The following is a 230,686-nucleotide window of genomic DNA, read 5'->3' on the forward strand; positions in this document are numbered from 1 at the left end:
TGGCGGCGGTACTCCGCCTCCAGCAGCTGTATTTTACGTTTCTCCATCGTCAACCTCCGATCCGGAATTGTTCGGGGATCTCTTCCTTCGTTTTCCGCCGGTAGGACATACCGGAGATTTTACTGGTGGCCAGGGAGAACGCCAGCTTGCATCCACCCACAGACCCGTGCCGGTTTTTGGCCAGGTCCACGTCCAGGACGGACGGGACGTTGGGGTCCACCGACTCTCTGGCCGCATAGTAGTCCTCCCGGTAGAGGAAGATGACGCCGTCGGCGTCCTGCTCCAGGGCGCCGGTGTCCCGGAGGTCGGAGAGCTGTGGGCGCTTTTCCTCACGTTTTTCCAGATCCCGGTTCAGTTGGCACAGGACCAGGATGGGAATGTGCAGCGCCCGGGCCAGGTTTTTCAAGTCCCCGGAGATCTCCGTGGTGTATTCCACTCGCCCATACCGTCTCGCCGCCGGCGGCGGCAAGATCTTGCCAAAATAGTCCACCACGATGAGCCGAAGCCCGCCGATGCTTCGAGCCAAGGCACCGATGTCGTCCACCGTCGCCGTGGGGGCGGCGTTGGACCAGAAGGCCAGCCCGGCCAGTTTCCGGGAAACGTCAGCCACCCGGTCCTCCTCCTCCTGGGTGAGGGCCTGCATGAGCAGCTTCTGGGAGGGAATGCCGGTCTCCCGGGAGATGCGCTTGGCGGAGAGCTGCTCCGTGTCCATCTCCAAAGAGACGAAGAGCACCGGGTCCGCCTGGGCCACCCGGTCGGCGATGTTGAGGGCCAGGGTGGTCTTTCCCATACCTGGCCGGGCGGCCAGCAGGTAGAGTCCCGAGTTGAGCATCCCGCCCCCCAGCAGCTCGTCCAGTGCCATGTAGCCGGTACAGACATAGCCCTTAGCGTCACCCGCCTCGATGGTCTCCCGCTGCCGGTAGTAGGCCAGGATGCCGTCGCTGGGACTCACCAGCTTTCCGGCGCTGCCCTGGGCAGCCAAGTCATTCAGCCGCTGCTGGGCGGATGCCAGGATAACGTCTGGGTCCTCCAGGTCGTCCACGCCGGCTCGGACGCGGTCGGCGTGCTCCCCCAGGGCCTCCCGCAGCCGGTCCTTTTTTACGATCCTGACATACTCCCCCACGTTGGCGGCGGTGGGGGTGATCTCCATGAGCTGCATCAGGTATTGGGAGGAGACCTTTGCCCCCATTCTCTGGGCCTGGTCCAGGATGGTAACCGGGTCCAGCTTGCCGCCCGACCGCTCCAGGGCCAGGATGGCCTCGTAGAGCATCCGGTTGACCTCCAGCCGGAAATCCTCCGGCCGCAGTTCCCGCTGTATCTCCGGGAGGCACCGGTCCGTGATGAGGATGGCGCCGAGGATGCTCTGCTCAGCCATACTGCTGGGGACTTGATACTCACTCATCCTCCACCAGCACCTCCTCCCCATCGATGACCTCTGTGTGCCAGCCGGTGAGCTGTCTGGCCTGGGGCCGGGCCGGGGCAGCCTTGCTGTCCTTGGGCAGCTCATCCAGCCACCGCTGGTTGCGGAGGTACCGGCAGGCGTATGGCACCGCCCAGTCCTTGTTCTGCACCTGCCGCTTGAGGGCCCGGGCAATGGTGTCGATGAGAGCGTCGTCCGGCTTGAGCCTGTCCCATTCCCGGACGGCGCTCACCCGGTCCTCATGCCGGGGATAGAACTTCCAAAAAGCCTCGAAGCGCTCCGGCTTCCAGGGTTGAGCATGATCCGGTTATCCTTCCGGGGACGACCCCGCTTTCCCGTTTCTTCCGGTGGCAGCAGCGGCTTGATTCGTTCCCATTGTTCTTTTGTTAATTCATATCGTTTCATGCTCATAACTTCGCATAACTTGGTTTCTTGTGTAACTTTTATTTTTCAAACAAGGCCTAACCGTTTCTTTAGTAAGTTCACTTGTTGTTGTGATCTTCCAGATCTCGGCGGTTACGTTCTCTTCAAGTTGATTGCCGCTTTGGAGCTGATACTCTCCCTTTTTATGCTCCTGACCCTTCAGTACGCTTTGGATCATTCCGTCTAGGACGTTCTGCTGCTGGGTTTGGTCCACACCGTCCAGCAGCTTTTCCGCATCCTCCGTGGACATGATCACCACATACATGGTATCTGTGGCACTCTCATACACATCTCTCATACCGTTGCCGTTGCGCGCCCGGTGGGCCAGAGCCCAGTTCAGCTCAACGCCGGGCACCGTCAGCACATCCTGATAGAGGGCACCAGCAGCCTCAGCGTTCAACTCCGCGAAGGAATCGTTGGTCCCCGCTTTACCAGAAGGGCGATCGTTCGTGGTGCCATAAATCTCTATATCTCTTCGGTATCCACCGATCTCAATACTGTTGTTACTTGCGGTAGTTCTCCAGGGCGTCTCCCCGGACTCAAAGTCTCCGTTCTGAAGAGCCATGTAGTAGGGGACCTGTTTGGGATCTGACTCTCCCAACAGGTTTCCATTCGCATCCGACACCTGCACTTTATACCACAGGAGGACGCTGTTAGAGATTTCCGCCGCGTTATAGTCCAGGGCAGGGTTCAGGCGGTTCCCATCCACATTGTTGCCGACCCCAGTAATATTGAAGCTTTCAACTTTCTCCCAATCGTTGGTACTATCATAGCTCCGATACCAGGTATAGACAGCATCCGCAGGCGCGCCATCCGCAGTTGCGACAAACCAGCCATTCTTATTGATTTCGTCCTCAATGGAGACAGAAAGATTCCTGTACTGCCTTCCCATCACCGCATAGATGGAGAAGCTGTCGGCCTCCACCTCCACGGTCTGGTCAGCGGAGGTGTCCTCCACCATGGCGACCTCGCCCACAGGCTCGGCGGACACGGGAGCCTTGTTCTCGTCGGTCTCCACGTGGTAGACCTGGAGGGCGCCGGTCTCCTCGGTGATGAGGTTGGAGGCAGCCTCCACCTCGAACCGCACGGAGACGGTATGGCCGCCGGCGGGCTGGAGCTCGTTGCCGTCGGCGTCGGTGAAGGTGATGTCGAAGGCCACCATGCTCAGGGGATCGATCTCTTCCACATCCTCCATGGCGTCAGCCACGGCCTGGGCCACATCCTCGGCGGTGGCCTCAGCGGCCTCGGTGCCGGTGATGGTATCCAGCAGGCTCAGGGGAGCGGCCTCCTGGACCACGGGGCGAATGTTCAGCACAGTACCCTCAGGGAAGGCGCCGGCAGGAGCATCCACGTACACGGTGACACCCTGGTAGGTCTCATGGCCAGAAATGGCCACGTCCTCAGTGACCACCACGGTCCAGGACTCCACATGCTCCTCGTAGGTGACGGTCACGTCAGGAGTCTCCTCCTGGGCGGCGTCACTATCGCTCTCAGCCTCATCGGGGAACACGGGCAGCACGGACACGCCGTCCACGCCAGCAACCACGCCGACCGGAGCAAGATCGGCAGCGGGAGCGGGGTCGGGCTCACTCTCCTGAGCAGCATCGCCGGTGTCGGTGTCATCGGCGGTGTCCTCCGCAGGAGTATTATCCTCGGCGGGGGTAGTCTCCTCTACAGGAGTGTTATCCTCGGCGGGAGTGGTCTCCTCGGCGGGAGTGGTCTCCTCCACGGGGGTGGTCTCCTCCACAGGAGTAGTCTCCTCTACGGGAGCAGTCTCCTCCACAGGAGTGGTCTCCTCTACGGGAGTGGTCTCCTCCACAGGAGTGGTCTCCTCCACAGGAGTAGTCTCCTCTACGGGAGTGGTCTCCGCAGGAGTGGTCTCCGCAGGAGTCGTCTCCGCAGGAGTCGTCTCCGCGGGGACGGTCTCGCTGGGAGGCACAGTGTCGGTAGGCGCCACGGTGTCAGTAGGCGCAACCGTATCGGTGGGGACAGGGGTCTCCACCGGGACTGTCTGGGTAGGTACAGGCATCGTGGGAGTCTCCACGGCCTCATAATAACGGTGATAGACAGTGGTCTCGCCGGCGGAAATACCGGTCACCACACCGTCTGCCACCTCGGCGACAGCAGTGTCATCCGACCACCACTCGTCACCCTGGGCACTCTCCATGCCGTACAGGTCGACGCTCTCGCCAACCTTCAGCTCTACGGTGCCGTTGTTGCCTTCCTCTGCTGCAAACGCGCTGACAGGCAGCATGCCTATCACCATGGCGAAGGTCAGCAGCAGAGCCATTGCTCTTTTCCTCGTGTTTGCCAACATCAAGATCTTTCTCCCTTCATTCAGAAAGTTTTTGATGCGGCAGCCGGACGAGCCTGGCGGCTTGCGCCGCTTTAGCCTCCTGGCTTTGCGTCCCGCCCTTTCGGACGGTTTGCCTTTCTCTCGGTTCTTCGCTCTCTTTCTTTGACGTGGACTGTTTGCTTCCGGGGGGGCGTTTACTCCCCGCTCGTGTCTCCGGAACCCGCCGGTTCCACCCCTTTCTCATCCTGGCCGATGACACCGTCCATCAGCCGAATCAACTCCAACGCACTGCGGAAGGGGCGGGTCTGCTTTCCGTCCAACCAAGTGACGGTCCCCTGCCATGTGGCGTTCTGCTGGTTGAGGATGTGGATTACAAAGGTCCTGCGTGCTCCTGTTTCTTGCTCCATACCGGGCCAATGACCTCCTTCCTCATATACTGAAACTATCATACACGACGTCGGTTACATTTCGGTCACATTTTAAAAATTGCTCTTTCTAATTTTGATACTTATTATATCTCCGTCCAAAACCGCCCTCGCAAAATTTTATATGTTTTTTTCACAAAACCTATTGACATTCCAGAGGCTATATTGTACTATATAGCCAGAAAGGATGAGGTGAGTCCGATGAACTAGTCGGTATCCGACGAAGTCCTTATCCCGGGTGTCAAACCTAGGTGGCACCCACCGCGTTGAAGATCCCACCAGCAAGAAAAAGTTTCCTACGCAGCAAGTTCCCCAACAAAGCTCACTGAAGTGAGAATGCACACGGCAAACCTCAAGCGAAATATCGCGGACGACGGAACCGAATGTGTCACAGCTTGTTCGAGTGGTAACTGCACAGCAAAGGTCTTTTTCCCAAGCGATGGATTTTGGGCGCGTTAAAAATCCGTAGAAAGTCAGAGGTACACAATTTGGTAGAAATTCAGAATCAGATGTAGCCCCCCGGTCACGTTGGATGGCCGGGGGGTTGTGCTGTTCTCTGAGAAAATGTACCTCCACATAGACAAAAGGCGCCCGGACCGATTGGATCGATCCGGGCGTCTTCTTTTTTCCGCAGACTGGGCGTCACCGCCCTAGGGCCTCACGCAGCCGCTGCCGCTCCATAGTCAGAAGCTCATACATCTCCCCGGTGATGACGCTCCCCACTTCGCCCGCCATGGTGCGGGCAGACCGGTCCAGCGCATCCTCATAGCCCTGATAGTAATGGAGATAGTGCTGGAGTCGCAGGGCGGTATGTACCAGCATAGCGCTCAGGGGCGCGTCGCCCTCCATATCCTGGGGCCAGCCGGAGCCGTCGGCGTTCCTGTGGTGCCAGAGGGCGATCTCTGCTCCGTACCGGAGCGGCGGCACGTCCTCCTCCGACGTGAGGAGCTCATACCCCAGGACGGTGTGGCGGGGGTCTCCCTCCTCCTGAGGGCTCTCCGGGTCGGGCAAGCCCAGCATGCCGATGTCACAAAAGGCCGCCGCCATACCGACGAGGGCAGCGTCCTCCGCGGTCAGGGGACCCTCCGGATGCCCCTCTACGTAGGCCTCGGCCAGGCAGGCGGAAAGCGCCCCGAGCTGGCGGCAGCGTGCAGGGTCCAGAACAGGGCGGAACCGGCAGAGCTGTTCCAGCTTCCCGAACCAACGCCGGGCCAGCACCTCCGACTCCTCCAAGGTCAGTTCGGAGACCAAGAGGGCCCGTCCGGGGACACCAGCCGGTCGGTTTTCCTCCTCCTTGGGATGATCCAGAATGGTGGACTTGGGCGGCCAGGACTTCCGCACCACATCGCACACCCGCTCCTGGACCGTGTGGGGGTCCACCGGCTTTACCAGGAAGTCCGCCGCCCCCCGCTCGACGCTGGAACGCACATCCTTTTCATTGGCGTCTGTGGTGATGAGGATCACCGGCAGCTCCGCCGTGTCCCGGTCCAGCTGAAGCTGGTGGAGAACTGTAAAGCCAGCTCCCCTCCGGCCCAGACAGATATCCAGCAGCACAGCACAGATGCGGTCCCGGTGGTGTTTGAGGTATGTAAGCCCCCGGTGGGCATCCAGCACACACTCCACCTGGAAATGGTGCTTGAAGATCTCATTCAAAATGGCCAGATCCAACTCGGAATCGTCGATCACCAGCAGTGTGTCCCGCATCACGCCCGGGCCCCCTCTCCAAAGTATCCTTCGATCAGCGCCGCGACGTGCTCACTCTCCCGCTTGGCCTCCCAAGTGAGCGCGGTCAGCTTGTTCCTGTGCTGAAACCGGGACGCACGGAACTCCACCAGGATGGCCTGGGCACAGTCGTGGATGGGTACGAGGCCCAGGTTGCCCGCCAAACCCTTCAGGTTGTGGACTCCCATATAGAACGCATCCTCGTCCTCCTCCCCCAGCGCCCGGAGGATCTCCTCAAAATGCAGCTGACCCGGCAGCTTCGCCAGAAAGGAGAGGTACAGGTCCTCATTGCCCATAAAACGGTCCAGCGCCTGCTGGACCTGGATGCCGGATGCCTCCAGCAGCCCCAGAAATGTTTGCTTATCCATTGTGCTCTCCTCATTTCCCCATGGGACGGTGAGACAGCGGTATGTAGCGCAGGCCGCCCTCGTCCCGACAGGACTCCATCAGGATCAGTTCCTCTACCCGCCAGGTGCACGTGGGGCAGGCGGCGGCCCAGGCCGTGAGATCGGCACCGGGCAGCGGCCTCAGATCACGCCCCAGAGTGAGATGCGGCCGGAAGGACTTGGCATCGTCCAGCCACACCTCCTCCTCCACCAGCGCCCGGACCAGCCGGCGGCGCAGGGCAAGGAGGGGCGGCCGCTCCTCCACCCCCATCCACCAGAGGTCTCCCTTTTTGCCGGAAAACCGTCCCGGGCGGGTGGTGGGGAGAGAAAATGGCGCACCGGTGGCGCGCTCCATGGCTCGCTCTGCCCCGGCACGGCGGTCGGTCTCTCCAAGAAAGGCCAGCGTGAGGTGGATGTTCTCCCAGGGAACCATCCTGCCCCTCTGACAGAGGGCACGCAGCCCCCGGCCCTGCCGTTCCAGATTCCGCCGGAGCTCCTCCGGCGGGACCAGCGCCACAAACAGTCGCACGTTCTCTCCCTCCCACGCGCTGCGCCGTTCAGCTCTCCATGTGCCGGCCCAGAAAAGCCGCCACCATCTGCACCAGCTTGTATTCCGGCTCTCCGGCGGCGCTGCCATCCTGGGAGACAAAGAGCACACTGCCCAGCACGTCTCCCTCGGACAGGATGGGCGCCGCGGCGTCCAGGCGGTACTTGTCGTTCTCCTCACAGACCGGCAGCGGATTCTCCCCGCTCTGGTGCTGATAGATCTGACGGCCCTCCATGATGCTTTCCAGCTCGGCGGAGATCCGCTTGTCGGTGAGCTCCCGCCGGGCGGCGCCCGCTACCGCGATACAGGTGTCCCGGTCCGTCATGACCGCCACCCGGCCCGTGGTCTTGTTCAGGCTCTCGCACAGCTGAAGCGCGAAATCGCTCAGCCCTCCCATCAGGGAATACTTTTTGAAAATGACGCCGCCGTCCTTGTCCGTGTAGATCTCCAGCGGGTCCCCTTCCCGAATTCTCATCGTGCGGCGGATCTCTTTGGGAATCACGACCCTGCCAAGATCATCGATGCGGCGTACGATGCCAGTTGCTTTCATCTATCTTTCTCCTCCCGCGGTGATATTTGGTCACAGACCTTAGTATCCGCAGGATTCTTTTGCCTATACAGGGAAGAGAACTGGAATGACTTGGAATGGGACTACGCCAAATCCGCCAGAGTGAGACTCACCGGGCAGTGGTCACTGCCCAGTATATCACTGTGGATCTCGGCGGCTTCAATGCGCTCCCGCAGCCGGTCGGAGACCAGGAAGTAGTCGATGCGCCAGCCGGCGTTCTTCTCCCTGGCCTTGAAACGGTAGCTCCACCAGGAGTAGGCGCCGGTGAGGTCGGGGTTAAGGTAGCGGAAGGTGTCGGTAAAGCCGGCGGCGAGCAGCTCCGTCATCTTGGCGCGCTCCTCGTCGGAGAAGCCTGCGTTCCCCCGGTTGGTTTTTGGGTTTTTCAGATCGATCTCCTCATGGGCCACATTCAGGTCCCCACAGACCACCACCGGTTTCTTTTCGTCCAGACCCTTCAGATAGGCCCGGAAGGCGTCCTCCCACTCCATGCGGTAGGGCAGCCGGGCCAGGCCGTCCTTGGAATTGGGCGTGTACACCGTCACCAGGTAGAGTTCGGGGAACTCCAGGGTGATGGCCCGGCCCTCGCCCACGTGGGCGGGGTCGCCGATGTCGTAGGTCACTTCCAGAGGCTCCTTCCGGGTAAAGACGGCGGTACCAGAATAGCCCTTCTTCTCTGCCGAGTTCCAGAACTGGAGATAGCCCGGCGTCTCGATCTCCGCCTGACCGGGCTGCATCTTGGTCTCCTGAAGGCAGAAAACGTCGGCATCAGATGCCTGAAAATAGTCGTAAAATCCCTTCTGCACACAGGCCCGCAGGCCGTTGACGTTCCATGAGATGAATTTCATGCTGTTGTTCCTCCTGTGATCCCGGTGCGTAACCGCGCCGGACTACACCCACCATTGTACAGGATGTCCCTCCAGAATACCAGAGCCAGACCGCGATTTTACAAATTCCCGGTGGCAGCCCCGCCCGGACATGGTACAATAGGAGCACAAGGGAGGGATACCGATGCTGCGGCTCTTTTTTACACAGGATGTGGACGCCCACGACCTGCTCCGGCGCTCCGCCGGGCTGGTGTGGGGCATGGAGGGGCTGCCCGACCTGGACCGGGCTCCAAGAGGCAAACCCTTTTTCCACAGTATGCCCCAATACCAGTTCAATCTGAGCCACAGCGGCCCCTACGCCCTGTGCGCCCTCAGCGACGGAGAGGTGGGCGCCGACATCGAGGTGGTCCGGCCCCGCCGCCCCTTTCTCCCCAAAAAGGTCCTATCTGAGACGGAGTTTGCCTGGTTCCAGGACCGTGGAAACCATTGGGAAGATTTCTACACCCTGTGGACATTGAAGGAGGCCCGGGTGAAGTACACCGGTACCGGCCTCACCGTCCCGGCCCGGGACATCGCCGTCCCCCTTCTGGACCCCGGACAACACGCCCGGCTGGACGGCCTCACCTTCACCGCCTACGCCGGAGAGGGCTGGCGGGCCGCCCTCTGCGCCGCGGAAACAGGCCCTCTTATAGAATGTATCGGCGATTCTTAAGCTAGTTTTAAGAACTGGAACAGGTTTTTCTAAAAGTTCTCTCTGTATACTGTTCTCATCAAGAGAAGGAGGAACAGCCATGAAGATCCTGATCCTTACCGGAAAATTCGGTATGGGGCACTACTCCGCCTCCCAGTCGCTGCGCCTCCAGCTGCTGGGCGCCTTCCCCGGCTCCCAGGTGGAGGTAGTGGACCTGCCCGCCTACGCCATTCCCGACGCCTCTGAGGCCATCTACAAGGCCTTCTCCCTGCTGGTGACCAGAGGGAGCGGTCTCTACAATATCTACTACAAGGCCACTGAAAACGCCACCCTGAAGGCCCGCCCCCTGCTGGCCGACCTTTTTCAGGACAAGCTGGGCGAGCTGCTGTGGGAGGAGCGGCCCGACGCCGTCATCGCCACCCACCCCTTCTGCGCTCGGCTGGTGGCCGACTACAAGGAGGAGGTCTCCTCCGACCTCCCCCTGGTGACCTGCATCACCGACCTCTCCTCCCACTCCGAGTGGCTCAATGACGCCACCGACTGTTACCTGGTGGGCTCCCCGGACATCCGGGACCGTCTGGTGGCCAAGGGAGTGGAACCGGAGCGCATCCTGGTCACCGGCATCCCGGTGAAGCCGGAGTTCAAGCGTCCCGCAAAACGAGGCTGCCGGGGTCTGGGGGAGCGTCACCTCCTCATCATGGGAGGCGGCCTGGGCCTGCTGCCCAAAAAGGACAAGTTCTATAAGGAATTGAATGCCATCCCCGGCGTGCGTACCACCATCATCACCGGCGGCAATCAGAAGCTCTATGACCGTCTGCACGGCCGCTACGAGAACATTGAAGTCGTGGGCTTCACCGACCGTGTGTACGACTACATGGCCCAGGCCGACCTGATGCTCTCCAAGCCCGGCGGCATTACCCTCTTCGAGACCATCTTCTCCGAGCTGCCCACCCTGGCCTGGGAGCCCTTCCTTCAGCAGGAGCGGGAGAACGCCCGCTTTCTTATCCGCCACCAGATCGGCCGCATCGCCCCCAAGGAACCCGAGGCCTGCCTGGACGCCATCGTCCGTCTCCTCACCGACGACATCGCCCTGGCACGGATGGGGCAGAACATGCGCCGTCTGAAGGGCCAGCTGGAGGCCCAGAGCCTGGAGCGGCTCATGGCCGCCCTCACCGTGGGTGCCGGAAAGGAGGCCCTCTGATGGACCGCAAGCGCATCCTCAGCTTCTCTTTTCTGGCCGCTCTCATTGGCGGCACCCTCTTCTTCCTCCTGCGGCAGCAGCCCCTCTCCACCCTGCTCCAGGTCCTCCGCTCGGTGCGGCCGGGGTACATCGTCCTGGGCCTAGGACTCATGTTCTGCTTCGTGGGCTGTGAGGCCCTGTGCTCCAGGCTCATCCTGGGCCGCCTGGGCCACAATATGCCCTACCGGAAGTGCCTGGGCTACTCCTTCGCCGGCTTCTACGTCAGCTCCATCACCCCGTCTTCCACCGGCGGACAGCCCGCCCAGATCTTCTACATGTCCAAGGACGGCATCCCCGCCGCCCACGGCTCCCTCAACATGATGGTGGTGGCTGTGTGCTACCAGACCGTTACCTTCCTCTACGCCGCCCTCTCCTTCTTTCTTCTCCCCCAGGTCCGCACCGCCCTGGGCGGTGGTCTGGGGCTGCTGCTCCTCTACGGCGGCGCGGTTATGGTGGTCCTCACCGCCGGCATGCTCTCCATGATGTTCCTCCCCAACGCCGCCCGCCGCCTCACTGGCGGCCTGGTGACACTGGGCGTCCGGGTTGGCCTGGTGAAGCATGAGGATAAGGTCCGCGCCGGTCTGGAGCGCCAGATGAAGGCCTACCGGGAGGGGGCCGACTGCCTCCGGGCCAACCTGAACCTGGTGCCCCTTCTCCTCGGCCTCACCTTCCTCCAGCTCACCGCCCTCTACGCCGTGCCCTACGCCGTATACCTGGGCTTCGGTCTCAGCGGCGCCTCCCTCTTCCAGATGGTGGGCACCCAGGCCCTGGTCTCCCTGGCCGTGGGCTCCCTCCCCCTGCCCGGCGCCGTGGGCGCTGCCGAAGGAGTGGCCCTCCACGCCTTCACCCTCTTCTTCGGCGCCGGTCTGGTGACCCCCGCCGTCATGGTGGCCCGGGGCATCAGCTTTTACAGCTTTCTCCTCATCAGCGGTCTCATTACCCTGTGCGTCCACCTGAGTGTCCGCCGCCTGGCCCTGGCCCGGGACCCTAAGACGCCCGCCGTCGTCCCGCCGGTCCGGCTGGCCAAGGCCGGGCGGAAGACTGCACTGGGCTGAGCAAAACAAAAAGATCCCGTTTTCCGGCTGGAAAACGGGATCTTTTTTAGTTCTTTCCGGTAGTGAGCTCCTCCACCAGCTCCACAGCGGTGAGGACCATGCGGTCACAGTGGGCCTTCCGGTCCTCCCCCGTCTCCTTGGCATTCTGGAGGAGCTGGGCGCAGTCCAGAGCCCCCGCACGCTCCTTGAAGAGGCGCTGGAATTCAGCGGCAGTGTGGGTATCCGCCCCCCGGAGTCCCAGGGCCATGAGGCCACCGGTCACCGCCCCGCACACGGAACCCCGGCGCATCCCGCTGCCGAACTGAGCCGCCACCTGGTACATAGTATGGTGGTCCATACCCTGCTCCTCGGCGAAGGGAATGAACGTGGCTTGGGCACAGTTGTAGTGGGGCTCCGGAATATGGTGGAGCTCCTCCGCCCGTTTCTTCAGATCCATTGTGATTCTCTCCATTCTGTCTTCTTAATTGAATCGGTCCGGGTCCTCTTCAAACAGCCGCCGCACCTTCTCCAGCAGGGGACGGTGTTCCAGCTCCGTGAGCTCCGGATCGGCCGCCAGCAGCTCAGCGGCGGCTTCCTGGGCCTCCTTGAGGACCCGGGTGTCGGTCTCCAGGTCGGCCACCCGCAGGGCGGGCAGGCCGTGCTGCCGCTCCCCAAAGAAATCGCCGGGACCCCGGAGCTTCAGGTCCTCCTCGGCAATCTTGAAGCCGTCGTTGGTCTGGGTGAGGACCTTCAGCCGGGCCCGGGTGTCCGGGCTGCGGTTGTCGCTAACCAGCACGCACCAGGACTGGTGCTTTCCCCGGCCCACCCGGCCCCGGAGCTGATGGAGCTGGGAGAGGCCGTACCGGTCGGCATTCTCGATGATGATGAGGCTGGCGTTGGGCACGTCCACCCCCACCTCGATGACGGTGGTGGACACCAGGATGTGGGTCTCCCCGGCGGTAAAGGCGGCCATGGCGGCCTCCTTCTCTTTTGCCTTCATGCGGCCGTGGACTAAGCCCACATGCAAGTCTGGAAAGACCTGCTCCCCCAGCACCCGGGCATACTCGGTCACCGCCTTCAGGTCCCAGGCCCCATCCGGGTTCTCCTCCACAGCGGGGCAGACGATGTAGACCTGCCGTCCCTCCTTCACCTGGTCCCGGACAAAGCCGTACATCCGCTGCCGCTTGCTCTCCCCCACCAGCACCGTTTTCACCGGCATCCGGCCCGGGGGCAGCTCGTCGATGACAGACACATCCAGGTCCCCGTAGATGATGAGGGCCAGGGTCCGGGGGATGGGGGTGGCAGACATGACCAGCACGTTGGGCGAAAAATCCTCCTCGCCCCCCGCCTTGGCGGCCAGGGCCGCTCTTTGCTCCACTCCGAAGCGGTGCTGTTCGTCGGTGATGACCAGCCCCAGCCGGTGAAAGGCCACTCCCTGGGAGAGAAGGGCGTGAGTGCCCACCACAAAGGGAAGCGCCCCCGACTCCAATGCGGCCAGGACCTTCCGCTTCTCGGACACCTTCATGGAACCGGTGAGGAGCCCCACTTCGATGCCGGCGGGGGCGAGCATGGCGGAGAGGGTCTTGGCGTGCTGCTCGGCCAAAATCTCGGTGGGGGCCATCATGGCGCACTGCCAGCCGGAGCGGACGGCCAGCCAGGCGCAGCCGGCGGCCACCGCCGTCTTGCCCGAGCCCACGTCGCCCTGTACCAGCCGGTTCATGGGCCGGGGGAGGGCCAGGTCGGCGGCGGCCGTCTCCAGGGCCCGTCTCTGCGCCCCCGTCAGGGTGAAGGGCAGCAGCTGATAAAAGCCCTCCAGGTCCGTCTCCCCGAAGCCGGGGCCTCGCCCCCGGCTCCGCCGCTCCCGCAGCAGGGCCAGGCCCAGGGAGAGGTAGAAGAGCTCCTCGAAGGCAAAGCGCCGCCGGGCGGCGTCCAGGGCGGCCTCATCGGCGGGAAAGTGGATGCTCCGCCAGCACTCCGCCGCCGGGGCCAGACGGTGCCGGGCCAGCAAGCTGTCAGGCAGGGTCTCCGCCGGGGGCGGCAGCTCCCGGAGGGCCCGCTCCACCAGCCCGGCCAGGAGGTGGTTGGTGATCCCCGCCGTCAGGGGGTAGACCGGCATGATGCGCCCGCAGGCCCAGGGCCGCTCCGCCCCCTCGAACTGGGGGTTTGTCATCTGCCGGTGGATGCCCATGAGCTCCACCCGGCCGTAGAGGATGTACTCCTCCCCCCGGTGGAGGGCCTGGCGGACATAGCCTTGATTGAAGAAGGTCACCAGCATGGCGGAGGTTCCGTCCACCACCTTGAGCCTCGTCACGTCCAGGCCCCTTCGGATGCGCATGCGCCGGGGCTCCTCCGCCGCCATGACCCGGACACAGCACAGCTCCCCCACCGGAGCCTCGGCGATGGCATAGACCTGCCGCCGGTCCTCGTAGCTCCTGGGGAAGTAGCCCACCAGGTCCCCGGCCACCCGGAGACCCAGCTTTTCCAGGCCCTTGGCCCGGGCCTCCCCCACCCCGGGGAGCTCCCGCAGAGGGGTGTTCACATCCATGACTCCGCCTCCTCCAGAAAGGACTCCCGGTCGTAGAGGGCATTGAGCACCGGCAACAGAGCGTTGGCGCTCATGTGCTCAGGAAGGTCCAGATGCCTGAGCAGGGCGCTCCGGCGCTGGGCGGAGTCGGGGGTACCAGAGAGTCCCAGCAGGTAGAGGTCGGCCTTGGTGATGGCCTCTTTGGGCACACTTCCGCTGGCCGGCTCCTCCAGAAAGGTGGCCCCCGCCCGGCGGAGAACCTCCTCCAGCACCGCCGGGGACATGCCCTCCACCCCCAGCTTGCCCTCCTTGCCGGGAGTCCGCTTACGCCGCTCCTTGCCGTAGACGTCGGGGATGTAGGCGTGCTTCACCCGGTCCTTGGGCAGGGCGCTTTTGAGGCGGCTGCGGATGAGGAAGCCCGCCCCGTCGGAGTCGGTGAGCACGATGAGCCCCCGCTCCTCCGCCAGCCGCCGCAGCAGGGCCACCAGCTCCTGATTTTTGAACACCCCGAAGCCGGCGGTCTCCAGGATCACCGTGTCCACCACCTGAGAGAGGGTGTTTTTGTCATAGCGGCCCTCTACCACGATGGCCTCCTGTATGTGCAGCATCCCCCGGACTCCTTCCTTTTCTTGTTACGCGATGCCCGTCTTGGGCGGGCGGTTGGCCAGCTTCAGAATGAGGTCGATGAGGAGCTCCTCCCCGTCGGCCCCCGCCTGGGACTTCATGGCAAGGTCTGTCTCCGCCGCCTGGACCACCGCCCACCGGCACCAATTCCGGTCGAACCGCCGGGCGGCGTCCATGAGCTTCTGGGCAGGGTAGGCCGAGCGCATGCCCCACAGCTCCACCAGGTAGCCCGCCCCCTTCCGCTCCTCCATGGCCAGCCGGGCGGAGTATAGCTGCCGCAGCTGCCGCCCCAGCACCGAGAGGAGCTTGATGGGCGGCTCCCCCATGTGGAGGAGGTCGGAGAGCACCGACGAGGCCTTGTCAAAGTCCCCGGCGGCGATGGCGTCGGTAAGCTGAAATACCACCGCGTCCAGCTGGGGGATGGCCACGGCGTCGATGTCGGCACGGGTCACCGCCCGGTGCTGGGCGTAGGCGCCGATCTTGCCGATCTCCGAGATGAGGCCCGTCATCAGGTCTCCGCACAGGAAGATGAGGTACCGGGCCAGCTCGGAGTCGATGTCGTGGTCCAGGGCCTTGAACCGGCGGCGGATCCAGTCCACCAGATCCCCCTGCTCCTGACGGGTGAACTTCACCGCCATGCCGTGGGCCTTGATTGCGGCGGCCAGCTTGGTGCGGGCGTCTGGCTTGTACTCGATGAGGTCGTAGACAAAGACCAGGCAGACGTAGTCCGGCAGGTCGGAAAAGAGGGCGGCCATGGCCTCCCGCTGCTCGGCGGGCGCCTTGAAGAGGTCGTAGTCGTAGACCACCACCATGGTGCGCTCACTCATCATGGGCAGGCAGTCGATGACCTGCCCCAGGGCCTTGGGGTCGCACTCCTTGGCCTGGAAGGTGTGGAGGTTGAAGGCCTCCATGCCGCCGGGGAGCAGCTTTTTCTTCATCTGCCCCAGGTAGAAGTCCCGGAGATAGGCCTCCTCCCCGTGGAAGATGTAGAGCTGTCCCAGCGTCCCGGCGGACAGGTCGCTTTTGAGCTGTTTGACCGCCGCGGCGTCGGCGTTGTTGGTCTTGGCCATAAAGGACCTCCTTATCTCACCGTGATGGTGACGTTTCCCTGTAAGTCGGTGCGGTAGATGTCACAGCCCGCCTCGCTCAGCCGGAGCAGGGTCTCCGGGGCGGGATGGCCGTAGGTATTGTAGCCGCAGGAGACCACTGCCGTCTCCGGCGTCACCGTCTCCAGCAGCAGGTCGGAGGCGGCGTACTTGGAACCGTGGTGGCCCACCAGCAGCACATCGATGTCCGGCAGGTTTCCGTACTTCACCAGCCGTCCCTCCACCACCTGGTCCATGTCCCCGGTGATGAGGGCGGAGAAGTCCGCCGTCTCACACAGCAGGCTCAGGCCCTCCTCGTTGGTGTCGCCGCTGCCCAGCGGACCGTACAGGGTGAGCACGGCGTCCCCGAACGCCAACGTCACATCGTCCCACACCATCAGCGCCGGGATGTTCCGCTCCTCCGCCACGTTCAGGAGAGCGGTCTGAAGCTCCGGTGGGTCGATGACCTGGGGGACAGCCAGATTGGACACCTCCAGCCGGTCCATGAGGGTGGCCACCCCGTTGGCGTGGTCGTTGTGGCAGTGGGTGAGCACCAGCAGGTCCACCCGTTTGATGCCCATGGTGCTCAGGTAGCCGGCGGCGATATCCCCGGCGTCCTCGCCGGTGCTGCCGCAGTCCACCACCGCCACCCGGTCTCCGCAGCGGAGCACCACACACTGGCTCTGACCCACGTCCAGCACCGTCATGGTGAGGCTCCCCGCCCAATAGGCGGCGTGGTTGAGCACCAGGGCGGTGACGAGCACGATGGCTGAGCAGCACAGGGGCACCAGAGGCCGGTGCGGGCCCTTCAATCCCAGGTAGCAGAGCCACAGCAGATAGACCGTGGCCAGGCCGCCCATCAGGTAGGGTCCCACCGTCGTCACAGAGGCGAAGGGGGCGGCGGCCAAGTTCCGGACCAGCCACAGTACCAGCCGGGGCAGCAGCCCCACCACCTGACCCAGGGCCGTCCCCACGGCGGGGAGCAGGAGCTGGACCAGGGCGGTGAGCAGCCCGCCCTGGAAGGTGAGCTGCAAAAGGGGCAGGCACAGCAGGTTGGACACCGGGGAGATCACCGAGAGACTGCCAAAGTACCACACCAGCAGGGGCACGGTGAAGGCCAGGGCGCCCACGGTGACCCCCAGAGAGCCAGCCGCCCACCAGCCCAGCCGGCGGAGCGGGCCGTGCTTCTGGTTTTCTTTCTTTTCCGGCGTCGGAAAGAACCCGGTCACATAGTCCCGCACCCGCCCGGAGAAGGCCAGGATGCCCGCCACCGAGGCAAAGGAGAGCTGAAGGCTCACACTCTGCGAGGCCCAGGGGTCCTGGAGCAGGAGGAGCAGCAGGGCCAGAGAGAGGCTGGTAGGGGAATCGTTCTCCCGGCCCAGCAGAGGTCCCAACAGCAGCAGGCCGTTCATAACAGCGGCCCGGACCACCGAGGGGGTACACCCCACGGCCAGGGCGTAGCACACCATCAGCGGCAGCACCACCAGAGCGGTGCGGCGGCGGTAGCGGCTGCCGGTAAAGGCCACCGCCAGCTGGACCAGAAAGCTCATATGGAGCCCCGACACCGCCACGGCGTGGGCCAGCCCCGCCCGCCGGAGGGCGTTATAGTCCCCCTGGGCCAGGCCAGAGGTATCGCCGGTGAGGAGGGCGGTGACCAGCCCGGCGCTCTCCGCCGGGAAGGCGGCAGCCACGGCCTCCTTGACGGCCTGTGACCAGTGGGCGGGCAGGGCCCACAGAGGGACCGTCTCCGGCCGCCGGACCTCCAGCGCCTTCACGCTCCCCGTCAGGTGGATGCCCTGAGAGAGGCGCCAGGTCCAACTCTCCGTGGCAGTCTGGGGCGGACCGGACCACTCCGCCGTCACCGTGAGGGCGTCGCCGGGGCGCAGGTCCATGAGTTTCTCACTGTCGCCGTAGATTGTCGCCCGGAGGACCATGCCGTCCTCCAGCGTCACCTTTGCCTCCACCCCTGCGCCATAGCTGGTCTCATAGGGCCAGTCGGTAACGGCAGCGGTGAAGGTGCTCGGGACGCCGTCCAGCTCCCGGGCAGAACCCAGAAAATGGGCGTTATAGCCCGCCGTCCAGGTAAGTCCCGCCGCCACGCCCAGGCACACCAGGGCGCAGCGGCGCCACCGGTCCTCCCGTTTCAGGAGGGCCGGCAGAGGCAGGAGCAGGGCGAGTACCCACAGCCCCCGGCAGCTCAGAAAAACCGCCGCGGCAAAGCCGGCGGCCACCGCCGCCAGCTTACGCACGGGGCGCCGAGGGGTCGTCGGTGCGGCCCAGCAGGTAGTCGGTGGAGGTCTGGTAGTAGTCTGCCAGCTTGATGAGGGCCCATACCGGGATCTCCCGCAGGCCCTTTTCATACCGGCGGTAGACCTCCGGACTCATCTCCAGGATCGCCGCTACTTCCTTCTGTTTCAGATCCTTGTCAACGCGCGTATCTGCCAGTCGTCTAAAATACATTCCTATCACCCGTTCAACACTACCATACGGTAGGTTTTCACAGGTGGTTCAGAACCATACGGTTCTATTTTACCATTTATAGGGTTTCAATCAAGGGTAAAATCTCTCCTCCAGCCACCAGATGGGACATCCGACCCTACGCACCGAGCACCGGCGGCGTTACGAAGTAAGCCGACGGTGCAAGCAGCGTAGCAATAGAAGACTTGGGGGGTACATCCAATAGGGGGGAGCCGCAGCTCCCCCCTGTGTTGGCCGTTTCAAGGGGGAGAGCCCAGAGAGGGGGGAAATCGGAATCCCCCCTCTCTGGGGTGTCTTTGGTTCCTTTCTGCACAGGCAGAAAGGAACGCCCCCTGCAGGGTGGACAACACCGCAAACAGAAATCACTTTTGTTCAGAAGAAAATCATTTTGCGACCATCTCCGATGGGGAACGGCCTCCGGCGGGCCCCTTTCTGAATGACCAGAAAGGGGCGAAAGAGTCAGTCAAGGAGGGGGATTTCGATTTCCCCCTCCTTGACAATCCTCCCCTTAAAACGACCAAGCACAGGGGGGCCGCGGCCCCCCTATTGGATGTACCCCCCGGGGCTCTTCTATCGTTACGTTATTCGCACCGTCGGCTTACTCCGTAACGCCGCCGGTGCCCGGGGGGCTGGGGAACCATCGACAGGAAAAACCATCCCCCGGCGGCATAGCCGCCGGGGGATGGCGATGGGTGTATGCGATCAGCCGGGAGGCCAGGTCATGTCCCGTCCGCCCAGCACGTGGAAGTGCAGATGGTAGACGCTTTGACCAGCCTGCTCGCCGATGTTGGAGACCACCCGGTAGCTCTCCAGGCCCAGGTCCTTGGTCACCTTGGAGATGACGGCGAAGATGTGGGCCACCACGGTGGCGTTCTCCGGGGTCACCTCGGCCACGGAGCCGATGTGGGTCTTGGGGATCACCAGGAAGTGGGTGGGCGCCTGGGGGTCGATGTCGTAGAAGGCGTAGACGGTCTCGTCCTCATACACCTTGTTGGAGGGGATCTCCCCTGCCGCGATCTTGCAGAACAGACAATCGCTCATGTGCAGAAACCTCCTTTCACACGCTGCTCTCTATCGAAACTGATTGAGCTCTGGATAATAGGTGAAGCCGGTGGCCGCCAGGGCGGCGCAGAGGGCTTCCGGTGTGGTGTCGTGGTCATCGCAGAAGGACTCCAAATCGGAATAGGTGTCCCGGAGCCTGGCGTTGACCACGCTGTACAGGATCATGGGGTCCTGGGGCAGCATGCTCACAGCCCCAGCTTTCCGGACACAAAGTCGTCCACGGTGGCCAGGGCGTCGTCCAGCTTGAGGACATCGGTGCCGCCGCCCATGGCGGAGTCGGGCTTGCCGCCGCCCTTACCGCCGCAGATGGCGGTGACGTGCTTGATGAGGTCGCCAGCCTTCACGCCCTTCTGAACGGCATCCTTGCCGCAGACGGCCAGGAAGGTGATCTTCCCGTCCTTCACGGCGGAGAGCACGGCCACCACAGACTGACTCTTGTCACGGAGGAAGTCGCCCATCTTGCGCAGGCGGTCGGAATCGGCGTCGGCCAGGGTGGCGGTGACCACCTTCAGGCCGCCCACCTCCTTGGCGCCCATGAGGAACTGACCGGCCTCGCTGACGGCCTCCTTGGCCTTGAAGACCTCCACCACATGGCGCAGCTCCTTGAGCTCCTCCATGTTCTGGACGGCCTTCTCACGCAGCTCGCCGGGCTTGGCCTTCAGGGCGGCGGCGGCCTGGAAGAGCATCTCCTGGTTCCGGTTCATGACCTCCAGGGAGGCAAGGCCGGTGGTGGCCTCGATGCGGCGGACACCGCTGGCCACGGAGAATTCGCTGGAGATGTGGAACACCCCCACCTTGGCGGTGTTGTCCAGGTGGGTACCGCCGCAGAACTCCACGGAGTAGCCCTCGCCCATGTCCACCACACGGACGGTGTCGCCGTACTTCTCGCCGAAGAGGGCGATGGCGCCCCGCTTCTTGGCCTCCTCGATGGGGAGCACATCGGTGTGGATGTCGTAGCCCTCCAGCACGGCCTCGTTGACCATGGCGGAGACCTTACCCAGCTCCTCGGCGGTCATGGCGGAGAAGTGGGTGAAGTCGAAGCGGAGGCGGTCCTCCTCCACCAGGGAGCCGGCCTGCTGCACATGGTCGCCCAGCACGGTGCGCAGGGCCTTATCCAGCAGGTGGGTGGCGGAGTGGGCACGCATGACGGCCTTCCGGCGCTTCACGTCGATGGCAGCGGAGACGGTGTCGCCCAGCTTCAGGACGCCGCCGGTCAGCTTGCCATAGTGCATATACTTGCCGCCCTTGTTCTTCTGCACGTCGGTGACGGTAAAGACGGCGTCGCCGGCGGTGATGGTGCCGTGATCGGCCACCTGGCCGCCCATCTCAGCGTAGAATGGGGTCTTATCCAGGACCACGATGGCTTCCACGCCGGGCATGAGCTCCTCGGCCTGCTCGTTCTCCACCACCAGGGCCACCACCTTGGCGTCGCCCACAGCGGTGTTGGCATAGCCCACAAACTCGGTCTCGGGCACGTCCTTGCCGAACTCCACGCCGGCCCAGCCCAGGTCGCCCAGGGCCTCACGGGCCTTCCGGGCACGCTCCTTCTGCTCCTGCATGAGGGCCTTGAAGCCGTCCTGGTCCACGGTCATGCCCTGCTCCTCCACCATCTCGATGGTGAGGTCGATGGGGAAGCCGTAGGTGTCGTAGAGCTTGAAGGCGTCGGCGCCGGAGAAGACGGTCTCTCCCTTGGCCTTGTGCTCAGAAAGAAGGTCGTTGAAGATCTTCATGCCGCCGTCGATGGTGCGGGCGAAGTTCTCCTCCTCGGTGCGGATGACCTTGGTGATATAGTCCTGGCGCTCCCGCAGCTCGGGGTAGTGGCCCTCGTTCTCGTGGATGACGGTGTCGCACACCTCATAGAGGAAGGGCTCGTTGACGCCCAGCAGCTTGCCGTGGCGGGCGGCCCGGCGGAGCAGGCGGCGGAGCACGTAGCCCCGGCCCTCGTTGCTGGGCAGCACGCCGTCGCAGATCATGAAGGTGGCGGAGCGGATGTGGTCGGTGATCACGCGCAGAGAGACGTCCTTGGCGGCGGTCTCACCGTAGTGGGCGTTGGTGATCTCAGACACCTTGTTGGTGATGTTCATGACGGTATCCACGTCGAACAGGGAGGCCACGTCCTGGCACACGCAGGCCAGACGCTCCAGGCCCATACCGGTGTCGATATTCTTCTGCTTGAGCTCGGTGTAGTGGCCCTCACCGTCGTTGTCGAACTGGGAGAACACCACGTTCCAGACCTCGATATAGCGGTCGCAGTCGCAGCCCACGGTGCAGCCGGGCTTGCCGCAGCCCCACTGCTCGCCGCGGTCGTAGTAGATCTCGGAGCAGGGGCCGCAGGGACCGGAGCCGTGCTCCCAGAAGTTGTCCTCCTTGCCGAACTTGAAGATGCGCTCGGCGGGGATGCCGATCTCCTCGTTCCAGATGCGGAAGGCCGCGTCGTCGGCGGGAGTGGTCTCGTTGCCGGCAAAGACGGAGGGATAGAGGCGGTTGGGGTCCAGGCCCACCCACTCGGGGCTGGTCAGGAACTCCCAGGCCCAATGAATGGCCTCGGTCTTGAAGTAGTCGCCGAAGGAGAAGTTGCCCAGCATCTCAAAGTAGGTGCCGTGACGGGCGGTGTGACCGATGTTCTCGATGTCGCCGGTGCGGATGCACTTCTGGCAGGTGGTCACACGGTGGCGGGGGGGCTCCTGCTCCCCGGTGAAGAAGGGCTTCATGGGCGCCATACCGGAGTTGATGAGCAGCAGGCTGGCGTCGTTCTGGGGGATGAGGGAGAAGCTGGGCAGACGCAGGTGTCCCTTGGTCTCAAAGAACTTCAGGAACATCTCGCGCAGCTCGTTCAGGCCGTAAGGCTTGGTGGGCATGGGTATTACCTCCGTTTATCTTCATTTTATATTGCGACTCACTGGTCCCGGCGGCGGGAAAAGAAAAACCGCCCCCGGCATCGGCCAGGGGCGGAAAAGCATTTCCACGGTACCACCCTGATTACGCTTTGTTGAAAAAGCGCATCTCATTCCATCCTGTAACGGGGATGATCCGTCCCGGTCCTCCCGGGCGGCTGGTGAAGTGGCGTGCGGGTCCGTGTCGCGGAGGGCTCTCACCGTCCCCTCTCGCTCGTCGCGGCGTGGCCCGCTTGGCTTCGTCCTTGCCCTTTTAAGCTGTTTTATTTTATCACTTTTCGGGGCATTGTCAACTGGTTTTTTCGCTTTTCCGCCTCTCATAGATTAGCACAGCCGCCAAATCCAGACCCAGGCCAGTAAGCACCGCCGCCGTCAGAATGGGTTCCACATTGGGCAGCACATCCATGAGGGCCGACCAATCCTCCCAACGGACCCAGTTTACTGCCGCGCGGTATTCCTCCAGAAGGGACAGCACACCGCAGGCCAGGCTCCCATAGAGGAGCAAGGCCCAGCCTCTCTCCTTCCCGGCGATGGCCCGTCCCAGGCAGAGCAGTGCCAGCAGAAAGGCCGCGGCTCCAAAAAATAGCCAGCTCAGCGTCCAGTTCATACGTCCTCACCTCCCTCCGAGTTCATGTCGGGAGACGGCCGCCGATCAGGCGCCAGTATCGTCCCCAGAAAAAAGAGCACCGGGGGCAGCAGGGCAGCAACAGCAATGGCGGGAAACCACAAAAGGGCCCAGCCGAGGCTGTTGACCTCCAGTAGCTGGATCACCACCAGGAACATGAGGCAGAACGACGGGCTGGCCAGGAACGCCGTGGACATCAGCAGACAGAAGCCAAACAGAGATGTGGGCTCCGTCAAGCACAGGGCAAAACCGCCGAAGCCCCACAGGCAGGCGATCCCGCCCACCAGGGCCACCGCCCGGAACCACTCCCGGACCGCAGGCCGCTCCCAATTCAGCAGGAAGGCGGCAAAGGCTCCGGCGGGCACATAGAGCAGCATCAGCAGGGCGCACAGCGGCCCCAGCAGTCCCGCGCCCCCCTCCGCGGCCCCGAACATGGCAAAGGCCACCGTCGTCCCCAGGGCGGAGAGCACAAAATGTCCCCCCGCGAAGCCCAGGAACCGGGCGCGGAGGGAGGTATGCTTCGCCATACGATCACCCCTTTCAAGGGTATCGTATCACCGTCGTTATTGAAAGTCAATCTATTTTTATTGTTTTTCAATAAATTCCTCGTCCAAGTCCTCCTCCCGATCCAGGGCGGCGATGGGGAGGTAGCTGCCCATCAGGTAGAGCAGAGGAGGCAGGAGACCGGTAACCAGCCCCCCTACGTAAACTGCCCACAAGGAGCCACCGCTCCCCCAGCCCAGGAACTGGGCCAGCAGGCTGAAAAGTCCGTAGGCGGGACAGTTGAGAAGCATGGCGGCCACCAGCAGTCCAGTACCGTGGGGGATGAGGTAGGCCAGAGCCAGCAGCAGCCAGAAGGCAGCGGCAGGCACCAGCAGCAGCAGGAGGGCCTCCTCCACGTCAGGGCGGGGCAGAAGGTTCCGCTTGCGGGTGAAGCGCCCGGCGGGAAGGTAGGCCACCAGCCCCAGGATCATGGGGATCAGGGCGGGCAGTGTGCCGCTCAGCTCTGATGCTGCTCCCTGGAGCGGGAAGGGCAGAATATCCCGCACAGCGTTCCCCAGGCCCAGCAGACCGCTCGCCGTCAGGGCGAGGACAGTGAGGAGAGAGACGACCGCCGTCAGGATCAGATGGCTCCGGCAGAATTCCAGCAAAATAGGCCGCAGCAGCCGCTTCATGGCAGATCGTCCCTCCTTCTTAGGTGTGACCGGCCTAAAATGCCGGTCCCCCGATTCAGCAGACAATATTATAGCACAAAATATTGGGATTTCCAGCCCTAGTTTTTGTGCAGAACTATTGTGGGCTCAAATCCACCTGGCGGCGAAGGATGGACAGGGGTTTTACTTGACGGGGCAGGCGCATTTTGAAACGCATCTCCGGCTTCTTTGGCTCCAGGAGGGGAAGACCGTCCATGTCGGTCATCTCCGGCACCGCAAAGGTCATGGGGTCCAAACCAGGGGCCAGGAGCTCCACCTGGGTCCCGTCGGAAAACTTGTTCCGCAGGGAGAGAACGGCGGTGCCATCGGGGGAGCAGGTCTCCACCACAGCACACACCTGGTAGTCCCGGATGTAACGGGCGTCACCGGTGTACTGGCCCGGCTGTCCGTAGTAGAAGCCGGTGGAGTAGGGCCGGTGGGAGACCTTGTCCAGCTCGGCGCGCCACACCGGGTCCAGGGGCCTCCCAGCCAGGGCGGCGTCCAGCCCATGGCGGTAGGCCCCGGTGACCACGGCGGCGTAGTAGGCCGACTTGGCCCGCCCCTCGATCTTCAAGGAGCTGAGACCGGCCTCCACCAGGTCGGACAGGTGGTCGATCATGCACATGTCCCGGCTGTTCATGATGAAGGTCTCATTGTTCTCCTCATAGACAGGGAAATACTCCCCGGGCCGCTTCTCCTCCACCAGGGCGTACTTATAGCGGCAGGGCTGGGCGCACATGCCCCGCTGGGCATCCCGGCCGGTCATGTAGTTGGACAGCAGGCACCGCCCCGAGTAGCTCACACACATGGCCCCGTGGACGAAGGCCTCGATCTCCAGCTCCTTAGGGGTCTTGGCCCGGATGGTGCGGATCTCCTCCAGGGAGAGTTCCCGGGCCAGGATGACCCGGCTGGCCCCCAGGTCGTACCAGGCCTGGGCCACGGCGTGGTTGGTGACGCCGGCCTGGGTGGAAATGTGGAGCTGGAGGTGGGGCGCGTACTTCTGGGCCATGCGGAAGACCCCCAGGTCGGCGATGATGGCCGCGTCCACACCCACGCTGTCCAGATACTCCAGCCACTCCGGCAGCCGGTCTGCCTCGTCGCACCGGGGCATAGTGTTGCAGGTCACATGGACCCGCACCCCCCGGCTGTGGCACAGCTCCACCGCCTCCCGGAGCCCTTTTCGGTCAAAGTTGCCCGCAAAGGCCCGCATGCCGAAGTCGCTGCCCGCCAGGTACACCGCGTCGGCGCCGTAGGCCACCGCCATGCGCAGGCGTTCCATGTCCCCCGCCGGGGCCAATAGCTCGATGCTCATTCCCTTGTTCCTCCTGTCAAAAGGGCGGTCGCCCAAAGGCGGCCGCCCCAGTGTTTAATTGCCCCGCTGCTGGGCGATGAAGTTCTGCTGCGCCTCCAGGCTCTGGAAGAAGGAGTGGGTGCCGTCGCTGCCCAGGGCGTAGTAGTAATAGTTGGTGCTCTCCGGCTCTATGGCGGCCTTGATGGAGGCCAGGCCGGGGTTGGAGATGGGTCCGGGGGGCAGCCCCTTGTTGGTATACGTGTTATAGGGCGTGTCGGCGGTATAGTCCGCCGAGGTGATGGTGCGGCCCAGGGCGTAGACCAGGGTGGCGTCCACCTGCAGATAGCCCTGCGTCCCGGCATTCGGGTTGTTGAGCCGGTTGTAGATGACCGAGGCGATGGTGGCCCGGTCATTGCCGTCGGTCTCGCGCTCGATCATGGAGGCGATGATGACGATCTCCCGGACGGTGTACCCCTTTTCCTGGACCTCCGCCCGCATCTCGTCGGTGAAACGGCGGTCGAAGTTCACCAGCATCTTGTTGATGACCGTCTTGGGGTCTTCGCCCATATAGAACTCATAGGTGTCGGGGAACAGGTAGCCCTCCAGCCGGTGGTAATCCCCCAGTGGGATCTCCTGAAGGAAGGAGAAGGCGTAGTCGTGGGTGGCCGCCATGTCCCGGAGCTTCTCCACCGTGGAGACACCGTTCTCCTCCAGGCGCTGGAAGATCTGGTCCACCGTGTAGCCCTCGGGGATGGTGACGGTGACCATCTGGCGGCTGGCCGAGTTGGAGCCCAGGTTGGTGACGATGGCCCGGTAGTCCATATCGGTGTCCAGCTGGTAGGTGCCGGGGGCCATCTTCTCCTCAGCGTTGGAGAAGAGGGAGAAGAGCCGGAAAACCAGCTTGAACTCGATGATGCCGTTCTCCTTGAGCTGGTCGGCCACATAGTCCAGGTCCACCACCTCAATGGTCTTGGTCTCGCTACCCTCGTCGGTCTTCACCGTCACTTCCTTTTCGGTAAAGATGTCCTCGGGGAGGGTGATGATGGCGGAGTGCTCGGCCTTGTTGAGGGCCAGCACGTCGTTGGCCGCCACCCAGCCCACCGCCGCCAGCAGGGTGGAGATGCCGATGACAAAGGCCACGTACAGCAGGGTGCCCAGCAGGCTGAAGCCCTTCTTCTTCCGCCGTCTCCGGGTGGCGGGGCGCTCGCTCCGCTCCCGGGGCTGCTCGCGCCTTCCGCCGGAGCTTCTTCTTTCCTCTTGTGACATAGGCAGTTTTTCTCCTTCCGGTTTGCTCCATCGGGGAACCAATGGCGGTCCCGCCTCATAGAATAGGCCAGTTGGAGGGCAAAAGCCCCGGTCTTCCGCCGGCGGCGCCTCCAAACTCTGAAAACGAGGTGTGTCGTTCATGTTCGGTAACAATGGTAGCTGCTGCTGGATCATCCTGATCCTCATCCTGGTGTGCTGCTGCTGCGGCGGCGGGAACAGCTGCGGCTGCGGCTGCAACAATAACAACAACGGCTGTGGCTGCGGCTGCGGCAACAACAACAGCTGCGGCTGCGATCCCTGCTGCTGAGTCCGCCCCACTGCCTCCCCGGCCTACTTAGAAACCCACAGTGTCCCTCCGGGGCGGAGCCTTTGGGCTCCGCCCTTTAAAAATGCCGTTCCTTTTCCGTCACCTTCAGGCAGGGCATTCGATCCCACGCGAGGCGGGCTGCCGCCCCCTCTCACTCCCCCGCTGCGGCAAGGGCTGTGGTCTTTCCTCAGCGTCTGTTCGTCAGAATATGGGACGGGCCCTCCAGCCCGCGCTTCTCCGTCAGCACCAGGTCTACGGCCCGGTCATGCTCCTCCACAGGCAGCTCCTTTTGAAGGAGGCCCTCCCGGCACAGACCCACCGTCCGGCCGCCGTAATCGGCCAGGTAGCGGTCATAGTACCCGCCCCCCTGTCCCAGCCGTCGGCAGGACAAATCGTAGCAGAGGGCAGGGACCAAAATGAGATCGATCTCCCTCTTGTCCACCGTGGGACAGGCATCCAGTGGCTCCGGGATACCGAACACCCCGGGCCGCAGGTCGTCGCCGCTCCGGACCAGACGGGCCTCCATAGCCCGGCCGGGCAGGCATTTGGGCAGGCACACCCGCTTTCCCAGCCGCCATAGTTCGGGGAGCAGGCGGCCGGTGTCCGGCTCGGTACCCACGCCGTAAAAGAGCAGCAGCGTCTCCGCCTCCGCCGTCCAGGGCAGGGCCAGGAACCGCCGGAACAGGGGCTCGTCGCTCTCCCGGCGCTGGTTGGCGGTCATGGCCGCCGCCTGGGCCCGGACGGTCCTCCGCAGGGCGGCCTTAGCTCCGGTACAGGATACCATTCTGGACCTTGTCCACCGCCTCGGCGCCCTTGAGCACCTCCACCAGCTTCAGTCCGAAGGGGAAGGCGGCACCGGCGGCCTGGCCGGTGACGAACTTTCCGTCCACCACCACCTGGGCCTCCCGGTCCACAGCGGCGGAGCCCATCTCCTCCCACACGCAGGGGTGGCAGGTGACGGGGCGACGGTCCAGCATGCCCATGTGGGCCAGGATGGAGGGGGCGGCGCAGATGGCCGCCAGCCAGCAGCCCCTGTCCCGGGCCTTCTGGATGAGGGCGGTGGCGAAGAGGTCCATCTGGATGGAGGCCACGCCGCCCAGCCCGCCGGGCAGCACCAGCATCTCCATGTCCTCCTCCTTCACCTGCTCCAGGGTCATATCGGCGGTGACGGTGATGCCGTGGCTCCCCTTCACCGCAAGGCCCTCCAGGCCCACATAGGCCACGTCCACACCGGCCCGCCGCAGCAGGTCGCCGGGGACGATGGCCTCGGCCTCTTCAAATCCCTCTCCCAGCAGAATATATACCATGGATCATTCTCCTCCAAATATTCGAATCTATCAAAATGATACGTGATGGGGCCTGTCACAGCAGGGCGCTGACCCGGTCCCAGATCTGTTGATGGATGTCCTCCGGCGGGCGCACCGCCCCCTGCTCATCCACACAGGAGATCCGCTCCCAGCCGCACAGTCCGGCGGCGGCCAGAGCCGCCGCCCGGCAGCGGCGGAGGTAATCGGTATCCACCTCGTGGATGTCGCCGGTGGTGTGGGTCTCCCCCTCCCGGCGGCGGAGCATCTCCACCGCCCGATCAGTGGGCATGTCCAGATAGAGGACCAGGTCGGGGGCGGGCAGCCCCAGCTTGTCATACTCAAAGTCGAACAGCCAGCGCAGGAAGGGCGCCCATGCCTCCTCCGGCAGCTTGCTGGTCTGGTGGACGGCGTTGGAGGTGGTATAGCGGTCGGCCAGGATGAGTCCGCCCCCCTCGTAGTCTGCCCCCCACACCTTTTTATAAGAGGCGTACCGGTCCACCGCGTAGAAGGTGGAGGCGGCGTAGGCGTTCACGTCATCGGGATGGGACCCGAACTCGCCCCCCAGGTACATCCGCACCAGGGCCGACGAGGGCTCCCGATACTGGGGAAAGACGATGCGGTGGAAGGGCTTCTTCGCCTCCTCCATCCGGCGGCACATGAGGGAGAACTGGGTGGACTTGCCCGACCCGTCGGTGCCCTCCAGCACGATGAGCCTGCCCTTCATGCCCGCTTCCCCGCCTTTCCCCGCTCGCCCAGGGCGGCCACCAGGAAGAGGGGCAGCCGGGCCATGCGGCCGATGCGCTTTGGCTCCTTTTTGAGGCGGTAGAGCCACTCCAGGCCCAGCTTCTGCCAGGACTCCGGCGCCCGCTCCACCACGCCGGCAAAGACGTCCAGGCTTCCGCCCAGGCCGGCCATGAGCCGGGCGCCGGTGGCGGGGCCGTTTTTCACCATCCAGTATTCCTGCTTGGGCGCGCCCAGACAGACAAAGACCACGTCGGCCTCCGCCGCCCGGATGGCCTCCACCACAGGGGCGTCCTCCTTGAAATAGCCATCGTGGGTGCCGCAGATGGTGAGGCCGGGGTATCTGGCCTCCAGCCGTGCGGCGGCGGCCTCGGCCACGCCGGGCTTGGCACCCAGCAGGTAGAGCCGCAGGCCGGTTTTCGCCATGTGCTCCATGAGCTTCCCGGCGAAGTCGATGCCGGGGCAGCGGCCCTTCAGGCTCCGGCCCAGGATCTTGGCGGCGTACACCACGCCGATGCCGTCGGGGAGCACCAGGTCCGCCCCGTTGAGGGCCTGCCGGAAAGGCTCCTCCCGCCGTGCCCGGTCCACCAGCTCCGGGTTGGGGGTCACCACATAGTGGAACCCCCCCGCGTCTATCATCCCGGCGGCCGCGCTGGCCGCCTCGTCCAGGGTCAGGTCGTCAAAGCCGACCCCCATGATCTCTGTCCGCAAGGCACATGCCTCCATTTTCATCATTCTCAGCCATCATACCACAGGGAAGGCCAAAAGTCTATCGGAACCTGGCTTTCCCACCCATCTTTATGAAAAATTAAGCATTGACATTTCTGGAAAAGAGACTATAATACAGACAATACTTTAGCGCAAAAAAGCAGTGAAGTACTGCATTTGCACGAATCGGAAGGATGAGAAGCATGAACGTTTTGTCTAAAGTGACCTCTCTGGCTGCGGCCAGTGCCATGGTCCTGTCTCTGGCCGCCTGCGGCGGTACCTCCGGCACCAGCTCCACCCCCGCCCCGGACAGCAGCACCCCCGCCGTGGGCACCGCCTCCTACACGGTGGGCATCTGCCAGCAGATGACCCATGAGGCGCTGGACGCCGCCACCCAGGGCTTCAAGGACGCTCTCAATGAGCTGCTGCCCGGCCAGGTGACCTTCGAAGAGCAGGACGCCGGCGGCGAGTACGCCAACTGCGGCACCATCATGGACGGCTTCGTCTCCGAGGGCGTGGACCTCATTCTGGCCAACGCCACCTATCCTCTCCAGGCCGCCGCCTCCGCCACCGCCGACATCCCCATCCTGGGCACCTCCGTCACCGACTACGCCACCGCCCTCTCCATTGACAACTGGACCGGCACCGTGGGCGGCAACATCTCCGGCACCTCCGACCTGGCTCCCCTGGACCAGCAGGCCGCCATGCTCCAGGAGCTCTTCCCCGATGCCACCAACGTGGGTCTCCTCTACTGCTCCGGCGAGCCCAACTCCGTCTACCAGGTGGAGACCATCCAGGGCTATCTGGAGGATATGGGCTACACCTGCGCGCAGTACGCCTTCACCGACGTGAACGACCTGTCCTCCGTGGCCCAGACCGCCTGTGACAACTCCGACGTCATCTACATCCCCACCGACAACACCGCTGCCGCCAACACCGAGACCATCGCCAACGTGGTCATCCCCGCCGGCGTGCCCGTCATCGCCGGTGAGTCCGGCATCTGCTCCGGCTGCGGCGTGGCCACCCTGTCCATCAGCTACTACGATATCGGCTACAAGACCGGCGAGATGGCCGCCCAGATCCTCACCGGCGAGGCCGACATCTCCACCATGCCTGTGGAGTACGCCCCCAACGTCACCAAGATGTACAACGCGGCCAACTGCGAGGCCCTGGGCCTCACCATGCCCGCGGATTACGAGCCCATCGCCTGATCCTCTCTTCCCCCTTCTAAAATCGCAAAAACAGCGGGGCGCTCTGTGCCTCCGCTGTTTTTGCGCGTTTCCCGCCCGCGGCGAAAATCCACCTTTTGGAGGTATCGACTTATGGACTTCCTGCTCTCTTTCCTCAACTCCATGCCCGGCGCCTTCGGACAGGGTCTGGCCTGGGGCATCATGGCCATCGGGGTGTACATCACCTTCCGAATCCTGGACATCGCCGACCTGACCGTGGACGGCTCCCTGGCCACCGGCGGCGCGGTGGCCGCCCTGGGCATCACCATGGGGCTCAACCCCTGGCTGGCCCTCCTCATGGCCTTCATCGCCGGTATGCTGGCCGGTCTGGTCACCGGGCTGCTCCACACCGCCTGCGGCATCCCCGCCATCCTCTCCGGCATCCTGACCCAGCTGGCCCTCTACTCCATCAACCTGCGCATCATGGCCATCGGCAGCGGCGCCAGCACCAAGGCCACCCTGGCCCTCAGCGTGGACAAGCAGTCCCTGCTGGTCTCCTCCCGCTACATCCGTGAGATGAGTCTGCGCAACCCCCTGCTGCTGCTGGCCGTCCTCACCGTGGTGGTCATCGCCGTCCTCTACTGGTTCTTCGGCACCGAGCTGGGCTGCTCCCTCCGGGCCACCGGCGCCAACCCCAACATGGCCCGGGCCCAGGGCATCAACACCAACACCGCCAAGGTGCTGGGTCTGGTGGTCTCCAACGGCCTGGTGGCCCTCTCCGGCGGTCTGCTGGCCCAGTACCAGGGCAGCTCCACCGTGGATATGGGCCGCGGCGCCATCGTCATCGGCCTGGCCGCCGTCATCATCGGCGAGGTGCTCCTGGGCAAGGTGTTCATCAACTTCGCCCTCAAGCTGCTCTCCGCCGTCATCGGCTCCATCATCTACTACATCGTGCTCCAGTTTGTGCTCCGGCTGGGCCTGGAGTCCACCGACCTGAAGCTGCTCTCCGCCGTGGTGGTGGCCCTCTTCCTCACCATCCCCTACTGGAAGGGCAAGTACTTCACCAAGACGGCTCGAAAGGAGGCGGCGCGCAATGCTTGAGCTCAAAGAGATCTACAAGACCTTCAACGCCGGCACCATCAATGAAAAGCGGGCCCTCAACGGGGTCTCCCTCACCCTGGCCGACGGGGACTTCGTCACCGTCATCGGCGGCAACGGCGCCGGCAAGTCCACCCTGCTCAATGCTGTGGCCGGAGTGTGGCCGGTGGATTCCGGCACCATCGCCATCGACGGCATCGACGTCACCCGCCTGCCCGAGCACAAGCGGGCCCAGTACATCGGCCGGGTCTTCCAGGACCCCATGATGGGCACCGCCGCCACCATGCAGATCGAGGAGAACCTGGCCCTGGCCGCCCGCCGGGGCAAGCCCCGGGGCCTGAAGGCGGGCATCACCGCCAGCGAGCGGAAGGAGTACCGGGAGCTCCTCAAAATCCTGGACCTGGGCCTGGAGGACCGGCTCACCGCCAAGGTGGGGCTCCTCTCCGGCGGCCAGCGCCAGGCCCTCACCCTCCTCATGGCCAGCCTGGTCAAGCCCAAGCTCCTCCTCCTGGACGAGCACACCGCCGCCCTGGACCCCAAGACGGCGGCCAAGGTGCTGGACGCCACGGAGAAGATCGTCCAGCGGGACAGGCTCACCACCCTGATGATCACCCACAACATGCGTGACGCCATTGCCCACGGCAACCGCCTCATTATGATGTATGAGGGCCGGGTGGCGGTGGACGTCTCCGGCGAGGAGAAGAAAAACCTCACCGTGGAGCAGCTTCTCTCCCTCTTCAGCAAGGCCAGCGGCTCTGACGAGGCTGACGACAAGCTCCTCCTGGGCTGAAGCCGCTGGCCTTGCGGGACCCATCGCAGATGGGACGGCGGTCACGCCGTTCAAGCGTTTTGCGCAGCAAAACCTTTCATGGGCGGAATTCATTTCCGCCCATGAAATTGCAGTCGGGGTCCCCGGCCGGCTCCGGGCCGGCCGGGGATACCGCAGATCGGATGAAGCCGACGACAAGCTCCTCCTGGGCTGAAAACAAATAGAAAAGCGCCCCCGGACCAAATGGTCCGGGGGCGCTTTTCTATTTGTGGATTCAGCCGGCCCAGCCGGTAGACAGCTTCAGGCTGTGGAGGACGATGAGATCATCCAGTGCCATGAAGGTGACGCCGTCCACGGCCTCGGCAGAGGCGACCAGGCCCACGGTGACGTCGCCCTTGACCGCCTGGTCCGCACCGATGGCAAAGTGGTAGAGTTCCACGCCGTCGCTGGTGACGGAAACCTGGTTGGTATAGGGCTCCCAGGCCACCTCACAGCCCAGGGCCTCGGCCACGGCCCGTACCGGCACCATCAGGCGGCCATTCTCCACCTTCGCGGCGGAGGTGCCCTCCAGAGCCAGGGTCTCGCCGTTGATGGTGACCTCCAGGCCGTTCGTGGACACCCAGCCGTCGTAATCGGAGGGGAAGACCATGACCTTGCTGGGGGAGGCCTGGGCGGGCAGGCTCATGGTGGTGACACTGTACCAGGAGAGCAGGCGGGTACCGGGCACGATGTCAGCGGCACTCACAGTCTCCTTCTCCCAGCCGGGGGCGACCAGATACTCGGTGTCGCCGGTGAGGTGGAGGACCACGTCGTTGTTCATATAGACATCCACGCCGTCCTCGGTCTGGGTGACAGTCTCCACCTCAGCATAGTTGGGCGCGCCGAAATCGGCGGGGATGCTGCACAGGATGACCCGGGCAGTGCTGATGGGGGGCAGGCTGTCGGTCATCTCAGGCCCCACCCAGGCGTAGATGGCCTCCCCGGCGCGGAGGTCATCAAAGGTCTTGGCCTCGCCGGTAACGGCGTCCAGGATGAGGGTGTCCTCCCCCACGTTGACCACGACCTTCTGGTAGGAGTCGCTGTCGTTGCTGTTTTCCAGGGTGAGGCTCATGTCACCCAGCTCCACGGCGGTCCCCCACACCCGGACGGGGAAATTCTCCCCCCGCTGGACCAGCTCATAGGTCGGAGTCTCGGCAGAGATGGGGAGAGCAGTGGGCGCCTCCGCTGCCAGGGCTGGCACGGACAGTGAAAGCGTCAGCACCGCCGCCAGAGCGGCGGTCAGGATTCTTTTCTGCTTCATGGTGGAAGATCCTCCTTATTCAGTGGTTCTGCCTTCTTGGACGACGAAGGTGGAAAATAGTTCCCGCTTTTTTCGTCTGTCCCGAAAAATTATTCCTCCGTCACCGGAGTGAGGATACCGATGTAGTCCAGCATCCGGTAGAGCATGACGGCGGCCTCCTCACGGGTGGTGGGGGCGGTCGGGTCCAGCTCCTCCAGAGGGACCGCCAGGAAACCCAGGTCCTCCGCTGTCACCACATAGGGCCGGGCCCAGGCGTCATAGGCCTGCACCGCCTTGGCCGCCAGCTCCTCCTCCGTCACCTGCTCCAACCGGCGCTCAATGGAGAGGTCGGAGCGCTCTCCCATCCGGGCCAGGATGGTTAAAAACTGCTGGTGGTCCACCAGATCGTCGGCCCGGAACTCCCCATCCTCATTGCCCTGGATGAGACCCAGGTTATAGGCAATGTCCACAGCGGTGGCGTACCAGTCCTCCTGGTCCACATCGGTGAAGGGGGCGCTGCCCTGGCTCTGCCAGCACCAGTACCCCATGGCCTGGACCATCATGGACACCAGCTCGCCCCGGGTGAGCGGGTCCTGAGGTCCAAAGTCGCCGTTCTCGTTGCCCAGGAGGACCCCCAGGGAGGCCAGAGTATTGATCTCATCGCCGTAAACGGAGTCCGCCACGTCGTCAAACCAGCGGGAGACATAATCCACTCCCCAGGCCTCGGAGACCTCCGCCGGGGTGACCGCCTTGCCGCCCAGCGTCATGGGGGTGTTGGGGGCGATGGCGGAAAGGAGCTCAGCAAAGGCGGGAGCATAATCCTCGCTCACCGCCTCATCCCGGTGGACATACCAGGTCTGGCCGGCCAGCTGGAGGACCAGCACGTCCTCGGAGGCCTGCTCCTCAGCAGTGCCGCACAGCAGGCGGGCCACCTCATCGGCCAGGTTGGCGTCCACCACCAGGTGGGGCAGCACGCCGGAGCGGTCGGGGGTCACATAGTTGGGAGAGTAGTACCGCTCCGTGGTGATCTTGAAGGCGGAGCCGTCGGGCTGCTCAAAAACGTTCTGGGCGATGCCCTTGCCGAAGGTCCGGGTACCGATGATGAGTCCGTATCCGTAATCCCGCATGGCGGCGGCAAAGAGCTCAGAGGCGCTGGCGGAGTTGCCGTCCACCAGGACCACCAGGGGCTCCTGAATGAGGCCGGGGATCTCCACCGGGAAGGGGTTGGGCCGCCACACCGACAGGTTGCCCTGCCGGTCTACCACGTAGGCCACATCATGGTTGCCCAGGACATAGCCCACCGCCTGGATCACCGCTATGGCAGAGCCGCCGGGGTTGCTCCTCAGGTCCACCACCCAGCGGTCAGCGGCCTCGTCCTCGGCGGTGATGTACTCCTCAAAATAGGACCCACTGGTCTCGCCAAAGCTGTTGCAGCTCAGCCAGCCGATGTGGTCGTCCACCACCTCGCCGGTAACAGTGGGAAAGACCACCGCCTCCCGGGTCATGGTAAGCTTCAGCTCCTGGTCGTCCCGCAGGATGGTGATGGTAACTTCCGTTCCCGCTTCACCGGTGATGAGGGCGGCCAGGGCGTCGGGAGAGCCGGCCTCCTGGATGGTGGTGCCGTCGGCGGCCACGATGAGGTCGCCGGTCTTCAGTCCGGCCTCCTGGCTGGGGGAGTCGGGGGCCACGCTGCTCACCAGCAGGCCGTCAGCCGTCTTCTCCACCATCACGCCGATGCCCACCACATTGGTACCATCCATACCGCTCTGGAAGTCGGCGTACTCCTCCGCCGTCATGTAATAGGTATAGGGGTCCCCCAGGGCGTTGGTGATCTCCTCGATGGTGGGCAGGGACAGGATCTCTTCGGGGATCTCGTCGATGTAGTTCTCCCGGAGCAGATCCCGGGCCTCGTCCACCGTGATGGCGCCGGCCACGGGGCTCAGCGCCAGGGTCAGCGTCAGCCCAAGGGCCGCCGCGCGTACAGGCAGTTTTGTTTTCATGGGTCAAGCTCTCCTTTGCCGTATCAGGTCATTCCATTGTAGCACCCCGGCCCGGGGCTGTCCACCTCCTGTTGGTTACAAAAGGGAGACGGAACATCCCCTTGACTTCAGCCATCCAGCCGCTCCTCCAGGGCCTTTCGCACCGTCCGCAGCACCTTGAGTCGGGCGTATTTTTTGTCGTTTCCCTCCACGATGATCCAGGGTGCGTATTCGGTGGAAGTCTTTTGAAGCATCTCGTCCACCGCCGTCTCATACGCCGGCCACTTCTCCCGGTTGCGCCAGTCCTCGTCGGTGATCTTGTAGCGCTTTTCCGGCGTATTTTCCCGGTCATGGAACCGGCGGAGCTGCTCGTCTGGGTCGATGTGGAGCCAGAACTTCAGCACCACCGCCCCCCAGCGGGTGAGACTCCGCTCGAACTCGTTGATCTCGTCGTAGGCCATGCTCCAGCGCGCCTCCGGGGTAAGCTTTTCCAGCCGCTCCACCATGACCCGGCCGTACCAGGTCCGGTCGAAGAGGACGATGTGGCCGTCCTTGGGCAGCTGCCGCCAGAACCGCCACAGGTAGTGCCGGTCCAGCTCATCCTTGGTGGGGGCGGCGATGGGCACCACGTCGAAGCCCCGGGGGTCCAGGGCCCAGGAGAGACGGCGGATGGCGCCCCCCTTGCCGGCGGCGTCCCAGCCCTCAAAGCCGATGACCACCGGCACCTTCTCCCGGTAGAGGCGGCTGTGGAGCTTGCTCAGGCGCTTTTTCTCCTTCTTGAGGGCGTCGTCGTAGTCGGCGTCGGAGAGCCGGGGGCTCAGATCCACCTGGCCCAGCCGGGGCATCTCCAGCAGGGGCCAGGGCGCCCGCTCCGCCGGAGCCGGTTTGGGCACGCCGTGGGCCAGTGCGTCGGAGAGCGCCTCCTTTACCGTCCGCAGCACCTCCAGAGGACCGCTCCCCTTCTCCTCGTTCCACACCACGTGCCAGAGGGCGTGGGGGGTACTGGTGGCCTGGAGAAGGAGGTCCAGCTTTTCCCTGCGGCGCACATAGTCCCGGTTCTGCCGCCAGTCCCGGTCGATGACCCGCCAGGCGGTGTCGTCGTCCCCCGCCAGCTTCTCCAGCCGCCGGCGCTGCTCCGTCTGTCCGATGTGGAGGAAAAATTTCAGAACCAGGTAGCCGTCATCGCACAGCTGCCGCTCGAAGATATTGATCTCCTCCACCAGTCGGGCCGTCTCCTTCGGCTCCTCCTCCATCCGCTCCAGGGCCCGGCCAAACCAGCTCCGCTCCAGCACCGCGATCTGCCCCTTGGCCGGCAGCCCCTTCCAGAAGGGCCACAGCAGGGGGCGGCGCTTCTCCTCGTCGGTGGCCGGGCCAAAGGTGAGCACCTGGTAATTGCGGGGGTCCAGCCGGGCAATAGTCCGGGCGATGACGGCCCCCTTGCCGGCGGCACTCCACCCCTCAAAGACCAGCATCACCGGGATGCACGCCTCCTTCAGCGGCTGCTGGAGGGCCTCCAGGGCCAGTTCCAGCTCCTTACGCTCCGCCTTCCACGCCTTTTGCTCGTCCTTGGTATGTGTACGACGTTCCTCGTTTTCCAGCATGGTTCTCCCATCCTTTCACCCATCCGGGCCCCTTGCCTGTGCGGCACTTTTTTGATATAATGTGGCGGTACTATTTATCTTAAGTTAGGAGTTTTATCATGTCTTCCCCCAGGGAAAAAGCAAAGTCCCTTCTGTGCACCTACGGCATCATCCTGCTGGGCTCCGCCATTTTATCCTTCGGGCTCTACAACATCCATGAGCAGACTCAGGTCACCGAGGGCGGCGTACTGGGCATGACCCTCTTCCTCCAGCACTGGCTGGGGCTCTCCCCCGCCATCACCAGCCCCGTTATGGACATCGCCTGCTACCTGCTGGCCTGGCGCTTCCTGGGTAATTCCTTCGCCCGGTACGCTGTCACCGCCAGTCTGGCCTTTGCCGTGTTCCACGGCCTTTGGGAGCAGTTCCCGCCCCTCCTCCCCGACCTTAGCGCCTATCCGGTGGTGGCTGCCATCGCGGGCGCTCTCTTCGTGGGCATCGGCGTGGGACTGGTGGTGCGCATCGGCGGCGCCTGCGGCGGCGACGACGCCCTGGCCCTCACCATCTCCCACCTCTCCAAATGGCCCATCGCACGGTGCTACCTCATCACCGACCTCACCGTGCTGGCCCTCTCTTTGAGCTATATCCCCTTTACCCGCATCCTATACTCCCTCATCACCGTCACCCTCTCCTCCTTCCTCATCGGCCGGGTACAGAGCTTCGGCCGTCCGTCGGAGAAAGGACAGGAGCCGGAGATCCAGACAGCACAGTGAGTATTTCACACTTTCTACGCCAACGGGCGCACCAAACATGGTGCGCCCGTTTTTCTTTCCCGAGCAATTCGACTCAGCGGTCCCACTTCTGGATGAGGGCCATGAGCTCCTTTTCGAACTGAGCCAGGTCCTTGTTGGTGCCGCCCTTGTTGTGGCGGATGGCCTCCATGAGGTCCTGACCGGCAGCCTCCAGCTTCCGGTAGGCGGGGGAGCCGGACGCCGACACCGGCTTGGGCGGCAGGGGAACACCGGCGGAGAGCATCCGGTCGGCGGCCAGGTCGTAGACCTCCTCATACTCGGCGGCATGGGCGGCAAGCCCGGCGTCCCGCAGCTTCTGGGCAAAGATCTCGGTGACCGACGCCTCGCCGTGAACCACGAAGATGTGCCGGGGCTTGGGGGCGTAGTGCTTTGCCCAGGCCAGGAGGTGGTCCCGGTCGGCGTGGGAGGAGAGGCCCTTGAAATTGACAATGCGGGCGTTGACGGCGATCTCCTCGCCGAAGAGCTTCACCGACTTGGCGCCCTCCAGCAGGGCCCGGCCCAGGCTGCCCTCGGCCTGGTAGCCCACGAAGACGATGGTGCACTCCTTCCGCCACAGGTTGTGCTTGAGGTGGTGGCGGATGCGCCCGGCGTCACACATGCCGGAGGCCGAGAGGATGACCTTGGAGCTGGTGTCCAGGTTGAGGGCCTTGGACTCCTCGCTGGTCTCGGTGAGAGTGAGGCCGGGGAACTGGAAGAGGGCGCCCCCCTTCAGCGCCTCGATGGCCTCCTCGTCCAGGTAGCCGTGGAGGTTGCCGGAGTAGATACGGGTGGCCTCGTTGGCCAGGGGAGAGTCCACGCACACCCGAAAGTCGGGGTGGGACTTCACCATGCCCTCCTCCTTCATCTCCCGCATGAAGTACAACAGCTCCTGGGTGCGGCCCACGGCGAAGGAGGGGATGATGACGTTGCCGCCCTGCTCAAAGGTCTCGTCGATAATCTGGGCCAGGGCCTCGGTATAGCTCTCCGGCGGCTCGTGGAGCCGGTCGCCGTAGGTGCTCTCCATGACCACATAGTCGGCCTCGTCGATGGTCTGGGGGTCCCGGATGATGGGCTGGTCCACGTTGCCCAGGTCGCCGGAGAAGACGATCTTCCGGGTGACACCCTCCTCGGTGAGCCACAGCTCGGCGCAGGCCGAGCCCAGCAGGTGGCCGGCGTCGGTGAACCGGAGGCGCACCCCCTCACAGAGGTCCACCAGCTCCCCGTACTCGCAGGTCTCCACCAGCTCCATGGCGTGCTCCGCGTCGGCGATGGTGTAGAGGGGCTCCACCGGCGCCCGGCCGGCCCGGCGGCCCTTCTGGTTCTGCCACTGGGCGTCCGACTCCTGGATGTGGGCCGAGTCCCGCAGCATGATGGACATGAGCTGTCCGGTGAGGCGGGTGGTGACAATCCTGCCGTGGAAGCCCTGCTTCACCAGCAGCGGGATGCGGCCGGTGTGGTCGATGTGGGCATGGGTAACGATGACATAGTCGATGTAGCCGGGGGCGAAGTCCAACACCCGGTTGTCCCGCTCGTCCCGCCCCTGCTGGAGTCCGCAGTCGATGAGGATGCGCTTTCCGTTGACCTCCACACAGTGGCAGCTCCCGGTGACGGCCTTGGCTGCGCCGAAAAATGTGAGCTTCATGGGGCACCTCCTTCGTTTCTTTGGTCACCTTCATTCTACCCCCTGGCCGCCCCCCTGTAAAGGCATCCCGGAAAGTTTACATTTGCCCTCAAACGCGGAAGGACCCGCCGACACAGTCGGCGGGTCCTTTTTTCATTTACTCAGACAGGCTCAGGTAGAACCGGGCGCCGGCGTCACCGGCAAAGACCACCCAGCCGCCCTGGGGCAGCACGGCGGAGGTATCCCCGTAGGCCACGGAGCTGGCCGTCACGACGCCGCTGGCGTCATAGACGGTGAAACCGCCGCCCGTCTCCGGCAGGGTGACGGTGAGGGTCTTTCCAGCCAGATCTCCCACGTTGAACCACCGGGCGTAGCCGTCGTCCAGGATGGTGCAGTAGGCGCCCGCTCCGGCGTAGAGGTTCCCCAGGCCGGAGGCCGGGGCGCACAGGTAATCCCCCGCCTTCAGGTACCCCTTGCCGTCCACGGTGACCATCTGGTAATCGGCGCCGTTGCGGCTGCCGGTGCCGGGAAGCTGGACATACTGCCGGGCCAGAGTCTCGTCCACGATGCGCTCGAAGCCGGCTACGTAGCCGGAGGTCTCCGGCATGGAGGTGACGGCAGCAAAGGGTCCGGACAGGTAGACCTGGGAAGTGTACTTCTCATTGACGATGAGGTAGAGCTCAGAGCCCCGGGCGCCCCAGGCGTCCAGAGCCGTCTGGCTGGCCTCGGTGTTGGGCTCCAGCTTCTCCAGGGCGTAGTTGGCGGTACCCAGTACGGTGAGCCCAGGCACAGCGGTGTAGCCCTCCTGATAGAGATAGGTACGGCCGTTGTCCTCGGTGACAAACTTCATGAGGAAGCTGCCCGTCTCATCCAGGAAGGTGCCGTCGGCCTGATAGGTAAAGGTTTGCACCGTCCCGCCCAGGGCGGCGGCGTTGGTCAGGGTCATGGTCTTGTCGTCGGGGAAGGCCACGGTGGCCACCAGCCCCAGGGAGGCATAGGTACCGGCGTTGGCCTTCAGCGCCTCCGGCATGACGGCGGGGGTGGACTCGGGCAGGGCGTAGGTCTCATACACCGTCACCCCGTCCTCCGCCAGGGCGTCGATGAGGATACGCTCTCCCGCCAGCTGATTGTAGGTGCTCACGCCGCCGGAGGAGAGGACGGCCACCGCCTTGTTCTCCTCCGGGAGGACGATGAGGGAGGCGTGGTAGCGCAGGGTGTCGCCCCCCTTCACCAGGGCGGTGATGCCGCTCTGGTTGAAGGGGAACTGGTGGACATTGTCCCAGCCCAGGCCGTAGGCCAGGGTGTCGTTCTCGCTGTTCTCCGGCCACAGGCCCTTCACCGCCCAGTCGGTATTCATGAGGTCCAGCCACTCCTGGCTCAGCAGGTCGTTTCCGCACAAAAGCCCGCCGAAGGAGGCAAGGTCGGCGGCGGTGGCGTAGAGGCCGCCGGTGCCCACGATGCCCACGGTGTCCTGGGGCAGGGCCCGGGTGTCCTCGGCGGAGGCGTAGGTCTTGGCCAGGAGGCCGGTGTCAAAGTCGTCCCCGGGGGCGTAGGTGTTGGTGAGGCCCGCCAGGTCCAGAATGGCGGCGTGGAGGTAGTCCATAAAGTCCATGCCGCTCACCGCCTCCACCACCAGCTGGGCCAGGGTATAGCCGTCGTTGGAGTAAACGCAGTAGGCGCCGGGGTCGGCCTTGAGCCGCTGGGTGGACAGCCGCTCCAGCAGGTCGTCGGCGGCGCTCTCGTCGGTGTCACCGAAGAGGAAGGCATCCCGGGTGGTGTCCCCCATAAGGCCGGAGGAGTGGTCCAGCAGCATGCGGACGGTGATGTCCTTGTACCGCTCGTCGGCCATGGTGAAACCGGGCAGGTACTTGGTCACCGGGTCCTCCAGCTTGAGCTTGCCATCCTGGGCCAGCTTGAGGACGGCGGCGGCGGTGTAGGTCTTGGACACCGAGCCGATGCCATAGAGGATGTCCTCGGTGAGGGCCCGGTTCTCCGTTTTGGAGTAGACGCCCCAGCCCCCCTGGGCAGTGATCTCGCCGTCCTCCCACAGGGCGTAGCGCACCGAGTCGGCTCCGCCGTACTGGCCCGCCAGCTCGATGGCGTGAAGAGCCTTGTCCTCAAAGGTCGCCCCCGCCGCTCCGGTCTCCTGGGCGGCCAGGGCGGGCAGCGTCAGGGCGGGCACCAGGATGAGACCCGCCAGGGTGCCGCTGAGCATCCGTTTCCATTCCATGTCGATTCCTCCTTTTGTCCGTTTATCCCTCCGGCTTGGGTTCGCCGTTGGTCAGTTCCTCATAGTAGGCCCGGCACTCCTCCGCCGTCCGGGGCGGGTGGGCGTTCATGGCGGCGGCCTGGTCCAGGAGCCAGGTCCGCATGGCGGCAATCCCCTCCTCGCTCACCGGGAAGGTCTCCTCCCCCTCCTGCCGGGCGTACTTTCGGCAAAAGGGGCCCTGCCAGATGACCACGTGCATGGTGCCCTCCTGGGGCTTTTCGATCTCGTAGCACAGCAGGCCCCGGCTCCCCGACCAGCCGTTGTCGTTTTCGTAGTGGGAGAGCACCGGGAGATAAAATTCCTGTTCCATCTGATCCTCCTTATTGGCCGGGCAGGGTGAAGAAGTCGGGCAGCCGTTCCTCCTCACTGTCAAAGAGCAGGTTGTACTGGAGGGACTCGTACTGAAGGAGCCCGTTCTGGGCCTCCTCCGAAAGTGTCTCACGGCTCTTCTGCCAGGTGCCGTCGGTATCCATATAGCCCAAAGAGTTGAGGGCGGGCACCGTCTCGTGGAGCTGGAGCAGGAACTGCTGATACTCCGTCAGGGGCAGGCCGGCCGTCTCCATGAGCAGCGAAGACAGGTAGTTGAGGGAGGTGGTCACGCCATCCGCCTCCGGGATATCGTAGTTGGACCACAGGAGGAAGGGCACCTCCTGGCGCTGCTGGGCGGTGGCAATGTCCACCTTCTCAAAGTCGCCCCCCAGCACCTCGGTGTAGAAGTTAGTGACCACCTGGGGCTGGTGATCCCCGAACATGAGGATCATGGTGGGCTCCTCCACCTGGGAGAAGTAGTTGATGAGGTACTCCAGGGCGCTGTCCGACTGCCGCAGCAGGGAGAGGTACTGGTCCACGGTGGAGTAGCGCCCCTCCATGTCCCCGGTGAGCCACACCGTTTTGTCCAGACCTGTCCAGGGCACGCTGTAAGCGCTGTGGTTCTGCATGGTGACATTGAAGATGAAGAGGGGCTCGCCGTCCTCTTTTTCCTCGTAGCGCCGCACCAGATTCTCATAGTTGGACTGATCGGTGATGTAATTGCGCATGTAGCTGACATCGGTAAAATCGTTTTGGAAGTAGATTTCGTCAAAGCCGAAGCTCTGGTACACCGCCCGGCGGTTCCACCCGGAGGAGAGGTAGGGGTGCATGAAGACGGTGCGGTAGCCCAGGCTCCCCAGCTGGGCGCCCAGGTTGGGTTCCTCCTCCCCCACGTACATGTGGAAGGGCACCGTGCCCTCGGGGAGGAAAGCCATGGTGTTGCCCGTCAAAAACTCGTACTCCGAGTTGGCCGTGGTGCCGCCGAACACGGAGGAGTAGGCCGTGCCCCGGATGGTGTTCTCGGTGAGGCTGTGGAAGAAGGGCAAGGGGTCCTCGTTGGTCTCCAAATCAAAGACCTCCGCCAGGTCGGAGAAGGACTCGTTCATGATGACGATGAGGTTCACCGGCGTCTCTGCCCCGGCGGCATTGGGATCGCTCTCCCCCTTCTCCTCCGTCTCCAGCCGGATGGAGGCTAGGGTCTCCTGCGAGTAATCCTCCGGCTCCTCCACCGTGCTGTACCGCAGGCACACCGAGAAGTTGAGGACAAAACCGTTGCCCCGGGTGGTCCACAGGGAGGGCTCGATCTCCATCTGCCGGAGGAAGTCGGTCTGGAAGAAGACCGTCAGGTAGACGGCGGAGAGAACGGCCACAGGGAGGACGGCCTGCCAGTGGGGACGCTGCCGCCCCGGGCGCTTGGGCACCTTCCAAAGCAGCAGCAGGAAGAGGGCCAGCACCAGCAGGCACCAGAGCTGGACGATATCGGGGGTGTAATCGTAGTTCCCCGCCACGTTGGCGGCGGTCTGGAGGGTGAGGAGGTCGCCCGGGAAGATGGTGCGGCCCCGGAAGTGGATGACGTACCGGTTGGCCAGGCCCACGAAGGTAAAGAGCCCGGTGGTGAGCCCAGCCGTCAGCCGCACCCGTCCGGTGACCAGGTAGAGCACGCCGGCAAGCATGTAATACCACACCAGGTTCAGGCCGATCTGGAGGGGGGTGAGCTCCTCCCAGACCAGGTAGTTGTAGTTCATCTGCTCCACCAGCACGAAGGCGAGCAGCGGGCCGATGACGAAGGCGGCCCAGCGGCACCGGGCGGCGGCTTTGTCTCCCAATGTCACGCCCAGCGGGAGGAGGGCACCGAACGCCAGCGCCCAGCACAGGCATTGCCACAGGGGGAGCCCGTACACCATCAGGACGGCAAACATGGCGGCGGCCAGGCCTGCGGCGGGGAGGAGCCGGTCCCGGCGGTAATACAGAGGGCGTTGAAGAATGGCTGCGCTCTTTTTCTTCCTATTCTTGTTTTTCTTCTTTTTTGCGGGGGTCTTTACGCTCATGGTCGTTTTGTTCCTTTTCGCGAGAGAATTTAGCGTTACCGTTCATTTTACAACGGCTCCCCTCCAAAAGCAAGACCACCGGTATAACGCTTTTCTTACATAAAAAGGCGGTCCTCTTTTGAGGACCGCCTCAGGTTGTCGAAAAAGGGCATATACGTCAGATTTTGTGCAAGAGCCTCGCAGAGTTCCGTCGTCCGCAGACGACGGAATCAAGTACAGTCTGTTTTTTCCGGGGACATGTGCCTCGGAAAAAACACTGCTCAGGCCGCAAACGTGCGAGCGAAGCGAGTGCGATGCAGCGGCCTGCATCTTTTCGAAAAAATGCCTGCATTTTTGAGAGAGCCTGTCGACTTTGTCGACAGGCTCAAGGCGGTCCTCTTTTGAGGACCGCCTCTGTACGGCTGAAGATATGAAATTACTCGCCCACGACCTGGGCCTTGATGAGGTTGGTGCTGCCGCTGCGGCCAATGGGCACGCCGGCGGTGATGACCACGGTATCGCCGCACTTGACGGCGCCCTCCTTCCGGGCCACGTCCACGGTCATGGAGAAGAGGCGGTCGGTGGAGTCCACCTCACCGGTGAGGTAGGGGTGCACGCCCCAGGAGATGGCCAGCTGCCGGCGGGTCTGCTCGCTCTGGCACACGGCGACGATGGTGCAGCCGGGCCGGAACCGGGAGATGACCTTGGCGGTGTGGCCGGACTTGGTGGCCGCCAGGATGGCGGTGGCGCCCAGGTCCATGGCGGTCAGACAGCAGGAGTGGGTGATGGCGTCGTTGATGCTGGAGACGCCGGGGGTGAGGGCGTTCTCACGGAAGCGGCCCCAGTAGTCGATGGCGCCCTCGGCGGCCACGGCGGTATCTACCATGGTCTTCAGAGCCTCCACGGGGTACTTGCCGGAGGCGGTCTCACCGGAGAGCATCACGCAGGAGGTGCCGTCGAAGACGGCGTTGGCCACGTCGGAGACCTCGGCACGGGTGGGCCGGGGGTTGCGGATCATGGAGTCAAGCATCTGGGTGGCGGTGATGACCGGCTTGCCCTGACGGATGGTGGCCTTGATCATCTTCTTCTGGAGGATGGGCACCTCGTGGGCGGGGATCTCCACGCCCAGGTCGCCGCGGGCCACCATGATGCCGTCGGAGGCGGTGATGATCTCCTCCAGGTTGTCCACACCTTCCCGGTTCTCGATCTTGGCAATGATGCGGATGTCCTCTCCGCCGTACTCCTTCAGGCAGGCGCGGATGTCCTCCACGTCGCCGGCCTTCCGGACGAAGGAGGCGGCGATGAAGTCAAAGTCGTTCTCCACGGCGAACTTCAGATCCTCTTTGTCCTTCTCCGTGAGGGAGGGCAGCTGGATGTGGACATCGGGGATGTTGATGGACTTGTTGTTGGAGAGCGTGCCGCCGTTCTCCACCTCACAGAGGATTCTATGGCCCTCCAGCTTCTCCACCTTCAGCTCCACCAGACCGTCGTCCACCAGGATACGGCAGCCAGGCTCCACCTCCTTGTGGAGGTTCTTGTAGGTCACAGAGACCTGGGTTTCATCGCCGGCCACCTCATCGGTATCCAGAACGAAGTGACTGCCCTTTTCCAACGTCACAGGACCATTGGCAAAAGTCTTGATGCGGATCTCGGGGCCCTTGGTGTCCAGCATAGTTGCCACCGGATAGCCCAGGGTGTCCCGCACATGCTTGAGCATGTTCAGCCGGGCCAGCTGCTCCTCATGACTGCCGTGGGAGAAGTTGAACCGTGCACAGTTCATGCCGCCCAGAATGAGCGCCTTCATCATCTCCTCATTGTCGACAGCGGGGCCAAGGGTGCAGATCACTTTCGTCTTTCTCATAGGAATACCTCCTGATAGGTATCGAAGTTTGTTACGTATGAAAGTCTACTTACTTATCATACTACATCCCTCTGCATTTTGGAAGTAAAATTTTTTAGAAATCTATGAGAAACGCACTCTTCACTTTCGTGAAATTTGCCCTGAGCACCACCCGGGTGAGCACCATCCATCCCGGTAATAAATAGCCAATATCCTGATATTGGAATTTTGATTTTGTGACCCAGGCAGGTCATCTCCCCACAATCTCAAAATCTTTTCCAGTGTTCCCATGTTATGGCAGTGCCCGTCTTATGTTTTTTCCGTCGGAGACGATATTATTTACAGAACAATGACCGAAAGGGTCGGGAAAGGAGGCATGACATGACCGACTTCTCTCAAGCATGGAGCACCCACTACCAGGCGCCGGGCAGTCAGCCGGAGGGAGCCCACACAGACGACGCGGCTCCCCGTACCGCTCATGAGATCACCTTCCCGCCGGAGCATCCCATCTGCGCCCTCCGGGATCTGTGGCTCTCCACCCCCGGTTCCGGGGTTCCGCTGCGCCTGGACCTGCTCTGTGGTCAGAGCGGAGATTCCATCATACGCTCTCCCGGGAGGATGCGCCCTTCGTCATCTCCCTGACCCGGTTCGCCACCAAGCGGATCCAGCGGCTCTTCACCGGCAGCGCTCCTAACACCGGCGCTGATCTGAACGAGGGGATCTTCCTCTACCTCTCCAGCGACGGTATGGCCGCGTGGCTGCTCTTCCTTCCCCCGGTGGGAAATGGCGCCGCCCTCACCACGGAGCAGCTGGGGCAGGCGCTGGCCCGCCGTGGGGTCATCTACGGCGTGGACAAGCACCTTCTGGAACAGCTCCCCACTCAGCCCCAGCGGTATTTCCGCCTTTTCCGCATCGCCGGCGGCGCGCTGCCGGTACCCGGCGAGGACGGCAGCATCGTGGGCCATTATCCCCGCACGGTGCAGGCCGACCTTCCGGTGGATGAACTGGCGCAGGCCGATTACGAAACGCTGCGCCTGGTCCAGGACATCCGCCAGGGAGATGTGATCTGTGAGATTCTGCCGCCCACCCAGGGCCGTCCGGGCAACACCGTGACCGGCCGCCTGCTCCCCGCCAAACCCGGAAATCCCGCCCAGGCGCCGCAGGGCCGGAACACTGTGCTCTCCGAGGATGGTCGCTTTTTACTGACCGCCCGGGACGGGCATGTGGAATATACCGGCCGCAGTTTCCAGGTCAAGCCCGTTCTGGATATCGCCGGAGATGTCTCCGGGGACACCGGTATCGTCAACTTCCTGGGGGATATCCACATCCACGGAGACGTCTTTCGGGGCGCCACCATCCGGGCCATGGGCAGCATCCAGATCGACGGCGCGGTGGAGGACTGCTCCATCGAGGCGGGTCAGGACCTGGTGGTCTCCAGCGGCGTGCAGGGCCAGGACCACGGTGTCATCCAGGCCCATCGGAGCGTTTATGCCAAGTATCTGGAACACTGTCGGGTCTATGCCCAGGAGAGCGTGCAGTCCGACTGCGTCATCGACTGTGAGGTATACAGCAACGGTACTGTCCGGGTGCGCACCGGCCGGGGCGTCATCATTGGGGGCACCATCCGCGCCGCCCAGGAGGTGGACGCCGCCACCGTGGGCTCCAAGGCCGAGCGCCTCACCAACATCATTTTGGGCGGCATGCCCTGTGAAGATCTGGAGCGCAGGCAGATCCAGGCTGAGGTGGAGGCCGCCGAGGCGGCCCTCCAGGCCCTGGAGTCCACCCCGGAGTGTCCGGACCGGAACCAGGCGCTCTCCAAGCAGCGGATGGGGCTCTACGTGGCCCAGATGAAGCTGAAGCGGCTGGAAAACAGCGCTGAGCACCTCCCTCCCTCTCCCGACCAGGACCATCGGCGCCTGAACTGCGGCGCGGTCTACCCCGGCACCGTGGTGACCGTGGACCACGCCTCCTACCGCGTCAGCCGAGTCATGCAGGAGTGCGCCATCGGCCTGAAAAACGGTCTGGTCGGTCCCATACGATTTTCCGAAAAGGAGGCTTCCTCTCTTGATCCCCCTCACGCAAAATGAGATCCTGGACATTCTGGACCGCGTCATGCAGGACATCACCAACCGCATGGCAAGGATCTATCCGTGCAAGCAGGACAGTGCGCCATCGGGCGATGTCTGTACGGTCTGTACCACCTTTGAGGGCGGCTATGAAGCCGATCTTACCCTCTATATGGACACCGCGCTGCTCACCAAGCTGGCACAGTCCGCCATGCAGGAGGAGACGTTCTCCCTTCAGGACATCGAGGATTTTATGAAAGAGTATTTCAATGTGATCTGCGGGCATATTGTGGCAAGGCTCTTTCAGGCAGCCCATATCTCCTCTCGTTTCCGCATTCCCCGTTTCTACTCCGGGCTGCACCCGCCGGACGGCGAGGGTTCTCCCTGCTGCGTGCTCAGCTATGTGAGCGGCAGCAACGAACGCGCTCAACTGATCCACCAGCTTCCCGCTCATGAAACCAAATAAAGGAGTTATCATATTATGGCGAAAAAAATCATGATCGTGGACGATTCCCGCATCGCCCAGCTGCAGCTTGAAAAGATCCTGTCCGATACCGACTACGAGGTCGCGGCCTGCTGCCAGAGCGGCGAGGAGGCTCTGGAGACCTATGAGACCGTCCAGCCCGATCTGGTCACCATGGATATCCTCATGCCCGGCATGGACGGCCTGGAGACCGCCCGGCTGCTGCTCCAGCGCCACCCCGATGCCCGGATCATCATGATCTCCTCCCTGGCCTACGACGACACCATCGACGAGGCCAAGCGCATCGGCACCCTGGGCTTTGTCTACAAGCCCTTCGACGGAGACCAGGTCCTGCTCTCCATCGACAACGCCTTTTCCGCCTGAACAAGATCCGTTGACAAACGGACGCCCCGGGGACGGCTCATGTTGAGCCGTCCCCGGGGCGTCCGTTCTTTTCCAATTTGTTTTTCCGGTCCGCTCCGGACCGTCAGCCGGTCTCCACGCCGTTGGCCGCCGTTTCACTCAGGACGGCCCGGCGGCGCCTCCGGCGAGGAGCATGCAGAGGATGGAGAGCATCTGCGCTGAGGTCGTTCGTTTCACTTTTCTGAAAAAAATCTGTGCATTCCATAAACGAAAGGGGCTCGGACTTTTTCGACGGGCTTAAGCTACCATACCTTTCCCGACTATATGGGAACCGCGGTCCCTTTATCCACCACAATCAAGAATGATTTTACCACAGCTCCGGCACAAATGCGCGGGACAGTAGGAATCCTTAATGCGTGTGTGTCGAGGGCCATCTAATATGATGGTCCCTTCTGCTTCAATCTGGCTTTTTGTGTCAAAAACCGAAGGCAATTTCGCCGGTTGTTTGACAAAAAAGAGTCCATATCCTTCCCGTGTCCCAACACATCCTTCCTCCATATCTTCATCACAATATGGGCAATTCATCTATCTCCACCTCATCTTTATGATTTTATTAGGTTATTCCCAGATCTGTTCAAAATCATAATACTCTAAGATATCTACCCATTGAGCATTTCGATTGCTATATGTATAAGCTGTTTTTAAGACGGAATCTGTATTAGAGTAATTATTTACCTCTGTTTTTTGGTTCGAAAGATCTCTAATTAAATAATCTGATTTTTTGAATCCCAGCCCAACAGGGCAGTAGTTGACTTTAATATCCAAAGTACCTTTCTGATCAATTACTCCAATTTTCTTCGAACCATTAACATATTTATACACTGTACGTGTTTCTGGTGCAACTTGATATACATATCTCATAAAGGTGTCCTTCTCAACTGTATAGGCTGCTTCAGCTCCAAGGACATTACTAACAAGCGTATATGGCAGGCTTACCTTCCATGATGCAAAGCACATTCCTACATTAACCGCTCCGATAATCCATGCATTCCAATCAGGATCATTATCACTATCTTTAAGTGTTTTTTTACCTCTTTACGATATTCCGCCTCAGAGGTCGTAGTATAGTAAAACGTAGTTCCATTATAGGTGCCAAATACTTTTTCTGCTGCATCAGATTTTGGGACAAGGACAGAATATGAATTGAGCTCAACTTCACTATCACGGTATGCTTCGAGTTCCACCAAGCACGCTTCTTCAATGTACGAAAACTCAGTCCCTGCTAACCCTAAAGTAACCGTCAAATCTCCCTGCGCATAAAAAGGCCGCCATCTCAGTGCCTGTGCATTGAGATGGCGGCCTGCAGTTCTATTATGATTTAGGACTTCTGCATTCCTGGGGTGCGTTCACCGGGAGGAAAGATTCGGCCCAGGCTTCATCCGTCTGGCTCATGTCAGGCGCGTTGTGCAGGAGCCAAACCAGATAGCGGTAGGGATCCAGGTCGTTCTCCTTTGCGGTCTCAATCAGGCTGTAGATCACAGCGCTGGACTGGGCGCCGGCCGGGGTGTTGGAAAAGAGCCAGTTTTTCCGGTCCGCTCCGGGCCGTCAGCCGGTCTCCACGCCGTTGGCCTCCGTTTCACTCAGGACGGCCCGGCGGCGCCTCCGGCGAGGAGCATGCAGAGGATGGAGAGCAGCAGCAGCGCCGCCAGCAGGAGGTTTCGTCTCAAGGTCGTCCTTCCTTTCCGGAAAAGATGGCTCGGTCAGCCGTCAGCCCGCCGCAGACATAGAGGCAGCGAAGCGGTTCAAGCCGTTTTGGGCGTCGTTGAGGATTCCGTAACGCCCCATGAGGGTGACAGACACATCGGATTTCATTCCCCCATAGACCGCATCCTGGAATGTGAGCGCACCGGCACGGAGGGCGGCGCTGAAATAATCAAGATTGCTGAATACCATGGTATTGACGGCCAGATCCGGAAGCTCATGTTTGTCCAGGTAGTGGTGGGAGGGGGCGGGGAGCTGGCCAATCTGCCGCAGATAGCCCTTGACCTGGTCCAGCATGTCGGCGGCCTCCGCACCGGGGAGATCGGACGCGTCTACCAGGGTCTGCCCCACTTCTACTGCTTTCCAGTAGAGAGCGTAGGCCTGGTCCAGATAGGTCTGCATCTCCTGGAGCTGAGCCTGGGTGGCGGGGGTGTCGATGCTGATGAGTTCGCTTTTATAGTGTGGGACCCCCACCAGCTCGGGCACCCAGGTCACCACCTTGCCCATCCGCTCGCCCACGGACCGGAGGGGGAGATAGAGGGTGTCGTCCACAAAGAAGGGATAGAGGGCAGTTCCGCCGCTGGCAAAGGTCCAGGGCGACCCGTCCACCGTCACGGTAAATTGACTGAGCAGCTGGACATCGGCCCCCGATTCAAAATAGCGGTCCAACACGGCGAAATCCGCATCGTTCAATGGCACTGTGCTGTTGCTGAGTTTCGTCCGAACAAGTACCTCCTTGCCTGTGGCAAAAGCGGCTTTCCCGGCGGCCCGGTCCACTGAAAGCGTACAGCCCAACCAGTCGGCGGCGGTGTTGGCGGGCATATAGACGGTCCCGTTGCAAGAAAACAGATATGTTTTCTTGCCCTCCGCATTGGCGAACTCAGCGTCTTGGCCGTCCACATAAACATTTTGCACATAGGCCGTAACATGGGCGGCAGGCGCGGCGGCAGAGGCTGCCGCCATCGAGCCCAGCAGGGCCGCGCAGAGCAGCCCGGCCAACATACGGCGAAAAACAGGTTTCATATCTTCCCCATCCTTTCCGGTCAAATCAAACCGGAGAGAGGGCCCTGGAAGGGCCCCTCTCCAGATTATTAGGTCTGATTACTCCGCGGAGACGTACACGGTGCCAACGTCCACACCGCCCCTGTCTGTGGAGGACCAAACTGTGATATAATCCCCACTATTCAGGATAAGATCGTCTCCACCCTGACTGCTCCCGCTGCCATTCGTTCTCAGATATACAAGCGTATAGGTGCCCAGCCTAATAGAGGCAGAGCCATACGTATTATCATAATGACGATTGTTATCCACGCGCACATTCAGACGTGTGGCCGAGTTACGGATTGTGACATCATCAAATGTGACTGCTAAAACATCATAATTTTTATTCAGCTTTCCTTCTCCAACAATGATTGCCGGGGAAGCTGCGATCGTTATAGTATCTTCTACGGAAATGATATCTCCAATAGTGGGCGTGCTGCGGGTCACAGGAAGCCCGGCGGACTGCTTGGCGGAGTTTTGGATCAGAGCCAGCTATTCCGCCTTGGTGGCGCTGGCTGGAATCTCCACATTCAGCATATGTTCCTGTACTGAAGTCCCGTCGTCCTCCACCACCAGGACAGAGCGCGTGGTCCCGGCATGGTCGGAGATCCGGTTCATAGGATCTGCCGCAGCTCCGGCGGGAGCCATCATGGAACAGACAACGCCAAGGGCCAGAAGAATCGCAGAAATTTGTTTGAACTTTTTCATTTTCTCGGCCATCCTTTCTATTTTACCATCTGATGTGTCTGTCTGAGTTCTTCTGCGCAAAATTGAAGTCCGGACAGGGTGTCACCCAGGTCCGCCGCCTTTACAGTCCAATGGACTCACCCCTCTCATCTGAATTTTATCGTCTTTGATCACGGGCAAGTCGCCGTGTCGGTCTCTGTCACGCTCTCCCCACCAGACCGGGCCGTGGCCGTCAGTGTGTACCGCTCTCCCGACTTCATACCGGGACAGCTCTCCGAGAAGTTGATGCTGCCTCCTGCGTCCGAACGGTTCCATTCCTCCAGCACCATTCCGTCCGAGTCCTTCAGATAGACCAGCAACTCAATGGAATCTGTCGCCCGCGCCTTAACTGTACATTGAGCGCTGGAGCCGCGGAAACTTAAAATCGGTCTCAGTTCCGTAATTTGTGCGTACCGTGTGGCTGCGCCCGCCCATACCGCCAATACCATTATCAGGCCCGCAGCCAGCGCCGTTCGTCTCATCTTCATCTTTTGCACACTCCTTTTCATTTGATGACCTCGCTCGACTTCACTGTGTCTTCTGTCTATATAACAATCCGATGCACAGAAAATTAACACCCCAGGAAGAATTTTTTCAAAAAATTCTTCCTGGGGTGTTTTCCGATGTTTTATTGCTCCACGGAAATGCTCTCCGCCATTCGGATCAGGTCCTCCGGCGGGGCCTCGCCCTCCAGCATGAAGAAGACCTTCTCCTTTTCATCTGTCCAGAGTAGGAAGCTGGGCTTTCCCTCCGTATTGGATGCAAAGAGGTGGGCTTTACACCCGTTGATCTCAATTTCGCTGTAATCCGAGTGTTCGTTGTCAATGGTCAGAGCACCGCTTGGTATTGAATACTCAAAATAGATCTTTTCTCCATACTCATTTTGATAGGTGATTTCATGAATAGACATGGTATCCCAAACGTCCACCTCCTCATACCCCTCCGGCAGCCAGGTGGGACGCCAGCAGCTCAAATCGGTCTCCGCCGCATCGCCGCCGTGGAACAGGAAGTCGGCGCTCACATCGGTCCAGACCATCAGCATCCGGGCCAGCTCGGCGGCCCAGACCCGGGCGGCGGGACTGGCCCAGAGGACGGCTCCGGCGGTGAGGGAGAGGACCAGCAGCAGGCCCGCGGCGGTCCGCAGGACCCGCGCCCACAGGGGCTTTTTCCTCCGTCCCGCCGCGAAGGGCCGGGCCAGGAAGGGGGCCATCTGTTCCTCCAGGGCGTCGGGGACCGGCTCCAGCGCTTCGGGCAGGTCCAGGGCCTCGGGCAGGTTGGCTTGGAGCAGCAGCTCCCGCAGGGCGTCGTCCTCCCGGCGCCGGCGGTCCATCTCCTCAGCCATAGTCGATCCCCTCCTCCCGCAGCTTTTTCACCAGCAGCGCCCGGCCCCGGCGGTACCACACCGACGCCTTGGCGTCGGAGACGCCCAGCCGCCGTGCCGTCTCGCCGTTGCTCAGGCCCAGCACCAGCCGGCACTCCAGCGCCGCCTGGTAATGCTCCGGCAGGGCAGGGAGCAGCTCCCTGGCCCGGCGGGCGTCCGCCCGGACCGCCGCCGCCTCCTCCAGGTCCGGTCCCTCCGTCCCCAGCAGGGCCTCCGGCTCCTCCGGGAAGGGGGCGTACTTCCGCTCCTTCGCCAGCAGGTCCCGGCACTGGTTCTTCACTATAATAACGAGATATGCCGCCCTTTTTTCACAGGGCAGAGATAAAATTTTTGAAAAATTTTTGGCCGCCGCCGTCCAGGTCTCCTGAAAGGCGTCCCAGCGCCGCTCCTCCTCCCGGAAGAACCGCCCCGTCATGTGCCAGACCAGCCGCTCGTTGGCCCGGTAGAAGTCCAGAAAGGCCGCCTGGTCGTCCCGGTCCTCCAGCGCCGCCAGATAGATGAGCATGGGCCCTCCCTCCTTCCGTGGTGACGGGATAAAAAGCGCGCCCCGGGTCTCCATGGCCCGGGGCGTACGCCCTCAATCCTCCTCTTTCTCCGGCAGCTTGGACACCAGCGCCCAGTCCACCCGGCGGTCGGCGATGGACTCCACCTGGATGTGGAGGCCGTGGGTGTCCACCTCCACCTGGCAGGGGCCGTCCTCCGGGATCACCGGCAGCTGGTCAAAGACCAGGCCGCCCAGGGTCTCGGAGTCCTCGTCCTCCGGAAACTCCATGTCCAGGGCGGCGGCCACCTCGTCCAGCTCCGCCGAGCCGGAGATCCGCCACAGGTTCGCCTCCAGCTGGATGATCTCCTGGTCCTCCTGCCGGTCGAACTCGTCGTAAATGTTGCCCACGATCTCCTCCAGCAGGTCCTCCATGGTCAGAAGCCCCGACGTGCCGCCGTACTCGTCCACCACGATGGCCATGTGGAATTTCTTGCTCTGCATGTCCCGGAAGAGTACGTCGGCCCGCACCGACTCCGGCACGAAGTAGGCCGGGCGCAGCAGCTCCCGGATGGGCTTGGGCTCCGGACGGCGGCTGTTGAGGAAGTAGTCCCGGCTGCTCAGAATGCCCAGCACGTCGTCGGCGTCCTCCCCGCACACCGGGAACCGGGACAGGCCCGACTCCTCGATGGTCTTGACGATCTCCTCGTCGGTGTCCTCCGCCCACAGCAGCACCATGTCGGTGCGGTGGACCATCACGTCCTCGGCCACGGTGTCGTTGAACTCGAAGACGTTCTCGATCATCTCCTTCTCATCGGCCTCCATGTCGCCCTTTTCCTCGCTCAGGTCCATGAGGGCCCGCAGGTCCTCCTCGGAGACCGACTCCCGCCCGGCCTCCGGGTTGATCCGGGTCAGGCGCAAAAAGGCATTCCAAGCAGCGTTCACGCCCCCGCCAAAGGGCGTCCACGCCTGGGACAGCAGCGCCCCCAGCAGAAACAGAACGATGCCCGCAAGTATGTACGGCCATAATGGGTCCGGCAGCAAGACAAATTCCTCCTCATGATCCCGGCCGGGAACGGACGCCCCGGCCGTCATTTTTCCGGTTTGGTCAACATTATAGCACAGAGCAGAAAACTTTTCACTATAAAGTTCAACTGAGCACCCAAATGTGGTATACTGTTCTCACTTTTCCGCGTCTCTTCCTTGTATGACAGTTCCGTTTCAGGAGATGATGAGAGATGAAGCCCCTTTCCGTCCCCCTGCGTGTCCTGCCCGACGAGTTGGGCGATTTTCTCCGCCGCGCCCTGTTCGCCGTGATCATCGGCCTGCTGGTGGGCGCCGTGGGCGTGGCCTTCCACTACGGCATCGACCTGGCCACCGAGCTGCGCCAGGAGCACCACTGGCTGCTGTTCTTCCTCCCCCTGGGGGGGCTGGCCATCGTGCTCCTCTACCGGGTCTGCGGCATTGAGAAGGACCAGGGCACCAACCTGGTGCTGGTGGCCGTCCGGGAGCATGAGCCCATGCGCCTGCGCACCGCCCCCCTCATCTTCCTCTCCACCGTCCTCACCCACCTGGTGGGCGGCTCCGCCGGCCGGGAGGGCGCCGCCCTCCAGCTGGGGGCCTCCATCTCCAGCAAGATCGGACACAAGCTGGGCCTGGACCCCGAGGAGGGCCGCATCGTTACCGTCTGCGGCATGGCTGCCGCCTTCTCCGCCCTCTTCGGGACCCCCCTCACCGCCGCTGTCTTCGCCCTGGAGGTGGTCCACGTGGGCGTCATCCAATACGCCGCCCTGGTCCCCGCCTTCCTGGCCTCCCTCACCGGCTTCCTGCTGGCCGGCTGGCTGGGGGTGCCTCCCACCGCCTATGCCGTCTCCGGCCTCCCCGCCCTCTCCCCCCTCTCTCTCCTCCAGATGGTGGTACTGGGCGCCCTGTGCGCTGTGCTGGCCGTCTTTTTCTGTGCCGTCACCCACGGCGCCGGACACCTCTACGCCAAGGTCCTCCCCGACCCCCGGTTCCGGGCCCTGGTGGGCGGCGCCCTGGTCCTCCTCCTCTCCCTGCTGGACGGCGGCCTGGCCCACCAGTACTACAACGGCGCCGGCGGCAACCTGGTGGAGGCCGCCGTCACCGGCGGCGGCGTGGGCGTAGAGCCCTGGGCCTTCCTGGCCAAGCTCCTCTTCACCGCCGTCACCCTGGGCGCCGGCTTCCGGGGCGGCGAGATCGTCCCCACCTTCGCCTGCGGCGCCACCTTTGGCTGCGTGGTCGCCCCCTTCCTGGGCCTGGAGCCCTCCTTTGGCGGCGCCGTCGGCACCGTGGCCGCCTTCTGCGGCGTCACCAACTGCCCCATCTCCTCCATCCTCCTGGCCTATGAGCTCTTCGGCGGCGGCGGGCTCCCCCTTTACGCCCTGGCCATCGCCGTTGCCTACCGCCTGTCCGGCTACTCCGGCCTGTACAGCGAGCAGCAGATCGTCTACTCCAAACGTCTGCCCCACGCCCATTCCCTGGATCAGCCGGAGGAGTAAAAACGTCTGTTTATCTCAACAAGGAGTTTTCCTATGAACATTTTCGACATTATGGGCCCCATTATGGTGGGGCCGTCGTCCTCCCACACTGCCGGGGCCGTGCGGATCGGTCTCATTACCCGGCACCTGCTGGGCAGTCAGCCCGTCTCCGCCCAGCTCCTGCTCCACGGCTCCTTCGCCGCCACCGGCAAGGGCCACGGCACCGACCGTGCCTTGGTGGCAGGGCTGCTGGACATGGCCCCCGATGACCCCCGCATCCCTCAGGCCTTCGCTCTGGCCAGGGATGTCGGCATGGAGCTGAACATCTCCACCGCCGTTCTCCGGGGCGCCCACCCCAACACCGTCCTTCTGCGGGTCCGGGACGCCCAGGGCCGTGAGATGGAGGTCAACGCCTCCTCCCTGGGCGGCGGCCGGGTGCGGGTCAACGCCATCGACGGCATGGAGGCCACCTTTACCGGCGACTACCCCACCCTCATCATCCGCAACCAGGACAAGCCCGGCGCCGTGGCTGAGGTCACCGGCATCCTCTCCCGCCGTCAGGTGAACATCGCCACCATGCAGCTCTACCGGGACAAGCGGGGCGGACTGGCCGTCATGGTGCTGGAGAGCGACCAGCCCATCTGGGCCGAGGCCGTGGAGGAGCTGCGCGCCTCCCCCGGCATCGTCCGGGTGACCTATCTGGACATGGAAGGAGGGCATTGACATGTCATTTGGTTCCGTGGAAAGCCTGTTGCGGGCGGCGGAGTCCGTCCCGGTATGGGAGGCCGTTCTCCTGGATGACCTCAGCGACCGGGGCGTAGAGCGGGAGGCCTCCTGGGAGAAGATGGCCGGACTCTGGCGGGCCATGGAGGAATCCGTGGCAAGCTACGACCCGGAGCGCCGCTCCGCCTGCGGCCTTACCGGCGGTGACGGCGCCAAGGTGGAGCATGCTCAGATCGGCCTGTGCGGCCCAGTGCTCACCGCCGTTATGGCCACCGCGTTGAAGGTTGGCGAGTGCAACGCCTGCATGGGCCGCATTGTGGCCGCCCCCACCGCCGGGGCCAGCGGCGTCCTCCCCGCCGTGCTGCTGCCCATGAAGGAGAAATACAACTTTTCCGATGACGACATGGTTCGAGCCCTCTACGTCTCCGCCGGCTTCGGCCAGGTCATTGCCACCCGGGCCTCCATCGCCGGGGCCGAGGGCGGCTGTCAGGCCGAGGTGGGCTCGGCCTCCGCCATGGCCGCCGCCGCCCTGGTGGCCCTGCTGGGGGGTACCCCCGAGCAGATGGCCTGGGCCTGCGCCACCGCCCTCCAGAATCTGATGGGCCTGGTGTGCGACCCGGTGGCCGGGCTGGTGGAGCTCCCCTGCGTCAAGCGCAACGTCATCGGCGCCGTCAACGCCCTCACCGCCGCTGAACTGGCCCTGGCCGGGGTGGGCAGCCCCATCCCCTGCGACGAGGTCATCGACGCCATGCGCTCCGTGGGCGACGTTCTCCCCGCCTCCCTGCGGGAGACCGGCGGCGGCGGCTTGGCCGCCACCCCCACCGGCCGGCGTATCGCCGAGGAGCTGCTGGGCCGTTGACCGTTGCACGGCAATGCCCTGATATGTTATACTTTTCTATATTTTCCAAAGGAGCCACGATCATGTTCACCTTTAACCACTTCAATTTTAACGTCCTGGACCTGGAGCGGAGCCTGGCCTTCTACAAGGACGCCCTGGGTCTGGTCCCCGTGTCGAAGAAGGAGGCCGACGACGGCTCCTTTACCCTGGTCTACCTGGGGGACGGTGTCTCCTCCTTCACGCTGGAGCTTACCTGGCTCCATGACCGGACCGAGCCCTATGATCTGGGCGAGGGCGAGTTCCACCTGGCTTTCACCGTGCCCGACATGGACGCTGCCCACCAGAAGCACCAGGACATGGGCTGCATCTGCTTTGAAAATCCCGCTATGGGGATCTATTTCATTGAGGACCCGGACGGCTACTGGATCGAGATCGTCCCGGACAAGGGGTGAGGACATGGCAGGGAAACAGGAAGGCGGCCGACTGGTCTACGCCGATCTGATGCGGGTGGCGGCCATGCTGGCCGTCATCATCATCCATGTCTCCGGGGGGTGGCTGGAATCCCTCCCCGTTGGGACGGCGGATTGGCACGCCCTCAACGCCTGGGACAGCCTCACCCGCTGGGCCGTCCCCGTCTTTGTCATGTGCAGCGGCATGTTTCTGCTGGACCCCAAAAAGTCCCTCTCCCTGCCCACCCTCTTCTTCCGCTATTTTCTTCGGATGGTCACCGCTCTTTTCTTCTGGGGGGTGGCCTACCACCTGCTCTATGACCTTCTGAACGGTACGCTGAGCCTGGGAAGTCTCCCCCACGCCCTCTACGCTGTGGTGCTGGGCAACACCGAGACCCACCTGTGGTTTCTCACCATGATGATGGGGCTCTATCTCCTCACGCCCATTCTCCGCGCCTTCATTCGGGGCGCCTCCCGTGGGGACCTCCACTGGTTCTTCCTCATCTATGCCGCCTTTATGCTGGTTCTTCCCCTCTTCCTCCGGCTCCGGGGGAGTCAGACTGCCGCCCTCTACGCCGACCGCTTCTACCTCAATTTCACCCTGGCCTTTCCGCCCCTGGCCTACGTGGGCTATTTTGTGGCGGGCTACTACTTAAAGACCTACACCCTGGGCCGCATCGCGGAATGGCTCATCTATCTGCTGGGCATCGGCGGGGCCGTGGTCACAGTGGGAGGGACCACCCTTCTTTCCACCCGGGCCGGCGGGCTGGACACCACCCTGTATAGCTACCTTACCCCCAACGTGTGTGCGATGGCGGTGGCCATCTTCGTCCTCTTCCGGTACCTGCTGGGGGTGAGCGACGAGCGCTCCCGGAAGGGACAGGTCAGCTCCATGGCCGCCTGCGGGTTCGGTGTCTACCTCTCCCACGTGATTTTTCTCATCCTCCTGCGCCACTTCGGCCTGGCCATCCTGCCCATCCCGGCGGCGGTGGCCGTCCCCCTCCTGACCATAGTCATTTTCATCCCCAGCTATGCCCTCTCCTGGCTCCTCCACAAGCTGCCGGTGGTGGGCCGCTACCTCACCTGAAACCCTCACACAAAGGAGTCCCGCCCATGCTCTTCTCCAGCTCCATCTTTCTCTTCGCCTTCCTCCCCGCGGTGCTCCTGGGGTATTATGTCATCTTCCGGGGGATGCGCCGGGCCCAGAACCTGCTGCTCCTGGCCGCCTCCCTCCTCTTCTACGCCTGGGGCGAGCCCTGGTTCGTCCTGGTGATGATCGCCTCCATTTTCGCAAACTATCTCTTCGGCCTCTGGGTGCACACCTGGAAGCGGCGGGGCAGAAGGCTCCTTCTCCCCGTCACCGCCGCCTGCGTGTGCAACCTGGGGCTCCTTTTTGTGTTCAAATACCTCACTTTCACCCTGGAAAACCTGAACCTGCTGGGCCTCAACACCCCCATTCCCGTCATCGAGCTGCCCATCGGCATCTCCTTTTTCACCTTCCAGGCCCTGAGCTATGTACTGGACGTGGCCATGGGCACCGCTCAGGTCCAGCGCAGTCCCTTCGGCCTGGGTCTCTATATCTCCCTCTTTCCCCAGCTCATCGCCGGCCCCATCGTGAAATACGCCACCGTGGCCGATGAGATTCAGGGACGGAGGGAGACCTGGGACGACTTCTCCTCCGGGTGCTGCCGCTTCCTGGTGGGCCTAGGCAAGAAGGTCCTCCTCTCCAACCAGCTTGCCCTGGTGGCCGACGCCGCCTGGGACACCCCCGCGGGTCAGCTCTCCACCGCCTTCGCCTGGCTGGGCTCCCTGTGCTACACCCTTCAGATCTACTATGACTTCTCCGGCTACTCCGACATGGCCATCGGTCTGGGCCGCATGTTTGGCTTCCACTTCCTGGAGAACTTCAACTGGCCCTATCTCTCCCGCTCGGTGACCGAGTTCTGGCGGCGGTGGCACATCTCCCTCTCCACCTGGTTTCGGGACTACGTCTACATCCCCTTGGGCGGCAGCCGCCGGGGAAAGTGGCGGACCCTGCGGAACCTTTTCGTGGTATGGCTCCTCACCGGGGTGTGGCACGGCGCCAACTGGACCTTCCTGTGCTGGGGGCTCTTCTACTTCCTGCTGCTGGTCTTTGAAAAGACCACCGGTCAGGTTCTCTCCTGGCCCAAAATCCTGGGCTGGGCCTGGACCTTCCTCATGGTCAACTTTGGCTGGGTCCTCTTCCGGGCCGACTCCCTCACCGCCTGCGGCGCCTTCCTCCAGGCCATGTTCGGCCAGGGCGGCGGGCCGGATCTCCAGGCGGCCTACTACTGGGAGCAATATTGGATCGTGATTCTACTTTCCGTTTTCTTCTCCTTCCCCATTGCCCCCTGGCTCACCCGGAAGGTGGAGGCCTATTTCGGCCAGTACGCCCGCCACGTCTTTCCCATGTGGGACGGGGTGTACGGCCTGGGGCTCCTCCTCATCTTCCTGGCCGCCGCCGCCTTTTTGGTGAAGGGGACCTACAACCCCTTCATCTACTTCAACTTCTGACCCGAAAGGAGGGCGCCTCATGGTCCCCTCACACAGCAATACCGGCGCCGTCCTTTTCCTGTGCGCCATGGCCGCGGGAGCCGTCCTGCTCCTCACTGGTCTGGCCCCCACCGCCCCTGCCTGTGAAGGGGTACGCCTTCCCACCCGGAGCGCCTCTTATGCCGCTCAGACGGGCCTGAGCGACGGCCGGGGGTCCCCCGGCCAGCGGGGCGAGGCGGTGACCGTCCAGGCAGAGCCGCCCTTTGAACGGCTCCAGGACTTCCTCTCCACCGCCGACGCCGCCGCCAACAGCGCCCTGGACAAGGGCCACCTCTTCATTGAGCTCTACGGCGGCGTTCAGGCCCTCTCCGACCGGACGGTGGTGGAGGATGTAGACCCCCAGTACTCGGTGGTGAAGCTCACCGACGGTACCATCACCTTCATCAATGCCGAGCCCAAGGACGTCACCGGCAACGGCCGGGCGGTGGTGCGGCTGGCCCAGGCCCTGGAGGAGCGGGAGGTCCCTCTCCTCTACGTCCAGGCCCCCCAGAAGCTCCAGGAAAATGACGACCGCCTCCCCACCGGGGTGACCGACTACGGCAACGACTACGCCGACCAGATCCTGGGTGTGCTGGCTGAGAACAACGTGGCCACCCTGGATCTGCGGGAGACGCTGGCCGACACCGGCCGGGACTGGTCCTCCTTCTTCTTCCGCACCGACCACCACTGGACGCCGGAGGCCGCCTTCACCGCCCACCAGACCCTGGCGCAGGTGCTGGAGAGCGACTACGGCTTCACCATCCCGGAGGAGAACACCGACACCGCAGCCTTCACCCGGACCAATCTGTCCGACTTCTTCCTGGGCAGCCAGGGCAAGCGGGTGGGCTCCCTCTACGCCGGGGTGGACGACATCGAGATCGGGAAGCCCAACTTCGACACCTACTTCACCTACTCCATCCCCATCTATGACATGGAGCGCACCGGCCCCTTTGAGGAGTCCCTCCTCTTCCCGGAGCGCATCGAGGAGAAGGATTTCTTCAACGGCAATCCCTACACCCTCTACGCCGGCGGGGACTACCCCATGGCCCGGATCTACAACGAGCTCTCGCCGGACCGGCCCCGGATCATGCTCCTGCGGGACTCCTACGCCTGCGTCCTCACCCCCTTCCTGGCCCTGGACTGCGGGGAGCTCATCACCATCGACCTGCGGTACTTCCACGACGACCTGCTCACCTATGTGGACTGGCTGGAACCCGACCTGGTCATCGTCATGTACACCGCCGGCTCCGCCGCCCTGGATGAACTCTTCGATTTCTTCCCCAACGACACCGCCCAGCCCCAGTACGTCCTGGACCCGCCGGCGGCGGAAAAGCCGGCTCTGGGCACAAATTGACCGCTTTGACTGTGAGGTAATGTACCATGCCCTCCGTCCGCCGTCTGGACTACCACTACATGGCCATGCAGATCGGCTTCTGGGCCATGTTCGCCGCCATCTGCGCCTACCAGGCCGCCCTGCTCACCAGCCGTGGCTTCACCAACGCCGAGACCGGCCTCCTCATCGCCGTCCGGTGCCTGGCCGGCATCGTCTGCCAGCCCGCCCTGGGCTCCTTCGCCGACCGCCATCCCCGCATCCCCCTGAGGCTCATCGTCTCTCTGGCCCTGGGGGTGGGGCTCGTCGCCGGGGTGGTCTTTCTCCTGTGCCCTATGGGCATGGCGGGGACCATGGCCGTCCTCATCCTCATGGGAGGCTTTGAAATCACCTCTTACCCCCTGATGGATGCCATGGCCATCCAGTTTATCCGGAAGGGCGTCCCCATTCGGTACAGCCTGGGCCGGGGCGTTGGCTCCCTGGCCTACGCCGTGTGCTGTGTGGCTCTGGGCCTCCAGGTCACCGCCTGGGGGGTGGAGACCACCCTTATTACCCACGCCGTCCTCACCGCCCTGGAGATCGTCCTGGTCATCACCTATCCCGTCTGCCCGATAGAGGAGAACAACGCCGGACCGCCCCCCGCCCCTCACTCCGCCCTGTGGCTCCTGCGGCAGAACCCCGCCTTTGCCCTCATGCTGCTGGCCATCCTCTTGGGCCTTACCGGGTGCCTGCCCATGTCCAACTTCCTGGTCAACGTGGTCACCAGCCGGGGCGGCACCGCCGGAGATCTGGGCATCGCCCTCTTCCTCATGGCCGGCTTTGAGCTGCCCACCGCCTTCTTCTTCCAGCGGCTCTACCGCCGCCTGGGGGGCGGCCGGCTCCTCCTGCTGAGCATGGTCTTCTGCTTCTTCAAGGCCCTGGCCCTCTTCCTCTCCTCCTCCCTCCCCTTCGTCCTTCTCTCCCAGCCCCTCCAGATGCTGGGCTACGGTCTCTTCACCCCCACCTCGGTGTACTACGTCAACGACTCCGTGCCGCCCGAGGACCAGGTGAAGGGCCAGACCCTGATGATGGTGGCCTCCAACGGCCTGGGCGGGGTGCTGGGGAGCCTCTTCGCCGGGTCCATCCTGGACCTGGGCGGCCCCAATGCCATGCTGCTCTTCTGTATGGCCTGCTGTACCGCCGCAGCCCTCCTGGCCTTGCTGTCACTGAAAATGTCATCCAGGTCCGCTACATAACAAAAACCGCCTCTCCATATGGAGAGGCGGTTTTTTTGTCTTCTCACACCGTAACCACACGGGGCGCGGCCAAAAGCCGCCCCGCGATGTCGTACATATTGCTGACGGTGCCCACCTTCAGCTGCTCTGTCAGGCCGAAGTAGTTGAGGCAGGTGCCGCACACCAGGATCTCACAGCCCTTGTCCAGAAGGCTCTTCAGGCTCTCGATGACCTGGGGCTCCTCCCCGGCGGGCAGCTTCACGCCGCCGTTCATGAAGAGGAGACAGGCGGGAGGCGTGTCGCTCTGGGCCAGGGTGTAGAGGAACATCTTCATCAGGTTCTCTCCCAGTTCCCGGCTGCCGTCGCCGATGAAGTCCTTACCGATGAACACCGTGGCGCCGCCGGGGGCCGTGGGGCAGCAGGCCACCGGTTCCGGGGCGGGGGCCGCCTTCCGCTCGCCGGTGATGCGCACGGCAAAACCGCCCTCCCGGGGCGCGCTCACCGCCGTCATACCCTGGCTCTCGGCCAGCCGCGTCAGGTTCTCCACGGCGATCTGGTTGTCCACCGCCACCGTCACATCGTTCTCGCCGCTGTCCAGGGCCTGCTTGGCCAGGACCACCGGCATGGGGCAGGCCTTGCCCATGGCGTCAATTTCCACTGCCATATCACGTCCACCTTTCACAGTTTATCGTTCCACGGGACGGGCGTCCCGTCCACCACCTGGTAGCGCCGGTACGCCCCCGGCGGCACCAGGCCGTCCTTTAACGCTCCATCCAGAACCGGGCCATCCCCGTCCTCGATCCGGAGCGAAATGCCACAGGCGGCGGTAATCTGCCGCAGGGTGGGCATCACCGTCACCGCCATTCTGGTTTTCAAAGCCCGTTCCGCCGCCATGGCGGCATGGGTGCTCTCGAAGGCAAGTAACTGATAGGTCTCCCTCACGGCTTCACCACAATGGAGCAATCGGCCCGCTTGGCCTCCACATAGCCCACCTGGGCGGCGCAGGGGATGCGGTCCCTCAGGGCGGTGAGGAGCTCTTGGGCATCCTTCTCCGCCACTGCGATGAGGAGTCCGCCGGAGGTCTGGGGGTCGTAGAGGAGGTCCTGGATGGCCAGGGGCACCTCCCCCTCCACCTTGGTGGAGGACTCGGCGAAGTGGCGGTTGCGGTACATGCCCTCGGGGAGAAGCCCCATCTCGGCCAGGGACCGCACCCCGGGCAGGAAGGGGATGTGCCCGCTCTCGATGACCACCGTAGCGCCGCCGCCCCGGGCCATCTCCAGACTGTGGCCCAGGAGGCCGAAGCCGGTGACGTCGGTACAGCTGCCCACGTCAAAGTTCACCATGATGTCCCGGGCCGTCTTGTTGAGGGTGCGCATCTGCTCCACCGCCTGGCGGTAGAGGTCCGGGTCGGCCAGCCCCGCCTTGGCGGCGGTGGCGGTAACGCCGATGCCCAGGGCCTTGGTGAGGAGGAGCACATCCCCCGGTCGGGCCCGGTCGTTGCGGAGGATGCGCCCCGGGTGCACGAAGCCGGACACCGCCAGGCCATACTTGGGCTCCTTGTCCTGGATGGTGTGGCCGCCGGTGATAATGGTCCCCGCCTCGTAGGCCTTCTCATAGCCCCCCCGGAGGACGCCGTGAACGGCCTCCCGGTCCATCTGGGGGGAGACGCACATCACGTTGAGGGCCAGCTTGGGCTCCCCCCCCATGGCGTACACATCGCTGATGGCGTTGGCAGCGGCAATCTGGCCAAAGAGGTAGGGGTCGTCCACGATGGGCGGGAAAAAATCCACCGTCTGGACCAGGGCCAGGTCGTCGGAGAGCTGGTACACCGAGGCGTCGTCACTGGTGTCATAGCCCACCAGCAGCTTGGGGTCGGTGCGGGTGGGCAGGCCCTCCAGCAGCTGGGCCAGGACCCCCGCCCCCACCTTGGCGCCGCAGCCGGCGCACTCGGCCAATTTGGTCAGTTGGATGTCCGATGCCATTGTATCTCTCCTCCCTTGCTCCATTGGCACATGAGGGCCTCCAGAACCCCGCCGCCCACCGCACGGGCCTTGTCCGAGACGGAGAAGCAGTGCTCCCGGCGGCATCTGGGGTCTACGTCCCCCGCCTTCATGCCGGCAAAGACCGGCGTCCCCTCCGGCAGCAGGCCCCGGACCACACCGGTGATCTGGGCCTTCATGGGGGCGTCCCCCACACGGCCCACGGTCTGCCCCGCCTGCACCGTGTCACCAATGGCGGCCCGGGGGACGAAGCTCCCCTCCGCCGGCGCCCGGAGGAGCCGCTCGATGGTATAGCCGCCGATGTCGCCGGGGGTGCCGGTATTGGGGGCCGGGGAACGATCCCACAGCACCCGGCCCAGGTCATGGCCCCGCTGGGTCTCCACAGCGGCGTGGCAGTCCACCCCGGGGGTAAAGCCGGGACCCACCCCCACCACAGCGGGGGCGTCTGCGAGGGCGGTGCCCAGGTTCTTCTTGGCCAGGATGGCGTCCACCACCCCATCGGGCTTCAGAGCGGGGACACAGGTCCCCTCCGGGTCCACCAGTACCGCCACCTTACCCGCCCGGACGCAGTCCAGCGCCTCCTGAGGGCTCTGAACCAGGACAGCGGTGATACCCTCCACTTCCGCTGTCCCCCGATAAACCGCCTGGGAGAAGGCCACGGTGCAGCGCACCGTGGTGGGCTGGGCGGTCTCGGTCATCACCACGGAGCACCCGGCCCGGAACAGCCGGCAGGCGATCCCCGTGGCCAGGTCTCCCGCTCCTTTTACAACGATCAGCATGAAAACACCTCTTTGACACAGTCGGTCTCTCGAAGAGCGGCGGCCACCACCCGGGTGCCCGGCAGACAGGTCTGAATGACCCGGGCGGTCTCCCGGGCCAGGGCCAGCTCCGTCGGGCCGTCGGCCTGGTTAAGGAGGACCCGGAACTTTTTCGGGTCCCCCACCCCCTTGAACTGTCCCGCCTCGTGGGTGAGGAGCCGGGCCAGCATCGCCGGGGCGACAATGGTCTCCTCCCCTACCCCCAGCAGGGCACAGGCCAGGTGGGGCCGGTGGCAGGTCTCCCCGATGGGACGGCCCAGGGCGGACAGCCCCGCCACCGCCACCACGGCGGCACAGCCGGGGATGAGACAGGGCTCGTGGCCTGCCGGGGCCTTCATGGGCAGGCGCTTGGCTCCGTCGGCCTCGGCCACCCCGAACCCAAAGAGGGCCAGTCCCTGATCCAGCACCTCCGGCGGCGGAGCGATCAGCTTGCCCGTCTCCGGCTCGGTTCCGGCAGCGCAGGCAGCGAGCCCCGCCCGGCGGGCCGCCTCCAGCTCCTCCAGGGTCCCCACCAGGGGGCCGGCGGCCCGGCCCTGCTCCACACCGATGTGGGTGGTGGTGGCGGCTAGGGCGGGCAGGCCCCGCCCGATGCGCTCCTCTACCAGGCGCAGCATGAGGCTGCTCTTGCCCCCACCGCCCACCAGGCAGGTCCAACCCTCCGGCGGCAGCGCCAGGGCCTCCAGAAGCTCCATCGGTATCCCTCCGTTATCTTTTTGTCAGAATAATGACAGGGTGACAAAACCAAAGACCGGGCAGCGGCGCCTTCCGGCCTTTGGTCCGCAAACACATGACGTATGTTCTTGCAGAAACACCGGTTTCATCTTTTACTTTATATGTTGCATTCCCATAAATGTTGAGTCGTTATCCTTAGAATAGCATATTGCATCCTGTAAGTCAAACCGCTATAATGCAGGTAACAAAACATGAAAGGCGGCGGTACCATGGGAGAACTGGCACTGGAGCTTCGGATGACGCTCAGGCTCTTTTTCGGCGGCGAGAAATGCTTCGGACCTGGCCCCGCCGCCCTTCTGGAGGCCACCGACCGTCTGGGGTCCCTGCGGGCCGCGGCGGCGGAGGCCGACATGGCCTATTCCAAGGCCTGGACCAGTCTGCGTGCCTGCGAGCAGGCCCTTGGCTTCCCCCTGCTGGAGCGTGAGGCCGGCGGACGTCGGGGCGGCGGATCACGGCTCACCAAGGAAGGGCGTGACCTTCTGGCGGGCTATCGGGAGCTGGAGCGGCGCATGGACCAGGAGGGGACACGGCTCCTTCGGGAGCTGCTGCCCCAGTTGGCCATAGAAGGGTGAATATGGAGAACTTGCTGCGGGAGGCTGTCCGCCGGCTGACCCTGGGGCGGAGCCTGGCCTTCGCCGGGGTGGCGGAGCGGACCGGCTCGGCGCCCCGGGGGCCGGGCGCCCTGCTGCTGGCGGAGCCGAGTGTTCCCGCCCTGGGCACCGTGGGCGGCGGACTGTTGGAGGCCCGCGTTCGGGAACTGGCCCTGGAGCGTCTTTCTCAGGGCGGCGGCGGACCGGTCTCCTTCTCTCTGGAGCACGATGGACTGGTCCCCCGTGAGCGCCACAGCGCCGACGTGACCTTATGGCTTCAGGCCCTCCCCGCCGGGGACGGCGCCCTTCTGACCGCCCTGGAGGGGGCGGCGGACCGTTTGGCCGCCGGGGCGACGGGCTGCCTGCTGTGGGAGGGCTTTGGCCCTCCCCGGCTTCTGGACCGCCGGCCGGAGGGCGCGGGCGGAGGCGCCGCCGGACTGGTCTCCGACCCCCGCGGCAAGCCTGCCTTTTGGCTGGAGCTGCGCCGGCCCTGCCGGGTCTTTCTCTATGGAGCCGGCCACGTGGCGGTGGAGACTGCTTCCCTGCTGGCCCGGATGGGCTTTGCCTGCATCGTGCTGGACGACCGGCTGGACTTCGCCCGGTCGGACCGCTTTCCCGGCGCGGAGGAGGTCCGCTGCCGGGATCTGGAGCACCTCGCCCTCGACGACCTGCCCGGCCCGGAGGACTGCGTCCTCCTCATGAGCCGGAGTCATAATCTTGACCTCATCCTCCTTCGGGCCATTCTGCCGGTGGAGCCCGCCTTTCTGGGGGTGCTGGGCAGCCGGAAAAAGGGGGACTTTCTCCGCACCGCCCTGGCCGCCGAGGGATTCTCCCAGGGCGCTCTGGACCGCATCGTCCTGCCGGTGGGGCTCCCCCTGGGAGGCGAGACCCCGGAAGAGATCGCCTTGAGCGTGGCCGCCCAGTTGGTCCAGCTCCGGGCCCGCGGAGCACTGGTTCCCGCTTTGTCGAAAAAATCTGAAAAAAACTGTTGACATCTCCCCGTGCCTATGGTAATATACTTCTTGCGTTGAGTAACACGAAGGCAAAAAACGCCAAACCACTTGCGCGAGTGGTGGAATTGGTAGACTCGCTGGCTTCAGGTGCCAGTGCTCGCAAGGGCGTGCGGGTTCGACTCCCGCCTCGCGCACCAACTAAGGTTGCTGAAAAAGATGCAACCCCTGAAACCCTTGCTGCGGCAAGGGTTTCAGCCGTTTTAGAGGGAAAAATCGAGCACCAACCGAGATGGAGATGCAAAAGGCCATTTTCGTGATGTGGTGTGATTCGAACCTCTGAGCAAAGAGAAAACAGCGAGAGAAGCCCCCGCTGGTAGTTCAAATCGAACTGCCAACGGGGGCTTCTCTCTTTTTATTACGTAGCTGTTTCAGTTGGTGGTATTGCTTGCTTTGTCCTTGGTTCCTTGGTGGTCTTGGTAATAGCTTTCTGCCATGGTTTTGGATATACTTGCGTTGCAAAACGAGGAAAGGAGAGCGACCATGGCAGACAAGAAAAACCTATGCGCTCAAATCGACATCGCCCTGCACAACCGGGTAACAGAAGAAAAAGACCGCCTGGAGATGACTACCAGCCAGTACATCGCAGCACTGCTCACTGAATACTACAAGATGAAAGATGAGAATGGAGGAATCAACATGACAGGCAGCAGAACGATGGCATTCCAGATTCCCGAGGAACTCTTCCAGCGCATCAAGACCCACCTGGCCAGAGAAACGGCTCGGACCGGCGTAAAGCTCACCCAGCGGGACTTCGTCCTGGGCCTGATCGAGCAGGCGTTGGCGGAAGCTGAAGCCAGCCTGGCCCCACAGGAGGCCCCTGAGAGCACCGAGAAAGCCCCGGAGGACAACGGAGCCGCCGGTACCACCCCAGACGCCAGAGAGGCCAGCACAGAGGCGGAGAGAGACACAGCGGACATCGAACAATAACACAAGGAGTCAAAGCAAGGGGCCGGAGGACACATCGCAAGCAGATGCGTCCTCCGGCCCCTTTTTTGTTTTTCCTAGAAGGGGGGTGAACATGATACAAACGTCAGAAAAAACTCGTTTTACAGAGGCTGAAATGGCCACTGTCCGAGACACGGACCTTCCGGATCTGCTGATCTCCCTGGGCTACCAGGTGAAGCGGATCGGCAGGTACTACACCACGCAGGAGATGGACAGCATCCGAATCAAGGACAGACGTACCTGGTTCCGCTATTCAGAGGGCATCGGCGGAGATGCCATCACATTCCTCCAGCGGTTCTATAACAAAAGTTTCCCGGAGGCCGTGGAGTACCTGCTGACCTGGCATGGCCGCGCCCGTGACTCTCCCCCGGTGAGCACTCCGCGGCAGACCAAGGAAAAGGAGGAAAAGGTCCCCTTTACCCTCCCACCTGCCAACGTGGATCACCGAAGGGTGTTTGCCTATCTCCGCAAGCGTGGGATCGCACCCCAAGTGATCCGGGGCTTTGTGGAGGCTGGATTGCTGTACGAGGACGCCCAACATCACAACTGTGTCTTTGTTGGCCGGGACCAATCAGGAGCGCCGGTATTTGCCAATCAACGAGGAACCTATGATTGGAACGGCAGCAGCTTTAAGGGGGATGTCCCTGGCAGCAATAAGGACATCGCATTTCGTCTTCACTGCAGCAAGAAGCATGATGCAGTTTTTGTCTTTGAGGCCCCAATCGACCTGATGAGCTTCTGCACCCTGCACCGGAAAGTAACCTCCAACGCGGTGGCACTGTGTGGGCTGTACGAAGGAGGACTGCGAACCTATCTGCGAGACAACCCACACATACGCCGGATTATTCTGTGCCTGGATAACGATGAACATGGTCAGCAGGCAACCCAAAAGCTCCGAGAAATGTTCTCCGCAGAGGACTATGAGGTGTCTCAACAACTTCCGCAACAGGGAAAGGATTGGAATGAGTATCTGCTGCAACGAAATGTGCTCCGGGAAAGGGGGTGACAATTTCCCAAAGAAGAAATAACAATATGATTTCCGGCAAATCAAAAGAAAAATTGTTGTAGGAGGAATCCAGTATGAAACGCATTTTGACCACGATGTGCGCCCTGACCCTGCTCCTGGCGGCATCTGTCCCTGCTCTGGCCGCTGAACCGGAGCAGAGTGCCAGTTACTACCCCACATCGGTGGAGGAGTATATGGAGGGAGACAGCCCTAGGATCAAGAAAGTGTATCAGCTGTCCCTGGCAGATGATCCATCCCAGATTCCCACCGAGGATTTTGAGCGGGATGGCCGCCTCTATTATCTGCTGGATATGACGCGGAAGGACGAGGTTGGGGTGGACATCCAGACCATCACCCAGACCAAAACTCTGGCCAGTGAAACCAACAATATGGAGAAGATCCTCCAGAGTCTGGAACCGCAGATGGAAGTAACCACAGAGGACGGTTATACCGGCACGCTGACACTGGATCATACCACTGTCAAGGTAACGGCAGACGGTTATGCTACCCGGACAAAGGATCTCTCCGCCACCCGCACCTATCCCAATCTCTCGGAAGCGGATCTATCTTTGATTCCAAAGAGCATTGAGGACAATGGGAAAAGCCTGACTCTGGCAGACGTCCAGTGGGCCGAGACCAGTGAAGCCGGGGCGGATGGTGCTGTTACCCGTTATACCGCCACTGCCAAATATACCGGCACCACCAGCAGCACCTATGCTACCGGCTACACTGTTACGGCAGACTATACCGGCCAAGTTTCCAAAACCAACTGCTCTGTGTTGACCTATACCGCCATTTTCGGCAGCATGGAGGTTCCCGAGGAGCAGACAGACCCGGCCCCCACAGATACACCTTCCAGCGAAAGCTCAAACGGAGCCACGGCAGATATAGACATCAAACAGCCCCTTCTGATCGGCGGCGCGGTTCTCCTACTGACTGCAGGTGGGGTTTTCCTGTTCAAGCGGTACAAAGGAAGGAGCTGATTCAACTGAAGCTAAGAGCACTTCTGCTGGCCACCATGTTATGCGCCCTGTGTGTGGGCCAGGCCAGCGCCCTGGAATATACCATGGAGGCCCCAGACGATTACCTGTTCGGCAGACCTACCAGCGATGACACCATCTACGAATGGGAAGATCCCAATGTAGACAGGAGTAAAAACACCGCCCTGATCCCGCCTGGATTTGGCACACCTACCAGTTACCTCCCCGGCAGCAGCGACCCTCTGACGCCCAATCTCATCCCCGGCGCTCTGGATGGCGGCGGGCTGGTGTCCCAGACAGGGAGCGTCAACTATCCTGTGATCGACACAGGAAATGGGGACAGTTCTGGCCAGGACGTCGGCTATACCGCCGTCACCAGCGATCTCTACTACTCCGGCGGACACCTGGGGACACTCAAGATCCCGGACATCGGCCTGTCTACCAAGGTCTACGAAGGGACAGACAGCAACACTCTGGCTAAAGGGGCCGGTCATTTCCCTGGCACTAGTGTCTGGGACGGCAACTGCTGTATTGCGGGTCACAACCGCGGGGTCCGAGATGATTTTGGAGACCTGCATACCTTGGAGCCAGGGGACTCGATCACCTGGACCACCAAGCTGGGCACACGGACCTATCAGGTAGTCAGCGTGGAAAAGGTACTGGAGACAGACACCAGCGACACAGCCTCTACCACCGACAACCGTATTACCCTATTTACCTGTGTCCGTGATCAGCAGGAATACCGCTGGTGCGTCCGGGCCGTAGAACTTTAAGCGCAGTGCGTTTTCTCTCAACACAAGGAAACACACTGCGCTTTTTTCTTTACTTCTTCTGAATCTCAACTAAATCATGTTCAGAAAGAGGTGGTGAGCAACGTATTGTTCAACACCTCTTTCCGCCCATTATTAAAGGAGGCGCTATGAAAAAACTATTATCCCTGTTTTTGGCCTGTATCCTGCTGCTTGGCATCCTGTCCACATCGGTCTTTGCCGCAGACAGTGTGGAAGAAGCCCTGGGCGAAGTCAACATCTACAATGGAGACTATGAACTGGGCTATCTCTCTATCAATGGAGCAGTCAAAAAACAGACATACACCTACTTTTTGTACGAATCCAATGATGGAACAACAAAGGAGTCCCCAGCCTACTGCGTCAACCCCACCACCCCCGGCGTCCCGCAGAGTGTAGGCCCTGGTGAGAGCATCAAGTACCTGGCCGAGGAAAAGGCCAGCGACCCCAAGGTGGTGGGCATCATCTCCAACGGCTACCCCCACCGCAGCCTGGGGGAGCTAAACCTGGACAACAAATATCAGGCATATTACGCCACCAAAATGGCCCTTTGGTGCTACCTGCTCCCCAACTGGAATATCGCCAATCTGAAGGTAGCCCCCGGCCTGACCGGCTCTGAACTGGACATTGGCAATCGCATCCTAGCCGCTGCCAAGGACATTTATAAGCGGGGTACGACCTACAACTATATGCTCTCTCCCCGGATGACCGTCACAGAGGACAAGTCTACGGCCTACCCCGTGACCATCGACGGCCAGGCATACTTGCAACAGGTATTTACTGTCTGGAGCGAGACCTGGGTGTACGACTATGATGTGACCGTATCGTTCTCTGATCCCGGCAGTGTTCCGGATGGCACAAAGATCGTGGATGCCAACAACAACGAGATCACCGCCGTTACCACCCAGCCCACCTCGGATGGCTACGCGGGCACATTCAAGGTGCTCTATCCCGCCAGCAGTGTGGAGGGACAGTCCGGTAATGTGCAGCTCTCCCTTTCCGCACCGGTAGCCCAGTATGCTGCCATGTACGCTGTGTGCCAGGAGAAGGACAAGTACGGCGAACTGCAAAACTACATCTGCGACCTGGACAACAATGTGCGGCTGGATGTGGCCGCCATCAGCAGTTATGCGGACGGCGGGGAACCCGGCCCGGACGAGACGGCCCTAAAGATTGTGAAGCTGGAGGAAGGGACCGAGCTCCCTCTGGAAGGGGCTGTATTCTCCATCTATGACCCGGAGGGACGCAAGGTAGGCTCCTTCTCCACCGGCCCGGACGGAACCGTGGTAATCCCCCTGACCCTTGAGGGCCACTATACCGTAACCGAGGAGATTCCGCCCCGGTATCACTTGCTCCCGGAGGAGCGCACCCAGCACGCGGATGTGGAGTATGACAAGACCGCCACTCTGACGTTCTGGAATGCCCCCTATGGTTCCCTGCGGGTGGAGAAGCGGAGTGACACCGGTGACGCTCTTTCCGGCGTCACCATCCAGATTAAGCACATCGAGACTGGCGAGACCCGGACAGGCCAGACCAATAATGGCGTAATCGTCTTCGATGAGTTGGCCCCCGGCGGCTGGGAGGTCCGGGAACTGGCTGGCATTGAGGGTTGGATCGCGGACACGGACACGGTGCAGACCGTGGCGGTCGTGACCGGGGAGGAATCCACCGCCACGATTATCAACCAAGAATTGCCCGGCCTGCGGATTACCAAATATGAGCGAGGCAGCATGGAGCTCATGCCCAATGTCTCCTTCGAGATTTTCCGGGACGCCGAAAGCCTGGGCATCTTTCAGACGGACGAGTTTGGCCAGATCCTCCTCACCAACTGCCAGCCCGGCACCTACCGGGTAGAGGAACGGAATACAGGCGGAGACAGCCATGTGCTGGATACCACTCCCCAGGAGGTGGAGTTGGAGGCTGGAGATGGCATCAAAGACCTGGTGTTCTTCAATGACCGCCTGCCCGGCATCCATCTTATCAAGGTAGACAGTTCCGACCTCTCCCAGCCTATCGCCAACGCCCGATTCCGTTTTGAGGCAGTGGATGGCAGCTTCGGGCCGGAGGAGTACACCACTTCCGAGGACGGGACCATCGACCTCTCCAAGCTCCCCGTGGGCACTTATGTAGTAACGGAACTGGAGTGCCCCGGCTATGTGGTAGACGATGCCCAGCGGATCATCCACCTGGACGGCGGTGACCAGGCCCAATTTGTGTTCACCAATTCCAAGCTGCCCTCTCTGCATCTATACAAAGAGAGTGCGGATGGGACACCCCTGGGCGGCGTCACCTACCGACTGTCCAAGCTCGAGGACGACTCTCGATATTTGGATCGCATCACCTCCAGCACAGGAGAGATCACCTGGGAGGGTCTGAAACCTGGCGTCTATTCCCTGCAAGAGGTTACCACAGTATCGGACCATATCCTGGACCCCACAGAGTATCATGTGCAACTGTTCCCCGGTAAAGATGCCACGATTTGTCTGCAAAATGACAAGCGGCCCAACCTGACCATCTGGAAGCACGACGCCGATACCGGCGCGCCGGTCCCCGGCACCGTGTTCTTGGTGAAGGGCGCGGACGGACATTCTGTGGCCGAAGTAACCACTGGGCCGGATGGTTCTGCCACTGTCTCCAACCTCATGCCCGGGGTGTACGAGGTGATTGAAAAGTCCGTCCCGTCTCCCTACCTCCCGGATGCAGACCCCCAGTTAGTCACCCTCTATCCCAATCGGGACCGGGATATGTATTTTGAAAACCACAAGCGGCCCACCGTCACCATCCAGAAAGAAAGCTCCGTCACCCATGACCCCATCCAGTACGCCGAGTTTCACATCACATGGTCCAGCAATAAGACGGAAACTGGGGAGCAGCGGGACCTGGGGACCTTCCAGACAGACGAGGCGGGTCAGATCATCCTGGAGGGCATCGAGGACGGCTGGCTGACCATCAAAGAGACCAAGCCAGCCCCCGGCTACCAGCTTCCGGATAACCCTGTTACAGAGGTCTACGTCAAGGGCGGCGAAAACAAGACTGTAACTATTCCAAACACGCCCCTGTCTGCATTGGTGGTTTACAAGCAGGATAGCGTGACTGGAGCTGGGATCTCCGGCTGCCGCTTCCAGCTGAAATACCTGGGTGGCGAGGTCAGCGGCAGCGGCGGCACTGTGATCGGCACTTACACGACTTCGGCCAACGGCTCTTTCAACGTCACCGGGCTCAAAAAAGGCTATTACATCTGCGAGGAGCTGGAGAGCGACAGCGGCCATGTAATCGACGCCGCGCCCCAGTCCTTCTACATTTCCGGGAAAGACCAGGATATTGTGACTCTCTACTTTTCTAACGCCCCCAAGGGAGCTGTTCTGGTCAAGAAGGTATCGGCGGCAGATAACACGCCGCTCTCCGATGTGGAGTTCCTGGTGACAAAATCGGACGGCTCTGTGGTGGGCGACGCCAACGGCAAGTTCGTGACAGACAGCACCGGCACTTTCCTGGTGGAAGGGGTAGAACCTGGGACCACGCTGGTCATCAAGGAAACCCGAGCCAAGCCGGGCTATCTGCTGGACGATACGCCCCAAACCGTCCAGGTCAAGGAAGGCCAGACCGTCACAGTGGAGTTCCGCAATCAACCCCTGGGAAATCTTATCATCCATAAACTGTCCAGTAAGGACAAGACCCCGCTGGAGGGGGTGCAGTTCAAGATCACCTATGCGGACGGTTCCTACCTGCCGGACGAGGGCGGCAAACTGTCCTCCAATGGGCTGTACTGGACCAATTCGGAGGGGCAGATCATCCTCTCCGGCATCACCGGCACAGTGGTAGTAACCGAAGTGGAAAGCATCCCTGGATACACCATCGACCCCAACACCCAGAGCCAGACGGTGGTGGTCAACCCGGACGATACCCAGCAGCTCTATTTCTACAATGCGCCGGTGGGCGGTGTGGAGTTTACCAAAGTCAATGAAGCAGACAAAACAGAAACCATCTCCGGCGTCACCTTTGAAATCCGCCGCGTCAGCGATGACGCTCTGGTGGATACCGTGACCACCGGGAAGGATGGAAAAGTGTTTCTGCCTCTGGAGGCTGACAACTACTATGCAGTGGAAACCGATTGCCCGGATACCTTCAAATTGGACCCCTCACCCATCTACTTCACCGTAAAGGATGGGGAGACCACCCGCAAGACCGTAACCAACAAGGCGTTTTCGGGTATTCTGTTACACAAAATCGACGCCGCCACCCGAAAGGGAATCTATGGTGTGACCTTCCTCCTCTACGACGGCAATATGAATCCCGTGGATCAGTTCACCACCGATCAGAACGGATACGCCTACATTGACACCCTGGAGCTGTCCGGCAAGGTGTATCTGCGGGAGCTGGAGAACGAGGGCTATATCGTAGACGAACAGCTGAAAACCGTCTATATCAAACCGGGCGAGACCACGGAAATCACCTGGGAAAACCGGGCCATCACAGGCCAGATCCAGATTATCAAGAAGTCCGCCGACTACAACCCCACCAACGGCCTACCTGCTGGAACACTGCTGGAGGGGGCCGTGTTTGAGATCTATGATAAAGCGGGTAATCTGGTAGACACCATCCGCTCCGACAGCCGTGGGCTGGCCGTGTCCAAACCTTTGCCTCTCTCCCGCTATACCATCCGGGAGGTCAAGGCTCCGGCCAATTACGGCGTAAATGAAACGGAACTCACCGCCTATCTGGAACATGAGGGACAGATCGTCAAATTTGAGGTGACCAACAAGAGCCTGACCACCGGCGTGTCCATTGCCAAAACCGGCCCCAAGGAGATCATGGCGGGCCAGCCAGTGCGTTATACGTTCTCCGGCATTGCCAACAACTCCAACGTCCGGCTGGACAACTTTTATTGGCGCGATACCCTTCCCGCAGAGGTACGGTTGGATACGGTGGTCACCGGAACCTATAACTTCCCCGGCACCTATAAGATCACCTACCGTGTGAACGGTGGCGAGTATCGGACCCTGGCAGACAACCTGTCCACCAGCAAGAACTACACCCTGGCTGCCTCGGCCACCGCACTGGGCCTTGCCAGCAATGAACGGGTCACAGAGGTCATGTTCGTCTTTGGACAGACCCCTGCTGGCTTTGCCCAGGTAGAAAAGCCGTACCTCCACTGCACCGCCGTGGCCAACCTGGCCTCCACCTCGTTTGTCAATGTGGCTGACGTGGGCGGCGTCTACAACGGCCAGTGGGTGCAGGCTGTCAGCCGCTGGGTGACCACGGTGTACGGCAAACCTGTCATTCCCACCCTGCCCCGGACGGGGTATTAAGCCCTTGGGGGACTCACAGAAGCTGTGAGTCCCCCTCTTTCTTACAACCAACGATTCTAATAAAAAAGGAGAAATGAACGATGTTGAAGATCACTGCCACTGGAAATCTGACCAATGATGTGGAGCTGAAGATGAACGAAACCACGGGCAAGCCCTATGCCATCCTGCGCATCGCCTCGGACCGCCGCTATCAGGATCAGGAGGGCAACCGGCTCACCGACTTCATCTCCATCAAGGTGCGCGGCCTACTGGCCGAGTTCTGTGCTGCCTATGCCTGGAAGGGCTGCAAGCTGGCCGCCTCCGGCGACTTCGAGACCATCACTTTTTCTGACGATCCCACCCGCCAGCCCGGCTTCCTGATCAAGGCTGCGGAGGTGGAGCTCCTCTCCCCCCGTCGGGCAGAGGAGGCAACCGCTGCCGAGCAGAACCAGTCCGAGTGTGAGGCCGCCTGATGAAGAACACTGGGATCATTTATAGCAGCACAGAGCACACCCCTGTTGTGCTGCCTGAGATGGCCGAGCTGCTCCCACCTTTGAGCGAGGAGCAGCTCGGCGCGCTGGAGACGGACCTCCTGAAAAATGGGTGCTATACCTCCATCATCGTCAATGAGGATCTGGTCGTCATCGACGGGCATAACCGAAAATCCCTGTGCGACAAGCACGGCCTGCCTTATCAGATGCTGGTGTTCGCCTTTGACAATCTGCTGGAGGCCAAGCAGTGGGCGCTGGATACCCAGAAGGGCCGCCGCAACCTGGACAAGTGGGAACTGGGTAAGATCGCCCTGAAGCTCAAGCCGGAGATCGAAGCCAGGGCTAAGGCAAACCAGGGTACGCGAACTGACCTTTCGGCAACATTGCCGGAAAGTTCCGTTCCTGTTGACACCCGCAAAGAACTGGCAGACTCCGTTGGACTGGGTGAGAGGACCATGGGCAAGGTGATGCAGATCGACGAGCACGCCCCCGCAGCGGTCAAGCAGGCGCTGGACAAGAAGGAACTGTCCATCAATCAGGGCTACCAGATCACCAAGCAGGTGGAGGATCTGCCAGAGGAGCAGCGGGAGCAGGCCGCCCAGGAGGCGCTGGACATCCTGAAAGCAAAAAAGGAAATCCAGGAAAAGGACGCGGAGATCGACCGTGAGGGGAAGATCGCCGGAGTCTTCTGCAAGGCGTATGAAAAGGCGGTCCTGCTGGACCCCACAGAGGAAAATGTCCGGATCTGGGCTAAATGCACCCGCATGACCAGGGACGAGATGGAAGATACGGTGAAAGAGTCTCGTGAATTGGCGGAAGTGTTTCGGACCATTGCCGACCTCATGGAGCGCCTCCTGCCGGAAAGGGGGACGCTATGACGGAAATGAGTGTCCGCCAGTGGCAGGAGCGGTTTCGTGCCGGGGATTTTTCCTCGAAAGATCGTGCCGTTCAGTGTGAGGCCGGGTGGTATGACTGGTTCTGCCAGGATGACGCGCTGGCCGGACGGCTCCAGAAGTTGAGCAAGGTGGTCGTGGGGATCACCGACCCCTATATCCTGGACCACTACTATGTCTGGTTCAAGAACAACTGCCCGCTGTCCGGCCCGCTCTATGATGATGTGCGGTTTGAACCGCTGCATGGTGACCGCAACGGGAGATATTTTGTGGTCATACGGGACAGTCCCCATGAGACCCATAAGTGGACCATCTACACGGAGCGCCATGGATTTAAACAGCCGGAATTCACCTGTGCAAACGTGCGGGATATGCTCCGCCATATCAACACCATGGCCCCGGAAACCTGGCGCGGTGATCCGCAGCCTGCAAAAGCACCGCGTTCCCCTCAAAAGAAGCGAAAGGAGGCAGAACGATGAACCGGGAAAACGCGGGTGCCAAGCCGACTGCTCCGCCCAGACTGCCGCCAGAGGCGGAGCAGGAGATCCTGGAGGCGTTGTTCGAGGGAATGGAGATCCACTCCAGCGAGATCGCCGCGATCCTGAAAAAACATGGCGTGTGCGGGGATATGGAGGCCCTCCAGGACAGCTACCGCAAACGCCTGGGCCAGCGGCTCATGGCCAGTCTCCGGGATGAGAGTGGACGGCGTGAGGTGCTGGCCAACGGAAAAGGCAGCTATGTGGTGCTGGAGGGCTGCGGTGATAGACGGCAACTCAAACAGATCCGTCGCCGTATCCAGAGCCAGATGAATGGGCTGGATCTCTCGGCACGGAAAGTGTCCGGCAGGCTGACTGTTCTGGAACGGCTGGCCCACAAGTGGAGAAGGGCTGGTTGAGATGGACGCAAAGACATTCTATGAGCAGATCGCCCCAGAACTGGACCCTGGCGGTTTCAAGCTATACTTTACGGCCCAAAAGCTGACAGGCTTTGATCTGTATGGGCAGTTCCCTTATGATGACTCCCGCGGGATGTTTGAAATGATGAACGGTCACCAGCTCATGCGCTATCTGCTGGCGGATCAGTTCCATGCGGTTCGGTGGGAGATCGTGCCTGGAACCTGCTACCAACGGGCCGTCCTTCTCCCTATCGACTGCACCACACCGGCATATCGGGCATTTGAGCAAAAGCTGTACACAGCAATACTGCAAAACTACCATCTAAATCCTCAGAAACAACATGATCGGAAGGAGCACGATACCAGATGAATGATGCAATTGTGATCGGCGTGGATCATGGCTATGCAGCCATGAAAACTGTCCACTTCTCCTTTCCCACCGGGTTAGTAGAGTACGAACACGAGCCGTACACCCAGAAAGATGTACTGGAGTACGGCGGCAGATACTATGTGGTGGGCAGCGGTCGTCAGCCCCTTCAGAGGGATAAGACCCAGACGGAGGACTACTATCTGCTTACCCTGGCAGCCATCGCCAAAGAGCTGGAGCACCGGGGTGCGGAGCACACCGCCAGCATCCACCTGGCGGCGGGCCTGCCCCTGACCAGCTTTGGCCGGGACAAGAAGTCCTTCCGTTCGTATCTATACCGGGATGGGAGCGCCATTCCTTTTCGCTATGAGGGGCAGGACTATACCATCACCATCCAAGAAGTGTCCCTGTTTCCCCAGGGCTATGCTGCCGTCCTGACCCAGACGGAGCTGCTGGACGAGCCGTCCGTCATCGTGGCCGACATAGGCGGCTGGACGGTGGATCTGATGCGGCTGGACAACCGCATCCCCAACGCTGCCTCCTGCCGGAGTCTGGAACTGGGCATGATCCGCTGTGTCGATGAAATCAGCGAACAGGTGCGCCGGCTGTTCGGACTGTCCATGACGACCGCTCAGATCGAAAGCGCCCTGCGGGGCAGCTCCGGCGGGATGGACGAGCGGATCAGAGCGGTCATCCATGCCCAGGCGGGCAAGTACGCCCGAAATCTGCTCTCGGCAGTCACAGAGAGCGGCCTGGACATCCGAGCCATGCCCGCCATTTTCCTGGGCGGCGGAGCGGCGCTCTTAAAGCGCCACCTTTCGGCCACAGACGGCCTGTGCCGCCCGCTTATCCTGGATGACGTATCCCTGAACGCTAAAGGATATGAGCGCCTTGTGGGGCAGATGTCGCGGGGTGTCGGCAATGGCAGGTAAGCGGCGGCTCAACCTTTCTTTTTCTCTGACATCACCCCAACAGCGTGATGCATGGCACATTCTCAGCTCCATTCCTGCCGGGAAACGGACAGACGCTGTGTGTCGGATGGTGTGTAAAGCCCATGAACAGGATGCCCTCCTGTCTGCCATCCGTGGGCTGATTCGGGAAGAGTTGCGCAATTTGGATCTGACAACAGAAAAAAGCCAGCAGGCACAGGCCGAGGACATGGATGAGAATGTCCTCGGCTTTCTTCTTGCCCTGCAGCAGGAAGGAGATGAGATCACCTGATACGCCATTTTGATATGTTCGCCGGGATCGGCGGATTCCGGGCCGGACTGGATCGGGCTGGAGGTTTCCGGTGCGTGGGTCACTGTGAGATCGACAAATACGCTGACGCCAGCTACCGTGCCATCCATGATATTCGAAGGGAGGAGCGATACTATCCAGATGCAAGAAAAATCGACCCCAACGACCTGCCCGACTTCGACCTCCTGTGCGGGGGATTCCCCTGCCAGGCATTTTCAAATGCTGGCCGAAGAAAGGGATTTGAAGATGCCAGAGGCACTCTCTTCTTTGAGATTGCCCGCCTGGCTCAAGCCAGACGACCTGCGTATCTTTTGCTTGAGAACGTTCCAGGACTGCTTACGCATGACCAGGGCCGGACGTTTTCTGCCATCCTCGCCACGCTTAATGACTTGGGGTACCGCGTGGAATGGATGGTGCTTAACAGCGCGGATTTCCACGTCCCCCAGGTCCGAAAGCGGGTGTTCATTGTCGGATATCTTGATCCCCGATGCGCCGGAAAAATACTTCCTGTCTTCGGAACAGACGGAAAAGCTCTTATACAAATCCTCGGAGGCCCACAGGGCTCAAGAGTCTATGACCCCGGAGGGGCCGCCTGCACACAGACCGCCGGAGGCGGAGGAAAAGGGGTAAAGACCGGGCTGTATCTGATGAAGCCTGACTCGGCGCAGTCCTGTTTTGTGGATCTGTGTATCGGCAGGCCGACACCGACTGAAAATGCCAGGTGTCTGACTGCCAGATATAGTCAAACGACACTCTGTAACCACCGTGGCGAACGCTCTGGGGTCCTGCTGATCAAAGAAGCGACTAAGCGCGGCTATAAAGAGGCGATGGTGGGCGATACCGTTGACCTGGGATATGCGGGCAGCAATACACGCCGCGGGCGTGTAGGACGGGATATCGCACACACACTGGAGACCAGCTGTATCCAAGGTATCGTGGAGCGCGGCGGACGCATCCGCCGCCTGATGCCCCGTGAAAGCCTTCGGCTCCAAGGATTTGCGGAAGAACAGATCGACAAGATCCTGGCTATCACCTCAGATGCCCAGGCCTACAAGCAGGCCGGAAACAGCGTCACCGTTACTGTGATCGAGGCCATTGGCCGCCGCATCCGGGCAGTGGATGAGGAACTGAGAGGAGCGGCAGCATGAGTGAAATAGGGCTGAAAGATCAGTGCTTCGGCGTGGAAGTGGAACTGACCGGAATCACTCGTGAACAGGCGGCCCAAGCCTTGGCAGATTATTTTGGGACGGAGCCTCGCCGTGGCGATGACTACTACGACAGCTGGTATGTGCGGGATGGGGAGGGAAAAGAATGGCGGCTTATGAGCGATAGTAGTATCCGTGGAGAACAAAAAGTGGGTGCCAGATACACCTCCACCTCAGATCCGAGGTATCGTGTGGAAATGGTCACGCCCAAACTGACCTATGCGGAATTGCCCAAATTTCAGGAATGCGTCCGCCGTGTCCGCACCGCAGGAGGAAAAGTCAATTCCTCCTGCGGTATCCATATCCATGTGGATGCTGCAAACCACAACCGGCAGTCGCTAAAAAATCTCATCGGGATCATGTATTCCAAAGAGGATATTTTGTTCAAGGCATTGCAGGTCAATGAGTCTCGGGCCTCCAGGTGGTGTCAGAAGGTACGGGAACCCATGCTGCAAAAGGCACGCAAGCTTTCATCCGAAGAAACCAAAAAACTGACACAGCTGGAAGCCATCTGGTACGAGGGGGACAACGGCAGTACAGAGCACTACAACTGGACACGGTACTATGCGCTCAATCTCCATTCTGTGTTTTACCGAGGGACCGTGGAATTTCGCTGTTTTAACTCCACTCTCCATGCGGGCCGGGCTGCCGCTTATGTGAATCTGTGCCTTGCCATATCGGCCCAAGCCATCGCCCAGCGCAGCACCGTCATGCGCAAGACGCAAAGTGACAACGAACTGTTCACCTTCCGGGTGTGGTTGGTACGCCTTGGGTTGAATGGACCGGAGTTCAAGCACACGCGGGATCATCTTCTGGCCAACTTGGACGGGAATCGGGCATGGCGCTATGACAAGGACAGCTATGATGTCAATAAGAAAAAGAAAAACCGAAGCAGTGAGGTGGCACGATGAAAATGCGCATTGAAGATACCGTGTACGAGGGTACCGGGACAGAAATCATGGATCAGCTTCGGAAAGCTGCCTTTGACCCCACGGAGTTTCCGGACACAGAAAGCTATATTTGGCAGCTTCGCAGCAACTTCATCCGCATGACGGATCAGGACTGCATTCTGCCGGATTGCGGTGTAGAAGCACAGGCGCAGACCATGATCATGGCGCTGGCGAAGATCGGCGCGCTGGAGGTGTTGGACCATAACTGAAGATAAATTGTATTTCGCCTACGGCAGCAACATCAACCTGGATCAGATGGCCTACCGCTGTCCCGCGGCCCAGGTGGTGGGGCCGGTCGTGCTGGAGGGATATGAACTGCTGTTTCGTGGCAACGCAAGCGGAAATGGCGTTGCCACCATCAAGCCCAAGGAAGGTAAGCAGGTCCATGGCCTGCTTTGGCGGATCACACCAGGCTGTGAGCGGTCTCTCGATCTCTATGAGGGATATCCCCACCTATACGAAAAAGAGTCTGTTGCTGTGCGGGATAATGCGGGGCGGCAGCTGACTGTCATGGCCTATGTGATGACGGATGGGGATCGGTGGCGCTCTCCCGCCCTGCCCTCGGAATATTATTACCAGGGCATTCGGGAGGGCTATCGCCAGAACGGACTGCCACTGTCCAAATTAAAACAGGCGTGGGAGTATTGTGCCAAGGAACTGGATCAAGAGAGCAGTAGACTCAACCGTATCTGCGGCGGGCAGACCAAATCGCCCAAGAAGCAACGTGGGAAAGAGCGATAGGGGGAATGAGCGCCACATGAAAGTATTAGTTGTAGAACCGCAAAAGCCCTGCCGTGTGCAGGAGATCGATAGTCTCGCAGCTATGCAGCGGATCGTAGGCGGAGATATTGAAGCCGTGTACCCGTTCCAAGAGCCGGTTGCCCTGGTGTGCAATTCTGAGGGAAAGCTCCTTGGTCTGCCGATGAACCGCCCGCTGCTGGATAAAGATCGCCTGCCCTATGACATCATCTGCGGGACCTTCTTCATCGCTGGGCTTGGTCAGGAGGACTTTGTTTCCCTAACGGATGAGCAGCTCCAGCGGTACAAGTCCCTGTACGACAACGTGCAGATCCTTCCTGTGCGAGCGGCAACCGGAGAACAGGGACGGATCGTTGGCGACCAACACATAAAAAAGAAAGGAAAAATTGACCATGAGAGATAAATACATTTTGACCGCGGAGTCTGTTACCGAGGGTCACCCTGACAAGCTCTGCGACACCATCGCGGATTCTGTTCTGGATGCCTGTCTCAAGGGTGACTCTTCCGCCCATGTGGCCTGCGAAGTACTGGCCACAGCTGGCAAAGTGCTGGTGGCCGGAGAGATCTCGGCAAAGATCATGCCGGATATCCCCTCCATTGCCTGCCAGACCATCCGGGAAGCTGGGTACACTGGGCTGGACTATGAGATCGAGGTCATTACCCACAATCAGAGCGACGATATTGCTCACGCTGTGCGGGAAGGAGTCCAGACTGGGGCTGGCGACCAGGGGATCGTGTATGGCTTTGCCTGTGATGAGACAGAATCCTATCTTCCTCTGCCGGTCATTCTTGCCCACCGGCTCACCCGGCTGCTGACCAACGCCAGAAAAACCGGGATGATCCAGGGCCTACGTCCGGACGGCAAGGCGCAGGTGTCTGTGGAGTACAACTTCGATATCCCCGTGCGTCTTGCATCGGTGGTTCTGTCCTGCCAGCATGACCCGGAGAAAGATCTGGACCAGCTGCGGGAGGAACTCATGGACCATGTGATCCAGCTCGCACTGCAGGAGCTGCTTCCCGATGGGGAAACGGAGATCCTGATCAATCCATCGGGGCGGTTTGTCTATGGCGGATTTGAGGCGGATACCGGCCTTACGGGCCGCAAGCTGATGGTGGATACCTATGGCGGACTGGCACCTCACGGCGGTGGCGCGCTGTCAGGTAAAGACTCCACCAAGGTCGACCGCAGCGGAGCCTACATGGCCCGCTATATTGCAAAAAACATTGTATCTGCCGGTCTGGCGGATCGCTGTACCGTCACTCTGGCCTATGCCATCGGAAAGGCAGCACCTGTGGCGGTCAACGTGGATACCGAAGGAACCGGCGAATACCGGGATGATGTGCTGGAACAGGCCGTCCGGGCAGTCTTTGACCTAACCCCCGCCGGGATGCGTCACACCCTCGGACTGGACAAGCCCATCTTTGCTCAGTTCTGCAACTATGGCGACTTTACCCATCCGGACGCTCCCTGGGAGCAGACGGACAAAGCGGAGGTACTGTGCAACGCCTGTCGCATCAAGGAAGCAGGTGTGTCGGACCGTTGAAACATGTTGCCTCCTGTTCCTTTGGTAAGGACAGCCTTGCCACCATATTACTGGCGCTGGAACATGGGGAGCCTCTGGATGAGGCAGTATACTGTGAGGTCATGTTCGACAAGGAGATCTCCGGCGAGGTGCCGGAACATCGAGATTTTATCTACACTACCGCCATTCCGGCTTTAGAACGCAGGGGTGTGAAGGTAACCGTCCTGCGCAGTGAGAAAACGTATGTGGATCTCTTCACAGGCAAAATCACCCGCGGTCCCAAGAAGGGCCTTCTGCGTTCTTTTCCCATCTGTGGACGGTGCGCTGTTCAGAGAGATTGCAAGCTGAAACCGATCCTGCGATACCAAAAAACGCTGCCGCCCGACACAGTTCAGTATATTGGGATCGCCAAGGACGAGCAGGAACGGCTGCTTCGATTGGCCGGGAACCGGGTCTCCTTACTGGACAAGTACAACTGCACAGAGGAAGACGCAAAGCAGCTCTGCCAGCGGGCAGGGCTGCTTTCGCCTGTCTACACATTTACAACCCGCGGGGGCTGCTGGTTCTGCCCTAACGCCAAAAGAAAAGAACTGCGCCATCTCTATGACTACCACCCGAACCTGTGGGAACGGATGTTAGAGCTGCAGGCCTTGCCCAACAAGGTGAGCGAGAAATTCAATCGCAGCGAGACCTTCTCTGACATTGACGCGGAGTTCCGTCTGGAAGATGCGCAGGAGAGTCTGTTCCAAAATGCTGCATAAAAAAGGAGATGAGAACAACGAGCAATCAGAAATATGAAATCACGGAGATCTCGCACGAAAAGTATCCCTTTCTTCATCGTATCCGGGCACTCCGAGATATGAGTGCGGAGGTCAGAGCCGGTGATTTAGGTGGCTTCGTGGAGAGCGAGAGCAACCTTTCCTTTGAGCCGGACGATACCGCATGGATCTTTGACGATGCCATTGCCTGCAATGACGCCTATGTTGACAAGGGGGCTGTTCTGCGCGGAGAGGCGGTCGTCTGCGACAACGCTTATATCTCTATGGGCGCTGTCCTTTCCGGCCATGCGCGGGTAGAGGACAATGCCTATATACGCGGCGCTGTACTCAGCGCCTCTGCCAGGGCCTCCGGTTTTTCCATGATCCTCAATGACAAGGATACCATGGGCGTTCCCATTCTGTCCGGCCACTGCGCGGTCTATGGTAAAGTATCCGGGGATGTGCGTCTGACAGGCAGCGCATTGGTGATCAGCGGTGAGGAAATCCGCAACGATACACTGGACACCCTGGTGATCAGCGGGAAAAACCGTTCTGTGATCCGGGATTCGTCCCGAGACGAACTGGCTCCTCAACAGCCAGCTCCTTCTCCCACCAAGAAACAGAAAGGCTGTGAGATGAGCAGATGAGCAACTTTTTTGAGCAGGAACTCCGTAAACTGTTTGCGGACGGGGCTGTAATCCATGATCCGGTCTTTGTAGGCCGTGCTTGCCTGGGTGGCTTGGACAGAAACCGTCAGGTGAGGGCTGAATTTGTTACACTGGGCCATGCGGATCACTATGCAGCTCTTCGTCTGACGCTGCTGGACAGCAATCAGGGTGTGGTGGACAAGCTGACTCTTCGGTTCAAGGATGTATGGGGAAAACAGAAGATCCCCAACAACCCCTACCTGCGGGATGGCGTTGATCCGCATATTTGGGTAGATGGTGACCGGATCGATTGGTATGCCTACCATCCCTCCCAGGAGGACTACCGGCAGCTCCGGCGAATGGCCAGCGACTATGTGGAGACTTTTCGCATTCAAGTCCCGGCAAAAGACCACGGGCCCAAATTGGTGTACATCTGCGCGCCCCTCCGAGGTGAGGTAGAGAAAAACATTGAGTTCGCCAGACAGAAAGCCCAGGAAGTCTTTCAGGCGGGCGACATCCCAGTCTGCCCCCATCTCATGTTCCCACCCATCGCAGATCCGGGCGATCCGGTGCAGGATCAGGCCGCACGGGAGATGGGCCTTCGGCTGGTAGAAAAGTGCCAGCAGGTCAATGTCTATGGACCGGTCACGGAAGGGATGTGGGCGGAGATCCATCGCGCCAATAAACTGGATATCCCAGTGGTAACCGATTTGAAAACGAAGGGACGTACTTCGCCCAGAAGAAAGAAAAGCGCCAAGCGCGAGGAGGTCAAATGATCCGAGAAAAGACCACGGAGGACTTGCGGCACATGACCGATGAGGAGGGGCTGATCCTCCAGGGCTGCGGCGGCGACCTTCTGGAATGGGTGGATGGCATCAACGAGCTGCTTACTCAGGAAGGAATCCTGCTGAATGGCACCAAATTTGAACATGCGGCCACATTCCAGCACGACGGTCTCACAAACCTGCTGTTCTCTTTTGAGGGGGTTCAGCTGAATGTAGGAAAGCTTGCGATGTGGCGGATTCAGACACACAGCCAGTTCGGCGGTACTTGGCTGTCCGACTATGTACCCAACCGGCTGGGTGGTTTCCTGGATCAGCCGAACCAGCAGGTGCGAGCGAAACCGTACTGTTCGCTGATTGAACAAGACGGTAACATCTTCAACCTGATGGGGGCAGCGTCCAGAACCCTCCGGGAGCATGGCATGGGTGACCAGGCCAAAGAGATGTGCGACCGCATCACCGGAGGGAATTGCCACAGTTACCATGAGGCGCTGTGTATCATCAGCGAATATGTGGAGACGGAACTGTCCGCGCTCCAAGATCAATCCAAAGGAAAGAAGGAGAAACATGCCTATGAGCGATAACATCACTGCGATTCATCCCAGCTGGGAGATCATCCACGGCGACGCACTGAAGGTCCTGCGCGAGTTTGCCCCTAATACCTTCGATGCGGTCATCACCGATCCCCCCTATGCCTCTGGGGGCCGGACCCAGGCGGAGAAAAACAAGTCCACCGACAAGAAATATTCCAGCATGGGGGAAAGCGCACCCCCTCCCTTTGACGGCGACTCCAAGGATCAGCGATCCTGGACCCGCTGGGCCGCTGAATGGCTCTATGACGCCCGCAAGGTCTGTAAACCCGGTGCCCCTGTGTGCATGTTTATCGACTGGCGGCAGCTCCCCGCAGCCACTGATGCGCTCCAGTGGGCGGGGTGGATCTGGCGCGGTACCGCTGTCTGGGACAAAGGCAACAGCCGTCCCCAGAAGGGCCGTTTCCGCCAGCAGGCTGAGTACATTGTCTGGGGTTCCAACGGGGATATGCCTATCAGCAGACCTGTCCCCTGTCTGCCCGGCGTATTCAAGTATGGCAATCCCCAGAACCGCATCCACCTGACGGAAAAGCCCTTGCAGCTCATGCGGGATGTGGTGAAGATCACCGAGCCGGGCGGACATATTCTGGACCCCTTTGCCGGTTCCGGCAGCACGGTGCTGGCTGCCGTGCTGGAGGGTTACTCCGCCACCGGCATTGAGGTTACGGATGCCTATGCCGCCCTGTCCAAGGAACGGATTGAGCGGGAACTGGCCCAGGGTGTGTGACGGTGTACTGTCTGCCGATTGTCCTTGATGAGTTTTCTGGTAGTATATTGTAGTTTGGGCAGGGTGTCGCATTAGACACCCTGCCCGGATTTTTTAACCTTCAGGGTGCTAACATAGACACCTTTGTGTGGAGATAATCATGTCAGAGGAATATTGAGCATTCCAGCCTGCAAGGTAGGCGTCACCGCTCTGGTCCAGAGCGGTGATTTTTCTTTTCCATGGAGCTGGCAGGCTCTGCCCGCCATGATCATAATCCACTTACCGCTTGAAAATAGGCCCCGCTTCGGCGGGGCCTAACCAACGCCGCCTGGGGCGGCGTTGGGCAAGCATAGCGCAAATGTACATTTTGCGCGCTTGCAGGGGAAACCCCTGACCCCAATGCCGCCTGCGGGCGGAAGGTTTGCGGCAGAACCGCAGAAAGGAGGCACGCTTGGGGCTCTCAAAAGAAAAACACCATCTGCACATTGAGCTGACGGCGGAGCAGTATCAGCAGCTCTGCCGTCAGGCCAAACTCTGCGGGCTGTGTAAACGGGCTTATATCGTCCGGCTCATCGACGGGACTCCGATCCGGGCCAGACCCTCCCAGGATATCAAGGACCTCCGCACGGAGATCCATCACATCGGCAATAACATCAACCAGATCGCCCGCAGCGTCAATGCCGGTATCGCCACGGCAGAGGATGCCAGGCGTGGACTGTTCCTGCTGGATAAAGTCTATGAGTTGATGTACCAGGTGGCCAATCCGTAATGGCTGTCACCAAAATTCTGGCTCGGAAAGGTCGGTTGGATATTGGGATCGACTATATCCTGAACGGCGATAAGACGGAGCAGAAGATCCTCACCGCCCATCAGGGCTGTGAGCCAGGCCGGGAATGCCGTCAGATGCTGGAGACGAAACGGGACACCGAAAACATGGGGGGCGTCCAGTATTACCATATTGTCCAGTCCTTCAAGCCCGGTGAAATCTCTCCCGAGCTGGCTCTGGAAATTGCCAAGACTTTCGTTGCGGAGCATCTGGACGGTTACGAGGCGGTAATTGCCACCCATGTGGATCGGGGGCATATCCATTCGCACATTGTGTTCAACTCTGTGAACGCGGACACCGGCGAGAAATATCATAGCAATGCCAGAAGCTATTACTGCCAGATCCGGGCCATCTCAGACCGGCTGTGCCGGGAGCACGGCCTCTCTGTGATCCTATCCGGAGAGACCTCCAAATCCATGAGCTATGTGGAGTGTCTGCGTCAATCCAAGGGTCAACCTACCTTTCGCTCCATGCTGGAGGCGGATCTCCAGGAGTCCATTGAGGACGCCAATGACCTGGGACACTTCTTCCTGCTCATGGAGCACAAGGGCTACGAGATCCGCCACGGAAACCGTCTGGGATTCCGTCTGCGGGGGCAGGAGCGGTTTCAGTATCCAGGCAGAAAAAATGCCGCATTCACAGAGGACGGTATCCGTGCCGCCATCCTGGGCAATTTGGAGAAAATCGAGACAGGTCAACGGGCCGCATTTTCTGACAGGCCCATGTTTCGTCCCTACCGCAGACACCCCAAATACACGGGCTTTTTGGCCCTGTACGTTCATTATCTCTACCTGCTGGGAAAAATCGAACAGCGACAGTATCCCCCCAGGATGACGCCGCACCTGCGGCAGGAAGTCATGAAATTTGAGCAGTACCGGACACAGTTTGCTTTCCTGCGAGAGAACAACATTTCCACCACTGACGAAATGACCGCCTATCAAAGCCGCACAGAGGAAACACTGGCCGATCTGATGAAGCAGCGCACCATCCTCAATGTGCGCAAAAAGAAGCGGCAGGCGCTGTACGACGCCCTGGCGGATGTGGAGGCCCTGGCACCGGCCAAGGTATGCTATGAGAAGGGGCTGTCCGGCATGGAGGAAGAGTTTGCCCGCTACATGCAAGCCGTGCGCCTATTGGAACGGTGCGGCGTCCCCTCTGAGCATCTGACACAAGAAAAAACGGAGGTGTATAACCAGCTTGCCGAGCTAAACCGGCAGATTCGCGCAGAACGCAAAAAGCTGGACTTGTGCCGGGAAATCCAGACGGCAAGTAAGCAGATGGAAGAAGATATCCGCAAAACCAAAACAAGAGGAAAAGAGGTGGAACACGATGAACATCGGAGGCGGTGAGGCTGCCGACCAGATGGTCCGCATGATGTTGACCGGCACAGAAGTGACAGTTCGGTTGGGTGCATCTGCTCTCAAAAATCTACTGGCCATCACGCTGGCTTTGGCAAAGCACCACAAGACCCTATCCGGAAAGGTCAACATGGGAAAAATGCTCCGGGAAACACGGGATATCCGAATGTTCCCCATGTCGCCGGAACAGTATCAGGCATTCAAGCAGAGAGCGGTCAAACAGAAGATCCTGTTTTCTGTCATCCGGGATTCAGATGGGCGGGGCAAGGTGGTAGATGTGGCCATGCCAGTCACAGAGCTGGAGCGAGCCAATCTCATTTTTGAGCGCATCCGATACCTTCCGCAGGATCGCCAGAGTACACCAGCCAAGGAGCAAGCCCCCATGCGGGATTCCGTGATCCGGGAGGAAAGAACGCCAAAAAAAGAGTCTCGGTCGGAGTTCGACTTGGCCGGTATCAGCGGCAGCTCCAGTATCTCCAAGAGCGAAATCAGTACGGAGACGACTCATGAGCGCCCCTCTGTTCTGGCACAGCTGAAGGGATACCGGGAACAGCTAAATCGGCAGCACAAAGCGGCTCCGGCCAGAAGCAAACAAAAAGGACGCCCCAAGCAGAGATAATGCCCCTACTGTTGGGGAGTATGTTCACACTCACAATCGATTACAAACAAGTCATTTGGTGTGCAGTTTAGCAATAAACACAGGGTTTCAATTCGCTCCAATTTGATAGACTGAGTTTCATTGTTCACCATGCGGTTGAAATTCTGATAGCTCATTCCAAGTTGCTTATAGAGCCAATATTTTGTCCTGCCCTGTTTCTCCAGCAATGCCAACACATTTAGTTTTACCATATCTCATGCTCCTATTATCTAATGTTGTAGTTAGATAATATGGAATTGCCCACCTAAAGGTATAGACTATTACATTGGATAATGTTATAGTCTATACCTAAGGAGGAGTGGTTTATGCATGAGCAAGAACTACGGCAGCACCGTTGCTGCTTTACGGGACACAGGCCAGAAAAGCTGAAAATTCCCGAAGAACAGCTATGTGTACAATTAGGACTGGAAATCGACCGAGCGATAGAAGATGGGTTTACTACATTTATTTCAGGTATGGCAAAGGGGGTAGATATTTGCGCGGCAGAGCTGGTTCTTAAACGCAGAGTATCAGATAACCGACTGAAGCTGATCTGCGCACTTCCGTATGAAAATTTTGGGCTTCATTGGAGTGCGTCTTGGACTAGTCGTTATGTGGAGGTGATACGGCACGCAGATATGGTGCGCTGCATTAGTAGGGAGTTCTCCTATTCCGCATACCATCGCCGCAATGAATGGATGGTAGATCACTCCGGACGGGTGATTGCGGTCTATACGGGTGAGAGCGGCGGAACCAGAAATACCATCGCTTATGCCAAACAACAGCACATTCCGTGTGTTATCATCACACCATAAATAGGGGGACTCAGCAGACGAATCCATCTGCTGAGTCCCCTGTGTTTTGTCTGGAGGTGAGTTTTCATGAAACAAAGCTCCAGGGCCGGGGACATTATCCTGGCCCTGTTTTTCTATGTTCCGGTGGTCTGGGGCGCATTGCTCATTGCCCAATCCTTGGGGCGTGGATTGCCGGAACTTCTTACCAACCTGACAACGGCGCTCCAGCACCCGCTGGATATCCATTGGACAGACAAAAGCCTGCTGTCCATCCTGATCTGCACCGGCCTCTATATCATGGGCCTATGCGTCTACGCCTCTGAGCAACGGCGCACTCGGGACGGTGAGGAGCACGGCTCCGCCGCCTGGGGCTCTCCCCGGCAGGTCAACGCCATGTTCCGCCAAAAAGAGAACAAGATCCTGACCCGCCATGTCCGCTTGGGCCTGGACACCCACAAACACCGCCGCTCCCTCAACGTCCTGGTTATTGGCGGCAGCGGCGCGGCCAAGACCCGCAGCTATGTGAAACCAAACATTCTGGAGGCCAACACCAATTATGTCATTACCGACCCGAAAATGGAGGTGCTCACAGCCACCGGAGGGTGGCTGAAAAGCAAGGGATATGACATCCGGGTACTCAACCTGGTCAACCTGGAGGATTCGGACGGATACAACCCATTCCGCTATCTGAGAGATGAAAAAGATGTCCTCAAGCTGGTCAATAACCTCATTCAAGCTACCACACCAAAGGGCAGCCATGAATCTGATCCGTTTTGGACCAAAGCCGAGACGGCGCTCCTCCAAGCCATCATCCTCATGCTGTTCCAGGAGGCCCCGGAGTATGAGCAGAACTTCTCCATGGTCATGCGGGTGCTGGAATACGCGGAGGTCCGAGAGGAGGATGACGAGTATCTCTCCCCCCTGGATTTACTGTTTCAGGCCATGGAACGGGAGAACCCGGAGAGCGTGGCTCTGCGGCAGTACAAAGTATTCAAGCAGAGCGCAGGCAAGACAGCCAAGAGCATTCTGGTATCCGCCGCGGTTCGTCTGGCCCCCTTTAACCTACCCCAGATCCGGGCCATCACGGACCACGACGATATGGACCTCTATACCCTGGGAGAAAAGAAATGCGCTCTCTACGCCGTAATCCCGGACAATGACAACACCTTCAATTTCTTGGTGTCCCTGCTCTATTCCCAGGCGTTTCAGACGCTTTATTACAGCGCGGACCAGATCCATCATGGGGCGCTACCCCGGCACGTCCACTTTGTATTGGATGAGTTCGCGGCCATGCCGCTGCCAGGGTACACCCGTGAATTGGCCACCATGCGTTCCCGTAACATTTCCTCCAGCACCATCATCCAGAATATGGCCCAAATCAAGGAGCTGTACAAGGACTCCTGGGAGACCATCCCCGGCAACTCGGACACCATCCTCTATCTGGGCGGCAACGAGCAGAGCACCCATAAGTATATCTCTGAGGCCCTGGGCAAGGCCACCATCGATACAAAGACCCATGGGCAGACCAAGGGCAAATCAGGCTCCTACTCCACCAATTTCCAGATGAGCGGACGGGAGCTGCTCGCCCCCGATGAGGTTCGTGCGTTGGATAATCGCTATTGCATCTTGTTTATCCGGGGAGCAAAACCCGTCATGGACCTAAAGTATGAACTGACCGAGCACCCCGCTATCCGCTACACCGTGGACGGAGGCGGAGCGCCGTATATTCACCATGGACACAACACCACACCGGCCATTCCAGGCACACCGTTCTTCCAGGTTATTACTGCCGATGAAACCAACAAAGAAAAGGAGACTGCAGCATGAAACATGATCTGACCACCCGTAAGTATGAGCGCCGCGCACGGAAACTGTACGCCCTGTTTTCCTGCCTCGTTCTGGCGCTGACCGTTATGGTTGTCCCGGCCTTTGCCGCAGACGATCCGCTGACGGTCGTCAACAACCTTTCCGAGTTCATCTTCTCCCTGATTCGAGCCATCGGCCTGATCCTGCTGGGCTTCGGTGTCCTCCAGCTGGGCCTGTCCCTCAAGAGCCACGACCCCTCTCAGCGGGCCAACGGCATGCTCACCATCGCTGGCGGCATCGTGATCACCTTCACCAAGGAGATCCTCACCCTCATCACCGGCTGATGAACATGAGAATAAAAAAATGCCCACCTGCAACCCAGCGCAGCGGTTGCGGGTGGGAGAGGAGGGACAAAGGAATGGAGCGTAATCTCACCGCCAGACGGAAACAGAACGAAATGGATTTCGTCCCGACGAGGAGGTGAAATGATTGGGCAGTGGAAACTGGATCGTAGACAATCTGAATTCCGCCCTGCAGACCTGGAACGACAAACTCGCAGAGATCTGGACCCTGATCAGCACCACCCCGGAGGAATTCAAAGGCGGCGGGATCTGGAACGTGATCGTCAGCATCAACGGCGCGCTCCAAGCCATCGGCTACGCTCTGCTGGTGCTGTTTTTCGTGATGGGCGTAGTTAAGACCTGCGGCAGCTTTACCGAGATCAAGCGCCCAGAGGTGGCCTTCAAGTGCTTTATCCGCTTTGTATTGGCCCAGGCGGCAGTGACCTATGGCATGGAACTGATGAACGCCCTGTTCCGAATAGCCCAGGGTGCAGTATCCACCATCATGGACGCATCCGGCATGACTGCCATGTCGCCCACTACACTCCCGGAGGAACTCATTACCGCCATTGAAAGTGTAGGACTGTTGGAATCCATCCCCCTCTGGGCGGTCACTCTGCTGGGGTCTTTGTTTATCTGGGTTCTCTCCCTCATTATGATCCTGACCGTCTATTCCCGCTTTTTCAAACTCTACATGGCAACCGCTATCGCGCCCATCCCTCTGTCCAGTTTTGCGGGACAGCCCTCCAGCAGCATCGGCGTCGCTTTTCTTAAAAGCTATGCCGCCATCTGTCTGGAGGGCTGTATCATTGTATTGGCCTGTGTTATTTTTTCGCAGTTTGCTTCTGCACCGCCCGCTGTGGGGGATGCTTCCACAGCACCAGCCACGCTGGTCTGGAACTACATTGGAGAATTGATCTTCAATATGCTGGTGCTGGTAGGCTCAATCAAGATGAGCGACCGGATCATCCGGGAATTGATGGGGCTTGGTTAGTCATCGTCAAACAGGTCGTCCACCCGGATCTTATATCCACCATCCGGTTCTGGTTCCCCATACATTTGTGCCTCCCACATACGGTTGCGCACAATAAGTTCCAGCATCTTGTCCTCTCTCCGCCGAAGCAGAATGCCACGAACCTTCCGAATCAGGGAAACTACCCAGGATAGGACTACCACCGCCAGCAGCGCATACCAGATGACGTTGGCCAGAGTCTGGTGGGCATAATACCATTCATGGAACACGGTGGGGACGACCAGCGCATATAGCAGTGGAATGGTCAGGCGAAACACGGCTGCCAACCGGAACACAATGGAGAGAAAAATCATCACGATCCCGAGCATCAAGTATACCATGCGCTCCACTCCCTTTCTAAGTTGAGCAAATGGTACCATAGCCGGGCAGGCTTTGCAACGGTCTGTCCATGAAAACTAAGCAGAAATGTAGGAGGTGAGACCTTGGAGGTCCGCATCAATAAAGAAGTACGGAATTATCAGGAAAGTCTATTTTTTGGCCTGTCCCTGCGGCAATTTTTGTTTGCCCTTCTGGCTGTTCTGGTGGCGCTAGTCGTGTACTTTTGCCTGCATCCTGTTCTTGGGACAGGCGAGATCGGCTGGGTGTGCATCCTAGCCGCGTTTCCCTTTGCCCTGGGCGGTTTTTTCACCTACAACGGCATGACCCTGGAACGCTTTCTCATGGCTTATATCCGCTCGGAATTTCTCATGCCCAAACGGCTCTTATTCCGAACGGAGGATCTCTATGTCAAACTCATGGAACACGCATCAATAAAGGAGGCCATCCGACTTGATTAAGACCCTTCAAAATACACTGAAGCAGGACAAAGAGCACCTTTCGGTGCCCAAGTCCGTACAGGATACCATCCCCATCCGCCGTCTCTGGCCGGATGGGCTTTTTCAGTTTGGCGGGAAATTCTCGAAAACCGTCCGCTTTTCCGACATCAATTACGCCATCGCTTCCAAAGAGGACAAGACCTCCATGTTCCTGGGCTACTCGGAACTGCTCAATGCCCTGGACACCGGCTCTACCACCAAAATCACCATTAACAACAAACGGCTCAACCGCCGCAACTTTGAGCAGGAAATCCTGATCCCGCCCCAGGGGGACCATCTGGACGGGGGCCGTTCGGAGTACAACGCCATGCTGCTGGACAAGGTCACCGACTCCTCCAACAGCATGGTGCAGGAGCGATATGTCACAGTATCCGCCCATAAGAAAACGCCCGAGGAGGCACGCACCTTCTTTGACCGGGTCATGAATGATGTGACTACCCGGCTCAATCACCTGGATTCCCACTGTGAGGAGCTGGACGCGGTGGAGCGGCTGCGTGTGCTCCACGACTTTTACCGGGTGGGCGAGGAGTCCCGGTTCCATATCGATCTGCGGGAGTGCATGAAAACGGGACGCTCCTTCAAGGACACCATCTGCCCGGACAGCATGGAGTTCCGGAAAGACCACTTCATCATGGGCGATAAATATGGCCGGGCCATGTTCCTCAAAGAGTATGCCAGCTACATTAAGGACTCCATGATCAATGAGCTCACCAGCCTGAACCGCACCATGATGCTGTCCATCGACGTGATCCCTGTCCCCACCGACGAGGCTGTGCGGGAGATGCAGAACCGCCTGCTGGGGGTGGAAACCAACGTCACCAACTGGCAGCGGCGGCAGAACAGCAACAACAACTTCTCTGCGGTGGTGCCCTACGACCTGGAGCAGCAGCGGAAAGAGACGCGGGAAATGCTGGATGACCTGACCACACGGGATCAGCGGATGATGTTCGCTGTGGTGACTCTGGTGCATCTGGCCGACAGTAAGGAGGAGCTGGACAGCGACACAGAGACCCTTCAGTCCATCGCGCGCAAGCATCTGTGTCAGCTGACCACCTTGAACTGGCAGCAGGACGCGGGCCTTGTCACCGCCCTCCCCATGGGGCTGCGGCGGATCGATGCCCTGCGGACCCTGACCACCGAGGCCCTGGCCGTCCTCATGCCCTTCAAAGCCCAGGAGATCCGGGACCGGGGCGGCATCTACTACGGCCAGAATGTCATCAGCAAAAATCTCATCATTGCCGACCGCAAGCAGCTCCTCAACGGCAACGGATTTGTTCTGGGTGTGTCCGGCTCCGGCAAATCCTTTACCGCCAAGCGGGAGATCACCGCCCTGGCCCTCTCTACCCAGGATGACATCCTGATCATCGATCCGGAAAGTGAGTATCGGCCCCTAGTGGAGGGGCTAGGCGGCGAGGTGGTGGAGATCTCGGCCACTTCCAGCAACCACATCAACGCCATGGACATGGAGCAGGGCTATGGCGAGGGCGAAAACCCCATGGTGCTGAAATCGGAGTTCCTGCTTTCTCTCTGTGAGCAGTCTGTGGGGGCCGGAAAACTGTCTGCCAAGGAGAAGTCCATCATCGACCGCTGTACGGCACAGTGCTACCACGACTATGTGCGGGACGGCTGCCGGGGCCAGGCCCCCACACTCCAGGACTTTCACGCCGAACTGCTGCGCCAGCCGGAGGCCGAGGCGCGGGACGTGGCTCTGGCACTGGAACTGTTCACGGAGGGCAGTCTCAACACCTTTGCCAAACCCACCAATGTAGACATGAGCTCACGCATCGCCTGCTATGATATCCGGAAGCTGGGCAAACAGCTGCTCTCCATGGGCATGCTGGTGATCCTGGACAGCTTTCTCAACCGGATCACCCGCAACCGACGCCTGGGGCGGAATACCTGGATCTATATCGATGAGATCTATCTGCTGTTCCAGCATGAGTACAGCGCCAACTTTCTGTTCACCCTTTGGAAGCGAGTGCGGAAGTACGGTGCCTGCTGCACCGGCCTGACCCAGAATGTGGACGATCTGCTCCAGTCCCACACGGCCCGGACCATGCTGGCCAACAGCGAGTTCCTGGTCATGCTCAACCAGGCCAGCACCGACCGGCTGGAGCTGGCCCGGCTGCTGAACATCTCCGACAACCAGCTCTCCTACATCACCAATGTGGACTTTGGACGGGGTCTCATCAAGTGCGGCAGCGCCATTGTGCCCTTCATGGACAATTTCCCTCGTCATACGCAGCTCTATAAACTGATGACCACCAAGCCCTCTGACTTGGCCGCGTAATAAAACCAGGGAGGGGCCAAGGCCCCTCCCTCCTGGATCGAGGTGAGATATATCGATAAAATCAAAGAGAAACCCCAGGTGCAGCACACTTTGAAAGAACGGGTCAAGTCCGTACCGAAGGAATTGATCCGGCGGGGGCTGGACGATGGCACAGAACGCCTGCGGGGCCAGCTGCGGGACACGGCCCAACACGGCCAACGGGATAACTTCGGCGGTGACCAGCTGGGCGATGCCGAGGTGAGCGGTGTCAAACGGGCGGAGCAGCTGGCCGAGCGTCTGCTGGGAAAACGAAAGAAAGGTGCAAAGCACACCCCGGATGCAGGCCCGGACAGATACCCTGGCAGTCATGATACTCCGGAAGCCGCAAAGCCAAGAGATGACAGTATTCTGCCTCCAAAGGACCGCCTTCGCAAAAAGGAAGCGGGAGATCCGCTCCGGGCGCAGAGTGCGGGCAGAAGCCGCCCCCAGCCGCAGTCCGCACTCCAAACGCCTCAAAAAAGAAATATCAAGACCAAGGACGCCTATCTGAAGATGCAAGCCGATCCCGCGTCTGTCACACCGCCAAGCGCCTTGCAGCAGGGAAAAGCGTCCTTTGTGCGGGAGCGCCAGGGCATCCTTCTCCACAGCAGGAAACTAGAACGGCGCTTGCCCGCAAGAGAGGACGGCCCCTCGGCAGCTTCTCCCTCGGGAAAACGGCCACAAGGTATAGAGGCCCGCAAGCAGCCACATCAGGTGTCTGGGCAGACAGGTGGTTCTCGTGTGCAGTCCCGGCCTCACGGGGAGACCTCCAGGCAGGCTATGGGCAGCACCGCAAAGACGGCAGTAAAAGAACGAGGCGTGCCGGTCAAATCGGCTGGCCATCCCATTCGCAAAACGGCTGGAATTGGAAAGCCGGGTGGGAAACCGCCTGTAAGAGCGTTTCCGGCCCGACAGGCCCGCCGTGCGGCGGAGGCGGGAGCCAGACTGGCGCGAACTCAAAAGGCCGCAAAGGCAACCCGTGTGACCGCCAGGCAGGCCGCACAGGCGGCAAATCGTGCGCTCCGCGCCGTGATCGGGGCAGCTAAGGCTCTGGCCGCCGCGGCCACAGCAGGCGGTGGAGTAGTGATTGCGGTGGTGGTTGTCATCTGTCTGTGCGGCATCATCCTCGCCTCACCGCTAGGCATCTTTTTTGCCGGGCCTGATGAAACAACCGGGGCCATCTCTCCCGCCCAGGCGGTGGCACAGATCAACGGCGAATTGGGAGAGAAGATCTCCAGTATGCAGGCGGAGGGTGGATATGATACGCTGGAGATCCAGGGACAGCCGCCCCCCTGGTCTGATATTCTGGCGGTGTTTGCCGCCAAAACGGCGGGCGCTTCTGATGGAACGACTGTGGCGATATTGGACGCGGCCAATGTGGAGGCCCTGCGCACAGTTTTCTGGGACATGATAAAACTTACCTCTACCCCCAGTGAGGTGGAGCATCCCGCCTCCGGAGACACTCCGGCCTGGACAGAGCAAATACTCACTGTGACGATCACCGCCAGGACGCCGGATGATATGCGGGTATTTTATTCTTTCACAGAGGAACAGAACAAAGCTCTGGATGAACTGCTGGAAAATTCCGACATGCTGGCTGCCTTGGCCGGGGATCTCACGATCTCAGACGCCACAGCAAAGAAGCTGCTGGCTGAGCTGCCCACTGACCTGAACCCGGAGCGCCGGGCTGTGGTGGAGACCGCCTGCAGACTGGTAGGCAAGGTCAACTACTTCTGGGGTGGGAAGTCCCTAGTGATTGGCTGGGACTCCCGCTGGGGCCAGCTCGCCAAGGTATGGGCGGACGGCAGCTCGACTACTGGAACCTACCTGCCTTACGGGCTAGATTGCAGTGGATTCGTCGATTGGGTATTTTACAATGTTACTGATGGAGAGTACGTCATAGGCCACGGCGGCGGTGCCCACATGCAGCACACCTACTGTACCCCCATCTCGTGGAATGAGGCCCAGCCCGGCGATCTGGTGTTCTATCCCGATGATGAGCATGTGGGAATCGTAGGTGGCAGAGATGAAAGCGGAAACATGCTCATCATCCACTGTGCGTTCAGCCAAAATAATGTGGTGATCACCGGCCTGGATGGCTTTACTTCCATTGGCAGGCCAGTCTATTACAATAAATCGTATTAAAGGTTTGAGAGAGGGCATAATTATATGCTCTCTCTCAAAATTATATAGTTTTGTATACAGTGACGAATACTGGTACCATTACCTCCTGCTAGAGACATACGGTTAATTGACTCATCCCATAGTGATACATAGGGATTTATTGGTGGTCGGAAAGACCCGAAAAGTGCTCATCTACAATTGCATTTAGCTGTGCGGCAATTTCTGAAAAGTCACGATTTAAATTAAGGGTTCGGACACTAATTTTATTTCCGCTCATTTGATAGCTGTTATCTGGCTGGATCTCCTCGTCCGTTGCCGCATATAAAAGCATCCCGGAAACAGTGTGAGGCTGAACACCAAACTCCATATCCTTATTTTTGACATAAGTAAATATCTGGTACAGATTACTGGAGTGGATTTTGTGGATGTCGTACTGCTTCTGCGTTGTATGTGTGTAATATTTGGCATCGATAATAAGCACTTCGCTACCTCTAGTGAGTATGATATCACTTTGCATTATCGGTAACATTGGCCCTACTCCATCATCTAAGGCCCAAGGAATCTGCGAGGCGGTTGCTGTTACCCATGGACACTCTTTGGCATAGTATTCAAGAATAAACTTCTCATATAAACGGTTCATACGTTGTTCGTCAACAAAAGAAGCCAGCTTAAATTCTCCAGAGTCCGTTGTTAGCAGCATCCCGTCAAGAATGAGTTGACACAGACTGATAAGCATACGGTAGGTGCTGTTATTTCTTTGAAAGCGAATTGCAGCCCAGCGGATTGCAGTAGGATCAATGGTGTCAACATTGGAGAAGAATGACATTTCTTTTTTTAAGTCATTCTTGTGTTCCTGATCGACCCTAGCATGTCGCAGTAGAAGCATGACAGTAGTTTTGAGAATTTGATTGAAAAGATTATTTTCAGAAAGCTCGTCATACTCACAGGTTAATACCTGCTTTCTGGAAAGCCTGTTCCGAATAGTCCCCGGCATATCAATTTTGCCACGCACAACGGTAATGTCATCCTTGCGGTTTAGGTACTCTCGATACAGGCCCTGCTTCAACTGTTTGCCGATGCCTTTTGCTAAGATAGAAGCAAAGAGATTATGTATGTTTTCGAATTCTTCGGTAGCAACATCCTCATAACCGCCTTGGTTCAGCGTCGTGAAGGCATATGAAAGCATATAGTATATGTTTTTTATGAAGATGCTTTTGTCTTTAATCATTGAAATACACCTTGTAAAATGTTCTCCCACCGCTGGAGTTTGTTGGCATCATCAAACCAATATTCACTAAGCATTGGAAGAATATCATAGTCAACAATGGAATGCAGCCATTCTTCTGTACAGACATCCCTGCCACAGAAATAGCTGTGGCCAATGCAGAAGCCTTTCCCCAGCGACTTATCGAGAGATATCTCTCGATTCAAATCCTTCACTTTGGAAATGAGTTCATTCAGGGTTTCATTGTTCAAGCTATTCTGGTAATGGGTGAAGCCCTCAGAGTCAAAGCCAGGCTCAACTTCAAAGAAGCTAAAACGGCGACGAAGCGCATAGTCAATCATGGCAAGGCTACGGTCTGCCGTGTTCATCATGCCGATAATGTAGAGGTTCTTTGGTACTGAGAACGAAAGCCCGTTGTAGGCCAGAGTAGCTTTTGTTCCTCTATAGTCTTTTTCTATCAGCATCAAAAGTTCGCCGAAGATCTTACTCATATTGCCACGGTTGATCTCATCGATGATAAAGAAAAATTCTTGATCAGGCTGGTTTGCTGCCTTCTGGCAGAAACGATAGAAAATCCCGTACTTCAACTCAAAGCCATTTTCACTTGGTTTATAGCCCATCATGAAATCTTCGTAGGAATAGTTTTGATGGAACTGCACGAACTCAATTCGACTATCGTCTTTTTCTCCCATCATGGACCACGCCAGACGCCTCGCTGCAAATGTCTTACCAACACCGGGAGCACCCTGTAGGATGATATTCTTCTTGTTGCGGAGAACGGCTACAAGTCTCTCATAGCGTTTTTCGGTCATATAAACCTCATTAAGGAAGTCATCCTTCGTATATGTATCAATAGAATCTTCGGCAACCACAGGATTTTCGTCTCGGATCATATCGAGAATGAAATCATACTCGCCTCTGGTAAGTTTAAATAGGCTGCCCTGCGGATTCTGAAAATACTCCATACGCTCCAGTTCCGGGCATTCTTTTAGTGTAGCATAGTCAATAGGTGAAGTCAGTCCCTCAACTTTCTCGAAGAACAACTTCTCGCCATCCTGTTCTGCGCTGATACGACCGATCGCAACAATCTGCTTTACCGGATTGGATTCATACCCTATGATCATATCACCGGCTTTTGCGTCAAGGAAGTTCTGGAAGATGCGTCGTTTATTTCCGTTTTCATTATAGAGTGTATAGGATTGAACGTCACCAACGGCAATGTCGGAGAAGCTCCATATCTTCGGATTTGCATTTAGCCACCAATATCTGTGATCAGCCTCTCCGGAAGCTGTAGCCACATACAATTCAACTTCGCTTAAATCGACTTTATCAAGGGCGGTAGAAAGTTCGTCCCTCAGTTTCCAAACAAAGCTACCATCTTCATCTTTCCCAGCATCGCGGCCCGTATAGAGGATGGTCCACCACTGTGTAGAGCCATCTTCTCGTGTGGCTGGAGTGATACCTGTAGACTCACAAACTCTTTTGGCCAGTGCAACAGAACCAGAGTTATAAAAGTTTGGTGTCTCACCGTATTTAACCGCCAGCTGAGTACATGATGCCACGCCGCCGTAATCTTTCATGCGCCTCATAATTTCAAGCGCACTGACTGTAAAGATAGTCCTGTCCTTCAGCAACTTGTCCCAATCGTCGACAGAAAGGCCGGGGTCATAATCAACACCATACCAGCCTGTGGTGGTGTCAACTACTGCATCTTTCTTAGAATAATACCTGCTAATGTAGAAGCCGACATCAATAGTTAACGTTTTCAACTCAGGATCAGAATAGCAGGCGTCCGTTAGCTGTGATTGGAAGATGTTTACTAACTCTGTATCCAATTTCAAATACTCGCTGATCTCATCGTATAGCTTCAGAAAATTGCGAATATTGTCAGCGTAGGCACCTTTCTTGAAGCGGTAATCCGCCTCAAGCTCACTGGCAACTGCCTTTACCTCACTCAATTTGAAAATATAATACTTATCCGGATACCGGAGCCAGAGATAAGTACTGATGGCGTTTTCGTATTGATAATGCTGCCCTGCGCCATTTCCGTACTTCTCCAGTAATATAGAGGATTGATTTTTGAAATCCAGAACACGAGATACTACATCATTGCTCTCATCAAAGAGTGCAATAAACATAGCACGAACTTCCTCTGGGGCAACTTTTGCAAAGCCTTGAATCATTTTTGCCGGGAAGTTATTCATTGACGCTAAGAGATTGCATGTCTTGGAAAGAGAGCGAGTGAGCATATCAGCAAAGTCTTTTGCATTGATATCCCAATTGTCCTGAAAGCACTTAACTGCTTCCCATTTGTATTTTTCGTTTGGCCACTGCTCAGACACAAAGACCTTTTTGTACTGTACAAGGACCTCTTTTAACCGAAATATATCAAACATAAGCTCCCCCCTTTATTTAGTTGGCATTTCGTAGACTTCTGTAAATTTCGTCGGAAAAGATACCAAGCACCTGTCGCTTCATTTCATCGTTGGAGAGCAACAAAGAGAAGAAGTCCTGATTCTGGGAAAGCCCCTCAATCAGTGCATCATCGATATCGTCAAAGTAAGAAAACTCGAAGTCTTTCTGGGTGTTGTTCTTCGCACTCGTCTTCAGCTTGTCCGATTTCATCAAAATATCACGGATCTGGAGCATTGCCTTAACCACAACATCGTTGTCATAGGATTTTCCTGTGCGACTGTTGATCTCGTCAATAATTTCGGACAGCCGTTGTTCCTTATCCTCGGTAAGGCCAAAGTGTTCTGCTGTCGGCAGTTTCACAACCGGTTTTGCCACAAGATTCGGAGAGATGTGTTCTTCTCCTTTTTTCTGCACAAAGTTAGATGCCTGAATTTTCCCGTCCAGGTTAAATCCAGCGCCTGGATGCTTGATGTTGATATATGCAAGAAGATAAGCGATAAAATTATACTTTTTATGCAAGTCATGATCCTCAAAGCAGGACACTTGCAAGAGAAATTCATAGTATCGGACAAAACTACGCATATCAGCGACGGCCTGACGTTGCTCTTCATACTCATAATGATCGAGAAGCTTCTTGCTCTTCTGCAAGAAGAAAGTCAACCGCTGTTTTTGCTTGCTGGTTATCTTTTCGGAGTACAGGATCTCGTTTGCACTGTCGATATCAGCAGGATCAAACAGCGCATAGGCGTCAATCTTAGCCTCCAAATCATAAATTGCACTGGGGGTCACGGAGTTGGACAGGAGCGTGGTCGTGTAATACGGCGCAGACGCAGCCTTCATATCTTCGTAGCTGTTCACGAAATCCAAGACAAAAGTCTTTTTATCATACGGCGGGCAGATACGGTTTAAACGGGAAAGCGTTTGGACCGCATTCACACCCCGCAACTTTTTTAGCACATACATGGCGCAGAGCTTCGGCTGGTCAAATCCTGTCTGATATTTATTGGCAACCAGCAAGACCTGATAGGCATCCGTGTCAAATTCTTTGGGAAGCTGATCTTCTGGGAAGCCATTCAGGGACGCTTCTGTGTATTCGGTCTCATCATCTGGCAGCTTCACTTTGCCGGAGAACGCCACTAGGGCGTGAATACCCTCATATCCTTTTTTCGTGATGTAGTCCTCAAATGCCTGACGATACTTCACAGCAGCTTGGCGAGAGGCTGTGATAACCATTGCCTTGGCCTGTCCGCCCAGCTCATGCATGACTGTGGTGCGGAAATGCTCAACAATGACCTCGATACGCTGGGCAATGTTGGTCTCATGCAATTCCACAAAACGGGCAATCTGGCGCTTGGCGGCGTTGGTCTTACAACGAGGATCGTCTTCAATCTCTTTGTTGATCTGGTAGAAGGTTGAGTATTCCGTGTAGTTCTGTAATACATCCAGAATGAAGCCTTCCTCAATGGCCTGCTTCATAGAGTAAACATGGAATGCCTCGCGCTGACCTTTGGTATTTAGGCGGCCAAACAGTTGAATGGTAGTGGGCTTCGGTGTGGCGGTAAAAGCAAACATAGAAACATTGGCTTGCTTGCCGTTGCGCTTGATTTCATCGGAGATCATATCTTCCACGTCTGCATCTATCTGCTCACCGGAGCCAAGGGACATGGTCACTGCTGCCATGTCTTTGCCAGCAGTGGAAGAATGGGCTTCATCAATAATCACAGCAAACCGCTTATTTTTCAGGTCCTTTACACTATCCACGATATAGGGGAACTTTTGAATGGTAGTTGCAATAATTTTGGTATTGCCATTCAATGCAATCGCCAGATCAGCCGAGTTACACTTATCGTCCATCACGCGGATGAGACCGGCCTTGTGCTCCATGCCCATGATGGCTTTCTGCAGCTGGCGATCCACCACCACGCGGTCGGTCACAATGATGATATTGTCAAAGATGATTTTGTTGTCAGCGTCATGCAATGAACTCAAACGATGAGCCAGCCACGCAATAGAGTTTGTTTTTCCCGAACCGGCGCTGTGCTGGATCAGGTAATTCTGTGCGGTACGGTTCACACGGACATCGACGAGAATTTTACGAATGACATCCAGCTGATGGTAGCGGGGAAAAATGAGATTTTCAGTCCGTTTCACCTTGCCGGTCTGGTCATCGACTTTCTCCTTCACCTCAACAAAAATGAACTTGCTGATCAGATCCAGGATGGTATCCTTTGTCAGAATGTCCTCCCACATATAGTATACGCTGTATTTATCCTCAAAAGTAGGATTCCCTGCACCGGCTGTCACCCCCTCGCCGTTGCCCATGTTAAAGGGCAGAAAGAAGGTGGCATCCCCGGCCAATTTGGTGGTCATATAAACTTCTTCCAGGTCCATGGCAAAGTTTACAAGGCAGCCCGCCTTGAAGAGAAACAGACGGGTCTTGGGATTGCGCTCAGTCCGGTACTGGTAAATGGCGTCCTGGTAAGACTGTCCGGCGGTGTTGCACTTCAATTCAAAGGAGATGATGGCAAGGCCGTTCAGAAAAATCACCACATCGATGCGCTCTTTATCGCTGGCCCAGACCTCCTCCATGACAGAAAAGACATTTTGGCCGTATTTGCGAGTCAGTTCCGGGTTGAAGGTGGTGGCGGGCTTTGTGTACATCAGTTCCAACTTTTGATTGGAGATCTCAATACCGTGCTTCAGCACCTCAATCAGGCTGCCACGGGCTTTGGTGGTCTCTGCGTTGATAAAGCTGACGATGGTATCCTCCAGATCGTCCTTGTAGATTTTCCGCAGGTAGTCCATTGTGTCCGGCTGGGTATCGTTCAGGAATTTGAATAGCATTTCCCGGTCAACGGCGAACCGGCGGTCAAAGTTGGCGGCCTTGCGGATGACATAACCATTGTCCTGAGAGAGCCGTTCCAGGAGGAACTTTTGAAAGTCTTTTTCGGATAAAACGTTCGTCATTGCACAGGCACCTCCTTTTTCCCAGTCACATACTCGTAGATAAGCGATTTTTTGTAAGCTTCCAAAACAGTTAGCTGTTCTTTTTTCTGATCGCTGATACTGTCAATTTGTGAGCATTTCATGTCTAAATAAGACGCGATATCTTCCTGCTCAGACAGCGGGGGCTCATAAAGCGGAACCTGCGCAAAGTTTGAAAATCTCAAATCCTGTCCGTCTCTAATGAAATTACAAGTACCCTGTAACGCATTTATGTACGACGAGGACTTAAACAACCATTTGTAAAAACGTGGACAGATTGGTTTATTTGCCTTCAAAACGACATAATGCCATGTGATACATCCTGTAGTCTCACTCATCTCAAGGCCACCTTGAAAACTGCGTAGACTGATGACAAAATCGTATGGTTCAACATGCTTCCAGTTCTCTAACCCCTGATTGGCAAAAACAATTTTAGAATTTTCACGTTCCATGTACTCTTGCTGAGTAACAATGCCATGCTTCTGACTAGCTGTGAGCTGCTGGTCACCTTCACATTTTCTCTTATCTGAATTATGAAACAGATACTTTGAAGGGATTACTTTCCAGTGCACTGGCATTTGTTCTATCCATGAAATCTGGTGGCATGCCATCTCCACATCAGGGTTCAGCCCCTTAGTAACTGCCTCAGTAATAATAGAGCGTTTATATTGCTCCAATGTGTCGATTTGGGTCTTGATATCTGCAATGAGGGAATCAATTTCGGCGCATTTGGCATCCAAAAAATCAGCAATATTCTGCTGCTCAAATAAATCAGGAATCAGATATTCGATTTCACGTAGCTTTTTCCAATTTGTATCGCAAGTTCTTACTCTTATACCGGTAGATAAAGATAGAAACAACCCACAGTAAGCCATAGAACGCATTAAATACATTAGGTATTTTTTACATTGGGTGGTATTTAAAACATTAAGTACTGGAGTTGCTTTGCCTCTGGAATCAGATATTCCAATGGCACCAGCGAAGCCATCCATTCCGTGTATAATAAGGTCACCTACATCAATGCCTTGATAACCTGTTTCAGTCAAAGAGACAGTAAAACCATCCTCCCTTCGATTGGAACGCAGCGTAACTTCACCATTTCGAAAACAAGTAATAACCTCGTCTGTCTCCTTCGGCGGTTTATTAAGTAATGAGATAAAATATTTTCCTTTATTAATTCGCCAAGTGCTGGGGATTTGTCCGACCCACTCAATCCCGCTATCCTTCATCGCTCTCATACCATCACCGCCTCACTTGAACAGTTTCTTCACACGCTCCGATACCGAAAGCTCCAGTTCCATAAACTTTGCTTCCAGCTCTTCGCTTGGCATCGGCTGCTGATACTTATAGAAATAGCGGGTAAAGGGAATCTCCGCACCGGTTTTCACAACAGGCTTCTTAGCCCCCAGATTCTCCTCAAAGAACCACTGTGCATCCGGAATATGGGGTAGCACCTCGCGGGCCATGTAGTCCTCAATGCTCTCGTCCCACTTTACGATCTCGGTGTCCTTGGTTTCCTTGTCGTAGAGCACATTACCCTTACGGTCACGCTGAATTTCAGCGGACTTATCCATAGTGGAAAGGCCGTCGGCGATCTTCTCCAGCAGTTTCTTATCTGCAGTCACATTTGCTAGCACCTTGGCAAGCACCGGCATGAATGCCGCAGGAGAAAGATAAACCTGAGCAGATATCGCATCACTCAGGGTGGCGACAATGGTTTCATAGACCGGCTGGTTGTTCTGATAAGCCTCCAGCTTTTTCCGCTCTTTCCCGGTAAGTTCCTCGGCGTTTTCCAGTTCATCTACCTTTGCCTGGTCATACAGAGAGGACAAAGAACCCTTGGAGAGCATGGCCTCAATGCGTTCGGCGGTAATGGCATAGCTGCGCTGGAGCGGCTGCATCACCACATACTCCCGGTAGATAAACTCCTGGTTGGGATAGATCTTGCAGTATTCGTTTTCGGAAAAGTCGGCATACATCTTTGTGATGGCCGTACGATCTTCAGGTGTAATCTCATTTTTCTTATCGCCCAGGGCTTTCCGCAACTTCTTGAAGAAACTGGACGCATCGATCAGTTGAATTTTCCCTTTACGCTCCGGACGCTTATTTTTGGAAAGTACCCATATATAGGTAGCAATACCCGTGTTGTAGAAAAGGTCTACAGGAAGTGCGATGATTGCTTCGATCAAGTCGTTTTCCAACATCCAGCGGCGGATCTGGCTCTCACCGGAAGCTGTGCCGCCGGAAAACAGCGGGCTGCCGTTTTCGATAATGGCAGCACGGCCAAAGTTGTCATCCATTTTGTCGATTGCTGATTGCAGGAACAGCATCTGCATATCGCCGGAACCGGGCAGTCCAGCACCCCAGCGGCCGTCAAAGCCCTTCTTGTATTCTTCCTGAACAGCAGTCTCTACACCTTCCGCCGCATCCTTGCCGCCCCAAGGAGTGCCAAAGGGAGGATTTTCAATCACGAACCGCATCTTGGTGCCCTCAAAGCGGTCGGCCTTCATGGTGTCCTGATAGCAGATGTTTTCTGCATTCTGGCCTTTGATCAACATTTCCGCCAGGCAGATGGCGTAAGATTCGGGGTTAATCTCCTGACCAAAAAGTCGTACATCGGCGGTAGGATTATACCTCTTGATAAAATTGTAGCTGGTGGAAAGCATGCCGCCCGTTCCACAGGCCTGATCCAATACAGTGATGACCTTGCCGTCATCAAAAATATCATCGCAACCTTCCGCCAACAGGATATTGACCATAAGTTTGATAATGTCTCTGCCGGTATAGTGATCGCCAGCTTCTGCATTTTCTGAGAACTTTCGGATTAACTCCTCAAAAATGTAGCCCATCTTCACATTATCAATGGTACGAGGATTCAGATCCAGCTCGGAGAACGCCTTGACCACAGAGAGCAGGCGGTTGTTTTTATCCATCTTATCGATTTGCTTATCAAAGTCCAGGCTACGGATGATGTCCTGGATGTTTGCAGAAAAGCCTTGGATATAAGCCTTGAAGTTAGCCGCCAGGTGGTCAGAGTCGTTGACCAATTCCGCCAAGTCATACTCACTGGTGTTGTAGAACTGGAAACCGGACAGGCGATACATCGCCTTTGCCGGATAGTTCGGATTTGCCTTGAACATTTCCACGACCTTAGCCTTGGTGGGTGCCAAAGCACACTCAAAGCGACGGATGATGACCATCGGAATGATGACATCCTTATACTTATCGCTCTGGTATGTACCACGCAGTTTATTTGCGATGGACCAAATGAAGTTTACTTCAGTAGAAACATCAATGGGCGAGTCATCCCACATTGCATCAATGATATGTTTGTCTGCCATTCCACGTACCTCGTTTTTCATTATAGTAGTACCATGCTACCTCTACTACATTATAATTCTTGCTGTCCTATAATCAGGATTTTATTTGTTTACCGGTCATCATGTTAAAGTGCTGGCTTTGTCCCAAAGCATCAAAAATCATCTCAAAAACTCGTTTATAGGCTTCCACATCCTCGCAGTCCTCAACATAGTTCAGACCGTCGCTGATACCGTTTGGATTATTGATGTAAGCCAACAAAGAAGATGCTAAGTGATAATTGGTCATATCCGGCTTTTCACCTTCGACCTGGCGTATAAACTTAGTCCGGTTTTCCGCTTTCTCTAGTACAATTTCTCGGAGATCACTTCCTTCGTAACCGCAGAGCTGGAGAAAGTAGTATTCGAGAATGCGCCTCATCACATTCAGAGCAGGAATCGTAGACTTAATGTCTCGAAGCTCGTCCCACAACGCGGCATAAGAGTTCTGAACCGGATTGTAGTTTTCTTCTTCAGTCGGTACCTCCTTACTCTGCCGCTTGCAGAGTTTAACGGTGGAAATGTTGTCGTTCTTTCGGATCATGTAGAACGACGTACAATTATAATAGCCGACCTGTTGATAAGTGACTTCACGATGGAAATACACATTATGAGTCAGGATGAACAGCTGCTTGATGTAGTCACCTGGGACCTTCTGATTCAGATACTCAGTATTGTTTCGACAAACATTGATCATTTCACGAACAATGGCACTGACGAGGAACAAGGCTGTACTATCCATGCTAGATACCGGATCATCGATGACGACAATCTTTTCTTTCAGTTCCTCACTGGTCATACTGCCACGTACCTGATGATAGAAGTACAGGAATGCGATGAAGTTCCGCTCGCCCTCACTCAGGTTTTCAGCAATGGAACCGTCCTCACGGATAACCTCGTACACATTCTCAACGCCTTCTTTGGCACGGATGCTAAAGCCTTGGAATCCAGAATCCTTCAGAATCTTATTGATGCTGTCAATAGCGGCCTCGGTGTTTGCATTGTGTTTATTGAGGTCGGAGATTTCTTTTGTCAAATCTCCAATTTCCTTTTTAAGATTCTTCCCGCGCTCGGTTACAACTTCAATTTCTTTCTGTAGGCGAGCAACCTCATCATGATAGCTCTTAACATCATCAGCAAGTACAGATGCAAGGTACTGCATAATCTCCGTTTTGCACTTAGTTTTGCTAGACCTCTTGGCAGAAATGACATCATTATTGGCCTTGATGATCTTGTTGATGTCATCAATCAGAGCGCCAATCTCAAGCAGGAGCGTATCGGTATCTTCAAGGGAAACTTTCTTTGAAGGCTCCTTAACTTTCTCTGCAATACGCTGGCGATTAATCTCAAAATTACTTTCCAGCAAGGCAATCTTTTCCTGATAGGCCTTTAGATCAATTGTAGGCATGACTTCGTTGGTGTTTGCCTGGAGAACCCGGAGGATCTCAGCGGTTTCTCTCGCGTATATTGCTTGGAACTGACCGAGGTCACGGACGTCCTGCTGGTACTGAGCATCAAAGGTGGCGGCAATTTCGTCTTCAAAGTTTGCCGGTAGCTTCTGCTGGCAGTAAGGACATTTCCCACCGGCAGCACCAGCATAATGGGTATGACCGTCACGGACCCAGTCGGATGCTGTGTCACCAAGAGCCTTCATGAATTTTGCAAAAGGCGTATCACTGCTACTGACAATCATCCTGTCGAGCAGGTCTTTTCCGGGAAGACTGCCGTAGGTGGTGGCAGCCGCTTTCTTAAACTCCGAATAAGCTCTGGCCGAATCATCAAAAGCTACATCGTAAAGACGCTCCAGTTCCGCCAAATCGTGATCGATGGGGTTAGCTTCTTTAATAATGGCCTCGGCAAAATTCTTCTTTTGCTTCTTGCCATCCATGCACTTATCAAAGCGTTTTCGGATTGTTGCTGTCTTAGTAAAGCAGGTGTCTTGAAACTGTGTAAGTGCAGATTCAAGACCCTCAGTTTTCTTTTTGTATTCATCAAGAGCTGCTAAACGTGCCTCAGATTTCTGCCTTTTCTCATCTGAAAGTTTATCAACTTTCTCTTTAGCTTCGATGTCTTCCTCCCCAAAGATAAAAACACCCTTGAGATCGCCGTAATTTGCAAAGTTGTTGTTAATAAAGTTCTGGTTATAAACGAGTACATCAAAATCAGCAGCTGATTTTCCGTCACCCCACACAACACCATCGTCTTCTTCTATGGCATAGGCAATAGAAGACTTTCCAGCCCCATTATTTCCATAAAAGAAGTTGACGAATGTAAGCTCATTAATGGGAACATTTGAAAAAGTTGCTCTATTGAGCGTAATCTTTGTAATTGCCGAAGGCACCTTACTTTGCATTCATTTCACCATCCTATCTCTCATTTTGATGTTCAGTCCTGAATTTTTCCTTTGCGCACCCATTCATCAACTTCAGAGATTTTGAATTTATATCGTTTGCCAGCCCGGTAAACCGGGAGTTTTCCTTCTTTGATCCATGTACGGACTGTATCCTGGCTGATACTGAGATGCTCAGCGACATCTTCCAGATTAACCCACTTCTCAACCTGCATTTCTTCATATTCGCGACTCATCGTATGACCTCCATTTTATGCGTAACCATGAGCTTAGAGTTTAAATACTCTGTATCCGGCCTTTTCTAAAACCTCCACCAGATTGACTCGCTTAATCGCCCAATGCGTCCGGCTAAGTTCATTATAAGCCTTTGCGCCTCCAATGCAGAGATCCGCAGCGAGGTCTATCAAAACCTGTTGAGGTAATGTATTCAGTTTAGTGAAATATATTTTGATTCCGTTATCCTGCACCTTTATATCTGTTACATAACCGTAATAGGCCATGTGGTCAGGATCAGTCTTTGTAAAATAATGATTCTCGCTACAAAACAGTGCGGGAAAAGTCTTGACGATCTCAATTGCTTCCGGAGTGAGCGCAGCGCACTGTGCTTTCATCTCATCCGATGTACTTTCTGTCAAGGCTCGATTCTTTGGAACCATAAATGTTGCACCGTCATATTGCTCAGTTCCAAGGACAAAGAAATTAAAACAGTCATAGTTGAATGTGACACCTTGTCCAATGACAGTCCCGCCGGCTGGTTGAGTTCCCTGCATAATGAGCACAGTCTGATTCGTTGTAGCATCATAATGTTGAACATACGCAATCTGTGTACTCTCATTTCCATACTGATTCAGATTTGCCTGAATTGGTTGCTGCGGTTCGTTGATTTGGGGGAGGCTTTGTCCCATCTTTGCAATCTGGGTGTCATCACTCATTTCATCAGTCCTCCTGCTTTTTGCTCCTGTAGTAATTCTCAATGTGACCTATCTGAGTCCCGTTGTTGCCATACTGATAGAAATTAAATACGAAGGGATTATTCACGGTCTGTTGAACCGGCTCAGCCTGCACATCTTCAGTGATGACCGTTTCAACTGGCTTGGAATCTGTTTCTGATTTCTCTACATCGTCTGCATAAAAGATCGTCAGATTATCAAGAATTCCCTCACCAATGTGAGCAGTGAATTTTCTCTGACCTCTACCAGCAGATGGACACCACATATCGTAGGTTTTCTTGCCTATGCCGTTATTCTTTCGATTTACAACTACATAATGCCAAACGCCAAGTAAGAATGACGGGAGGCACACTTCTTTAAGGTCGCCAAGTGCGGCCTTTTTCTTTTTTTCACCATTTGGCTCAATATAGAACTCGTCACTGGCTTTGATACTTTGATCTTGCTGAATCAGGTCGACAAGGGCCCGAACTAGATTGATATCCTTATGGATCGTCTTGTTCACATCGAGGAAGTCATTAACAAATTTGATCATTCCGTTTAGGGATGTTTGATAGTCGGTCTTCACGGTCATATCGAAAGCGGTTACAACCTGATCATCATCAAATGGAAAATAGGTGCTGGTCGAAGTTTCGCATCTCTTATAGTTGTTCACTATAGCCCTGAGTTTTTCCTTACCAGGATTTGTATAGGCGGGATTAATTACCTTAATGAGGCCTACCAGAACTTCTGGGTCAGATAGGCCGTCACTGTCGCCCTTGTAATGTTCTCTCGCATTCATTCGTTGCCGGAGGGCTTGCAGCACCAATGTGAAAAAGGTACCTCCACACAAGCAAGGATATTCGTTTGTCGTCACAGGTTGTTCCTCCAATTGACAGTTACTTAACATCAAAATGCAGTGGCAGTTTAGGATATACAACCCATAACAACCCCCACTAAAACACATTATATCTTAAAAAACTGAAATTACAATCCCAGCAATGAACTCGCTATGGCGAGAATATAATGGCTCTTTGCATTGCTGACCTTATAAACCCTATCAACTATGGAAGATGACCTTACAAACGATTGGATATTGTATGTCCAACAAGGTCGAGGCCTAGATTTCTAAAAAGTTTTCTAATCCGGACATGGCCTGTCCGCTTTAACCTGTATGATTCGGCCATGGAGGTGAAAGGGGGTGAGAGTGTGAGAATCAACGACCGGCAGCAGCAAATCATCTGCCTGCTAAGCCAGCGGCGGAGCGATACCGTTCAGAATCTGGCGGCGGAACTCGGCGTCTGCGAACGGACCATCCGCCGTGACATTGAAGAGCTCACACTCAACTACCCCCTTGAGACAGTCCGGGGCCGATATGGAGGCGGGGTCAGGATGGCCAACTGGTACTCCCAGGACCGGCCTAAACTATCCCCCAAGCAGACGGCCCTACTTAAGCGACTAGCAGTTGGACTGCATGGCGAGGACCTGGACGAAATGAACCAGATCCTGGCCCGTTTCGCTTCCTGAAGGAGCGCCCACCGCTCCACGGCACCTTGAAAAGTTCATACCAGCAGTACGGATCACCACCGAAACAGTCGAGCGTCATGCAGCGCGCGCCATGACACCCACGGCAATGCCTTGGGCCGAGCGAGAACGCCACCTGCATGGGGCGCTATGGTATGCGCTTTTGCAATGACGCTGTTTGGGTACATAATGAGACACCTTGCTTGGCCTGCGCGTAAGACAGGCGGCGCTGCCCTGGAGTTGAAAGCAGTAGAGACTCCAGGTAAAAGCCCGTGCGGCTTCTTGCCGGAAGCCGGTCCGTACTGTTCCCCACCGTCGGGGGGCGAGCTGCAAATACGACGATAATGAAAAAGAAAAATAACTCACTTAATTCAAGGAGATTTTACAAATGATTAGTTATCATAACAGGCAGGTCGCACATCATGAGATCGACCATATCTTTCAGGACCTCTTCCCAAGCCATGGCATGACGGCCCGGCTTAGCCAAATTGAGTTGAGCCACAAGATGCTGGATGCCATGATCCACAGCAAGATTGCTTTAAGTGACGCGGGAACGGGGATTGGCAAGACCTACGCCTATCTGGTGTCCAGTGTTTCTTTTTCCCGAGCGTTGAACCGGGAGAACATCCCATCCCAGCCTATTCTCATCTCCACCTCCAGCATTGCTCTGCAAACGGCGGTAAGGGAGGAATACATCCCGTTTCTTTCCTCGGTTCTTATGGAGGACAAGATGATCCAGACTCCCATCCGGGCGGTCATTCGAAAAGGAAAAAGCCACTATGTCTGTGATGAACGCCTGATGCGCCGCCTGCGGCAGGTAGACCTGGAGCGAAAAAATCCGCTAGCAGCTCAGGCACTCCTCTCCCTGCGGGATCATTTGGACGCAGACCAAGCCCCCCATCTTAGCCAATATGATCGAAATCGGGTATGTGTCCCCACGATTTGCGATTGCCGCCGGGACAGCTGCCGGTACCTCTGCTATATGGAAGCTTGCAACTCTGACCGCTATCTGTTTCAGATCTGCAACCATAATCTGCTGCTGGCCGATGCCATCCACCGGGGCAGCGGCCGCCGGCCTATCCTGCCGGATGCCTGCACTTGGGTCATCGATGAGGCACACAAGCTGCCTGAGACAGCCCGGCAGATGTTTGGCGTAACGCTGGCCGCAAAGGACATCCGGACCCTGATCCGCACCCTGCGGGCAGAGCGGTATCTGCTAGCATCGGAATCCCTGGCCGAGATGGCAGCGGCGCTCCTGGATCTCATGTCCATGCCCCCTGATGGCGACCGCCCTTTCTCGGACTATGTCCAACACATGATTGGACCGGCCCGGACCTTGGTGACCATCCAGAAACAGATCGGCAAAGTGCTGACACCGACCACCCGAAAGGAATTGGATCGGATATCTTCCACAGTTCACCTGTTTCTGGAGGAACGCTCCGACCTGGTATTCTACACTATGGAGGATGACGATGGCGGCACATTGCTGTGCGCTTCCATCTCCGACCTGACTGCCCAGCTCCATGCAACACTCTGGACTCAGCCCCAGCCTATCCTCATCACCTCCGGTACCCTGGCGATCGGCAAGGATTTTTCTCGTTTCAAAGAGGAGGCCGGTCTTACCCGCAATCCAAGAACAGAGGAGTCCGTTTCGCCCTCTCCGTATGATTACCGGAAGAACTGCCTGCTCTATGTTCCCGCCATGCCGCCCAGGCACCACGATGCAGATTACTTTGACAAGCTGGCCAGTGAGATCCGGGATCTGCTGATCGCTGCCCATGGTCACGCATTGGTGCTTTTCACCTCCTATGCCGCCATGTCGGCGGTGAAGGAACGTCTGAAATACCAGCCCCTACCGTTCTCCCTGTTTACCATGGGGCGCAATGCCCCCCATACCATGGCTCAGTTTAAGGCAACTCCCGGAAGTGTGCTGCTTGCCACCGGCGCTGCCTGGGAGGGCTTTGACTTTCCCGGAGACTGCGTCTCTTTGTTGGTCATCCCAAGACTGCCTTTCCAGTATCCGGACGCTCTGCAAGAAAAAAAGCGTGAGGTATATCCAGACCTTCGCTCTTTCATCCGGGCCGTGGCTGTACCAGAGATGCAGATCAAACTCAAGCAGGGTTTCGGTCGAGCCATCCGCTTGGAGACTGACACCTGTGCGATTGCCATTTTGGATGAACGAGCTGCCAAGGGCAGCCGTTACTTCCAGGATGTTCAATCCGCTCTGCCGGAAATGCCTATCACCAGCAGTATCTATGCGGTAGAACGGTTTATCCAGCGAGTCAAGGATGAGAGCTACTTTGAGGAGGCTGCGTGATGGAGATCCGAAACGAACTGCGTTACCTGTTATCGGTGGGTCTATGGGAACGGATGGCTGCAGACGGCCTGCTGACCAAAGAAGAACTGGCCAGAGCCAAACGGCTGTCCGCAGAACGATACCGGCCCGGAACTGTTTGGGAATAGTGCTGGCTATTCCCGCAGGGGTATGGTATGGTTTCGTTACCGAAAAAGATGAAAGAAGGCGAATGAGAAATGGCTGAAGTACAAGTAATCCCACCCAAGGCAGCGAGACCAGACACCCTGCGGGTAGCAGCCTATTGTCGGGTCAGCTCCGACTCTGCGGACCAGCTCCATTCCTATGCCGCCCAGATCCGGGCCTATACGCAGGCGATCAACGCCCACGATGGCTGGGATCTGGTGGACATCTACGCGGACGAGGGTCTGACCGGCACGCGGATGGATAAGCGTGAGGACTTCAACCGCCTGATGGCAGACTGCCGGAAGGGCAAGATCGATAAGATCGTGGTCAAGTCCATCTCTCGATTTGCCCGAAATACCCGTGACTGTCTCGCCACCCTGCGGGAACTTTCCGCGCTGGGTGTGACCGTGAAATTTGAAAAAGAGAATATCGACACTGGAACGCTCACCTCAGAACTGATGGTGAGCGTTTCCGCTTCTCTAGCCCAGGAGGAATCCATCTCCATCTCTAAAAACCAACGTATGAGCTATCAGCGCCGCATGGAGCGCGGGGAGTTTATTACCTGCTCCGCACCATTTGGATACCAAATCGTTGATGGTAAGAATCTCGCAATCGTAGAGGACCAGGCAGAGATCGTAAAGTGGATCTTTGCAGCCTATCTAAAAGGATATAGCTCCGAGTGGATCGCCCGGGAGTTAAGTGAGAATGGGCCTGCCCCCCTTCATGGTGGACAAAAATGGCATCAGCAGACCATTCGAAAGATCTTAACAAACGAGAAATACATTGGGGATGCCCTCTGTCAGAAAACCTACACAACCAACACATTTCCATATCGCAGGAAAGACAACCATGGCGAAGCGGACCAATATTATGTAGAACATACCCACCCTGCCATCATCAGCTATGAGGACTTTCAAAAAGTTCAGGAACTGCTGAAACGGCGGGCAGAGCGACAGTCGATTCGACATGATCAGACTCCGCTTGCTCGGAAGATCATCTGTGGACAGTGTGGGGCGCTATACCTGCGGAGAATTTCGAAAGCTGGATATGTTACCTGGGTATGCCGCAGGCATGACAGAAAGGCTGCCGACTGTCCCAATGGAAGGATCAGGGAGGGCAGCATCCATACGGCATTCCTTCGGATGTACCACAAGCTGAGAACCCATGACGGCATCGTGCTGGCACCTGTGCTGAAACAAATGGAGGCCTTGTCAGATGCCCTACATCGCGGCAACCCGGCCATGCTGGCGGTCAACACAGCCATCGCCGCGGCATCCGAGCAGAGTTACCACCTCACCAAGCTGCACACGGCAGGTCTCCTGGACAAGGCTGCCTTATCTACAAAGCAAGCTGAACTCAACGCTAAGCTGACAGAACTGCGCCGGGAGAGGCGAAAACTGCTTTGCAATGAGGATATTGATGAACAGGTGGATGCACTTCGCCTAACGATCGATACCATCCGAAATGGTCCAGAGACTCTGTCCAGCTTTGACGAAGCCCTGTTCACCAAGCTGGTGGAACGAATCGTTGTAGATGCTCAGGGCACCATCCGCTTTCAACTATATGGCGGGTTTGAATTCCAAGAAACACTGGAGGCGTAGGCCATGGCAAATCGGAAAATATTGTATGGCTACCAGATCATACATGGCGATCTGGTCATCCAGGAGGAGGAACGCCTCACTGTTCAAAATGTATTTACCACCTATCTGGCCGGGTTATCCTATCGGGCACTGGCAGACCGAATGAATGCGGACAACATCCCTTTCTCTCAGGAATCGCCACTGTGGAACAAGCATAAAATCAAGCGAATGCTGGAAAATCCTCGTTATGCCGGGGAAAATGGATACCCATCCATCATTGACCAAGATACCTTCCAGCAAGTACAGAATAAGATCGCGGAAAAGACCAGTGGGAAGCTTCCTCGCCGGATGGAATCGGATGGCTTATGGGCAAAGCTGCGAAGCGGATGCTGTCAGACTCGCCTGCTCCGAACCGGAGGGCCAATCGGGCATACCGGAAACGTCCATCTGAAATGTTCTGCCTGCAGAAACACATTTGTTGTCGGGAAGGAGGAACTGCTTGCGCAGACGGCACGGCAGCTTGCGGCACATGAAACGCCCGTATGTAAGCCATACGTGCCCTCTGCGGAGGCCGTTCGCCTGGCCAACGCTATTAACCGGGCGTTGGAACAGCCAGGAGACGGTAAGGAGGCTCTATCCCACATCCTGCAAGGGGCAGCTGCCCGGTATGCCTGCTGTGATGATGGTGTGGATATGGCTGTAAGCCAAACGCAGCCCGACCAAATCGACTGGGAGCGCTTCGAACGAACGGTTTCCCATATCATAATCGGAACAGATAACGCAATTACCGTACACTTCTAATTAGGAACAGAAAGGACAGCAAAATGGAACAATCAACACTGGAACGCACCGTCCATCGTATTCCGGCATCACGGTCCAATGTAGCAGGCAACAAGACGAGACTCCATGGCAGGCAGCGGGTGGCGGCTTACTGCCGGGTCAGTACCGACAGCGAGGAGCAGATCAACAGCTACACCGCCCAGAAAGCCTACTACACCCAGAAAATTGAGGAGTCCCCAAATTGGGAACTGGCCGGGATCTTCGCGGACGAGGGGATCACCGGGACCAGTATGAAGAAGCGCAAAGAGTTCAACCGGATGATCACCGCCTGCAAGCGGGGCGGGATCGACCTCATCCTGACAAAATCTCTCTCTCGCTTTGCCCGGAACACCGTAGACTGCCTGGAGACGGTGCGGATGCTGAAGGCCAGGGGGATTGGGGTCATCTTCGAAAAGGAAAATATCAATACGCTGACAGAGTCCAGCGAGTTCCTCATCACCCTGTTCAGCGGCTTTGCCCAGGCCGAGAGCGAATCCCTCAGCTCCAATATCCAGCTGGGCATCCGTATGGCAATGAAAGAAGGAAAGGTCAACTTCCACTACAGATCCATGCTGGGCTACCAAAGAGGAGGGGATGGCAAGCCGGAGATCGTGCCGGAGGAAGCCGAGGTGGTGCGGCGGATCTACCGGCGGTACCTGGATGGATGCAGCGAGGGCCAGATCCAGAGAGAACTTACCCAGGCTGGAATCGCCACCGCAAAGGGTGTCAAGGCATGGTCCCATCAGATCGTGCATAACATCCTCACCAATGAAAAGTATGCGGGAGACGCCCTGCTGCAAAAGACCTTCACCACAGACTGCATCAGCAAGAAGGTCAAGAAGAATACCGGCGAGTTGCCGCAGTATTACATCAAGGACAACCACCCTGCTATCATCCCGCGGGACATCTACCAGCGGGTACAGGAGGAGATGGCACGGAGGACCAGCAAGCGAAAGATTCTGCAGAAAAGCGGAAAAACAGAACAGGGCAAGTATTCCGCCAAGTATGCGCTCAGTGAGCGGCTGGTCTGTGGGGAGTGTGGTTCCCCCTATAAGCGGTGTACCTGGGCCAGGAACGGCGTCAAACGGATCGTCTGGCGGTGCGTCTCCCGGTTGGAATTCGGGAAAAAATACTGCCATAACTCGCCTTCCATGGCGGAGGACAAGCTGCATACCGCAATTCTCACGGTACTTAACCGGGTAGTCGAAGCAAGCGATGGCCTACAGGATGAACTGGCAGAGACGCTCCGAATGGTATGTACCCCGGAAGGGGTCGGTAACAACCTGTTGGAATTGGAGCATGAACTGGAAGCCCTGACCGCACAACAGAACGCCCTGTTGGATCAGGCGTTAGCCAACATGGAGGATCTGACGATAGCAGAGCAACTCAAGACCCTGCTGGAAGAAAAGCAGAACCTGCAGACACGGATCGATGCGGCGAAGAAAGAGGCAGCCAACAGAATCAACGAGGACTCACGTATGGCAGAGTACGCAACTTATCTGGAGGAACATCTCAATGGCTTTCCTCACTATGATGACGAGGTCGTTCGCAAGATGATTGAACGGGTCACTGTAGTCGATGAGGAAACAATCCGGGTCAAGCTCCGATACAGCGATTTGGAGATTGAACAGACCGTGCGCTAGAATAAAAGTACGAAGGAATGGCTGTGCTGATGCACTGCCATTCCTTCGTACCTATTTGCAGTTGGCTTTGTCAGTTATGTCGGTAAAGAAAACCACGCCCAACGTACAGACTTCCTTTCATCCTGTTCAGATTACGATTTGCTTGGAGCTTCTGACCCAATTTCTAAAAGATCATTCCAGAGTGAGTCAATCTGAGCAGAATTAAATGTTATTTCAGCGCACAGCTTGTAAAGGCGGCGCTTGTAAACGGTCTCCTTGGCCGCGTATTGGCCCTGGATAAAACAGGCGGTACCGAAGCAGAACTTCACGGAAGAGATGTCCTCAGAAGGGACTGTGGTCAGTACACAGTCTTTTCGCAGTTTTCCCATCCTGCCCAATATGAAATCGGCCTGATAATCATTCCGGTTATAGCGGACGATAACCTCCTTTGTATGCGCAGAAAAAATTGTGCGGAGGATGTCATCGTTGAGCAATTCTGCCAAAAACGGTGCCTGGATAAAGATGCGCGGTGCCTTAAAAGCGGCGCAATGGTACAGAATATCCTGAAGTTCTCCGTCCAGCAGCGGGCGGTCGGCGTAATAGGCCGCTTCCAGTAAATCTGCCCAGTCACTCTGCACTCCACGGAGTTTGAACGCCGCAATCAAGTCGTGGGGCAGTTGTTCCTCCTCCGGGGAAGCGGCGCAAGGACGGTTGGGCGGAGAGAAGAGGTTCCAGGCACCCAAGTGTCGGCAGTTGAGCTGTTCCGCCAGTACATCTGCATAGGCTTGGATTCCAGACTGGAAGTGAAAGGCCAGGGAGCGATCCGCCTGATTTAGATATACGAAGCAGAACTCGCGCTGATAGGACAGTGTGTGATAGGAGATATCAAGAATCCGATACAGCTCAGCGCTCTCAGCAGTACTCTGGAATACCACATTGGCCAGACGGCTCTCTCGGTAAATTACCGCTAGCGTATCGAACTGACTGCGCAGGAATTCCAGATTGAGTGGATACTTCTCCAGAAGGTATGCCTGCCCCCGCGGCGGCTCCCGGTAGGTGCCCAAGAGGGGCGTATCCGAGACCTCACCGGTGATCTGGTTTACCGATATGCGGCTGAGCTGGCTGCGCAGGGTCTTGACCTTCTTCTGGCTCTCCAGCACCTTTTTCCCCAAATCAGTCAGGACAATGTCGCCACAGGAAACAGCGGCGAGCTGTTCACTGTCCAGCTGTGATACGATTTGTAGCATAATACTTTCTGGCAGGCCGAACTGATCGGCAAGATCGGGGAGGGATTTGGAACCGATGCGGATGGCGATGAGGACACATTCTTGAACAAAGGAGAGCACCTGGACACGCCGTTCCCAGACAGTCAAGCCTATTTCCTGGACAGGAATATAGACTGGAACCCGACAGATGAAATCATAGCCGGAAAGCTGCGGAGGAATGTATTTATCAACATTTTTTTGCCATTCAGACAGCATTTGTAAACTCCTTTATATCGATTTCCTGACAAAATTCGGGATGCTCCTGCATATAGCTGAACACATAGGGAAAGCGGTTGCCGGGGATACGGGGATTGCGGAGAAACTTTCCGTCACCGACAATGATCAAGGCCCGTTTCGCGCGGGAGAAGGCAACATTCAGCCGTGCTTCCTCTTTCAAGAATCCGATACGCCGCTGATTGCTGCTTCGGACGGTGGAGTAGATGATGATGTCACGCTGACTGCCCTGGAATGCATCCACGGTGTTGATATCGACTTCAATGTGGCTCAATGGGATTTGCTTGAGGCGGTTCCGGATTAGCTCCAGCTGCGCCCGGTATGGCGTGATGATGCCGATGGAATACTTCTCCCCTTGAGCGGAGATTTCTTGGTTCAGCCTTTGCAAGCAGCTTTGGATCACAGTGACTTCCAGATGGTTGATGTATCCGCGTTGGTGCCCGACGGATTGTTCAAAGCGGGCGGAACCGGCATTGGAGGTGGTTAGCCAGGTGATGGCGCGGTTATTGAGCATGGGAAGGTTCGTAGTTCGCTCAGATGCCTTAACGCCATTTTGCACTTTACTATCGTAAAAAAGAAAGCTGATGAGATCGCCGATTGCTGGATGCATCCGGTACTGGGTGGAAAGCGTCTCTTTACAGCTGTCGGGCAGGATGTCAAACAGTTTCCCGAACCCTGTGTTTTGAAGCTCATCGATCTGGGAAGACTGGAAGCTGGCTTTGAGGGCATTCCGATCAAAGACCGGTGGCAGTTGCTTGTGGTCGCCCACTAAAATTGCTTTTCGTGCCCGAACCAAGGGAACCATGATTTCCGGCAGAGTTGCCTTTGCTGCTTCGTCTACAATCACATAGTCGAAGGTCGAGTCACGGACGCGGGGATCCGAAATGACGCCAATGCAAGTACCTACGATAATGGAAGCGTTTTTGATATAAAACTCTCCCAGCTCATTGCTCTCACTGATGCGTCGGATCCATTGTTCGGAAATCAGGCAGCTCTGTACGTAAGGATTGGTGCGGCTTTTCCCGTAAGTGTTTTCAAAGTCTGTGGCAACCCGTTCCAGACGTATGCGTTCTGTTTCTTCCAGATTTGCAAGTTTCAGCTCTTCCAACACTTGTGCGTATTTACAGAATGGCTCCATGGGGATGTGCTGTTCCAATAAACGTTGGACCAGCCACGCTTTACAGTTCTCAACGCTTTCCTTCACCCATAGGGTCTGGCAGTGGTCCAATCCGAAACGTTCATTGATCTTGGGGTCAATATTTTCCTCGTGACCAATACGGATGGTCGTATGTTCCAGATAGGCTGCAAGGTCTTCCAGCAGTTTATCCACGGCGGCATGAGATTGGGACACAATCAAAATTTTCTGATCTAGTGCAGGATTCCGTTGGTTTTCCCCCAGAATCTGCCGGATTACTTCCACCAGGACATTGGTTTTGCCGGTGCCTGGAGGCCCCTGGATCAAAGCAATATCCTCCGCCTCCAGCGCTTTCCGGACCGCGCGCTTCTGGGTAAAATCCAGCTGTTTATTATAGAAGCAGGGCATAGCCTTGAGCTGGAAATACCCCGGCTGCTCGGCACCCACAAAAATGCTCTTCAGATTTCCGCCGTTAGCGGTTTCAGATCGGCGGAATTCCTCCAGTGCTGCCTCCTGGCGGCGGTACTGCTGGATCTCTTTGCGGTAATCCAAACAGATAGAACCATTGTTCGGCAGCCGGGGCTTCCTGGGTGCGGCCTTGATAGCCATCACAGCGCCGTCCTCCCGGTATTCCCAGAAGGTACCGACCTCTGCCAGAATTGGCTTCTTTTTGAAACGCCCACGCTGCTCAAAAATAAACAGGGTATCCTGGCTGAACGTCTCATCCGGCACGCTGTCCGGATCCAGCCGGAACAGGAACATCCCGTCTTCATAGCGGACACTTGTGTAGTACAACCGGACAGTATTCTTAGACGCGTCTGCAATCATAGCTTGGATGAATTCCCGCCAGATACCGTACTGTGTGTCGTATTCCCGGTCGATATTTTTCTGCGAGTGGATATCCGCTTGAAAATCAGCAACCCGGTTGCTTAGGATCTGGCTGCAATTGTTGGGAAGAGGGGTGTTTGCGATTCTGTGCGAAAACAGAAATTGAAAATGCCCAGGAACCTCCATGGAAAAGCGCTTGTGCTGCTCCCGCTTGAAGGCATCCAGCCGGCGGAAAGAGACCACCTGGAAAAAATCGTCCGACAAAACGCATTCCATTGAGATGCTGATGCCGTCAAAGCAATAGATGGAGGTCTGCCCCTCGGCACGAAGACGGATCAAGCCGCCCGCAAACTGGGCGGGAAGGAAGCTGTCCAGCAACTCTAAATAGGGCATATCCCGCCGTACTAGGTTACGTCTTTTCAGATCGTCGAGCGCATTGGTGGGGACGGCGAAAAAGTACCGCTCGTCGCTGCCGCAATACCGCTGGTAGAGCGGAGCCAGGGCCAGTTCGCAGTCATCAATGTTTTCATATCGGTCCGCCGGGGCAGGGGCACACATCTTCAAAAGGACTTCCTTTAACTTTACATCGATGCCGCCAGCGGATTGGATAGCCGTGGGCATTTCAGCAGCCGTCACTGGGACTTCACCGGTGAAAAGAAAATAAATGACAGCACCCAGCGAATAGATATCGCTGCGCTCTGTTGCATTTTCACTGTGGACGGTTACTTCCGGCGCGGAATAATTCTGGGTAGCAAACTGATATGTGGTTCCGTCCTGGAACATCCCGCGGATTTTTGCGATTCCGAAATCAATCAGCTTCAGCTCAAACGAGTCGGTAATGAGGATGTTGGAGGGATTGATATCCCGGTGAATCACGGAGTTTCGATGGGCGTGTTGGATGGCATTGGTCAGTTGCTTTACCAGGTTGTACCGGGTTGAGGCATTCGGAATCACATCTAGCATCTGGGACAGGGGGCGTCCCTGAACATACTCCATGGAAATGATGCCTTCACTCCGTCCATCCGGAGCGGCCTGGATATCCGAACGGAATATACGGACAATGTTCTCGCAGGCCTTCAGCCGCGTCAGGGCCTGTGTTTCCTTCTGAAAAATAGCTCGGTAGATAGGGGCCTCCAGATTCTGGACTCGCTTCACCACAAAGCGAAACCCTGCTTCATTTTCCACCAACTCTACAATTGTTCCGGAGTCCCTTTGCCTGCTCAGCGTCTGAATCACTTTTTCCTCCATGAATTGTTCCTTTCTTACCTCAATAGATGGCCTGAATGCGTGGTAACAGGATATTAAAAGTATAGCATAGCCAACGGATATCTGCAATTGTACACATAGTCGACAGGATATTTCGCAGAATAAAACTGTAGAACATCAAATTAACATAGGCAGATGTATCTTTTTTGGCAACAAAAGACACATGACCGCAAAGCGAAAGCTTTGCGGTCATGTTTTTTCTTTTTCTATAAAAAGCGGTCCCTCCGGAGTCCGGCTCCGGAGGGACCGCTTTTCTTTTTTCTTGAGGCCCCGTCATAGCACGATGAGCCCATACTCCCGGCTCAGCCGTTCCAGGACCTCGGGCTCCAGGTCGGCGGTGCCGTCGTAGAAGGCCCGGCCCTGGTAGGCCCGCAGGGCCGCCTCCATGAGCTCCGGCACGTCTGACCACAGACACAGGGCGTCCTTGATGGCGTACTGCTCCTCGGCAAAGATGGCCACATCATCCTCCTCCAGGATGGAGATGCGCAGGGCGCCCACCGGGCGCTCCTCCTCCGCCTCCAGAATGTCCTCCATGAGGTCGGGACCGCACTCGATGGTCTCCCCCACGTCCACGTCGGGGGTGATGAAGCGGGCCTCCTTCTCGCTGGCGCAGGGGATGACGTCGGGGTCCTTCACCACCGGTGGGAAGGCGGAGAAGTCGATGCCGTCCATGGCCCCGCGGATGGCGGCAATATGGCCAGGATGGGTGCCGCAGCAGCCGCCGAAGATCCGCACCCCCGCCGCTGCCCAGCTGGGCACCCGCCGGGCAAAGTCCTCCACGTCATCGGGGTAGGTGAGCACGCCGTCTGCCCCCTCCGTCGGCTCCCCGGCGCAGGGCTCGGCAATGAGGGGCATATCTGTGTAGAGATGGAGCCGGGTGAGCTGCTCCTCGGCCACCGCCGGGTCCACGCAGTTGAGGCCAAAGGCGGTCACACCCATGCCCTGCATGACGATGGCACAGGCCAGCACATCGGTGCCGGTGGGGGTGCGTCCCTCATCGTCGCAGTAGCAGGTCACCAGAATGGGCTTCTCCCCGCCGCCTGCCTTTCGGATGCCCAGCACCGCCGCCCGGGCCTCCGCCATGGCCATGACGCTCTCCACCAGGAAGAGGTCCACCCCCGCCGACAGCAGCACCGCCGCCTGCTGGGCATACAGGTCCACCAGCTCCTCAAAGGGGGTCTCCCCATAGGGCGGGATGGCCTTGCCCGTGGGGCCCAGGTCGCCGGCCACCAGGGCCTTTCCCTCCGCCGCCTGACGGGTCAGAGCAACCAAACGGCGGTTATAGTCCTCCATCTGTCCGTCCAGTCCAAAGGGCTCCAGAGCGCCGCGGTTGCAGCCCAGCGTGGGGGTGACCAGCACCGTGGCTCCGGCATTTACATAGGCCCGCTGGAGTTCCAGCAGCGCTTCTGGGTGCTCCAGGGCCCACTGCTCCGTGCAGGCTCCTGCGGGCATGCCCCGCTTTTGCAGTTCGGTACCGGTGGCGCCGTCCATCAGGATGGGAAGGGACAAGGGTATGGGCTCCATAAATTGCAGTTCCTCCTCAGTATTGGCCGCCGGAGCGGCCTCGGTTGGCTCACAGTATACCATAACCGCTCCTGAAAAACAAGCGCCCCGGCCGTTGGCCGGGGCGCTTGCGTTCCTGTCTTTCCTTTTCCAGGGGTCAGTCCGGCGCCTTACTCAGCGGGACGGACCAGGACCTCCTCGGTGGTGCCCAGGAGGATGGACTTCTCGCTGGGACGGAGCTCACCGGTGTTCTCGTCGCGGCCCTGGAGCACGAAGCGGGCGTCGGGATCGCCGATGGTCTGGGCGGCCTCATAGGAGCCCTCCCAGATGGGATCGCTGCTGGGCTTGCGGTAGCGGTTGAAGATGACGCCCAGGACGGTGTCGCCCTCGTCCATCCAGTCGGTCATCATGTTCCAGTCGCCGGCGCTGTCGCCGAAGACCATCAGAGGACCGGAGCCGTCATACTTGGGAGCGATAAAGTTGGTGATGATGATGCTCTTGCCCTTACCCTGGGTCTGAGCATACATGCCCTCGCCGCCCCAGTCGTAGTTGTACTCATTGATGTAGCGGCCATCCTCGCCCAGCTTGTTTCTCATGGCGAAGACGTTCTCCTCGGGAACGCCGTAGCCCATGACCTCGTTGGCAGCCAGGACAGTGTCGATGGGAGAAGCGGAGACGATGTACACGTCAATGCCGTTGGCCATCAGGGTAGCATACAGGTCCTTGAGCTCATCGGTGAAGGTCAGGCCGGTGATGAAGCTGGCGGAGACGACGCCGCTCTCGCCGGGCAGCTCGATGGGAGAGGTCCAGGTCTCCTCAGCGTAGCGGCCGTAGGAAGCCCAATACTTGTGGGAAGCGGCGGCCAGCTCCTGAGCCTCCTCGGGGGTCATGCCGGTAAAGAGGTAGGTGACCCAGGGGTAGGAAACGGAATGATCAAAGAAGTCGCCCAGGTTGTTGTACATGAAGCGCACCTTGGCGGCGAAATCCTGATACTGATTGGTGGCGTGGATATAATCCAGATCAAACTTGCCGCCGGCACCAAAGCCCTTGTAGTTCTCATAGAGCCAGGCATAGTCGCTGGAAATATCAGCAGCCAGAGTGGCAGGAGTGATGGTCTTGCCATCGATGCTCGTGCCCATCTCCTTATTGAGATCGGGGATACCGGTCTCCAGAACAGCTTCCATGTCCTTGGGATCGATCTTGAAGATCAGGTTCTCGATCTGGTAGATGAGCAGAGCTTCCTGAATATCAAAGATAACGGAGGTATTGTCGAAATCGAACACCACATACTTGCCGCTGTTGGCGTTCTCATCGATCACGGCCTGGATCCGGGCGCGGGTGGCAGGAGCCCAGTTGCCGGTGATGAGCTGGGTGGGATCGGGCTTATAGTGGGTGGTGGTATCGATGGCGGCGGTGTCAGTGGCGGCGTCCCAGGTGAGACCGAAGTCCAGATTGGACGCAAAGTCACGGAGCTTGAAATAGTTGCTGCCGTTATCGATGTTATATGCCTCAACGGACACAGCCTCTCCGTCCACAGTCACCTTGGTGGTGGCAGGTGCGACGGAAACGGCGGCCAGTGCGGTGGACATACCCAGCCCCAGCGCGAACACCAGGCCCAGGGCAAGCAATTTGCTGCTCTTGCGGTTTTTCATATATTTCCTTCCTCCTGTTACTCAAAAAATACGCTCATTTGAGTCCGGCGTCCTCAGACGCCCGCGGGGGCTTGTTGAATCCCGGCATTCCTCCTTCCTGGTAAAGGCAAGTCGATGATAACATGAGCACGTTTTTGTTTGCAACGTCCCCGTTTCTTTTCTCCGAACAGCCCAGTTTTTCGCCTGCAAAATTGTGCATTTTTTACAATATAATCACCTCCGTTTTTGATATTTCATGGTGAGCATGCTCAAAAAGGGGCTCCGGACAAGTCCGGAGCCCCTTTGGCGTGCTCATATTACATTTTCTCAGGCGCCGACACACCCAGCAGCTTGAGGCCGTCGGCGATGACGGCCCGGGTGGTGTCAGCCAGCTTCAGCCGGGCGTCCCGGAGGGCGGCGTTATCCACCATGCACCGGCAGGTGTTGTAGAACCGGTGGAAGCTGCCCGCCAGCTCCACCAGGTACCGGTTGATCCGGGAGGGATCGTAGTCCCGGGCAGCCAGGCGGATCTCCTCAGGCAGCTCGGAGAGTGCCTTCAGCAGGACCTTCTCCTCGGGCTCAGCCAGGAGTGTAGCGTCCACGGCGGCGGCAGCGGGGACAGCCACCCCCTCCTCGGCCATCTTCCGCACCATGGAGCAGATGCGGGCGTGGGCGTACTGGACGTAGTAGACCGGGTTGTCGGAGTCCTCCCGGACGGCCAGGTCCAGGTCAAAGTCCAGGGGGGAGGTGGAGGACCGGGAGTTGAAGAAGTACCGGGCGGCGTCCACGCTGATCTCGTCCAGGAGATCGTGGAGGGCAATGGCCTTGCCGGAGCGCTTGGACATACGGACGGGCTGGCCATCCTGCAGCAGGTTGACCAGCTGCATGAGCACCACCACCAGCCGGTGGGAGCCGTCCAGACCCAGGCCGTCCAGAGCGGCCTGGAGTCGGGCCACGTGGCCGTGGTGGTCGGCGCCCCAGATGTTGATGGCCTTCTGGAAGCCGCGCTTCTCCAGCTTGTTGCGGTGGTAGGCGATGTCGGCGGCAAAGTAGGTGTAGAAGCCGTTGGCCCGGCGGAGCACATCGTCCTTCAGGTCCAGCTTGTCCACCTGCTCCCGGGTCTTGCCCTCGGCCATATACTTCTGCTTGAGCAGCTCGGTGGTGTTGAGCCACAGGGCGCCGTCCTTCTCGTAGGTCCAGCCCTTCTCGGTGAGCATGCCCACCGTCTCGGCCACATAGCCGCTGTTGTGGAGGTCGGACTCCAGGAACCACTGGTCGTACTCGATCTTGTAGCGGAGCAGGTCGCTCTTCATCTTGGGGATATTGACGGACAGGCCGAACTGGGCCATGGCCTCCTGACGGTCGGCCTCGGGCTTGTCCAGCCAGCCCTCACCCTCCTTGTCCCGGAAGGCCTGGGCCAGCTCCTTGATGTCGTCGCCGTGGTAGCCGTCCTCGGGGAAGGGGAAGTTCTCCTCACCCAGGATGAGCTGGTGGTAGCGGGCGTCGATGGAGACGGCAAACTTGTGGATCTGGTTGCCGGCGTCGTTGACGTAGAACTCCTTCCAGGTGTCATACCCCGCCAGAGAGAGGACGTTGGCCAGGGTGTCACCCAGCACGCCGCCCCGGGCGTTGCCCATGTGCATGGGGCCGGTGGGGTTGGCGGAGACGAACTCCACCATCACCTTCTCGCCGTGACCCACGTCGCTCTGGCCGTAGCGCTCCCCCTCGGCCTCCACGTCGGCCATGATCTGGCCGTACCACTTGGGACCCAGGGTGAAATTCAAAAAGCCGGGGCCGGCGATCTCCGCCTTCTGGAAGAAGCTGCCCTCCATCTCCAGATTGTCACAGATGATCTGGGCGATGGCCCGGGGAGCCATGTGCATGGCCTTGGCGCCCGCCATGGCGAAGGAGGAGGCGTAATCACCGTGAGAGACATCCTTGGGGATCTCCACGGAGCCCTTGACCTCCAGCCCGCCGGGGAGCTGCCCCGCCTGAGCCGCTTTTTCATAAGCCTGCTGGGTAAGGGCCGCCACCTGATCCTTGGCGGCCTGGATAAGATTCGCCATATTCTTCCTTCACCTTTCTCTACGTTGTCGCATCGTCGTCGCAAAGTCCGCTCTGCTCCGTTTCCGCCTTCCGGCGAAAACTGCGCCCGCTTTCTTGCTCCTCCTCTCCCAAACGGACCCGCTGCGCTGGGCTCCGTTTGGGTTTGCTTTATCTGCACATTTACGGTCAAAAATCGCATCCCGACTCATGGGAGCTGGTTTTTATTGGGTGAATAAGGGTTCCTTCTCTCTCACGTTGATATGGAACATATTCTCACCGGCTACGGCATGGTCAATTTCAATGGCGTAGTCGATCTCAATCTCGCCGCCCCGCTCGTTCAGGTTGGCGTGCATTTTTTTGGTGCTGATGCCCACGGACAGGGCGCCGTAGGGCGTCTCATACATGGAGAAGTGCCGCCGCCCGGGCTGAAAGACCATCTGGGAGTTGACCTCCCCCACACGCATCAGAGTGATGCAGTCGGGCTCCACCTGGAAGGTGGTGAGGGTGCCCTCCAGCCCGGTGAGCTGGCTCTCCTGGTAAGTCAGGGTATAGCCGGCATCGCCGCAGTCCAGCAGCTTGCCCTCGGTGACCAGCTCAATGACCTCCGGCTGCTCCCCCTCAGTGCTCTGAACCCCTTTGATGGAAATGATCACGCTTTTATCCATTGGGAAATTACCTCGGTATCCACGCAGAATTCGCCCCCGCGGTGCCGCCGCGGGGGACGGCGGCTATTATATAATAAGTGTATCCCGATGTAAAGAGGCTCCTTCCACAATTTTGCACTTCCGGCGGGGCTTGCCCCCTCTTTTTCGGTCAATACTTCCAGATATCCACCTGGGTCACCGACTCCTCCACGTCCCGCCGCAGAAAGACCGATGCCAGACGGGAGAAGTCCTCCGCGCTGTCGCTGACGTAGTAGCGGCTCTCCCCCGTCCGCCCCGGACCGCTCAGGGCGTCCATATCGGTGAGGTGCCGGGCCACGGCGTCGGCGCAGGTCCGGCCCACGTCGATGAGTGTCACCTCCGGCCCCATATAGTCGCCGATGATCTCAGTGAGCAGCGGATAGTGGGTACAGCCCAGCACCAGGGTGTCCACCCCCGCTGTGCGGAAGGGCTCCAGGTACTCCCCCACCACCGTCTCGGCCACGATGTCGCCCCGCCGGAACCGGCCGTTCTCCACCAGGGGCACAAAGAGGGGACAGGCAGCCGCCATCACCCGGATCTGGGGGGCGCCCTGAGCGATGCGCCGCTCATAAGCGCCGCTGCGGATGGTGGCCTGGGTGCCGATGAGCCCCACCTTGCCGTTGCGGGTGGCCTGAGCCGCCGCCCGGGCAGCGGGCTCCACCACGCCCCACACCGGGATGTCGTTCTCCGCCGTGAGCACATCCAGTGCCGTGGTGGACACGGTGCCGCAGGCGATGACGATGGCCTTCAGGTCAAAGGTCCGCAGAAAGGCCACGTCCTGCCGGGCGTACCGGATGATGGTGTCCTTGGAGCGGCCGCCGTAGGGCACCCGCCCGGTGTCACCGAAATAGATGATGTCCTCCCCCGGCAGCAGACGCTGGAGCTCCCGCACCGCCGTCAGACCGCCCAGACCAGAATCAAAGACGCCAATGGGCCGATTATCCACAAAAAGACCTCCCGCCGCAGCAAACATTCCCCGCCGTTTTCCGGCGGTCCAGTAGAAACTATCATATGCGAAACGCCGTGGAAAAACAAGTGTGATTTTCCACGGCCCTTCCCGGGAGTACCCTTTGACAAGTGGAGAAAATATACTATAATGTTATCTGCCGGAGGACACTCCGGCCCCATGACCCCGCCGGACCCTGTCCGGCCCGGTCCATCCGTCACAGAGCCTGTACGCTGCCTGTAAAGGAGGGTCTCAACCATGAATCTGGAATTGACACGGAAACAATACCGGCGGCTGCTGGATATGGTGTATATCGGGAACTGGATCCTCAACTCCACCCGGGGCGACGATCGGATCCCGGACTATGACGAGGTGGAGAGCCTTCTCTTCTCCAAGGCAAAAGAAGAGGGTATGCCCATCCTGGCCGAGGTCTACAACGGAGAGGTCATCCCCTCCCGGGCCTTCGCCGAGGGCGGCATCCATGAGGCCATCATGGACTACGAGGACAACGTCTTCTTCGACATTCTGGCCGAGGATCTGGCCCGCCGTGATATGGACGACGTGCCCATTGACGACAGCAACTACGAGGAGCTGGCCTCCCGCATCGACGCCTATATCGCCGAATTCGAAGAACACGGCACCGACAACATCACCGTGGACAGCGACATTATGTGAGGACGAAAGCCGGTCCGCTCCTGCCCCCTTCGGGCGGGAGCGGACCTTTTTCTGCTTTTTCCGCCAAAAACCGCTCAAATAGTTGCATCTTCAATCATCTACATGCTATCATGCTATACTGAGCACGACACCTTAAAAATCAAGGAGTGAGCGGACGTGTCCCTGTTTCGGCCCACAGCGGATAAATTCACCCAGATGACCCAGACCCCCATCCCCAGGCTGGTGTCCACCATGGCGGTGCCCACCATCATCAGCATGCTCATTACCTCCCTCTACAACATGGCCGACACCTTCTTTGTGGGCCGGATCGGCACCAGCGCCACGGCAGCGGTTGGTGTGGCCCTCCCCCTGATGGCCGTCATCCAGGCCATCGGCTTCACCTTCGGCCAGTGCTCCGGCAACCACGTCTCCCGGCTCCTGGGCCAGCAGAAGCGGGAGGAGGCCCAGCGCATGACGGTAGTGGCCTTCTACTCCGCCTTCCTGCTGGGGGTCGTGCTGGGGGTGCTTGGACTTCTCTTTCTGGACCCTCTGGTAAACACCCTGGGTGCCACCGCACCAGCGCCCAATACACTAAGGACTATGTCTTCTACATCCTCATCGGCACCCCCTTTATGGTGGCCTCCCTGGTCCTCAACAACCAGTTCCGCTTCCAGGGCAGCGCCGTCTTCGGCATGATCGGCATCTTCTCCGGCGCTGTACTCAACATCATTCTGGACCCCATCTTCATCTTCGTCCTGAATATGGGTACCGGCGGCGCCGCCCTGGCCACCATCCTCAGCCAGTTTGTGGGCTTTTGCCTGCTGGTGGGCGGCACCTTCCGGGGCGGCAATCTGCGTCTGAGCCTCACCGCCTTCCGCCCCACCTTTGACCGCTACCGCCGCATCCTTACCGGCGGCCTGCCCTCCTTCTGGCGGCAGGCCCTGGCCAGCGTGGCCACCCTTCTTCTCAACGTGGCCGCCCGGGAGTACGGCGATGCCGCCATCGCCGCCATGAGCATCGTCTCCCGCATCATCATGTTCGCAGGCTCCGCCCTCATCGGCCTGGGCCAGGGTTATCAGCCGGTGTGCGGCTTCAACTACGGCGCGAAGCTCTACGGTCGGGTACGGGAGGCCTACTTTTTCTTCTTCAGGGCGGCCGCCGTGGCGGCGGTGGTACTGGCCGCGCTGGGCTACGTCTTTGCCCCCCAGCTCATGGCCCTCTTCCGGGCCGATGACCTGGAGGTCATCGCCATCGGCACCACCGCCCTGCGGATGCAGTGCGTCTCCTTCCCCCTCATGGCCTGGTTCTTCCCCTCCAGTATGACGCTCCAGACCATCGGCCAGTCCTTCCGTGCCACCGTGCTGGCCATGTGCCGTCAGGGGCTCTTCTTCCTCCCCGCCATCCTCATCCTGCCCAGCGTCCTGGGCATCACCGGTATCCAGCTCAGTCAGCCCTTCTCCGACCTGTGCTCCTTCCTGGTGGCCCTGCCCATGGGCATCGGCGTCCTCCGGGAACTCAAGGCCGCCCAGCTGGGAGAGGAGGCCCGGAAAAGCTGACTTTCCCGGAACCTTTTCCTCCCATTTACGTCAAAAAGTATAAAGAGACTGGCAAAGGAGGTCTTTGGATGGTTCTGCGGAAACTTTGGAGGGCGGGCGCTGTGGTCTGCGCCTGCCTGGCTCTGGGGGCGCTGTGCGGCTTTGCCCTGCCGGTGCCGGAGGAATGGCTGGCCCGGGACCCCGGCTTTTCGATCACCTGCCCCTCCGTCCAGCCGGAGGAGCAGGAGGGGGACGTCATCACCGTGACGCCGCCCGTGGAGGATGAGACGCTGTCAGAGGGAGACATCACCGTCCTTCCGGCGGACCCCTGCCCTGCGCCGGAGGAACCTCTCACCGCTGTTTTTCTCACCTGAGAAGAAAAAAAGACCGCCGAATCGGCGGTCTTTTTTCTTTCTCTGCGATAAAATGCGGTCCATTCCCGTTATAGAGGTGCGGGCGGAGTCGCCCTTCCCATTTTTCCCCTTCTGTGGTATGATGATTTTATTGCCGCTCTTTTTCCAGTACCGGCGGCCATTGAGGAAGGAGGGACGCCCGTGTTCCTTTACATGACCATGGAGGGTCTGGCCAAACGCGGCCGCTCCGATCAGCCCCTGGATGAGGGCCTGCTGCCCCGGGTGGGGCATGGGGACCGGGCCGCTCTGGAGGCCCTTTATGTCCAGACCGAAAAGGCAGTGTACGCCCTGGCCCTCTCCATCCTGCGGGACCCGGAGGACGCCCGGGACGTGACCCAGGAGGTCTATCTGAAGGTCCGGGCCGCCGCCCACCTGTATGTGCCCCAGGGCAAGCCCTTGGCATGGCTCTTCACCATCACCCGCAACCTGTGCCGGGACCTGCAGCGCAGTCAGTCCCGGGACGGTCAGTCTCCTGAGGACCTGGAGAACGACGCACGCTTCTCCTACATTTCAGACCCCACCGACCGGCTGGTGCTGGCCGCCGCTCTCAAGACGTTGGGGGATGAGGAGCGGCAGGTGGTCCTCCTCCACGCCGTCTCCGGCCTCAAGCACCGGGAGATCGCCCAGGACCTGGGCCTGCCCCTGTCCACAGTGCTCTCCCGCTACAACCGGGCCCTGAAGAAACTCAAACGCTATCTCACCGAAGAGGGGGTGCGCCTGTGAACGACAAGATCGAGACCTCTCTCCGCCGGGCGGCGGAGCAGCTGCCCCAGCCTGACTTCCAGGCCATGGCCGACATCCCGGTCCAGCCCCTGGAGGTCCACGACTATGTGACCCGGCAGGAGTTCCTGCCCCCACGGCGGCGGTTTCCGCTGGCCGCCGCGGCTCTGGTGCTGTGTGCCCTGGTGCTCTGCGCCGGGCTGTGGACCTATTTTCAATTTTTCCAGGTCTACTCCGTTGTGGACCTGCGGGTGAACCCCGCCTTTGCCATCGAGCTGGACCGCCGGGACCAGGTCAAGTCCGTCAACGCCCTCTCCGACGACACCGAGCCCATCCTGGAGGGACGCTCCTACCAGGGCTGGGACCTGGAGACCACCGTGGAGGCCCTGCTGGACGACCTGTGGGCCGGCGGCTACCTGGATGACGGCGCCCAGGTGGACGTGGCGGTGAACAGCAAGAGCACCGACCATGGCCGGGACCTCCGGGAGGAGGTGGAGGAGATCATCTCCGAAAAGCTGGAGGAACTCTCCGGCGGCGGAGTACTGCCCCCTTCCGATGGTGACGACACCCCTGTGTCCACCGCGCCGACGCCCACAACGCCAACCTCCACCACCCCTGTCTCCGACGCCCCCGGCACGGCCACCGCTGCCCCCTCCGCTCCGGCGGAGACCCCTTCCGCCCCGCAGACCTCCCCTGACGGAGTGCTCTCCTGGGCAGAGGTCCAGGACATTGTCACCGCCCGCCTGCCCGGCGTCTCCTTTGAGGAGATTCAGCTGGACGAGGACGATGGGCGGATGATCTATGAGGTAAAATTCCGGGACACCGCCGGTGCAGAATATGAGGCCGACCTGGACGCCTACACCGGCGAGATCCTGAAGTGGGAAAAAGACTGACACGCCATAGAGAGGAACTGATACCCATGAGCACTGTGACAAAGGCCATGCGCCCCGCCCTGCTGGGGCTCACCACCTGCCGGGACCTGCTGCGGGAGCCTCTGATGATGCAGGTCCGCTCCCTGCTGGACGCCCTGGCTGCCGAAAACGGCGAGGGGGCTTTGAACGCCTACACCGAGCTCTTTTACGGCCTGCGCCAGGCGGGTAAGACCGGCCTGGGGGACTGGCTGTGGGACCGGCTGCGCTATGCGGAGTCCCCCTACCCCGCCCTGCTGGACCGGGGCGGCTCCGACCCTGCCCTGGAGGCGGCCGCCCGCCGGGATATCGACACCCTCTCCCGTCTGGCCGGTCTGGACTGCGGCACCCTCATCGCCGAAATGACCGCCCTGCTGCCGGAGGAATTCGGGCCCGTTCTGAATGCCCTTCCCCGGTGGGACAACACCGTCCCCTTCACCTTTGCCGACCTCACCGACTTCTACCGTGTCCACGGCGCCGGTCTCTTCGCCCGCTACCGGGCCTTCCTGTGGTCGGATGGCGCCCTCATCCCTGTAGCCGAGCCCGACACGCCCCAGGAGGAGGAGATGATGGGCTATGGCCTCCAGCGGGAACAGGTCATCGCCAACACCCGGGCCTTTCTGGCTGGAAAGCGGGTCAACGACGTCCTCCTCTACGGCGACAGCGGCACCGGCAAGTCGGCCACGGTAAAGACCCTCCTCTCCATCCCCGGTTTCGAGGCCCTGCGGCTCATCGAAGTTCAGAAGGACGGCCTCAAGGGCATGCCGGAGCTCATCCGCAGCCTCTCCGGCCGGAAGCAGCGCTTCATTCTCTTCATCGATGACCTGGCCTTCGACCAGGACGACCACACCTACTCCGTGGTCAAGACCATCCTGGAGGGCGGCCTGGAGCGGCGGCCGGTCAACGTGGCCATCTACGCCACCTCCAACCGCCGCCTGCTGGTACGGCAGACCTTCTCCGACCGCCAGGGGGACGAGGTGGACCGTCAGGAGACCATCCAGGAAAAGACCGCCCTCTCCGACCGCTTCGGCCTGCGCATCCCCTACCTGGCCCTCTCCAAGGCGGAATTCCTGGACCTGGTCCAGTCCCTGGCCGCCCAGCGGGGCCTCTCCATGGCCCCGGAGGAGCTCCGCCGCCGGGCCATTCAGTGGGACATGCGCTTCCCCAGCCGAACACCCCGGGGTGCCCGCCAGTTCCTGGCCAGCCTCCAGATGGACTAACAGCATATCGGCAGCAAAAAGCCGGCTTCTCATACGAGAAGCCGACTTTTTCATTGCAGAGAGGGTGCAGCGACCGGTCTGGTGGTATGCCGGTCGTGTTCAGGATTCCATGGCTTTATTTTTGCGGGGCAGGAGGGCGTTAAAGATGCCCATACCCACGCTGCTCCGACGGAGCACTGCGTCCAGACCCACGGCCAGGGCGACGCCGCAGACCACATCCACCACCGAGTGCTGTTTCAGGAAGACGGTGGACAGGCAGATGAGCACCGACAGCACCATCAGAGACACCTGCCGGCGGCGCTCCGCACTCAACGCCCGGGACCGGGCACCGGCCAGAGCTACATTGACCGTCATAAACACGTGGATGGAGGGGCAGACATTGGTGGGCGTATCGGACTTGCGCAGCAGGATGACCAGCTGACTGAGGAGATCGTCGCCGATGATGGGCCGGCGCAGGAGCTGCCCATTTGGGAAGAGGGCGTAGATGGCCAGACAGATGGTCAGGCCGATGATGGTCATCCGGCTCAGGTGGAGAAAGCTCTCCGGCTCCCGCTTGTAAAAGTACCAGAACATACCGGGCACCAGGGGGAACCAGGCCACGTAAGGGATCAGGAAGGCCGCGCAGAAGGGGATGTAGGCATCCAGATCGCAAGCAATCCAGAACTTGGGCCGCACATACTCTTCCAGCAGCGCGAAGCAGATCACATAAAAGATGAAGTAGGCAATGGGCACTGCCAGCATACGGCGGCGTGTCCGCTCGTCGTGCCAATACTGCTCCATATTTGGCGGCCCTCCTTTCTTTCCATTTTATATATGTCGGGGCTTCTTTGGTAACAAGATTTTACTCTGGTTCTCTCTGCAAATCCATAGAAATTTTCTGAAGAATTCCTTAAGGTTTTAACCCTTTGTTTATGCATCTTGTTTGGGCCCCTTGGTCCTTTTCACTTGTATATCGTTTCAGACGTATTCTTTGTGACAAAAGTGCCCTGGTTTTTAAAAAATATTTCCCGGCCCTACCCCTGGCTCCACGGCCCGATGGTGACGCCGGTATAGTAGTGGGTGAGGATCTCCTGCCAGGTGCTCCCTGCCTTGGCCATGGCGTTGGCGCCGTACTGGCTCATTCCCACCCCATGGCCGTAGCCGGTGACGGAGAAGGTGACCGCCGTATCGTCCGCCGTGACGGAAAAGCTGGCCGAACGCAGGTCGAACATGGTCCGCAGGGCGGTGCCCTTCACGGTGACGCCCCCCACCTCCACGGTATCCACCCCGCCGGTGGAGGTGGGTACAACGTTCTGGAACCAGGTCTCCGGCGCCCCTGACAGGTCGGCGTCGGGGTGCTGCGTGAGAAAGACGGTCTTGAACTCCTCCACCGGCACGGTGACGGTGGTATGGTAATTGGGGACCTCCTCCCCCTCCGGGCTCTCCACGCTGGCAAGATAGGGTACGCTGCCTCCCCATACCTCCACCGAATCCAGGGTCCGCCCCGCCGCCGAGGAGAAAAAGACGGCGTCGATGGGCTGCCCCTCATAAAGGATAGCCTGTCCGTCGGTATCCGATACCGCCCGGGCGATCTTTTCTCCCCACAGCTCCGCCTGCTCCCCCCAGTTGGCGGCGGCGTCCTCCGGGGAGATATAGGCCTGGCAGCAGGAGATGTCGGTACACATATCGGCGTCGGGGTGGTTGGGATTCTGACCAATGCTCATCTGATAAAGGGTGTAGGTCCGGGCGGTCACCGCCTGGGCCCGGAGGGCCTCCTCCTCAAAGGAGGCCGGCATCTCCGCCGCCACCACCCGCCATAAGTACTCCGCCATGGTGAGGGAGGTCACCGTCCCGTCCGGCATGGCCACCCGGATCAGGGTGGCTCCGTCTCCCCCGGCGCCGCTCTGGGCGGTGGGCTTCTGAATGGGCAGCGTGGCGGCGGGGAGCGGCCCGCTCTCCTCCGGCGCTTCCTCCTTCTCTGTAGATCCCAGCAGGAGCATGGGGAGCAAAAACACAGCCAGGAGCAGCAGCAGGGCGGTGGCCGCCACAGGTCGCAATGTCCGCATCATTTCAAACCTCCACGGCCAAAAGGCCCTTTCATGGTGTAAAGGGCTGAATTCTCGCTTGACGGGGCGGCACCCAGGGCGTACAATGTAAGGTACTATTTTTGAGGGGGGAACCACCCATGTCCGGAGCGACACAGTCCCGTGACTTTATCCAAAGTCTATGCGGAGAATTCCAGAAGCATAACTACATCGATCCCAGCCATTATGAACACATCGACGTGAAGCGGGGGCTCCGGAACGCCGACGGCACCGGCGTCATGGCGGGCATCACCCAGATCGGCAACGTCCAGGGCTACTACATCCAGGACGGCGAGCGCGCCCCCATGGAGGGCCGGCTCATCTACCGGGGCATCAACGTGGAGGACCTGATCCACGGCTTCACCTCCGAGGGCCGCTTCGGCTTCGAGGAGACCGCCTACCTCCTGCTCTTCGGCGCCCTGCCCACCCGGCAGCAGCTCGCCGATTTCAATGCCGTCCTCTCCCAGCTCCGGCCCCTGCCGGTGAACTTCACCGAGGACATGATCCTCAAGGCGCCGGGCCGGGACATCATGAACCGGCTGGGCCGGTGCATCCTGGCACTCTATTGCTATGATGACGCCCCCGAGGACCACTCTTTGGAGAATGAGCTCCGTCAGGCCCTCCAGCTGGTGGCCCGTTGCCCCATGATCGTGGCCCACTCCTACGCCGCCAAGCGCCACTACTTCGACAACGACTCCCTCTATCTCCACCGCCCCCAGGAGGGGCTCTCCTTCGCCGAGAACTTCCTCTATGCCATCCGCCACGACAACCGCTTCACCGAGCAGGAGGCCAAGGTGCTGGACCTGTGCATGGTCCTCCACGCCGAGCACGGCGGCGGCAACAACTCCGCCTTCTCCTGCCGGGTCCTCTCCTCCTCCGGCACCGACATCTACGCCGCCATCTCGGCGGCGGTGGGCTCCCTGAAGGGCCCCCGCCACGGCGGCGCCAACAAAAAGGTCATGGAGATGTTCCGCTATATCCAGGAGGGGGTCTCCGACTGGACCGACGACGGCCAGGTGAAGGACTTCCTCCGCCGTCTCCTCCAGCGGGAGGCCGGCGACCGCAGCGGCCTCATCTACGGCATGGGCCACGCCATCTACACCCTCTCCGACCCCCGTGCCAAGCTCCTCAGGCAGTTCGCCCGGGGCCTGGCCGAGGAGGCCCACATGGTGGAGGAATTCCAGCTGGTGGAGTCGGTGGAGCGGCTGGCTCCCGAGGTCATCAACGGCGTCCGGGGCCAGGACAAGCCCATCTGCGCCAACCTGGACCTCTACTCCGGCCTGGTCTACAAGATGCTGGGCATCCCCGAGGAGCTCTACACCCCCCTCTTCGCCATGGCCCGCATGGTGGGCTGGTGCGCCCACCGGCTGGAGGAGGTCTTCAACCCCGGCAACAAGATCATCCGCCCGGCCTACAAGGCTGTGGCACCCATGCAGCACTTCGTCCCCCTGGACCAGCGGGGCTGATCTCTCCGGACCAAGGACGGTCCGATCACAACACACAAGGAGGACCTCATGTCCCACCACGATCACAAATTTACTTCCTCTGCCGGCGCCGTTCTGGCCGCTGTGGGCTCTGCCGTCGGCATGGGCAACATCTGGCTCTTCCCCTACCGGGTGGGCCAGTACGGCGGCGGCGCCTTCCTCATCCCCTATTTCCTCTTCGTGGCCCTCTTCTCCTATGTGGGCCTCTCCGGCGAATTCGCCTTCGGCCGTCTCACCGGCACCGGCGCCCGCGGCTCCTTTGACTACGCCATGAAATCCCGTGGCTGGAAGGGCGGCAGCATTTTGGGCATCCTCCCCCTGCTGGGGGTGCTGGGCATCGCCATCGGCTATTCCGTCGTCGTGGGCTGGGTCCTGCGGTACGCCGCAGGGTCCCTCACCGGCTCCCTGCTCAGCAGCCAGCCCGACGCCTATTTTGAGCAGCTGGCCGTCTCCTTCGGCTCCATCCCCTGGCACTTCATCGTCATCGCCGCCACCGTGGTCATTCTGGTGCTGGGCGTGACCGCCGGTATCGAGAAGATCAGCAAGTTCATGATGCCCGCCTTCTACGTGTTCTTCCTGGTTATCGCCGTGCGGGTGGCCTTTCTCCCCGGCGCGGTGGAGGGCTACCGCTACCTGCTGGAGCCCGACTGGTCCTATCTCCTCAAGTTCGAGACCTGGGTCATGGCCATGGGCCAGGCCTTCTTCTCCCTGTCCATCAACGGCGCCGGCATGCTCATCTACGGAAGCTATATGAAGAAGTCGGAGAACATCATCCGCCAGTCGGTGATGACCGCCATTCTGGACACCATGGCCGCCCTCCTCTCCGGCTTTGCCATTCTCCCCGCCGTCTTTGCCTTTGGCATCGCCCCCAACAGCGGCCCCTCCCTCATGTTCATCACCATCCCCCGGGTCTTTCAGCAGATGCCCGGTGGCCGCATTCTCGCCCTCTTCTTCTTCGTCTCCGTCCTCTTCGCCGGCATCACCTCCCTCATCAATATGCTGGAGGCGGTGGGCGAATCCCTGAGCAAGGGCGTCAGGCTGCCCCGGAAGGCCGCCATGATCGTGGTGGGCTGCGTCACCTTCGGCGTCTCCCTCTTCCTGGAGTCCCTCCCCGCCATGGGCTCCTGGCTGGACGCCGTCACCATCTATATCGCCCCCTTCGGCGCTGTGCTGGCCGCCGTCATGATCTACTGGGTCCTGGGCCTCAAGGCCATCCGGGCCGAGCTCATGGAGGGGCGTACCCGCCCCCTGGGCCGGGCCTTCGACTTTCTGGCCAAGTATGTCTACGTCTTCCTCTCCGCCGCCGTGCTGGTGCTGGGCATCGTCTACGGCGGCATCGGCTAGGAGGCGCCCATGAGCCTCTTCCGCTGCCCCCTGTGCGCCTCCCCCCTGACCCGGACAGACAGAACCTACACCTGCCCCAAGGGCCACAGCTTCGACCGGGCCAGGGAGGGCTATGTCCACCTCCTCCCCGCCAACCAGAAGCACGCCAAGGACCCCGGCGACGACAAGGAGATGGCCGCCGCCCGGAACCGTTTCCTCTCCGGCGGGTGGTACGCCCCCCTGCGGGAGGCGCTGTGCCGCCTGGCCCTCACCTACGCCCCCGCCGGGGCGTCGGTGCTGGACGCCGGCTGCGGTGAGGGGTACTACACCGCCGGCGTCTACGCCGCCCTGTCTGAAACCGGCCAGGTGGGGCAAATGGCCGGGGTGGATCTGTCGAAGCCCTCCCTGCGGTGGGCGGCCCGTCGGGAAAAGGCCGTGGAGTTTGCCGTGGCCTCGGTCTACCATCTGCCGGTGGCGGACACCTCAGTGGACCTGCTTCTCAACTGCTTCTCCCCTCTGGCCCTGGACGAGTTCCGCCGGGTCCTCCGCCCCGGCGGGGTCTACCTCTACGTGGTGCCGGCGGCCCGGCACCTGTGGGAGCTCAAGGAGGTCCTCTACGACGGGCCCTACCTCAACAAGGAGGAGGACATCCCCTACGAGGGCTTCTCCTATCTGGAGGTGGTACCGGTGGAGGCGGTGCTGGAGCTCCCCGACCGGGACACCATCCGGGACCTCTTCTCCATGACCCCCTACCGGTGGAAGACTCCCAAGGCCGGCGCCGCCCGGCTGGAGGAGCTGGATCACCTGCGTGTGGCCGCCGCCTTCCGGGTCCACGTTTTCCACCGGGAACCAGCGTGATCGGTTGCAATTTTCCCCTCTTCGTGATATATTGACCAACATCAGAAACGATTTGAGGTCGCGCCTTGGAAAAAGGGCGTTTGGGTGCGGAACTGGGTTTCGCTTGCCTGTGGGAGACCTTGAATCAGGCAAGTGAGAAAGAAAGGAACATCACCCATGGAAATCAACGGCGAGCAGGTAAACGAAGTCGTCCGCTACGACCAGCTGGGGCTCTCCCCGGAGATCATGCGGGCATTGGACAAGAAGGGCTACGTCCAGGCCACCCCCGTCCAGGGCGGCGCCATCCCCTACTTTATGAAGTGGCAGGACGTCATCGCCAAGGCCCCCACCGGCACCGGCAAGACCTTTGCCTTCGGCATCCCCATGGTGGAGCACATCGACCCGGAGAGCGATGCCGTCCAGGGTCTGGTGCTGGCCCCCACCAGGGAGCTGGCCATCCAGATCATGAACGAGCTGCGGGACCTCTGTGAGTTCAAGGAAGGGGTCCGGGCGGTGGTCCTCTACGGCGGACAGCCCATTGACAGGCAGATCAACCAGCTCAAGAAGCGGCCTCAGATCGTGGTGGCCACCCCCGGCCGGCTCATGGACCACATGAAGCGCCGCACCGTCCGGCTGGACCAGGTCCAGACCGTGGTGCTGGACGAGGCCGACCGGATGCTGGACATGGGCTTCATCCACGACGTCACCCGCATTCTGGACCAGATCAAGCACCGCCGGAACATGGGCATGTTCTCCGCCACCATCTCCCGGGAGGTCATGGACATCTCCTGGGTGTACCAGCGGGACCCGGTGGAGATCATCGTCCGGCCCGACGAGCAGAACAAGCCCGACATCCAGCAGTACCGCATCGACGTGGACCGGAACGAAAAGGCGGAGATCACCGCCCGCATCCTGGACGCCGCCGGCTATGAGCGGGCCATCGCCTTCTGCAACACCAAGAACATGACCGACCGGCTCACCGGCCTGCTCCGCATGCGGGGCATCACCTGCGAGGCCATCCACGGCGACATCCAGCAGTCGGTCCGGGAGAAGACCCTGGGCAAGTTCCGCCGGGGCGAACTCCGGGTGCTGGTGGCCACCGACGTGGCCGCCCGTGGTCTGGACATCGACGACGTAGACGTGGTCTTCAACTACGACGTCCCCGACGAGACGGAGTATTACGTCCACCGCATCGGCCGCACCGGCCGGGCCAAGCGCCACGGCGTGGCCTACACCCTGGTGTCCACCATCACCGAGGCCATGCGCCTGGACGATATCCAGAAGATCACCCGAAACGACATCCACCGCCTCAAGTACGAAAAGGGCACCCTCCTGGACCTGGAGGAGGAGCAGAAGTAAGACGCTGGCCGGTTTTCATGTATTTTTAAACTTTCCCCAAAGATTTTTTCATGTGAATCTGGCATACTAAGAGACAGATAAGGAGGGGCCCAATATGGACGAACCGAAGAGACTTTACCGTACGGAACACGGCGCCGCCATGCTCTGCGGCGTGTGCGGCGGCATCGCCGAATACTTCAACATCGATCCCAGCATTGTCCGTCTGGTCTGGGCGGCCCTGGTGATTATGGGCGGCACCGGCATCCTTCTCTATATTATCGCCGCCATCATCCTACCCAGAAAGAGCCAGGTCTACCCCGGCTATTGACCACCGCAGTCCGTCGGCCGCGCCCCCTCACGGGGCGCGGCTTTTTCATTGCCGGAGGTTTAAGGGCATGATTTTTGTGCTATACTGGAAAACAGGCCCAGAAACAAACCCTTGCGCGATCTTTCCCGCCGTGATACACTGCTTTCAAAGAACACCCAAGGAGATTGTCATTTACCATGATCGAGTTTCATAAGCCCCAGCTCACCGATAAGCCCTGGGTGGATGAGCTGCTGCGCAGGGCGGATCACCGGGGCTGCGAGTACAACTTCACCAACCTCTTCGTCTGGAGCGACGCCTACGACCAGCGCATCGCCCGGGTGGGAGACTTCCTGGTGACCCATCTGTGCGGCGCGCTGGGCTGCTCCTACATCTACCCCGCCGGTTCCGGCGATATTGCCCCCGTCCTCACCGCCCTGGAAGAGGATGCCACGGAGCGGGGCGTCCCCTTCCGGCTGGTCTGTCTCACCCAGCCCCAGATCCAGGAGCTGGACACCCTCTTCCCCGGCCGCTTTACCTTTGAGGCCGACCGGGACGGCTTCGACTATCTCTACGACATTGACCGTCTGGCCGACCTGGGCGGCAAAAAGCTCCACGCCAAGCGCAACCACATCAACCGCTTCATCGAGAACAACCCCTCCTGGGTCTACGAGGACATCACCCCGGAAAGTCTGCCCGAGTGCCTGGAGATGGACAAGGAGTGGTACCGCCGCAGCATGGTCCGTGAGGGTCTGGCCGAGGAGCGGGACCTGGGCGACGAGGGCCGTGCCCTCCGCCTGGCCATGGAGCACTACCACGCACTGGGCCTGGAGGGGGGACTCATCCGGGTCTACGGAGAAGTGGTGGCCTTCACCATGGGAGACCTGCTCTCCTCCGACACCTACGACGTCCACTTTGAAAAGGCCTACGGCGAGCTCCAGGGCGCCTACGCCATGATCAACCGGGAGTTCGCCCGGCGGATCCGGCAGCGCCACCCCCAGGTACGCTACCTCAACCGAGAGGACGATATGGGCGTGGAGGGTCTCCGCAAGGCCAAGGAATCCTATTACCCCGACCTCATGGTGGAGAAATACTCTGCCTCCCCGGCGTGAGCCAGCCGGATACCGTCAGAAAGGAGCGAATGTCCCATGATCGAGATCCGTCCCGCCCGTCCGGAGGAAATCCCTCGCCAGAAGGAGCTGTGGAAGCTGGCCTTCGGCGATGACGACGCCTACATCGACTACTTCTATGCCCACGGCGAGGAGAGCCAGGTGCTCCTCCTGCTGGAGGATGGCGTGGTGTGGACCATGGTGGCCCTCTTCCCGGTGACGGTGACCCTTCCCCAGGGCGAATCCCTCTCCTCTGCCTACATCTATGCCCTGGCCACCCACCCCGACGCCCGGAAAAAGGGCTTCGGCCGGTTCATCCTCAACTACGTGGATTACTACCTCCAGGAGTCCGGCAAGGACTGCGTCACCATCGTGCCCGCCGAGCCCTCCCTCTACAAATACTTTGCCACCACCGGCTTTGAGCCCACCTTCTCCACACGAAAGGTAGAGCTGCTCCGGGAGATGGTGGCACAGCCCGGCGAGGGGGATGCCATCACCCCCGTCTCCCCCGCCCAGTACAACGCCCTCCGGGAGCAGATGCTGGCCGGAAACTTCCGGGTCACTTACAGCGAGGCCCTCATCGCCTACCAGCAGGGTCTCTCCCGCATGGAGCGGGGCGACCTCTTCCACCTCACCGTCTCCGGCAAGGAGGGCCTTGCCGCCGCGGAGTACCTGGATGAGGACACCGTGCTGGTCAAGGAGCTTCTCCTCCCCCACGCCGCCCAGGCCGGCGGCGCCGCCCTGCTGGCCCAGCGCATGCCCGCCCGCCGCTACCACCTGCGCACGCCTCCCTTCTGGGACGGACTCACCGGAAGCTACCTCCAGTCCTTCGCCATGGTCAAGTGGTACCGCCCTGAGTTGTCCAAAGCCTGGCGGGAATACCGCCGGGGCTACATGGGTCTGGGCTTTGATTGATACCACCTTTTTCCACCGCCGCCGGCGGCCGGGCTTGCCCGACTGCCGGCGTTTTGCATTTTTATTCACGCTTTACTGCATCACCTTTTTAAATTGTTGCAGTAAAGCAAATTTCGAAGTGCAAAATATTGTGTTTTTGTTCTCCTCTAGGGCTTGTTNGCACACTTGCAGGATTCCAAAAAGATTCCATCAATTTGAGGTCGTATTTCCCTTGACGGACAAAAGTTTATGGTATAGAATATATGGAACTGCGCATGGGGTATTTTCCTCATTGTGAAACAAAAAATATACAGAATACAGAAAAGTGGGAAGTGAAGAAATGGCAAAATACATTTTGAAAAGAGTGCTGATGGCCGTGATCACGCTGTTCATCGTGATCTGCCTCACTTTTTTCCTGATGAATGCCGTTCCGGGCAATCCGTGGCTGTCTGAGAAGACCCCGACTCAGGCCACCATAGATGCTCTGAATGCAAAGTACGGCCTGGATCAGCCGGTGATCGTACAGCTGGGCAAGTACCTGGAGAACCTGATCCACCTGGACTTCGGCACCTCCATCAAAATGCAGAAGGACCGGCCGGTGCTGGATATCATCCTCACCATGTTCCCCATTTCGGCCGGCATCGGCGCCATCGCCATCATATGGGCCATATTGGTGGGCGTCCCATTGGGATGTCTGGCGGCCTATAAGCGCGGCACATGGGTGGACAGCCTGCTGCGGGTGATCTGTACGCTGGGTATCTCCATGCCGGGCTTCGTGGTCGCCACCATGCTGCTGCACCTCCTGACCGGCGGCATCGAAGGGCTAAAGCTCTTCCCCACTATGTTTGACGGCACGGCAAAGAGCTACGTGCTGCCCTGTCTGGCCCTGGGCTTCTACCCCATGTGCTACCTGTCCCGCCAGACCCGGACGGCCATGCTGGACGCCATCAACCAGGAGTATATCAAGACTGCCCGGGCCAAGGGTCTGAAGAACAAGAAGATCATCTTCAAGCACGCCCTGCGCAACGCCCTCATCCCGGTCATCACCTATCTTGGCCCCCAGATCGCCTTCACCCTCTGCGGCGGCTTCGTGGTGGAGAAGGTCTTCTCCATCCCCGGTCTGGGCCGTTATTTCGTCATGTCCATCCAGAACCGTGACTACCCCCTCATCATGGGCACCACCATCTTCCTGGCTGCCTTTATCATCATCATGAACCTGATCGTGGACCTCCTTTACAAGCTGGTGGACCCGCGCATCAATCTTGCAAAGGGAGGGAACTGATTTATGGCAGAAAAGAAAAGAAAGCAGCCCTTCGGCTCCCTCCGTCCCGACGTGGACGACATCCTGGACTGGAACAACCTGCCCCAGGACGCCTTTGAGCCGGCCAGCAGCGCTGAAAAAGAGAGCTTTATCCAGGACCGTGAAAGCGTCTCCTACTGGAAGGACGCCTGGCGGCGCCTGCGCCGCAACAAGGTGGCCATGGTGGCCATGGTCATCGTCATCCTCATCGGCCTCTTTGCCTTTGTGGGCCCCATGATCGTCCCCTACACCTACGACCAGGTCATCTCCGGCGCCAACAACATCCACCCCTGGCACTATTCCCTGGAGGATCAGGCCGCCATCAACGCCTATATCGAGGAGCACACCGGCACCGCCAACCTCACTCCTGATGAGGCGGTGGCCCAGGCGGAAGCCGAGGCCGAGGCCCGGGGCGAGACCCTCTCCCCCGTGGAGGCCGCCAAGATCCGCGCCACCGCCAAGGCCAACCAGGGCAAGGGCGAGGAGAACGTCACCGAGAAGGACGCCGCCAAGGCCCTGGGCATCAAAGTCAAGCCCTTCGGCTACACCCAGGCTGAGCTGGAGCGCATGGCCGCCGGCGAGTCTGTTTTCCCCCATGTTTTCGGCTGTGACAACCAGGGCCGTGACATCATGGTGCGTACCATGATCGGCGCCCGTGTGTCCATGATCGTCGGCATCTGCTGCGCCATCATCGTACTGGTCATCGGCGCCCTTTACGGCTCCATCTCCGGCTACTGCGGCGGCAAGGTGGACGCCGTCATGCAGCGTATCGTGGAGATCATCTACACCATCCCCGAGGTGCTCATCATCCTGCTGCTGGGTTCCACCCTCAAGCCCATCTTTGAGGAGTTCCAAAACTCCGGCGACGGCTTCCTACAGAGCATGGTGACCCTGCTGGGCGCCAACCTCATCTCCATCTTCATCACCTTCGGCCTTCTGTACTGGGTGACCATGTCCCGCCTCATCCGCGGCCAGATCCTCCAGCTCAAGCAGCAGGAGTATGTCACCGCCGCCCGGGCCTTGGGCGCCTCCGGCGGGCGCATCATCAAGCGCCACCTGCTCCCCAACTGCATCGGCCAGATCGTGACCACCACCTTCCTGCAGATTCCCTCGGCCATCTTTACCGAGTCCTTCCTCTCCTTCCTGGGTATGGGCGTGTCCGCCCCCATGACCAGTCTGGGCTCCATGTGCTCCGACGCTCTGGGCGGCCTGAACACCTATCCCTACCGCCTGTTCATCCCCGCCGCCATCCTGAGCCTCATGATCCTGTGCCTGAACCTCTTCGGTGACGGTCTCCGTGACGCTCTGGATCCCCGTCTGAAGAAATAAGAGAGGAGGAGACTCAATGGAAAACAATCAGAAGACCGGCAAGCTGCTGGAAGTAAAGGATCTCCACGTCTCCTTTTTCACCCCCGCCGGCGAGGTAAAGGCCGTGGGCGGCATCAGCTATGACCTCAACTACGACGAGGTCATGGGTATCGTGGGCGAGTCCGGCTCCGGCAAAAGTGTGGAGGCCTATTCCATCATCGGCCTCCTCCAGTCCCCCGGCAAGGTCATCGGTGGCTCCATCACCCTGGAGGGTGAGGACGTGCTGGCCAAGACCAAGGAGGAGATGGTGGCTCTGCGTGGCTCCAAGGTGGCCATGATCTTCCAGAACCCCATGACCTGCCTTAACCCCGTCTACACCATCGGCAACCAGCTCATCGAGGCCCTGAAGGCCCACGACAAGAAGGTCTCCAAGGAGGAGGCCGCCAAGCGGGCCATGGAGATGCTGGAGCTGGTGGGCATCAACAACGTGGAAAAGCGGATGAGACAGTACCCCCACGAGCTCTCCGGCGGTATGCGCCAGCGCGTCATGATCGCCATGGGCCTCATCTGCCACCCCCAGCTGCTCATCGCCGATGAGCCCACCACCGCCCTGGACGTGACCATCCAGGCTCAGATCCTGGAACTCATGAAGGACCTGCAGAAGAAGACCCACATGGGCATCATCTTCATCACCCATAACCTGGGCGTGGTGGCCGAGATCTGCGATAAGGTCTCCGTCATGTACGCCGGCAAGATGGTGGAGCAGGGCCCCGTGGACGACATCTTCTACAAGCCCGGCCACCCCTACACCATGGGCCTGCTGCGTTCCATGCCCCGCGTGGACGCTGAGAGCTACGAGCGTCTCATCCCCATCGAGGGCTCTCCCGTGGACATGCTCAATCCCCCCGAGGGCTGCCCCTTTGCCCCCCGGTGTGAGCATGCCATGAAGATCTGCCTGCAGAAGATGCCCCCCTACGTGGAACTGGGTGACAACCACCGCGCCGCCTGCTGGCTGCGGGTGCAGGATCAGATTGAAAAGGAAAAGACCGGCAAGACTGAGAACAAGGAGGTGGGCGACAATGGCTGAGAACCAGGACATTCTGGTACAGGTGGATCACCTGACCAAGTACTTCCCTGTTAAGGGCATGAAGGGTCCCGGCGTCCAGGCCGTGGAGGACGTCTCCCTCTTCATCAAGCGTGGTGAGACCCTGGGTCTGGTGGGCGAGTCCGGCTGCGGCAAGACGACTCTGGGTCGTACCATCCTGCGGCTCCATGAGCCTACCTCCGGCTCCATTATCTACGACGGCGTGCCCATCTACGAGCACGAGTACCCCTTTGAGCGCCAGACTGTCTCCGTCAAGGAGAAGGACGGCACCGAGCACCAGCGCTCCGTGCTGGTGAAGAAGGCAGTCCCCCGTGAGAAGGCAGTGGACATGCTCCCCTACCGGCGGAAGATGCAGATCATCTTCCAGGACCCCTCCGCCTCTCTGGACCCCCGTATGACGGTGGGTGAGATCATCGGCGAGGCTCTGGATATCCACAAGCTGTGCGCCAGCAAGGCGGAGCGTACCGAGCGCATCAAGGAGCTCCTCAGCATGGTGGGTCTGAACACCGAGCACGCCAACCGCTACCCCCACGAGTTCTCCGGCGGCCAGCAGCAGCGCGTGGGCATCGCTCGCGCCCTGGCCGTGAAGCCCGAGTTCATCGTCTGCGACGAGCCCATCTCCGCTCTGGACGTGTCCATCCAGTCCCAGGTGGTCAACATGCTGGAGGACATGCAGAAGGATCTGGGCCTCACCTATCTGTTCATCGCCCACGACCTCTCTGTGGTGCGCCACATCTCCAACCGCATCGGCGTCATGTACCTGGGCACTCTAGTGGAGCTGGCCGAGAGCTATGAGCTCAACAAGCACCCCATCCACCCCTACACCAAGACCCTGCTCTCCGCTGTGCCGGTGCCCGACCCCGAGGTGAGCCGCACCCGTCAGCGTATCGTGCTCCAGGGCGATATCCCCTCCCCCATGAATCCCCCCTCCGGCTGCCGGTTCCACACCCGCTGCCCCTACGCCACTGAGAAGTGCAAGGAGGCCGTTCCTCAGCTCAAGGAGCACGCCCCCGGTCACTGGGCTGCGTGTCACCTGCTGGGTTGACGGGGTCCCCGGCAAAACCCAGCGTCAGCGGTTTTGCTGGGGAGAGGAGGCACAGCGGAGGAAATGAGCTTTCGCGCTGACGCGGAAGCGAATGATCCGCAGCTTGTGCCGACGACGGCGTGGTCCTGCGAGCGCATGCGAGCCGCCGTGTCTGCGGCGCACAAGCGTTTTGGGCGCTGCCCAAAACCTTGCCGCAGGGCGGATTCACTCCGCCCGAGGATGTGAAGTCGTCCCAGGGACCCCACGCGGCTCAGCCGCGTGGGAGGCACGCCCCCGAACATTGGGTTGCGTGCCACCTGCTGGGCTGAGGCGCTGTCCACATTCTACGGACACTGTGCTCCTTTACGGCGGATTCATTCTTTACAGAATTGTTACAGACGTGTTATAATGGTTTTATAAATCCAAAAGACCATGGTCTTTTGGCGTCCGCGCAGCGGACGCCGGCAGCCGTGGCCGGAATGTGTTGTGTATCTCGCCAGACGGCGAAACGATACAAAAAATGAAAGATGGAGGTCCAATCATGAAGAAGACGAAGCAACTGTCTCTGCTTCTGTCCGGAGCCCTCGCGTTCGGCCTGCTGGCCGGCTGCGGCGGCGGCACCACCAGCACCCCCGCTCCCACTGAGAGCGGCGCACCCAGCACGGATGCCTCCGGCGAAGCCTTTGAGCTGACCATCAACATCGCTTCCGAGCCCCAGACCATCGATCCTGCCCTGAACACCGCCGTGGACGGCGCCATCATGACCAACCACATGTTCGAGGGTCTGATGCGCTGGGAGGATTCCGGCGCCGAGACCGTGGGCTCCGACGGCACCTGCACCAACGCCGAGCTGAGCTACGGCCAGGCTGAGAGCTACGACAAGGTGTCCAACGAGGACGGCACCGTCACCTACACCTTCCACCTCCGGGACGGCATCAAGTGGTCCGACGGTCAGGACGTGACCGCCAGCGACTTCGTGTTCTCCTGGCAGCGCCTGGTGAACCCCGAGACCGCCGCTGACTACTCCTACATGATCGACTGCGTGGTCAACGCCAACGAGATCATGAACGGCGAGAAGGACCCCAGCGAGCTGGCCGTCTCCGCTCCCGATGACAAGACCTTCGTGGTCACCATCACCTCCGACCTGCCCTACTTCACTGAGATCTGCGCCTTCCCCGCCACCTTCCCCGTGCGCGAGGACATCGTGAGCGACAGCCAGTGGACCTATAGCCCCGACACCTATATCTCCAACGGTGCCTACAAGATGACCAGCCGTGTGACCAATTCCGAGATCGTCATGGAGAAGAACGAGTACTACTACGGCGTGGACACCCTGGGTCCCGACAAGATTACCTTCAAGCTGATGGACGATGCCAACGCCATGCTGTCCGGCTTCAACTCCGGTGAGCTGGACTTCATCGAGAGCATGCCCACCGATGAGGTCGCCGGCCTGCTGGCTTCCGGCGATCTGAAGATCGTGGACTACATCGGCACCTACTATGTCTGCTACCAGACCCAGAAGGCCCCCTTCGACGACCCCCGCGTCCGTCAGGCCTTCACTCTGGCCGTTGACCGCACCTATATCGTCAACCAGATCACCCAGACCGGTCAGGTCGAGGCCGGCGGCTACGTCCCCGCCGGTATCTATGACGCCGCCGGCGCCACCGGTGACGACTTCCGCACCGTGGGCGGCGACTACTACGCTCCCACCGACGCCGACTACGAGGCCAACTGCGAGAAGGCCCGTGAGCTGCTGGCCGAGGCTGGCTACCCCAACGGCGAGGGCTTCCCCGTTGTCACTTACCTCTACAACACCGACGACAGCCACAAGGCTGTGGCCGAGGCCCTGCAGAATATGTGGCAGACCCAGCTGGGCGTGACCGTGCAGCTGGACAACCAGGAGTGGGCCACCTTCCTGCAGACCCGTAAGGACGGCGACTACTCCATCGCCCGTAACGGCTGGATCGCCGACTACAACGATCCCATGTCCTTCCTGGATATGTGGCTCACCGGCGGCGGCAACAACGACGCCCAGTACTCCAACCCCGACTATGACGCTCTGATCCAGCAGGCCAAGGCCACCGCTGATCCCGCTGAGCGCATGGAGCTCATGCACCAGGCCGAGGATATGCTGGTCGGTCAGGACTGGGTCGTCAACCCCCTGTACTTCTACACCCAGAAGTACATGCTGGCCGACGGCATCCAGGGCATGTACTACACCCCCCTGGGCTACTTCTTCTTCGACCACTGCACCCAGGGCTGAGTTTCTCAGCTGACCGTGACCGGGCCGCCGACTGGCGGCCCGGTCCTTTTTTGTCCGCCCCTTTTATCCAACCTGACCAGCCTATTCATTTATTCATAGGTATTCTATTCATCTTGCATAAATTCGCAGAAAATTGGAAAATAGGGCTTGAACTACCGGGGCAACTGTTGTATAATCATACGCAATGAATGACCCTGACAGGTCAAGAGGAGAGAATGAACATGAAGAATATGAAGAAACTGCTTTGCGTGGCTCTGGGCGCTGCCCTGAGCGTCAGCCTGCTGGCCTCCTGCTCCGGTGGTTCCAGCTCCACCCCCGCCCCCGAGACCACCACTCCCGCCGAGACGACTCCCGCTGAGACCACCCCTGCCGAGACCGGCGCCGCCGACCTGTCCTCCGCTCTGATCGAGGACGGCAAGCTCATCATGTCCACCAATGCCCAGTTCCCTCCCTACGAGCTGGTTGCGGATGGTGAGGGCTTCAACGGCACTGGCTTCGAGGGCATCGACATTGAGATCGCCTACGCTCTGGCTGAGAAGCTGGGCCTGGAGCTGGTCATCGACGACATGGAGTTTGACTCCGCCCTGCTGGCCGTCCAGAACAACGCCGCCGACATGATGCTGGCCGGCCTGAGCTACTCCACCGACCGTGACGAGGTCATGGACTTCTCCGACTCCTACGCCACCGGCGTGCAGGTGGTCATCGTCAAGGAGGGCTCCGATGTGACCATGGACAACCTTGGCGACTACATGATCGGCACCCAGCGCGGCACCACCGGTTACATCTACGCCTCCGACACTCCTGAGAACGGCGGCTACGGCGAGGACCACGTCATTGCCTACGACAACGGCACCACCGCTGTGCAGGAGCTGATCAACGGCACCATTGACGCCGTCATCATTGACCAGGCTCCCGCCGAGGAGTATGTGGCTGCCAACGCTGACGCCGGCCTCACCATCCTGCCCGGCGCCTGGGTCGAGGAGCAGTACTGCCTGGCCGTGGACGACGGCAACACCGTCCTCCTGGACGCCCTGAACACCGCCCTCAACGAGCTCATTGATGACGGCACCGTTCAGGCCATCATCGACAAGTACATCACTGCCGAGTAAGCGCAGACATACACAATTTCCGCTGAAAGGAGCGGCCCTCCGGCCGCTCCTTTTGGCCTGTTCATCAAGAGAGAGGAGCGAGCCATGGGCTTCACACAGCTGTACGAGACATTCGGCGCTTTGGAAAACCCCAGCTTCTGGCAGGACGTCTACATGAAGTTCTACAAGGCCTGGTTCGAGGCCGACCGCTGGCAGCAATACTTTAAGGGTCTGGCCACCACCATCCAGGTGACGGTGATCGCCCTGCTGATCGGTGTGGTGCTGGGCGTGGTCGTGGCAATGATCCGCACCGCCCATGACCAGCAGCGGCTGGGCGTCCATAACCCCCTGCTGGGGATCGTGAACCTGATCTGCAAGATCTATGTCACCGTGATCCGCGGCACCCCCATGATGGTGCAGCTGCTGATCATGGGTCTGGTCATCTTCGCCAGCAACCGGAACAAGACCATGATCGGCGCCCTGTCCCTAGGCATCAACTCGGGAGCTTATGTGGCCGAGATCATCCGGGGCGGCCTTATGTCCCTGGACCCCGGCCAGATGGAGGCCGGCCGCTCCCTGGGCCTGGGCTATATGGACACCATGCGCTTCATCGTCATCCCTCAGGCCTTCAAGGCCATCCTTCCCTCCCTGGGCAATGAGTTCATCACCCTGCTCAAGGATACCTCTCTCATCAGCGTGGTGGGCGGCAAGGAGATCGTCTACTTCGCCCAGGCCATCATCACCCGGACCTATGAGACCATGTACCCCTACCTCATCACCGCCGTCATGTACCTCATCATGGTCCTGATCTTCACCTGGCTCCAGAGCAAGCTGGAAAGGAGGCTGCGTCAAAGTGATCGACGTTAAACACCTCACCAAATCCTTCGGCAACCACCTGGTGCTGGACGACATCAGCGAGAGCATCCAGGAGGGGGAAAAGGTGGTCATCATCGGGCCCTCCGGCTCCGGCAAGTCCACCTTCCTTCGCTGCCTCAACCTGCTGGAGGAGCCAACCAAGGGCACCATCACCTTTGACGGTACCGAGATCACCGACCCCAAGGTGGACATTGATGCCGTCCGCCGTAAGATGGGCATGGTCTTTCAGCACTTCAACCTCTTCCCCAACATGACCATCCGCAGGAACATCACTCTGGCGCCGGTGCGCACCAAGCTCATGGGTCAGGCCGAGGCCGACGACACCGCCACCGCCCTGCTCAAGCGGGTGGGCCTGGAGGAGAAGGCAGATGCCTATCCCGCCCAGCTCTCCGGCGGCCAGAAGCAGCGTATCGCCATTGTCCGGGCCCTGGCCATGAAGCCCAAGGTCATGCTCTTTGACGAGCCCACCTCCGCCCTGGACCCCGAAATGGTGGGCGAGGTACTGGACGTCATGAAGCAGCTGGCCGACGAGGGCATGACCATGGTGGTGGTCACCCACGAGATGGGCTTTGCCCGTGAGGTGGGCAGCCGTGTCCTCTTCATGGACGGCGGCCACATCTTGGAGCAGAATGAGCCCCACGCCTTCTTCGCCAACCCCAAGGAGCCCCGGACCATCGAGTTTTTGTCCAAGGTCCTGTAAACACACGAAAAGCGGACGCCGGAGGCGTCCGCTTTTTTGTGTTAAAGCGCACTTGAAAAAAAGAAGCAAAACGGGTAAGATTAAGGTAATGAAATGAAAAAGCGAGGACCGAGCCATGATCTTTGACACCCATGCCCACTACTATGACGACGCCTTTGACGCCGACCGGGACGCCCTGCTCTCCGCCCTGCCGGGCAAGGGGGTGGCCCTGGTGGTCTGCCCTGGCTGCGATCTGGAGAGCTCCCGGCAGTGTGTGGACCTGGCAGAGAACTACGACTATATCTACGCCGCCGTGGGTTTCCACCCGGAGAATCTGGAGGGAGTTGCCCTCACCGACCTGGACGCCATCCGGGACCTGGCCGGACACCCCAAGGTAAAAGCCATCGGAGAGGTTGGACTGGACTACTACTGGGTCAAAAGCCCGGAGGACCGGGCCTTCTCCCGGGACTTTTTCGATGCCCAGCTCTCCCTGGCCGAGGAGCTGGACCTGCCCGTCATCGTCCACGACCGGGACGCCCACAAGGACTGTCTGGATATCGTCAAGGCCCACCCCAACGCCCGGGGCGTCTTTCACTGCTGCGCCCTCAGCGCTGAGGACGCCAAGGTGGCGCTGGACCGGGGCTGGATGCTCTCCTTCACCGGCAACATCACCTTTGCCAACGCCCGCCGGGCACCGGAGGTCATCCGCTGCGCCCCCATGGACCGCATCATGCTGGAGACCGACGCCCCCTACATGGCGCCGGTGCCCCACCGGGGGCAGCGGTGCGACTCCAGTCTCATCCCCATCACCGCCGCCACCATCGCTCAACTCAAGGGCCTCACGGTGGATGAGGTTCTTGCCATCACGCTGGACAACGGAAAACGGTTTTTCGATATCACCTGAGGAGGGATCGATATGGAGACCATCACCTATGAGTATGAAAATGCCCTGTACGTCAACCTGACCAACCGCTGTGACTGCTCCTGCGTCTTCTGCCTGCGGCACAATGGCCACAAGGGTTCCATCTATGCCGACGACCTGTGGCTGGACCACGAACCCACCCGGGATGAGGCCCTCCGGGACCTGCTGGACCGAAACCTGCCCAGCTACCGGGAGCTGGTCTTCTGCGGCTTTGGGGAACCCACCTTCCGCATCGACGACATTCTGTGGCTGGTGGACGAGCTGAAGCGGACGGTGCCCGGCCTGCCGCCGGTGCGCATCAACACCAACGGACACGCCAATCTTCTCCACGGCCGTGATGTATGTCCCGACCTCCAGGGGCGCATTGACGTACTCTCCATCTCCCTCAACGGCTCCACGCCGGAGGAGTACCTGGCTGTCACCCAGCCCCGGGACGGCATCCTGGCCTGGAAGTCCATGCTGGACTTTACCCGTGAGGCGGTGAAGTATGTGCCCTTAGTGATGATGACCGTGGTGGACAAGGACAAGTCTCCCGAAGAGATCCAGCGCTGCCGGGAGATCTGTGAGAGCCTGGGCGCCCACCTCCGGGTCCGCGCCTACATCCCCGACTAGTCCTTTTCTCTCGTCCTTTTTCTTGTAAGAAAAAGGACCAAAAAGAACTTGGGCATCGCTCTGCACGCCCTGCCCGACCAGCGCAGCTGCCCGGTAACGATAAAAAATGAAAAATCCGCCCACGCCGCAGTCGAGCGGCGTGGGCGGATTCCATTTTTCTCTGCTGATTACACGTTGAAGCGGAACAGGATGATATCGCCGTCCTGGACCACGTACTCCTTGCCCTCGGAGCGGACCAGGCCCTTTTCCTTGGCGGCGTTCATGGAACCGTTGGCCTTCAGGTCCTCGAAGGAGACCACCTCTGCACGGATGAAGCCCCGCTCGAAATCAGAGTGGATCTTGCCGGCGGCCTGGGGGGCCTTGGTGCCCTTCTTGATGGTCCAGGCCCGGCACTCGTCCTCACCGGAGGTGAGGTAGGAGATGAGGCCCAACAGGGCATAGCTGGCCTTGATGAGCCGGTCCAGGCCGGACTCGGCGATGCCCAGGTCCTCCAGGAACATGGCCTTCTCATCCGGCTCCAGCTGGGCAATCTCGGCCTCCAGCTGAGCGCAAACGGGAATGACCTGGGCACCCTCGTCGGCAGCCACCTTGGCCACCTGCTGGTAGTAGCCCACATTCTCATAGTCAGAGAAGCCCGCCTCGTCCAGGTTGGCGGCATAGATCACCGGCTTGAGGGAGAGGAGCTCCGACTGGGCGATGAGAGCGGCGTCGTCCTCGTCGCACTGGTAGGAGCGGGCAGACTTGCCCTCGTTGAGCCAGTCCATGAGCCCCTGGAGCACCTGGGCCTCATGGGCAGCCTTCTTGTCGCCGGTCTTGCCCAGCTTAGCGCACTTGTCCATGCGCCGCTGGACCATCTCCATGTCGGCCATGATGAGCTCGATGTCGATGATCTCGATGTCACGGAGGGGATCGGTGGAGCCCTCCACGTGGATGACGTTGGGGTCGTCAAAGCAGCGGACCACGTGGACGATGGCGTCGGTGGCCCGGATGTTGGACAAAAACTTGTTGCCCAGGCCCTCGCCCTTGGAGGCGCCCTTCACCAGTCCGGCAATGTCCACGAACTCGATGACGGCTGGGGTGGTCTTCTTGGGGTGGTAGAGCTCGGAGAGCCAGTCCAGACGGCTGTCCGGCACGGCCACCATGCCCACGTTGGGGTCGATGGTGCAGAAGGGGTAGTTGGCGCTCTCCGCGCCGGCGTTGGTGATGGCGTTGAACAGGGTGGACTTGCCCACGTTGGGCAGGCCGACGATACCTAATTTCATCTATCTTTGCATCTCCTCATCCTGGATGATCTTCCTCGTCATGGCGGAAGGACCCCTTCCGCCCAAAAAAGCGTGATATATTATACCACAGAGCCGATTTTTTCACAATAGCCACCCTCTCACCATTTCTCTTTGCCCGCTGCGGTTACATTTTTTTCTTTATCCTATTGACTATTGCATAAATTTGTACTATTACAACAATAACAATTCTCGTTATTGTTAATAAATGGAGGCTTACGCATGGAACTGAAAGGATCTCGTACCGAACAAAATCTGATGGCCGCCTTCAGCGGCGAGTCCATGGCCCGGAATAAGTATCTCTTCTTTGCCGACAAGGCCCGGCAGGAGGGTCACCCGGAGGTGGCGGAGCTCTTTGAGCAGATGGCCCAGAACGAGGGCATCCACGGCAAGCTCCTCTACCAGAAGCTCAAGGGAGTTGGCTCCAGCGCCGCCAATCTCCAGGAGGCCATCCAGGGTGAATACGGCGAGTGGAGCAGCATGTACCCCTCCTTTGCCGACATCGCCCGTGAGGAGGGCTTTGAGGCCATCGGCACCCTCTTTGACCAGATCTCCAAGATCGAAAAGGACCACGAGTTTCGCTTCCTCACCGCTCTGGCCAAGCTGAGCGCCTCCGGTACGTCCGGCGCCAAGGCTGCGGCTGCCCCCGCCGCTCCGGCCCTCACCAAGACAGTCAGTGTGGCCGGCTACCGCTGCATGTTCTGCGGCGCTACCTTTGAGGAGCGCCCCGATGTGTGCCCCGTCTGTGAGGCCATCGGCTCCTTTGAGAACACCACCATTCAAAAAAAGGTGGACGGCTGAGTTTCCTCCACTACCGCGTACAAACGCCGCGGATCATGCCCAGTGCGGCATGGTCCGCGGCGCTTTTTATTCCTCCGGCAGATCGGCACACCAGGCTGACCGCCACGAAGGGGAGCAGACACGCCTCTCCCATCCAGGAGGGCTCCTTCCACACTGCCCGCATGCTCTCTTTTCCGCCCTCAGAGCTCCTCCAGCAGCCGCCGGACCGTCTGGGCGCTCTCCCGGCTCTCCGCCGCCAGATCCAGCCACAGGTTGGCCAGGTCACCGTCCTCCGCCCTGGCGGCGGCGGACCGGCAGCCCTCCTCGCTGCGCCGCTCGGCCAGATACCGCTCCCGGAGGCCCCCCATCACCGTGGTCTCCCGGCGCTCACCGCCGGGGTTCTGGGGCAGGTACCACACCCCGTCCAGCAGGAAGCAGGCCACTGCCAGCCGTTTGCTCCGCCGCCGGGCGGCACCGGCCAGTCCCCGGAGCTGCCGCCCCGCCGGCCGGTTCCCCAGCCGCCGGGCCAGGGCCTCGTAGGCCGCTGCCCCCACCAGAGCCTCCCCCAGAGCCGCCCGCAGCTCCCCACACCGGAGCTCCATCCGTTCGCCCGGGTCCGGTGCCGCCAGCGCCCGTTCCGGCACCGCCGCCGGCAGCACCTCAATGGGACTCTCCCCGCCCCCGGTCTCCGTCACCCTCTGCCACACCTGCCGAAAGAGCTCTCGCTCCTCCGGCGCCGCGCCGCCCTGGGGCTTCTGCATCTCTTCCATGGATCACGCCTCCTAAATTCCCATCTTTCGGTCCATACTATGCCTGCGGCCCTGCGGCGTTTCCTCAATGTTCAGGGCCATAAAAGAAATACTTGTAAATCAATCGGAATTATGGTAAAATACTGCCGTATCGGCGGCAGACACGGCAGTATACCGCCGGCGGTTTACAGAGAAACACAAAGGAGTCCTTCACATGCTGGAGATCAGGCATTTATCTTATCAGGTGTCCGACGAGTCCGGCGAGGAGCTGGGCATCCTCAACGATGTCTCCCTCACCATCGGCGAGCACAAATTCGTGGTCATCACCGGCCCCAACGGCGGCGGCAAGACCACGCTGGCCAAGGCCATCATGGGCCTGGTCACCCCCACCGGCGGGCAGATCCTGTGGAACGGTGAGGACATCACTTCCCTCAACATCACCCAGCGGGCCCGGAAGGGCATCAGCTACGGCTTTCAGCAGCCCCCCCGCTTCAAGGGTCTGAAGGTCCGGGACCTGCTGGAGCTCTCCTCTGGACGGGAGGGTCTCACCCACGACGAGGAGTGCCAGTACCTCACTCGGGTGGGCCTGTGCGCCGCCGACTATATCGACCGTGAGGTGGACACCTCCCTCTCCGGCGGCGAGGTCAAGCGCATAGAGATCGCCTCCATCCTGGCCCGCAATTCCGGCCTTATGATCTTTGACGAGCCCGAGGCCGGTATCGACCTGTGGTCCTTCGCCCGGCTCACCGACACCTTCCGCCAGCTCCACGACGAGCAGAAGGCCACCCTGATCGTCATCTCCCACCAGGAGCGCATCATCGACCTGGCCGACGAGATCGTCATGGTGGACCACGGCGTCATCACCCAGCACGGCGCCAAGGATGAGATTTTTCCCAAGATCCTGGCCAACACCGTGTCGGGCTGCAGCTATATGCACGGGGCCTGAGGGTTCGCCCCGTTTTCACAGACGGCCGCTCCACACCACATCCCCGAGGCCGAGAAAGGAAGCATTTGAGCCATGGACAAACTGGAAGCCAAGCTCCTCAAGGAGATCGCCGATCTGGACGGTCTCCCGGTAGGGGCCTACAATATCCGCAAGAACGGACAGTCTGACGGCCGCGTCAGCACCGCTCACATCGTCATCGACACCAAGACCGACAAGTCCGGTATCGACATCCACATCGCCCCCGGCACCAAGAAGGAGTCGGTCCACATTCCCGTGGTCCTCACCGAGACCGGCCTCACCGAGACGGTCTACAACGACTTCTACATCGGCGAGGACTGCGACGTGGACATCATCGCCGGCTGCGGCATCCACAACTCCGGCTGTGACACCACCCAGCACGACGGCATCCACACCTTCTACGTGGGCAAGAACTCCAAAGTCCGCTACTACGAGAAGCACTACGGCGAGGGTGAGGGCACCGGCGAGCGCATCTTCAACCCCCAGACCATCGTCTACCTGGAGGAGGGCGCCTCCATCAACATGGAGACCACCCAGATCCGGGGCGTGGACTCCACCAAGCGGTACACCAAAATCGTGGTGGGTGCCGGCGGCGAGGCCGTCATCACTGAGAAGCTCCTCACCCACGGTAAACAGACCGCCGAGTCCGAGATGGACATCGTCCTGGCCGGCGAGGACGCCACCGGTCGGGTCATCTCCCGTTCCGTGGCCCAGGACCAGTCCCAGCAGGTCTTCTACCCGCGCATGACCGGCGAAGCCAAATGCTTCGGCCACGTCCAGTGCGACTCCATCCTCATGGGCGAGGCCAAGATCAAGTCCATCCCCGCCATCGCCGCCGAGCACCCCGACGCCCAGCTCATCCACGAGGCCGCCATTGGGCGCATTGCCGGCGATCAGATCCTGAAGCTCATGACCCTCGGACTCACCGAGGAAGAAGCAGAGGAGCGGATTCTCAATGGATTCCTGCAGTAAGCCTATCCCCATCAAAGAGGGATCTACCCTGGTCCACGACCCCTTTGCCTCCTATAACCACATCAGAATCACCGAACTCTACGAGGACGGCACTGCTATTGGCGAGCTCACCGTCCATCCGGAGAGCCTCAACCCCTACGGCATCGTCCACGGTGGCTGTCTGGCCACCCTGGCCGACACGGTGGGTGGCACCGGGGTCTTTACCGCCACCGGCAAGCCCTGCGTCACAGTGAACTACGCCTTCAGCTTTCTCCGCCCCGCACTGGGCTCCAACAAGAAGCTCTACTGCAAGGCCGTACCTGAAAAGCTGGGACACCGTCTGTGCGTCTACCGCCAGACCATCACCGACGACAACGGCGTGGAGGTGGCCAACGGCAATTTCACCTTCTACCTCATGGACCACGCGGGAGAAAAACCGCCTGTCCCGCCGGCGGAACCGTAAGAAAACAAAAATGGCCGCCCATACGGGCGGCCATTTTCCTGCGTATACCGCACTCTGCAGAGAGTGCGCCTTGTCATTTTTGTGTACGCCTTACTCGTCCCAGTCGGCGTAGTCGTCAAACTCGGAGGGGTGGCAGCAGCAGGCTCCCTTCTCCGTGACCATGTCCTTCAGGCCGCACACAACGCTGGTGATCTTATCCCAGTAGGCCACGACGCAGCAAATGGCAGCGGCCAGCGCCAGGGACCAGCCCACGATCTTCAGTACAAAACGGGCGACTTTCATCCCATCACACCTCCACATCTGAGTGTTATCCTTAGTCTACACGATTTTCGTGGAAATTACAATCATTCACCGCAACTTTTTCCCTTGTATTTATGGGAAAAATAGAATACAATAAATAGACCATAATTGGTGTATTCTGTCCTAGTGCTCCAAAGGAGGTACCATATGAGACTGGAAACAGAGAGGGGCGTCATCACCATCAGCCCCGATGTCTTCACCAACATCACCGGCGCCGCCGCCACCAACTGCTACGGCGTCAAGGGCATGGCGGTGCGCTCCAAGACCGACGGACTGGTTCATCTCCTGCGCCGGGAGTCCATGGCCAAGGGAGTCAAGGTCCGGTTCAATGACGATGATACCGTCTCCATCGAGCTCCACATTATTGTGGACAACGGCGTCAATCTCACCGCCGTCAGCCACTCCATCATGAGCGAGGTGCGCTATATCGTAGAGAAGGTCACCGGCGTCAAGGTCAAAAGCGTGGACGTGTGCGTGGATTCCATGGTCATCGGCTGAAGTCCGGCGGCCCATTCCGTCATAGAAAGGAACATTCGACATGATAGGAACCATTGACGGGGCGCTGCTGGCGCGGATGGTCATCCACGCAGCGGCCTCCATCAATTCCCAGAAGCAGCAGATCAACGAGCTCAACGTCTTCCCCGTGCCCGACGGCGACACCGGCACCAACATGGGCATGACCATCGCCACCGCCGCCACCGAGCTGAAGAAGAAGGCCCCCGGCAACGTGGGCGCCGTGGCCCAGGTCAACGCCAACGCCCTGCTCCGGGGCGCCCGGGGCAACTCCGGCGTCATTCTCTCCCTCCTCTTCCGGGGCTTTGCCAAGGCTCTGAAGGACAAGGAGACCGCCGACGGCGCCGACTTTGCCATCGCCCTGGACTACGGCGTGGCCACCGCCTACAAGGCGGTCATGAAGCCCGCCGAGGGCACCATCCTCACCGTCTCCCGCCTGGCCGCCCGCCGGGCCGCCGAGGCCGCCCGGGAGGACCGCTCCCTGGAGTTCGTTCTGGACGAGGCCATCAAGGAGGGCCTCATCGCCCTGGACGACACGGTGAATCAGAATCCCGTCCTCAAGAAGGCCGGCGTGGTGGATGCCGGCGGCAAGGGCTTTTTGGTCATCCTCCAGGGCATGCTGGACGAGCTCCGCGGCGAGCCCATGCCCGAGGACGCAGACGAGGGCTCTGCCGGCGAGCAGAAGACCGACTACGCCGCCATTGCCGCCGAGGAAATCACCTTCACCTTCGACACCGTCTTTATCGTCCGCAAGGACGAGCACTACAACGGTCTGGAGGCCTTCCAGGCCTACCTCAACAGCGTGGGTGACAGCCTGGTCATCGGCGAGAGCGACGACGCCTTCAAGGTCCACGTCCACACCGATATCCCCGGCGCCGTCCTCAGCGAGGCCCAGAAGTACGGCACCCTGGAGCTGGCCAAGATTGAGAACATGCGCACTCAGGCCGAGGACCTGGCCGCAGGCCGCCACATTCAGAGCACCGACGACCTGGAGGAGGACGACCACGACCACTGTGCCGCCCCCGCCTCCGCCGCCCCGGAGAAGAAGTACGGCTTCGTCTCCGTCTGCGCCGGTGACGGCATCGCCGACGTGTTCCGGGACCTGGGCGTGGACCGGGTGGTCTCCGGAGGCCAGACCATGAACCCCTCCACTCAAGACATTCTCAAGGAGATCGAAGCCACCCCCGCCGAGGTGGTCTACGTCCTCCCCAACAACAAGAACATCATCATGGCTGCCGAGCAGTGCATCCCCCTGGCCGAGGGCAAAACGGTGGTGGTCCTGCCCACCAAGACCATCCCCCAGGGTGTCTCCGCCCTCCTCTCCTTTGACCCCGACGCCATTCAGGAGGACAACACCGACGCCATGACCCAGACCATCCAGAATGTCCACACCGCCCAGATCACCTACGCCGCCCGGAACTCCGACTTTGACGGCTTCGATATCAAGGAGGGTGACTACCTGGCCCTGGCCGAGAACCAGCTCTTCGGCACCGACCGGGACCTCTCTGCCCTGCTCAATCGGCTGGCCGAGGCCGAGCCCCAGCAGAACGCCGAGTTCATCACCATCTACTACGGTGAGGATGTCACCGAGGAACAGGCCCAGGGTGCTCTGGACATCTTTACCGCCGCCTGCCCCAGCGCCGAGATTACCCTCCTCTCCGGTGGGCAGCCCGTTTACTATTACCTCATCTCCGCGGAATGATCCCCGCTCCATAATAATGTGTCAAGGGCGGCCGGATGGCCGCCCTTTTCCTCTGTGCAGAAAGAGAGAACTGGAGGTTTGTTTCCCATGTCCACCTATGACTTTACCACCCTGCGCTCCCGACTCCACATGGGGGCTTCCAAATGGGTCCCTATGGAGAGGGCCGGTGTCACCGATCCCGACGTGATTCCCTTCTCTGTGGCCGACATGGACCTGCTGGTGGCCCCTGAGATCATCGCCGCCATCCGGGAGGCCGCTGACTTCGGCGTCTACGGCTACACCGGTATGGATGAGGCCTTCCGCGCCGCCCTCATCGGCTGGATGGAACGCCGCCACGGCTGGACCGTGGACCCCGGCTGGCTGGTGAGCAACTTTGGCGTGGTCCACGCCGCCGGGCAGGCCATTCACGCCTTTACCAAGCCCGGGGACGCCATTGTCACCCAGACCCCTGCCTATCCCCCCTTCAAGCGCATCACCGAAAACAGCGGACGGACCTTCCTGGCCAACCCCCTCCGCCGCACCGACCGCGGCTATGAGTTGGACCTCAATCACCTGGAGGACCTGTGCCGCCGCCCCGAGACCAAGCTCCTCTTCCTCTGCTCCCCCCACAACCCCACCGGCCGGGTGTGGACCCGGGAGGAGCTGACGGCCATCGCCCACATCTGCCGCCGCAACGGCGTGCTCATCTTCTCCGATGAGATCCACTGCGACTTCATCGCCCCGGGCCACACCCACACCGTTCTGGCCACCCTGGACGAGGAGACCGCCCACAACTGCATCATGGGCACCTCCGCCAGCAAGACCTTCAACCTGGCCGGTCTGGCCACCGCCACCACCATCATCCCCGACCAGGGGCTGCGCCGGCAGTTCCGGGCCAAGACCGACGGCTACACCGGCGGCTTCAACGGCTACTTCGGCCTGGCCGCCTCCCGGGCGGCCTACGAGCACGGAGAGCCCTGGCTGAGCGCCTTCCTGGAGCACCTGAAGGGCAATTTTGAGCTGTGCAAAGCCTTCCTGGCCGACCGCTTCCCCTCGGTATGGACGGCCCCCTGGGAGGGCACCTACCTGCTGTGGGCCGACTTCTCCTCCCTGGGATTGGACCCGGAGGCCCAGATGCGCTTCATGCGGGATGAGGCCGGACTGTGGCTGGACGAGGGCACCATGTTCGGGCCCGAGGGGATCGGCTTTGAGCGCTTCGTCCTGGCCTGCCCCCGCCACCACCTGGAGAAGGCCCTGGAGCGCCTGGACGACGCCGCCCGGCGGCAGGGGCTTCCCCGTTGAGCCGCCTGACGACGGACCCCCGGCTGGTTCTCTTCCTGGGGGTGCTGGGCGCCTCCTTCTCCTCCATCTTCGTACGCTGGTCGGCCGCTCCCTCACTGGTGACGGCCACCGGCCGCCTGGGCTGGACCGTCCTGCTCCTTCTCCCCTCGGTGCTGGGAAAGCACCGGGCTGAGCTTCTCTCTGCCACCCGCCGGGACCTCTTGATGTGTGCCCTCAGCGGCGCCTGCCTGGCCCTCCACTTCTCCACCTGGTTCGAGTCCCTCAAGTGGACCTCCATCGCCTCCTCCACCGTGCTGGTGTCCACTGAGGTCATCTTCTCCGCCCTGGGCTTTGCCCTCTTCCTCCATGGCCGCATCCCCCGGCTGGGAGTGGCCGCCATCGCTGTGGCCTTCGCCGGCAGCGTAGTGCTGGCCCTCTCCGACGCCGGAGGGTCCGGCGCCCTGGCGGGGGACCTGCTGGCGGTGCTGGCCGCCGTGGCTGTGGCCGCCTATACCCTCATCGGCCAGGTCCAGCGCGCCCGGCAGTCCACCACCATCTACACCTTCCTCACCTACCTCTCCTGCCTCATCGTCCTGCTGGTGCTGGACGCCGCCACCGGCACTCCGGTGCTGGGATGGGGCCTCCGGGAGGTGGGCGTGGGACTGCTGCTGGCCGTGTTCTGCACCCTGCTGGGGCACTCCCTCTTCTCCTGGAGCCTGAAGTGGCTCTCCCCCGCCTATGTCTCCGCCGCCAAGCTTTGCGAACCCATTTTCGCTTCCATTCTTGGCCTCCTTCTTTTCGGCGAAGGCATCGGATTCCTCCAAGCCGTTGGCGCCGTGGCCGTCCTGGCCGGCGTCCTCCTCTACACCAAGGCCGAGGGCCAGCATACATAGAAAAACATGCCCCATGTTCGGAAACCGCCGAACGTGGGGCATATTTTCTAAAAAGTTTTGGTCTTCCTTTTTATATTTTTTACTTTACCGTGCCAAATCACTCTTGCATTTTTCCGACAGCGGGTGTAAAATACCTCCAACCATTGCAAGTGAGGTATCTTTTCATGGACCATTGCCGCCTCACAACTGAATCCCGCTTCTTTACCTATTTTGGCTGGGCTCGATTTACGGGCACCGGCTTTTTTGGCATGGGTAAAAATAGCGGGATAAAGTGAATGGGCCGGCCCTTTTCATAGGGTCGTTGTATCGTTGAACCGTGCGCTCATTGATTTTATCGTCAATGGGCGCTTTTTCTTTTGCGCCCATTGCGGGAGAAGGAGAAGATCACTATGGTAATCATCATGAAACCCGGCACGAAAAATGAGGATATTGAAGCCCTGGCCGACACCTTCCGTGCCCAGGGCCTGGACGTGGGCATCACCCACGGCATCGGCTGCACCATCCTGGGCCTGGTGGGCGACACCACTGAGCTGGACATCGACAAGATCTCCATGGAGGACAATGTGGAGCGGGTCATGCGGGTCCAGGAGCCCTACAAGAAGGCCAACCGGAAGTTCCACCCCGAGGACACGGTGGTCACCGTGGGCAAGGCCCGGATCGGCGGCGGCAACTTCTCCGTCATCGCCGGGCCCTGCTCGGTGGAGAGCGAGGAGCAGATCTGCGCCGTGGCCCAGGACGTGAAGCTCTCCGGCGCGGCCATGCTCCGGGGCGGCGCCTTCAAGCCCCGCACCTCCCCCTACTCCTTCCAGGGCATGGGCACCCCCGGCCTGGACCTGCTGGTGGAGGCCCGTGCCCAGACCGGTCTGCCCATCGTCACCGAGATCATGGACCCCCGGATGGCCGAGCTCTTTGAGGAGCGCGTGGACGTAGTCCAGGTGGGCGCCCGGAACATGCAGAACTTCGAGCTTTTGAAGGAAGTGGGCAAGATGAGCAAGCCCATCCTCCTCAAGCGGGGCCTCTCCAACACCTACGAGGAGTGGATCATGTCGGCAGAGTACATCATGGCCGCCGGCAATGAGAACGTCATCCTCTGCGAGCGGGGCATCCGCACCTTTGAGACCTACACCCGCAACACCCTGGACGTGTCCGCCATCCCCGCCATCAAGCAGATGAGCCATCTGCCCGTCATCGTGGACCCCTCCCACGCCGCCGGCATGTACTGGATGGTGGAGCCCCTGGCTATGGCGGCCATCGCCGCCGGAGCCGACGGCCTCATCATCGAGGTCCACAACGATCCCCCCCACGCCAAGTGCGACGGCCAGCAGTCCCTCACCCCCAAGAAGTTCGACGAGCTCATGAAGAAGGTGAAGGTCCTGGCTCCCATGATGGGCAAGACCCTGATGCCCTGACACGGAAGGAAGTGAACCCATGAGGACCCTTACCGTATCCCTCCCCGGCCGCAGCTACGACATCCTCATCGGCTCCGGCCTTCTCTCCCAGGCGGCCGAGTACCTGCGCCCGGTGCTCCCCCGGGCCAAAAAGCTCTTTGTGGTCACCGACTCCAACGTAGCCCCCATCTATCTCTCCGCCCTCATCCCCGGGCTGGAGCGTGCCGGCTTTGAGACCGCCTGCCGGGAGATCCCCGCCGGGGAGGGCTCCAAGTCCGCCGCCATGCTCAGCGCCCTCTGGGAGGACATGATGGACTTTGGGCTCACCCGCACCGACGCCGTGGTGGCCCTGGGCGGCGGCGTGGTGGGTGACCTGGCCGGCTTCGCCGCCGCCACCATCCTCCGTGGGGTGGACTTTGTCCAGATCCCCACCACCCTCCTCGCCCAGGTGGACTCCTCTGTGGGCGGCAAGGTGGCCGTCGACCTGGCCCACGGCAAAAACCTGGCCGGGGCCTTCTGGCAGCCCAAGGTGGTCCTCATGGACCCCGACACCCTGGACACCCTGGACGACCGCACCTTCGCCGACGGCATGGCAGAGGTCATCAAGTACGGCTGCATCCTGGACAGGTCCTTCTTCGACTTCCTCGCCCTCCGGCCCGGCCGTGGGGATATCATGGAGGAAATCGAACACGTTCTGTATACCTGCTGTGATTTAAAACGGATGGTAGTGGAAGAGGACGAGCGGGACACCGGCCGCCGGATGCTCCTCAACTTCGGCCACACTGTGGGGCACGCTTTTGAGAAGATGGGAAACTACGAGACCTGGACCCACGGCCAGGCGGTGGCCGCCGGCATGTGCGTGGCCGTCCGGCTGGGGCTGGCCCTGGGCGTGGGCTGCACAGGGGACGATCTCCAGGCCCTCACCAAGCTGCTCCAGGCCTTCGACCTGCCCGTCCACATCCCCTGCTCTGACGCCGAGTGGCCCGTTATGGCGGAGACCATCGGCCTGGACAAGAAGGGCGCCGGGGACAGTGTCAGCCTGATCCTCCTGGAGGAGATGGGCAGGGCCAAAGCCGTGAAGATGAAAAAGGCGGAGGTGCTCTCCCAGCTCTCCGCCCTCTATGGGAGGACCTGACCATGAACGTCACCATCACACCCCGCCTGCTCCAGGGGACCATTACCCCTCCTCCCTCCAAAAGCCAGGCCCACCGGGTGCTCATCGCCTCCGCCCTCAGCGGAGGGGGGAGCATACTTAAAAACGTGGCCCTCTCCCAGGACATCGAGGCCACCATCCGCTGCCTGGAGGTTCTGGGGGCCTCCTTCCGGCGGGAGGTCGACGCCCTGGCGGTCACCGGACTGGCCGGAAGGCCGGCGTCCCGAGGGGAACTCCCCCTGCTGGACTGCGGCGAGTCGGGCTCCACCCTGCGCTTTCTCATCCCCATCGCCCTGGCCGTCCTGGGCGGCGGCCGCTTCACCGGCCACGGCCGGCTCATGGAGCGGCCCCAGGGGCCCTATTTCGAGCTCTTTCGGGAAAAGGGCATCTCCTTCGAGCAGAAGGACAGCGTGCTCACCATCAGCGGCAGACTGGAGGCGGGAACCTTCTCCCTCCCCGGCAACGTGTCCAGCCAGTTCATCACCGGCCTTCTCTATGCCCTTCCCCTGCTGCCCGGGGACAGCGAGATCCTCCTCACCACCTCCCTGGAGAGCCGGGGCTATGTGGACATGACTCTGGACGTGCTGGAGCAGTTCGGCGTCCGGGTGGAAAACCAGGACTACGCCCGCTTCCTGGTCCCCGGAGGCCAGTCCTTCCAGGCCCGGGACCTGACTGTGGAGGCCGACTGGTCCAACGCCGCCTTCTGGTATGAGGCGGTCAGTCTGGGATGCCAGCTCGACATACAAGGGCTCAATGCTTATTCCGTCCAGGGCGACATGCGTATCGTGCCCTGCTTTTTGAAATTACAGGGGCGGGACCCATTGGACCTGGATGTGAGCCAGTGCCCCGACCTGGTGCCCCCGCTGGCCGCCATGGCCGCCCTCCGGGGAGAGGGGCTCACCACCCGGCTGGTCAACGCCGCCCGGCTGCGGATCAAGGAGAGCGACCGGCTCTCCACGGTGACCGAGGTGCTCAACGCCCTGGGGGCGGAGGTGGAGGAGCACGACGACCATCTGGTCATCCACGGGAAGGACACCCTCCCCGGCGGCGTCACCGTCTCCGGCCACAACGACCACCGCATCGCCATGATGGCCGCCATCGCCGCCACCAACTGTGACGCCCCCGTCACCATCACTGGGGCGGAGTGCGTCAAAAAGTCCTACCCCAACTTCTGGGCGGACTACGAGGCCCTAGGCGGCGTCATCGCCCGGACAGAGGAGGCACAGCCATGAGATACACCATTTTCGGCGAGTCCCACGGTCCCGCCATCGGGGTGACCCTGGAGGGGGTCCCCGCCGGACTGGAGCTGGACATGGACTTCATCCGTTCCGAGCTCGCCCGCCGGGCGCCGGGGCAGAACGCCATGACCACCGCCCGGAAGGAGGCCGACGAGCCCGAGATCCTCTCCGGCGTCTTTGAGGGCAAAACCACCGGCACCCCCCTGTGCGCCGTCATCTTCAACACCGACACCCGCTCCAAGGACTACGCCAAGCTCAAAAACCTGCCCCGGCCCGGTCACGCCGACTACACCGGCTTCGTCCGCTACCACGGCTGCAACGACTACCGGGGCGGCGGCCACTTCTCCGGCCGCCTCACCGCCCCTCTGGTCTTCGCCGGGGCGGTGGCCAAGCTCATCCTGAAGGAGCAGGGCGTGGAAGTCACCTCCCGCATCTCCAACGTGGCCGACATCGCCGACCCCACCCCGGAGGAGATGGAGGCGGCCATCATGGCCGCCAAGGCCGACCTGGACTCGGTGGGTGGGCGCATCGCCTGCGCCGTCACCGGTCTCCCCGCCGGGCTGGGGTCCCCCGACTTCGGCTGCAACGTGGAGGGCATTTTCTCCCAGTATCTCTTTGCCGTCCCCGCTGTAAAGGCGGTGGGCTTCGGGCTGGGGACCGGCTTCGCCGGGCTCCGGGGCAGCCAGGCCAACGACCCCTTCTATATGGACGGAGATACCGTCAGGACCCGCACCAACCACGCTGGCGGTGTCAACGGCGGCATCACCAACGGCATGCCGGTGACCTTTGAGGTCACCATCCGGCCCACCCCCTCCATCGCCCGGGAACAGGACACGGTGGACCTCTCCAGCCACGCCGACGCCAAGCTGGCCATTACCGGCCGCCACGACCCCTGTATCGTGCCCCGGGCGGTGCCGGTCATCGAGTCCGCCGCCGCCCTGGCCGCCTGTGAGGTGCTGGGCATCTGAGTCTACACAAAGAGGTGTATTCCTATGAGTCAACTGGATGAGCTTCGGGGGCAGATCGACGATATCGACGCCCAGCTCACCGCCCTCTTCCTCCGGCGCATGGAGGTGACGGAGCAAGTGGGCCGCTGGAAGCAGGCCAACGGCATTCCGGTGCTGGACACCGCCCGGGAGCGGGAGGTGCTGGCCAAAAAAGCCGCCCTCACCGACGACACCGCCCGGAAGGACGACGTCATCGCCCTCTACGAGGCCATCATGGGCATCTCCCGCCGGCAGCAGCGCAAGCTCCTCACCGAGGCGGGCAACGGCGACTACCAGCGCATCTGTGCCGCCCTGCGCACCGCCCGCACGCCCCTGGAGCATCCCAGGGTCCTCTACCAGGGCGAACCGGGCGCCTACTCCGACGAGGCCGCCGGAGCCTTCTTCGGGGCGGCCGTTCACCAGTCCCATGTGGCCACCTGGGAGGAGGTCTTTCTGGCTCTGAAGGAGGGCCGGGCCGACTACGGCGTGCTGCCCATTGAGAACAGCTCCACCGGCTCCATCAGCCAGGTCTACGACCTGCTGGCCCAGTACGGGGCCTATATCGTGGGGGAGCAGACGGTGAAGGTGGACCACTGTCTGGCCGCCCCCGCCGGCACCACCCTGGACACCATCACCACCGTCTACTCCCACGAGCAGGGCCTTCTCCAGTGCGCCGACTTTCTCAAGGGCCGGGACTGGGCCCGGGTGCCTCGGCTCAACACCGCCGAGAGCGCCCAGTTTGTGTCCAAAAGCGGCCAGCCCGGCCAGGCGGCCATCTGCTCCCCCCACGCCGCCCGGCTCTACGGTCTTGACATCCTGGCCCAGCACATCAACGCCAACGACCACAACTACACCCGCTTCGTCATCGTCTCCCCGGTACCAGAGCATCGGCCGGGCAGCGACAAGGTGAGCGCCCTCTTCACCCTGCCCCACCGTACCGGCTCCCTCCACCAGCTCATGACCATCTTCGCCGTCAACGGCCTCAACCTCATGAAGCTGGAGTCCCGGCCCATCGTGGGCCGGAGCTGGGAGTACCTCTTCTTCGCCGACTTCGCCGCCGACCTCACCGCTCCCGGCATGGACGGGGTGCTCCTGGAGCTCACCCAGACCGCCGAGGGCTTCCGGGTGCTGGGGAACTACCCCGCCTGCAAGGAGGGCTGAGCCGTGGATGAGCGCAACATCGTCCTCATCGGCATGATGGCCTCGGGCAAGACCACGGTGGGAGGGCTTTTAGCCGCCGCGCTGGGCCGTCCCCTGGTGGACACCGACGCCCTCATTGAGGAAAAAGAGGGCCGGACCATCCCCGCCATCTTCGCCGCCGACGGGGAGGGCTACTTCCGGGACCGGGAGCGGGAGACGGCCCAGGACCTCGCCCGCCGGACCGGTCTGGTCATCGCCTGCGGCGGCGGCCTCCCCCTGCACGCCGACGCCATAGCCCCCCTCCATGAGACGGGGGTGGTCTTCTGGCTCTGCCGGGACCCGGGCATCACCTACGACTCCGGCGTCCTAGGGGACCGGCCCCTGGCCCAAGACGGCCGGGCCGCCTTCCTGGACCGCTTTGCCCAGCGGGAGCCGGTCTACCGCCGGTGGGCCCACCACATCATCACCGACCCCGTCTCCCCCGAGGCCGGTCTCAACGCCATTCTGGAGGTACTCAGAGCATGAAATTTCTGGTCATCAACGGGCCCAATCTCAACCTGCTGGGCCAGCGGGAGCCGGGCATCTACGGCTCGGAGAACTACGAGAGCCTGTGCGCCCATTTGAAAGAATTTGCCGCCGCCCACGGCTCCACGGTGGACTGTTTCCAATCCAACCACGAGGGGGCCATCGTGGATGCCATCCAGGCCGCCAATGGGGTCTACGACGCCATCGTCATGAATCCCGGGGCCTACACCCACTACTCCGTGGCCATTCTGGACGCCCTCAAGGCCGTCTCTGTGCCCTGCATCGAGGTCCACATCTCCAACATCCACCAGCGGGAGGAGTTCCGCCACAAGAGCGTCACCGCCCCCGCCTGCGTGGGCCAGATCTGCGGCCTGGGCCTCTATGGCTACGAGGCCGCCCTTGGTTACTTTCTCTCGGAGAGAGAAAGTAACCAAAGAGAGCTTTAGGCCACCCTTCGGGGATAACTTTTAGGGTAACTGGAAAGTCGTGCATCCCCACAGCTATGTTCTCATGTGGATAATCCAGCCTCAGTTCCATCAAATCAACCAGTATAGACGATGAAAACGTCTATCTTTTCCACGCCAGCCGCCCAAATTGTGTAAAACCAAAGGAGAGCCGCCATGCAGGTCGAGCTGAACAACACCACGAAAAAACTGTGCGTCATCGGAGACCCGGTGCTCCACTCCAAGTCCCCCCTGATCCAGAACACCATGATCCAGGCGCTGGGGCTGGATTATGTCTACCTCTGTCAGCCCGTCAGGGCCGGGGAGGCCGCCCGGTGGCTGGAGTGCGCCAGATTCGCCGGCTACGCCGGCTTCAACGCCACCATGCCCCACAAGGAAGACCTCCTCCCCCTCATGGACGAGCTGGACGAGGACGCCAGACTCTACGGCTCGGTAAATACGGTCTGTATAAAAGATGAAAAAGTATACGGATATAACACAGATGGGCGCGGCTTTTTCCAGGCCCTGCTGGACGCCGGGTTTGATCCCAGAGGCCGCCGGGTGGTCCTGCTGGGGGCGGGCGGCGCCGCCAAGGCGGTATCCCTGAAGCTGGCCCAGCAGGGGGCGGCCTCGGTGACAATCTGCAACCGGACCGTAGAGAAGGCCCAGGCCCTCTGCGGCAAAGCGCCCAAAATTCTCTCACCCGCCGGCTTTGACATGGACACCCTCCAAGCCCTGGCCGCCAGCGCCGACCTGCTGGTGAACTGCACCTCCCTGGGCATGACGGGAGCCAAGGGCCAGTTTGATGACCTCTCCTTCCTGGAGGCCCTGCCCGCCGGTGTGCCGGTGTGCGACCTCATCTACGCCCCTCTGGAGACAGCCCTCCTGGCCCGTGCCAGGGAATTGGGCCACTCCACCCTCAACGGCCTTAGCATGCTCCTTTACCAGGCCATCTTTGCCCTGGAGCACTTCACCGGCGTCTCCATTGACGCCCCTGCCATGGCCCGGCGTCTGGCCCCTCTGCTGGGGGCGTAAGCAAGCCCGTTCTGTTCCCCCTTCTCTGCGCATATACATCCCACAGTGGAAACCACGATGGGGAGTGTTGCGCGTGTGAAAGGGAACATCGAGGAGCGGGCCTGCCGGCTGGCCCTTTACATCATCGAGAACAAGGCGACGGTACGGGCTGCCGCCCAGCGCTTCGGCATCAGCAAATCCACCGTCCACAAGGATATCCAGGACCGTCTGAGCGCCTTCAACCGTCCCCTCTACCTCCAGGTGAAGGCGGTGCTGGACGAAAATAAGGCCCAGCGTCACATCCGGGGCGGCATCGCCACTCGGCGGAAATACAAGGGCGAGGATGCTGTCTCCTGAGGATGGCTAAAAGCAAAAAACGGCGCGGACCAAATGGTCCGCGCCGTTTCTTTATCAATCTCTGGCTCCGCCGAACTCGCTCATGGTGAGGTTCTTGTTCTTCTCCTGGACCCAGTTGATGGACCACTGGGAGGCGAAGAGGAGGAGCTGGTTGCCCTTGTAGTCCTCCACCAGCTTCACGTCGGTGCCCAGGATGAGATCGTCCTCCTTGAGGGGCTCACCGGTGTCGTTTTCGATCCACCGCAGGTACTCGTAGGGCAGGCCCTCCATGTAGAGGTCCACGTTGTACTCGTTTTTGAGGCGGTACTCCAGCACGTCGAACTGGAGGGTGCCCACCACGCCTACGATGACCTCCTCCATGCCGGTATAGGGGGTCTTAAAGATCTGGATGGCGCCCTCCTGGGCGATCTGCTCCATGCCCTTCAAAAACTGCTTGCGCTTCATGGTGTCCAGGGGGCGTACCCGGCGGAAGTGCTCGGGGGCAAAGGTGGGGATGGGGTCGAACTTGAACTTCTTCCCCGGGGCGCACAGGGTGTCGCCGATGGAGAAGATACCCGGGTCGAAGACGCCGATGATGTCGCCGGCGTAGGCTTCCTCGATGATCTCCCGCTCAGCGGCCATGAGCTGCTGGGGCCGCGAGAGTTTGATTTTTTTGCCGCCCTGGACGTGGTAGACCTCCTTGTCGGCGTCAAACCGGCCGGAGACCACCCGCAGGAAGGCGATGCGGTCCCGGTGGGCCTTGTTCATGTTGGCCTGGATCTTAAACACGAAGCCGGAGAAGTCGTCGTCCATGGAGTCGATGATCTTGTCTCCCGCCTTCCGGGGCAGGGGGGGCGTGGTCATGCGGAGGAAGTGCTCCAGAAAGGGCTCCACGCCGAAGTTGGTGAGGGCGGAGCCGAAGAACACGGGGGAGAGCTTGCCGTGGCGGACCCGGTCCAGGTCAAACTCAGCGGCGGCGCCGTCCAGCAGCTCGATCTCGTCGCTGAGCTGACGGTGGAGCGAGGCGCCGATCAGGCTGTCCAGGTTGGGGTCGCCAAGCTCCACCTCCGTGGCGGTGGCCGCCTTGGACCCGCCGTTGCTGGTGAAGTGGATGATCTTCTTGCTGCCCCGGTCGTAGACGCCCTTAAAATCCTTGCCGCAGCCGATGGGCCAGTTCACTGGGTAGGTCTCAATCCCCAGCTCCTTCTCCAGCTCCTCCAGGAGCTCAAAGGAGTCCCGGGCCTCCCGGTCCATCTTGTTGATGAATGTGAAGATGGGAATGTCCCGCATGGCGCAGACCTTGAAGAGCTTCCGGGTCTGGGCCTCCACGCCCTTGGCAGCGTCGATGACCATGACGGCGGAGTCGGCCGCCATCAGGGTGCGGTAGGTGTCCTCAGAGAAGTCCTGGTGGCCCGGGGTGTCCAGGATGTTGATGCAGTAGCCCTCGTACTGGAACTGCATGACCGAGGAGGTGACGGAAATGCCGCGCTGCTTCTCGATCTCCATCCAGTCGGAGGTGGCGGCACGGCTGTTCTTCTTGCCCTTGACCACGCCGGCCTGGGCGATGGCTCCGCCGTAGAGCAGGAATTTTTCGGTCAGCGTCGTCTTGCCGGCGTCAGGGTGTGAAATGATGGCAAAGGTGCGGCGCCGGGCGATCTCACTTTCGTATTTAGACAAAGGTATTCCCTCCAAAAGAGCATGATGGGGAGTCCGGCCCGTCCCTCCGGGTCCGGCGTTTTGTCTTTTTTACATGGGATAGACCCTCCCAGCGTCATAAATGGTACCGATGATGGCAAAAAATTATATCACAACGGGGAAAAAATTGCAAGTAGAGACCCCGGGACGTACAACAAAAGGCCCTTTCCGGCATAGAAATGAGGGGAGGCTTTCCGGCCTTCCCCTCGAATTTGTGCGCCGCAGGCGCGGGGAGGTTTTCTATGGAAGTCACCCAGCACATTCTCACCCAGAGCGACTGCTATAAGGCGGGCCGGACCATCGTCCCCAAGGGCATCATGGTCCACTCCACCGGCGTGGCCCAGCCCGACCCGGCCGTCTTTCTGAGGCTCTGGGGACAGCCCGGGGCGGACGCCTGTGTCCATGCCCTGGTCCATCAGTGGGGCGTGATCCAGACCCTGCCCTGGAACCACAGGGCCTGGCACGCCGGAAGCCCCAGAAACGGCGGACTGTCCGCCAACAACACCCACATCGCCTTCGAGATCCTGGAACCCAAGGGCCACACCTATCAGGGCGGTACCATGATCGGCTATGACGCGAAGGCAAACGCCGCATACTTCGCCACAGTCTACCAAAACGCGGTGGAGCTGGCCGCAAAGCTGTGCCGGCAGTTTTCCTTTGATCCTACCACCGACATCGTGGACCACCAGGAGGGCTGCAAGCTGGACATCGCCAGCAACCACGCCGACGTGATGCACTGGTTCCCCAAGCACGGCAAGAGTATGGACACCTTCCGGGCCGATGTGGCGGCCCTGCTGAAGGGAGAGGAGGAGGATACCATGGAACAGAACACCTTTAACGCCATGCTGGCCGAGGCCCTGGCCCGCCGGGCCGCCGCCCTGGAGTCCCAGCCCGTCAGCGACTGGGCCAAGGAGGCCTGGGAAGCCGCGGTGGACGCCGGCATCTTTGACGGCACCAAGCCCCAGGCCTTCCTGACACGGGAGCAGGCCGCCGCCGTCCTGGCCCGGATGGGCAAACTGAAATAAACCCCGCGTGAAAAAAAGGCCGCCCGGCAAGTTGAACCGCCCCAAATTGTGCGGACAGCACAAAAAGGCCTCAATGTAGGGAAATATGAAGTTTTAAGCGGAGTGGCGCAGCGTGAGCGGCGCCACTCCAGTTTTTAGCTGGATGCGCTCGTGGTTGTAAAAATTGATATAGCGGTCAATCATCTCATTGGCCTCACAGAATGAGGCCGGTTTATGGCGGTAGATACACTCTGTCTTGAGGATGGAAAAGAAATTTTCCGCCATAGCGTTGTCGTAACAGTTTCCGCGTCTTGACATGGAAGGCGTAATGCCATAAGATTTTGTCAGGTCGAAGTATGCTTGCGAGGTGTACTGGAACCCCTGGTCGCTGTGGAGCTGCAACTCCGCAGCGGCCCTCTTTTTCTCCTTGCGCATGGCCAGGCGAATGGTGTCCAGCACCAGGTTGACTGTCTGCTTTGTGCCGGTCTTGTAGGCAACAATGCTGTTGTCGTAAAGGTCCCGGATCATGGACAGGTACAATACGCCCTGCTTGGTGTGGATGTAGGAGATGTCCGTCACCCATTTGCTGTTGGGCCTGTTCGCATAAAACTCCCTATTCAGCAGATTCTTGTACTTGTGGACTTGCTGCCCCATCTGCTGCCATTTTCTGCGTCTCCGGATCTCCGCAAGCAAACCATATTGCTCCATGATACGCAGGATGGTCTTGGGATTACGGTGGATGCCTCGCTTCTTCAGCACCAGCCACATTCTGCGGTAGCCATACGTACGAAAGCTGCGCTCTCGCTGTTCCGCGATGATTTCTGCAAGGGCCGCGTCTTTCTCCGGCCTGCCCAAACGATGGACGAAATCATAGTATCCGCTGCGGGATACCTGAAAGAAGCGACACATAACGGTTACCGGATATTCGTTTCTGTGCCGGTAGATTACTGCGTATTTTGCCCTTGGCCTCACTTCCTTCCTGTGGAGCGCAGAAAATCCCGCAACAGCTCGTTTTCCATCTTTAGCCGTTTGTTCTCATACTTGTACTCCGCCAGTGTTTTTGCGGGTTTACGCCCCCGCGCTTTTGGAAGGACAGGCTCCTTTAGCCAGCACTGAATAGCCCACCGGCTGATCCCATACTCCCGACATAAAGCACGCTGGCTTTCTCCTCCACGGATTCGTGACACCACTTCTTCTCGTATCCCTACCGGATACTTTTTCATCCCTTTTTTTCCGGACATAGCAAGACCCCCTAATGTAGCTTTATTTTCCTACATTAGGGGGCCTTTTGTCTATTGTCCGGTTTTACTGGAGCTGTTCACAAGTGCCGGGTGGCCTTTTTTCATCTATCGTAGATTCGGGACACCGCAAATCCGCCGGTGACCTTGGCCGGTCCCGACCCCTGGTAGAGGAGCCGGGCATAGGCCGTAGACGGCGAGAACTCCAAATAGGTCCCAGAACCGCTCTGAACGATGCCGGCCTGGGCCGGCGCCACGAACTCATATTCGGTGAGTGCCGCCGCCCCCTGGAAGGGCAGCACACCCACGGTGCCGTCCTCCTCCGGACGGCACTGGACCACATAGGAGAGGCTGTAGAGCCCTGGCTCTGTCAGCAACACCACGCTGCCGTCCCCACTCAGGGAAATACCCTCCCCCACCAGGTAGTACGGATAGAATCGCAGGGTCTGGCCCGACTCGTAGGTCCCCGGCTGGACCAGGAACTGCACTGCGGCGGGCAGCCCGCCGCCAGACCCTGATGGTCCGGTGGCCCCCGTAGCTCCGGTCGCGCCGGCAGCCCCGGCCGGACCGGTTGCCCCTGTTGCGCCGGTGGGACCGGCGGGGCCCGTGGCACCGACAGCTCCATCAGGGCCGGTAGGTCCTGTCGGTCCCGCGGGACCAGTGGCTCCAGTGGGGCCGGTGGCTCCTGTGGGACCCGTGGGACCTGCGGGTCCTTCGGCTCCTGTGGGTCCAGTTGGCCCCGTGGCGCCCTGCCCCGGTCCGGCCGGACCGGTAGCACCTGTCGCCCCTGTTGGACCGGTTGGGCCGGTGGGTCCTGTGGGGCCCATAGCCCAGCACCAGGGGCAGCAATAGGTATCATTCTGCATGCAAAAGACCTCCCGGGCCATTCTATGCCCGGGAGGTGCGCCTGTCGACTTTGGCGACAGGCGCTCTCAAAAATGCAAGCATTTTTTCGAAGGGATGCAGCCTGCTGCGTCGCACTTTGTCGGGGCAAAGTCCGCACCGCTCATCCCAGCCTGACGGCTGGGCATCGCTCCGCTCCCTTGCCCCTCCTCTCCCAAACAAACCCGCTTCGCTGGGCTTTGTTTGGGTCCCCATCTCGCACGCTTGCAGGCCGAGAAGTGTTTTTTCCGAGGCACATGTCCCCGGAAAAAACAAACTTCATTTGATTCCGTCGTCTGCGGACGACGGAACTCTGCGAGGCTTTCTATGTCAGTTAGCCTATATTCCTCCACTGACGTGGAGGCCTCCCGGGCCATTCTATGCCCGGGAGGCCTTTTGCGTTTTCCTGTTATTTGCTCAGGATGAAGAGGTTGCCGTCGCTGACAAAATTGGAGACGCTGTACAGAACCAGTACCTGGTCGATCCCGTTCTCCGCCACATACTGGCTCACCGGTGTCTTGTTGTACCGAGGATCAAAGAGATGGATCTCGGAAAAGTCCGCCGTGAGGAAGGGGGCCAGGCTGTCGGAGTAGGAATCACGGATGACCAGCAGCTTGGGGCCAACCGTATTCTGGCCCTTCACCACCGCCAGAGGCTTGTTGCCCCCCAGGAAGAAGGAATACTTGTCCTTGACCTCCAGCTTGCTCCAGTCGTAGAGAACGCCCTCCTCCGGCTGGGTGCCGTTCCAGGCGGTGACGGTGATTCCTTCCTCGGGCACATAGATGTCGATGGAGTCTGGGGCCATCCACCGGACGCCGGAGCTGGAGTAGGTGGTGCCCTTGAAGTCGGTGGAGACGGTGGTCTTCTCATAGTCGCTCAGGGGAGTGACCTCCAGCCCCATGGCCTCCATGATGGCGGCATAGCCGTAGTAGGCCCCCAGGCTGGTCCAGTGGTGGTCCAGCCGGTAGTAGATGTCCTCGTCTTTGTGCTCCTCCAAAACGGAGGCAATGTCCACCCTCTGTGCCTGAGTGGTATCCTGGGCCTGGGCCAGAATGTCACCCTCGCTGGCGTTGGGGGCGCCTTCTGGGAGCCGGTCCGTCCACACCGACACCTTGCCGGGGATGAGGGAGAAGTACACCGGTACATCCACATTTTCCACCAGTTTGTTCACATAATCCAGATTATTTGTCACCTTGGTGGCGTCGGGCCGGTCAAACCGGGGGATGAGGGTATCCTGGTCGCAGAGGTAGACCCCGTTGTTCTCCCCTTTGCCCGCCAGGCGCTCGGCCATGGCCTTGGCGGCGATCCACTCATCCCGGAAGACGAACTGGTCGGTGAGATAGGTCTCGAAATCAGACATAAACTTGCCGGTGAAGAAGTCGCCGCTCTCGTCCAGGGGGAGTTTTAAGGCAAAGTCACCGGCATCCAACTCAGGTTTTTGGGCCAGGTAGCGGTTTTCGTCCTCGGAGAAATCCCGGTCGGGGCTGATGAGGTTGGCCGCGAAGAAGACGGCCAGGAAGCCGCAGAACAACGCGGTGAGGAAGATAGCGTAGCGTTTTGACATATCCGGGCCTCCTTTAGAAACGGAAATAGAGGAAGGGGTTGTAGGTGGCATCCACCAGGTAGGCGGTGCAGAGGAGAAGCCCCGCCAGGAGGACCACCGGCAGGAGGACCTGCTCCGCCCGCTTGGGGAGCCGCCGCCACAGGGAGGCCATCAGGGGGGTAGAGGCCACGCAGGCGGCCAGGAGGGAGGGACCGTAGGAGCCCAGGTAGTAGCCGAAGGCACCATCGGTCAGGCCGCCGCCGGCCAGGCCGAACATGGCGGCCAGATAGCCGCCCAGCTGGCCAAAGTCCTCCACGGCGAAGATGGCCCAGCTCACCAGCACCAGGAAGAGGGTGTAGATATGCTGAATCACCCTGGGCCAGCGGTCGATCCACTTCTTGAGCCACAGCTTCTCCAGCATGAGGAGAACCCCGAAATAGAGGCCCCAGAGGAGGAAGTTCCAGCTTGCGCCGTGCCAGATGCCGGTGAGGCCCCACACCACCAACAGGTTGAAGCACAGCCGGCTCCGAGAGACCCGGTTGCCGCCCATGGGGATATAGACGTACTCCCGGAACCAGGAGCCCAGGGAGATGTGCCACCGCCGCCAGAACTCGGTGATGGAGCGGGAGATATAGGGGTAGTCGAAGTTTTTCAGGAACTCGAAGCCCAGCATCCTGCCCAGGCCGATGGCCATGTCGGAGTAGCCGGAGAAGTCGAAGTAGAGCTGGAGGGAGAAGGCCACCACACCCAGCCAGGCCCCCAGAACGGTGAGCTCCTCCGTTGGAAGGGCCTTATAGGCATCCCAGAGCATACCCAGGTTGTTGGCCAGGAGCACCTTTTTGGCCAGACCCACTACGAAAATTTCCACGCCGCTGGCAAAGCGCTCGGCGGTGTGGTCCCGGTGGTCCAGCTGCTCTCCCAGGTCCTTATACTTGATGATAGGCCCGGCGATGAGCTGGGGGAAGAGGGTGACGAAGGTGCCGAAGCTGACGATATTCCGCTGGACCTGAGCGTCGCCCCGGTAGACGTCGATGGTGTAGCTCATGGTCTGGAAGGTGTAGAAGGAGATGCCGATGGGGAGGCTCACCCCCAAGATGGGCATAAAATCAAGGCCCAGGGCGGCCAGGCTGCCGGCCAGGAAGTCCCAGTACTTGAAGAAAAACAGCAGAGCCAGGTTAAAGATCACCGACGAGGCCACCGCCATCCGGGCCCCCCGGTCGTTCCCCTTCTTCTTGCATTTCTCCACCAACATACCATGGGTGTAGTCGATGGCGATAGAGGCAAACATGATGACGATATAGACCGGCTCACCCCAGCCGTAAAAGATCAGGTTGAAGATCAGCAGCACACCGTTGCGCCACTTCAGGGGCGAGAGGTAGTAGATCAGAAGCACAATGGGCAGGTAGGTGAAGAGAAAGAGCAGGCTGGAGAAAACCAAGCGCAAACACCTCAGTTCGATTCAATGTCTCAGGGATAGTATGCCGTGAAAAGAGCAAAACCGGTACAGCTTTTCCTTTGACGCAGGAGCAGGAGGAAAAGTTCCCCTATCATGTCAGAAAAAGTCCCCGCGCTGATACGCGGGGACTTTCTGCTTTTTTATCCCGCCACATGGGCACGGATACGCCCGATGATCATGTCCAGGGCCACCAGGTTGTGGCCGCCCTCCAGCACCACGATGTCGGCAAACCGCTTAGAAGGCTCCACAAACTGCTCGTGCATAGGCTTGACGGTGGTGAGATACTGCTTGACCACTGAATCCAGGCTCCGGCCCCGCTTCTTCACATCCCGCATGATCCGCCGCAGGATGCGCACATCGGCGTCGGTATCCACGAAGATCTTGATGTCCATGAGCTCCCGGAGGGCCTGATTCTCAAAAATGAGGATGCCCTCCACGATGATGACCTTGGTGGGGCGCACCTCCACCGTCTCCCCGGAGCGGTCGTGGATGGTGTAGTCGTAGACGGGGCAGCGCACCGTCTCCCCCCGGCGGAGGGCCTGGATGTCCCGGATCATCAGGTCGGTCTCAAAGGCGTCCGGGTGGTCGTAGTTGAGCTTGGTCCGCTCTTCATAGGGCATCTCGCTGTGGGATTTGTAGTAGTTGTCATGGTAGAGGACGCTCACGTCCTCCCCGAACTCCGCCTTGAGCTTCTCCGTGAGCGTGGTCTTGCCGGAGCCGGTGCCACCGGCGATGCCGATGATCATGGTATCCATGTGGCTGCTCCACCGTCCTTCCTTTTCTTTCCTCCTTGGGAGGATCGTTCTCTCAGTGATCATTATAATGCCTCCGGGACAAAGCCGCAACCCTTGAAAAGCAAGGCCCGGAGCTTTCTCCCGCTCCGTCTGCCCCGCCTCTTGCGTTCCTGCTGCCGGGAGGCTATAATCTAGGTGCTCAGCCGCAGCCGCGGCTGTCTTTGACAGGAAGGGTGTATTCCATGGAGCTCAACGCCGCCGCCCGCGCCGCCTTCGATGCCATGAGCGAGGGCATCACCATCATCGATACCGACGGCATCATTGTCTTCGGCAACCGTGCCTACCGGGACTTTCTCAACAAGGAGGCCGGCGGCGACATCGGCCCTATCGAGGGCTACCGCCTCCGGGATCTGCGCCCCGGCGCCCGACTCCCCGAGGTGCTGGAGACCGGCAAACCCCACCTCCACATCACCCGCCAGGAGATCCAGGACTTTTACTTCGTCAACATGTACCCCATTTACGAAAACGGGGCCCTGATCGGCGGCATCTCGGTGGTCACCTTCCTGGAGGACGCCTATCGCACCCGCCAGGAGCTGGACGCCATGGAGGCCAAGAGCCAGCGGGTCCTCCGCCGCCTGAACAAGGCCAACGGCGCCCGCTACACCTTCGACGACATCGTGGCGGTCTCCCCCTCGGTGGCGGCGGTGAAGGCCCTGGCCGAGAAGATCGCCGTCACCGACGCCACCGTGCTGCTGGAGTCGGAGAGCGGCACCGGTAAGGAACTCTACGCCCAGGCCATCCACAACGCCAGTCCCCGCCGGGACGGGGTCTTTGTGGCCATCAACTGCTCCAACTTCAACGCCGATCTGCTGGAATCCGAGCTCTTCGGCTACGCCGAGGGCGCCTTCACCGGCGCCAAGCGGGGCGGCAAGCTGGGCCTCTTCGAGGCCGCCGCCGGCGGCACCCTCTTCCTGGATGAGATCTCCGAGATGGACATCGGCCTCCAGGCCAAGCTCCTACGGGTCCGCCAGGAGCACCGGGTCCGCCCCGTGGGCGGGCTCAAGGAGATCGACGTGGACGTGCGGGTCATCGCCGCCTGCAACGCCGACCTGCCCCAGTACGTCCGGGACGGCAAGTTCCGCAAGGACCTCTACTACCGCCTGAGCACCTTTCCCCTCCACATCCCGCCCCTCCGGGAGCGGCCCGCCGACATCTCCCCCCTGGCCAACTCCATCCTCAACGAGCTCTCCCACAAGCTCCGCCGGCCCTTCACCCTCACCGTGGACGCCGCTGAGCGCCTGCGCGCCCACGACTGGCCCGGCAACGTCCGGGAGCTCCGCAACGTGCTGGAGTTCTCCGCCTACCTCACCCCCTCCGGCATCATCACCGCCGATGCCCTCCCCGGCGACCTGGGCCGGCCCAAGCAGGAACCCCCCGCCGACACCACCCTGGCCCAGCGGGTCCGGGCCTCTGAAAAGCGGGAGATCCGCAAGACCCTGGAGAAGTACGGCTCCTCCCTGGAGGGCAAGAAAAAGGCCGCCGCTGAGCTGGGCATCTCCCTGTCCAGCCTCTACAACAAGCTGGGCTCTTCCTCTTCCTGAGGCGAGTCCCAGAATTTTAGAATTTGGTTCCAGAATCCTGGAACCGCCTTTCAGACAGGGCGTCCCGCATTTTGGTAGCACCAATTTCACCCCGGCGATTTCCAGATTTTAAGAAATACCCTCTCTTTTTTCCTTTCCGCCTCTTTCCGCAAAGGCCCGGAACCCTTTCGCCCCAAGGGTTTCCGGGCTTTTTTCGCGTCTGTTACCGGTTTTGGCACAGGGCTTGCTTTTAAAACAAGTGCAATCGAAAAGAGAGGATTGCATCTCTGAAACGGGCTGCGGCCCGAAAAGAAAGAGTCTAATGGTGTGATGTCAATAGGGAAATGAAAAGAAATTTTCAATCAGGAAGAGTCTAGGCCTTGTTTGAAAAATAAAAGTTGCACAAGAAACCAAGTTATGCGAAGCTATGAGCATGAAACGATATGAATTAACAAAAGAACAATGGGAACGAATCAAGCCGCTGCTGCCACCGGAAGAAACGGGAAAGCGGGGTCGTCCCCGGAAGGATAACGGGATCATGCTCAACGGAATGCTCTGGATCGTCCGGAGCGGTGCGCAGTGGCGTGAGCTGCCGGCGACCTATGGTCCTTGGCAGTCTATATACGCAAGATTCGCCAAATGGCGGAATGAGGGCACTCTGGAAGCGGTATTCCACACACTGTCTGCGGACGCGGATATGGAGAACCTGAGCATGGACTCCACTTGCGTAAAGGTGCATGAAAGCGCAAATGGCGGGGAAAAAAACGGCGGATAAGGCGGTTGGCCGTACCAAAGGCGGGTGGAACACAAAGCTCCACGCTGTCGTAGACGGTCTGGGAAACCCGGTGGAGTTCCTTCTCTCCGCTGGAAATGACCACGATTCGGTTCACGCTGTTGAACTGCTGAAAAAGGTCAGAATCGGCGGGAGTGCCGTGCTGGCAGACCGGGCCTATGGTGCCCGGACGATTCGGGAATATATCTCAGCGCACGGGGCCAGCTATGTGATCCCGCCGCAAAGCAACGTTTCCGATCCCTGGCCGGTTGACTGGCATCTGTATAAAGAACGCCATCTGGTGGAGTGTTTTTTCCAGAAAATCAAGTGGTTTCGCAGAATCGCCACCAGATATGACAAGTCGGATGCTTCCTTCCTAGCCTTTGTGTATCTTGCCTCCATCGCTATTTTGTTGCTTTAGCACAATCTCCGCCTTTTTTCAAACAAGCCCTAAACCCGGTCAGATCCAGCAAAAAGCGTACACCAACTAAAGCCCTGCCAGTAGAGATTTTTTCGACAGGGCCTGCTGCCACCGGGAGGAGCTGCTGGAATCAGCTCTCCAGCACGATATACAGGCGGTTGTCCTTCAGCAGTCGAAAGACAACACTAACCAGTTTTCTGGCAGTTAGAGCGAGTGCGCGTTTATGCTGGAACTTATTGACCTCGTGGAACTTGAGGTCATAGTAGCGCCGGAACTCGGGGTCGCATCTTCTCACGGAGTTGGCGGCTTCCAGCAGGTAGTAACGGAGGTAACGGTTACGCCCCCGCCGTGTACGACTACGTCCCCGGTGAGATCGTGGAGATGGAGATCGAGTCCCTGCCCATCGTGTGGACCGTCTCCGCCGGCAACCGCATCCGCGTTGACATCTCCTCCTCCGACTTCCCCGAGTTCACCAGCCACACCAACACTGTGGGCAACTGGGCTGAGCAGACCGAGACCAAGATTGCCAACCAGACCATCTATGTTGGCGGCGAGCACGCCAGCTCCATCACCCTGCCCACCCTGTCCACCAACGACTGATTTCTTCTGTTTCCCACCATCCTTCCCATTGGCCGGAGGCCGCGGGCACTGCCCGCGGCCTCCGGCCCTTTTCTGCCCCTTGACAATAGATAGATTGTCGATATAATAATAGATAGATAATCTATCTATTAGGAGGTCTTGCCATGGCACGGGAAAAAAATGTTCCCGGCGGCACCGGAATGCTGCTCCTCTCCCTCCTCTCCCGGCAGGAGATGTACGGCTACCAGATGATCACCGCTCTGCGGGAGCGGTCCAACCACGTCTTTGACCTGAAGGCGGGAACCCTCTACCCCCTCCTCCACACCCTGGAGGCCCAGGGCTATGTCACCTCCCGGGACGGGGAGGCTGGCGGCCGGGTGCGGCGGTACTACGCCATCACCCCGGCGGGCCGGGGAGCCCTGGCGGAGCAGGCGGAACAGTGGCGGACCTACGCCGACGGGGTCCGTGGGGTGCTGGAAGGGGGCGTGTTCTGTGGTGCGTGAAGCTCTGGCGGATTACCTCACTGCCGTGGGCGCCCAGATCCGGTGGCGGCGGGCCCGGGAACCCCTGCTGCGGGAGCTCTCCGACCACATCACCGACCAGGCCGCCGACTACCAGGCTGATGGTCTGGAGGAAGCCGATGCCTTGGAACGGGCGGTGGCCGAGATGGGGGACCCGGAGACGGTGGGCCGGGACCTGGACCGGCTCCACCGGCCCAAAAATCGCTGGGGTCTGGCCCTGGCTGTCCTGCTTCTGGCCTTTGCCGGTCTCTATCTCCAATTTATGATCTACCAGGTCAATGGTCAGGGCGTATTCGATGTCTACACCCGTCAGGCCGTATGGGTACCCATCGCCCTCGCTCTTTTGTGCGGGGTGTGGTTCTCCGACTGCACATTCCTCCTCCGGCGCCGGTGGGCAGCCGTGCTGACCGTGGCCGCCGTCGCATGGGCCGTTCTGGGCACCAATGGGACCTATCGCCCCATAGCCCTCTATGTGGCCCTCCTCCTGCCCGTCCTCTATGCCGCCCTGCTGTGCAGGCGGCGGGACGGAGGGCCTGTCACGGTCCTCCTCTGGGGGCTGGCCGCCTGGGTCCTCCCTCTCCCTACTTTGCTGGTCCCCTCTGCCTCCGCCTACCTGCTCTCCGGCTCCACCATGACCCTGGTCCTCCTGGCGGCGGGGCTGGCCTGGTTTGCCGGGAAGCGGTGGAAAAGTCTTCTTCTGAGTCTGCTCCCCACCTTTTTTTATTGGGGCGCTCTGATCCTCTTTCGTATGATGGGCGGCTATTCCTTCCAGCGGTTGGCCGTCTTCCTCCACCCGGAGCTGGACCCCAACGGCGTCGGGTACCTCTACCTGCATCTGCGGCAGGGGACGCTGGCTGATCTGCGGGAAACCGTCCTCAGCAGCACCGACCTGATGCTGGCTTTTCTGGCCCAGTGGAAGGGTGAGTGGGTCTTCCCCCTCTCTGCTGTTCTCCTGGCCCTGGTCACTCTTCTGCTGCTACGGCGGGTGTGGAAGCTCCGGAGCCGGACTGGAAAGCTGCTGGCCCTCTCCGCCCTCCTCCCCCTCCTGCTCCAGGTCGGGCTTTACATTCTCTACAACCTGGGCTACTCGCTCTTTGCCCCCCTCTCCCTTCCCTTTCTCTCCTACGGCGCCGGCTACCTGCTGCTCAACTGTCTGCTGGTGGGCTTCCTCCTCTCCGTCTTCCGCATGGACGCCCTCCTGCGAGACGGCCCCGCTCGGACGCTCTCCTCCCCCCTTCCGGACCAGCTGGATTTTCATCTACCCCTGGGGAAGGGCTCCCTCTCCATCCACTTCCGCCGGACCTCCTGAGGGCGACTGGAAATCTTTATCTTTTCTTCACTCCTTCTCAAGAGTCCCTTACCTCCTTCGTGATAGCATGGACCTATCACGAAGGAGGTCGTCTTTTCTATGGAACCCATACTGACTGTATCCCACCTGCAAAAGGTCTACGGCGCCAAGGGCAGCCGCACCCAGGCCCTCAGTGACCTGAGCTTTACGGTGGAGGAGGGGGAGTTCACCGGCATCATGGGAGCCTCCGGCTCCGGCAAAACCACCCTCTTAAACTGCATCTCCACCATCGACCGGCCCACCGGCGGCACCATCACCGTGGACGGCACCGACCTCACCGCCCTGAAGGGCAAGGCCCTTTCCCGGTTCCGCCGGGAACGGCTGGGCTTCATTTTCCAGGACTGCAACCTGCTGGACACCCTCACCGGCTTTGAGAACATGGCCCTGGCCCTCACCATCCTGGGTACCGCCCCCAAGGCCATCGAGCGCCGGGTGCGGGAGGCCGCCGAACTACTGGGCCTGGAGGGGGTGCTGGACAAGTACCCCTACCAGATGTCCGGCGGCGAGCAGCAGCGGGTGGCCGCCGCCCGGGCCATCCTCACCCGGCCCGCCCTGGTGCTGGCCGACGAGCCCACCGGCGCCCTGGACTCCAAGTCGGCGGGGCAACTGCTGCGGCAGCTCTCGGCCCTCAATCAGGAGGAGGGGACCACCATCCTCATGGTCACCCACGACGCCTTCACCGCCTCCTGGTGCCGGCGCATCCTCTTCATCAAGGACGGCGTCCTCTACCGGGAGCTCCGCCGGGGAGACCTGGACCGGAAGGCCTTTTTTGCCCAGATCCTGGGCGTGGTGAGCCTGCTGGGAGGTGACAGCGCCGATGTTCTGTAAGCTGGCGCTCCGCAACGTCACCCGGAGCCTGAAGGACTACGCCGTCTACTTCCTCACCCTCACCTTCGGCGTGTGCATCTTCTACATCTTCAACTCCCTGGAGAGCCAGTGGTGCATGCAGATGCTCTCCCGCTCGGCCCACTATATCGTGGACAGCATCCTCATCTTCATGGACGTGTTCTCCGTTTTCGTGTCGGTGGTGCTGGCCTGCCTCATCCTCTACGCCAACACCTTCCTCATGAAGCGGCGGAAACGGGAGCTGGCCACCTACTTCCTGCTGGGCCTGCCCACCGGGAAGGTCTCATTGCTGCTGGTACTGGAGACCCTGCTCATCGGCCTTTTCTCCCTTGCTGCCGGTCTGCTGCTGGGCGTCCTCCTCTCCCACGGCCTGGCCCTCCTCACCATGGCCATGTTCGCCTCCTACCCCACCGACGAGTCCTTCGGCTTCATCCTCTCCTGGAAGGCCATTTTTAAGACCGTCCTCTACTTCGGCGTCATCTTCCTAGTGGTCATGGGCTTCACCGGCTTCTCCGTCTCCCGGGCCAAGCTCATCGACCTCATCCAGGGCGGACGGAAAAATGAGGAGATGCGGGAACGGCCCCTGTGGCGGAGCGTGCTCACCTTCCTTGTGGGGGTGGCATTGCTGCTCATCGCCTACGCCATGCTGCTCATCCGGGGCATCATCCGCATCGATCCCCTCTTCTTCCTCATGCTGGCCCTGGGCACCCTGGGAACCCTCCTCTTCTTCCGCTCCCTCTCCGGCTTCCTGCTGCGGCTGGTGAAGGGCCGGAAAAGGCTCTACTACAAGGACCTCAACATGTTCGTCCTGCGGCAGTTCAACAGCCGCATCCACACCACCTACGTGTCCATGACGGTGATCTGCCTGCTCCTGCTGCTGGCCATCGGCGTCACCGCCTGCTGCGTGGGCCTCAACAACACCATCGGCGCCATGACCGATTCCTCCGCCCCCTACGACTTCACCATCCAGAATTACAGCGGGGACGTCTCTCCCACCGACATCCCCGCCCTTCTGGCCGAGAACGGCTTCGACACCGAGACCGAGCTGAAGGACGCCTGGTTCTGCAACTTCTACTACAACGACCCCGACCTCTCCGTCCCCGGTCAGGGCTCGTCGGGCACCGTCCTCTCCCTCACCGACTACAACGCCCTCATGGCCCTCCAGGGGAAGGACGGCCTCACGGAGGCCGAGCTGCCTCAGCTACGAACGGAGGCCCTGGTCACCGGCTTCTCCAGCGTGGGGGCTTATCTGGTGGTGGACGACGCCACGGCGGCCACCCTCTCCGTCCGGTGGCAGATCTTTGTGGGCAACTACGCCGGGGCCCCCCAGGCCGCCGAGGCCTCCCTCACCGCCGCCCTGGACTCCCCCGGCTTCTACGATACCGGCTTCTACAACACCACCACCAGGCTCCAGATCTACCTGGAGAACATGGGCACAAAGATCCTGGTCCTCTTCATGGGACTCTATTTGGGCCTGGTGTTCCTGGTCACCGCCGCGGCGGTGCTGGCCCTCCAGCAGCTCTCCCAGGCCGCCGACAACCAGCCCCGGTATGCCATTCTCGCCCGGCTGGGCGCTCCGGAGAGCATGCGCAGCAAGGCCCTCTTCACCCAGGTCTTTCTCTCCTTCTTCCTGCCCCTGGCCCTGGCCGTGGTCCACTCCGTCGTGGGCATGACGGCGGCCAACGCCGTCATCTCCGTGGTGGGCAGGGTGGACTCCGTCCAGAGCTCCCTGGTCACCGCCGCCCTCCTTCTGGTCATCTACGGTGCCTACTTCCTGGCCACCTACTTCGGCGCCCGGACCGTGGTCCGAGGGAACGGATAAGCAAAAATGCCTGCCGCGTTTGCTCCGCGGCAGGCATTTTATATTCCCGCAAAAAAGTCCTCATATTGTGCTTTATAAATCTCTTTGAGCCCTTTGAGCTCACTCACCCGAATATTGTATTTACCCCGTTCCATTTGGGAAAGCATCTCCCGGCTCACGGCCAAGCCCATGACCTGGAGTTGGGCAGCCACCTGCTCCTGGGTCAGACCCGCCCGGTCCCGGAGCCGCCGCAGATTCTCTCCGATCGAGAGGTCCTGCCTGATTTTCAATTCACAGTCCCCCTCCTGTTGGAATGGATTTCTTCCATCTTGATGCTACAATATTTTTGTGGTATTATCGGAATGCATACATTCCATATTTAGAGAATACAGCAGGAATCCTCCGACCTTACCCGCATCTGACCTGCTCCTGACACACAAAACTTGGACTTGCATTCCCATGGAAAGTATGGTATGATACTGATTACTGTTCGGGTGCATTGCGCCCATTTCACGCTGACCATGCCCTTCGGGGCTTGAAAGGAACGATGCTTTCATGGGTACGCTCAAGTTAGTCCTCACCATCGTCCAGGTGCTGGCCGCTCTGTTCCTCACCTTCGTGGTGCTGGCTCAGTCCGGTAAGAGTGCCGGTCTTTCCGGCGCCATCGCCGGCGGTGCCGACACCTTCCTCTCCAAGAACAAGGCCAAGAGCTGGGACGCCAAGCTGGCCCGCTGGACCAAGTGGGTAGCCATCGGCTTCATGATCCTGACTCTGGTGCTCTGCCTGCTGCCCGACGGGGCCGCCGCCTGAGCCAAACGGACGAAACGGACCAAAAAAGGACGTGCCCTTCAGGGTGCGTCCTTTTTTCGTTGCAGGCGGGCAAATTGGTGATATACTAGGGAGGAAAGCGCCCTTCCGTCGGCGCGACAGACATCAGAACTACAAAGGAGAATCTTTTTTCATGAACTTACAGGGAACCTATCAGGCCACCGCCCGTGGGTTCGGCTTCTTTACGCCGGAGGGCGCGGTGGGCCGGGAGTCCGACCTCTTTGTGCCGCCCCGCTGTGACGGCGGCGCCTGGACGGGGGACAAGGTCACCGCCCAGATCAGTGCCGACCCCAAAGACCCCCAGCGGCAGATCGCCAAAATCACCGCCGTGGTGGAGCGGACCAACCGCACCCTGGTGGGCGCCGTGGAGCGCCGGGGCCGGGAGGTGTGGCTCCAGCCCACCAGCGACCGCTATCCCAACGCCGTGAAGGTGGTGGGCCGCTCCGCCGCCAAGCTGAAGACTGGGGACAAGATCGCCGTGGCCGTCACCAGCTACGGCAGCGCCAAGCTGCCCCCCACGGGCACCTTCAAGCTCTCCTTCGGCAAGGAGGGCACTCGTCAGGCCGCCGTGGCCGCCCTCCTCTACGAGCACGGCATTGACCGGGACTTCCCCGCCCCGGTGACCGCCGCCGCCCAGCTGGCGCCCCAGGAGGTGGACCCCGCCGCCTGCACCGGCCGGCTGGACCTGCGGGACAAGACCGTCCTCACCATCGACGGCGCCTCTTCCAAGGACTTTGACGACGCCGTCAGCCTGGAGAAGGACCAGGAGGGTCATTGGATTCTCGGCGTCCACATCGCCGACGTGTCCCACTACGTGACCGAAAACTCCCCCCTGGACCTGGAGGCCTTCCACCGGGCCACCTCGGTGTACTTCGCCGACCAGGTGGTCCCCATGCTGCCCGAGGAGCTCTCCAACGGCATCTGCTCCCTCAACCCACACGTGGACCGGCTGGCCCTCTCCTGCATTATGACCATGGACTCCCATGGCCAGGTGCTGGACCACAAGATCGTCAAGACCGTCCTCCGCTCCACCGAGCGGATGACCTATGACGACTGCAACATCCTTCTTAAGGACCAGGACCCCGCCCTGGCGGAGCGCTACGCCCACATCCTGCCCATGCTCCGGGATATGGCGGGGCTGGCCAAGGCTCTGGAAAAGAGCCGCCGGGCCCGGGGCGCCCTGGACCTGGAGAGTCAGGAGTGCTATATCGTCTGCGACGAGAGCGGCGCCCCGGTGGACATCCGGGTGCGGGAGACCGGGGAGTCGGAAAAGCTCATCGAGTCCTTCATGCTGGCCGCCAACGAGTGCGTGGCCGAGCACCTCAAAAAGGCGGGTCTTCCCGCCGTCTACCGGGTCCACGAAAAGCCCTCCGAGGACAAGGTGACCAACCTGAAGGCCATGCTGGCCCCTCTGGGCATCGACCTGAAGCAGGCCGACAACGGCAGCCTCCAAAAGGTGCTGGAGGCGGTGAAGGGCACCCCCCAGGCCCCCGCCGTCCACACCATGGTCCTCCGCAGCCTCATGAAGGCCCGGTACGACACCGAGAACCTGGGCCACTTCGGCCTGGCGGCCAAGTACTACTGCCACTTCACCTCCCCCATCCGCCGCTACCCCGACCTCATGGTCCACCGCATCCTTACCGCCCTGCTGGACGGCTCCCTGGAGCAGAAGAAGGGCAAGCTCACCGCCGCCGCCGACCGGGCCGCCAAGCAGTCCTCCGACCGTGAGGTCCACGCCATGACCGCCGAGCGGGACATTGAGAAGTGCTATATGGCCGAGTTCATGACCGCCCACGTGGGGGACACCTTCCAGGGCTCCGTCACCGGCGTCACCAAGTTCGGTCTCTTTGTGGGGCTCCCCAACGGAGTGGAGGGCCTTCTCCCCGTCACCGTACTCCCCGACGACCGCTACGAGTACGACGAAGTCCGCATGACCCTCACCGGCGCCCGGACCAAGTTCACCTACTCCTTCGGTATGCCTCTGGAGGTCCTCTGCGCCGCCGCCAACCCCGGCTCCGGCCAGATCGACTTCACCCTCCCCGACGTGGTCCCCGCCCCCAAGCCGGTGAAGTCCATCAAGGAGACGCCCCTTCCCCCCAAGGGCCGGGGCAGGAAGGGCCGTAAGCCCTCCTCCAAACCCGGATACCGGCCCCCCAAAAAGGGAAAGGGGAAGAAAAAGCGATGACAAAACGGAATTTTGCCTCCACATTATTGCTCGTTGTATTTCTTCTTGCCGCTGGATGCCAGGCCGCACCCACCCCATCTGCCTCTCCGGCATCCACGCCCACCCACGCGCCCAGCGCGTCGCCCGCGCCCACACCGACCCCCACCCCCGACCCGGTGGAGGAGACTCTCTCCGCCATGACCACCGAGGAGAAGGTGGGCCAGCTCCTCATCGCCGGCTTCTATGAGACGGAAGCCGGTGAGGAAGCCCGGTCCTACATCCAGGACTATCATGTGGGCGGGCTCATCCTTTACGGCCGGAATGTGGAGAGCGCCCAACAGCTCACCGACCTCACCAACGGTCTGAAGGCTCTGGCCGGCGACGGCATTCCCCTCTTCCTCTCCACCGACCAGGAGGGGGGGATGGTGGAGCGGATGCCCCCGGAGATCCAAAAGCTGCCCAACGCCTACGACGTGTCCGACCCGGCGGCCTTCGGTTCCGCCCTGGGGGCGGAGTGCGCCGCCTTCGGCCTCAACACCGACTTCGCCCCTTCCCTGGACATCTGGTCCAACCCCAACAACACCGTCATCGGTAGGCGGGCCTTCGGCTCCGACGCCGAGACCGTCACCCAGCGGGGCCTGGCCTGCCTCACCGCCATGGAGGAGAGCGGCACCATCCCGGTGGTAAAGCACTTCCCCGGCCACGGGGACACCGACACCGACTCCCACGTGGGCCTGCCGGTGGTGGACAAGACCCGCGAGGAGCTGCTGGAGATGGAGCTTCTCCCCTTCCAGGCCGCCATTGACGCCGGCGCTCCCGCCGTCATGGTGGCCCACATCCTCATGACCCAGATCGACCCGGACAGGCCCGCCACCCTCTCTTCCGAAGTGGTCACCGGCCTCCTCCGGGAGGAGCTGGGCTTTGACGGGGTGGTCTTTACCGACGACCTCACCATGGGGGCCATCACCCAGAACTACGGCCTGGGGGAGGCCGCCGTGCTGGCGGTGGAGGCCGGGTGCGACGTGCTGCTGGTCTGCCATGAGACGGGCAGCGTGGAGGAGGTCTGCGCCGCCCTCCTGGACGCCGTGGACACCGGACGCATCACCGAAGACCGGCTGGACCAGAGCGTCCGGCGCATCCTCACCCTGAAACAGAACTACGGCCTCACCAATGACCCGGTAGACCTCCCCGACCTGGACGCCCTCAACGCCCGGGTGGCCGCCGTCAACGGTCTGGCGTGAGAAGCCCTTGACAGATGCCTCCTACAGGTGTAGTATCATGGTAGAGATGCTACACTTGTAGGAGGTGTTTTTATGCCCCGACTCAGCGACAGCGAGTGGCAGGTCCTCACCGCCCTGTGGGACAGCGGCGGCGCCAGTCTGGGGGAGGTGGTGGAGGCCCTCCGCCCCGCCACTGGCTGGAGCCGGAACACGGTGCTCACCTACCTGACCCGGATGGAGAAAAAGGGACTGGTGACCATCGACAAGGAGAACTATCCCCACACCTACCGGGCCGCCCTGGACCGGGAGACCTGCCAGGCCCAGGAGCGGCAGAGCTTCCTTGACCGGGTGTACCGGGGCTCCGCCGGGGATCTGGTGGCCGCCTTTCTGAAGGAGTCCCCCCTCTCCGCCGAGGAGCGGGACCGGCTCAAGGCCCTGCTGGACAACATGGAGGTGTGATATGACCGACCTGTGGTCCTTCCTCCTCCAGACCCTCACCGCCGCCGGAGCGGCGGCCTTCCTGCTGGTGGTCAAGTACCTGTTCCGTGACAAGCTCTCCCCCCGGTGGCAGTTCGGTATCTGGGGCCTGCTGGCCCTGGTGCTCCTCCACCCCGCCGGGCAGGGCGGGCGGTACGTCCTCCTCAACTGGCCGCTGTGGCTGGAGACCCTCAAGGCCGCCCTCACCGGGGACTACTCTCTCATCCGTGTGATAGCCCCCATCCCTCTGCCCGCCCCCCTGGGCGGACCCCAGACGCCTCTGGACGTCCTCTATTTCGTCTATGTGACCGGGGTGGTGGTGCTGCTGGCTTGGTACGCCCTCACCTATCTCCGGCTGCGGCTGGCCCTCCGCCGGGGGAACCCCGCCGACGACGCTCAGCTCCGCCGGGTGGCGGCACAGTATGACCTTCCCCTCTGCCGGGCGGTGGAGGTGGAGGGACTGCCCTCCGCCTTCGTCTGCGGGGTGGTCCGGCCGGTGCTGGCCCTCCCCGCCGGGCAGGCGGTGGACGACAAGGTAATTCTCCACGAGCTGCTCCACCTCAAGTATCATGACGCCGCTTGGGGCCTCCTCATCTGCCTCTTCCGGTGCCTCCACTGGTGTAATCCCCTCCTGTGGTACTGCGCCGACCGGGCGGGCAACGACGCCGAGGCCCTCTGCGACCAGCGGGTGCTGGAGCGGCTGGAGGGTGAGGACCGCCGGGACTACGGCCGCATCCTTCTCTCCATGGCCTCGGGCAAGTACGCCCGGGCCCCCGGCACCTCCTCCATGGCCAACGGCGGACGCAACATCCGGGAGCGCATCGAGGCCATCGCCCGGTTCAAGCGCTATCCGGCGGGGATGGCCCTGGCCTCGGTGTGTGTGGCGTTGGTGCTCCTCTTCCCCCTGGTGCTGGGACAGGGTCAGACCCTGGCCAAGGCCAACGGCCTGGGCCACTCCGGGGAGCTGGAGTTCCACACCGCCATGGCCTCGGCCCGACTCACCCCCTGCACCACCGCCGCCGGAGCCTTGGACACCTACGGCAAGGCGGTCATCGAACAAGACGGCATCTACCGGGCTCTGTGCGCCCCGATTGACCAGCAGGCCGATCTGGCTGCCCAGATGGAGTCCTTCGCCCATGGCCCTGACAACTGGGTCCATGAGCACTGGGAGAGCGGTCTGCCTGGCTATCCCGACCAGGCCGCAGGCTATTTTCTCTACAACCTGACCGAGACGGACAGCGGCTATACCGCCGTGGTGGTCTTTCCCCTCCAGCTGGCCTACCTGGACGGTCCCGACGCCCCGCCGGTCCGTGAGAGCGAGGAGGGTCATGCCTACACCGCCTGGCAGGCCGTCCGGGCAGAGCGGCAGGGGGACCGCTGGGTGGTCCTCCCCCAGGGGGACTTCCATCTGGCGGAACTCCAGCAGGCCTATGACGACGGCGTGAGCCTGCTCACCTGGGGTGATCCCGCCCTCCCCGCCGCCGTCACCTACGCCGCCGATGTGGACGGCCTCCGCCTGGAGATCGTCTACCAGACCATCCACACCGTGGACAATACGGTGGAGACCAGCAACTCCATGTCCTGGTTCTTTGGCACCTCCACCTCCTTTGACACCACACCCAAGCCCAACGCCTTGTTTGACTCCGCCAGAGAATCCTACGATTTCATCGGCACCGAGACCGTCCCCGGGGCAGCAGACTTGGTGAACCGCTACGCCGCCGCTCCGGTCTGGGCCGACGGCAGCGGGCCCTCCCTGGAGTTCGGCTCCGGTCAGGGCAGCAGCAGCGACGGCACCTTCTGGGGCAACGCCCGGGACAGCGGCAGCCTGCAAAGCGGCGGCGGCTCCGGCCTGGGCGGCGACCCCAATGAAGCGCCGGTGTGGCCGGACCACTACCGCATGGTCCTCTCCTATGTGGACGGCCGGGAGGAGCAGACCGTGGAGCTCCGGCCCGTGGAAGGAGGGGATGTGCCGTGATCCCAAACTATGAGAAGCTGTACCGGGGGGTGTCCCACGCCGCCTGGGCCTACTTCTTCCTCTACTTCAACGTCAACCTGAACACCCTCAACATCCTCCCCAACTTCGTGTGCTACCTCCTGCTGTGGTCGGCCATCGGCTGTCTGGAGGAGGAGGAGCGGGACCTCACCCTGCTGCGCCCCCTGTGTGTGCTGCTGGGGGTGTGGGCGGGGGCAGACTGGGTCTTCACCCTCTTCGGCGGGACCCTGGATGGGTGGTTTCCGCCGGTGGACCTGCTGATCTCGGTGGCGGACATCTACTTCCACTTCCAGCTCTTCACCGACTTTGCCCAGCTGGCGGCGCGGTACCAACCCCCGGGCGTGGCCCTGGACCGGCGGCTCCTGCGGCTGCGGACGGTCCACACCCTCCTCCTCACCGTCTTTGCCGTTCTGGGCTACTGCTTCCCCAACGGGGCGCAGTTCACCTTCCCGGGCGGCTCCCTGCCGGAGGGGGTAGTCACTGTCCTCCTCCTTGGCATGGCCCTGGCGGCCATGCTCGTGGCCCTGATGCTCATGTTCGGCCTCTTCGCATTGCGGAAATGCTTCCTCCCCACGGAGGAGGAGACATGAAAAAAGCGGAACAGACTTGCGTCTGTTCCGCTTTTTTTGTATCAGGATCATTTCCGCCGGGAAGCCTGGACGGCGTCGTTGATGACCTTGTAGATCTGGATGACCACCGTGGGCAGGAAGGCCAGCAGGACCACCAGGCCGATCTCCTTCATGGTAAAGGGGGCCACCTCAAAGAGGGTATTGAGGCCGGGGATGAAGAGGACGGCGGCCAGGAGCACCACGCCGGCAAAGAAGGCGCCGATGCTGGCCTTGTTGGTGGTGAGTCCGATGCGGAAGATGGAGGGAATCCCGCGGCAGTTGAAGCCGTGGAAAAGCCGGGCCAGGGTCAGGGTAGAGAAGGCCATAGTCATGGCCAGCTCGGCGCCGGAGTCCCGGAGTCCGATGAAGTAGGCGGCCATGACAGCGGCGGCGATGATGGCACCGTAGGCGAAGATCTTGCCCAGGAGGCCCTTGGTGAGGATGGGCTCCTTGGGGTCACGGGGCTTCTGGTCCAGCAGGCCGCCGGTGGCCGGCTCCACGCCGATGGCGATGGCGGGCAGGGAGTCGGTGAGGAGGTTGATGAACAGCAAGTGCACCGGGGCAAAGGGGACAGAGAGACCCAGGATGGAGGTGATGAGGACGCAGAGGATGCCGGCCATGTTGCCGGAGAGGAGGAAGTTGATGGAGTTTTTGATGTTGGTGTAGACGCCGCGGCCGTTGACCACCGCCTTGACGATGGTGGCGAAGTTGTCGTCGGCCAGGATCATGGAGGCGGCGTCCTTGGAGACCTCGGTGCCGGTGATGCCCATGGCCACGCCGATGTCGGCGGCCTTGAGGGCGGGGGCGTCGTTGACGCCGTCACCGGTCATGGAGACGATCTTGCCCTTGCGCTGCCAGGCGGAGACGATGCGGATCTTGTGCTCGGGGGACACCCGGGCGTAGACGGAAATTTTCTCCAGACGCTGGTCCAGGTCGGCGTCGGTCATGTTGTCCAGCTCCACGCCGGAGACAGCCTCATCCCCCTCCCGGAAGATGCCCAGCTGCTTGGCGATGGCGGAGGCGGTGACCTTGTGGTCGCCGGTGATCATGATGGTGCGGATGCCGCCCCGCTTGGCGTCGGCCACGGCCTGGATGGCCTCGGGCCGGGGCGGGTCGATCATGGAGATGAGGCCGATGAAGGTGAAGTCCTTCTCGTCGTCCAGGGTGAGGGTGTGGTTCTCCGGCAGCTCCCGGTAGGCGAAGGACAGGACCCGTAGGCCCTCCATGGAGAGCTCCATGTTCACACGGGAGATGCGCTCCTTCCACTCGGGGGTCATGGGCACCTTGCCCTCCCGGGTGAGGACGTGGGTGGACCGGGCCAGGAGCACATCGATGGCGCCCTTGGTGTAGAGGGTGGGCACGCCGTCGATGTCGTGGAGGGTGCTCATGAGCTTCCGGTCGGAGTCGAAGGCCAGCTCCCCGATGCGGGGGTGCTGCCGGCGGTAGGCCACCTCGTCGATCTCCAGCCGGTCGCCCAGCATGACCAGGGCCACCTCGGTGGGGTCGCCGATGCTGGTGCCGGTGGCCGGGTCGGTGGTGGCGTCGCTGGCCAGGAGGGCCGCCTTCAGCAGGAGCCGCTGTACATCGTTGACCAGATCCAGATCATCGCCCTCCAGCAGGGAGCCGTCGGCGTAGATCTTCTGGGGGGTCATCTTGTTCTGGGTCAGGGTGCCCGTCTTATCCGAGCAGATCACCGACACGGCGCCCAGGCTCTCCACCGCCTTCAGGTCCTTGATGATGGCGTTCTCCTTGGCCATCTTCTGGGTGCCCAGGGCCAGGACGATGGTGACGATGGAGGAAAGGGCCTCCGGGATGGCGGCCACGGCCAGGGCCACGGCGAACATGAGGGAGTCCAGAATGGGCATCTCCCGGTAGAGGGAGAGGCCGAAGACCAGCACGCAGATGGCCATGATGACGATGGCCAGCTTCTTGCTGAAGTCGTCCAGGGACTGCTGGAGGGGGGTCTTGCGCTGCTGGGTCTGGTTCATGAGGGCGGCCACCTTGCCCAGCTCGGTGTTCATGCCGGTACCGGTGACCACCACCAGGGCCCGGCCGTAGGTCACCAGGGAGCCGGAGAAGACCATGTTCTTCCGGTCGCCCAGGGCCACCTCGTCGCCGGGGATCACGTCGGTGGTCTTCTCCACGCCCTCACTCTCGCCGGTGAGGGAGCTCTCATTGACCTTGAGAGAGAAGTTCTCCAGGATGCGGCCGTCGGCCACCACCATGTCGCCGGCCTCCAGCTCCACGATGTCGCCGGGGACGATCTGGGCGGAGGGGATCATGGCGCGCTTGCCGTCCCGCAGCACCTTGGCTGTGGGGGAGGACATGGCCTTCAGGCTCTCCAGGGACTTTTCCGCCTTGAAATGCTGGACGGTGCCCAGGATGGCGTTGAGGATGAGGACGGCGAAGATGACGATGGTGCTCTCCAGATTGCCGGAGACGGCGGAAATGACAGCGGCCACCAGCAGGATGACCACCAACAGATCCTTGAACTGCTCCAGGAAGACCTGGAGGCCCGATTTCTTCTTGCCCTCGGCCAGGGCGTTCTTGCCGAACCGCTCCAGCCGCTCCGCCGCCTGGGCCGAAGTGAGGCCCGTCCGGGCGGACTCCACCGCCTTCAGGGTCTCCTCCGGGGTGCGGTTGAAAAAGGCTTTTTCCATGCTGCACACTCCTTTTACAGGTTATCTTGCCCCGGGAACAGCCGCTGATTCCCACGCCGAAACAATAAAAAAAGACTTTTGAGTATACACTCCGCCCCAGCGAAGTACATACTCAAAAGTCTTGTCACCGTCACCGGCGTCCTCCCCCAGGCCGAAGGCCGTGATGTTGAAGGAGGAACTTGCGACTACTCCCTTTTGAACTATCCAAGATTATACCGACTGTTTCCTCCCTTGTCAAGGCTGCCCATGTAAAATCCGGTAAACTTTTTCTCCCACATCGGAAGGCCGCTTTTCTTGCAAACGCTCCACCCTTGGGGTAAAATGGTACCAACGCGAATAGGAGGTCATGTATATGCGCGATGGTTTTGTGAAAGTCGCCGCCGGCACCCCGTCCATCCGGGTGGCCGACTGCCGTTATAACGCCGAACAGATCTTCACCCTCATGCGGGAGGCCGCCAAGCAGGGGGTGAAGGTCCTGGCGCTCCCCGAGCTGTGCCTTACCGGCTATACCTGCGGGGACCTTTTCCTCCAGCCCACCCTGCTCCGGGGCGCTGAGGAAGGGCTCCAGACCATCCTGGAGGCCACCAAGAACCTGGACATGGTCACCGCCATTGGCCTGCCCGTCCGGAACCCCTGGGACGGTAAGCTCTACAACTGCGCCGCCGTCATCCACAAAGGGGAGATCCTGGGCCTGGTGCCCAAGACCCACCTGCCCAACTACGGCGAGTTCTATGAGCAGCGCTGGTTCGCCTCCGGCGCCGGAACGGAGGTTACCTTCCCCCTGTGCGGTCAGGAGGTCTGCCTGTCGGACGGCCACCTTTTCTTCTGCACCCAGCTTCCCCAGCTGGTCATCGGCGTGGAGATCTGCGAGGACCTGTGGGCGCCGGAGCCCCCCTCTATCCGGGCGGCCCGGGCGGGCGCCACCCTCATCCTCAACCTCTCCGCCTCCAATGAGACGGTGGGCAAGGCCGGCTACCGCCGCTCCCTGGTGTGCGGCCAGTCGGGCCGCCTGCTGTGCGGCTACGTCTACGCCGACGCCGGAGAGGGTGAATCCTCCACCGACCTGGTCTTTGGCGGCCACAATATGATCGCCGAGAACGGCGTTCTCCTCTCCGAGCGGCGCTTCGGCACCGGCCTCACCGTCAGCGAGATCGACGTGGACCGTCTGTGCGCCGAGCGGCAGCGGCTGGGTACCTTCCAGCCCCTGGAGGAGCAGGAGAGCCTGTGGCGGATCGGCTTTGACCTGGACCTCAGCGACACCCACCTGACCCGGCCCGTCTCCCCCACCCCCTTCGTCCCTGAGGACAAGGCCGACCGGGCGGAGCGGTGCAACGAGATTTTGTACGTGGCCGCCCTGGGCCTCAAGAAGCGGCTGGAGCACACCAATGCCAAGACGGCGGTGGTGGGCCTCTCCGGCGGCCTGGACTCCACCCTGGCCGTCCTCATCACGGCGGTGGCTATGCAGATGTTGGACCGCCCCGCCACCGACATCATCGCCGTCACCATGCCCTGCTTCGGCACCACCGACCGCACCAAGTCCAACGCCGTACTGCTGGCCGAGCGGCTTGGCTGTACCCTCAAGACCATCGACATCGGTGAGGCGGTGAAGCAGCACTTTAGGGACATCGGCCAGTCCATGTCTGACCACGACGTCACCTTTGAAAACGGCCAGGCCCGGGAGCGGACCCAGGTCCTCATGGACATCGCCAACCAGACCGGCGGCCTGGTCATCGGCACCGGCGACCTCTCCGAGCTGGCCCTGGGTTGGTGCACCTACAACGGCGACCACATGAGCAACTACGCCGTCAACGCCGGCATCCCTAAGACCCTGGTGCGCCATCTGGTGAGTTTCATCAGCGACGACAAGGAGCAGGAGGACCCCCAGCTCTCCGGCGTCCTCTCCGACATTCTGGACACCCCCGTCTCCCCGGAGCTCCTCCCCGCCATCGAGGGCCAGATCGCCCAGAAGACCGAGGACCTGGTGGGCCCCTACGAGCTCCACGACTTCTTCCTCTACTATGCCGTCCGCTGGGCCTTCCCGCCCCGGAAGGTGCTGCGCCTGGCCGAGTACGCCTTCGGCCGGACCTACGACCGGGCCACCATCCTCAAGTGGGAGCGCACCTTCTACCGGCGCTTCTTCTCCCAGCAGTTCAAGCGCTCCTGCCTCCCCGACGGCCCCAAGGTGGGCTCTGTGGCCCTGTCGCCTCGCGGCGACTGGCGCATGCCGTCTGATGCAGTGGCCTCCCTCTGGCTGGAGGAGCTGGAGGGCCTGGAATAAACACCATATATCCCCAAAATCCGCCTGTGGGCCCAGCCCACGGGCGGATTTTTTTGCCTATTTCTCAAAATTCGTGTGGGGCGGACGTTTGTCCATTCATAAAATAGTCATATTTATATGCTAGAATGATATTTAATACACTAATCATTCAGATCCCTATACGACAACTACCGCCGCCCCTCCCGGGGCCTCCGCAGAGAAAGGAGCGCGATGCCAATGGCCAGCTACCACTACAGTGACGTGACCCCCGAGATCCAGGCCCACGCCGCCAGGAGCCTGGAAAACTGTCAGATCGACCCAGAAGATTACCGCCGCTACGACGTCAAACGGGGTCTCCGTGACCTGGACGGCAAGGGCGTGCTGGCCGGACTCACCGAGGTCTCCGACATCATCTCCAAAAAGGTGGTGGACGGGGTGGAGGTCCCCTGCGAGGGCGAGCTCTACTTCCGGGGCTACAACATCGAGGACCTGGTGGGCTCCGCCCTGCGGGAAAAGCGCTTTGGCTTTGAGGAGACGGCCTACCTCCTCATGTTCGGCCAGCTGCCCACCCGCTCGGAGCTGGAGGACTTCACCCAGCTCCTCTCCTCCTACCGGACCCTCCCCAAGAACTTCGTCCGGGACGTGATTTTAAAATCCCCCAGCAGCGACATGATGAACTCCCTGGCCAAGTGCGTCCTCTCCATCGCCTCCTACGACGACAAGACCGACGACATCAGCCTGCCCAACGTGGCCCGGCAGTGCATCCAGCTCATCGCCACCTTCCCCCTCTATGCCGTCTACTCCTACCAGGCCTACACCTACAAGGAGGGCAACTCCCTCTTCATCCACGCCCCCCGGCCGGAGCTCTCCACCGCGGAGAACATCCTCACCCTCCTGCGGGCCGACTCCTCCTATTCCTTCTGGGAGGCCCACATTCTGGACATCTGCCTCATGCTCCACGCCGAGCACGGCGGCGGCAACAACTCCACCTTTACCACCCACGTGGTCACCTCCTCGGGCACCGACACCTACTCCTGCATGGCCGCCGCCCTGGCCTCCCTCAAGGGCCCCAAGCACGGCGGCGCCAACATCAAGGTCATCCAGATGTTCGAGGACATGAAGAAGGAGGTCCGGGACTGGACCGACGAGGAGGAGATCTCCGCCTATCTGAAGGCCCTCCTCCACGGGGAGGCCTTCGACAAGGCGGGACTCATCTACGGCATGGGCCACGCCGTCTACTCCCTCTCCGACCCCCGGGCCAACATCCTCCGCCGGTTCGTGGAGACCCTCTCCCGGGAGAAGGGCCGCACCGACGAGTACGACCTCTACGCCCGGGTGGAGCGGCTGGCCCCCCAGATCATTGCCCATGAGCGGAAGATCTACAAGGGCGTGGCCGCCAACGTGGACTTCTACTCCGGCTTCGTCTACCACATGCTGGACCTCCCCCTGGAGCTCTATACCCCCCTCTTTGCCATGGCCCGCATCGCCGGCTGGAGCGCTCACCGCATCGAGGAGCTCATCAACATGGGCAAGATCATTCGCCCCGCCTACAAATATGTGGGCACCCATCGGGATTACACCCCCCTGGACCAAAGATGACATACAAGGCCCGGAGCGCTCCGCGCTCCGGGCCTTGGCAATTGTCCGTTGTCAATTTCCGCCCCAGGCGGTATAATGAATGGGACAAGCACCATGTGTGCGCAAGTAAGGAGGAGCGCTATGGATTACGAGACCCAAAGACGGCTCATGTGCGAGCTGGGCCGCAGACTGTGGGAACGGGGCTGGGTGGCCGCCAACGACGGCAACTTCAGCCGGAGACTGGGAGAAGGCCTCTTTTTGGTGACCCCCGCCGGGGTGAGCAAGGGCTTCCTCACCACAGACATGCTGCTGGTGGTGGACAGCCAGGGCCGGATGACCGAACCGTCCTCCTACCGCCCCTCCTCGGAGACCCCCCTGCACCTGGCCTGCTACCGGGTCCGCCCCGATGTGGGCGGCGTATGTCATGCCCATCCCCCCGCCGCCACCGCCTTCGCCTGCGCCCACATGGGCCTGGAGGAGCCCCTGCTGGGTGAGGCCGTCATGTCTCTGGGCCCGGTACCCTGCGCCCCCTACGGCCGCACCGGCACCGCTGAGCTGCCCGCCGCTGCCGCTCCCCTCATGGCCGACCATGACGCCATCCTCCTGGCCAACCACGGCGCCCTCACCATGGGCCCCGACCTGGAGCGGGCCTACTGGCGGATGGAGACCCTGGAGCACACCGCCCAGATCCACCTCAACGTCCGGCTGCTGGGGGGCGGCGTGCCCCTGACCCAGGAGCAGGCCGCCGCGCTGAGAGGGGGCTGACGACCATGGAACCGCTCTTTCAGGTGGAGACCGCCCATGACGCCGACGCCTACGGCAACATGGTGACCGTCCACTATATGCTCCATGAGAAAAATCCCATCTGGGCCCTGTATATCCTGGCCGTGGTGGTGGCTGTGGCCATCTGGTGGCTGGCTGCCGCCGGGAACTACACCAGCCTGAGCGCCCTGGGCACCGGTATCTTCTGCCTGGCCTTCTTCCTGCTGGGGGTGCCCTATGTGGACCGCTTTGCCGCTCAGCGGGTGTGCCGCCGGATGGAAAAGCAGGTAGTGAAGGCCGCCCGGAAAAACGGCGCCTACGGCAAGCCCATCCGCTACCGCTTCTTTGACGATCACCTGGACTCCGCCGACAGCGCCGGCTCCACCGAGACCCCCTATGACCAGATCACCGACCTGGTGGAGACCGCCGGCTACCTGCTGGTCTTTCTGAAAAGCGGCCAGTGCGTCCTGGCCCGGAAGAAGGACTTTACCCTGGGAGACCCCGCCGCCCTCTTCCCCCTGCTGGAGCAGCGCAGCGGCAAGACCCCGCGCACCTTCCAGATGCCCCGCCGGGGCCGCTGAAAAAATCCCCTCTTGCATGACGGGCGGGTTTCTGGTATACTGGTCCCATTCTATGGAAAGAAAGGGTCTGGTGAGTCCCTGTGGACCAACCTCCGCCTAGTCAGATAACCAAACCGTTTTTAAAGGGCAGCCTTAGCCTCAGGGCGTAGGGCTGTCCTTTTGCGCGCATTTTTCACCTTCTCCTTCTTTTCATAGGCATACATCCAAATTAAGAAGAAAGTTGAGTTGATCGTCCGAATGGACCCCCAAAGTATCACAATGATCGTGGCCTTGTTTCTGATGGTGGCGTTTTCCGCCTACTTCTCCGCTACCGAGACCGCCTTTACCTCCCTCAACCGCATCCGCCTGAAGAGCAAGGCCGACGCCGGCGACCGCCGGGCCGCCCGCACCCTGGCTCTGGCGGAGGACTATGACCGGCTGCTGTCCACCATCCTCATTGGCAACAACATCGTGAACATCTCCGCCTCCACCCTGGGCACCGTCCTCTTCACCAAGCACGTGGGCACGGCCTACGGCCCCGCGGTGTCCACCATCGTGCTCACCGTGATCATCCTGATCTTTGGCGAGATCTCCCCCAAGAGTCTGGCCAAGGAGCAGCCCGAGGCCTTTGCCATGTTCTCCGCCCCCATTCTGCGGCTGCTGATGATGATCCTCCGCCCCCTGAACTTCCTCTTCGCCCAGTGGAAGCGGCTGCTCAGCCTGATCTTCCGCAGCAGCAGTGACAGCGGCATCACCGAGGAGGAGCTCATCACCATGGTGGACCAGGCCGAGACCGAGGGCGGTCTGGACCAGGACGAGAGCGAGCTCATCCGCTCCGCCATCGAGTTCGGCGACCTGGAGGTGGATGAGATCCTCACCCCCCGGGTGGACATCGTGGCGGTGGAGGACACCGATACCATGGACGAGATCGCCAAGGCCTTTGCCGAGAGCGGCTATTCCCGGCTGCCGGTCTACCATGAGGACATCGACAACATCGTGGGCGTCATCCATGAGAAGGACTTCCACGCCGCCCGCTATCACGGCCACGACGACGTCTCCGCCATCGTCTCCACCGTGCTCTACACCACCGCCAACACCAAGATCTCCGACCTGCTGCGCATCCTCCAGAAGGCCAAGGCCCATATGGTCATCGTGGTGGACGAGTACGGCGGCACCGAGGGCCTGTGCACCATGGAGGACATCGTGGAGGAGCTGGTGGGCGAGATCTGGGATGAGCACGACGAGGTCATCGAGGAGTTCAAAAAGCAGCCCGACGGCAGCTACCTCATCTCCTGCAACGCCAACCTCACCGACCTCTACGACCTCTTCTCCATCAAGGGGGAGAGCGATTCCACCACCGTCTCCGGCTGGGTCATGGAGGAAGTGGGCCGGGTGCCCGAGGAGGGCGACCACTTCGTCTACGAAAACTTGGACGTCACCGTCACCAAGGTGGACCACCGCCGGGTGCTGGAGATCCGGGTGGTGGTCCTGGACCAGTCCCCGGACGAGGAAAAACCCGAAAAGTAAAACGAAACCCCGGCGGTTCACGGAACCGCCGGGGTTTTTTGTACCTGTTATGCCTTTGCCTGGGCCTTGGCCGCGGCCACAAAGGCCCGGAAAAGGGGGTGGGCCTTGTTGGGCCGGGACTTGAACTCCGGGTGGAACTGTACGCCCACGAACCAGGGGTGGTCGGGGAGCTCAACCGCCTCCACCAGCCGGCCGTCCGGGGAGAGTCCGGCCAGCACCAGTCCCTTGGACGTAAGGGCCTCCCGGTAGTCGTTGTTAAACTCATACCGGTGCCGGTGCCGCTCGGAGATGTCCTGGACGCCGTAGGCCCGCCCGCAGGGGCCCTCTGGACTGGTGAGGTGACAGGGATAGGCCCCCAGGCGCATGGTGCCGCCCTTGGCGGTGACTCCCACCTGGTCGGGCATGAGGTCGATGACGGGATAGGGGGTCTCCGGGTCCAACTCGCTGGAGTGGGCACCGGTGAGACCGGCGGCGTGGCGGGCGAACTCCACCACTGCCATCTGCATGCCCAGGCAGATGCCGAAGTAGGGCACCTTGTGCTCCCGGGCGTACTTCACGGCGGCGAGCATGCCGTCGATGCCCCGGCTGCCGAAGCCGCCGGGGACCAGCACGCCGTGGCAGCCCTCCAGCGCCTGGGCGGCATTGTCGTCGGTGAGGGTCTCGGAGTCCACCCAGCGGAGGTCCACCTTCACGTCATTGACGATACCGGCGTGGGCCAGGGACTCCACCACGGAGAGGTAGGCGTCGTGGAGGCCCACGTACTTGCCCACCAGGGCGATCTCCACATGCTCCCTGGCCGCCTTCTCCCGCTCCACCAGGGCGGTCCACTCGATGAGGTCGGGGGGCGTGGCGGTGAGGCCCAGACGGCGGCACACCGCCCGGGCCAGGCCGGCCTCCTCCAGCATCAGGGGGACCTCGTAGAGGGAGGGGGCGGTCAGGTTCTCAATGACGTTCTCCGGGAGGATGTTGCAGAAGAGGGAGATCTTTTTCCGGATGTCGTCGGGGATGGGCCGGTCGGAGCGGCAGACGATGACGTCGGGCTGGATGCCCAGGCCCAGCAGCTCCTTGGCCGAGTGCTGGGTGGGCTTGCTCTTGAGCTCGTCGGAGCCGGGGATGGACACCACCAGGGAGACATGGATATACATGACATCCTGACGCCCCACCTCGGCCGCCACCTGCCGGATGGCCTCCAGGAAGGGCTGGGACTCGATGTCGCCCACAGTGCCGCCGATCTCGGTGATGACCACGTCCACGTCGCCCCGGCGGCCCACCCGGTAGATCCGGTCCTTGATCTCGTCGGTGATGTGGGGGATGACCTGGACGGTGCCGCCCAGGTAGCCGCCTTCCCGCTCCCGGTTGAGGACGGTCCAGTAGACCTTGCCCGAGGTCACCGAGGAGTCCACCGTCAGGTACTCGTCGGTGAAGCGCTCATAGTGGCCCAGATCCAGGTCGGTCTCGGCGCCGTCGTCGGTGACGAAGACCTCGCCGTGCTGGAAGGGGTTCATGGTCCCCGGGTCCACGTTCAGGTAGGGGTCGAACTTCTGGAGGGCCACCTTCAGCCCCCGCTGCTTGAGGAGCCGCCCCAGAGAGGCCGCCGTGATGCCCTTGCCCAGGCCGGAGACCACGCCGCCGGTGACGAAAATATACTTGACCGCCATATTACATTCCTCCCATCAGTTGATGGGACGCCATTGCCCCGGGACCCCGTTGCCCCATAAAAAATCCTTTCTATTTTATGCGTGTGGGAGAGGCCCGTCAAGAGGTTTGAAAAAAACGGCGGTGTTTTTTCTCAGCCCGCCAGATCGGGGAAGGTAGTCTGGCCCCAGTCGTCCACCTGCCAGCCGCCGCTGCCGTCGGGGATGAGCCAGAACACGTAGGTCCCCTCCCCCTGAGGGGCGTCCGCCGAAAAGGCGGCGCAGAGTACCAGCACATCGGCCCGGTCAAGGCCGCTCCCCTGCCCCCTGCCGTTTTCCAGGTAGGTCTGGGCGTGGTAGCGGGCGTAGAGGGGCAGATACTGCAAGGTGCCTTCCGTGGGCGCTTTCCAGCCCTCCGCCTCCAGCCAGGCGGACAGGGCGTCCATGCCGGCATCTATCTGCTCCCAAGTGAAGGGGTCCTCCTCCTGGGCCAGGGCGGCGCAGCAGTCCAGCATCTGGTCATAGGGGCTCACCTGGTAGGCGTAGGCGGGGCGGTACCAGGAGACGGCGTCCCCGATGGTGATGCGCAGAAGGCCGTCCTCCTCCAGGAAGAGGAGTTCGTCACCGCTCTCCGTCTGATAGCGCACCGCCTCACCCTCGATGGTCTCCGGCCCTTGGCCCTCCATCCACACGAAGGTTTGGAGGTACCAACGCACCTCACCCGACAGGAACTCCGGGTCGTGGAAGGCCAGCCTGCCCTCGCTGCTGCCCGGGTCGCCGTCCAGATAGAAGAGGCTCTCCAGCGTGCCGGCCTGACCCGCCACCTGCCCGATGGTGCTCCACAGGTCCCCGGCGGGCTCCCCCTCCATCAGGGTGAAGGTGAGGCCGTCCAGGGTCTCGGCGTCGTACTTCTCCCGATACCAGTCCATGGCCGCCTGGACCGGGTCCAGGAGCCCTGGCCGGTGGCCCTGGTCCACCTGGGCCTGGAGATCGGCGTAGTACTCCGCCGCCGTCACCTCGATGCCATAGGGCAGCTCCCTGCCCCAGCCGCCGTAGTTGTTTTCAAAGCTGCCCTCCACACACCAGATGCCGCCGCTGCCCTGGGTGACGGGCTGGGAGAGGTGGAGGGTCAGGGAGACGGAATAGTCGGCGCTGTGGACCTCCACATAGCGGTGTTCCCCCTCCCACAGGAAGGGCTGGTTCAGCTCCGCTCCGCCGTCGTAGGGGGTAAGGCCGTTGCGGACGATAAAGTCGGCCTGGATGTCGGGGATGCGGGAGCGGACATACTCCCAGCGCCGGTAGTCCGCGCTGTCGGTGTCCTGGTCGCCATCTGCGGTGTAAAACTGCACATCGGTGGGGTAGGCCATGCCGTAGTACCACTCGCCATCCCGGGCAAAGATGGTCTGGCCCGTCCCGCCGTGGACGGCCAGGTAGTTCTGCTCGTATCCTACCTGGTCGTAGCGGAAGAAGGAGAAGAGGAAGCCCATGGGGGCGTCGAAGTCCTCTATGGCCGCCTCGTAGCTGGAGCGGTGGTAGACCCTAGGGAACACCGGCTCCGAGCCGTCCCCCAGGTCCTCTTCAAAGAGGACCATGGTGTCCTCCACGATGTCGGTGGGGATGGCCAGGGTGAGCCCGCCCCCCAGGTCGTAGAGGGCGGCGTCGGTGAGGAGGTCGCCCACGTTGGAGGTGGAGCTGGGCACCTCCGTCTCCTCCTCCAAGCCAGGCGTCACCATGGCCGCGCCTCCAATCATGGAGCAGCTCCCCAACAGTACCGTGAGGCACAGGGTCAGACACAGCGCGGCAGGGCCTCGTTTTGTCCCCTTCACCAGATCCACCAGCCTTTCCTTCAAATGCTCCTTTTCCTCGCACAGGGTGGTGACCATCAGCCCCTTTGGGGGGTCCGCGGCCAGGGAGAGGAGGGTCTCCCCGTACCGCCGCCGCGCCTCCGGGGACAGGCTCCCCGCCGCCGCCTCGTCACAGGCGAGCTCGCACCGCCGGGCCATTTCCCGGCGGAACACCGGCATGAGGGGATTGAACCAGTGGAGGCTGGTCACCACCGCCGCACACCACTTATAGAGGAGGTCCCGGCGGCGCAGGTGGGTAAGCTCATGGCGGAGGATATCCTCCAGCCGCCCCCGGTCCTCCACCCCATCGGGCAAAAATACGGCGGGCCGCAGCAGCCCCAGGGCCATGGGACAAGGAATGGCCGGGCACACTGCCAGGGCGATCTTCCCGCCGGGGTCCAGCTCCTGCAGCACCTCCAGCGCCAACCGGCCGGGGGCGTGGCTCTCTCGCCGGACCAGCCGGGCAAAGCGGCGGTAGCTCCGTCCGTACCGGCCCAGGCTGAGGACAAAGCCGATGGCCCAGAGTCCGAACCACAGCGCCGGGGCGTTGAGGATGGCCCTCCAGTCCACCTCCGTGGCAGCGGTCACCCTCTCCCCGCCGCCGTCAGGGACCGACGGCCCATTGCCTGCGTTCGGTGACCGTCCCCCTTGATCTGTGGGCGGAAACAGAACAGTGGTCCCGCCGTTCTGACCCCCTGCCGGGTTGGTCATGATCACACCGGTGACGGCGGCGCTTTGCTGATAGACGGGGATGGGCAGGTCCACCCACACCGGCACGCACAGCCGCAGCAGCACCAGCAGCCACAGGTAATACCCCGCTGCCCGGCTGATGCGGCGGCCCAGCAGGTGGAGCACCCCCATAAGGATCACCCCCAGCACCGAGCCTAACAGGCTCAGCCGCAGCAGGGTGAGGAGAAAGCCGGTCATATGTCCTCCCCCCTCTCCTCCCACAGCCTGTCAAAGAGGTCCTTGAGCTCGGCCACATCGGAGCGGTCCAGCTGCCGCCGCTCCACCAGGGCGGCCACCAGATCCTTTGCCTTGCCGTCGTAGAGCTTTTCGATGAGGGTGCGGGTCTTGTAGTCCCCCAGCTCCTCCCGGCTCACCAGGGGGCGGTAATGGTACACCCCCCGCTTCTCCTGGCCCACAGCCCCCTTTTCCAGCAGCCGCCGGAGGAGGGTTTTCACCGTGTCGCCACTCCAGCCCTTCCGGGCGGTGACCCCCTCCTTCACCTGGGCCAGGGTCAGGTCGCCCACCTGCCACAGTACCTCCATTACCTCCAGCTCCGCGTCGGTGATCTTGGCCTCACGCTCCCACATACAGGTATCCCCCTTCCATGCAAACGAGGTTACAGTTGTACCCTTCGCATATAGGGTACAACTGTAACCTCATTTTGTCAAGGCGGGATCGGTAACAATTTGGCGTCAAAAAAAGCGCCCCGGACTTGAGGTCCGGGGCGCTGCGGCGGCAGATGAATTTATTTGTGATAGAGCTTATTGGTCTCGTAGGTGGGCTCACAGGTGAGGTGCATGCCCAGCTTGGCGTAGGTGCCCGAATCGGGGGGCGAGAGGATGACGGAGGCGTGGGCCTCACAGTCCCGGAGCTGGGCCAGATGGTCCAGGGCCTGCCGGGCCAGGGGGTTGGTGGTGGCCGAGATGGCCAGGGCGATGAGGACCTCGTCGGAGTGGAGACGGGGGTTGGCGCTGCCCAGGTGCTTGACCTTCACGGTCTGAATGGGCTCGATGGCCTCCCGGGAGATGAGGTGGTGCTCATGGCCGATGCCGGCCAGGCACTTCAGAGCGTTGAGGAGGGTGGTGGCGGAGGCTCCCATGAGATCGGTGGTCTTGCCGGTGACCACCTCGCCGTCGGGGAGCTCAATGGCGGCGGCGGGCTTGCCGGTCTCCTCGGCCACGGCCAGGGCAGCGCCCACCACCGGGCGGAGAGAGGCGTCGGCCTTCACCTGCTGCATGAGGAGCTCCAGCTTGTAGACCGGCTCATCCCCGCAGCGGCCCTGCCGGCGGTCGCACAGGGCGGCATAGTACCGGCGGATGATCTCCTGCCGGGCGGCCTCACAGACCACGGCGTCATCCACGATGCAGTTGCCCACCATATTGACTCCCATGTCGGTGGGGGACTTATAGGGGCACTCGCCGGTGATCTTCTCAAAGATGGCGGAGAGGACGGGGAAGATCTCCACATCCCGGTTGTAGTTCACCGTCGTCTTTCCATAGGCGGTCAGGTGGAAGGGGTCGATCATATTCACGTCGTTGAGGTCGGCGGTGGCCGCCTCATAGGCCAGGTTCACCGGGTGCTGAAGGGGCAGGTTCCAGATGGGGAAGGTCTCGAACTTGGCGTAGCCCGCCTTCACCCCACGCTTGTACTCGTGGTAGAGCTGGGAGAGGCAGGTGGCCATCTTGCCGCTGCCGGGGCCGGGGGCGGTGACCACCACCAGGGGGCGGGAGGTCTCGATATAGTCGTTCTTGCCATAGCCCTCGTCGCTGACGATGAGGGAGACGTTGTTGGGATAGCCGGCGATGGGATAGTGGAGGAAGACCTTCATGCCCAGGTCCTCCAGCCGCTTCTTGAAGGCGTCGGCGGCGGGCTGGCGGTCGTACTGGGTGACCACCACGCTGCCCACATACAGGCCCTGGGCCCGGAAGGCGTCGATGAGCCGGAGCACGTCCACGTCGTAGGTGATGCCCAGGTCGCCCCGGATCTTGTTCTTCTCAATGTCGCTGGCACAGATGGAGATGACCATCTCCACGTCGTCCTTGAGCTCCAGGAGCATGCGGATCTTGCTGTCCGGTGCGAAGCCGGGCAGTACCCGGGAGGCATGGTAGTCGTCAAAGAGCTTACCGCCGAACTCCAGGTAGAGCTTGTCCCCAAACTGAGCGATGCGGTCCTTGATGTGAGCGGACTGGGTCTCCAAATACTTTGCGTTGTCAAAGCCGATCTGTTTCATCTGCACCCCTCCAAGCTGTCATTCTTACACAATCGTTTTATTTTACCCTCTTTTCGCCCCTGCCGTCAAGGGATTCCTGACTCCGACGGCTTTTCCTTGCTCCGTTTTCGGCGACGTGATAAAATGAAAGACCCAGATACCTGAAAAGGAGCGACACAATGGACACCATCATCACCATCCTGGCCCGGGAGCTGGGCCGGGAGCCCATCCATGTGGAAAACGTGGTCAAGCTCATCGACGAGGGGAACACCATCCCCTTCATCGCCCGCTACCGGAAGGAGCTCCACGGCGCCATGGACGACACCACCCTGCGTACCCTGGCCGACCGGCTCCAGTACCTCCGGAACCTGGACAAGCGCCGGGAGGAGGTCAAGGCCTCCATCGAGGGCCAGGGCAAGCTCACCGAGGAGCTCTCCGCCGCCATCGACGCCGCCGCCACCCTGGCGGAGGTGGAGGACCTGTACCTCCCCTACAAGCCCAAGCGCCGCACCCGGGCCACCATGGCCAAGGAAAAGGGGCTGGAGCCCCTGGCCGACGCCCTCTTTGCCAAGGGGAACCCCGTGGACCCGGCGGCCCTGGCGGCGGACTTCATCGACCCGGAAAGGGGCGTGGAAACCGTTGAGGACGCCCTCCAGGGGGCCAGCGACATCATCGCCGAGGCCATCAGCGATGACGCCGCAGTCCGCAAGGCCCTGCGGGAGCTCTACCTGCGCCGGGGCACCCTGGTCTCCCGGGCGGCGGAGGAGGAGCCCGCTGACACGGTCTACCGCCTCTACTACGACTTCACCGCTCCGGTGAACCGGGTCCAGGGCCACCAGGTCCTGGCCATCAACCGGGGTGAGCGGGAGGGCATCCTCAAGGCCGGGGTGGAGCTGGACGCCGAGGCGGCCAGGGTGGCCGTCCGCCGGCAGGTGGTGCCCGGCCGGGCGGCCATGGACTTCGTCCGGGCCGCCGCCGACGATGCCTGGGACCGGCTGTTGAAGCCCTCCCTGGAGCGGGAGATCCGCAATACCCTCACCGAGCAGGCCGACGAGGGGGCCATCCACAACTTCGCCCTCAACTTAAAGCCCCTCCTCATGCAGCCGCCTGTGAAGGGCTTCGTCACCATGGGCCTGGACCCGGGCTACCGCAACGGCTGCAAGGTGGCGGTGGTGGACGCCACCGGCAAGGTGCTGGACACGGCGGTGGTCTACCCCACCTTCAACGAGAAGAAAAAGCAGGAGGCCATCGACACCCTGGCCAGGCTGGTGAAGAAGCACAGCGTGCAGCACATCGCCATCGGCAACGGCACCGCCAGCCGGGAGACCGAGCAGATGACGGTGGAGCTCATCAAAAAGGTGGGCGGGGACCTCTCCTACATGATCGTCAGCGAGGCGGGCGCCAGCGTGTACTCCGCCTCCAAGCTGGCCGCCGAGGAGTTCCCCGACTACGACGTGAACCTGCGCTCGGCGGTGTCCATCGCCCGGCGGCTCCAGGACCCCCTGGCCGAGCTGGTGAAGATCGCCCCCAAGGCCATCGGCGTGGGCCAGTACCAGCACGACATGCCCCAGGCCCGGCTGGACGAGACCCTCTCCGGCGTGGTGGAGGACTGCGTCAACGCCGTGGGCGTGGATCTGAACACCGCCTCCGCCCCCCTCCTCCTCCGAGTGTCCGGCCTCAACAACACCACCGCCAAAAACATCGTCAAGTACCGGGAGGAGAACGGCGCCTTCACCACCCGGAAGCAGCTTTTGAAGGTCCCCAAGCTGGGGCCCAAGGCCTTTGAGCAGTGCGCCGGCTTCCTGCGGGTGCCCGAGAGCAAAAACGTGCTGGACAACACCGCCGTCCACCCGGAGAGCTATGCCGCGGCGGAAAAGCTTCTCTCCCTGTGCGGTTGCGAGCTCTCCGCCGTGAAGGCGGGGACCCTTACCGACCTCCGGGACCGGGTGGCGGGCTACGGTGAAGCCGCCGCCGCTGAGGCCTGCGGAGTGGGTATTCCCACCCTCCGGGACGTGGTAGCCGAGCTCATGAAGCCGGGCCGGGACCCCCGTGACGAGCTGCCGAAGCCCATCCTCCGCACCGACGTGCTGGAGATGAAGGACCTAAAGCCCGGCATGGAGCTCACCGGCACCGTCCGCAACGTCATCGACTTCGGCGTCTTTGTGGACATCGGCGTCCACCAGGACGGCCTGGTCCACATCTCCCAGCTCAACACCCCCCGCCGGGTGAGCCACCCCTCCCAGGTCTGCGCCGTGGGGGACGTGGTCACCGTCTGGGTACTGGACGTGGATGAAAAGAAAAAGCGCATCAGCCTCACCATGAAAAAGCCCAAGGACCAGACCGTGTAAGGAGGTTCTGTCATGAGCATGCTCAATTTCGATGAGGTGGGCCTTCTGCTGGACGACATGGCCGAGGAGTTTCCGCCGGAGTTTTTCGACGAGCTCAACGGCGGGGTGGCTCTGCTGCCCGAGGCCAAGCCCGACCCGGAGTTTCCCCCCGGCGAGATGTATATTCTGGGGGAGTACTGCAACGACATGATGGGCCGGCACATCAACCTCTACTACGGTTCCTTCGCCGCCCTGGCACAGCAGGAGGACTGGACCGAGGAGGACTGGGAGGACGAGCTGTGGGAGACCTTCGCCCACGAGTTCACCCACCACATCGAGGGTCTGGCCGGAGAGCGGGGCCTGGAGCTCAAGGACGAGGCTTTCCTGGAGGAGTACCGCCGGGAGCGTGAATAACACACATAAATCTGGGCCGGAGATGAGCATGCTCATCTCCGGCCCAGGTTTCATTTCTGCCAGTCGGCGGGATAGACGAAGTAGAGGAAGCGGACCTTTCCCTTGGCGGAGAACTGGATCTCACTGCCCCGGGGGATATGGATGACCTCGCCGGGTCCGGCGGAGACCGTCTCGCCCCCCACCAGGATGTCCAGCCGCCCATCGATGACATAGTCCATCTCGTCATAGGTCAGCGTCCAGGGGAAGGTGGTCTTTTCCATGACCATGAGGCCGCAGCCCAGCCGGGGGGCCTCCTCCAGGGAAAAGAGGTCCCGGGTCCACACCCGGTCCCCGCTCCGGCCGGTGTCCAGCCGGTCGGCCTCCCGGACCTCCAGCCGTGGAACCGCCACCGAGCGCACTCCGTGGGCGGCGGGGCGCTCCGGCGCCGGGGTCCCCCCCAGCTTCTCCAGCAGCACCTGGCGCACCAGCTTTTCCAGGGCGTTTTTATCGATGTCAGCCATGGGATCACTCCTTTCGGGTGAGGAGCATGGCCACCGCCACAGCGGTGATGCCCCCCGTCAGCTTGGCCACGATCATGGGGAAGATCATGGTATCGTCAAAGCCCGCCGTAAAGCCCAGATGGTCGCCGAAGACGAAGGCCGCCGACACGGCGAAGGCCACGTTGACCACCTTACCCCGGCGGTCCATGTCGGACACCATGCCGAACATGGGGATGTTGTTGGCCAGGGTGGCCACCAGTCCCGCCGCAGCCACGTCGTTGACCCCCAGCAGCCGTCCCAGCTTCAAGAGGGGCTTTTGGAACACCTTTGTGATGACAAAGACCAGGGGGAAGGCCCCGGCCAGGACGATGGCGATCTCCCCCACCACGGCAAAGCCCTCCTGGATGGGTGCCATACCGGGGATGAGGACCAGCCCGGTGAGGGACTCCACAATGGCGGCGGCCAGGCCCACGGTGATGACGGCCACCACCACCTTGCCGAAGACGGCGAAGCCCTTCACCATGGCGCCGGGGATCTTCCACAGCCCCAGGGCCAGGAGGAGGGCGATGAGGACGATGGGGATGAGGTTCCGGAGTACCATGCCCACCGGGAAGCCGGCGGCCAGTCCGCCCACAAAGGCGCCCAGGGGGATGGTGACTACACCGCAGAGCACCCCCCGGGCCAGGGGCTCCAGGTCCTCCTGCTTCAGGATGCCCAGGGCCACCGGGATGGTAAAGACGATGGTGGGACCCAGCATTGCCCCCACGATGAGGCCGCCGAACTGCCCCGCCTCCTCGGTGAGGGCCAGCTCCCGAGCCAGGGCGGCGCCCCCCATGTCGTTTGCCAGGATGGTGCCGGCGAACATGGCGGGGTCGGCGCCCAGGAAGGTATAGACCGGCACCACCACCGGCCGCAGCAGGTCGGAGAGCACCGGCGCCAGGCAGAGGATACCGATCATGGCCAGGGCCAGGGCGCCCATGGCCTGGATGCCCTCCTCAAATTTCTCCCCCAGGCCGAAGCGGTTCCCCGCGATGTGGTCCAGGGCGCCCAGCACCAGAAAGACGGCCATGATATAGATGATGATCTCGTTGATGGACAACGGACCTCCCCCTTTCTCAGAACTCCACCCGGTCCACGATGCCCACGATGGCGGCGTCCACCGGGATGTGCTCCCCTGCCGCGATCCGGGCGCCGCCGCCCCGGGTGACCAGTACCTTGTCGCCCGGCCCCGCTCCCGCCTGGTCGGCGCACACCAGGGCGGGCCCCTGATAGCCCTCCGGGGCCACCAGCAAAAAGGTCTGGCCTGTCAGCGCCTCCGCCTTCCGGGTGCACCACACGCTACCGACGACGATCCCTAACAACACAAATGCCCATCTCCCGCAGCCCTCGCTCCAGGGCCATAAATTTCTGATAGATGCCCAAAGGGGCACACCTGCGATAGTCCTTGTACTCCAGGCCCGACTCCAGCACCTGGACCTTCCGCCCCTCCAGCAGGGCCCGGAGGACCGTCCCCTCCTCATCGGTGAGGGCAAGGCCCAGGGACAGCGAGCCCATCTGCTCCACCGGCAGCCGGGCGATGACCAGGGCTCCGTCCCGTGTCTCCAAAACCACGGACATCACTCCTTTTTACGGCAAAATGAATCCACGGTCTCCCTTCTGAAAACCGCAGGCATTTGCCTCGTCGTAGTCCAGGTGGGCGGCGGTGGCGAAGTCGGACCGCACCCGGACCTCCACGTCTCCAAAGATGAGGGGGCGGGCGGTCAGCGTCTTCAGCCGGACCCTCTGCCTGTCCTCCACCCCCAGGCGGCGGGCGTCGGCGGGGGGCATGTGGATGTGCCGCTTGGCCACCATCAGCCCCCGGTCCAGGCAGAGGACCCGGTCACCGTACCGCAGTACGAAGCCCGGCGTCCCGTCCAGGTCCCCGGACAGCCGCACCGGCGGCGTCACCCCCAGGGTGACGGCGTCGGTGAGGGAGATCTCCGCCTGACATTCCTTCCGCTCCGGCCCCAGCACCACCACCTTGTCCAGCACCCCCTTGGGTCCGCACAGCTGCACCCGCTCGGCGCAGACGAACTGCCCCGGCTGGGAGAGGTCCCGCACCGGGGTCAGCCGGTGCCCCGGCCCGAAGAGCCGGTCCACCCCCTCCCGGCTCAGGTGGACGTGGCGTCCACTGGCCTCCATGGGGACGGTGAGGGCGCGGAGCACCCCCTCAATGAGTCCTTCTCTATCATGTGTGTCCATACTTTCCCGCCTTCAGCTTGATCATCATGATCCACAGGAGGGAGGAGAGCCGGTTGAGGCCCAGGATGATATCCCCCCGGGCCACGCCGCCGTTCTCGTCCCGGAAGGCCCGGTAGGCGGCAAGCTCCGTCTGCCGGACCACTGTGCGCACCTTGTTCACCGCCAGGATGGCGGGGGAGTCGGTGTAGTGGATGAGGAAATGGCCCTGGCCGTAGTATTTTTCCGGGTAGTGGGACCGCTCCCGCAGTTCTTCTGGGGTCATACCGCAGAGCCTGACCTCCCCTACCGGCTCCGAGAGCACGTCGAAGCGGATGAAGCGCCGGACAAAGTCCAGCACCTCCTCCATCTCCTCCGCCAGGCCGGGCACTCCCTCCCGGACGCAGACCTGCTGGCACAGAGCGATCTCCCCCTCCAGCAGGTCGATCATGCCCCGGAAGGCGATGCGGGGGTGGTCCTTGAAAACCAGGATGTTGCCCCTCAGGTGGGTCATGTGCTCCGGTTTCTCCTCCAGACCTACCCCGAAGGCGGTCTGATACCGGGCGGCGCCGGGGGCGGCCTCCTCTTTGCCCTGTGGGTAGACCACCTCCACCCGGTGCTCCCGGAGGAAGGACCGGGCTGAGGGTGTGAGGACGTCCCCCCGGGCCACCACCACCGGTCCCCGGGTGCCGTTGTCGGACATCTGCCGGACCCGCTCCTCCGTCAAGAGGGCCACGGCTTAGCCCTCCCGGTCGAATTCCCCGGCCTTGTGGGGCAGGATGCCGTCCACCTCGGCGTGGGGGCGGGGAATGACGTGGACGGAGATGAGCTCTCCCACCTTCTCGGCGGCGGCGGCGCCGGCGTCGGTGGCCGCCTTCACGGCCCCCACGTCCCCCCGGACCATGACGGTCACCAGACCGCCGCCCACCTGCTCCTTGCCCACCAGCTGGACGTTGGCCGCCTTCACCATGGCGTCGGCCGCCTCGATGGCCCCCACCAGTCCCTTGGTCTCCACCATACCCAGCGCGTTCGTATTTGCCATTTGATTTCTGCTCCTTTCCTGTTTGGGGGTCTCCCCCTTGTCCGCTGTCTGCTTGACCGCCCCGCCGCCCTTCACGGCGGCGGCCAGGCTGGTCAGCTCCTCCTTGGCGGGAGCCTTCCGTCCCCGGGCGGAGGAGGTCTTCTTCTCCTCCCTGGCCGCCCCCTTAGCTGCCTCCGCCGCCTCCCGCAGGAGGTCGGCGGGCGGGTCATACATGGTCCCCTCGGTCTGGACCCGGTCCTGAAGGTCCTCCCCCGGCTGGGGGACGGGCAGCTCAGGACCCTCCGCGTTTTTTGCTCTCATCTCATGTCAGCCTCCTGACGATCTGATCCACCAGCTCCCGGAGAAGGGCGTCGTCCACCGCCGGGCTCCCGGCGCTCTGCCAGGGGGCGGCGGCAGCGCCGCCCCGCAGCTCCTCCAGCTCCTTCACGCCCCAGGCCACCCGCTTGATGTTGATGAGGTCCAGAGGGCCGATGTTGTTGGAGGAGGAGGAGCCGCCCACCGCGCCGCACCCCAGGGTGAGGGCGGGGAAGAGGCAGGTGGTGGCCCCGATGCCGCCCAGGGCGGAGGGGGTGTTCACCAGCACCCGGCTGGCGGGGACGGCCTGGGCAAAGCGCTTGACCACGGCCTCGTCCTCGGCGTGGATGGAGAAGGTGTGGCCCGCCCCCTCCCACTCCAAAATCTCCACGCAGCGCCGGAGGACGGCCTCCTCGTCCTGCTCCACATAATAGGCCAGGATGAGCCCCAGCTTCTCGCTGGAGTAGGGGTAGCCGGGGCCCACGCCCGTCTCCCGGGCCACCAGCACCCGGGCCGTTGACGGCACCTTGTCCAGTCCGGCCAGCTTGGCCACCGTCTCCACGCTTTTGCCCACGATGGCCGGGTTCATGGTGCCGTTGGGGCGCAGGATGAACTTGGAGAGTTTTTTGTGCTCCTCGTCGCTGAGGAGGTAGGCCCCCTGGCGTCTGAGCTCCTCCGACACCGCCCCCTCCATAGCCCGGGTGGTGACGATGGACTGCTCACTGGCGCAGATGGTGCCGTTGTCAAAGGTCTTGGAGTCCAAAATCCGCTTCACCGCCTGGGCGACGTTGGCGGTGTGGTGGATATAGGCCGGGCCATTGCCCGCCCCCACGCCGATGGCCGGGGTGCCGGAGGAGTAGGCCGCCTTGACCATGGCGGCGCCTCCCGTGGCCAGAATGAGCCGGGTGTGGTCGTGCTTCATGAGGGCGCTGGTGGCCTCCAGGGTGGGGGTGGCGATGCAGGCGATGGCACCCTCGGGAGCCCCCGCCTGCCGGGCGGCTTCTGAGACCACCTTCACCGTCTCACCGATGCACTGGATGGCGCTGGGGTGGGGGGAAAAGATGATGGGGTTGCCCGCCTTCATACAGATCATGGCCTTGTAGATGACGGTGGAGGTGGGGTTGGTGGAGGGCACCAGCCCCGCCACTACCCCAACGGACACCCCGATGTCGATGGTCCGCTTCTCCTTGTCCTGGGCCAGGATGCCGTGGGTCTTTTCCTCCTTGATGGCGTCGTAGAGGGTGAGGGCGGCGAAGCGGTTTTTGATCTCCTTATCCTCCGCCTTGCCGTAGCCCGTCTCCTCCACCGCCAACTGTGCAAGCCGCCGGGCGTGCTGGGCCCCGGCCTGTGAGATGGCCGCCGTGATGCGGTCCAGGTCGGCCTGGCTCATGGCCGCCAGGGCCCGCTGGGCCTCTCTGGCCTTGCCCACCAGATCCCGGACCTCCTGGATGGAGCGCAGGTCCTTGTCCAGCTTCATAGGTTCTGTCATGTTCACACCTCCCTGGGTTGTCCGGACACGTTCAGCACCGCTGCCGCAAAGGCTTCGCACGCGGCCTTGCAGGCGCTCTGGGTGCCGGTGAGGAGCCCGCCGCCGAAGTTGGTCTCGCTGGGGGGCTCAAAGAGGGCGGCCAGGGTCACATCCGCCGCCTTCATGGCCTCGTCCAGCCCCACCACCGCCTCCAGGGGCGGGGCAATGAGGTAGGCCAGGGCCTCCCCCTCCCGCACCCCGGCGGTCTTGGAGAGGTAGCTCCCCGTCCGGGACACGGTGTGGGCGAAGTAGACGATGGAGTCGTCGGCGTTGGCGGAGCGGAAGCCAACCCCGCTCTCGAAAAATTCCACCGCCGCCTTGAGCCCGCTCTTCACCTCGGAGGGGTTGGGCCCGGCCAGGATGCCGATGACCTCCCCCGCCAGCTTGGTGTTGGCGTTGGCCGCACCGGCGTAAAGGCTCCGGCCATACACCACCTCCACGGCGGCGGCCTTGGTGGCCTCATCCAGGGCGCAGTAGGTCACATCGTCGCTGTCGGCGGTGAGGATACCGATGGACCGAAACTCCGGCCTTAAGCCCAGCTTTTCCGCCAGGGACTCGGACACGTTGGCGATGGTGCGGGTGGCCAGGGCATTACACTTCAAAAGGTCCCCTGTCATGCCCCCACCCCTCTCGCCAGCTCAATGCCGGAGGCCTTCTTCTCCAGCATGGTCTTGATGAGCTCCGCGATGTGGGCACCCGCCTCCACCGCCGTTGTCCCCTGCCTGTGGATATTGGAGATGACGGTCCGCTTGGACTCCGGGATGCCGATGTGGGCGCCGTAGGTGAGGTAGGCCGACATGGACTCCGCCGTCACCAGGCCGGGCCGCTCCCCCACCAGCATGCACACCACCTCCGCTCCGGTGAGCTCGCCGATGTGGTCGGAGGCACCCACCCGGCAGTACTTGACAAAGAGGGTGGGCCCGGCGTCGATGCCGTAGCTCTTCAGTCCCGCCCGGATGGCCTCCATGCAGTCGGCGGCATTGGCCTCGATGGCGGCGGAGCTGAGGCCGTCCCCCACCACCAGGGCCACCTTGGGGGCATGACCCAGGGTCTTCTGGATTAGGGCCTGCTGCTCTTCGTCAAAGCGGCGTCCCTTGTCGGGCCGGGTCAGGTACTCGTCCTTATCTTTGCACAGGGTGTGGAGAGGGACATAGCCCTGGGCCTTCACAAATTCGTCGCTCACGTGGGAGAAGACGGAGTCCTGGGCGGCGGCGTGGTCGCACCGCATGCGGAGCATGGTCTCAGTTTTATACCGGGCGCCCGCCCGGCCCATGCCCAGCCGGGCGGGAGTCTTGGCCTTCAGCTCCAGGAAGGCGGGTCCATTTTTCGGGTTTTGGACCAGGTAGAGCCGCCGCAGGTCCACCCCGGCGATGTCGGAGAGCTCCCCGCCCCCGGCTGCCGGACCGGGCTCCATGGGGTGGTAATCGGCCCCCTTCACCTGGGGGGTGGGGGCTTGACCCATCAGGTCGGCCACCATCCGCTCCACCAGGGCCCGCAATTCTTTTTCATTAACAGCCACAGCGTTTCACCCTCCTTGTTATGCCAGCAGCACCGAGCCGTCCCCCGCCAGGGGGGTGAGCTTTCCGTTCTCCACAAAGCCCATCTTCTCCAGCCAATCCTGGAAGGGCTTGATGGCGGTGAGGCCGAAGAGCTCCCGCAGGGCGGCGGTCTCGTGGTAGCCGGTGGTCTGGTAGTTGAGCATTACGTCGTCGCCGTGGGGGATGCCCATAAAGTAGTTGCACCCGGCGGCGGTGAGGAGGACGGCCAGGTCCTCGATGTCGTTCTGGTCGGCCTTCATGTGGTTGGTGTAGCAGGCGTCGCAGCCCATGGGGATGCCGGTGAGCTTGCCCATGAAGTGGTCCTCCAGCCCCGCCCGGATGACCTGCTTGGAGTTGTAGAGGTACTCCGGGCCGATGAAGCCCACCACGGTGTTGACCAGGAAGGGCTCAAAGTGCCGGGCAAAGCCGTAGCACCGGGCCTCCATGGTCACCTGGTCCCAGCCGTTGTGGGCCTCGCTGGAGAGTTCGGAGCCCTGGCCGGTCTCGAAGTAGAGGACGTTGGGGCCGGTGGCGGTGCCCTCCTTCAGGGCCAGGGCCCGGGCCTCGGCGATTGTGTCGGCGCTGAAGCCGAAGGCCTCGTTGCCCTTCTGGCTCCCGGCGATGGACTGGAAGATGAGGTCGGTGGGCGCACCCCGGCGGATGCACTCCATCTGAGTGGTGACGTGGGCCAGCACGCAGGTCTGGGTGGGGATGGCCCAGCGCTCCTTCACCTCCTGGAACCGCTCCAGCACCCGGGTGACGCTCTCCACCGAGTCGTCCACCGGGTTGAGGCCCAGCACCGCGTCGCCCACTCCGAAGGTGAGGCCCTCCAGCAATGAGGCCAGGATGCCGTCGGGGTCGTCGGTGGGGTGGTTGGGCTGGAGCCGGGCCGACAGGGTCCCCGGCTCCCCGATGGTGGTGTTGCAGGTGGCGGTGACCCGCAGCTTCTTGGCAGCGTAGATGAGATCCAGGTTGCTCATGAGCTTGGCCACCGCCGCCACCATCTCGCTGGAGAGGCCGTGGGAGAGCCGCCGGATGGCAGCCCCGTCGTTCTTTTCGTCCAGCAGCCACTCCCGCAGCTCCCCCACCGTCCAGTTCCGGATCTTTGCAAAAATCTTCTCGTTGATGCCGTCCTGGATGATGCGGGTCACCTCATCCTGTTCATAGGGGACAGCAGGCTCGTTCCGCAGGTCGGCCATGGTGAGGTTGGAGAGCACCACCTTGGCCGCCACCCGCTCCTCGGCGTTTTCGGCGGCGATGCCCGCCAGACGGTCCCCCGACTTTTCCTCGTTGGCCTTGGCCATGACCTCCCGGATGGTATGGAAGTCATAGACATTACCCAGCAGCTTGGTTTTTAAGATCATAAGTCCCTCCTCTCCCGGCGTTCCCCGCCGGGCACACTGTTTGAAAAGGCCAGGGTCTTGACCACCACCGGCAGCACACTGCCCCCGGCCACGGGGGCGCCGATGTCCAGATAGTCCCCCTCCCGGACGCTCACGCCGTCCAGGCACAGCAGGGGGCTGCCCCCCATAGCCTGGCCCAGGACCTTGGCCATGTCCCGCTCCACCACCACCACGGGGAAATACCCCGCCGTATAGAGGGGCTCCAGCCCCGCCCGCAGGCCCCGGGCCAGCTCGGCCACCCGCCGGTAGGGCGGAGACACCTCGCCGGTGAGGGCCAGAGCCACCTGGCTCAGCCCTTCCTGGTCGGCATACCGTGAGAGTTTTTTCTCCACCACCGCCGCCAGGGTCTCGGCGTCCCCCGCCTCCTCCCCTTGAGTGAGCCGGAGGACGGGGAGGTTTTTCAGGGGGAAGGCCACCTCCCTGCAGTGGATGGTGGAGCCGGAGACCTCCACCGAGTGGGCGCCCGCCCCCACCACCGTGGCCCGGATGGTCTCGGCGCCCCGGACCAGGGTATAGCCCGCTCCCTCCAGCCGCCGCCGGAGGGCGGGGCCCAGCAGGGGGCCGATATCCCCAAAGGCCCGCCAATCTGACGGCGGTTCCCACATGCAGTCGGCTACGCCGCCTGAGAAGGAGAGGACCTTTACATCTTTGGGAACGGCTTTTTCCAAGACCTCTGTCATGGCGTCGATAAGGGGCGCCAGGTCGGCGGCCTCCACCCGCTGCCCCAGGGCCAGCAACAGACCGGACCAGGGTGCCAGCACCGGGGAGCGGTAGACCACCCGGCCCTCCCGGTCCA

The 230,686-nt window shown here is 60.7% G+C and carries 220 protein-coding genes, 1 tRNA gene, 3 pseudogenes and 1 riboswitch (1 of these 225 cut by a window edge); of the genes and pseudogenes, 124 read left to right on the forward strand and 100 right to left on the reverse strand.

The features are described 5' to 3' along the window. Positions 1–49: 49 nt before the first annotated feature. The 10 genes from E0E29_RS00005 to E0E29_RS00050 form a co-directional block, all read right to left on the reverse strand. Entirely contained in the window at positions 50–1,402 is a 1,353-nt protein-coding gene (locus E0E29_RS00005) for a replicative DNA helicase (protein ID WP_165449748.1), read from the reverse strand. Beyond that, the gene (locus E0E29_RS00010) at positions 1,395–1,652 is read right to left on the reverse strand and encodes a hypothetical protein (RefSeq protein WP_130848066.1); all 258 of its coding nucleotides are present in this window, start codon (positions 1,650–1,652) and stop codon (positions 1,395–1,397) included. The genes E0E29_RS00005 and E0E29_RS00010 overlap by 8 nt, the downstream gene beginning before the upstream one ends. Beyond that, on the reverse strand, positions 1,649–1,831 hold the full coding sequence (locus E0E29_RS19155) for a transposase (RefSeq protein WP_207303547.1): 183 nt from the start codon (positions 1,829–1,831) through the stop codon (positions 1,649–1,651). The genes E0E29_RS00010 and E0E29_RS19155 overlap by 4 nt, the downstream gene beginning before the upstream one ends. Further along, positions 1,812–4,133 (reverse strand): hypothetical protein, encoded by a 2,322-nt coding sequence (locus E0E29_RS00020; RefSeq protein WP_130848067.1) that lies wholly within the window; start codon positions 4,131–4,133, stop codon positions 1,812–1,814. The genes E0E29_RS19155 and E0E29_RS00020 overlap by 20 nt, the downstream gene beginning before the upstream one ends. A gap of 62 nt (positions 4,134–4,195) precedes the next feature. Then, a riboswitch (cyclic di-GMP riboswitch) is annotated at positions 4,196–4,284 on the reverse strand. A gap of 49 nt (positions 4,285–4,333) precedes the next feature. Beyond that, complete coding sequence (locus E0E29_RS00025; RefSeq protein ID WP_130848068.1) at positions 4,334–4,546, reverse strand: hypothetical protein; 213 nt, start codon at positions 4,544–4,546, stop codon at positions 4,334–4,336. A gap of 660 nt (positions 4,547–5,206) precedes the next feature. Next, positions 5,207–6,268 carry a response regulator gene (locus tag E0E29_RS00030; RefSeq protein WP_242622385.1) on the reverse strand — a complete coding sequence of 354 codons (1,062 nt, stop codon included), beginning with the start codon at positions 6,266–6,268 and terminating at the stop codon, positions 5,207–5,209. Next, on the reverse strand, positions 6,268–6,654 hold the full coding sequence (locus tag E0E29_RS00035; RefSeq protein WP_130848070.1) for an SH3 domain-containing protein: 387 nt from the start codon (positions 6,652–6,654) through the stop codon (positions 6,268–6,270). The genes E0E29_RS00030 and E0E29_RS00035 overlap by 1 nt, the downstream gene beginning before the upstream one ends. A 10-nt stretch (positions 6,655–6,664) precedes the next feature. Next, complete coding sequence (gene thpR, locus E0E29_RS00040; protein WP_165449749.1) at positions 6,665–7,201, reverse strand: RNA 2',3'-cyclic phosphodiesterase; 537 nt, start codon at positions 7,199–7,201, stop codon at positions 6,665–6,667. A 28-nt stretch (positions 7,202–7,229) separates the two neighbouring features. Beyond that, positions 7,230–7,769 carry a stage V sporulation T C-terminal domain-containing protein gene (locus E0E29_RS00045; protein ID WP_130848072.1) on the reverse strand — a complete coding sequence of 180 codons (540 nt, stop codon included), beginning with the start codon at positions 7,767–7,769 and terminating at the stop codon, positions 7,230–7,232. Between the two features lie 101 nt (positions 7,770–7,870). Beyond that, the gene (locus E0E29_RS00050; protein ID WP_130848073.1) at positions 7,871–8,632 is read right to left on the reverse strand and encodes an exodeoxyribonuclease III; all 762 of its coding nucleotides are present in this window, start codon (positions 8,630–8,632) and stop codon (positions 7,871–7,873) included. Between the two features lie 163 nt (positions 8,633–8,795). Here E0E29_RS00050 and E0E29_RS00055 point away from each other — a divergent pair, with 163 nt between their 5' ends. The 3 genes from E0E29_RS00055 (at position 8,796) to E0E29_RS00065 (ending at position 11,597) form a co-directional block, all read left to right on the forward strand. Next, positions 8,796–9,323 (forward strand): 4'-phosphopantetheinyl transferase family protein, encoded by a 528-nt coding sequence (locus tag E0E29_RS00055; RefSeq protein ID WP_130848074.1) that lies wholly within the window; start codon positions 8,796–8,798, stop codon positions 9,321–9,323. 79 nt (positions 9,324–9,402) lie between these two features. Further along, positions 9,403–10,503 (forward strand): MGDG synthase family glycosyltransferase, encoded by a 1,101-nt coding sequence (locus E0E29_RS00060; RefSeq protein ID WP_130848075.1) that lies wholly within the window; start codon positions 9,403–9,405, stop codon positions 10,501–10,503. After that, positions 10,503–11,597 carry a lysylphosphatidylglycerol synthase transmembrane domain-containing protein gene (locus tag E0E29_RS00065; RefSeq protein WP_130848076.1) on the forward strand — a complete coding sequence of 365 codons (1,095 nt, stop codon included), beginning with the start codon at positions 10,503–10,505 and terminating at the stop codon, positions 11,595–11,597. Before E0E29_RS00060 ends, E0E29_RS00065 begins: the two co-directional genes overlap by 1 nt. Positions 11,598–11,643: 46 nt before the next feature. Here E0E29_RS00065 and E0E29_RS00070 read toward each other — a convergent pair whose 3' ends face one another. The 14 genes from E0E29_RS00070 to mltG form a co-directional block, all read right to left on the reverse strand. Continuing rightward, the gene (locus E0E29_RS00070) at positions 11,644–12,033 is read right to left on the reverse strand and encodes a C-GCAxxG-C-C family protein (RefSeq protein ID WP_130848077.1); all 390 of its coding nucleotides are present in this window, start codon (positions 12,031–12,033) and stop codon (positions 11,644–11,646) included. Positions 12,034–12,057: 24 nt separating this feature from the next. Continuing rightward, on the reverse strand, positions 12,058–14,121 hold the full coding sequence (gene recG, locus E0E29_RS00075) for an ATP-dependent DNA helicase RecG (protein WP_130848078.1): 2,064 nt from the start codon (positions 14,119–14,121) through the stop codon (positions 12,058–12,060). Further along, the gene (locus E0E29_RS00080; RefSeq protein WP_130848079.1) at positions 14,112–14,708 is read right to left on the reverse strand and encodes a ribonuclease M5; all 597 of its coding nucleotides are present in this window, start codon (positions 14,706–14,708) and stop codon (positions 14,112–14,114) included. The genes recG and E0E29_RS00080 overlap by 10 nt, the downstream gene beginning before the upstream one ends. Positions 14,709–14,732: 24 nt before the next feature. Then, on the reverse strand, positions 14,733–15,794 hold the full coding sequence (gene holA / locus E0E29_RS00085; RefSeq protein ID WP_130848080.1) for a DNA polymerase III subunit delta: 1,062 nt from the start codon (positions 15,792–15,794) through the stop codon (positions 14,733–14,735). An 11-nt stretch (positions 15,795–15,805) separates the two neighbouring features. Next, positions 15,806–18,058: a DNA internalization-related competence protein ComEC/Rec2 gene (locus E0E29_RS00090; RefSeq protein WP_130848081.1), complete on the reverse strand. Its 2,253-nt coding sequence runs from the start codon at positions 18,056–18,058 to the stop codon at positions 15,806–15,808. Beyond that, a complete protein-coding gene (locus tag E0E29_RS00095; protein ID WP_130848082.1) occupies positions 18,051–18,269 on the reverse strand; it encodes a helix-turn-helix domain-containing protein in 219 nt (72 codons plus the stop codon). The genes E0E29_RS00090 and E0E29_RS00095 overlap by 8 nt, the downstream gene beginning before the upstream one ends. A 720-nt stretch (positions 18,270–18,989) precedes the next feature. Then, positions 18,990–19,328, reverse strand: coding sequence for a histidine triad nucleotide-binding protein (locus E0E29_RS00100; protein ID WP_130848083.1), 339 nt, complete (start codon positions 19,326–19,328; stop codon positions 18,990–18,992). A gap of 30 nt (positions 19,329–19,358) precedes the next feature. Continuing rightward, entirely contained in the window at positions 19,359–19,532 is a 174-nt protein-coding gene (locus E0E29_RS00105) for a DUF4250 domain-containing protein (protein ID WP_130849023.1), read from the reverse strand. A 2-nt stretch (positions 19,533–19,534) separates the two neighbouring features. Next, a complete protein-coding gene (gene alaS, locus E0E29_RS00110) occupies positions 19,535–22,207 on the reverse strand; it encodes an alanine--tRNA ligase (protein ID WP_130848084.1) in 2,673 nt (890 codons plus the stop codon). A 325-nt stretch (positions 22,208–22,532) separates the two neighbouring features. Next, a complete protein-coding gene (locus E0E29_RS00115) occupies positions 22,533–22,850 on the reverse strand; it encodes a hypothetical protein (RefSeq protein WP_130848085.1) in 318 nt (105 codons plus the stop codon). After that, positions 22,847–23,395, reverse strand: a complete 549-nt coding sequence (locus E0E29_RS00120; protein WP_130848086.1) for a hypothetical protein — start codon at positions 23,393–23,395, stop codon at positions 22,847–22,849. Before E0E29_RS00120 ends, E0E29_RS00115 begins: the two co-directional genes overlap by 4 nt. Positions 23,396–23,452: 57 nt before the next feature. Beyond that, positions 23,453–24,043: a hypothetical protein gene (locus E0E29_RS00125; protein WP_130848087.1), complete on the reverse strand. Its 591-nt coding sequence runs from the start codon at positions 24,041–24,043 to the stop codon at positions 23,453–23,455. Positions 24,044–24,158: 115 nt separating this feature from the next. Next, on the reverse strand, positions 24,159–25,373 hold the full coding sequence (locus E0E29_RS00130) for a peptidase U32 family protein (RefSeq protein WP_130848088.1): 1,215 nt from the start codon (positions 25,371–25,373) through the stop codon (positions 24,159–24,161). Positions 25,374–25,427: 54 nt separating this feature from the next. Further along, positions 25,428–26,618: an endolytic transglycosylase MltG gene (mltG, locus tag E0E29_RS00135; RefSeq protein ID WP_130848089.1), complete on the reverse strand. Its 1,191-nt coding sequence runs from the start codon at positions 26,616–26,618 to the stop codon at positions 25,428–25,430. Positions 26,619–26,757: 139 nt separating this feature from the next. On the opposite strand from mltG, the gene E0E29_RS17935 reads away from it, so the two are divergent. Next, the gene (locus E0E29_RS17935; RefSeq protein ID WP_165449750.1) at positions 26,758–26,925 is read left to right on the forward strand and encodes a hypothetical protein; all 168 of its coding nucleotides are present in this window, start codon (positions 26,758–26,760) and stop codon (positions 26,923–26,925) included. 187 nt (positions 26,926–27,112) lie between these two features. On the opposite strand, the gene E0E29_RS00140 is transcribed toward E0E29_RS17935, so the two are convergent. From E0E29_RS00140 to E0E29_RS00155, 4 genes are read right to left on the reverse strand one after another with little or no spacing between them, the layout of a single operon-like run. Next, positions 27,113–27,709 carry a 5-formyltetrahydrofolate cyclo-ligase gene (locus E0E29_RS00140; protein WP_130848090.1) on the reverse strand — a complete coding sequence of 199 codons (597 nt, stop codon included), beginning with the start codon at positions 27,707–27,709 and terminating at the stop codon, positions 27,113–27,115. Next, complete coding sequence (locus E0E29_RS00145) at positions 27,687–28,232, reverse strand: DJ-1 family glyoxalase III (RefSeq protein ID WP_130848091.1); 546 nt, start codon at positions 28,230–28,232, stop codon at positions 27,687–27,689. The genes E0E29_RS00140 and E0E29_RS00145 overlap by 23 nt, the downstream gene beginning before the upstream one ends. A 55-nt stretch (positions 28,233–28,287) precedes the next feature. Further along, positions 28,288–28,956 carry a dTMP kinase gene (locus E0E29_RS00150; RefSeq protein ID WP_130848092.1) on the reverse strand — a complete coding sequence of 223 codons (669 nt, stop codon included), beginning with the start codon at positions 28,954–28,956 and terminating at the stop codon, positions 28,288–28,290. Beyond that, positions 28,953–29,684, reverse strand: a complete 732-nt coding sequence (locus E0E29_RS00155) for a WecB/TagA/CpsF family glycosyltransferase (protein WP_130848093.1) — start codon at positions 29,682–29,684, stop codon at positions 28,953–28,955. The genes E0E29_RS00150 and E0E29_RS00155 overlap by 4 nt, the downstream gene beginning before the upstream one ends. 191 nt (positions 29,685–29,875) lie before the next feature. Between E0E29_RS00155 and E0E29_RS00160 the strand changes: the two genes are divergently transcribed. The 3 genes from E0E29_RS00160 to E0E29_RS00170 all read left to right on the forward strand — a co-directional run bounded on the left by E0E29_RS00160 (position 29,876) and on the right by E0E29_RS00170 (position 32,738). Next, positions 29,876–30,892: an ABC transporter substrate-binding protein gene (locus E0E29_RS00160; protein WP_423202423.1), complete on the forward strand. Its 1,017-nt coding sequence runs from the start codon at positions 29,876–29,878 to the stop codon at positions 30,890–30,892. 111 nt (positions 30,893–31,003) lie between these two features. Continuing rightward, on the forward strand, positions 31,004–31,951 hold the full coding sequence (locus E0E29_RS00165; RefSeq protein ID WP_130848095.1) for an ABC transporter permease: 948 nt from the start codon (positions 31,004–31,006) through the stop codon (positions 31,949–31,951). Next, positions 31,944–32,738 (forward strand): ABC transporter ATP-binding protein, encoded by a 795-nt coding sequence (locus E0E29_RS00170; protein WP_130848096.1) that lies wholly within the window; start codon positions 31,944–31,946, stop codon positions 32,736–32,738. The genes E0E29_RS00165 and E0E29_RS00170 overlap by 8 nt, the downstream gene beginning before the upstream one ends. A gap of 253 nt (positions 32,739–32,991) precedes the next feature. On the opposite strand, the gene E0E29_RS00175 is transcribed toward E0E29_RS00170, so the two are convergent. The 3 genes from E0E29_RS00175 to E0E29_RS00185 form a co-directional block, all read right to left on the reverse strand. After that, entirely contained in the window at positions 32,992–34,017 is a 1,026-nt protein-coding gene (locus tag E0E29_RS00175; RefSeq protein WP_130848097.1) for a copper amine oxidase N-terminal domain-containing protein, read from the reverse strand. 89 nt (positions 34,018–34,106) lie between these two features. Beyond that, the gene (locus E0E29_RS00180) at positions 34,107–35,996 is read right to left on the reverse strand and encodes a S41 family peptidase (RefSeq protein ID WP_130848098.1); all 1,890 of its coding nucleotides are present in this window, start codon (positions 35,994–35,996) and stop codon (positions 34,107–34,109) included. Positions 35,997–36,103: 107 nt separating this feature from the next. After that, on the reverse strand, positions 36,104–37,576 hold the full coding sequence (locus tag E0E29_RS00185) for a phosphate--AMP phosphotransferase (protein WP_130848099.1): 1,473 nt from the start codon (positions 37,574–37,576) through the stop codon (positions 36,104–36,106). Between the two features lie 98 nt (positions 37,577–37,674). Here E0E29_RS00185 and E0E29_RS00190 point away from each other — a divergent pair, with 98 nt between their 5' ends. Continuing rightward, entirely contained in the window at positions 37,675–38,325 is a 651-nt protein-coding gene (locus tag E0E29_RS00190; protein WP_130848100.1) for a YitT family protein, read from the forward strand. Between the two features lie 73 nt (positions 38,326–38,398). On the opposite strand, the gene E0E29_RS00195 is transcribed toward E0E29_RS00190, so the two are convergent. The 5 genes from E0E29_RS00195 to pyk form a co-directional block, all read right to left on the reverse strand. Beyond that, positions 38,399–39,985, reverse strand: coding sequence for an MBL fold metallo-hydrolase RNA specificity domain-containing protein (locus E0E29_RS00195; protein ID WP_130848101.1), 1,587 nt, complete (start codon positions 39,983–39,985; stop codon positions 38,399–38,401). A gap of 136 nt (positions 39,986–40,121) precedes the next feature. Further along, positions 40,122–42,194, reverse strand: a complete 2,073-nt coding sequence (locus tag E0E29_RS00200; RefSeq protein ID WP_130848102.1) for a serine hydrolase domain-containing protein — start codon at positions 42,192–42,194, stop codon at positions 40,122–40,124. 22 nt (positions 42,195–42,216) lie between these two features. Next, positions 42,217–42,543 (reverse strand): hypothetical protein, encoded by a 327-nt coding sequence (locus E0E29_RS00205; protein ID WP_130848103.1) that lies wholly within the window; start codon positions 42,541–42,543, stop codon positions 42,217–42,219. Between the two features lie 10 nt (positions 42,544–42,553). After that, on the reverse strand, positions 42,554–44,590 hold the full coding sequence (locus tag E0E29_RS00210) for an LTA synthase family protein (RefSeq protein WP_130848104.1): 2,037 nt from the start codon (positions 44,588–44,590) through the stop codon (positions 42,554–42,556). A 415-nt stretch (positions 44,591–45,005) separates the two neighbouring features. After that, on the reverse strand, positions 45,006–46,430 hold the full coding sequence (gene pyk / locus E0E29_RS00215) for a pyruvate kinase (RefSeq protein WP_242622315.1): 1,425 nt from the start codon (positions 46,428–46,430) through the stop codon (positions 45,006–45,008). 360 nt (positions 46,431–46,790) lie between these two features. Between pyk and E0E29_RS00220 the strand changes: the two genes are divergently transcribed. The 4 genes from E0E29_RS00220 to E0E29_RS00235 are packed head-to-tail and all read left to right on the forward strand — an operon-like array spanning position 46,791 to position 49,322. After that, entirely contained in the window at positions 46,791–47,051 is a 261-nt protein-coding gene (locus E0E29_RS00220) for a hypothetical protein (RefSeq protein ID WP_130848106.1), read from the forward strand. Continuing rightward, positions 46,937–48,496: a DUF342 domain-containing protein gene (locus E0E29_RS00225; protein ID WP_130848107.1), complete on the forward strand. Its 1,560-nt coding sequence runs from the start codon at positions 46,937–46,939 to the stop codon at positions 48,494–48,496. Before E0E29_RS00220 ends, E0E29_RS00225 begins: the two co-directional genes overlap by 115 nt. After that, positions 48,474–48,941 (forward strand): chemotaxis protein CheX, encoded by a 468-nt coding sequence (locus E0E29_RS00230; protein WP_130848108.1) that lies wholly within the window; start codon positions 48,474–48,476, stop codon positions 48,939–48,941. The genes E0E29_RS00225 and E0E29_RS00230 overlap by 23 nt, the downstream gene beginning before the upstream one ends. A gap of 15 nt (positions 48,942–48,956) precedes the next feature. Further along, positions 48,957–49,322 (forward strand): response regulator, encoded by a 366-nt coding sequence (locus tag E0E29_RS00235; RefSeq protein ID WP_130848109.1) that lies wholly within the window; start codon positions 48,957–48,959, stop codon positions 49,320–49,322. A 321-nt stretch (positions 49,323–49,643) separates the two neighbouring features. Here the strand turns inward: E0E29_RS00235 and E0E29_RS19160 are convergent, their stop codons facing one another. The 10 genes and pseudogenes from E0E29_RS19160 to E0E29_RS00280 form a co-directional block, all read right to left on the reverse strand. Then, entirely contained in the window at positions 49,644–49,886 is a 243-nt protein-coding gene (locus E0E29_RS19160; protein WP_423202424.1) for a PF20097 family protein, read from the reverse strand. A gap of 33 nt (positions 49,887–49,919) precedes the next feature. Further along, positions 49,920–50,222, reverse strand: coding sequence for a hypothetical protein (locus tag E0E29_RS00240; RefSeq protein ID WP_130848110.1), 303 nt, complete (start codon positions 50,220–50,222; stop codon positions 49,920–49,922). 98 nt (positions 50,223–50,320) lie between these two features. Beyond that, the gene (locus tag E0E29_RS00245) at positions 50,321–50,545 is read right to left on the reverse strand and encodes a hypothetical protein (protein WP_130848111.1); all 225 of its coding nucleotides are present in this window, start codon (positions 50,543–50,545) and stop codon (positions 50,321–50,323) included. A gap of 234 nt (positions 50,546–50,779) precedes the next feature. Next, positions 50,780–50,891 (reverse strand): annotated as a pseudogene (locus E0E29_RS19165) (transposase domain-containing protein); the annotation flags it as partial. 177 nt (positions 50,892–51,068) lie between these two features. Further along, on the reverse strand, positions 51,069–52,085 hold the full coding sequence (locus E0E29_RS00255) for a hypothetical protein (RefSeq protein WP_130848112.1): 1,017 nt from the start codon (positions 52,083–52,085) through the stop codon (positions 51,069–51,071). A gap of 510 nt (positions 52,086–52,595) precedes the next feature. Continuing rightward, on the reverse strand, positions 52,596–52,811 hold the full coding sequence (locus tag E0E29_RS00260; protein WP_130848113.1) for a hypothetical protein: 216 nt from the start codon (positions 52,809–52,811) through the stop codon (positions 52,596–52,598). Positions 52,812–52,960: 149 nt separating this feature from the next. Beyond that, positions 52,961–53,317, reverse strand: a complete 357-nt coding sequence (locus E0E29_RS00265; RefSeq protein ID WP_130848114.1) for a hypothetical protein — start codon at positions 53,315–53,317, stop codon at positions 52,961–52,963. 140 nt (positions 53,318–53,457) lie between these two features. Beyond that, on the reverse strand, positions 53,458–54,171 hold the full coding sequence (locus tag E0E29_RS00270) for a DUF4367 domain-containing protein (protein WP_130848115.1): 714 nt from the start codon (positions 54,169–54,171) through the stop codon (positions 53,458–53,460). Continuing rightward, positions 54,164–54,715, reverse strand: coding sequence for an RNA polymerase sigma factor (locus tag E0E29_RS00275; RefSeq protein ID WP_165449751.1), 552 nt, complete (start codon positions 54,713–54,715; stop codon positions 54,164–54,166). The genes E0E29_RS00270 and E0E29_RS00275 overlap by 8 nt, the downstream gene beginning before the upstream one ends. 72 nt (positions 54,716–54,787) lie before the next feature. Beyond that, a complete protein-coding gene (locus E0E29_RS00280) occupies positions 54,788–55,735 on the reverse strand; it encodes a hemolysin family protein (RefSeq protein WP_242622316.1) in 948 nt (315 codons plus the stop codon). 194 nt (positions 55,736–55,929) lie between these two features. Between E0E29_RS00280 and E0E29_RS00285 the strand changes: the two genes are divergently transcribed. From E0E29_RS00285 to E0E29_RS00320, 8 genes are all read left to right on the forward strand, one after another. Then, on the forward strand, positions 55,930–57,210 hold the full coding sequence (locus E0E29_RS00285; protein ID WP_130848118.1) for a chloride channel protein: 1,281 nt from the start codon (positions 55,930–55,932) through the stop codon (positions 57,208–57,210). 33 nt (positions 57,211–57,243) lie between these two features. Beyond that, positions 57,244–57,912, forward strand: coding sequence for an L-serine ammonia-lyase, iron-sulfur-dependent subunit beta (gene sdaAB, locus E0E29_RS00290; protein ID WP_130848119.1), 669 nt, complete (start codon positions 57,244–57,246; stop codon positions 57,910–57,912). Between the two features lies 1 nt (position 57,913). Continuing rightward, positions 57,914–58,771: an L-serine ammonia-lyase, iron-sulfur-dependent, subunit alpha gene (gene sdaAA, locus E0E29_RS00295; RefSeq protein ID WP_130848120.1), complete on the forward strand. Its 858-nt coding sequence runs from the start codon at positions 57,914–57,916 to the stop codon at positions 58,769–58,771. Positions 58,772–58,833: 62 nt separating this feature from the next. Beyond that, positions 58,834–59,202: a VOC family protein gene (locus E0E29_RS00300; RefSeq protein ID WP_130848121.1), complete on the forward strand. Its 369-nt coding sequence runs from the start codon at positions 58,834–58,836 to the stop codon at positions 59,200–59,202. Positions 59,203–59,206: 4 nt separating this feature from the next. Beyond that, positions 59,207–60,286, forward strand: coding sequence for an acyltransferase (locus tag E0E29_RS00305; RefSeq protein ID WP_130848122.1), 1,080 nt, complete (start codon positions 59,207–59,209; stop codon positions 60,284–60,286). A gap of 26 nt (positions 60,287–60,312) precedes the next feature. Then, positions 60,313–61,734: an MBOAT family O-acyltransferase gene (locus tag E0E29_RS00310; RefSeq protein WP_130848123.1), complete on the forward strand. Its 1,422-nt coding sequence runs from the start codon at positions 60,313–60,315 to the stop codon at positions 61,732–61,734. 19 nt (positions 61,735–61,753) lie between these two features. Beyond that, the gene (locus E0E29_RS00315; protein ID WP_130848124.1) at positions 61,754–63,106 is read left to right on the forward strand and encodes an alginate O-acetyltransferase AlgX-related protein; all 1,353 of its coding nucleotides are present in this window, start codon (positions 61,754–61,756) and stop codon (positions 63,104–63,106) included. 26 nt (positions 63,107–63,132) lie between these two features. Then, positions 63,133–64,317: an MFS transporter gene (locus tag E0E29_RS00320; RefSeq protein ID WP_242622317.1), complete on the forward strand. Its 1,185-nt coding sequence runs from the start codon at positions 63,133–63,135 to the stop codon at positions 64,315–64,317. A 43-nt stretch (positions 64,318–64,360) separates the two neighbouring features. Here E0E29_RS00320 and yedF read toward each other — a convergent pair whose 3' ends face one another. Genes yedF through yqeC form a run of 5 tightly spaced genes read right to left on the reverse strand, consistent with a single transcriptional unit; the run spans position 64,361 to position 67,806 of the window. Continuing rightward, the gene (gene yedF, locus E0E29_RS00325) at positions 64,361–64,960 is read right to left on the reverse strand and encodes a sulfurtransferase-like selenium metabolism protein YedF (protein WP_130848125.1); all 600 of its coding nucleotides are present in this window, start codon (positions 64,958–64,960) and stop codon (positions 64,361–64,363) included. 14 nt (positions 64,961–64,974) lie between these two features. Then, positions 64,975–65,238, reverse strand: a complete 264-nt coding sequence (locus E0E29_RS00330; protein WP_130848126.1) for a putative Se/S carrier protein — start codon at positions 65,236–65,238, stop codon at positions 64,975–64,977. Further along, entirely contained in the window at positions 65,235–66,278 is a 1,044-nt protein-coding gene (selD, locus tag E0E29_RS00335; protein ID WP_130848127.1) for a selenide, water dikinase SelD, read from the reverse strand. The genes E0E29_RS00330 and selD overlap by 4 nt, the downstream gene beginning before the upstream one ends. Next, positions 66,257–67,075, reverse strand: coding sequence for a selenium-dependent molybdenum cofactor biosynthesis protein YqeB (gene yqeB, locus E0E29_RS00340; protein WP_130848128.1), 819 nt, complete (start codon positions 67,073–67,075; stop codon positions 66,257–66,259). The genes selD and yqeB overlap by 22 nt, the downstream gene beginning before the upstream one ends. Beyond that, complete coding sequence (gene yqeC, locus E0E29_RS00345; RefSeq protein ID WP_130848129.1) at positions 67,069–67,806, reverse strand: selenium cofactor biosynthesis protein YqeC; 738 nt, start codon at positions 67,804–67,806, stop codon at positions 67,069–67,071. Before yqeC ends, yqeB begins: the two co-directional genes overlap by 7 nt. 249 nt (positions 67,807–68,055) lie before the next feature. On the opposite strand from yqeC, the gene E0E29_RS00350 reads away from it, so the two are divergent. The 29 genes from E0E29_RS00350 to E0E29_RS00490 all read left to right on the forward strand — a co-directional run bounded on the left by E0E29_RS00350 (position 68,056) and on the right by E0E29_RS00490 (position 93,064). Beyond that, positions 68,056–68,418, forward strand: coding sequence for a winged helix-turn-helix domain-containing protein (locus tag E0E29_RS00350; protein ID WP_165449752.1), 363 nt, complete (start codon positions 68,056–68,058; stop codon positions 68,416–68,418). Between the two features lie 2 nt (positions 68,419–68,420). Next, the gene (locus tag E0E29_RS00355; RefSeq protein WP_130848131.1) at positions 68,421–69,428 is read left to right on the forward strand and encodes an XdhC family protein; all 1,008 of its coding nucleotides are present in this window, start codon (positions 68,421–68,423) and stop codon (positions 69,426–69,428) included. Between the two features lie 71 nt (positions 69,429–69,499). Continuing rightward, a tRNA-Leu gene (locus E0E29_RS00360) sits at positions 69,500–69,586 on the forward strand. 343 nt (positions 69,587–69,929) lie between these two features. Continuing rightward, entirely contained in the window at positions 69,930–70,376 is a 447-nt protein-coding gene (locus E0E29_RS00365) for a translation initiation factor 2 (protein ID WP_130848132.1), read from the forward strand. 133 nt (positions 70,377–70,509) lie between these two features. Then, entirely contained in the window at positions 70,510–71,400 is an 891-nt protein-coding gene (locus tag E0E29_RS00370) for a DUF3991 domain-containing protein (RefSeq protein WP_242622318.1), read from the forward strand. A gap of 74 nt (positions 71,401–71,474) precedes the next feature. Further along, positions 71,475–72,383 carry a hypothetical protein gene (locus E0E29_RS00375; RefSeq protein ID WP_130848134.1) on the forward strand — a complete coding sequence of 303 codons (909 nt, stop codon included), beginning with the start codon at positions 71,475–71,477 and terminating at the stop codon, positions 72,381–72,383. A 35-nt stretch (positions 72,384–72,418) separates the two neighbouring features. Then, positions 72,419–73,153, forward strand: coding sequence for a class D sortase (locus E0E29_RS00380; RefSeq protein ID WP_130848135.1), 735 nt, complete (start codon positions 72,419–72,421; stop codon positions 73,151–73,153). A gap of 146 nt (positions 73,154–73,299) precedes the next feature. After that, positions 73,300–78,477: a SpaA isopeptide-forming pilin-related protein gene (locus E0E29_RS00385; protein WP_130848136.1), complete on the forward strand. Its 5,178-nt coding sequence runs from the start codon at positions 73,300–73,302 to the stop codon at positions 78,475–78,477. 80 nt (positions 78,478–78,557) lie between these two features. Continuing rightward, positions 78,558–78,929 carry a single-stranded DNA-binding protein gene (locus E0E29_RS00390; RefSeq protein WP_130848137.1) on the forward strand — a complete coding sequence of 124 codons (372 nt, stop codon included), beginning with the start codon at positions 78,558–78,560 and terminating at the stop codon, positions 78,927–78,929. Beyond that, positions 78,929–79,825 (forward strand): ParB N-terminal domain-containing protein, encoded by an 897-nt coding sequence (locus tag E0E29_RS00395; RefSeq protein ID WP_130848138.1) that lies wholly within the window; start codon positions 78,929–78,931, stop codon positions 79,823–79,825. Before E0E29_RS00390 ends, E0E29_RS00395 begins: the two co-directional genes overlap by 1 nt. After that, complete coding sequence (locus E0E29_RS00400) at positions 79,822–80,319, forward strand: hypothetical protein (protein ID WP_130848139.1); 498 nt, start codon at positions 79,822–79,824, stop codon at positions 80,317–80,319. The genes E0E29_RS00395 and E0E29_RS00400 overlap by 4 nt, the downstream gene beginning before the upstream one ends. Then, the gene (locus tag E0E29_RS00405; RefSeq protein WP_130848140.1) at positions 80,316–80,735 is read left to right on the forward strand and encodes a synapsin-1 (Synapsin I); all 420 of its coding nucleotides are present in this window, start codon (positions 80,316–80,318) and stop codon (positions 80,733–80,735) included. Before E0E29_RS00400 ends, E0E29_RS00405 begins: the two co-directional genes overlap by 4 nt. Position 80,736: 1 nt before the next feature. Continuing rightward, a complete protein-coding gene (locus E0E29_RS00410) occupies positions 80,737–81,105 on the forward strand; it encodes a hypothetical protein (protein WP_130848141.1) in 369 nt (122 codons plus the stop codon). Further along, positions 81,102–82,034 carry a ParM/StbA family protein gene (locus E0E29_RS00415; RefSeq protein WP_130848142.1) on the forward strand — a complete coding sequence of 311 codons (933 nt, stop codon included), beginning with the start codon at positions 81,102–81,104 and terminating at the stop codon, positions 82,032–82,034. The genes E0E29_RS00410 and E0E29_RS00415 overlap by 4 nt, the downstream gene beginning before the upstream one ends. Then, positions 82,024–82,323, forward strand: a complete 300-nt coding sequence (locus tag E0E29_RS18525; protein ID WP_242622319.1) for a hypothetical protein — start codon at positions 82,024–82,026, stop codon at positions 82,321–82,323. The genes E0E29_RS00415 and E0E29_RS18525 overlap by 11 nt, the downstream gene beginning before the upstream one ends. Before the next feature lie 14 nt (positions 82,324–82,337). Beyond that, complete coding sequence (dcm, locus tag E0E29_RS00425) at positions 82,338–83,489, forward strand: DNA (cytosine-5-)-methyltransferase (RefSeq protein ID WP_130848143.1); 1,152 nt, start codon at positions 82,338–82,340, stop codon at positions 83,487–83,489. Then, positions 83,486–84,457: an amidoligase family protein gene (locus E0E29_RS00430; RefSeq protein ID WP_130848144.1), complete on the forward strand. Its 972-nt coding sequence runs from the start codon at positions 83,486–83,488 to the stop codon at positions 84,455–84,457. Before dcm ends, E0E29_RS00430 begins: the two co-directional genes overlap by 4 nt. Further along, on the forward strand, positions 84,454–84,705 hold the full coding sequence (locus E0E29_RS00435; RefSeq protein WP_130848145.1) for a hypothetical protein: 252 nt from the start codon (positions 84,454–84,456) through the stop codon (positions 84,703–84,705). Before E0E29_RS00430 ends, E0E29_RS00435 begins: the two co-directional genes overlap by 4 nt. A 7-nt stretch (positions 84,706–84,712) precedes the next feature. Continuing rightward, the gene (locus E0E29_RS00440; protein WP_130848146.1) at positions 84,713–85,237 is read left to right on the forward strand and encodes a gamma-glutamylcyclotransferase family protein; all 525 of its coding nucleotides are present in this window, start codon (positions 84,713–84,715) and stop codon (positions 85,235–85,237) included. A 16-nt stretch (positions 85,238–85,253) separates the two neighbouring features. Continuing rightward, on the forward strand, positions 85,254–85,658 hold the full coding sequence (locus E0E29_RS00445; RefSeq protein WP_130848147.1) for a DUF3846 domain-containing protein: 405 nt from the start codon (positions 85,254–85,256) through the stop codon (positions 85,656–85,658). Then, a complete protein-coding gene (gene metK / locus E0E29_RS00450) occupies positions 85,648–86,799 on the forward strand; it encodes a methionine adenosyltransferase (protein ID WP_130848148.1) in 1,152 nt (383 codons plus the stop codon). The genes E0E29_RS00445 and metK overlap by 11 nt, the downstream gene beginning before the upstream one ends. After that, positions 86,796–87,539 carry an adenine nucleotide alpha hydrolase family protein gene (locus E0E29_RS00455; RefSeq protein ID WP_007491757.1) on the forward strand — a complete coding sequence of 248 codons (744 nt, stop codon included), beginning with the start codon at positions 86,796–86,798 and terminating at the stop codon, positions 87,537–87,539. The genes metK and E0E29_RS00455 overlap by 4 nt, the downstream gene beginning before the upstream one ends. 98 nt (positions 87,540–87,637) lie before the next feature. Further along, the gene (locus tag E0E29_RS00460; protein ID WP_242622320.1) at positions 87,638–88,183 is read left to right on the forward strand and encodes an LbetaH domain-containing protein; all 546 of its coding nucleotides are present in this window, start codon (positions 87,638–87,640) and stop codon (positions 88,181–88,183) included. After that, positions 88,180–88,959, forward strand: a complete 780-nt coding sequence (locus E0E29_RS00465; RefSeq protein WP_130848150.1) for a DUF7768 domain-containing protein — start codon at positions 88,180–88,182, stop codon at positions 88,957–88,959. Before E0E29_RS00460 ends, E0E29_RS00465 begins: the two co-directional genes overlap by 4 nt. After that, positions 88,956–89,549, forward strand: coding sequence for a hypothetical protein (locus E0E29_RS00470; protein ID WP_130848151.1), 594 nt, complete (start codon positions 88,956–88,958; stop codon positions 89,547–89,549). Before E0E29_RS00465 ends, E0E29_RS00470 begins: the two co-directional genes overlap by 4 nt. Then, positions 89,539–90,282: a DNA-methyltransferase gene (locus E0E29_RS00475; RefSeq protein WP_207303548.1), complete on the forward strand. Its 744-nt coding sequence runs from the start codon at positions 89,539–89,541 to the stop codon at positions 90,280–90,282. Before E0E29_RS00470 ends, E0E29_RS00475 begins: the two co-directional genes overlap by 11 nt. Before the next feature lie 430 nt (positions 90,283–90,712). Next, positions 90,713–91,030 (forward strand): plasmid mobilization protein, encoded by a 318-nt coding sequence (locus E0E29_RS00480; protein WP_130848152.1) that lies wholly within the window; start codon positions 90,713–90,715, stop codon positions 91,028–91,030. After that, entirely contained in the window at positions 91,030–92,436 is a 1,407-nt protein-coding gene (locus tag E0E29_RS00485) for a relaxase/mobilization nuclease domain-containing protein (RefSeq protein ID WP_130848153.1), read from the forward strand. The genes E0E29_RS00480 and E0E29_RS00485 overlap by 1 nt, the downstream gene beginning before the upstream one ends. Further along, positions 92,417–93,064: a DUF3801 domain-containing protein gene (locus E0E29_RS00490; RefSeq protein WP_130848154.1), complete on the forward strand. Its 648-nt coding sequence runs from the start codon at positions 92,417–92,419 to the stop codon at positions 93,062–93,064. Before E0E29_RS00485 ends, E0E29_RS00490 begins: the two co-directional genes overlap by 20 nt. 5 nt (positions 93,065–93,069) lie before the next feature. Here the strand turns inward: E0E29_RS00490 and E0E29_RS00495 are convergent, their stop codons facing one another. Beyond that, the gene (locus E0E29_RS00495) at positions 93,070–93,294 is read right to left on the reverse strand and encodes a helix-turn-helix domain-containing protein (RefSeq protein ID WP_007491771.1); all 225 of its coding nucleotides are present in this window, start codon (positions 93,292–93,294) and stop codon (positions 93,070–93,072) included. A gap of 114 nt (positions 93,295–93,408) precedes the next feature. Between E0E29_RS00495 and E0E29_RS00500 the strand changes: the two genes are divergently transcribed. The 4 genes from E0E29_RS00500 to E0E29_RS00515 all read left to right on the forward strand — a co-directional run bounded on the left by E0E29_RS00500 (position 93,409) and on the right by E0E29_RS00515 (position 97,017). Continuing rightward, entirely contained in the window at positions 93,409–93,897 is a 489-nt protein-coding gene (locus E0E29_RS00500; protein WP_130848155.1) for an SLOG family protein, read from the forward strand. 66 nt (positions 93,898–93,963) lie between these two features. Next, positions 93,964–95,703, forward strand: a complete 1,740-nt coding sequence (locus E0E29_RS00505; protein WP_130848156.1) for a VirD4-like conjugal transfer protein, CD1115 family — start codon at positions 93,964–93,966, stop codon at positions 95,701–95,703. Beyond that, positions 95,700–96,026, forward strand: a complete 327-nt coding sequence (locus E0E29_RS00510; protein WP_006574296.1) for a hypothetical protein — start codon at positions 95,700–95,702, stop codon at positions 96,024–96,026. The genes E0E29_RS00505 and E0E29_RS00510 overlap by 4 nt, the downstream gene beginning before the upstream one ends. A gap of 145 nt (positions 96,027–96,171) precedes the next feature. Then, a complete protein-coding gene (locus E0E29_RS00515; protein ID WP_130848157.1) occupies positions 96,172–97,017 on the forward strand; it encodes a VirB6/TrbL-like conjugal transfer protein, CD1112 family in 846 nt (281 codons plus the stop codon). Here the strand turns inward: E0E29_RS00515 and E0E29_RS00520 are convergent. Next, entirely contained in the window at positions 97,014–97,376 is a 363-nt protein-coding gene (locus E0E29_RS00520; RefSeq protein ID WP_242622321.1) for a molecular chaperone GrpE, read from the reverse strand. The two genes, E0E29_RS00515 and E0E29_RS00520, sit on opposite strands and share 4 nt — an antisense overlap. 102 nt (positions 97,377–97,478) lie before the next feature. Here E0E29_RS00520 and E0E29_RS00525 point away from each other — a divergent pair, with 102 nt between their 5' ends. The 3 genes from E0E29_RS00525 to E0E29_RS18390 all read left to right on the forward strand — a co-directional run bounded on the left by E0E29_RS00525 (position 97,479) and on the right by E0E29_RS18390 (position 102,324). Continuing rightward, on the forward strand, positions 97,479–97,832 hold the full coding sequence (locus E0E29_RS00525; protein WP_130848159.1) for a PrgI family protein: 354 nt from the start codon (positions 97,479–97,481) through the stop codon (positions 97,830–97,832). Further along, positions 97,825–100,161, forward strand: a complete 2,337-nt coding sequence (locus tag E0E29_RS00530) for a VirB4-like conjugal transfer ATPase, CD1110 family (protein ID WP_130848160.1) — start codon at positions 97,825–97,827, stop codon at positions 100,159–100,161. The genes E0E29_RS00525 and E0E29_RS00530 overlap by 8 nt, the downstream gene beginning before the upstream one ends. A 90-nt stretch (positions 100,162–100,251) precedes the next feature. Continuing rightward, positions 100,252–102,324, forward strand: a complete 2,073-nt coding sequence (locus E0E29_RS18390; protein WP_242622322.1) for a C40 family peptidase — start codon at positions 100,252–100,254, stop codon at positions 102,322–102,324. Between the two features lie 136 nt (positions 102,325–102,460). On the opposite strand, the gene mcrC is transcribed toward E0E29_RS18390, so the two are convergent. The 9 genes from mcrC to E0E29_RS00580 all read right to left on the reverse strand — a co-directional run bounded on the left by mcrC (position 102,461) and on the right by E0E29_RS00580 (position 116,437). Then, the gene (gene mcrC, locus E0E29_RS00540; protein WP_130848161.1) at positions 102,461–103,531 is read right to left on the reverse strand and encodes a 5-methylcytosine-specific restriction endonuclease system specificity protein McrC; all 1,071 of its coding nucleotides are present in this window, start codon (positions 103,529–103,531) and stop codon (positions 102,461–102,463) included. After that, entirely contained in the window at positions 103,528–105,924 is a 2,397-nt protein-coding gene (locus tag E0E29_RS00545; protein WP_130848162.1) for an AAA family ATPase, read from the reverse strand. The genes mcrC and E0E29_RS00545 overlap by 4 nt, the downstream gene beginning before the upstream one ends. Positions 105,925–105,940: 16 nt before the next feature. Continuing rightward, positions 105,941–108,910 carry a type I restriction endonuclease subunit R gene (locus E0E29_RS00550; RefSeq protein ID WP_130848163.1) on the reverse strand — a complete coding sequence of 990 codons (2,970 nt, stop codon included), beginning with the start codon at positions 108,908–108,910 and terminating at the stop codon, positions 105,941–105,943. Further along, complete coding sequence (locus E0E29_RS00555; RefSeq protein WP_130848164.1) at positions 108,907–110,166, reverse strand: restriction endonuclease subunit S domain-containing protein; 1,260 nt, start codon at positions 110,164–110,166, stop codon at positions 108,907–108,909. The genes E0E29_RS00550 and E0E29_RS00555 overlap by 4 nt, the downstream gene beginning before the upstream one ends. Positions 110,167–110,178: 12 nt before the next feature. Further along, on the reverse strand, positions 110,179–112,269 hold the full coding sequence (locus E0E29_RS00560; RefSeq protein ID WP_130848165.1) for a type I restriction-modification system subunit M: 2,091 nt from the start codon (positions 112,267–112,269) through the stop codon (positions 110,179–110,181). 73 nt (positions 112,270–112,342) lie between these two features. Next, entirely contained in the window at positions 112,343–114,637 is a 2,295-nt protein-coding gene (locus E0E29_RS00565) for an AAA family ATPase (RefSeq protein ID WP_130848166.1), read from the reverse strand. A 32-nt stretch (positions 114,638–114,669) separates the two neighbouring features. Continuing rightward, the gene (locus tag E0E29_RS00570) at positions 114,670–114,870 is read right to left on the reverse strand and encodes a helix-turn-helix domain-containing protein (protein WP_130848167.1); all 201 of its coding nucleotides are present in this window, start codon (positions 114,868–114,870) and stop codon (positions 114,670–114,672) included. Between the two features lie 33 nt (positions 114,871–114,903). Continuing rightward, on the reverse strand, positions 114,904–115,566 hold the full coding sequence (locus tag E0E29_RS00575) for a hypothetical protein (RefSeq protein WP_130848168.1): 663 nt from the start codon (positions 115,564–115,566) through the stop codon (positions 114,904–114,906). Between the two features lie 4 nt (positions 115,567–115,570). After that, positions 115,571–116,437 (reverse strand): hypothetical protein, encoded by an 867-nt coding sequence (locus E0E29_RS00580; RefSeq protein ID WP_130848169.1) that lies wholly within the window; start codon positions 116,435–116,437, stop codon positions 115,571–115,573. Positions 116,438–116,769: 332 nt separating this feature from the next. Between E0E29_RS00580 and E0E29_RS00585 the strand changes: the two genes are divergently transcribed. The 6 genes from E0E29_RS00585 to E0E29_RS00605 all read left to right on the forward strand — a co-directional run bounded on the left by E0E29_RS00585 (position 116,770) and on the right by E0E29_RS00605 (position 123,605). Beyond that, positions 116,770–117,087, forward strand: a complete 318-nt coding sequence (locus E0E29_RS00585; protein ID WP_278045138.1) for a helix-turn-helix transcriptional regulator — start codon at positions 116,770–116,772, stop codon at positions 117,085–117,087. A 385-nt stretch (positions 117,088–117,472) separates the two neighbouring features. Beyond that, a complete protein-coding gene (locus E0E29_RS00590; protein WP_130848171.1) occupies positions 117,473–119,401 on the forward strand; it encodes an ATP-dependent DNA helicase in 1,929 nt (642 codons plus the stop codon). Beyond that, entirely contained in the window at positions 119,401–119,547 is a 147-nt protein-coding gene (locus tag E0E29_RS17940; protein WP_006574319.1) for an SHOCT domain-containing protein, read from the forward strand. The genes E0E29_RS00590 and E0E29_RS17940 overlap by 1 nt, the downstream gene beginning before the upstream one ends. 69 nt (positions 119,548–119,616) lie before the next feature. After that, entirely contained in the window at positions 119,617–121,164 is a 1,548-nt protein-coding gene (locus E0E29_RS00595; RefSeq protein ID WP_130848172.1) for a recombinase family protein, read from the forward strand. A 3-nt stretch (positions 121,165–121,167) separates the two neighbouring features. Beyond that, a complete protein-coding gene (locus tag E0E29_RS00600; RefSeq protein ID WP_130848173.1) occupies positions 121,168–121,944 on the forward strand; it encodes a recombinase family protein in 777 nt (258 codons plus the stop codon). A gap of 23 nt (positions 121,945–121,967) precedes the next feature. Then, complete coding sequence (locus tag E0E29_RS00605) at positions 121,968–123,605, forward strand: recombinase family protein (RefSeq protein WP_242622323.1); 1,638 nt, start codon at positions 121,968–121,970, stop codon at positions 123,603–123,605. A 131-nt stretch (positions 123,606–123,736) separates the two neighbouring features. Here the strand turns inward: E0E29_RS00605 and E0E29_RS00610 are convergent, their stop codons facing one another. From E0E29_RS00610 to murI, 7 genes are all read right to left on the reverse strand, one after another. Beyond that, a complete protein-coding gene (locus E0E29_RS00610) occupies positions 123,737–125,065 on the reverse strand; it encodes a hypothetical protein (RefSeq protein WP_130848174.1) in 1,329 nt (442 codons plus the stop codon). Next, a complete protein-coding gene (locus E0E29_RS00615; protein ID WP_130848175.1) occupies positions 125,055–128,294 on the reverse strand; it encodes a serine/threonine-protein kinase in 3,240 nt (1,079 codons plus the stop codon). Before E0E29_RS00615 ends, E0E29_RS00610 begins: the two co-directional genes overlap by 11 nt. A gap of 291 nt (positions 128,295–128,585) precedes the next feature. Then, positions 128,586–129,899 (reverse strand): homocysteine S-methyltransferase family protein, encoded by a 1,314-nt coding sequence (locus tag E0E29_RS00620; RefSeq protein ID WP_242622324.1) that lies wholly within the window; start codon positions 129,897–129,899, stop codon positions 128,586–128,588. A gap of 86 nt (positions 129,900–129,985) precedes the next feature. Next, complete coding sequence (locus E0E29_RS00625) at positions 129,986–131,467, reverse strand: HAD family hydrolase (RefSeq protein ID WP_130848176.1); 1,482 nt, start codon at positions 131,465–131,467, stop codon at positions 129,986–129,988. 296 nt (positions 131,468–131,763) lie between these two features. Continuing rightward, on the reverse strand, positions 131,764–133,512 hold the full coding sequence (argS, locus tag E0E29_RS00630; RefSeq protein WP_130848177.1) for an arginine--tRNA ligase: 1,749 nt from the start codon (positions 133,510–133,512) through the stop codon (positions 131,764–131,766). A 201-nt stretch (positions 133,513–133,713) separates the two neighbouring features. Further along, positions 133,714–134,157, reverse strand: a complete 444-nt coding sequence (locus E0E29_RS00640) for a YwiB family protein (protein ID WP_130848178.1) — start codon at positions 134,155–134,157, stop codon at positions 133,714–133,716. A 148-nt stretch (positions 134,158–134,305) separates the two neighbouring features. Continuing rightward, positions 134,306–135,121 carry a glutamate racemase gene (gene murI / locus E0E29_RS00645; protein ID WP_130848179.1) on the reverse strand — a complete coding sequence of 272 codons (816 nt, stop codon included), beginning with the start codon at positions 135,119–135,121 and terminating at the stop codon, positions 134,306–134,308. Between the two features lie 258 nt (positions 135,122–135,379). On the opposite strand from murI, the gene E0E29_RS00650 reads away from it, so the two are divergent. The 7 genes from E0E29_RS00650 to E0E29_RS00675 all read left to right on the forward strand — a co-directional run bounded on the left by E0E29_RS00650 (position 135,380) and on the right by E0E29_RS00675 (position 140,571). After that, the gene (locus tag E0E29_RS00650) at positions 135,380–135,796 is read left to right on the forward strand and encodes a hypothetical protein (protein ID WP_130848180.1); all 417 of its coding nucleotides are present in this window, start codon (positions 135,380–135,382) and stop codon (positions 135,794–135,796) included. Between the two features lie 156 nt (positions 135,797–135,952). Continuing rightward, positions 135,953–136,471, forward strand: a complete 519-nt coding sequence (locus E0E29_RS19075; protein WP_341273086.1) for an MATE family efflux transporter — start codon at positions 135,953–135,955, stop codon at positions 136,469–136,471. Next, positions 136,408–137,331, forward strand: coding sequence for an MATE family efflux transporter (locus E0E29_RS00655; protein WP_341273087.1), 924 nt, complete (start codon positions 136,408–136,410; stop codon positions 137,329–137,331). Before E0E29_RS19075 ends, E0E29_RS00655 begins: the two co-directional genes overlap by 64 nt. 68 nt (positions 137,332–137,399) lie before the next feature. Further along, positions 137,400–137,684 carry a hypothetical protein gene (locus tag E0E29_RS00660; protein ID WP_130848181.1) on the forward strand — a complete coding sequence of 95 codons (285 nt, stop codon included), beginning with the start codon at positions 137,400–137,402 and terminating at the stop codon, positions 137,682–137,684. A 180-nt stretch (positions 137,685–137,864) separates the two neighbouring features. Beyond that, entirely contained in the window at positions 137,865–138,446 is a 582-nt protein-coding gene (locus tag E0E29_RS00665; RefSeq protein WP_341273088.1) for an RNA polymerase sigma factor, read from the forward strand. Then, positions 138,443–139,336, forward strand: coding sequence for a PepSY domain-containing protein (locus E0E29_RS00670; protein ID WP_130848182.1), 894 nt, complete (start codon positions 138,443–138,445; stop codon positions 139,334–139,336). The genes E0E29_RS00665 and E0E29_RS00670 overlap by 4 nt, the downstream gene beginning before the upstream one ends. 26 nt (positions 139,337–139,362) lie before the next feature. Further along, complete coding sequence (locus tag E0E29_RS00675; protein ID WP_207303550.1) at positions 139,363–140,571, forward strand: ATP-binding protein; 1,209 nt, start codon at positions 139,363–139,365, stop codon at positions 140,569–140,571. 99 nt (positions 140,572–140,670) lie between these two features. Here the strand turns inward: E0E29_RS00675 and E0E29_RS00680 are convergent, their stop codons facing one another. Together E0E29_RS00680 and spoIID are read right to left on the reverse strand one after the other, a co-directional pair. Beyond that, on the reverse strand, positions 140,671–141,351 hold the full coding sequence (locus E0E29_RS00680) for a phosphatase PAP2 family protein (protein ID WP_130848183.1): 681 nt from the start codon (positions 141,349–141,351) through the stop codon (positions 140,671–140,673). 233 nt (positions 141,352–141,584) lie between these two features. Next, positions 141,585–142,616: a stage II sporulation protein D gene (gene spoIID / locus E0E29_RS00685; RefSeq protein WP_242622325.1), complete on the reverse strand. Its 1,032-nt coding sequence runs from the start codon at positions 142,614–142,616 to the stop codon at positions 141,585–141,587. 119 nt (positions 142,617–142,735) lie between these two features. Between spoIID and E0E29_RS00690 the strand changes: the two genes are divergently transcribed. The 17 genes from E0E29_RS00690 (at position 142,736) to E0E29_RS00770 (ending at position 161,100) form a co-directional block, all read left to right on the forward strand. Next, the gene (locus E0E29_RS00690; RefSeq protein WP_130848184.1) at positions 142,736–144,100 is read left to right on the forward strand and encodes a citrate/2-methylcitrate synthase; all 1,365 of its coding nucleotides are present in this window, start codon (positions 142,736–142,738) and stop codon (positions 144,098–144,100) included. Between the two features lie 48 nt (positions 144,101–144,148). Then, positions 144,149–145,462, forward strand: coding sequence for a sodium-dependent transporter (locus E0E29_RS00695; protein WP_130848185.1), 1,314 nt, complete (start codon positions 144,149–144,151; stop codon positions 145,460–145,462). Positions 145,463–145,471: 9 nt separating this feature from the next. After that, positions 145,472–146,299 carry a putative RNA methyltransferase gene (locus tag E0E29_RS00700; RefSeq protein WP_130848186.1) on the forward strand — a complete coding sequence of 276 codons (828 nt, stop codon included), beginning with the start codon at positions 145,472–145,474 and terminating at the stop codon, positions 146,297–146,299. A 156-nt stretch (positions 146,300–146,455) separates the two neighbouring features. Then, positions 146,456–147,637 (forward strand): DEAD/DEAH box helicase, encoded by a 1,182-nt coding sequence (locus E0E29_RS00705; protein WP_130848187.1) that lies wholly within the window; start codon positions 146,456–146,458, stop codon positions 147,635–147,637. Positions 147,638–147,731: 94 nt separating this feature from the next. Beyond that, positions 147,732–147,944 (forward strand): PspC domain-containing protein, encoded by a 213-nt coding sequence (locus E0E29_RS00710; RefSeq protein ID WP_130848188.1) that lies wholly within the window; start codon positions 147,732–147,734, stop codon positions 147,942–147,944. Between the two features lie 176 nt (positions 147,945–148,120). Continuing rightward, the gene (locus E0E29_RS00715) at positions 148,121–149,032 is read left to right on the forward strand and encodes a DUF2156 domain-containing protein (protein ID WP_130848189.1); all 912 of its coding nucleotides are present in this window, start codon (positions 148,121–148,123) and stop codon (positions 149,030–149,032) included. Between the two features lie 36 nt (positions 149,033–149,068). After that, entirely contained in the window at positions 149,069–149,944 is an 876-nt protein-coding gene (locus E0E29_RS00720; protein WP_130848190.1) for a GNAT family N-acetyltransferase, read from the forward strand. A 319-nt stretch (positions 149,945–150,263) separates the two neighbouring features. After that, the gene (locus tag E0E29_RS00725; protein WP_130848191.1) at positions 150,264–151,205 is read left to right on the forward strand and encodes an ABC transporter permease; all 942 of its coding nucleotides are present in this window, start codon (positions 150,264–150,266) and stop codon (positions 151,203–151,205) included. Positions 151,206–151,208: 3 nt separating this feature from the next. Continuing rightward, on the forward strand, positions 151,209–152,552 hold the full coding sequence (locus E0E29_RS00730) for an ABC transporter permease (RefSeq protein WP_130848192.1): 1,344 nt from the start codon (positions 151,209–151,211) through the stop codon (positions 152,550–152,552). A 16-nt stretch (positions 152,553–152,568) separates the two neighbouring features. Next, positions 152,569–153,618, forward strand: a complete 1,050-nt coding sequence (locus tag E0E29_RS00735; protein WP_130848193.1) for an ABC transporter ATP-binding protein — start codon at positions 152,569–152,571, stop codon at positions 153,616–153,618. Beyond that, complete coding sequence (locus E0E29_RS00740) at positions 153,611–154,681, forward strand: ABC transporter ATP-binding protein (RefSeq protein WP_130848194.1); 1,071 nt, start codon at positions 153,611–153,613, stop codon at positions 154,679–154,681. Before E0E29_RS00735 ends, E0E29_RS00740 begins: the two co-directional genes overlap by 8 nt. 520 nt (positions 154,682–155,201) lie before the next feature. Then, on the forward strand, positions 155,202–156,923 hold the full coding sequence (locus tag E0E29_RS00745) for a peptide ABC transporter substrate-binding protein (protein ID WP_130848195.1): 1,722 nt from the start codon (positions 155,202–155,204) through the stop codon (positions 156,921–156,923). 221 nt (positions 156,924–157,144) lie between these two features. Further along, positions 157,145–158,032, forward strand: coding sequence for an ABC transporter substrate-binding protein (locus E0E29_RS00750; RefSeq protein ID WP_341273089.1), 888 nt, complete (start codon positions 157,145–157,147; stop codon positions 158,030–158,032). Positions 158,033–158,116: 84 nt separating this feature from the next. Then, complete coding sequence (locus E0E29_RS00755) at positions 158,117–158,878, forward strand: amino acid ABC transporter permease (protein ID WP_130848196.1); 762 nt, start codon at positions 158,117–158,119, stop codon at positions 158,876–158,878. Continuing rightward, positions 158,865–159,587 carry an amino acid ABC transporter ATP-binding protein gene (locus tag E0E29_RS00760; protein WP_130848197.1) on the forward strand — a complete coding sequence of 241 codons (723 nt, stop codon included), beginning with the start codon at positions 158,865–158,867 and terminating at the stop codon, positions 159,585–159,587. The genes E0E29_RS00755 and E0E29_RS00760 overlap by 14 nt, the downstream gene beginning before the upstream one ends. Before the next feature lie 115 nt (positions 159,588–159,702). Further along, a complete protein-coding gene (locus E0E29_RS00765; protein ID WP_130848198.1) occupies positions 159,703–160,470 on the forward strand; it encodes a TatD family hydrolase in 768 nt (255 codons plus the stop codon). A 12-nt stretch (positions 160,471–160,482) separates the two neighbouring features. Next, entirely contained in the window at positions 160,483–161,100 is a 618-nt protein-coding gene (locus tag E0E29_RS00770; RefSeq protein ID WP_130848199.1) for a TatD family nuclease-associated radical SAM protein, read from the forward strand. Between the two features lie 167 nt (positions 161,101–161,267). Here the strand turns inward: E0E29_RS00770 and ychF are convergent, their stop codons facing one another. Continuing rightward, positions 161,268–162,362 carry a redox-regulated ATPase YchF gene (ychF, locus tag E0E29_RS00775; protein ID WP_130848200.1) on the reverse strand — a complete coding sequence of 365 codons (1,095 nt, stop codon included), beginning with the start codon at positions 162,360–162,362 and terminating at the stop codon, positions 161,268–161,270. Positions 162,363–162,602: 240 nt separating this feature from the next. On the opposite strand from ychF, the gene E0E29_RS00780 reads away from it, so the two are divergent. Next, positions 162,603–163,181: a rubrerythrin family protein gene (locus tag E0E29_RS00780; protein ID WP_130848201.1), complete on the forward strand. Its 579-nt coding sequence runs from the start codon at positions 162,603–162,605 to the stop codon at positions 163,179–163,181. A 179-nt stretch (positions 163,182–163,360) separates the two neighbouring features. Here E0E29_RS00780 and E0E29_RS00785 read toward each other — a convergent pair whose 3' ends face one another. Further along, positions 163,361–163,930 carry a hypothetical protein gene (locus E0E29_RS00785; RefSeq protein WP_130848202.1) on the reverse strand — a complete coding sequence of 190 codons (570 nt, stop codon included), beginning with the start codon at positions 163,928–163,930 and terminating at the stop codon, positions 163,361–163,363. A gap of 193 nt (positions 163,931–164,123) precedes the next feature. Between E0E29_RS00785 and E0E29_RS00790 the strand changes: the two genes are divergently transcribed. The 3 genes from E0E29_RS00790 to E0E29_RS00800 all read left to right on the forward strand — a co-directional run bounded on the left by E0E29_RS00790 (position 164,124) and on the right by E0E29_RS00800 (position 166,287). After that, positions 164,124–164,855, forward strand: a complete 732-nt coding sequence (locus tag E0E29_RS00790) for an ABC transporter ATP-binding protein (protein ID WP_130848203.1) — start codon at positions 164,124–164,126, stop codon at positions 164,853–164,855. Between the two features lie 72 nt (positions 164,856–164,927). Continuing rightward, positions 164,928–165,845 carry a SufB/SufD family protein gene (locus E0E29_RS00795; protein WP_130848204.1) on the forward strand — a complete coding sequence of 306 codons (918 nt, stop codon included), beginning with the start codon at positions 164,928–164,930 and terminating at the stop codon, positions 165,843–165,845. Next, a complete protein-coding gene (locus E0E29_RS00800; RefSeq protein WP_130848205.1) occupies positions 165,829–166,287 on the forward strand; it encodes a PaaI family thioesterase in 459 nt (152 codons plus the stop codon). The genes E0E29_RS00795 and E0E29_RS00800 overlap by 17 nt, the downstream gene beginning before the upstream one ends. A gap of 90 nt (positions 166,288–166,377) precedes the next feature. Here the strand turns inward: E0E29_RS00800 and E0E29_RS00805 are convergent, their stop codons facing one another. Beyond that, on the reverse strand, positions 166,378–166,569 hold the full coding sequence (locus E0E29_RS00805) for a hypothetical protein (RefSeq protein ID WP_130848206.1): 192 nt from the start codon (positions 166,567–166,569) through the stop codon (positions 166,378–166,380). A 165-nt stretch (positions 166,570–166,734) separates the two neighbouring features. Here E0E29_RS00805 and E0E29_RS00810 point away from each other — a divergent pair, with 165 nt between their 5' ends. The 13 genes from E0E29_RS00810 (at position 166,735) to E0E29_RS00870 (ending at position 179,199) form a co-directional block, all read left to right on the forward strand. Continuing rightward, positions 166,735–167,085, forward strand: a complete 351-nt coding sequence (locus E0E29_RS00810; protein ID WP_130848207.1) for an Asp23/Gls24 family envelope stress response protein — start codon at positions 166,735–166,737, stop codon at positions 167,083–167,085. Positions 167,086–167,125: 40 nt separating this feature from the next. Next, positions 167,126–168,802, forward strand: coding sequence for a DAK2 domain-containing protein (locus E0E29_RS00815; RefSeq protein WP_130848208.1), 1,677 nt, complete (start codon positions 167,126–167,128; stop codon positions 168,800–168,802). Positions 168,803–168,889: 87 nt separating this feature from the next. Continuing rightward, positions 168,890–170,083 (forward strand): MalY/PatB family protein, encoded by a 1,194-nt coding sequence (locus E0E29_RS00820; RefSeq protein ID WP_130848209.1) that lies wholly within the window; start codon positions 168,890–168,892, stop codon positions 170,081–170,083. Then, positions 170,080–170,955: a DMT family transporter gene (locus E0E29_RS00825; RefSeq protein WP_130848210.1), complete on the forward strand. Its 876-nt coding sequence runs from the start codon at positions 170,080–170,082 to the stop codon at positions 170,953–170,955. The genes E0E29_RS00820 and E0E29_RS00825 overlap by 4 nt, the downstream gene beginning before the upstream one ends. Positions 170,956–171,344: 389 nt before the next feature. Continuing rightward, positions 171,345–172,364 (forward strand): 3-deoxy-7-phosphoheptulonate synthase, encoded by a 1,020-nt coding sequence (gene aroF / locus E0E29_RS00830; RefSeq protein WP_130848211.1) that lies wholly within the window; start codon positions 171,345–171,347, stop codon positions 172,362–172,364. 19 nt (positions 172,365–172,383) lie between these two features. Then, positions 172,384–173,478 (forward strand): 3-dehydroquinate synthase, encoded by a 1,095-nt coding sequence (aroB, locus tag E0E29_RS00835; protein WP_130848212.1) that lies wholly within the window; start codon positions 172,384–172,386, stop codon positions 173,476–173,478. A 2-nt stretch (positions 173,479–173,480) separates the two neighbouring features. Then, entirely contained in the window at positions 173,481–174,728 is a 1,248-nt protein-coding gene (aroA, locus tag E0E29_RS00840) for a 3-phosphoshikimate 1-carboxyvinyltransferase (RefSeq protein WP_130848213.1), read from the forward strand. Further along, a complete protein-coding gene (locus tag E0E29_RS00845; protein ID WP_130848214.1) occupies positions 174,725–175,702 on the forward strand; it encodes a chorismate synthase in 978 nt (325 codons plus the stop codon). Before aroA ends, E0E29_RS00845 begins: the two co-directional genes overlap by 4 nt. Before the next feature lie 24 nt (positions 175,703–175,726). Next, on the forward strand, positions 175,727–176,881 hold the full coding sequence (locus E0E29_RS00850) for a bifunctional chorismate mutase/prephenate dehydratase (RefSeq protein WP_130848215.1): 1,155 nt from the start codon (positions 175,727–175,729) through the stop codon (positions 176,879–176,881). A 3-nt stretch (positions 176,882–176,884) separates the two neighbouring features. Then, on the forward strand, positions 176,885–177,385 hold the full coding sequence (locus tag E0E29_RS00855) for a shikimate kinase (RefSeq protein WP_130848216.1): 501 nt from the start codon (positions 176,885–176,887) through the stop codon (positions 177,383–177,385). Then, positions 177,382–177,831 (forward strand): type II 3-dehydroquinate dehydratase, encoded by a 450-nt coding sequence (gene aroQ / locus E0E29_RS00860; RefSeq protein WP_130848217.1) that lies wholly within the window; start codon positions 177,382–177,384, stop codon positions 177,829–177,831. Before E0E29_RS00855 ends, aroQ begins: the two co-directional genes overlap by 4 nt. Before the next feature lie 174 nt (positions 177,832–178,005). Further along, entirely contained in the window at positions 178,006–178,863 is an 858-nt protein-coding gene (gene aroE, locus E0E29_RS00865) for a shikimate dehydrogenase (RefSeq protein WP_130848218.1), read from the forward strand. Positions 178,864–178,938: 75 nt separating this feature from the next. Then, positions 178,939–179,199: a sporulation transcriptional regulator SpoIIID gene (locus E0E29_RS00870; protein WP_130848219.1), complete on the forward strand. Its 261-nt coding sequence runs from the start codon at positions 178,939–178,941 to the stop codon at positions 179,197–179,199. A gap of 54 nt (positions 179,200–179,253) precedes the next feature. Here the strand turns inward: E0E29_RS00870 and E0E29_RS00875 are convergent, their stop codons facing one another. Then, on the reverse strand, positions 179,254–180,855 hold the full coding sequence (locus E0E29_RS00875) for a peptide chain release factor 3 (RefSeq protein ID WP_130848220.1): 1,602 nt from the start codon (positions 180,853–180,855) through the stop codon (positions 179,254–179,256). A gap of 260 nt (positions 180,856–181,115) precedes the next feature. Between E0E29_RS00875 and E0E29_RS00880 the strand changes: the two genes are divergently transcribed. Continuing rightward, positions 181,116–181,898, forward strand: coding sequence for a peptidoglycan recognition protein family protein (locus E0E29_RS00880; protein WP_130848221.1), 783 nt, complete (start codon positions 181,116–181,118; stop codon positions 181,896–181,898). A gap of 93 nt (positions 181,899–181,991) precedes the next feature. Here the strand turns inward: E0E29_RS00880 and E0E29_RS00885 are convergent, their stop codons facing one another. From E0E29_RS00885 to udk, 6 genes are all read right to left on the reverse strand, one after another. Next, the gene (locus E0E29_RS00885) at positions 181,992–182,849 is read right to left on the reverse strand and encodes an IS3 family transposase (protein ID WP_130848222.1); all 858 of its coding nucleotides are present in this window, start codon (positions 182,847–182,849) and stop codon (positions 181,992–181,994) included. After that, the gene (locus E0E29_RS00890; protein ID WP_080907005.1) at positions 182,846–183,118 is read right to left on the reverse strand and encodes a hypothetical protein; all 273 of its coding nucleotides are present in this window, start codon (positions 183,116–183,118) and stop codon (positions 182,846–182,848) included. Before E0E29_RS00890 ends, E0E29_RS00885 begins: the two co-directional genes overlap by 4 nt. Positions 183,119–183,219: 101 nt before the next feature. Then, positions 183,220–183,603, reverse strand: a complete 384-nt coding sequence (locus E0E29_RS18530) for a hypothetical protein (RefSeq protein WP_242622326.1) — start codon at positions 183,601–183,603, stop codon at positions 183,220–183,222. A gap of 803 nt (positions 183,604–184,406) precedes the next feature. Beyond that, positions 184,407–185,561 carry a DHHW family protein gene (locus E0E29_RS00900; protein WP_130848224.1) on the reverse strand — a complete coding sequence of 385 codons (1,155 nt, stop codon included), beginning with the start codon at positions 185,559–185,561 and terminating at the stop codon, positions 184,407–184,409. Positions 185,562–185,574: 13 nt separating this feature from the next. Beyond that, positions 185,575–186,978, reverse strand: a complete 1,404-nt coding sequence (locus tag E0E29_RS00905; protein ID WP_130848225.1) for an MBOAT family O-acyltransferase — start codon at positions 186,976–186,978, stop codon at positions 185,575–185,577. Positions 186,979–187,136: 158 nt separating this feature from the next. After that, positions 187,137–187,751, reverse strand: a complete 615-nt coding sequence (gene udk / locus E0E29_RS00910; RefSeq protein WP_130849034.1) for a uridine kinase — start codon at positions 187,749–187,751, stop codon at positions 187,137–187,139. Between the two features lie 221 nt (positions 187,752–187,972). On the opposite strand from udk, the gene E0E29_RS00915 reads away from it, so the two are divergent. Beyond that, a complete protein-coding gene (locus E0E29_RS00915; RefSeq protein ID WP_130848226.1) occupies positions 187,973–189,331 on the forward strand; it encodes a sigma-54 interaction domain-containing protein in 1,359 nt (452 codons plus the stop codon). A gap of 406 nt (positions 189,332–189,737) precedes the next feature. Next, positions 189,738–190,503 (forward strand): annotated as a pseudogene (locus E0E29_RS00920) (IS5 family transposase). A 130-nt stretch (positions 190,504–190,633) separates the two neighbouring features. Here the strand turns inward: E0E29_RS00920 and E0E29_RS00925 are convergent. Continuing rightward, positions 190,634–190,843 (reverse strand): annotated as a pseudogene (locus E0E29_RS00925) (IS110 family transposase); the annotation flags it as partial. Between the two features lie 8 nt (positions 190,844–190,851). On the opposite strand from E0E29_RS00925, the gene E0E29_RS00930 reads away from it, so the two are divergent. The 5 genes from E0E29_RS00930 (at position 190,852) to E0E29_RS00950 (ending at position 195,619) form a co-directional block, all read left to right on the forward strand. Next, a complete protein-coding gene (locus E0E29_RS00930; protein ID WP_130848227.1) occupies positions 190,852–191,103 on the forward strand; it encodes a CocE/NonD family hydrolase C-terminal non-catalytic domain-containing protein in 252 nt (83 codons plus the stop codon). Between the two features lie 143 nt (positions 191,104–191,246). After that, positions 191,247–191,585, forward strand: coding sequence for a PadR family transcriptional regulator (locus E0E29_RS00935; RefSeq protein WP_130848228.1), 339 nt, complete (start codon positions 191,247–191,249; stop codon positions 191,583–191,585). Further along, positions 191,575–192,912 carry a permease prefix domain 1-containing protein gene (locus E0E29_RS00940; RefSeq protein ID WP_130848229.1) on the forward strand — a complete coding sequence of 446 codons (1,338 nt, stop codon included), beginning with the start codon at positions 191,575–191,577 and terminating at the stop codon, positions 192,910–192,912. The genes E0E29_RS00935 and E0E29_RS00940 overlap by 11 nt, the downstream gene beginning before the upstream one ends. Before the next feature lie 99 nt (positions 192,913–193,011). Continuing rightward, a complete protein-coding gene (locus E0E29_RS00945) occupies positions 193,012–193,779 on the forward strand; it encodes an ABC transporter ATP-binding protein (protein ID WP_130848230.1) in 768 nt (255 codons plus the stop codon). Then, entirely contained in the window at positions 193,769–195,619 is a 1,851-nt protein-coding gene (locus E0E29_RS00950) for an FtsX-like permease family protein (protein ID WP_130848231.1), read from the forward strand. Before E0E29_RS00945 ends, E0E29_RS00950 begins: the two co-directional genes overlap by 11 nt. 38 nt (positions 195,620–195,657) lie before the next feature. Here E0E29_RS00950 and E0E29_RS00955 read toward each other — a convergent pair whose 3' ends face one another. Beyond that, the gene (locus E0E29_RS00955; RefSeq protein ID WP_130848232.1) at positions 195,658–195,888 is read right to left on the reverse strand and encodes a helix-turn-helix domain-containing protein; all 231 of its coding nucleotides are present in this window, start codon (positions 195,886–195,888) and stop codon (positions 195,658–195,660) included. Positions 195,889–196,153: 265 nt separating this feature from the next. Between E0E29_RS00955 and secG the strand changes: the two genes are divergently transcribed. The 6 genes from secG (at position 196,154) to E0E29_RS00985 (ending at position 202,870) form a co-directional block, all read left to right on the forward strand. Then, positions 196,154–196,408: a preprotein translocase subunit SecG gene (gene secG, locus E0E29_RS00960; RefSeq protein ID WP_130848233.1), complete on the forward strand. Its 255-nt coding sequence runs from the start codon at positions 196,154–196,156 to the stop codon at positions 196,406–196,408. A 43-nt stretch (positions 196,409–196,451) separates the two neighbouring features. Continuing rightward, positions 196,452–198,611 carry a ribonuclease R gene (gene rnr, locus E0E29_RS00965; RefSeq protein ID WP_278045139.1) on the forward strand — a complete coding sequence of 720 codons (2,160 nt, stop codon included), beginning with the start codon at positions 196,452–196,454 and terminating at the stop codon, positions 198,609–198,611. Then, on the forward strand, positions 198,608–199,831 hold the full coding sequence (gene nagZ, locus E0E29_RS00970; protein ID WP_130848235.1) for a beta-N-acetylhexosaminidase: 1,224 nt from the start codon (positions 198,608–198,610) through the stop codon (positions 199,829–199,831). The genes rnr and nagZ overlap by 4 nt, the downstream gene beginning before the upstream one ends. 72 nt (positions 199,832–199,903) lie before the next feature. Next, a complete protein-coding gene (locus tag E0E29_RS00975) occupies positions 199,904–200,269 on the forward strand; it encodes a BlaI/MecI/CopY family transcriptional regulator (protein WP_130848236.1) in 366 nt (121 codons plus the stop codon). A gap of 1 nt (position 200,270) precedes the next feature. Further along, positions 200,271–202,262, forward strand: a complete 1,992-nt coding sequence (locus tag E0E29_RS00980) for a M56 family metallopeptidase (RefSeq protein WP_130848237.1) — start codon at positions 200,271–200,273, stop codon at positions 202,260–202,262. Continuing rightward, complete coding sequence (locus E0E29_RS00985; protein ID WP_130848238.1) at positions 202,259–202,870, forward strand: hypothetical protein; 612 nt, start codon at positions 202,259–202,261, stop codon at positions 202,868–202,870. The genes E0E29_RS00980 and E0E29_RS00985 overlap by 4 nt, the downstream gene beginning before the upstream one ends. A 47-nt stretch (positions 202,871–202,917) precedes the next feature. On the opposite strand, the gene E0E29_RS00990 is transcribed toward E0E29_RS00985, so the two are convergent. Beyond that, positions 202,918–205,548, reverse strand: a complete 2,631-nt coding sequence (locus E0E29_RS00990) for a cation-translocating P-type ATPase (RefSeq protein ID WP_130848239.1) — start codon at positions 205,546–205,548, stop codon at positions 202,918–202,920. 352 nt (positions 205,549–205,900) lie between these two features. Here E0E29_RS00990 and E0E29_RS00995 point away from each other — a divergent pair, with 352 nt between their 5' ends. From E0E29_RS00995 to E0E29_RS01015, 5 genes are all read left to right on the forward strand, one after another. Further along, positions 205,901–207,826, forward strand: coding sequence for an NAD(+) synthase (locus tag E0E29_RS00995; RefSeq protein WP_130848240.1), 1,926 nt, complete (start codon positions 205,901–205,903; stop codon positions 207,824–207,826). 216 nt (positions 207,827–208,042) lie between these two features. Next, the gene (locus E0E29_RS01000; protein WP_130848241.1) at positions 208,043–209,404 is read left to right on the forward strand and encodes a citrate/2-methylcitrate synthase; all 1,362 of its coding nucleotides are present in this window, start codon (positions 208,043–208,045) and stop codon (positions 209,402–209,404) included. A 120-nt stretch (positions 209,405–209,524) separates the two neighbouring features. Then, positions 209,525–210,148, forward strand: coding sequence for a class II aldolase/adducin family protein (locus E0E29_RS01005; RefSeq protein ID WP_165449753.1), 624 nt, complete (start codon positions 209,525–209,527; stop codon positions 210,146–210,148). A gap of 5 nt (positions 210,149–210,153) precedes the next feature. Next, complete coding sequence (locus tag E0E29_RS01010) at positions 210,154–210,726, forward strand: YcxB family protein (protein WP_130848243.1); 573 nt, start codon at positions 210,154–210,156, stop codon at positions 210,724–210,726. A 237-nt stretch (positions 210,727–210,963) separates the two neighbouring features. Further along, on the forward strand, positions 210,964–212,232 hold the full coding sequence (locus tag E0E29_RS01015; protein ID WP_130849035.1) for an HlyC/CorC family transporter: 1,269 nt from the start codon (positions 210,964–210,966) through the stop codon (positions 212,230–212,232). Between the two features lie 47 nt (positions 212,233–212,279). Here the strand turns inward: E0E29_RS01015 and E0E29_RS01020 are convergent, their stop codons facing one another. The 4 genes from E0E29_RS01020 to E0E29_RS01035 form a co-directional block, all read right to left on the reverse strand. After that, a complete protein-coding gene (locus tag E0E29_RS01020) occupies positions 212,280–213,890 on the reverse strand; it encodes a CTP synthase (protein ID WP_130848244.1) in 1,611 nt (536 codons plus the stop codon). A 131-nt stretch (positions 213,891–214,021) separates the two neighbouring features. Beyond that, positions 214,022–216,637, reverse strand: a complete 2,616-nt coding sequence (locus tag E0E29_RS01025; RefSeq protein WP_130848245.1) for a M56 family metallopeptidase — start codon at positions 216,635–216,637, stop codon at positions 214,022–214,024. Then, a complete protein-coding gene (locus E0E29_RS01030; RefSeq protein WP_130848246.1) occupies positions 216,634–217,026 on the reverse strand; it encodes a BlaI/MecI/CopY family transcriptional regulator in 393 nt (130 codons plus the stop codon). The genes E0E29_RS01025 and E0E29_RS01030 overlap by 4 nt, the downstream gene beginning before the upstream one ends. A gap of 158 nt (positions 217,027–217,184) precedes the next feature. After that, positions 217,185–218,669, reverse strand: coding sequence for a DUF1846 domain-containing protein (locus E0E29_RS01035; protein ID WP_130848247.1), 1,485 nt, complete (start codon positions 218,667–218,669; stop codon positions 217,185–217,187). 158 nt (positions 218,670–218,827) lie between these two features. Here E0E29_RS01035 and E0E29_RS01040 point away from each other — a divergent pair, with 158 nt between their 5' ends. Continuing rightward, a complete protein-coding gene (locus E0E29_RS01040) occupies positions 218,828–220,996 on the forward strand; it encodes a Tex family protein (protein WP_130848248.1) in 2,169 nt (722 codons plus the stop codon). A gap of 12 nt (positions 220,997–221,008) precedes the next feature. Beyond that, entirely contained in the window at positions 221,009–221,389 is a 381-nt protein-coding gene (locus E0E29_RS01045; RefSeq protein ID WP_130848249.1) for a metallopeptidase family protein, read from the forward strand. 50 nt (positions 221,390–221,439) lie between these two features. On the opposite strand, the gene E0E29_RS01050 is transcribed toward E0E29_RS01045, so the two are convergent. The 12 genes from E0E29_RS01050 to E0E29_RS01105 all read right to left on the reverse strand — a co-directional run. Next, positions 221,440–221,889 carry a cupin domain-containing protein gene (locus E0E29_RS01050; protein ID WP_130848250.1) on the reverse strand — a complete coding sequence of 150 codons (450 nt, stop codon included), beginning with the start codon at positions 221,887–221,889 and terminating at the stop codon, positions 221,440–221,442. Between the two features lie 4 nt (positions 221,890–221,893). Next, on the reverse strand, positions 221,894–222,967 hold the full coding sequence (gene eutH, locus E0E29_RS01055; RefSeq protein WP_130848251.1) for an ethanolamine utilization protein EutH: 1,074 nt from the start codon (positions 222,965–222,967) through the stop codon (positions 221,894–221,896). Between the two features lie 16 nt (positions 222,968–222,983). After that, positions 222,984–223,232, reverse strand: coding sequence for a EutN/CcmL family microcompartment protein (locus tag E0E29_RS01060; RefSeq protein WP_130848252.1), 249 nt, complete (start codon positions 223,230–223,232; stop codon positions 222,984–222,986). Next, positions 223,207–223,479, reverse strand: a complete 273-nt coding sequence (locus E0E29_RS01065) for a hypothetical protein (RefSeq protein WP_242622327.1) — start codon at positions 223,477–223,479, stop codon at positions 223,207–223,209. The genes E0E29_RS01060 and E0E29_RS01065 overlap by 26 nt, the downstream gene beginning before the upstream one ends. Positions 223,480–223,494: 15 nt before the next feature. Beyond that, a complete protein-coding gene (gene pduL / locus E0E29_RS01070) occupies positions 223,495–224,109 on the reverse strand; it encodes a phosphate propanoyltransferase (protein ID WP_130848254.1) in 615 nt (204 codons plus the stop codon). After that, positions 224,096–224,821 carry an ATP-binding protein gene (locus E0E29_RS01075; protein WP_130848255.1) on the reverse strand — a complete coding sequence of 242 codons (726 nt, stop codon included), beginning with the start codon at positions 224,819–224,821 and terminating at the stop codon, positions 224,096–224,098. The genes pduL and E0E29_RS01075 overlap by 14 nt, the downstream gene beginning before the upstream one ends. A gap of 3 nt (positions 224,822–224,824) precedes the next feature. After that, positions 224,825–225,127 carry a BMC domain-containing protein gene (locus E0E29_RS01080; RefSeq protein ID WP_130849036.1) on the reverse strand — a complete coding sequence of 101 codons (303 nt, stop codon included), beginning with the start codon at positions 225,125–225,127 and terminating at the stop codon, positions 224,825–224,827. Positions 225,128–225,428: 301 nt separating this feature from the next. Beyond that, complete coding sequence (locus E0E29_RS01085) at positions 225,429–226,910, reverse strand: acetaldehyde dehydrogenase (acetylating) (RefSeq protein ID WP_423202426.1); 1,482 nt, start codon at positions 226,908–226,910, stop codon at positions 225,429–225,431. Positions 226,911–226,912: 2 nt separating this feature from the next. Then, entirely contained in the window at positions 226,913–227,566 is a 654-nt protein-coding gene (eutL, locus tag E0E29_RS01090) for an ethanolamine utilization microcompartment protein EutL (RefSeq protein ID WP_130848256.1), read from the reverse strand. Next, positions 227,563–228,426 (reverse strand): ethanolamine ammonia-lyase subunit EutC, encoded by an 864-nt coding sequence (eutC, locus tag E0E29_RS01095; RefSeq protein ID WP_130849038.1) that lies wholly within the window; start codon positions 228,424–228,426, stop codon positions 227,563–227,565. Before eutC ends, eutL begins: the two co-directional genes overlap by 4 nt. Before the next feature lie 60 nt (positions 228,427–228,486). Next, on the reverse strand, positions 228,487–229,851 hold the full coding sequence (locus E0E29_RS01100; RefSeq protein ID WP_130848257.1) for an ethanolamine ammonia-lyase subunit EutB: 1,365 nt from the start codon (positions 229,849–229,851) through the stop codon (positions 228,487–228,489). Continuing rightward, positions 229,848–230,686 carry the 3' portion of an ethanolamine ammonia-lyase reactivating factor EutA gene (locus tag E0E29_RS01105; RefSeq protein WP_130848258.1) on the reverse strand. It continues 544 nt past the right edge of the window, so only the last 839 of its 1,383 coding nucleotides appear in the window; the start codon falls outside the window, past its right edge; its stop codon occupies positions 229,848–229,850. Before E0E29_RS01105 ends, E0E29_RS01100 begins: the two co-directional genes overlap by 4 nt.

The sequence above is a fragment of the Intestinimonas timonensis genome, from assembly GCF_900626145.1.
Classification (GTDB): domain Bacteria; phylum Bacillota; class Clostridia; order Oscillospirales; family Oscillospiraceae; genus Intestinimonas; species Intestinimonas aquisgranensis.

Coding starts and splice junctions, on each gene's coding strand:
- E0E29_RS00200 (WP_130848102.1), bottom strand. CDS start 42,194: ATGGAATGGAAACGGATGCTCAGCGGCACCCTGGCGGGTCTCATCCTG.
- E0E29_RS00805 (WP_130848206.1), bottom strand. CDS start 166,569: ATGAAAGTCGCCCGTTTTGTACTGAAGATCGTGGGCTGGTCCCTGGCG.
- aroE (WP_130848218.1), top strand. CDS start 178,006: ATGCAGGTCGAGCTGAACAACACCACGAAAAAACTGTGCGTCATCGGA.
- E0E29_RS00265 (WP_130848114.1), bottom strand. CDS start 53,317: ATGAAGATGAGACGAACGGCGCTGGCTGCGGGCCTGATAATGGTATTG.
- E0E29_RS00565 (WP_130848166.1), bottom strand. CDS start 114,637: ATGCAAAGTAAGGTGCCTTCGGCAATTACAAAGATTACGCTCAATAGA.
- E0E29_RS00115 (WP_130848085.1), bottom strand. CDS start 22,850: ATGAACTGGACGCTGAGCTGGCTATTTTTTGGAGCCGCGGCCTTTCTG.
- E0E29_RS00725 (WP_130848191.1), top strand. CDS start 150,264: ATGGCAAAATACATTTTGAAAAGAGTGCTGATGGCCGTGATCACGCTG.
- E0E29_RS00915 (WP_130848226.1), top strand. CDS start 187,973: ATGGAGCTCAACGCCGCCGCCCGCGCCGCCTTCGATGCCATGAGCGAG.
- E0E29_RS00680 (WP_130848183.1), bottom strand. CDS start 141,351: ATGGAGCAGTATTGGCACGACGAGCGGACACGCCGCCGTATGCTGGCA.
- E0E29_RS00765 (WP_130848198.1), top strand. CDS start 159,703: ATGATCTTTGACACCCATGCCCACTACTATGACGACGCCTTTGACGCC.
- E0E29_RS00065 (WP_130848076.1), top strand. CDS start 10,503: ATGGACCGCAAGCGCATCCTCAGCTTCTCTTTTCTGGCCGCTCTCATT.
- E0E29_RS00780 (WP_130848201.1), top strand. CDS start 162,603: ATGGAACTGAAAGGATCTCGTACCGAACAAAATCTGATGGCCGCCTTC.
- E0E29_RS01085 (WP_423202426.1), bottom strand. CDS start 226,910: ATGACAGAACCTATGAAGCTGGACAAGGACCTGCGCTCCATCCAGGAG.
- E0E29_RS00120 (WP_130848086.1), bottom strand. CDS start 23,395: ATGGCGAAGCATACCTCCCTCCGCGCCCGGTTCCTGGGCTTCGCGGGG.
- E0E29_RS00150 (WP_130848092.1), bottom strand. CDS start 28,956: ATGAAGGGCAGGCTCATCGTGCTGGAGGGCACCGACGGGTCGGGCAAG.
- E0E29_RS00205 (WP_130848103.1), bottom strand. CDS start 42,543: ATGGAACAGGAATTTTATCTCCCGGTGCTCTCCCACTACGAAAACGAC.
- sdaAB (WP_130848119.1), top strand. CDS start 57,244: ATGAACATTTTCGACATTATGGGCCCCATTATGGTGGGGCCGTCGTCC.
- E0E29_RS00550 (WP_130848163.1), bottom strand. CDS start 108,910: ATGACGAACGTTTTATCCGAAAAAGACTTTCAAAAGTTCCTCCTGGAA.
- E0E29_RS00170 (WP_130848096.1), top strand. CDS start 31,944: ATGCTTGAGCTCAAAGAGATCTACAAGACCTTCAACGCCGGCACCATC.
- E0E29_RS00705 (WP_130848187.1), top strand. CDS start 146,456: ATGGAAATCAACGGCGAGCAGGTAAACGAAGTCGTCCGCTACGACCAG.
- pduL (WP_130848254.1), bottom strand. CDS start 224,109: ATGGACACACATGATAGAGAAGGACTCATTGAGGGGGTGCTCCGCGCC.
- E0E29_RS00375 (WP_130848134.1), top strand. CDS start 71,475: ATGAAACGCATTTTGACCACGATGTGCGCCCTGACCCTGCTCCTGGCG.
- E0E29_RS00715 (WP_130848189.1), top strand. CDS start 148,121: ATGATCGAGTTTCATAAGCCCCAGCTCACCGATAAGCCCTGGGTGGAT.
- E0E29_RS00025 (WP_130848068.1), bottom strand. CDS start 4,546: ATGGAGCAAGAAACAGGAGCACGCAGGACCTTTGTAATCCACATCCTC.
- E0E29_RS00660 (WP_130848181.1), top strand. CDS start 137,400: ATGGTTCTGCGGAAACTTTGGAGGGCGGGCGCTGTGGTCTGCGCCTGC.
- E0E29_RS01040 (WP_130848248.1), top strand. CDS start 218,828: ATGGACACCATCATCACCATCCTGGCCCGGGAGCTGGGCCGGGAGCCC.
- E0E29_RS00210 (WP_130848104.1), bottom strand. CDS start 44,590: ATGAGCGTAAAGACCCCCGCAAAAAAGAAGAAAAACAAGAATAGGAAG.
- pyk (WP_242622315.1), bottom strand. CDS start 46,430: ATGAGAAAGACGAAAGTGATCTGCACCCTTGGCCCCGCTGTCGACAAT.
- E0E29_RS17940 (WP_006574319.1), top strand. CDS start 119,401: ATGGAGATCCGAAACGAACTGCGTTACCTGTTATCGGTGGGTCTATGG.
- yedF (WP_130848125.1), bottom strand. CDS start 64,960: ATGGCAGTGGAAATTGACGCCATGGGCAAGGCCTGCCCCATGCCGGTG.
- E0E29_RS00995 (WP_130848240.1), top strand. CDS start 205,901: ATGCGCGATGGTTTTGTGAAAGTCGCCGCCGGCACCCCGTCCATCCGG.
- E0E29_RS19160 (WP_423202424.1), bottom strand. CDS start 49,886: ATGAATTGCCCATATTGTGATGAAGATATGGAGGAAGGATGTGTTGGG.
- E0E29_RS00735 (WP_130848193.1), top strand. CDS start 152,569: ATGGAAAACAATCAGAAGACCGGCAAGCTGCTGGAAGTAAAGGATCTC.
- E0E29_RS00655 (WP_341273087.1), top strand. CDS start 136,408: ATGGTGGCCTCCCTGGTCCTCAACAACCAGTTCCGCTTCCAGGGCAGC.
- E0E29_RS00570 (WP_130848167.1), bottom strand. CDS start 114,870: ATGAGTCGCGAATATGAAGAAATGCAGGTTGAGAAGTGGGTTAATCTG.
- E0E29_RS00060 (WP_130848075.1), top strand. CDS start 9,403: ATGAAGATCCTGATCCTTACCGGAAAATTCGGTATGGGGCACTACTCC.
- E0E29_RS00615 (WP_130848175.1), bottom strand. CDS start 128,294: ATGGAGGAAAAAGTGATTCAGACGCTGAGCAGGCAAAGGGACTCCGGA.
- E0E29_RS00240 (WP_130848110.1), bottom strand. CDS start 50,222: ATGAGATATGTATATCAAGTTGCACCAGAAACACGTACAGTGTATAAA.
- E0E29_RS00620 (WP_242622324.1), bottom strand. CDS start 129,899: ATGGTATACTGTGAGCCAACCGAGGCCGCTCCGGCGGCCAATACTGAG.
- E0E29_RS00035 (WP_130848070.1), bottom strand. CDS start 6,654: ATGGATAAGCAAACATTTCTGGGGCTGCTGGAGGCATCCGGCATCCAG.
- E0E29_RS00365 (WP_130848132.1), top strand. CDS start 69,930: ATGGCAGACAAGAAAAACCTATGCGCTCAAATCGACATCGCCCTGCAC.
- E0E29_RS00935 (WP_130848228.1), top strand. CDS start 191,247: ATGGCACGGGAAAAAAATGTTCCCGGCGGCACCGGAATGCTGCTCCTC.
- E0E29_RS00545 (WP_130848162.1), bottom strand. CDS start 105,924: ATGTTTGATATATTTCGGTTAAAAGAGGTCCTTGTACAGTACAAAAAG.
- E0E29_RS00380 (WP_130848135.1), top strand. CDS start 72,419: ATGTTATGCGCCCTGTGTGTGGGCCAGGCCAGCGCCCTGGAATATACC.
- E0E29_RS01000 (WP_130848241.1), top strand. CDS start 208,043: ATGGCCAGCTACCACTACAGTGACGTGACCCCCGAGATCCAGGCCCAC.
- eutC (WP_130849038.1), bottom strand. CDS start 228,426: ATGGTGGCCGACCTGATGGGTCAAGCCCCCACCCCCCAGGTGAAGGGG.
- E0E29_RS00950 (WP_130848231.1), top strand. CDS start 193,769: ATGTTCTGTAAGCTGGCGCTCCGCAACGTCACCCGGAGCCTGAAGGAC.
- E0E29_RS00305 (WP_130848122.1), top strand. CDS start 59,207: ATGGCAGGGAAACAGGAAGGCGGCCGACTGGTCTACGCCGATCTGATG.
- E0E29_RS00030 (WP_242622385.1), bottom strand. CDS start 6,268: ATGCGGGACACACTGCTGGTGATCGACGATTCCGAGTTGGATCTGGCC.
- E0E29_RS00270 (WP_130848115.1), bottom strand. CDS start 54,171: ATGGCTGAGGAGATGGACCGCCGGCGCCGGGAGGACGACGCCCTGCGG.
- E0E29_RS00465 (WP_130848150.1), top strand. CDS start 88,180: ATGAGCAACTTTTTTGAGCAGGAACTCCGTAAACTGTTTGCGGACGGG.
- E0E29_RS00185 (WP_130848099.1), bottom strand. CDS start 37,576: ATGCTGGAAAACGAGGAACGTCGTACACATACCAAGGACGAGCAAAAG.
- secG (WP_130848233.1), top strand. CDS start 196,154: ATGGGTACGCTCAAGTTAGTCCTCACCATCGTCCAGGTGCTGGCCGCT.
- E0E29_RS00260 (WP_130848113.1), bottom strand. CDS start 52,811: ATGAAAAAGTTCAAACAAATTTCTGCGATTCTTCTGGCCCTTGGCGTT.
- E0E29_RS00495 (WP_007491771.1), bottom strand. CDS start 93,294: ATGGTAAAACTAAATGTGTTGGCATTGCTGGAGAAACAGGGCAGGACA.
- E0E29_RS00555 (WP_130848164.1), bottom strand. CDS start 110,166: ATGAGAGCGATGAAGGATAGCGGGATTGAGTGGGTCGGACAAATCCCC.
- E0E29_RS00130 (WP_130848088.1), bottom strand. CDS start 25,373: ATGAGCATCGAGCTATTGGCCCCGGCGGGGGACATGGAACGCCTGCGC.
- E0E29_RS01080 (WP_130849036.1), bottom strand. CDS start 225,127: ATGGCAAATACGAACGCGCTGGGTATGGTGGAGACCAAGGGACTGGTG.
- argS (WP_130848177.1), bottom strand. CDS start 133,512: ATGGCGAATCTTATCCAGGCCGCCAAGGATCAGGTGGCGGCCCTTACC.
- E0E29_RS00400 (WP_130848139.1), top strand. CDS start 79,822: ATGACGGAAATGAGTGTCCGCCAGTGGCAGGAGCGGTTTCGTGCCGGG.
- E0E29_RS00795 (WP_130848204.1), top strand. CDS start 164,928: ATGGACAAACTGGAAGCCAAGCTCCTCAAGGAGATCGCCGATCTGGAC.
- E0E29_RS00625 (WP_130848176.1), bottom strand. CDS start 131,467: ATGAAAAACCGCAAGAGCAGCAAATTGCTTGCCCTGGGCCTGGTGTTC.
- E0E29_RS00275 (WP_165449751.1), bottom strand. CDS start 54,715: ATGCTCATCTATCTGGCGGCGCTGGAGGACCGGGACGACCAGGCGGCC.
- ychF (WP_130848200.1), bottom strand. CDS start 162,362: ATGAAATTAGGTATCGTCGGCCTGCCCAACGTGGGCAAGTCCACCCTG.
- mltG (WP_130848089.1), bottom strand. CDS start 26,618: ATGTCACAAGAGGAAAGAAGAAGCTCCGGCGGAAGGCGCGAGCAGCCC.
- nagZ (WP_130848235.1), top strand. CDS start 198,608: ATGACAAAACGGAATTTTGCCTCCACATTATTGCTCGTTGTATTTCTT.
- E0E29_RS00105 (WP_130849023.1), bottom strand. CDS start 19,532: ATGCTGCCCCAGGACCCCATGATCCTGTACAGCGTGGTCAACGCCAGG.
- E0E29_RS01020 (WP_130848244.1), bottom strand. CDS start 213,890: ATGGCGGTCAAGTATATTTTCGTCACCGGCGGCGTGGTCTCCGGCCTG.
- E0E29_RS00750 (WP_341273089.1), top strand. CDS start 157,145: ATGAAGAATATGAAGAAACTGCTTTGCGTGGCTCTGGGCGCTGCCCTG.
- E0E29_RS00800 (WP_130848205.1), top strand. CDS start 165,829: ATGGATTCCTGCAGTAAGCCTATCCCCATCAAAGAGGGATCTACCCTG.
- E0E29_RS00140 (WP_130848090.1), bottom strand. CDS start 27,709: ATGGTATCCTGTACCGGAGCTAAGGCCGCCCTGCGGAGGACCGTCCGG.
- E0E29_RS00520 (WP_242622321.1), bottom strand. CDS start 97,376: ATGGTATACTTGATGCTCGGGATCGTGATGATTTTTCTCTCCATTGTG.
- E0E29_RS00395 (WP_130848138.1), top strand. CDS start 78,929: ATGAAGAACACTGGGATCATTTATAGCAGCACAGAGCACACCCCTGTT.
- E0E29_RS00160 (WP_423202423.1), top strand. CDS start 29,876: ATGAGAAGCATGAACGTTTTGTCTAAAGTGACCTCTCTGGCTGCGGCC.
- E0E29_RS00605 (WP_242622323.1), top strand. CDS start 121,968: ATGGAACAATCAACACTGGAACGCACCGTCCATCGTATTCCGGCATCA.
- E0E29_RS00235 (WP_130848109.1), top strand. CDS start 48,957: ATGGCGAAAAAAATCATGATCGTGGACGATTCCCGCATCGCCCAGCTG.
- E0E29_RS00190 (WP_130848100.1), top strand. CDS start 37,675: ATGTCTTCCCCCAGGGAAAAAGCAAAGTCCCTTCTGTGCACCTACGGC.
- E0E29_RS00560 (WP_130848165.1), bottom strand. CDS start 112,269: ATGGCAGACAAACATATCATTGATGCAATGTGGGATGACTCGCCCATT.
- E0E29_RS01050 (WP_130848250.1), bottom strand. CDS start 221,889: ATGGCTGACATCGATAAAAACGCCCTGGAAAAGCTGGTGCGCCAGGTG.
- E0E29_RS00820 (WP_130848209.1), top strand. CDS start 168,890: ATGTCCACCTATGACTTTACCACCCTGCGCTCCCGACTCCACATGGGG.
- E0E29_RS00890 (WP_080907005.1), bottom strand. CDS start 183,118: ATGTCCGGAAAAAAAGGGATGAAAAAGTATCCGGTAGGGATACGAGAA.
- E0E29_RS00595 (WP_130848172.1), top strand. CDS start 119,617: ATGGCTGAAGTACAAGTAATCCCACCCAAGGCAGCGAGACCAGACACC.
- E0E29_RS01100 (WP_130848257.1), bottom strand. CDS start 229,851: ATGATCTTAAAAACCAAGCTGCTGGGTAATGTCTATGACTTCCATACC.
- E0E29_RS00730 (WP_130848192.1), top strand. CDS start 151,209: ATGGCAGAAAAGAAAAGAAAGCAGCCCTTCGGCTCCCTCCGTCCCGAC.
- E0E29_RS00600 (WP_130848173.1), top strand. CDS start 121,168: ATGGCAAATCGGAAAATATTGTATGGCTACCAGATCATACATGGCGAT.
- E0E29_RS00445 (WP_130848147.1), top strand. CDS start 85,254: ATGAAAGTATTAGTTGTAGAACCGCAAAAGCCCTGCCGTGTGCAGGAG.
- E0E29_RS00880 (WP_130848221.1), top strand. CDS start 181,116: ATGGAAGTCACCCAGCACATTCTCACCCAGAGCGACTGCTATAAGGCG.
- E0E29_RS00500 (WP_130848155.1), top strand. CDS start 93,409: ATGCATGAGCAAGAACTACGGCAGCACCGTTGCTGCTTTACGGGACAC.
- E0E29_RS01045 (WP_130848249.1), top strand. CDS start 221,009: ATGAGCATGCTCAATTTCGATGAGGTGGGCCTTCTGCTGGACGACATG.
- E0E29_RS00790 (WP_130848203.1), top strand. CDS start 164,124: ATGCTGGAGATCAGGCATTTATCTTATCAGGTGTCCGACGAGTCCGGC.
- E0E29_RS01010 (WP_130848243.1), top strand. CDS start 210,154: ATGGAACCGCTCTTTCAGGTGGAGACCGCCCATGACGCCGACGCCTAC.
- E0E29_RS00145 (WP_130848091.1), bottom strand. CDS start 28,232: ATGGTATATATTCTGCTGGGAGAGGGATTTGAAGAGGCCGAGGCCATC.
- E0E29_RS00310 (WP_130848123.1), top strand. CDS start 60,313: ATGCTCTTCTCCAGCTCCATCTTTCTCTTCGCCTTCCTCCCCGCGGTG.
- E0E29_RS00575 (WP_130848168.1), bottom strand. CDS start 115,566: ATGAGTGATGACACCCAGATTGCAAAGATGGGACAAAGCCTCCCCCAA.
- E0E29_RS00050 (WP_130848073.1), bottom strand. CDS start 8,632: ATGAAATTCATCTCATGGAACGTCAACGGCCTGCGGGCCTGTGTGCAG.
- eutL (WP_130848256.1), bottom strand. CDS start 227,566: ATGACAGGGGACCTTTTGAAGTGTAATGCCCTGGCCACCCGCACCATC.
- E0E29_RS00220 (WP_130848106.1), top strand. CDS start 46,791: ATGACCGACTTCTCTCAAGCATGGAGCACCCACTACCAGGCGCCGGGC.
- E0E29_RS00485 (WP_130848153.1), top strand. CDS start 91,030: ATGGCTGTCACCAAAATTCTGGCTCGGAAAGGTCGGTTGGATATTGGG.
- sdaAA (WP_130848120.1), top strand. CDS start 57,914: ATGTCATTTGGTTCCGTGGAAAGCCTGTTGCGGGCGGCGGAGTCCGTC.
- E0E29_RS01030 (WP_130848246.1), bottom strand. CDS start 217,026: ATGTGGGAGCGTGAGGCCAAGATCACCGACGCGGAGCTGGAGGTAATG.
- E0E29_RS00675 (WP_207303550.1), top strand. CDS start 139,363: ATGAGCACTGTGACAAAGGCCATGCGCCCCGCCCTGCTGGGGCTCACC.
- E0E29_RS00695 (WP_130848185.1), top strand. CDS start 144,149: ATGTCCCACCACGATCACAAATTTACTTCCTCTGCCGGCGCCGTTCTG.
- udk (WP_130849034.1), bottom strand. CDS start 187,751: ATGGATACCATGATCATCGGCATCGCCGGTGGCACCGGCTCCGGCAAG.
- E0E29_RS01015 (WP_130849035.1), top strand. CDS start 210,964: ATGGACCCCCAAAGTATCACAATGATCGTGGCCTTGTTTCTGATGGTG.
- E0E29_RS00510 (WP_006574296.1), top strand. CDS start 95,700: ATGAAACATGATCTGACCACCCGTAAGTATGAGCGCCGCGCACGGAAA.
- recG (WP_130848078.1), bottom strand. CDS start 14,121: ATGGATGTGAACACCCCTCTGCGGGAGCTCCCCGGGGTGGGGGAGGCC.
- E0E29_RS00055 (WP_130848074.1), top strand. CDS start 8,796: ATGCTGCGGCTCTTTTTTACACAGGATGTGGACGCCCACGACCTGCTC.
- E0E29_RS18525 (WP_242622319.1), top strand. CDS start 82,024: ATGGCAGGTAAGCGGCGGCTCAACCTTTCTTTTTCTCTGACATCACCC.
- E0E29_RS00505 (WP_130848156.1), top strand. CDS start 93,964: ATGAAACAAAGCTCCAGGGCCGGGGACATTATCCTGGCCCTGTTTTTC.
- E0E29_RS00810 (WP_130848207.1), top strand. CDS start 166,735: ATGAGACTGGAAACAGAGAGGGGCGTCATCACCATCAGCCCCGATGTC.
- E0E29_RS01025 (WP_130848245.1), bottom strand. CDS start 216,637: ATGACCGGCTTTCTCCTCACCCTGCTGCGGCTGAGCCTGTTAGGCTCG.
- mcrC (WP_130848161.1), bottom strand. CDS start 103,531: ATGATTAAAGACAAAAGCATCTTCATAAAAAACATATACTATATGCTT.
- E0E29_RS00430 (WP_130848144.1), top strand. CDS start 83,486: ATGAGTGAAATAGGGCTGAAAGATCAGTGCTTCGGCGTGGAAGTGGAA.
- selD (WP_130848127.1), bottom strand. CDS start 66,278: ATGGCATCGGACATCCAACTGACCAAATTGGCCGAGTGCGCCGGCTGC.
- E0E29_RS00195 (WP_130848101.1), bottom strand. CDS start 39,985: ATGAAGCTCACATTTTTCGGCGCAGCCAAGGCCGTCACCGGGAGCTGC.
- E0E29_RS00690 (WP_130848184.1), top strand. CDS start 142,736: ATGTCCGGAGCGACACAGTCCCGTGACTTTATCCAAAGTCTATGCGGA.
- E0E29_RS00355 (WP_130848131.1), top strand. CDS start 68,421: ATGGAGAACTTGCTGCGGGAGGCTGTCCGCCGGCTGACCCTGGGGCGG.
- E0E29_RS00410 (WP_130848141.1), top strand. CDS start 80,737: ATGGACGCAAAGACATTCTATGAGCAGATCGCCCCAGAACTGGACCCT.
- E0E29_RS00470 (WP_130848151.1), top strand. CDS start 88,956: ATGATCCGAGAAAAGACCACGGAGGACTTGCGGCACATGACCGATGAG.
- E0E29_RS00255 (WP_130848112.1), bottom strand. CDS start 52,085: ATGAAACCTGTTTTTCGCCGTATGTTGGCCGGGCTGCTCTGCGCGGCC.
- E0E29_RS00080 (WP_130848079.1), bottom strand. CDS start 14,708: ATGCTGCACATACAGGAGGCCATCGTGGTAGAGGGCCGCTATGACAAA.
- E0E29_RS00610 (WP_130848174.1), bottom strand. CDS start 125,065: ATGCTGTCTGAATGGCAAAAAAATGTTGATAAATACATTCCTCCGCAG.
- E0E29_RS00100 (WP_130848083.1), bottom strand. CDS start 19,328: ATGAGCGATTGTCTGTTCTGCAAGATCGCGGCAGGGGAGATCCCCTCC.
- E0E29_RS00175 (WP_130848097.1), bottom strand. CDS start 34,017: ATGAAGCAGAAAAGAATCCTGACCGCCGCTCTGGCGGCGGTGCTGACG.
- E0E29_RS00755 (WP_130848196.1), top strand. CDS start 158,117: ATGGGCTTCACACAGCTGTACGAGACATTCGGCGCTTTGGAAAACCCC.
- E0E29_RS00070 (WP_130848077.1), bottom strand. CDS start 12,033: ATGGATCTGAAGAAACGGGCGGAGGAGCTCCACCATATTCCGGAGCCC.
- E0E29_RS01005 (WP_165449753.1), top strand. CDS start 209,525: ATGGATTACGAGACCCAAAGACGGCTCATGTGCGAGCTGGGCCGCAGA.
- E0E29_RS00435 (WP_130848145.1), top strand. CDS start 84,454: ATGAAAATGCGCATTGAAGATACCGTGTACGAGGGTACCGGGACAGAA.
- E0E29_RS00165 (WP_130848095.1), top strand. CDS start 31,004: ATGGACTTCCTGCTCTCTTTCCTCAACTCCATGCCCGGCGCCTTCGGA.
- spoIID (WP_242622325.1), bottom strand. CDS start 142,616: ATGCGGACATTGCGACCTGTGGCGGCCACCGCCCTGCTGCTGCTCCTG.
- E0E29_RS00125 (WP_130848087.1), bottom strand. CDS start 24,043: ATGAAGCGGCTGCTGCGGCCTATTTTGCTGGAATTCTGCCGGAGCCAT.
- E0E29_RS01035 (WP_130848247.1), bottom strand. CDS start 218,669: ATGAAACAGATCGGCTTTGACAACGCAAAGTATTTGGAGACCCAGTCC.
- E0E29_RS00700 (WP_130848186.1), top strand. CDS start 145,472: ATGAGCCTCTTCCGCTGCCCCCTGTGCGCCTCCCCCCTGACCCGGACA.
- holA (WP_130848080.1), bottom strand. CDS start 15,794: ATGGCCAAGACCAACAACGCCGACGCCGCGGCGGTCAAACAGCTCAAA.
- aroB (WP_130848212.1), top strand. CDS start 172,384: ATGAGGACCCTTACCGTATCCCTCCCCGGCCGCAGCTACGACATCCTC.
- E0E29_RS19155 (WP_207303547.1), bottom strand. CDS start 1,831: ATGAGCATGAAACGATATGAATTAACAAAAGAACAATGGGAACGAATC.
- yqeB (WP_130848128.1), bottom strand. CDS start 67,075: ATGCTGATCGTTGTAAAAGGAGCGGGAGACCTGGCCACGGGGATCGCC.
- E0E29_RS00770 (WP_130848199.1), top strand. CDS start 160,483: ATGGAGACCATCACCTATGAGTATGAAAATGCCCTGTACGTCAACCTG.
- E0E29_RS00405 (WP_130848140.1), top strand. CDS start 80,316: ATGAACCGGGAAAACGCGGGTGCCAAGCCGACTGCTCCGCCCAGACTG.
- E0E29_RS00900 (WP_130848224.1), bottom strand. CDS start 185,561: ATGTCAAAACGCTACGCTATCTTCCTCACCGCGTTGTTCTGCGGCTTC.
- aroA (WP_130848213.1), top strand. CDS start 173,481: ATGAACGTCACCATCACACCCCGCCTGCTCCAGGGGACCATTACCCCT.
- E0E29_RS00095 (WP_130848082.1), bottom strand. CDS start 18,269: ATGTATTTTAGACGACTGGCAGATACGCGCGTTGACAAGGATCTGAAA.
- E0E29_RS00045 (WP_130848072.1), bottom strand. CDS start 7,769: ATGAAAGCAACTGGCATCGTACGCCGCATCGATGATCTTGGCAGGGTC.
- E0E29_RS00490 (WP_130848154.1), top strand. CDS start 92,417: ATGAACATCGGAGGCGGTGAGGCTGCCGACCAGATGGTCCGCATGATG.
- E0E29_RS00320 (WP_242622317.1), top strand. CDS start 63,133: ATGCCCTCCGTCCGCCGTCTGGACTACCACTACATGGCCATGCAGATC.
- metK (WP_130848148.1), top strand. CDS start 85,648: ATGAGAGATAAATACATTTTGACCGCGGAGTCTGTTACCGAGGGTCAC.
- E0E29_RS00945 (WP_130848230.1), top strand. CDS start 193,012: ATGGAACCCATACTGACTGTATCCCACCTGCAAAAGGTCTACGGCGCC.
- E0E29_RS00845 (WP_130848214.1), top strand. CDS start 174,725: ATGAGATACACCATTTTCGGCGAGTCCCACGGTCCCGCCATCGGGGTG.
- E0E29_RS00745 (WP_130848195.1), top strand. CDS start 155,202: ATGAAGAAGACGAAGCAACTGTCTCTGCTTCTGTCCGGAGCCCTCGCG.
- E0E29_RS00390 (WP_130848137.1), top strand. CDS start 78,558: ATGTTGAAGATCACTGCCACTGGAAATCTGACCAATGATGTGGAGCTG.
- aroF (WP_130848211.1), top strand. CDS start 171,345: ATGGTAATCATCATGAAACCCGGCACGAAAAATGAGGATATTGAAGCC.
- E0E29_RS00710 (WP_130848188.1), top strand. CDS start 147,732: ATGGACGAACCGAAGAGACTTTACCGTACGGAACACGGCGCCGCCATG.
- alaS (WP_130848084.1), bottom strand. CDS start 22,207: ATGCCCACCAAGCCTTACGGCCTGAACGAGCTGCGCGAGATGTTCCTG.
- E0E29_RS17935 (WP_165449750.1), top strand. CDS start 26,758: ATGTTCGGTAACAATGGTAGCTGCTGCTGGATCATCCTGATCCTCATC.
- E0E29_RS00350 (WP_165449752.1), top strand. CDS start 68,056: ATGGGAGAACTGGCACTGGAGCTTCGGATGACGCTCAGGCTCTTTTTC.
- E0E29_RS00460 (WP_242622320.1), top strand. CDS start 87,638: ATGAGTGCGGAGGTCAGAGCCGGTGATTTAGGTGGCTTCGTGGAGAGC.
- yqeC (WP_130848129.1), bottom strand. CDS start 67,806: ATGGAGCTTCTGGAGGCCCTGGCGCTGCCGCCGGAGGGTTGGACCTGC.
- E0E29_RS00975 (WP_130848236.1), top strand. CDS start 199,904: ATGCCCCGACTCAGCGACAGCGAGTGGCAGGTCCTCACCGCCCTGTGG.
- E0E29_RS00315 (WP_130848124.1), top strand. CDS start 61,754: ATGGTCCCCTCACACAGCAATACCGGCGCCGTCCTTTTCCTGTGCGCC.
- E0E29_RS00385 (WP_130848136.1), top strand. CDS start 73,300: ATGAAAAAACTATTATCCCTGTTTTTGGCCTGTATCCTGCTGCTTGGC.
- E0E29_RS00640 (WP_130848178.1), bottom strand. CDS start 134,157: ATGGATAAAAGCGTGATCATTTCCATCAAAGGGGTTCAGAGCACTGAG.
- E0E29_RS00990 (WP_130848239.1), bottom strand. CDS start 205,548: ATGGAAAAAGCCTTTTTCAACCGCACCCCGGAGGAGACCCTGAAGGCG.
- E0E29_RS00815 (WP_130848208.1), top strand. CDS start 167,126: ATGATAGGAACCATTGACGGGGCGCTGCTGGCGCGGATGGTCATCCAC.
- E0E29_RS00415 (WP_130848142.1), top strand. CDS start 81,102: ATGAATGATGCAATTGTGATCGGCGTGGATCATGGCTATGCAGCCATG.
- E0E29_RS00740 (WP_130848194.1), top strand. CDS start 153,611: ATGGCTGAGAACCAGGACATTCTGGTACAGGTGGATCACCTGACCAAG.
- E0E29_RS00850 (WP_130848215.1), top strand. CDS start 175,727: ATGAGTCAACTGGATGAGCTTCGGGGGCAGATCGACGATATCGACGCC.
- E0E29_RS00785 (WP_130848202.1), bottom strand. CDS start 163,930: ATGGAAGAGATGCAGAAGCCCCAGGGCGGCGCGGCGCCGGAGGAGCGA.
- dcm (WP_130848143.1), top strand. CDS start 82,338: ATGTTCGCCGGGATCGGCGGATTCCGGGCCGGACTGGATCGGGCTGGA.
- E0E29_RS00005 (WP_165449748.1), bottom strand. CDS start 1,402: ATGAGTGAGTATCAAGTCCCCAGCAGTATGGCTGAGCAGAGCATCCTC.
- E0E29_RS00980 (WP_130848237.1), top strand. CDS start 200,271: ATGACCGACCTGTGGTCCTTCCTCCTCCAGACCCTCACCGCCGCCGGA.
- E0E29_RS00370 (WP_242622318.1), top strand. CDS start 70,510: ATGGCCACTGTCCGAGACACGGACCTTCCGGATCTGCTGATCTCCCTG.
- E0E29_RS00300 (WP_130848121.1), top strand. CDS start 58,834: ATGTTCACCTTTAACCACTTCAATTTTAACGTCCTGGACCTGGAGCGG.
- E0E29_RS00650 (WP_130848180.1), top strand. CDS start 135,380: ATGAATCTGGAATTGACACGGAAACAATACCGGCGGCTGCTGGATATG.
- E0E29_RS00475 (WP_207303548.1), top strand. CDS start 89,539: ATGAGCGATAACATCACTGCGATTCATCCCAGCTGGGAGATCATCCAC.
- E0E29_RS00720 (WP_130848190.1), top strand. CDS start 149,069: ATGATCGAGATCCGTCCCGCCCGTCCGGAGGAAATCCCTCGCCAGAAG.
- E0E29_RS00020 (WP_130848067.1), bottom strand. CDS start 4,133: ATGGCTCTGCTGCTGACCTTCGCCATGGTGATAGGCATGCTGCCTGTC.
- aroQ (WP_130848217.1), top strand. CDS start 177,382: ATGAAATTTCTGGTCATCAACGGGCCCAATCTCAACCTGCTGGGCCAG.
- E0E29_RS00285 (WP_130848118.1), top strand. CDS start 55,930: ATGAAGCCCCTTTCCGTCCCCCTGCGTGTCCTGCCCGACGAGTTGGGC.
- E0E29_RS00590 (WP_130848171.1), top strand. CDS start 117,473: ATGATTAGTTATCATAACAGGCAGGTCGCACATCATGAGATCGACCAT.
- E0E29_RS00180 (WP_130848098.1), bottom strand. CDS start 35,996: ATGAAAACAAAACTGCCTGTACGCGCGGCGGCCCTTGGGCTGACGCTG.